The following is a 230,686-nucleotide window of genomic DNA, read 5'->3' as shown; positions in this document are numbered from 1 at the left end:
GTCCCTGCGGGTGAGCAGGGAGTTCGTCGCGGAGTGGCGGAGCCGCTCCACCTCCTCGTTGATGGAGGAGTCCTTCTCGATGTACGTGTCCGACTGGGGGACGTACGCCTCGGGCTGGTAGTAGTCGTAGTACGAGACGAAGTACTCGACCGCGTTGTTCGGCAGGAGCTCGCGGAACTCGTTCGCCAGCTGGGCGGCCAGGGTCTTGTTCGGCGCCATCACGAGGGTGGGGCGCTGGAGCTTCTCGATCATCCACGCGGTGGTGGCCGACTTGCCGGTGCCGGTGGCGCCGAGGAGCACGACGTCCTTCTCGCCCGCGCGGATGCGCCGCTCGAGCTCGGCGATGGCCGTCGGCTGGTCGCCGCTGGGCTGGTAGGAGCTGACGACCTCGAAGGGCGCCACCGTACGTTCGATCTTGGAAACGGGCCGCATGCAACCACCGTACGACCCGGCACTGACAGTCGGGCGGTGATCGGCTCACCGCCCCCTCCCGAGCTGTCCCGCAGGTGCCTCGAAGGCGCCCTGAGGGCGTCCCGTCACCAGTCCTGGGAGCGGTGTCCGCCGCGGGGGACGCTCCTGCGGGCGGCGCGGCCCGCGGGGCGGGCCGTCCAGTTGGCGGGCTCGCCGTAGGACGGGACGTGGCGCGGCGCGGGGACGCCGGGGCGGTGCACGCTCCGGGCGGCGGGCCGCTGCCAGTCCGGGTCGCCCATCACGAGCAGCGGGTCGAACATGACGACCACGGCGGCGAGGATCAGGAAGACCGCGGGGCCGATCAGCATCGGCAGGAGGAGCGAGGTCGCGGTGTCACCGGTGGCGCCGGGGGCCTGGGGTCCCTGGAGGTGGACGCTGACGGCCGCCATGGCGGTGTAGTGCATACCACTGACGGCTCCGCCCATCACCAGGCTCGCGCCGAGACTGGCCAGAAATCCATGTACGGAAACGGCCGCCCAGAGGGCCGCCGTGGCGGCCACGACGGCGATGACCACGGAGAGGGCGACGGTGAGCGTGTCGTACTCGATGCGGCCGTGGAGGCGCATGCCGGCCATGCCGAGGTAGTGCATCGTGGCGACGCCGAGGCCGGTGATCGTGCCGCCGGTGACGAGGGTGAGGGCGGTCGCCCCGCGGTACCCGACGATGAAGATCCCGATGCCGACCATGAGGACGGCGACGCCCAGACTGGCGAAGGTGATGGGGCGGTCGTAGTTGATGGGCGCCTGCTGGACCGAGAAGCCCATCATGGCGATGAAGTGCATCGTCCAGATGCCGGTGCCGATGGAGGTGGCGCCGAGGGCGAGCCACCCCGCCTTGAAGCTGTCACGGTGGCGGAGCGACCTGGTGGTGCACCTCAGTCCGAGGGCGCCGCCGAGGCAGGCCATGATGAAAGCGGCCACCGGAGTGACGAGCCCGTAGCTGAATCCGTCGACCGTGCCCTGCATGAGCGTATGCCCTCCACCCCTGGTGCCACGTCGTCCGAAAACAGTCGGTACCGCTGGGTAGTACTACCGGGGCGAGATTATGGCGCGCCGGGGGCCTCACGACCACGTGACCGGGGAATTTCTGCTCGTGAGACCGGAGCGAGACCGGTCCGTGATCTGGGCGGCGGCCCGGCGCCCCCTTCGTGACCGGGCGGAGCCCGTTCCCGCCCGGGCTGTCAGTGGCGGGTCGTACCGTGGGCGACATGGACATCGAAGCGGAGCCGACGGGCGGGGAGCCGGCCGTCGCGGTGGAGTGGACGGTCGTGGAGAGCGACATCGGCCCGCTCTTCCTCGCCGCGACCGGGCGGGGTCTGGTGCGGGTCGAGTTCCACGCCGACGCGGCGCGGCGGGTGGAGATGCTCGACCGCCTGGCCGGGCGGTTCGGGGTGGAGCCGGTGGAGAGCGCCTCGGGGCTGCTCGCCGAGGCGATACGCAGCCTCGACGCGTACTTCGCGGGCGACCCGCGCGCGTTCGACCTGCCGCTGGACTGGAGCCTGACGACCGGCTTCAACCGGCAGGTGCTGCGCGAGCTGGCGACGGGCGTCCCGTACGGCACGGTCGTGGGGTACGGGGAGCTGGCGCGGCGCGTGGGGCAGCCCGGCGCGGCGCAGGCGGTCGGAGCGGCTATGGGCGCCAATCCGCTGCCGGTGGTGGTGCCGTGCCACCGTGTGGTGGAGAGCGACGGCGGGCTCGGGGGCTTCGGGGGCGGCCTGGAGACCAAGCGGCAGCTGCTGGCCTTGGAGGGCGTGCTGCCGGCGCCGCTGTTCTGACGCCCGCTCCGAGGGGAGGCCCCGAGAGCGGGCCGAGGGGGCGTTCCCATCGGATGGGACGGCTGGCACACTCACGTAAGTGACCAACACCCCCGACGCCCCTGACGTCACCCTGCCCGACGAGATATCCACGCCCGTCTCCGCCGCCGAGCTGCCCGCGCTGCGCCGGCGGATCCAGGCCGTCCTCATCGCCACCCAGATCCTCGGCGGGCTCGGCATCGCGATCGGCGTCGCGCTCGCCGCCGTCCTGGCGAAGGACGTCAGCGGCACGGAGGCCCTGTCCGGCCTCGCCTCCACGGCGACGGTGGCCGGTCCCGCGCTGCTCGCCATGCCGCTGGCCGCTCTGATGGCCTCGCGGGGACGCCGGGCGGGGCTGGTCCTCGCGTACCTGCTCGGGGCGGTCGGTGCCGTCGTGGTGGTGCTCGGCGCGGCCGTCGAGAGCTTCCCGCTGCTCCTCGTCGGGCTCGTCGGCTTCGGCGCAGGATCCTCGGCCAACCTGGCGGCCCGGTTCGCCGCCGCCGACCTCGCCGAGCCCGACCGCAGGGCCCGGGCCATCTCCACCGTGGTGTGGGCGACCACGATCGGCGCGGTGCTCGGGCCGAACATCGCCGCACCCGCCGGGGAGAGCGTGTCCGGCCTGGGCATCCCGGCGACGGCGGGCCCCTTCGTCTGGGCGGCCGGCGTCTTCGTCGTCTCGGCGGCCGTGGTCGCGCTCCTCCTGCGCCCGGACCCCCTCCTCACCGCCCGCGCGCTCGCGGACTCCGGGGCGGGCGAGCGGCCGGAGGGCCGCTCCCTGCGCGCCGGGATGCGGGCGGTACGGGAGTCGCCGAAGGCCCGGCTCGCCCTGGTCACCGTCGCCGCCTCGCACACGGCGATGGTCTCGATCATGTCGATGACCCCGGTGGCGCTGACCCACCACGGCGCGGGCATCCAGCTGATCGGTCTCGTGATCAGCGGGCACATCGCGGGCATGTACGCCTTCTCCCCCCTGATGGGCTGGCTGTCCGACCGGCTGGGCCGGACGGCGGTGATCGGGCTGGCCGTCGGGCTCATCTCCGTGGCCGCGCTCATCGCGGGCACGGCAGGACCGAGCCACGGCCAGACGGCCCTGGGCCTCTTCGTCCTCGGCCTCGGCTGGTCCGCCGGTCTCGTGTCCGGCTCGGCGCTGCTCACCGACTCGGTGCCGCAGGCCGCTCGGGCGGCCGTCCAGGGCCTCTCCGACTTCGTCATGAACACGGCCGCCGGGGTCGGCGGGCTCGCGGCGGGCCTGATCGTCTCGCAGGCGGGCTACGGGCCGCTCAACGCGATCGCCGCCTGCCTGCTGCTGCCGATGGCGGCGCTCGCGGTCCGCGGCGCCCTCCGGAAGGCCTGAGCGGACGGGCGGCGCCGTCAGCGCGGCACCGCGGGCGACGTCGCCCCGCGCGCCAGCTGACGCGGCGCTCCCGTCCCGTCGGCCGGTACGGACCAGACCGCTCCCCCGTATCCGTACGCGAGGGTCTCCGGGTCGGTCCACAGGGCCTGGTCGTCGATGCCGCGCCCTTCGGCGACGGGGTGCTCGCGCCCGGAGCGCAGGTCGTACACGTACAGCCGCCACGGCTCGCGCGGCCCTTCGGAGACGCGCTTCTTGAAGGCGATGCGGGTCCCGTCCGGGGAGAGCGACGGGCATTCGACGTTCTCCCGCAGCGCCCTGGCCGACCAGTTCTTCATGTCGCCCTCGACGAGGTGGGTGCGCCCGCCCGTCGAGACGGTGGCGTAGAAGCGGTTGTCGTCGGCGGCGAAGGACACACCCCAGTAGTTGACGTCGGGGGCGTGGTAGCGGCGGCCGCCGAGGGTGAGCGGGATCTGCTCGATGTTCTTCACCAGGTATCCGGTGCGCAGGTCGAGGATCGACGTGCGGGTGGAGAACGACGAGCGCGCGTAGGAGTCGCCCGTCGCGAACATCGTCCAGGCGAGCATCTGTCCGGAGGCGGAGACCCTGGCGCGGCTGGGGATGCCCGGGAGCGCGACGCGGCGCACCTCGCGCAGCCGGCGGTCGAGCACCAGGGCGTACGAGCGGGCCGGGACGCCCGGGCGGCGCACGAGGCAGAGGGCGGTGGGGCCGGCCGCGTGGAAGCGGTCGCAGGCGGGCCCTCCCGCCACCCGGCCGCCGGGCGCGGACGGGTCCAGACGCGCGACGCGCCCCGTGGCGGTGTCCCGGACGTGGAGCGCGCCGGGGCGGCCGGCGTCGAGGGTGAAGCCGGCCACCGAGGCCCCGGCGGCCCCGGTCTGCCGCCCCGAGGCCGCCCGCAGGGTGTAGGCGGTGGCGCCGCCGCCGAGGAGCAGGAGCGCGAGGACGAGGATCCACACGCGCGCGGGGCGGGACAGGCGGACATCGGTCACGGCGGGCATGGGTCAGTCCTCTCGGAGGGATGTGGGCGAGGGGCCGGCAGCGGGCAGGACGCGGGCGGCGCAGCACAGGGCCGCCGCGAGGGCCACGAGCGCCACCACGAGCGCCGTCTCCGGCCCGCTCGCCGTCCAGACGGCGCCGAACGCGACGGCTGCGCCCAGTCGGGCCACGGCCTGCGCGGTCTGGACGAGCGCGAGGCCGCCCGCCTGCCGCCCCTCGGCGAGGAAGGGGCCCGTCAGGGCCATCAGGACGCCGTCGGTGGCCGCGTAGAAGGTGCCGATCAGCACCAGGACGCCCCCGAGGAGGAGGGCCTCCGGTACGGGTGCGAGGAGCAGTCCGTACGCGAGGAGCAGGGCCCCGTGCCCGTACAGGAGCGGCCGGCGGCGCCCGACACGGTCGGCGAGGCGGCCCGCCGGGACGGCGAGCAGGAGATAGACGCCCGCGGCGCCGAGCGGCAGGAACGGGAACCAGGTGGCGTCGAGTTCGAGCCGTCGCTGGAGCAGCAGGTACAGGAAGGCGTCGCCGACGGTGGCGGCGCCGAGCAGGGCGGCGCAGAGGAGGATCCGCCGGTACGCGGGCGAGCGCAGCACGGCGAAGACCCCGCCACGCGCGCGTGGCGCGGCTTCGACAGGACGAGGGTCCGGCGCCTTCGACGGCCCCGGCCCCTCCGGGCGTCGCCGCCCCGGGACGAGCAGCACCCACAGCAGGACGCCGAACACCCCGACGCAGAAGCTGACGGCGAAGACCGCCTCGTACGCCTCGGCCGTCGCGTACAGCAGGGCGAAGGCGGCCAGGGGGCCGAGGAGAGCCCCGGTGGTGTCCATGGCGCGGTGGGTGCCGAACGCGCGGCCCAGCTCCTCGGGCGGGCTGTGCAGCGTGATGAGCGCGTCGCGCGGGGCCGTGCGGACGCCCTTGCCGAGCCGGTCGGCGGCGAGCGCGGCGGCGATCCCGCCGGCCGAACCGCCCGCGAGGAGGAGGCCGAGCCGGGAGCAGGCCGAGAGGGCGTAGCCGAGCCCCGCGACCTGCTTGTGGCGGCCTCCGCGGTCGGCGGTGGCGCCGCCGAGGATCCGGACGAGCGCGGTCGCGCCGGTGGAGACGCCGTCGAGCAGCCCGAACTGGAGCGGGGAGAGGCCGAGTCCGACGACGAGGTAGAGCGGCAGTACGGCGGTCACCATCTCCGAGGAGATGTCGGTGACCAGGCTGACCGCGCCGAGTGCGAGGACGGTGCCGGGGACGCGCCGCCTGCCCCGCGAGGGGGCGGGCGGCGCGCCGCGGCGACCGGTGGTCGCGAGGTACATCAGTGGCAGGTGTAGGTCGGGCCGGAGTCCTTGACCTGGTCGTCGGTACCGACGTACTGCCAGGTGTACGTCGTGTCGGTGAGGTCGAGCTTCAGCACGCCGTACGGGCCGCTGATCCGCTTCTGGCTGTTCGGCTGGACCGTCTCGATGTCGTAGGGCTCGGCGCCGCCCATGCCGCCGACGATCTCGACGATGCCGTCGGCGGTGGCGCGCCCGTTCGGGTCCTGCGGGGCGAACCGCTCGTAGTGGTGGTCGTGTCCGTTGAGCACGAGGTCGGCCTTGGCGCCGTACAGGATCTGCCAGACCGGCCGGGAGACGGGGTCGTTGCCGTGGCCGCCGGAGGAGTACAGGGGGTGGTGGAAGTAGGCGGCGAGGCAGCCCTTGGTGTTCCGCGCGAGGTCGTCCTTGAGCCACTGGATCTGCGCGGGGTCGTCGAAGGAGTTGGAGTCGAGGGCGACGAAGTGCCAGTTGCCCTGGTCGTAGCTGTAGTAGGGCTTGCCCTGGGGGTAGGCGATGGCGCCGAAGTACGACTTGTAGCCGGCGAGGGAGCCGGCCGGGTCGTAGGTCTCGTGGTTGCCGGGCACCGGCCGGGTCTTCGCCTTGAAGGCGCCCCAGGTCTTGTCGTAGTAGTTCCGGAAGTCGGAGAGCAGGGCGTCGTCGTACTGGTTGTCACCCATCGTCAGGTAGAAGGACGGGGCGATCCGCTGCGCCAGGGCCGCCGTCTTGGGGTGGGCGCAGGAGCTGCTGGAGGCCGTGCACTGGGCGGCGATGTCCCCGGCCGCGACGACGGTGAAGGCGCCGGTGGGCGGGGTCGTGTCGCCGGCGGTGCCGTAGACCTCCACCGAGAAGAGCGAGTAGCCGTACGAGGTGCCGCGCGCGGTCCCGTAGACGCGCAGGTGGCGGCCCTGGCCGGTGAGTCCGGTCCAGTCGTCGGTGCCGCCGTTGCCCGCGGTCTCGGTGGCGAGGCGGGTCCAGGTGGTGCCGTCGGCGGAGATCTCGACGCGGTAGGCCTTGGCGTACGCGGCCTCCCAGACGAGCTTCACGCGGGAGACGGTGGCCGAGGGGCCGAGGTCGACCCGGATCCACTGGGGGTCGGAGCCTTCGGCGCTGGCCCAGCGGGTGGTGGAGACGCCGTCGAAGGCCTTCTCCGGGCCGAACGTGGCGTCCTCGACGGAGGAGGAGGTGGCCGGCCTGCCCTGGGAGATCAGGGTGTCGGCGGCGGCGCCGGCGCGGTCCGGGAGGGCGAGGAGGAGTCCACCGACGAGCAGCAGCACGGCGGTGAGGACGAAGGTCAGTCGGGTGGTGGTGAAGGGGGTGCTGCGCGGTGGTGTGGAGGCGTACAGGCGCATACCTGGGCTCCCTGGCCTGAGGGGTCGGCGAGAGCTGGACACCGGTGCGGAGCACGGCGGCCCGGCCGCGTGGCGATTCGGGTGCCACGCGGCAGGGCGGTGCTCGGCGGCCGGGTCAGAGCTCTCGCTGAGCGCGTCACGCCCGGGGGGACGGGCGCCGCGCCAAGCCGCTGGCCGGGATGCTAGCCGATAGGAAGGTTTCCTACCAGACCTTCAACTCGCCACGACCCCCATGGACTTCGGAGCCCCGGGCCAGGGCCCTCGGGACCCGGGACAGGGACCTCGGGGACCCGGGGGCAGGGACCTCGGGGGACCCGGGGGCAGGGACCTAGGAGGCCGGTCTCGGGGGCCTCAGAGGCTGATGTGGTACGCCTTGCGCAGGGTCTCGTGCACGGTCCAGGTCGTGCGGTCGCCCTCGCGCAGCACGCAGGCGTCGCCGGGGCCGATCTCCAGCGTCTCCCCGCCCTCGACGGCGACGGTCGCCCGCCCGCTGACCACGACGAAGAGCTCGTTGGCCTCGGTGTCGGTGACGACGCCGGGCGTGATCTGCCAGATGCCGCGCACCTGCTTGCCGTCGGCGGACTCCCACAGCACCTTGCCCGTCACCTCGGGCGTGCCGGAGACGATCTGGGCGGGGTCGAGGGGGTCGGCCTCCAGCTCCGCGTCGGGGATGTGCACGGCGAAGGAAGGGGCGTCATGAGTCGTCATGGGCGGTGACTGTAGCGGGGGTCCGGAGCGGCCCGAGGACCGGGATCGGGTGGAATAAATCACTCCGCTTCGGCCCCTACCAGGCGACTTACCCGAATGCGACGACGGCGACGGATTCCGCACCACGCTCCCGCCGGGGCGCGCCGGGGCCCCCGGCGGACTTCCGCCGCCGGAGCGGATCCGCCGTCACGGATTCCGCAGGCGCACCCGGGGGCGATACCCGGGGCGGCCCCCTGTGTGGCAGGAGCTCGCCACCGAGGTTTGCGGGGCCCGTGGTCGCGCCAGGAATGGGACATGTCCACACAGGTGTCCGAAGAGGTACGGGAGGCGCTCCACGAGGGCCGCCCCGTCGTCGCGCTGGAATCCACGATCATCGCCCACGGTCTGCCGCGCCCGCGCAACCTCGCCGTGGCCCTGGAGCTGGAGGAGCTCGTACGGGCCGGGGGCGCCGTGCCCGCCACCATCGCCGTGGTCGACGGCACCGCCCGGGTGGGCCTGGAGCCTGCGGCACTGACCCGGATCGCGGAGGACCCGGCGGTGCGGAAGCTGGGCCACCGCGATCTGGCCCCGGCCCTGGCGAGCGGGGTGACGGGCGCGACGACGGTCTCGGCGACGGCGTGGCTCGCGGACGCGGCGGGCATACGGGTGTTCGCGACCGGCGGCCTCGGCGGCGTGCACCGCGGGTGGAGCGAGACGCAGGACGAATCGGCCGACCTGCGGCTGCTCGCCGGGGTCGGGATCACAGTGGTGTGCGCGGGGGTGAAGTCGATCCTCGACGTACCGGCGACGCTGCAGCGCCTGGAGACGCTGGGGGTGACCGTCGTCGGGTACGGCACGGAGCACTTCCCCGGCTTCTACCTGTCCTCCTCCGGCGAGCCCGTCGACTGGACCCTGCGGACCCCGGAGGAGGTCGCGGGGGTCATACGGGCCCAGGACGCGCTCGGCGGGCCGCGCTCGGCGCTCGTCGTGGCCAACCCGGTTCCGGAGACCGAGCAGTTGGACCCCGCGCTCCACGACCGGGTCCTCGCTCAGGGGCTCGCGGCGGCGCAGGAGAAGGCGATCACGGGACAGGCGGTGACGCCGTTCCTGCTCGAATACCTGACGGTGCACACGGAGGGAGCGTCCCTGGAGGCGAACCTCGCGGCGGTACGGGGCAACGTGCGGCTCGCGGCCCGGATCGCGACGGCATACGGCGCGGGGAGGCCGGGCGCGGAGGCACCTGGCACGGAATCGTCCGGCACGGAGGCACCTGGCGCGGAATCGTCCGGCTCGGGGACGGCCGGCGCGGGCGGCCGGTGAGGCCGCCGGGGCGCGCGCTGCTGGTCGTCGGGGACGTGGTGACGGATGTCGTCGCCCGGCACCGGACGCCCCTCGCGCCCGCGACGGACACCGCGGCCGAGATCCGGACCCTCCCGGGCGGCGCCGGGGCCAACGCGGCCTGCTGGGCGACGCGCTCCGGCTGCGAGGACGTGCGCCTGCTCGGCCGGGTCGGCACGGACGCGGCGGACTGGCACGAGCGGGCGCTGCGACGGGCAGGGGTGCACCCGCTGCTCGTCCCGGACGCGGAGGCGCCGACCGCCACCGTGATCGCGCTGGTCGACGCCTCGGCCGAGCGGACCTTCCTCACCGACAGCGGCGCCGCGCTGCGCCTGTCCCCCGCCGACTGGACCGCCGGCCTGCTCAACGGCGTGGCCGCGCTGCACCTGTCCGGCTACCTGTTCTTCGCCCCGGTGAGCCGCGAGACGGCCCGGCGGGCGCTGCGGGACGCGCGGGAGGCGGGCGTTCCGGTGAGTGTGGACCCGGCCTCCGCGGGATTCCTCGCGGAGCTGGGAGTGGACCGGTTCCTGGCGGCGGCGGAGGGCGTCGACGTGCTGCTACCCAATGCCGACGAGGCCCGGCTGCTGGCCGGGGGCCGCGAACCGGAGGCGGCGGCCGCCGAACTGAGCCGGCGTCACCCGCTGGTCGTGGTCACGCTCGGAGCGGCGGGCGCACTGGTCGCCGAAGGCGGTGCGGTCACGGCCCGGGTGGCGGCGCCCCCGGTGCCGGCAGGGCGGCGGGTGGACTCGACGGGCGCGGGCGACGCGTTCACCGGGGCGTTCCTGGCGGCCCGGCTCGCGGGCGCGGACGCGGCGAAGGCCGCGGAAGCGGGCTGCCGCGCGGGCGCGGAGGCGGTCACCGTCGTGGGAGGAAGACCCCCGGGGCCCCTCCTCTAAGGCCTTCCGGCCTGAGGCTCCCGACAACCCTAGGACGTTCCCAGCCCGGTCCACGCCGGATGGCGCGGGTCGTCGGCGCGGACCACGGCGTCGGCGGTCGCGGCCGGGTCGACCTCCGTCTCGTACCGGGCGAAGGCGGGCAGTGTCCAGGATTCCTCGGTACGGCGGGCGAGGGCGGCGGCCGAGAGCCGCAGGTGGACGGTGAGGTCGAAGGGGAACCAGTGGCCGAGGAGGAACGGCCCGTGGAGCAGGAGCACCCCGCCGGGCGGCAGCGTCACGTACCGGCTGCGGGTCGCCCGGTCCGTGGCCGGGTCCCACAGGTCGGGCAGCACGCGTCCGGTGCCGCCGGGTTCCAGCGGAGCGAAGACCTCGCGCCACAGGGCCCCGGTGTCGGTCCACCCGTCGTAGTACGCGTCGGGGTCCTGCTTCCCGTACTCGTACCGGAGCGAGGCGGGGCGCAGGAAGCCGCCGGTCCCGGCCACGTGGACGGCTCGCCCGCGCGCCCGGAGCGCTTCGGCGAGGAGCCCGGTGAGCATGTCGCCGGGTGCGGCGGGCGGCCCGTCGACGCCGGCCTTGAGCCATGGCCCGCCGTCGCCGGGCGTGGCCGCGTCGAGGTGCGCGGCGAGCTTGCCGGCCAGCCGTTCCCAGGTGATCGCCTCGTATCGCATCCCGCTCATCCTGCCGCCTCTCCCCTCGTCACGGCGCGTTCCCTCGCCCCGGCTTGACCTTGTCACTGGCGTCACAGTTCGACCATCGGATTCATGGACACCATCACACCGACCAGGGTCGTCGTCGTCACCGGCGCGGGCACCGGCATCGGCCGGGCCACCGCGCGCGCCTTCGCCGGGCAGGGGGCGACGGTCGTCGCCGTCGGCCGCCGGACGGAGCCGCTGCGCGAGGCCGCCGAGGGGCACCCCGGGATCCACCCGTTCGTCGCGGACGTGACGGCGGAGGGGGCCGCCGAGGAGATCGTCGAGGCGGCCGTGACCGCACACGGCCGCCTCGACGTCCTCGTCAACAACGCCGGGATCTCCACCGGCGGACCGCTCGGCACCCTCGACCGCTCCGTGATCACCCCGCTCCTGGAGACCAACCTCGTCGCCCCCGTCCTCCTCACCCAGGCCGCGGTCCCCGCGCTCAGGGAATCGAGGGGCGTGGTCGTGAACGTGTCGACGGCGATCGGGCAGCGCGGCTGGCCGGCCAACTCCGTGTATCCGGCGACGAAGAGCGCCCTGGAGACCCTGACCCGCTGCTGGGCCCTGGAGCTCGCGCCCGCCGGCGTCCGCGTGGTGGCCGTCGCGCCCGGTGCGATCGAGACCCCGATCGCCGACCACATGGGCCTCTCCCCCGAGCGGTTGGCGGCGCTGCGGGCCTGGCAGCTCGCCCACACCCCGCTGGGCCGCATCGGCAGGCCCGAGGAGGTGGCCGCGGCGATCACCCTGCTCGCCGCGCCGGACGCCGGCTTCCTGACCGGCACCGTCCTGCCCGTCGACGGGGGCGCGCTGGTCACGTGATACGACTGCGCGCGGAGGTGGTGCCCGTGCGCATCGGTGAACTGGCCCGGCGGACGGGGGCATCGCCGCGCGCCCTGCGCCACTACGAGCAGGCGGGGCTGATCACGTCGGTCCGCGCGGACAACGGGTACCGGGTGTACGGGGAAGGCGCCGTCGCGCGCGTGTCGAACATCCGGTACCTGCTGGACGCCGGGCTCACGCTGGACGACGTGTCCGCGTTCCGCTCGTGCCTCGACGGGGACGTCTCGTCGGCCCCGCCGTCCGCCCGCGGGCTGGAGATCGCCCGCGAGCGGCTGGCCGTCCTCGACGCGCGGATCGCGGCGCAGACGGCGGCCCGGGACCGGCTTGCGGCGTCCTTGGCGGGTGTGCGGTCCCGGTCGGGCGCTCAGCCCCGGGCGCAGGCGGGAGCCGGCTCGTCTACGGAGAGCGGCGCCCCCTTCGGCAGCAGATAGGTCACGTACAGGACGACCGGCTCGGTGCCGAGGTTGCGGCCGATGTGGACGTGCTTCCCGCCCGACGGCTCGATGAACGCCTCGCCCGCCGCGGTCACTTCGACCGAGCAGTCGTCGAGGGTACGGGTGAGCGTGCCGGCCTGGACGACGGCGACGAGCTGGCCGGGGTGGTGGTGCCAGCCCGTGGAGCCGCCGGGGGCGACGGTGATGGTCCGGACGACCACGTCGGCGTCGCCCTTGGGCGGCTTGATCCTCAACTTGCCGTCCGAGGTGCCCTTGGCGAGCACGGTTCCGCTGACGCCGCTGCCGGGCGTGGCCAGCGCGGCGGACGGCACGACCGCCACCGCGGCGACCGCGCCCGCGACGAGCAGCCCTCTGCGCAGGCGCGCGCCGCGCCCCGCCTCACGTATCTCTTGCCCCAGCCCCATGACGATTCCTCTCCGATTCCGCGGAGCGGCCGTGCGTTCGACGGCCGCCGAAACGGCCACACGCTATCCGGAAGCAGGAGCTCTCGGGCAGGAATTCGATCAAGGAATGCGGGCGGTCCGTTCGAGGGTGACGCGCCCCGCTTCGATCGCCCCGGCGAGCGTCGACTCCCCTTCCGCGAGGGCCCGACAGGTCGCCGCGTCGGTCCGCAGCCGGACATCGGGAGCATCACCGGCCCCTCCGCTCAACCGGCCGCCCTCGTACACCCCGTCCCCGTACTCCACGCTCCCGTCGTCGCCGATCCGCACGTGGAACTCCCCCTCGTCCAGGGTCACCTGGACGACCCCCGCGCCCAGCTCGGCGAGCGGCCCGAGGAGCGGGATCGCGTACCAGTGCGCGCGGACGGCGTCGGTCGGCCGCGGTTCGCCCAGGTCGGGCGCCCCCCAGGCGGCGAGCGAGCGCAGGACCGGCAGCAGGTCCCGGCCGCGCGGGGTGAGTTCGTAGACGGACGCCGAGGCGGGCGGCGGCAGCCGGCGGCGGGTGACGAGTCCGGCGCTCTCCATGTCCTTGAGACGGCCCGCGAGCACGTCCGTGCTGACGCCGGGCAGGTCGGCGTGGAGGTCGGTGTAGCGGCGCGGACCGGCGAGGAGTTCGCGGACGACGAGCAGGGTCCAGCGGTCGCCGACGAGGTCGAGGGCGCGCGCTGCGGCGCAGTGCTGGTCGTAGCTGCGGCGGCGTGGCTGACGTGGCATGCGACGCAGTCTAGACATGTTGTTGGACTTTCCAAGCTCGAACTTGGTAAAACCAAGCATCACTGATTCCGGGGACCTGGGGAGGTCGGACATGGAGTTCCGGCAGTCGAGCAAGCTGAGCGAGGTCTGCTACGAGATCCGCGGCCCGGTGATCGAGCACGCCAACGCGCTGGAGGAGGCGGGCCACAGCGTCCTGCGCCTCAACACCGGCAACCCCGCGCTCTTCGGGTTCGAGGCGCCCGAGGAGATCGTCCAGGACATGATCCGGATGCTCCCCAAGGCCCACGGCTACACGGACTCGCGCGGCATCCTCTCGGCCCGCCGCGCCGTCGCCCAGCGCTACCAGGCCATGGGCCTGGCCGAGGTCGACGTCGACGACGTCTTCCTCGGCAACGGTGTCTCGGAACTGGTCTCCATGGCCGTCCAGGCGCTCCTGGAGGACGGCGACGAAGTCCTCATCCCCGCCCCCGACTTCCCGCTCTGGACGGCGGTCACCACCCTCGCCGGCGGCAAGGCGGTGCACTACCTCTGCGACGAGTCGGCCGACTGGTACCCGGACCTCGACGACATGGCGGCGAAGATCACCGACCGGACCCGGGCCGTCGTCATCATCAACCCCAACAACCCCACCGGGGCGGTCTATCCGAAGGAGATCGTCGAGGGCATCCTCGACCTGGCCCGCCGCCACGGCCTGATGGTCTTCGCCGACGAGATCTACGACCAGATCGTCTACGACGAGGCCGTCCACTACCCGGCCGCCTCCCTCGCCCCCGACCTGGTCGTCCTCACCTTCGGCGGCCTCTCCAAGACGTACCGGGTCGCGGGCTTCCGCTCCGGCTGGCTGGTCGTCAGCGGGCCGCGGCAGCACGCCAGGAGCTATCTGGAGGGCCTCACCATGCTGGCCTCCATGCGGCTCTGCCCCAACGCCCCCGCCCAGTACGCCATCCAGGCCGCGCTCGGCGGCCGGCAGTCGATCCACGAGCTCACCGCCCCCGGCGGTCGGCTGCGCGAACAGCGCGACCGGGCCTGGGAGAAGCTCAACGAGATCCCCGGCGTCTCCTGCGTGAAGCCCAAGGGCGCGCTGTACGCCTTCCCGCGCCTCGACCCCGCCGTGCACAAGATCCACGACGACGAGAAGTTCGTCCTCGACCTGCTGCTGCGGGAGAAGATCCAGGTCGTCCAGGGAACGGGCTTCAACTGGCCGCGCCCGGACCACTTCCGCATCCTGACCCTGCCGTACGCCGACGACCTCGACGCCGCCATCAGCCGCATCGGCCGCTTCCTGAGCAGCTACCGGCAGTGACGTCCCGACCCCTCGGCTGTCATGATCTACGGGTCTGAACACCGAGGGGATGGGAGGGCGGCGGGTCATGGATGCGGCGCTGATAGCCGTGGCGGGAACCCTGTTGGGTGCCGTCTTCACACACTGGTTCCAGGGGCGGGCCTCCGAGCGCACGGCCGCTCTCGCCCGCACCGAACAGCTCCGGCAGGAACGGATCGCCACCTACAGCGCCTTCGCCGGCGCGGTCGTCGACTACCGGCACAGCCAGAACGACCGCTGGTTCCGGGCTCTCCAGCGCCCCGGCTCGGAGGAGGCCGAGGAGTCCCGCCACGCCTCCTACCGGCAGCGCACCGCCGCCCGACAGGCCCTCTTCCGCGTCCAGTTGGTGTGCGACGACCCGGAGGTCCGCCGGTTGGCCGAGGCGGCCTTCGTGGATTCCCATTGCATGCACGAGGCGGTCGACGAGGCGGACCGGGCCCGCCGCTCGGAGCAGGCGAAGGAAGCGCTCGCCACGTTCATCGCCGCGGCCGCGCCCGGCGTCCGCTGAGGAACGACCCGAGGGAGGACCGGCCATGGACCTCGTCGCACCCGTCGTCGTCGAACCGCTCAAGCGTCGCCGCTGCTCGGAGTGCCACCAGGGGCCGCTGGAGCGGATGATCGTCGAGTACAACGCGCCGGTCTGTCTGGACTGCGCCGATCTCGGACACCTGGTGTTCCTGCGCCGGGGGGACACCGCGCTCACCCGGCGCGCCAGGGAGAGCAGCACCCTCTGGGCCGTGGTGGTACGGCACAACCGGCGCCGTACGCGGTACGAACGCCAGGGCCTGCTCGTCGAGGAGGCGGCGCTGCTCCGGGCGGAGGCGGCCTGCCTGGCGGACGCGGAGGCGCGGGCCAGGCGACGGGCCCGGGACGCGGCGCGGCGCGCGACGCTCGACGCCGAGATCACCGCGACCCTGCGGGCCGAGATCCTCCGTCTGTTCCCGTCCTGCCCGGCCGACCGGGCCACGGAGATCTCCGAGCACGCGTCGGCGAAGGGCAGCGGGCGCGTGGGGCGCACGGCCGCGGGCCGGTCCCTCGACCGGGGCGCCGTCACCGCCGCCGTACGAGCCTCCGTACGGCATGTCGACACGCCGTACGACAGCCTGCTGATGCTGGGGGTTCCCCGGCACCAGGCCCGGACGAGGGTCGCTCCCGCCATCGAGACGGTGCTCCGGGCCTGGCGCCACGGCGCCGAGGAGCGGCGCGGCCGATAGACACGACCGGTGGACGCGGCTGACGGCTCGGGGGTCAGCCGCGTCGGTCGGGGCGGTCGGGGCGCGAGGGGAAGCCCCTCGGGCCCGGTCCCCGGCGGGAGGAGGAGACCGTCAGGCCTGGTCTCCGGTGCGGCGGGCGCGGCGGTACATCAGGGCACCGCCGAGCAGCAGCGCGGCGCTCCCCGCGGCGGCGTAACCGACGGTCTCCGAACCCGTGGAGGCCAGCGCTACCGACTCGGACTCGCTCTGCGGCGCGTGGGCCGGGGCGGGCACGGGCGCGGGGGCGGGCTTCACGGTCTCCTCGGCGCGCGGAACCGGCACGTTCTTGACGGGGGTCTGCGGACGCGGCGTCGGCTTCTCGATCGGCTGCGCGGGCTTGCCGGGGCCGTTGACCGCGGTGTTGCCGATGGCCGGGTTGCCGATGCCGACGACGTTGACCGAGTTCCCGCTGACGTTCACGGGGAGGTCGATCGGCAGCTGGATGCCGTTGCCGGAGAGGATGCCGGGGGAACCCTGGGTGTGCGACTCGGCCGTGGCGCCACCGCCGTTGGCGGATCCGCCGTCGGAGGAGCCGCCTCCGTGGGAGCCGCCCTGCTCGCCGCCGCGCGGGGTGCCGGGCAGGTCCTTGTGCGATCGGCCGCCGCCGTCCTCCTCGCCGTAGCCGCCGGGCTCGGGCGCGGCCGACTTGTTGGCACAGCTGTTGCCGGCCGCCGGGTTGAGCAGTCCGACGACGTTGACCGTGTTGCCACAGACGTTGACCGGCACGTGGACGGGCAGCTGGACCGTGTTGCCGGAGATCACTCCCGGCGAACCGACCGCGGCGCCCTGGGCACCGGCATCGGCGTGTGCGGCGCCCGCCGAGAGCGCGAGCGCTCCACCCGTGACCATCAGTGTGGCCAGACCACTTCGGCGAATCTGCCTCATGGCTTCCTGCCTTCCGGAGGTGTACACGGGCAAGTGCCCGTACCGGAATCAACGCGACAAACGTGCGTGCCGGATCCGGCCGTTGGCGTGATTCACTCCTTCGAGTGGGGTGCCTGGGTGCCGTTCGAGTGTCGTGGTCACTCCCCGTCACCCGCCCAGCAGATCGGTGAGGGCGCCGACCGGGTCGGTGTCGGGTTCGCCGCGCGGCCACCAGTCCTCGCGGCCCCCGTCCGACTCGTAGCCGTACCAGAGGCCGTCCCGGCCCAGTCTGAGCTGGAGGGACTCCGTCGAGAGCCGGTTGCGCCAGGGCCGGAAGGCGGGGAAGTCGGCGGCGAGCAGCGCGGGTCGGGCCCGGTCGAAGGGGCCCGCGGGCGGGTCCCAGGGCTCCTCCAGGACGGCGAGACCGGCGGCGCCGCCCTGCCGCCAGGCGGCGACGGCCCGGGCGAGGTCCGTGGGCGTGCGGTCCAGCGCGTAGGCCAGGTCCCGGTAGAGCGCGCGGGTCGAGGCGGTAAGCCCCGAACCGGGGTGCGCGGCGGCCAGCCGGACCGCGTCCTGCCAGGGCGTGAGCGCGGCCACGGGGTCGTGTCCGGTGGCGAGGAAGGTGTGGGCGCGGACGGCGGCCTCGCTCGCGAGGAGGTCGAGGGAGAGCGGATCCGGGGCCTCGGGGTCGGGCGGGAAGACGGCCGGACGGCCCGGCCGGTCGGGGAGCGGCAGCGGCGGAGGCAGCGGCGGAAGCCACGCCCCGGAGGTCGTCGCGTCGAGCGCGGCGCGGGCGGGAACCGTGGGCATCGGCGGCGCGGCGGCGGTGGTCTCGGCGGCGGACCGGGCCGCGTTGCGCCGGGTGAGCTCGGCGAGGAGCTCCTGCTCGCCGCGGCCGCGCATCAGGAAGAGGACGAACGGGTCCTCGTCGAGCAGCCTCGCCGCCTGGTAGCAGAGGGCGGCGGCGTGCTTGCAGGGGTAACCGTCGTCCGGGCAGGAGCAGTCGGGGACGAGGTCGCCCGGTGCGGGCAGCAGGCCGGTGACGGCCTCCAGGGCGTGCGGCACGTCCTTGTCGAGGAGGGCGGCGATGTGGTCGGGGCGGGCGGTGGCCTCGTCGAGGAACCGCTCCCAGCCGTCGTCGCCGAGGGTCCGCATCCTGATCTCGGTGCGGTACGGGCGGGGGCGGCTGCCGTGGACGTAGGCGACGACCCGGCCGGGGGTGACGGTGATCGCGTCGACGTGGCCGCGCCCGGCGTACGCCTTTCCGCGCGCGAGGCGCGCCGGGTCGAGGGCGGTGTCCTCCAGGGCCTCGACCCAGGCGTTGCCCCACCAGGTGGCGGCGAACCGCCCGTCGGGCGCCTCGCGGGGCGCGACCTGCGGGAAGCTGCGGCGGCGGTCGTCGTGGCGGGGCACGGCCCCGCGGGCGGAGCGCGGATGGTTCACGCCTGCCTCCTCAGGGACACCAGGTCGGCCAGCTCGCGGTCGGTCAGTTCGGTCAGGGCGGCCTCGCCCGAGCCGAGGACGGCGTCGGCCAGGGCCCGCTTGGCGCGCAGCATCTCGGCGATACGGTCCTCGACCGTGCCCTCGGCCACGAGCCGGTGGACCTGCACCGGCTGGGTCTGTCCGATCCGGTAGGCCCGGTCGGTGGCCTGTTCCTCGACCGCCGGGTTCCACCAGCGGTCGTAGTGCACGACGTGCCCTGCCCTGGTGAGGTTGAGGCCGGTGCCCGCGGCCTTGAGGGAGAGCAGGAAGACGGGGATCTCGCCGGCCTGGAAGCGGTCGACCATCCGCTCGCGCTCGGCCACCGGGGTGCCGCCGTGGAGCAGTTGGGCCTGGATGCCGCGCGCGGCCAGGTGGTCGGCGAGGAGCCTGGCCATCGACACGTACTGGGTGAAGACGAGCACGGACCCGTCCTCGGCGAGGATCGTGTCGAGGAGCTCGTCGAGCAGGGCGAGCTTGCCGGAGCGGCCCGCGAGCCGGGCGGTGCCGCTGCCGCGCGGGGCCTCCTCCTTGAGGTACTGCGCGGGGTGGTTGCAGATCTGCTTGAGGGAGGTCAGCAGCTTCATGACGAGCCCGCGGCGGGCCATGCCCTCGGCGGCCTCGATCTGCGCCATGGTCTCGCGGACCACGGCCTCGTAGAGCGAGGCCTGTTCCCGAGTGAGGGCCACGGGATGGTCGGACTCGGTCTTGGGCGGCAGTTCGGGGACGATCCCGGGGTCGGACTTGCGGCGGCGCAGCAGGAAGGGCCGTACGAGCCGGGCGAGCCGCTCGACGGCCTCCGCGTGCTCGATCTCCTCGTTGTTCTCCACAGCCCGGGCGTGGCGCGCGCGGAAGGCCTTGAGCGGTCCGAGGAGCCCGGGGGTGGTCCAGTCGAGGAGCGCCCACAGCTCGGAGAGGTTGTTCTCCACGGGGGTGCCGGTGAGGGCGACCCGGGCGGGTGCGGGAATCTCGCGGAGCGCCCTCGCGGTCGCGGAGAACGGGTTCTTGACGTGCTGCGCCTCGTCGGCGACGACCATGCCCCAGTCCCGCGCGGCGAGTTGGGCGGCGCTGGTGCGCAGGGTGCCGTAGGTGGTGAGGACGAAGCCGCCCTCCATCCCGTCGAGGTCGCGGTCGGTGCCGTGGAAGCGGCACACCGGCGTGCCGGGCGCGAACTTCTCGATCTCCCGCTGCCAGTTGCCGAGGAGGGAAGCCGGGCAGACGACGAGGGTGGGGGCGCGGCGGGCTCGACGCAGGTGGAGGGCGATGAGCGTGACGGTCTTGCCGAGGCCCATGTCGTCGGCGAGGCAGCCGCCGAGGCCGAGCGAGGTCATCAGGTCCAGCCAGGCCAGGCCGCGGAGCTGGTAGTCGCGGAGGATGGCGGTCAGGCCGGGCGGGGCCTGTACGGCCTCGGGGCCGGCCATGAGCCGGTCCCTGAGCGTGGCGAGCGCCCCGACGGGGACGGCGGGGACGGTCTCGCCGTCGACCTCCGCGGTGCCGGTGAGGGCGACGGCGAGCGCGTCGACGGGCTCCAGCAGGCCCAGTTCGCGCTTGCGGGCCTTGCGGACGAGGTCGGGGTCGATGACGACCCACTGGTCACGGAGGCGCACGACGGGCCGGTGGGCCTCGGCGAGGAGGTCCATCTCGCGCTCGGTGAGGGGATCGCCGTCGAGGGCCAGCTGCCAGTTGAACCGCAGGAGCTCCTCGCTGTCGAAGAAGGCCGTGCCGTCGGTCGCGGAGCCGGGCGCGGCGAGGGCGGGGCGGACGACGGCGGAGGCGCTCAGCGAGCGGGCGAGCTCGCGCGGCCAGTGGACGGCGACCCCGGCGTCGGCGAGCCGGGCCGCCGCGGGGCCGAGCAGTTCGTACAGCTCGTCCTCGGTGACGGCGAGGACGTCGGGCACGTCCCGCTCCAGGAGCCGGGCCAGCGGGGGCCAGACGCGGGCGGCCCGGCGCAGGGCGAGGACCGCGTCGATCCGGGCGCGCGGCCCGAAGTGCTCGCCTTCCCCCGCCCACAGGCCCAGGGCGTCGATGACGAGGGTCGGGTCGGCGAGGCTGTGGATCTGGAGGATCGCGGCGGCGGCCTGGCGCTCGGCACCGCCCTCCTCTCCGTCGGCGGTGTCGGCGATGTCGAAGAGCTCGTACCCGGACAGGTCGAGGCGGAGCGAGACCCGTACGCCCGCGTCCATCCCGGCGGCGGCCTCCGCGGCCCAGGCACGCGCGCGGGGCAGGTGCTGCGGCGCGCGGGCCGCGAACGGCGCCCCGACCGCGTGGGCGGCGGCCGGGGTCCGCGGCAGGGTGTCGGCGACCGCGTCGAGGAAGGCGCGCACGAGCGCCTCGGGCTCGGGCAGCCGCAGGGGGCCGGGTCCGGGGACGGGCACGGCGTGCGCCTCGTACGGCATGGCCGCGGCGACGGCCCGCAGGTGGGCGATGTCGTCGGCGTCCAGCGGGCCGGCCCGCCAGGCGTCCAGGTCGTCGGCGGTGAGCCCGGGCAGCAGCCTGCCTCGGGCGATCAGCTGGAGGGCGTGGAGGGCGGCGGCTCCCCAGCAGGCGGTGGCGGGGTGGGCGGCCGGGTGGTGGCGGGCCGCGACGAGGTGGGGCAGGGCGGCGGCGACGGGGAGGGTGACGGCGGGCACGACCCGGGTGCGGGCCCCGCTGCCGTGCCGCCGGACGACGGTCAGCTCGACTTGCTCCGGGCCGTCGGGCACGGCCGGACCCGCGTCGGTCGACTCGGGGCCGCCGTCGGGCGCGGGGACCTCGGGAAGGGCACCCCCGTCGGGGGCCCAGAAGGCCACGCGGCCCTCGCGCGGGAGGGCGGCCGGGAGGAAGACGGCGGCGCCGGTGGTCCAGGTGTGCGTCACGGCTCTGCTCTCCTCCCGCTGTGCGGCGGATTCCGACGGGATCTCCGCGCGGTTCTCCTACTGGAACTCCGACCTTACGGGTGGGGTCTGACAACGCCTCCCAGGGCTCGTTCGCCCGGGCGGCCCATCAGCGGATGCCGACGGCTCCGACAGGCGGCATGGTGGCCTGGACCAGGGGTGGACACGGAGTGGTGCCGACCGCCGCCTTCGTACGACAGAAGAGGATTCGCCATGTCCGTTCGCCGGCGTCTCACGACGGCCTCCGGAGCCGTCCTGCTCACTCTCGCGGTCGCCGGCTGCTCCGGCCTCGGCCGCAGCACCGTGGGCCCGATCGCCTACGAGACGGAACGCAGGGTGGCCGTGATCGTGAACAGCCCGTCGGTGAACGGCTGCCACCGCCTGGCGCCGTCCGGTGCGGTCAGGGTCGCGAACGAGAGCCTGACCGACATCGTGCTGTACCGGACCCGCGACTGCCAGGGGCAGGACTCCATCTACCTCCCCATCAACACCAGCGACAGCATCGTGCCGGGCCACCTGCCCTGGCGCAGCTACAGCGTCGTCCACTAGCCACCCCGGCAGCGCGCTCCGCCTCCTTTCCCCCTTCCCCCTCCCTCGCCGCAGGTCCATGCTGGAAGCAGGACCCCGAATGGGAGGGGTGACCGCCGTGCGTTCAGGGAACGAGCCGGCCACCGCGCGCAGTGCCCTGCGGCTGCGGTTCTGGCTCAGCGTGTGGGGCCTGCTCTGGGCAGTCTTCGGCACGACCGTGTTCTCGCTGGTGGGCCGCCCAGGCTGGGCCGCGGCCTGCGGGGTGCTGCTCCTGGTGGTCATGGTCGACCTGACGATGGTGCTGCGCCACCTCCACCAAGGCCCGCACTGGCAGCCGGGCCGGGACATCCCGCCCTACGAGCCCGACCACGGCGGCACGGGCCGCTGAACGACGGCCCTGGGCGTCCTGGTGCCGGCCGGCGCCGCTCGCCGTCAGTTCTTGCGCGTGTCGAACCCCGCCGCCTGGAGGTACTCCGGCTTCGGGTCGAGCGCGGCGGCGAGCCGGAAGTGCCGGGTGGCCTGGGCGGTCTGCCCGGAGCGCTCGAAGGTCCGGGCCAGCGCGAAGTGCGCGAACGCGTTGTCCGGCTCGCGCTCCAGGACCAGCTCGAACTCCAGCTGCGCCGGGCGGAGCTGGGCGGCGGCGAAGAACGCCCGGGCCCGCAGCAGCCGCGCCGCGGTGTTCTCCGGATGGGCGGCGATCACCGAGTCCAGCAGCTTCACGGCGCCACGCGGGTCGCGCGCGGCCAGCAGGTGCTCGGCGGCGCGGAAGTCGATGACGTGCGTTTCCGGGTTCCTGTCGGCCACGGTGGCATCCTTCCCTCGATCAGGTGGAGGAACACCGAACCCAGCGGCCGCATTCCGCCGTCCGGGTAAGCGGCCGGGCCTCAGGCCGGGGACGCGGCCCGGCGCTCCAGCTCGTCCCAGACCTTCCGCACCTGCGGTTCCAGCGCGTCCAGCGGACCGTCGTTGTCGATCACGAGGTCCGCGATGGCCAGCCGCTGAGCGCGCGTGGCCTGGGCGGTCATCCGGGCCCGGGCCTCGGTCTCGGCCATCCCCCGGAGGCGTACGAGCCGGTCGAGCTGGGTCTCGGGGGACGCGTCGACGACCACGACCAGGTCGTACAGCGGTGCGAGTCCGTTCTCGGTGAGCAGGGGTACGTCGTGGACGACCACGTCCCCGGCGCCCGCCCGGCTCTCCAGCTCGGCCGACCGGGCTCCGACCAGGGGGTGCACGATGGCGTTCAGGGTGGCCAGCCGGTCGGCGTCGGCGAACACGATGGAGCCGAGCTTCGGCCGGTCGAGCGTCCCGTCCCCGGTCAGCACGTCGTCCCCGAAGGCCGCCACGACGGCCGCGAGCCCCGGTGTCCCGGGCTCGACGACCTCGCGGGCGATCCGGTCCGCGTCGATCAGCACGGCTCCGTACGAGACGAGCAGCCGCGACACTTCGCTCTTGCCGGCGCCGATCCCGCCGGTCAGGCCCACCTTCAGCATGAGCGGCAGCTTAGGGCCTGGCCGCGGAGCACTACGCGTCGCCCTCCCGCTCCGCGAGGAAGCGCTCGAACTCGCGGCCCAGCTCGTCGGCCGACGGCAGGTCGACCGGCTCGGCGACCAGGCTGCCGCGGGTCTCGGCGCCGGCCACCGCGTCGTACTGGTGCTCAAGGCCCTGCACGAGCGCGACGAGCTCCTCGTCGCCCTCGCCGATCTGGCGGTCGATCTCGGTCTGGGTGCGGCGGGCCTCCGTCCGCAGCGCGTGCGCGACGCCGGGAAGCACGAGGCCGGTGGCGGCCGTGACGGCCTCGAGGACGGTCAGGGCCGCGTCCGGGTACGGCGAGCGGGCGACGTAGTGCGGGACGTGGGCGGCCACTCCGAGGGTGTCGTGACCGGACTCCGAGAGCCGGTACTCGACGAGGGACTCGGCGCTGCCGGGGACCTGCGCCTCGTCGAAGGGGCTGCTGTGCCCGGGCATCAGGTCCGTGCGGGTGCCGTGCGGGGTGAGGCCGACGGGCCGGGTGTGCGGGACGCCCATGGGGATGCCGTGGAAGTTGACCGCGAGGCGCACGCCGAGGCGCTCGACGATCTGCCGGACGGCGGCGGCGAACCGCTCCCACTCGACGTCGGGCTCGGGGCCCGAGAGGACGAGGAAGGGCGCTCCGGTGGCGTCCTGGACGAGGCGGACCTCGATGGACGGCGTCTCGTACGCGGTCCAGCGGTCGCGCCGGAAGGTCAGCAGGGGGCGGCGGGCGCGGTAGTCCACGAGGCGGTCGTGGTCGAATCGGGCCACCAGCTGGTGGGGAAGGGTGTCGAGCAGCCGCTCGACGATCTGCTCACCCGCCTCGCCCGCGTCGATGTACCCGTCGAAGTGGTACAGCATGACCAGCCCGGCCGACTCCTGCGCCAGGGCCAGGTCCACGACGGCCAGGCCCTTCGGGTCCCATTCGTACAAATCCTGGGGATCAAGCACGATTACCGCTCCTCCTCGTGTTCTCTCTGGCAACGCCGTGAGCCGCACCACCATTCCCGCGCGGGCCGATCTTCCGGAGGAGGAGTCCGGTCGGTCGCGGTGGAGTCGCGGGAAAACGACCGAGGCCCGCTCCCCCGAAGGGGAGCGGGCCTCGATTCGCTAGCGGCTAGCGCTCAGCGGAGAGCCTGTTCAGCTCTGGCCGCCGGCCAGCTTCTCGCGCAGGGCGGCGAGCGCCTCGTCCGACGCCAGGGCGCCGGAGTTGTCGTCCGACTCCGAGGAGTACGAACCACCCGAGATGCCCGCACCGGCGTTGCCGGCGGCCGGGGCGGCAGCGCCCTCGGCAGCGGCGGCCTCGTCGGCCTCGCGGGACTTGATGACCTGAGCCTGGTGCTGCTCGAAACGAGCCTGCGCCTCGGCGTACTGGGTCTCCCAGGCCTCGCGCTGGGTCTCGAAGCCCTCGAGCCAGTCGTTGGTCTCGGGGTCGAAGCCCTCGGGGTAGATGTAGTTGCCCTGGTCGTCGTAAGACGCGGCCATGCCGTACAGGGTCGGGTCGAACTCGACCGAGGCCGGGTCGGCACCGAAGGACTCGTTGGCCTGCTTCAGCGAGAGGCTGATGCGACGACGCTCGAGGTCGATGTCGATGACCTTGACGAAGATCTCGTCGTTGACCTGGACGACCTGCTCCGGGATCTCCACGTGGCGCTCGGCCAGCTCGGAGATGTGGACCAGACCCTCGATGCCCTCGTCCACGCGGACGAACGCACCGAACGGAACCAGCTTGGTGACCTTACCCGGGACGACCTGGCCGATCTGGTGCGTACGGGCGAACTGCTGCCACGGGTCCTCCTGCGTCGCCTTCAGCGACAGGGAGACACGCTCGCGGTCCATGTCCACGTCGAGAACCTCGACGGTGACCTCCTGGCCGACCTCGACAACCTCGGACGGGTGGTCGATGTGCTTCCAGGACAGCTCGGAGACGTGCACGAGGCCGTCGACGCCACCCAGGTCCACGAAGGCACCGAAGTTGACGATCGAGGAGACGACGCCGGAGCGGACCTGACCCTTCTGCAGGGTGGTGAGGAACGTCTGGCGAACCTCGGACTGGGTCTGCTCGAGCCAGGCACGGCGGGACAGGACCACGTTGTTGCGGTTCTTGTCCAGCTCGATGATCTTCGCCTCGAGCTCCTTGCCCACGTAGGGCTGGAGGTCGCGGACGCGACGCATCTCGACGAGGGAGGCCGGCAGGAAGCCGCGGAGGCCGATGTCGAGGATGAGACCGCCCTTGACGACCTCGATGACGGTACCGGTGACGATGCCGTCTTCTTCCTTGATCTTCTCGATGGTGCCCCAGGCGCGCTCGTACTGGGCGCGCTTCTTCGAGAGGATCAGGCGGCCTTCCTTGTCCTCCTTCTGGAGAACCAGGGCCTCGATCTCGTCGCCGACCTTGACGACCTCGTTCGGGTCGACGTCGTGCTTGATCGAGAGCTCGCGGCTCGGGATAACGCCTTCGGTCTTGTAACCGATGTCGAGCAGGACCTCGTCCCGGTCGACCTTCACGATGACGCCGTCGACGATGTCGCCGTCGTTGAAGTACTTGATCGTCTCGTCGATCGCGGCGAGGAAGGCTTCCTCGTTACCGATGTCGTTGACCGCAACCTGCGGGGTGGTGCTGGTGGCGGTGGTCTCGGTGCTGCTCGTCATGTGGGAAAGGGCTCCGGTTACGGACAGAAAGTCGTAGGTACTGCTACGCCGTGAGCCCGTATCGCACCAAGAAGCCGGACAGCCAATGAAGCCCCTGTCCGCAAGCGGAAGGTGCCTCGAAAACCGAGGGGACATACAACAGGTACGAGCGCGGCCTGCTCCGTCTGAGGCGCGCAGGCCCGCAGCGCAACCTTTAGCATACGGGGGCGGCCGGACAGGGTCAATGCGCGAAGCGCGCACCGAGGGCAGAACCGCGCAAACCCGGCACTATTTCTTGTCCGCCGCGCCGGATCCACGCCGCACGGCGGGGTCGGCCGCACGGCGGCACTGAGCGCAAACTACATCGGCGGGCGAGATGAACCAAGAGTACGAACAGCAGGATGGCCAGGACTCGGCCGAGGACGACGCCGAGGCGACCCGGCGTGACGCGGGGGACGCGGAGAGCAGTCGGGCGAGCCGCGGCTGGTGGGACCGGAACGCCGACGAGTACCAGAGCGAGCACGGGGCCTTCCTCGGCGACGACCGGTTCGTGTGGGGTCCCGAGGGGCTCGACGAGGCCGAGGCGGAACTGCTCGGGCCGGCCGGTTCGCTGAAGGGGCGCGACGTCCTGGAGATCGGCGCGGGGGCGGCGCAGTGCTCGCGCTGGCTGGCGGCGCAGGGGGCGCGGCCGGTGGCCCTCGACCTCTCGCACCGGCAGCTCCAGCACGCGCTGAGGATCGGTGGGGGCGTGCCGCTGGTCGAGGCGGACGCAGGGGCGCTTCCCTTCCGGGACGGCTCCTTCGACCTGGCGTGCTCGGCGTACGGCGCGGTGCCGTTCGTCGCCGATCCGGTGCGGGTCTTCCGCGAGGTGCGCCGGGTGCTGCGGCCCGGCGGCCGCTGGGTCTTCTCGGTGACGCACCCGATCCGCTGGGCGTTCCCGGACGAGCCGGGCCCCGAGGGCCTCTCGGTGGCGGCCTCGTACTTCGACCGCACGCCCTACGTCGAGCAGGACGAGCAGGGCCGCGCCGTATATGTGGAGCACCACAGGACGCTCGGGGACCGGGTGCGGGACGTGGTGGCCGGCGGTTTCCGGCTCGTGGACCTGGTCGAGCCGGAGTGGCCGGCCTGGAACAGCCAGGAGTGGGGTGGATGGTCTCCGCTCCGGGGGAACCTGATCCCGGGCACGGCGATCTTCGTCTGCGAGCGCCAGGATTAGTCCTATTAATGGGTGGGGCCTGTGGACAGCCGGGCCCGCCTCTTCTCCGCTCGTATGAAACTGAGTGCGTGATCCGAAACGACGCACTCGACCTGCTTCCCGTCCGCCATGCCGTCCCCGAGCTGCTGACCGCGCTCGCGGAGCGCGGCACGGCGGTGCTGCACGCGCCGCCCGGCACCGGCAAGACGACGCTGGTGCCGCTCGCGCTCGCGGGGCTCATAGGGGACGGACCGAGGCGGCGGGTGCTGGTGGCCGAGCCGCGAAGGATGGCGGTGCGCGCGGCGGCCCGGCGGATGGCCTGGTTGCTCGGCGAGGAGGTCGGCGGGGCGGTCGGCTTCTCCGTGCGCGGCGAGCGGCGCGTGGGTCCCGCGACCCGGGTGGAGGTGGTGACCACGGGCCTCCTGCTCCAGCGGCTCCAGCGGGATCCCGAGCTGGCGGGCGTGGACGTGGTCCTGCTCGACGAGTGCCACGAGCGGCATCTGGACGCCGACACGGCCCTGGCCTTCCTGGTGGACGTCCGCGCGGCCCTGCGGCCCGAGCTGAAGCTGATCGCGGCCTCGGCGACGAGCGACGCGGAGGCGTGGGCCGAACTGCTCACGGTCGTGGACGGCGGCGGGCCCGCGCCGATCGTGCGGAGCGAGGGCGAGGGGCACGGGTACGAGGTCCGGTTCGCCGCTCCGCCGGCCGGGATCCGGCCCGCGCACGGCACGTGGGTGGACCCGGCGCTGCTGCGGCACGTGGCGGCGACGGTCCGGCTGGCGCTGGAGCGGCACGAGGGGGACGTCCTCTGCTTCCTGCCGGGTACGGGGGAGATCGCCCGTACGGCGGGGCTGCTCGCCGGGCTGGACGCGGAGGTGCTCCAGCTGCACGGCCGGGCGCCGACCGCGGTGCAGGACGCGGTCCTGCGGGGTACCGAGCCAGGCGGGCGGCGGCGGGTGGTGCTGTCGACCTCGGTGGCGGAGTCGAGCCTGACGGTGCCCGGGGTCCGGATCGTCGTGGACTCGGGGCTCGCGCGGGAGCCGCGGATGGACCACGCGCGGGGGCTGGGGTCGCTGGCGACGGTGCCGGTGTCGGTCGCGGCGGCCACCCAGCGGTCCGGTCGGTCGATGCGCGAGGCCTTCGGGACGGTCTACCGGTGCTGGGCGGAGGCCGAGGACGGCAGCCGGGCGCGGTTCCCCTCCCCCGAGATCCGGATCGCCGACCTCACGGACTTCGCGCTGCGGGTCGCGTGCTGGGGCGACCCGACGGCGGAGGGACTCGCCCTGCTCGACGCACCGCCCGCCGGGGCGATGGCGGCGGCCCGTTCCGTGCTCGCGGCGGTCGGCGCCGTGGACGAGGACGGCCGGGCCACCGATCGCGGCGGACGGCTGGCCCGGCTCGGGCTCCACCCCCGCCTGGGCCGTGCCCTGCTCGACGGCGCCGCCGAGGTCGGCGTCCGGCGGGCGGCGGAGGTGGTGGCGCTGCTGAGCGAGGAGCCTCCCCGGGAGTACGGGGACGATCTGGCGGCGGCCTGGCGGTCGGCCCGCCGGGGCGCGGACGGCTACGGGGCGCGGTGGAAGGCGGAGGCACGGCGCCTGGAGCGTTCGGCCGGCGAGGCGGCCGAACCCGAGCGAGGTGCGGGGTCCGGTGCGGGGGCGAGGGGCGACGACGCTGTGGCCGGGTTGGTCACCGCGCTGGCGTTTCCCGAGCGGGTGGCCAGGGCCCGGGAGCAGGGCGGCTATCTGATGGTGTCGGGCAGTGGTGCTCGGCTCGCCGAGGGCTCGGGGCTGCGTTCCACTCCTTGGCTGGCCGTGGCGGTGGCGGACCGTACGGCGCGGGACGCCACGGCGCGGGTGCGGCTGGCGGCCGTGGTCGACGAGGGCACCGCCCGGTGGGCGGCGGATCACCTGCGGGCCACGGGCGAGGAGGTCCACTGGGAGGACGGGGACGTCGTCGCGCGGTCGGTGGACCGGCTGGGCGCGGTCGAGCTGACCGTGCGGCCCCTCGGGTCCGGGGCCGAGCCCGCGCTCGTACGGGAAGCGCTGCTCGACGGGCTGCGGCGGGAGGGGCTCGGGCTGCTGCGGTGGAGCCGGGACGCCTCGGAGCTGCGCGAGCGGCTCGCCTTCCTGTACGGGGAGGTGGGCGAGCCCTGGCCGGACGTGGCGGACGGGGCGCTGGTCGACCGTGCCGGGGAGTGGCTGGAACCGGAGCTGTCCCGGGCCTCGCGCCGGGCGGATCTGGGGCGGATCGACGCCGGGGCGGCCCTGCGGCGGCTGCTGCCCTGGGCGACGGGGGAGGCGGGCCGGCTGGACGAGCTCGCGCCGGAGCGGATCGAGGTGCCGAGCGGTTCGCGGATCCGGGTCGACTACGGCGGCGGACGGCCGGTGCTCTCGGTGAAGCTCCAGGAGATGTTCGGCCTGGCGGAGACGCCCCGGGTGGCGGGGGTGCCGGTCCTGGTCCATCTCCTCTCCCCCGCCGGACGGCCGGCGGCCGTCACCGCCGACCTGGCGTCGTTCTGGCGGGAGGGCTACCGCGCCGTGCGGGCGGAGCTCCGGGGCCGGTATCCGCGGCATCCGTGGCCGGAGGACCCGTCCGCGGCGGAGCCGACCCGGCACACCAGCGCGCGGCTCAGACGGGAGCGGTGACGGACCCCACCGGTACCGGTGGCGCCGGCGGCGCCGAGGTGCGGCGGGAGCGGGCTTCCAGCCAGAAGGCGAGGGCGAGAAGGGCGAGGGCCAGGACGGTGAGGCTCCAGGGCATGTAGGAGACGAGCATCAGGACCATCAGGCGGTTGGACTCGACCAGTTCGCCGACGCTCGCGATGTAGTCCTCGCGCATCTTCACGTGGCCCTCGAAGACGGTGATGGTGTCCTGGCCCATCAGCGCCTTGGCGTTGCGGAGCTCCTCCTTGTGGATCTCCTCGCCGTTGACGGGGGCGCCGGTGACGGGCTCGATCCAGAACATGCGCTTGGTCGAGTACCAGCGGGTGAGGCCCGAGTCGGCGAGGACCTCCGGGGGGATCTTGACCGGCATGGTCTTGGGCATGGGGACCTTGGTCCAGGGGATGGTCTGCTCGAAGTAGTAGACCTCCATGCCGCGGAAGTTCCGGGTGCCCTTGTAGTGGATGGGGGCCGCGGTGCGGGTCTGGGCGTCGAAGTACTGGTAGTCGCGCTTCTCGGTGAGGAAGGGCCACTTGAACTCGATGCCCTCGCGCCGGACCGGGTCGCCGTCGACCGTCTCGCCGGTGGCGTGGACGGGAGCCTGGGTGTGGGCGTCGAAGATGTACCGCTCGGGGACCTTGGAGACCATCTTGCCGTCGGGGCCCATCACGTAGGCGAGGGCGTCCCAGACGACGACGTCCCGCCCGGCGTCGCGCTCGATCCGCTTCGACTCCTCGACGTTGCCCTTGAGGGTCTGGACGATCGTGAGCTTCTCGACCTTCTCGGACTTGAGCGTGGAGTAGTTGAGGAGGGTCGCGGGCCGGGCCTCCAGAACGGTCTCCTGGTACTGGTTCGGCGGGATCTTCGCCAGGCGCGGGAAGGCGTACCACCGCAGGGTCGGTGCCATCGCGGCGCAGCAGACGGCGAGGGCGAGCAGGACGAGGCTGGCTCGGCGGCGCACGGTCGCCCCCTACTTCTTCGGGCCGGGATCGGCGGTCAGCAGCGGCTTGGGCGAGGTGGGCCCGTCGGGCGGCAGATCGACCAGGGAGACGAGGAGGACGAAGAGGAGGACTGGGGCGAGTCCGATGACGACGGCGACAAGGGCGCGCATGGCCGGCCTCCCGCTACTCGATCTGATAGGGCGTCAGGGCGGGGGCACCGTAGCAACGCGACCGCGAGATGAGAACACGTTGCACCCGGGTAACGCGGAACGCCGCCCCCGGCGTCCGGTGCGGACGGTGGGGGCGGCGCTGGAGAACGCGCGGGGAGCGGTCCTTCGGTCAGTTCGAGGGAGAGGAGGAAGTGGAGGAGGAGGGAGACGGAGAGGAGGTGGCCGCGGGCGAGTCGGTCGCGGAGGGGGTCGGCTCCGGAGTCGACGGCTCGGTGGTGGGCGCGGCCTCGACCGTAAGCTCGACGAAGACGCTGCCGCCGCCGGGCGCCGTCAGCTTGAGGAAGTACGTGCCCGCCTTGTCGCCGGCGAGGAGTGCCCCGGAGGCGAGGGTGACCAGACCGTTCGCGTCGGTCGTGAAGGTCGCGGTCCGGGCCGTGGTGCCCGCCTCGCCCTTGAAGTACGGGCCGTCGGTGCTCGGGTCGGTCGCCGTCTTCGAGGTGACGATCTCGCCGGTGACGAGGACGCCGGGAGCGAGCACGCCCTTGTCGGTGGCCTTCGCCTGCACCTGCTGGGTGAAGCCGGCGCCGGTGGTGGCGGACAGGACCTCGCTGCCGACCCGGGTGAGGGTGTCCGCCTCGCGGGCGGTGACCGTCGCGGTGAACTCGGCGGCGGGCAGGGTGCGGGTCACGACGGTGGCCTTGACCGTGAACGAGCCGAGCTTCTCGCCCGCCCGCAGCGCGGGAGAGGCCGCCATGCCGCTGGAACCGGTGGTGACGGTGGCCGTGGTCGCACCGCCGGCGAAGCGGGCGTCGGTGGTTCCGGCGATCTCGAAGCGGATGCTCACCCCGGCGACCGGCGCGCCCGAGGCGTCGAGCGCCGCGACCGTGGGGGCCTTGCCGAAGACGTTCCCGGTGGTGGTCGTCAGCGGACCGGTCGTCACGGGCGTGATCCGCGCGACCTTGACGGCCGGCGGGACGGTGGGCGTCGTCGTCGGCGGGGTGGGCTTCGTCGGCTTCGTCGTCGGCGGGGTGGTCGGGTCGGTCGGGGTCTTGCTCGGGTCCGTGGTCGGCGGAGTCGGCTTCGAGGGGTTGCTCGGCTCGGACGGCTTCTGCTCCGGCGCGACCGGCTTCTTCGAGGGGGTCGTCGGCGCGGGCGTCGTGGGGAGGTGCGAGAACGGCGGGGTGGGCCTGGGGCGGTCGCCCCGGCCGCGGTCGTCGCTGCGGTCGATGGGCAGCACTCCCGTGCCGTCCGGGACCTGGTGGGTGCCGCGCTTGTAGTACTCGAACCAGGACAGGACCGTGTTCAGGTACTCCGTCGAGCGGTTGTAGCTGAGGACGGCGCGGTCGAGGTCGGCCTTGAGCGCGAGGTTCCGGTCGTTGGCGCAGAGGTAGAGACCGGCGGCCTGCGCGGCGTCGTAGATGTTGTTCGGGTCCTTCTTGCCGTCGCCGTTGGCGTCCTGACCCCAGGTCGCCCAGGTGGACGGGATGAACTGCATCGGGCCGACGGCGCGGTCGTGGGTCTTGTCGCCGTCGTAGGCACCGCCGTCGGTGTCCGAGATGTTGGCGAAGCCGACGCCGTTGAGGGCCGGGCCGAGGATCGGCGAGACCGTCGTGCCGTTGGCGTCGACGCCGCCGCCGCGTGCCTGCCCCGACTCGACCTTGCCGATGCCGGCGAGCAGCTGCCACGGCAGGTTGCAGGCGGGGTCGGACGAACGGATCGACGCCTCGGCCCGCTTGTAGGCGGAGAGGACGGACGCGGGTATGCCGGCTTCGGCGGGCCCGGTGATCACCGGCAGGTGGGTGGTCGCCCCGGGCTTGTTCGGGGTGTTCAGCGGCGGCAGTTCGGTGAAGTACGGGGAATCGCCGGTCGCCGAACCGTCGGCCGGCGGCGTCGTGGCGTCCCCGGCGCCGATGGCCCGGTCACCCCCCGCGTTGTCCGCGGCCGGCGGGATCATGTCCGGCGCCTGCGAGGCGGCGAGCGCCGCGACCGCCGCGGCCACCACCGCACCGCTGGTGGCCCCCTTGCGCAGCCGGCGGCCCAATTGCGCTGCCATACCTGTGGTCCCCTCCCCATCGACTGGGTCCCACGCTCCCCGCGTGTGACCTCTGGCGACCCTATGCCAACTCCGGACCACCGGACACTGGCGCCTGACCGTGTTTCACGCTTTCGTCACCTCTTGGTCTCCTGCCGACCGGACACGGACCGGTGGCCTCCTCACGTATACGGCCGGGAGGGGAACCGAGCGGCGGGTCCGGCGCCTCTTGCACTGCGGCCGTTCCCCGCCTCGGCCGCACACCGGAACCGAGTGGGAGCTCCCTTGCCGTTCACGCTGAGCCATGCCGCCGCCGTCCTGCCCGGGCTGCGCCGGGACGGGACCGCGCGCGGACCGCTGGTCGCCTCCGCGCTCGTCGCGGGTTCCTTCGCGCCCGACATGACCTACTTCGCGGCCACGGCGGTGCCGGAGGCGATGACCCTCGGCGATGTCACCCACTCCCCCGTCGGGATCGTCACGGCCGACGTGCTGATCACCGCGGCACTCGTGGCCCTGTGGCTGACCGTGCGCGAGCCGCTCGTCGCGCTGCTGCCCGCCCGATGGCGCGGAAGGGTGTACGGGCTCGTACGGGGCCAGGCGTGGCGGGACCGGCACACGGCGGTGCTCGCCGGGTGGTTCTTCCTCTCCGCGGTGCTCGGTTCGACGACCCACGTGGTGTGGGACTCCTTCACCCACCTCGACCGCTGGGGCACCCGGGCGATCCCCGTCCTCGGCGAGATCGTGGCCGGGTTCCCCGTCTATCTGTACGCGCAGTACGGGGGTTCCGCGCTGGCCCTGGGGCTCCTCTGCTGGTTCACGCTCCGGGCACTGCGCTCCACCGCGCCGGGCACGGAGCTGCCCGCCCGGGTGCCGGTCCCGGGCCGGCGGGGGCGGCTCGTCGCTGTCGGACTCATCGGCGGCTGCGTCCTCGCCGGTGTCGCCCACCGGGTGCTGCGCTGGGCCGCGTACTGGGGCTGGGGACGGATCGAGACGCCCCTGGACGTCATTCCGACGGCCTGCTTCGGGGCCGGCGCGGGGCTCGCCGTCGGGCTCGTGCTGTACGGGACGGGGGCACGGCTCCTGGGAACGTCCCCCACTCCTGCGGCCGCGGCCCCGGCCACGCGTCTCCCGGCGTCGGAGGAAGAGGCCCCGGTGCGCCGTGCGGAGCGCTCCCGTCCGGGGTCTCGCTGATCCTGTCCCCGGGGGTGAAGCCGCGGGCCGCCGCGCTGCCCACGAGGCCGCGGTGCACGGCGGCGGCGATCCCCTCCAGGGTGCGTACCCCGTACCGCATGGTGGGGTTGTCGTGGCTCAGGAGGGCCAGCCGGTAGTCGGCGGCGGCGCTGCCGGTGGTGTCCGCGGTGCCGGTGGTGCCAGTGGTGCCGGTCGTGGAACCGGTACCGGTGCCCGTGCCGCGCACGATGCCGATGCTGTGGACGCGCCACTCGTGGGTGGCGCGGGGCAGCCAGCCGTTCTTGAGGTGGACCTTGACCGTGCGGGGCGCGCCCGCGGTGACGCCCCAGGCCTGGCTGCTGACGACCTGTCCCATCAGGGTGAGCGCCTCGGTCCGGCGGGAGACGGCGGCGAGCAGGGCCAGCTGGTCGCGGGCGGTGGTGCGGGTGAGTCCCCAGTAGCGGTCGTGGCCGAGGACGGTGTCCTGGGCACCGGCCTCGCGCAGCACCCTGTTCAGCCGGGCCCGCGAGAGCCCCTGCCACAGGTCGCTGGCGGCGGTGTTGTCGGAGCGGGTGATCATGGCCTTCATCCGCTGGGCCTCGAGTCGGGTGGGCGCCCGGCCCAGCTCCTCGGCCCGTCCCAGGACGGCCTGCATGATCAGCACCTTGGCGATGCTGGCGGAGTCGTAGAGCCGGGTGTCCTCGAGCCGGCAGCGCAGTCCGCTCCGCGGGTCGTGGACGGCGAGCGAGACCGTGCCGTCCCGGCCTTTGAGCGCCGCGGCGATGTCCTGGGACATGCGGGCGGCTACGGCGGGGTCGCGGGGGGAGGTGCAGAGGGCGGGGGCGTGGTGGGCCTGGGCGGGCCAGGTGGTGCCGGATGCGGCGAGGAGGGCGGTGAGGAGGGCGCAGGCGGGGAGGCGGCAGCGGCGGCTCGTGATCATGCCCCCAGTCTCGGGAGCCGGGCCGTGGCCCCGCCCCCTCGGCTGGTCCACCTGGCGCACGCCCGGACCGGCCCCTTGCGGCACCGCCGGCACAGGTCCGAGCGGCGAAGCCTGGGCCCGGCAGGGGGGCGCCGTCCCGTGTGCCCACCCGTCCCGCCCTGCGGGACGATTGCCCACACAGGACGGCGGCGGCCGAGCCCACCGCGAGGTGGGCCCGGCCGCCGGTACGGCGTCAGTGCGCCGCCGAGTCCCAGTCCCTGCCGACGCCTACGGAGACGTCGAGGGGGGCGCGGAGGTCGGCTGCGGCGGACATCTGTTCGCGGACCAGGGCCTCGACCTGCTCGCGCTCGCCGGGGGCGAGTTCGAGCACGATTTCGTCGTGGACCTGGAGGAGCATCCGGGACGCGAGACCGGCCTCCGTCAGGGCCCGGTCGACGCCCAGCATGGCGACCTTCACGATGTCGGCGGCCGTGCCCTGGATCGGGGCGTTGAGCGCCATCCGCTCGGCGGACTCGCGGCGCTGCCGGTTGTCGCTGTTGAGGTCGGGCAGGTAGCGGCGGCGGCCCAGCATCGTCTCCGTGTACCCGGTGGCGCGGGCCTCGTCGACGACGCGGCGCAGGTAGTCGCGGACCCCGCCGAAGCGCTCGAAGTAGGTGTCCATCAGGCCGCGGGCCTCGCCCGGGTCGATGTTCAGCTGCTGCGAGAGGCCGAAGGCGGAGAGGCCGTAGGCCAGGCCGTACGACATGGCCTTGATCTTGCGGCGCATCTCGGCGTCGACGGCGGACCGCTCGACGCCGAAGACCTGGGAGGCGACCGTCGTGTGCAGGTCCTCGCCGGAGGCGAAGGCCTCGATGAGGCCCTCGTCCTCGGAGAGGTGGGCCATCACCCGCAGCTCGATCTGGCTGTAGTCGGCGGTCATGAGGGCCTCGAAGCCCTCGCCGACGACGAAGCCGTGCCGGATGGCGCGGCCCTCGTCCGTCCGCACCGGCACGTTCTGCAGGTTCGGGTCGGTCGAGGAGAGGCGGCCGGTGGCGGCCACCGTCTGGCTGAAGGTGGTGTGGATGCGGCCGTCGGCGGCGACGGTCTTGATCAGGCCCTCGACCGTGGAGCGGAGCCGGGCCTGCTCGCGGTGGCGGAGCATGATCACGGGCAGGTCGTGCTCAGTCTGGCCGGCCAGCCAGGCGAGCGCGTCGGCGTCCGTCGTGTACCCGGTCTTGGTCTTCTTGGTCTTCGGCAGGTTCAGCTCGCCGAAGAAGACCTCCTGGAGCTGCTTGGGCGAGCCGAGGTTGAACTCGTGGCCGACGGAGGCGTGCGCCTCCTTGACGGCCTGCTGCACGGCGCCGGCGAACTGCTGCTCCATGGCCTCCAGGTGGTCGCGGTCGGCGGCGATGCCGTGCCGCTCCAGGCGGGCGAGGAGGGCGGAGGTGGGCAGCTCGACGTCGTGGAGGAGCTCACGGGCCCCGACCTCGCCGAGCCGCTCGTCGAAGGCGTCGGCGAGGTCGAGGACCGCGCGGGCCTGGGTCATGAGGGCCTCGGCCTCGGCGGTGTCGTCGGCGCCGAAGGCCAGCTGGCCGTCGGCGGCGGCGGCCGGGGCGAGCTCGCGGTGGAGGTACTCGACGGAGAGCGCGTCGAGCGCGAAGGAGCGCCGGCCGGGCTTGACGAGGTAGGCGGCGAGGGCGGTGTCCATGGTGACGCCCGCGATGCTCCAGCCGTGCTCGGGGAAGACCCGCATGGCGCCCTTGGCGTTGTGCATGACCTTGGGGCGGTCCGGGTCGGCGATCCACGCGGCCCAGGCCCGCTCGTCGGCCTCGTCGAGCGTGCTGGGCTCGAACCAGGCGGCGGCTCCGCCTGCGGCGGCGAGGGCGATCTCGCTCACGTTCCCCGTGCCGAGGGCCCAGCTGTCGACGGTGGCGATGCCGAGGGGCTCGGTGCCGTGCTCGGCGAGCCAGGGGGCGAGTTCGCCGGCGCCGAGGACGGTGCCGTCGATCTCGACGCCCGCCTCCGGGGCCGGGGCGGTGTCCTCGGCGGCGCCCGGGTCGACGGCGAGGAGCCGCTCGCGCAGCGAGGGGTTGCGGATCTCCAGGGTGTCGAGGACGAGCGCGACGGCCCCGCGGTCGTACGGCTCGCGGGCGAGGTCCGTGACGCCCTTCGGCAGCTCGACGTCCGTGACCATCGCGGTCAGGCGGCGGTTGAGCTTGACCGACTCCAGGTGGTCGCGGAAGTTCTGCCCGGCCTTGCCCTTGACCTCCTCGGCGCGCGCGACGAGCTCGTCGAAGGAGCCGAACTGGTTGATCCACTTCGCGGCGGTCTTCTCGCCGACGCCGGGGATGCCCGGGAGGTTGTCGGACGGGTCGCCGCGCAGGGCGGCGAAGTCGGGGTACTGCGAGGGGGTCAGGCCGTACTTCTCCTGGACCTTCTCCGGGGTGAAGTGGGTGACCTCGGAGACGCCCTTGGTGGGGTAGATCACGGTGGTGCGGTCGGAGACCAGCTGGAAGGAGTCCCGGTCGCCGGTGAAGATCCGGACGTCGAAGCCCTCGGCCTCGGCCTGCGTGGTGAGGGTCGCGATGACGTCGTCGGCCTCGAAGCCGTCGACCGCGAAGCGCGGCACGTTCATCGCGTCGAGGAGCTCGCCGATCAGCTCGACCTGCCCCTTGAACTCGTCGGGGGTCTTCGAGCGGTTCGCCTTGTACTCGGGGAACTCCTCGGACCGCCAGGTCTTGCGGGACACGTCGAACGCGACCGCGAAGTGCGTGGGCGCCTCGTCGCGCAGGGTGTTCGCCAGCATCGAGGCGAACCCGTAGATCGCGTTCGTCGGCTGTCCCGTCGCGGTGGTGAAGTTCTCCGCGGGCAGCGCGAAGAACGCGCGGTACGCCAGGGAGTGCCCGTCCATGAGGAGGAGTCGCGGGCGGTCCGCTTCGGTCTTCTCGGTCTTCTTCGATGCTGTCTCGGCCACGGAACGATCCTCCCACGACCCACTGACATTCCCGGTCGCACATGCCCCGTCGCCCCGCCCGGCCCGCCGCGCCGTCGGTGGCGCGTGACAGGATCGGAGGCGTACGCCGCAGGATTACCGCTCAAGGGAGAGCGCGATGGTCAGCAAGCCGCCGGCCGGTGACCCGGTACAGGACGCACCGCAGGTCACACCGCCGCAGCACGCCGCAGCAGGCCTGCCCGCCATCGGGCACACCCTGCGGATCGCGCAGGAGCAGATGGGGCTGCGGCGCACCGCGCGCACCCTGCTCAAGGTCAACCAGAAGGACGGCTTCGACTGTCCGGGCTGCGCGTGGCCGGAGGAGGACAAGCGGCACGTCGCCGAGTTCTGCGAGAACGGGGCGAAGGCGGTCGCCGAGGAGGCGACGCTGCGCCGGGTGACCCCGGAGTTCTTCGCGGCGCACCCGGTGGCGGACCTGGCGACGCGCAGCGGGTACTGGCTGGGCCAGCAGGGCCGGATCACGCAGCCGATGCTGCTGCCGGAGGGCGGCGAGCGGTACGAGCCGGTGACCTGGGAGCGGGCCTTCGCGATCATCGCCGAGGAGCTCCGGGCCCTGGGCTCGCCCGACGAGGCGCTGTTCTACACGTCGGGCCGGACGAGCAACGAGGCGGCGTTCCTGCTCCAGCTCTTCGCCCGCGAGTTCGGCACGAACAACCTGCCGGACTGCTCCAACATGTGCCACGAGTCCTCGGGTTCGGCGCTGACGGAGACGATCGGGATCGGCAAGGGCAGCGTGTCCCTGGAGGACCTGCACCGGGCGGACCTGATCGTCGTGGCGGGGCAGAACCCCGGCACGAACCACCCGCGGATGCTCTCGGCCCTGGAGAAGGCGAAGGCCGCGGGCGCGAAGATCATCTCGGTGAATCCGCTGCCCGAGGCCGGTCTGGAGAAGTTCAAGAACCCGCAGACCCCGCAGGGCATGCTCAAGGGCGCGGCGCTCACCGACCTCTTCCTCCAGATCCGGATCGGCGGCGACCAGGCCCTCTTCCGGCTCCTCAACAAGCTGGTCCTGGAGACCCCCGGGGCGGTCGACGAGGAGTTCGTACGGGAACACACCCACGGGTACGAGGAGTTCACCGCGGCGGCGCGGGAGGCCGACTGGGACGAGACGCTCGCCGCGACCGGGCTCGACCGCTCGGAGATCGAGCGGGCCCTGGAGATGGTGCTCGCCTCGGAGCGGACGATCGTCTGCTGGGCGATGGGCCTCACGCAGCACAAGCACTCCGTGCCGACCATCCGCGAGGTGGTCAACTTCCTTCTGCTGCGCGGGAACATCGGGCGGCCGGGGGCGGGCGTGTGCCCGGTGCGCGGCCATTCGAACGTGCAGGGCGACCGGACGATGGGGATCTTCGAGCGCCCCGCGCCGGCCTTCCTCGACGCCCTGGACAAGGAGTTCGGGATCGTCTCGCCGCGCCACCACGGCTACGACGTGGTCCGCGCGATCCAGGCGCTGCGCGACGGCGAGGCGAAGGTGTTCTTCGCGATGGGCGGCAACTTCGTGGGGGCGACGCCCGACACGGAGGTGACGGAGGCGGCGATGCGCCGGGCGCGGCTGACCGTCCACGTCTCGACGAAGCTGAACCGCTCGCACGCGGTCACGGGCACGCGCGCGCTGATCCTGCCCACCCTCGGGCGCACCGACAAGGACGTGCAGAAGAGCGGCCGGCAGATCGTGACCGTCGAGGACTCGATGAGTCTGGTGCACGCCTCGCGCGGCAATCTGCCGCCGGCGAGCCCGCACCTGCTGTCCGAGCCGGCGATCGTGGCACGGATGGCCCGGGCCGCGCTCGGCACCGAATCGGCCACGCCCTGGGAGGAGTTCGAGGCGGACTACGCGAAGATCCGGGACCGCATCGCGCGCGTGGTGCCCGGCTTCGAGGACTTCAACGCCCGGCTCGCGGCGAACGCGGGCGGCTTCGCGCTGCCGCACGGCCCGCGCGACGAGCGCCGCTTCCCCACGAAGACCGGCAAGGCCAACTTCACGGCCGCGCCCGTCGAGTACCCGAGGGTGCCGGAGGGCCGGCTGCTGCTCCAGACGCTCCGCTCGCACGACCAGTACAACACCACGATCTACGGCCTGGACGACCGCTACCGGGGCATCAAGGGCGGCCGGCGGGTCGTCCTCGTCCACCCCGAGGACGCGGCGGCGCTCGGGCTCGCCGACGGGGCGTACACGGATCTGGTGAGCGAGTGGACGGACGGGACCGAGCGGCGGGCGCCCGGCTTCCGGGTGGTGCACTACCCGACGTCGCGGGGCTGCGCGGCGGCCTACTACCCGGAGACGAACGTCCTCGTCCCGCTGGAGTCCACGGCGGACGTCAGCAACACACCCGCCAGCAAGTCCGTGATCGTCCGTCTGGAACAATCGCAGTCCGCCTAAGCGTTTGCTCAGGCGCCAACGGATGATCACGCGATCAGCAGCCGTACGAAGACGAACGGAGCCGGGCCATGGGTGAACAGCAGCACGTGAAGTTCCCGCAGGAGATCATCGACGAGTACGCGGCACTCGGCGTCGACCTCCCCGCGCTCTTCTCCGCCGGGCACCTCGGCAACAGGATGGGCGTGCAGATCCTGGAGGCCTCGGCCGAGCGGGTCGTCGGCACGATGCCCGTGGAGGGCAACACGCAGCCGTACGGGCTGCTGCACGGCGGCGCCTCCGCGGTGCTCGCCGAGACGCTGGGCTCCATCGGCTCGATGCTGCACGGCGGGGTGTCCAGGATCGCCGTCGGCGTCGACCTGAACTGCACCCACCACCGCGGGGTGCGCAGCGGCATCGTGACCGGTGTGGCGACCCCCGTACACCGCGGGCGGTCCACCGCCACGTACGAGATCGTCATCACCGACGAGCAGGACAAGCGTGTCTGCTCGGCACGGCTGACCTGCCTGCTGCGCGAGGTCAACGCGAAGGACGCGGGGATCGTCACCGGCGGCTGACGGGCCAGGACGGACGATCAAGGGGCGGCACCCATCGGGGTGCCGCCCCTTCGTCGTCCCCTTTTCGATTTCGTCGCCCCGCTCTTCGATTCCACCCACTGTTACTCTCTGTGATCTTCAATCGGGAGGTGAACGGGGGAAATCCGGGCGGAACGGAAGGGCCGATTCGTCCGCTGAGCTTTCTGCCACTGTCCGATATCCGGAGAGTCCGCTCAGCGGACCGTCAGTACCAAGAATCGCTCAAGCCCCTTAGCGGAACTGCATGTTCTCACTATGTGAACACCGCAATACCGACCCCTATGCCCCGGTATTCCCCACCGGCACGCACACTCTTTCCCCGTCGGCATAACAAGACAGTCACATCCTGTCCTCGGTCCTCCCCGACCCTCCCCACCTGCGCTTAGAGTCACCGCCAGTCACCGCGCCGCCGGGCGCGTCCTACGGCACGGCCCTAGTACCACCCCAGTACGGCCCGGCGTTCGACAACGGCACCCCTCGCTCCGCAGCTTCACGGCACCGCCTCATCCGAGGGGGCCGCGCCAGGGAAAGGACCCTTCGTGCGAAACCGTTCGTTGCTCATACTCACCACCGCGGTCACCGCGGGTGCACTCACCCTCACCGCCTGCGGTTCGCGTGACGACAAGGGCGGCGCCGAAAAGGGCGGCGACGGTGGCAACGTCACCGTGACCATCGGTCTCGACGCGCCCCTCACGGGTGAGCTGTCCGCCCTCGGCCTCGGCATCAAGAACTCGGCCGACCTCGCCGTCAAGACGGCCAACGAGAAGTCCTACGTCAAGGGCGTGACCTTCAAGCTGGAGTCCCTGGACGACCAGGCGCAGCCCTCCGCCGGCCAGCAGAACGCGACCAAGTTCGTCGCCGACAAGAGCGTCCTCGGCGTCGTCGGCCCGCTGAACTCCTCCGTCGCCGAGTCGATGCAGAAGGTCTTCGACGACGCGAAGCTGGTGCAGGTCTCTCCGGCCAACACCAACCCGGCGCTCAGCCAGGGCATCAACTGGAGCTCCGGCGACAAGAAGCGGACCTACACGTCGTACTTCCGCACCGCCACGACGGACGCCATCCAGGGCCCGTTCGCCGCGCAGTACGTCTTCAACGAGGCCAAGAAGACCAAGGCCTTCATCATCGATGACAAGAAGACCTACGGCGCCGGCCTCGCGGGCACCTTCAAGGGCGAGTTCGAGAAGCTCGGCGGCAAGGTCCTCGGCACCGAGCACATCAACCCCGACACCAAGGACTTCTCCGCGGTCGCGACCAAGGTGAAGAGCTCCGGCGCCGACGTCGTCTACTACGGTGGCGAGTACCCGGCCGCCGGCCCGCTGGCCAAGCAGATCAAGGAAGCCGGCGCGAAGGTCGTCGTCGTCGGTGGCGACGCGATCTACAGCCCCGAGTACGTCAAGCTCGGTGGCGCGGCCGCGACCAACGGCGACATCGCCACCTCGGTCGGCGCGCCGATCGAGTCCCTCGCCTCCGCCAAGGACTTCCTGGCGAACTACAAGGCCAAGGGCTACAAGGAGGCCTACGAGGCCTACGGCGGTTACGCCTACGACTCCACCTGGGCGATCATCGAGGCCGTCAAGAAGGCCACCGAGGGCAACGGCGGCAAGGTCCCCGAGCGCGCCAAGGTCGTCGAGGCCATGCAGGGTGTCTCCTTCGAGGGCGTGACCGGCAAGGTCTCCTTCGACGAGTTCGGTGACACCACCAACAAGCAGCTGACGGTCTACAAGGTCGAGGGCGGCGCGTTCAAGCCGGTCAAGTCCGACACCTTCGGCGGCTGATCAACCCCACCACCTCAGCACCACCTTCACCGCGCGGGGGGCCGCACAAGGCGCCCCGCGCGGTGTCACATCCGTCGAAAGTCTCGGAGGACAATGCGGTGAACGAACTGCCGCAGCAGCTGGTCAACGGCCTGCTACTGGGATCCATGTACGGGCTCGTCGCCGTCGGCTACACGATGGTCTACGGCATCGTCCAGCTCATCAACTTCGCCCATGGCGAGATCTTCATGACCGGCGGCTTCGGGGCGCTCACGGTCTGGCTCATCCTGCCCGGCGGCACCAGCATGTGGGTCGCGCTGCCCGTCATGATCATCGGTGCCGTGATCGTCGCGACCACCATAGCCGTCGGAGCGGAACGATTCGCCTACCGTCCGCTACGCGGTGGCCCCCGTCTCGCCCCCCTCATCACGGCCATCGGTCTCTCGCTCGCCCTGCAGTACGCGGTGTGGGTGTGGTACCCCGAGGCGAAGTCCGCCCGGACCTTCCCGCAGATTCCCGGCGGTCCGATCGAACTCGGCCCGATCACCATCCAGACCGGCGACGTCTTCCTCCTGATCGCCGCCCCGATCTGCATGGCCGTCCTCGCCTTCTTCGTCATGCGCACCCGCGTCGGCCGCGGCATGCAGGCCACGGCGCAGGACCCGGACACCGCGAAGCTCATGGGCGTCAACACGGACCGGATCATCGTGATCGCGTTCGCCCTCGGCGCCGCGATGGCCGCCGTCGGCGCCGTCGCGTACGGCCTCAAGTACGGCGTCGTCGACTACAAGATGGGCTTCCTCCTCGGACTCAAGGCCTTCACGGCCGCCGTCCTCGGCGGTATCGGCAACATCTACGGAGCCATGATCGGCGGAGTCGTCCTCGGTATCGCCGAGACCATGGCGACGGCGTACATCAGCCACATCCCCGGTATGGAGCAGCTCGGCGGCCAGTCCTGGGCCGACGTCTGGGCCTTCGTACTCCTCATCGTCGTACTCCTCGCCCGGCCACAAGGCCTCCTGGGCGAGCGCGTCGCGGACAGGGCGTGAGCACCATGACCACCATCTCCGAGAACCCCCAGGCAGCATCGGTCTCCAAGCGGGACGAGGCGACCGGTCTCATCGGCTTCGTGCCGGCCAAGGCCGCCCGCGCACTCGTCCTGGGCGGCGCCGTCCTCACGGTCGCGAGCTGTTTCCTCTCGTGGACCTGGACGCCCGCGTTCCCCGGTGACCTCACGTACTACGGCTCCCCGGCGGGCCTCCAGCTCCAGGTCCTGGTCCTGGGTCTGCTCACCACCCTCTTCGCCCTCTCCTCGTACGGCGTCAAGGGCACCCGCTGGCTGACCCCGGCCGGCGCCGACGCGGCCGTCAAGTTCGCCGCGCTCGCCACCTTCGGCACCACCTGGTACACCGTCGCCGCGATCAGCATCTCGCTGGGCGGACCGGTCAACCTGGAGCCGGGCGGCGCGATCGTCGCGATCGCCACCCTGGTCACCCTCCTCGGCGCCCTCGCCCTTCCCTTCGAGCGGCCCACGGTGCTGCCCGTGGACCCCGAGGACACCGGCTGGGACCAGTTCAAGCACCGCGCCGGCAACGGCTGGACGGCCTTCAAGGGCGCCTTCGCCACCACCGGCCCCGCCCGCAAGCTGCCCCCGATGCACTCCTCGGTCGAGATCCTGATCATCACGGGCATCCTCGCCGTGGCGCTCGGCGTCTTCACCTACGGCGTCGGCACCGAGTACGACGAGCTGTTCCTCGGCTTCCTGATCACGGCCGGCCTCGGCTTCGCCGCGGTCAACAAGTCGGGCCTCATGCAGCAGGCCACGCAGCTCACCAAGAAGCACCAGAACCTCACCATCGCGGGCGCGTTCACCGCGGCGGCGCTGTTCCCCTTCACCCAGACCGACGACCAGTACGCGACGCTCGGCGTCTACATCCTGATCTTCGCCACGGTCGCCCTGGGCCTGAACATCGTCGTCGGCCTCGCCGGTCTCCTCGACCTCGGTTACGTCGCCTTCCTCGGCGTCGGCGCCTACGCGGCCGCCCTCGTCTCGGGCGCCCCGACCTCGCCGTTCGGTGTGCACTTCCCCTTCTGGGCCGCCATCCTGGTCGGCGCCGGAGCCTCCCTGGTCTTCGGTGTCCTCATCGGCGCCCCGACCCTGCGTCTGCGCGGCGACTACCTCGCCATCGTGACGCTCGGTTTCGGTGAGATCTTCCGCATCGCCGTCATGAACACCGACGGCACCTCCGGTCCGGACATCACCAACGGCTCCAACGGCATCGCCTCCATCCCGAACCTGAGCATCTTCGGGTTCGACTTCGGCGCCGAGCACTCGATCGCCGGCTTCACCATCGGCCGCTTCGCGAACTACTTCTTCCTGATGCTGCTGATCATGGCGGTCGTCGTGATGGTCTTCCGGCGCAGCGGCGACTCCCGCATCGGCCGCGCCTGGGTCGCGATCCGCGAGGACGAGACCGCCGCGCTCGCCATGGGCATCAACGGCTTCCGGGTCAAGCTCATCGCCTTCGCGCTCGGCGCCTCGCTCGCCGGCCTCGCCGGCACCGTGCAGGCCCACGTCACCTACACGGTGACCCCGGAGCAGTACCTCTTCGCCGGTCCGATCCCGCCCAACTCCGCCTTCCTGCTCGCGGCCGTCGTCCTCGGCGGCATGGGCACGATGAGCGGTCCGCTGGTCGGTGCCTCGCTCCTCTTCCTCATCCCCAACAAGCTCCAGTTCATGGGCGAGTACCAGCTTTTCGCCTTCGGCGTCGCGCTGATCCTGCTCATGCGCTTCCGCCCGGAGGGCATGATCGCCAACCGGCGCAACCAGCTGGAGTTCCACGAGAACGACGAGACGCCCGCCCCGCTCGCGAAGGCAGGTGCCTGAACCATGACGACCACCACGAAGACCGCCGACGCGACCACCGCGCCGACCGCAGGCGAGGCCGTTCTCGACGCCCGCGGGGTCACCATGCGATTCGGCGGCCTCACCGCCGTCCGCGATGTGAACCTGACCGTCAACAGCGGCGAGATCGTCGGTCTCATCGGCCCCAACGGTGCCGGCAAGACCACCTTCTTCAACTGCCTCACCGGTCTCTACGTCCCCACCGAGGGCGAGGTGCGGTACAAGGGCACGGTCCTGCCGCCCACGTCCTACAAGGTGACCGACGCCGGCATCGCCCGTACCTTCCAGAACATCCGTCTGTTCCACAACATGACGGTCCTGGAGAACGTCCTCGTCGGACGCCACACCCGGATGAAGCAGGGCCTCTGGTCGGCGCTGCTCCGGCTGCCCGGCTTCAAGAAGGCCGAGGCGGAGGCGACGCAGCGGGCCATGGAGCTCCTGGAGTTCATCGGCCTCCAGGACAAGGCGCAGCACCTCGCCAAGAACCTCCCGTACGGTGAGCAGCGCAAGCTGGAGATCGCCCGCGCCCTCGCGAGCGACCCCGGTCTGATCCTGCTCGACGAGCCCACCGCCGGCATGAACCCGCAGGAGACGCGGGCGGCGGAGGAACTCATCTTCGCCATCCGGGACATGGGCATCGCCGTGCTCGTCATCGAGCACGACATGCGGTTCATCTTCAACCTCTGCGACCGGGTCGCCGTGCTCGTCCAGGGCCAGAAGCTGATCGAGGGCGACAGCCAGACCGTCCAGAGCGACGAGCGGGTCATCGCCGCGTACCTGGGCGAGCCGGTCGCTGAGGACGCGCCGGCCGTGGAGGCTCCCGCGAAGGACGCCCCCGCGAAGGACGCGCCCGTCGAGGCGGCTCCGGCGAAGGAGGCCCCGTCCGAGGACGAGGACGACGCTTCCGAGGACTCGCCTTCGGACGACGCCCCGGAGACTCCCGAGGCCTCCGCCGACGAGGAGAGCTCCGAGGACACCCCGCAAGACCCTGCTTCGGGCAAGGAGAACGACGCATGACCGCACTGCTCGAAGTCGAGGACCTGCGCGTCGCCTACGGGAAGATCGAGGCCGTCAAGGGCATCTCCTTCTCCGTCGACGCCGGTGAGGTCGTCACCCTCATCGGCACCAACGGCGCCGGGAAGACCACCACCCTGCGGACCCTCTCCGGGCTCCTCAAGCCGGTCGGCGGCCAGATCAAGTTCGAGGGCAAGTCCCTCCGCAAGATCCCCGCGCACAAGATCGTCTCGCTGGGTCTGGCCCACTCCCCCGAGGGCCGGCACATCTTCCCCCGGATGACGATCGAGGAGAACCTCCTCCTCGGCGCCTTCCTCCGGAAGGACACCGCGGGCATCGCCAAGGACGTCCAGCGCGCCTACGACCTCTTCCCGATCCTGGGCGAGCGTCGCAAGCAGGCGGCCGGCACGCTCTCCGGCGGTGAGCAGCAGATGCTCGCCATGGGCCGGGCGCTGATGTCCCAGCCGAAGCTGCTCATGCTCGACGAGCCCTCGATGGGTCTCTCGCCGATCATGATGCAGAAGATCATGGCGACCATCGCCGAGCTGAAGGCCCAGGGCACCACGATCCTGCTCGTCGAGCAGAACGCCCAGGCCGCGCTCGCCCTCGCGGACCACGGTCACGTGATGGAGATCGGCAAGGTCGTGCTCTCGGGCACCGGCCAGAACCTGCTCCACGACGAGTCCGTCCGCAAGGCGTACCTCGGCGAGGACTGATCTCCGCCGGTCCGTACCAAGGACGGAAGGCCCGCCCCACAAAGTCGTGGGGCGGGCCTTCTCCGTACGATCCTGCTGCCGCCTACTGGCCCTTGGCCGCCTTCTTCTCCTCGGCGTCCTCGATGACCGCCTCGGCGACCTGCTGCATCGACATGCGCCGGTCCATGGAGGTCTTCTGGATCCAGCGGAACGCGGCCGGCTCGGTCAGCCCGTACTGGGTCTGGAGGATCGACTTGGCGCGGTCCACGAGCTTGCGGGTCTCCAGGCGGAGGGAGAGGTCGGCGACCTCCTTCTCCAGGGCGCGCAGCTCGGCGAAGCGGGAGACGGCCATCTCGATGGCGGGCACCACGTCGCTCTTGCTGAACGGCTTGACCAGGTACGCCATGGCGCCGGCGTCCCGGGCCCGCTCGACGAGCTCGCGCTGTGAGAAGGCGGTCAGCATGAGGACCGGGGCGATGGACTCGCCCGCGATCTTCTCGGCGGCCGAGATGCCGTCGAGGACGGGCATCTTGACGTCGAGGATGACGAGGTCGGGGCGGTGCTCGCGGGCGAGCTCGACGGCGGTGGCGCCGTCTCCGGCCTCACCGACGACCGTGTAGCCCTCCTCCTCCAGCATCTCTTTGAGGTCGAGGCGGATGAGCGCCTCGTCCTCGGCGATGACGACGCGGGTCGTCAGCGGCGGGACGTGCGACGGCTCGGCGTCGTCGGCGGGCTGGGGCGACTCGGGGGCGGTCACGCGGGCTCCTCGTTCGATGGCCTCGTTCCGGAGGCGGATACAGCTCCCCATGAGCCTACCTACCTCCTGTAAGGTAGGGGCACGGCGGGTGATCACCGACCTTCGTTTCGAAGGATGCCCCGGTAGCCCAGCGGAAGAGGCAGTGGTCTCAAACACCATACAGCGTGGGTTCGAATCCCACCCGGGGCACTTTACCTTTGATTCCAAGGTTCGAGACGAGTGCCGCCCGCTCCGCCGGACGGCCTAGGGACGACCCAGGGACGGCCTAGGTCAGGGGCTCGCCGATGTGGTGCACCCGGACCAGGTTCGTCGAGCCGGCGACACCCGGCGGGGAACCGGCCGTGATCACCACGATGTCGCCCTTCTTGCACCGCCCGATCCGCAGCAGCTCCTCGTCGACCTGGGCCACCATCGCGTCCGTGGAGTCGACGTGCGGACCGAGGAAGGTCTCGACGCCCCAGGTGAGGTTGAGCTGCGAGCGCGTCGCCGGGTCCGGTGTGAAGGCGAGCAGCGGGATCGGCGAGCGGTAGCGGGAGAGCCGCTTGACCGTGTCGCCGGACTGGGTGAAGGCGACGAGGAACTTGGCCCCGAGGAAATCGCCCATCTCTGCGGCGGCCCTGGCCACGGCGCCGCCCTGGGTGCGGGGCTTGTTGCGCTCGGTCAGCGGGGGCAGCCCCTTGGCGAGGACGTCCTCCTCCGCGGCCTCGACGATCCGGCTCATGGTGCGGACCGTCTCGATCGGGTAGCGGCCGACACTGGTCTCACCGGAGAGCATGACGGCGTCCGTGCCGTCGATGACCGCGTTCGCCACGTCGCTCGCCTCGGCGCGCGTGGGGCGGGAGTTGTCGATCATCGAGTCGAGCATCTGGGTGGCGACGATGACCGGCTTGGCGTTGCGCTTGGCCAGCTTGACCGCCCGCTTCTGGACGATCGGCACCTGCTCCAGGGGCATCTCGACGCCCAGGTCGCCGCGGGCGACCATGATGCCGTCGAAGGCGGCGACGATCTCCTCGATGTTCTCGACGGCCTGCGGCTTCTCGATCTTGGCGATGACGGGCAGCCGGCGGCCCTCCTCGTCCATGATCCGGTGGACGTCCACGATGTCCCGGGCGCTGCGGACGAAGGAGAGCGCGATGACGTCGGCGCCGATGCGCAGGGCCCAGCGGAGGTCCTCGATGTCCTTCTCGGACAGGGCGGGTACGGAGACGGCGACGCCGGGCAGGTTGAGGCCCTTGTGGTCGGAGACCATGCCGCCCTCGATGACCAGGGTGTTGACCCGGGGCCCGTCGACGGAGACGACCTCCAGGGTGACGCGGCCGTCGTCGACGAGGATGCGCTCGCCGGTGGTCACGTCCGCGGCGAGGCCGGAGTAGGTCGTCCCGCAGCAGTGGCGGTCGCCCTCCACGGGATCGACGGTGATGGTGAACTCGTCGCCGCGTTCAAGGAGTACGGGACCTTCACGGAAGCGGTCGAGACGAATCTTCGGGCCTTGAAGGTCGGCGAGGACACCGATGCTGCGACCGGTCTCGTCGGAGGCTTTGCGTACGCGCTGGTAGCGCTCCTCGTGCTCGACGTACTCGCCGTGACTGAGGTTGAAGCGGGCCACGTCCATTCCGGCCTCGATCAACGCCTTGATCTGGTCGTATGTTTCGGTGGCGGGCCCAAGGGTACAAACGATTTTCGCTCGGCGCATGGGTCGAGCCTAGGCCTTACCCATCAGTAGGAAATTGGCTGGGCATGACTACTCAACAACCTTTCCGTGAAAGGTTGTTGACAAGTCTTGAATCTGTGCACCGGGGTGCTCCGATGAGCGATTTTCGCGCCCCCGCGCCCCTTGTCTCAGAGTGCGGGCGGCACCATCGTGAAGCGCGCGACGACCTCGGCCGTGACCGTCTGCCGCTGCGGTTCGAGGTCCAGCGGAGGCGCCTCGCCGGCCCGCTCCGTCGCGAATCCCGCCGGCGCCGCGGCGAAGACCGGGGGCAGCTGCGACAGCCCCGGCCCCGCGAGACCGGCGTCCGAGAGTTCGAGGAGTGAGGCGAGCGAGGTGCCGAGCGCCTCCGCGTACGCCCGCGCCCGCTGCACGGCCTCCGTCACCGCGAGGCGCCGCGCCTCCGCGTACGCCGGAGAGTCCGGCCGCAGCTCCCACCAGGGGCCGTCGACACCCGTCATCTCCAGGTCGGCCAGGCGGGTCACCAACTCCCCCAGGACCGTGAAGTCGGTCAGCTCGGCCGTCATCCGCACGCGGCCCACGAAGGCGTGCACGCGCTCGCCGCGCCCGCGCCTGCCGAGCTCCGGCGAGATCGAGAACCGGCCCGTCTCCAGCTTCTCGACCGTCTCCCCCTGCGCCTTGACGAGATCGAGCACCTGAGCGTTCCGCCGGGTCAGCTCCGCGAGCGTCGCCGACCGGTCCGTACCCCGCGCGGAGACCGTCACCCAGATCCGGGCGAACTCCGGGTCGACCTCCAGCCGGCCCTCGCCACGCACCGTCACCTGCGGGGCTCCCGGGGTCGCGTGTTCCTGCGTCACGTCCTGACTCCTCCATGGTCGGTAACGATCGTCCACCGAACACTTTCCCACTCCGTAACCCGAAAGGGCTGTTGCCGACGTGCCGCCTGAGCCAGAATCTACGCGCGTTGTGCGCTCGGTCCCGTGTCTGACCGTGGCCTGAAACCAACGCCACCGAACCAAGGAGAAGCACATGCCGTTGAACCGCCGGACGTTCCTGGAGAGCTCCGTGGCCGTCGGGGCCGGAGCCGCCCTCGCCACGGGGGTCGCCGCTCCCGCCGAGGCCCACGGCCACCGCCCCAAGCCGGCCAAGCGGTACTCGTTCACGGTGATGGGGACGACCGACCTGCACGGCAACGTCTTCAACTGGGACTACTTCACGGACAAGGAGTTCGACGACAAGGCCCACAACGACATAGGCCTCGCCAAGATCTCCACCCTGGTCGACCAGGTCCGCGAGGAGAAGGGCCGCTGCAACACCCTCCTCATCGACGCCGGCGACACCATCCAGGGCACCCAGCTGTCCTACTACTACGCCAAGGTCGACCCGATCACCGCGCGCCGCGGCCCCGTCCACCCGATGGCCCAGGCGATGAACGCCATCGGCTACGACGCCGCCGCCCTCGGCAACCACGAGTTCAACTACGGCATCCCGGTGCTCCGGAAGTTCGAGGAGCAGTGCGACTTCCCGCTGCTCGGCGCCAACGCGCTCGACGCGAAGACCCTGCGCCCGGCCTTCGCCCCGTACAGCATGCACCGGCTGCGCACCCCGCACGGCAAGGACGTCAAGGTCGCGGTACTCGGCCTGACCAACCCGGGCATCGCCATCTGGGACAAGGCGAACGTCCAGGGCAAGATGGTCTTCCCCGGCCTCGAGGAGCAGGCCGCGAAGTGGGTGCCGAAGCTGCGCTCGATGGGCGCGGACGTGGTCGTCGTCTCGGCGCACTCCGGCTCCAGCGGCACCTCCTCGTACGGTGACCAGCTCCCCCACATCGAGAACGCGGCCGGGCTCGTCGCCGAGCAGGTGCCGGGCATCGACGCGATCCTCGTCGGCCACGCGCACACCGAGATCCCCGAATACCGCGTGAAGAACAAGGAGACCGGCAAGGACGTCGTCCTGTCCGAGCCGCTCAAGTGGGGCCAGCGCCTCACCACCTTCGACTTCGACCTGGTGTGGGAGAAGGGCCGCTGGGTCGTCGAGAAGGTCGGCGCGCAGGTCCTCAACTCCAACACGGTGGCGGAGGACCCGCGGATCACCGGGCTGCTCGCGGACGAGCACGAGAAGGTCGTCGCGTACGTCAACCAGGTCATCGGCACCTCCACGGCGTCCATGACCACGGCCGACGCGCCGTGGAAGGACGAGCCGATCATCGACCTGATCAACGTCGTCCAGGCGGAGACGGTGAAGGCCGCCCTCGCGGGCGGCGCGCACGCGGCCCTGCCGGTGCTCTCGCAGGCCTCCTGCTTCTCGCGCACGGCCCGCATCCCGGCCGGTGAGATCACCATCAAGGACGCGGCCGGCCTGTACCCCTTCGAGAACACCATGGAGGCCCGCCTGCTGACGGGCGCCCAGCTGAAGGACTACCTGGAGTACTCGGCGAGGTACTACGTCCAGACCGCGGCGGGCACGCCCGTCGACACCGCGAAGCTGACCAACGCGGGCGGGACGCCGGACTACAACTACGACGCCGTGTCGGGTCTGACGTACGAGATCGACATCGCCAAGCCGGCCGGTTCGCGGATCGTGAACCTGTCCTTCGAGGGCAAGCCGCTCGACCCGGCGGCGCAGTTCGTCCTCGCGGTCAACAACTACCGGGCGAGCGGCGGCGGCGCGTTCCCGCACGTCGCGAACGCCCAGCAGCTGTGGGCGAACTCGGACGAGATCCGCAACACCATCATCCAGTGGGTGAAGGCGAAGGGGACGGTCGACCCGGGTCTGTTCGCTTCGGTGGACTGGAAGCTGACCCGGGACGGCGTGCCGGTGTTCTAGTTCCCGCTACACGTTCTGCGTGAGAGGCGTCAGCTTCCGGTCCTGGGCCGGGATGCTCGGCGCCTCTCGCGTCTCCAGGCCGAAGCTGGTGAAGGCGGTGCGGCGCGGCAGCGGATAGGGCTCCTTGCCGGTGACCGAGTTGAGGATGGTCGCGCTGCGCCAGGCGGCGAGTCCGAGGTCGGGCGCACCGACGCCATGGGTGTGCTTCTCGGCGTTCTGGACGTAGACGGAGCCGGTGACCGAGGGGTCGAGGACCAGCCGGTACCGCTCGTCGATCCGGGCGCGGCCGGCCGCGTCGTGGCGCAGGTACGGGTCGAGGCCGGCGAGCATCCGGTCCACGGGGCGCTCGCGGTAGCCGGTCGCGAGGACGACGGCGTCGGTGGTGAGCCGGGAGCGGCTGCCCTGCTGGAGGTGTTCCAGGTGCAGCTCGACCTGGGTGGTGGCGACGCGGCCCGCGGTGCGGACGCGGACGCCGGGGGTGAGGACGGCGTCGGGCCAGCCGCCGTGCAGGGTGCGGCGGTAGAGCTCGTCGTGGATGGCGGCGATGGTGTCGGCGTCGATGCCCTTGTGCAGCTGCCACTGGCGGGGCACGAGTTCGCCGCGGGTGGGCTCGGACAGGGCGTGGAAGTAGCGGGTGTAGTCGGGGGTGAAGTGCTCCAGGCCGAGCTTGGAGTACTCCATGGGGGCGAAGGCCTCGGTACGGGCCAGCCAGTGGATCTTCTCGGCTCCGGCGGGGCGGGCCCGGAGGAGGTCGAGGAAGATCTCGGCGCCGGACTGGCCCGAGCCGATGACGGTGACGTGGCCTGCGGCGACGAGCGTCTCGCGGTGGGCGAGGTAGTCGGCGGAGTGGATCACGGGGACGCCGGGGGCGTCGGCGAGCGGGCGGAGCGGCTCGGGGACGAACGGCTCGGTGCCGACGCCGAGGACGACGTTCCGCGTGTACGCGCGGCCGAGGGCCTCGGCCTCGCCGTCCGGGTCGATCTGGGTGAAGTCGACCTCGAAGAGGCGGCGCTCGGGGTTCCAGCGGACCGAGTCGACCTGGTGGCCGAAGTGGAGGCCGGGGAGCCGCTCGCTGGCCCAGCGGCAGTACGCGTCGTACTCGGCGCGCTGGATGTGGAACTTCTCGGCGAAGTAGAAGGGGAAGAGGCGCTCGCGGCTCTTCAGGTAGTTGAGGAAGGTCCAGGGGCTCGCGGGGTCCGCGAGGGTCACCAGGTCGGCGAGGAAGGGGACCTGGAGGGTGGCGCCCTCGATGAGGAGTCCGGGGTGCCAGTGGAAGGCGGGCCGCTGCTCGTAGAAGGTGGCGGCGAGGCCGCCGGGGACGCCGTCGGCGAGGGCGGCGAGCGAGAGGTTGAAGGGGCCGATGCCGACACCCACCAGGTCGTGAGGCCGGTCGAGGTCGTCGTCCTTGGGGGTGCTGCCGGAGGTGCCGGTCATCGGTGCGTGCTGCCTTCCACGAGGGTGATGAGCTGTGCCAGGTCGCCGGGGGTGGCGTGGGGGTTGAGCAGGGTGGCCTTGAGCCAGAGGCGGCCGTCCGCCTCGGCGCGGCCGAGGACCGCGCGGCCCTCGGCGAGGAGGGTGCGGCGGATCGCGGCGACGGCCTCGTCGGTCGCGCCCTGGGGCCGGAAGAGGACGGTGGTGAGGGTGGGGCGGGCGCGCAGGTCGAGGCCCGGGGCCTTCTCCACGAGGTCGGCCAGATCCTGGGCCCGGTCCATGCAGGCGTCGACGAGCGCGCCGAGACCGGAGCGGCCGAGGGCGCGGAGGGTGACGGCGACCTTGAGGACGTCGGGGCGGCGGGTGGTCCGGAGGGAGCGGCCGAGGAGGTCCGGGAGGCCGGCCTCGGTGTCGTCGTCGGCGTTGAGGTAGTCGGCGGTGTGGCCGAGGACGGCGAGGTCGGCGGCGTCGCGTACGGCGAGGAGTCCGGCGGCGGCCGGCTGCCAGCCGAGTTTGTGCAGGTCGAGGGTGACGGTACGGGCCCGGTCGAGGCCGTCGAGGAGCCGGCGGTGGGTCGGGCTGAGGAGGACGGGGCCTCCGTAGGCGGCGTCCACGTGGAGTTCGGCGCCGTGGGCCGCGGCGACGTCGGCGAGCTCCGGGAGCGGGTCGACGATGCCCTCGTCGGTGGTTCCGGCGGTGGCGACGACGAGGACGGGGCCGGTGAGGGGGGCCAGGGCCGCTTCCAGGGCCGCTGGGTCGACCGTGCCGCGGGGGGTGGGCACCACGACGGGCTCGGGGAGACCGAGGAGCCACGCGGCGCGGTGGAAGGAGTGGTGGGCGTTGGCGCCGACGACGGTACGGACGGCGCCGTGGCGCTCCCTGGCGAGCAGCAGGGCCAGCTGGTTGGACTCCGTACCGCCGGTGGTGACGAGGGCGTCGGGGCCGGGGGCGGCCGGGTAGACCTCGGCGGCGAGCACGGCGGTGACGAGGGCTTCGAGGACGGAGGCGGCGGGCGCCTGGTCCCAGGAGTCCATCGACGGGTTGAGCGCGGAGGCGGCCAGGTCGGCGGCGGCGGCGAGCGCGAGGGGCGGGGTGTGGAGGTGGGCGGCGCAGAGGGGGTGCGCGGGGTCGGCGGCGCCGGCGGCGAGCGCGGTCACGAGCGTGCGGATGGCCTCGTGGGGGCCGGTGCCGGTCTCGGGGAGTACGGCCCCGAGGGCCCCCACCCGCGCCGCCACGGCCGCCGGACCGCCGGCCGGCAGGGGGCCGCGCCGCTCCTCCGCGCCGGTACGGAGGGCGTCGAGGACGGCGTCCAGGAGGGGGCGGAGGGCGGTGGAGTCGGCGGCGAGGGGTGGGGGTGCGGCACACATGGACGACAGCGTGCCGGGGGTTGTCGGGGTTTGTCCGAGGAGTCGTCCCTTGTGACCCGAACGGGGGACACGGACCTGGCGCCCCGACCCGCATGGACCTGCACCCTGCTGGGCGGCGCCTACCCGTGCTGGGCCGCGCCCCCGCCCCTCGTGCGAGGCCGCACCCCGCCCGTGTGGGCAATCGTCCCGCAGGGCGGGACGCATGCCCACAACGGGGTGGGTGGGTGTGCAGCTCGCGTCCGGCCCGCGACGGGGGGTGGGCAGCTCGCGGCCAGCCCGCAACGGGGGTGAGTGGGCAGCCTCCCGGCCCGCCCGCAACGGGGGATGGGCAGCTCGCGGCCAGCCCGCAACAGGGGGAGCTCGCGTCCAACCCGCGACGGGGGTGGGTGGGCAGACTCGCGGCCGGCCCGCAGCGGGTGGGCCGCGAGGCTGCTCGACCCCGTCGCGGGGTGGGCAGCCTCGTGTTCAGCCCGCGTGGGGGGTGGGTGCAGCGGTCGGGTCAGGACTCGCGGACCGTCAGGGCGCGGCGCAGGTCGTCCAGTTGGTCGACGAGCTTGCGGTGGAGGGCCGGGATCATGGTGTCGGCGGCGAGGTGGGACTCGCCGAGGGCCAGGGCGTCGGCGTCGATCGCGTACGCGGGGAAGGCGTAGCGGCCGGCGGCCTCGGCCATCGCGGCGCCGCGCCGGTCGCCGAGGGCGGTGGCGGCGGCGTAGAAGCGGGACACGTAGTCCCGTACGAGCTCGGCCTGTTCGGGCTGCCAGAAGCCGCGGGCGGTGGCGGTGAAGAGGTAGTTGGACAGGTCGTCCGTGTCGAAGAGGGCCGACCAGGCGGCCTCCTTCGCCGCCGGGTCCGGGAGGGCGGCCCGGCAGAGGGCCGCGCCCTCCTGGCCGGTGGCGCTCGGGTCGCGCTCCAGCTCGGCGGCGATCACCGTCTCGTCGGTGGCGCCGAGGACGGCGAGGCGGGCGAGGATCCGCCAGCGCAGCTCGGGGTCGAGCTCGGGGCCGCCGTGGACGGTGCCCTCCTCCAGCCAGGAGGCGAGCTTCTCGGGGGTGGTGGCGCTGTCGACGAAGGTGCGCACGGCCGTGAGGCGCAGGCCCGGGGCCTCGCCGTCCTCGGTGCGGCGCAGCAGGGCGCGGGCGATCTCGCCGATCGTCGCGAGAGCGGCGGGGCGCTCGTCCTCGGAGACGTACCGGTCGGCGATCTGGGTGCGGGCGAAGCCCAGGACGCCCTGGACGAGGGAGAGTTCGGTCTCCTGCGGGAGGTGCGTGCGGGCGGCCTCCAGGTAGGCGGCCGGTGCCAGCTCTCCGTCGCGGACCATGTCGCGCAGGCTGTTCCAGACGACGGCGCGGGTGACCGGGTCGGGGATGGCGGAGAGCGCCTTCAGGACGGTCGCCCCGGAGGTCTCGTCGAAGCGCACCTTGGCGTAGGTGAGGTCGCCTTCGTTGAGGACGACGAGCGCCGGGCGCGGGCCGTTCAGTTCGAGCGGCGCCTCCTGCGGGACGTCGATCTCGCGCCGCTCCCGCAGGACCAAGGCGTCGAGGGCGTCCCGGTCGTACACGCCGACGTCGACGCGGTGCGGGCGGCTGCCCTGGCGGTCGACGGTGAGGGACCAGCGGCTGCCCTCGCCGTCGAGGCGCGGGGTGAGCGTGTCGACGCCCGTGGTGCGCAGCCACTGCTCGGCCCAGCCGTGGACGTCGCGGTCGGTGGCGGCGGCGAGGTTGTCGATGAAGTCGGCGAGGGTGGCGTTGCCGAACTTGTGGCGCTTGAAGTGGATGTTGATGCCGGCGAGGAAGTCCTTCTCGCCGAGCCAGGCGACGAGCTGGCGCAGGGCGGAGGCACCCTTGGCGTAGGAGATGCCGTCGAAGTTGAGGAGCGCGGAGGCGGTGTCGGGGACGGCCTCCGGGTCCGGGGCGACGGGGTGGGTGGAGGGCCGCTGGTCGGCCTCGTACCCCCAGGCCTTCCTGGTGACGCCGAAGTCGACCCAGGTGTCGGGGAAGAGGTCGGCGCAGGCTTCGTTGACGGTCTGGTAGCCCATGTACTCGGCAAAGGACTCGTTCAGCCAGATGTCGTCCCACCAGCGCAGGGTGACGAGGTCGCCGAACCACATGTGGGCCATCTCGTGGGCGATGACCATGGCGCGGGTCTGCCGCTCGGTGACGGTGACGGCGGAGCGGAAGACGAACTCGTCGCGGAAGGTGACGAGTCCGGGGTTCTCCATGGCGCCCGCGTTGAACTCGGGGACGAAGGCCTGGTCGTACGAGTCGAAGGGGTAGGGCTCGTCGAACTTCTCGTGGAAGCGGTCGTAGCAGGCCTTGGTGACGGCGAGGATCTCGTCGGCGTCGGCGTCGAGGTGGGGCGCGAGGGAGCGGCGGCAGTGGATGCCGAAGGGGAGCCCGGCGTGCTCGGTGCGGACGGAGTGCCAGGGGCCGGCGGCGACGCAGACGAAGTAGGTGGAGAGCAGCGGGGTGGTGGCCGCCTTCCAGCGTCCGTCGGGCTGCTGCTCGGTGATGCCGTTGGCGAGGACGGTCCAGCCCTCGGGGGCCGTGACGGTCACGTCGAAGACGGCCTTCAGGTCGGGCTGGTCGAAGGCGGCGAAGACGCGCTGGACGTCCTCCATGAAGAGCTGCGTGTAGACGTACGACTCGCCGTCGGTGGGGTCCGTGAAGCGGTGCATGCCCTCGCCCGTGCGGGAGTACCGCATGGTCGTGGTCACGGTCAGCTCGTGCTCGCCCTCGGTGAGGGTGAGCGGGAGCCGGTTGCCGGTGAGGGCGGCGGGGTCGAGGGCCTCTCCGTCGAGGGTGGCGGAGTGGAGGGTCTCGGGCTTGAGCTCGACGAAGGTGTCCCCGGCGGCGCGGGCGGTGAACCGGACGGTGCTGGTGGAGTCGAAGGTCTCGGCGCCGGTGGTGAGGTCGAGGTCCACCAGGTAGTGGTGGACGTCGAGGAGCTGGGCACGGGTCTGCGCTTCGTCGCGCGTCAGTACGGACATGGGCCCTATGCTGCCCGATGCCTCCGGCCTGCGGCAGGGGTGGTGGGAAGAACCCGTGCTCGGGCCGGTCCGGAGCTCGGGCCAGGCCGGAGCTCGCACCGGTCCGGAGCTCAGGCCAGGCCGGAGCCGTTCAGGTGGGCGAAGGCGGCCGTGATGCGGGGGCGGTCGTAGCCGGTGGGGCCGGCCGCGCCGCTGGAGAGCAGGGTGTGGAGGAGGAGCCGGGCCTTGGCGGGGTCGAGGGGGCCGGCCGGGATCAGTCCGTGGTGCAGCAGGTCGTACTCCGAGCCGGGGCCGCGGTAGGTGTGCGAGAGGGTCGCTCCGCCGCCCGTACGGGAGGCGAGGACGACCGGGATGCGGCGGGCGAGTTCGGCGAGCGGTTCGACGAACCAGGTGGGGACGTGGCCGGCGCCGAAGGCGGCGACGACGAGGCCCTGGTAGCGGTGGTCGATGGCTTCGAGGAGTTCGCCCCGGTCGCCCATGGAGAGCGTCAGGAGGGCGACCTTGACCTCGGGGTCGAACGTCAGCTGGCAGAGCGCAGCGGGGACGGCGGGGCGGAGCAGGATCCGGGGCTCGCCCTCGACGACGGTGCCGACCGGTCCCGCGCCCGGCGAGGCGAAGGTGGCGATCGAGGTCGTGTGGGTCTTGCGGGCGAGGCGGGCGGCGTGGATCTCGTCGGCGAGGACGACGAGGACGCCGAGGTTCCGGCAGGCGGGGTCCGCGGCGACGGCGATGGCGGCGGCGAGGTTGGCGGGGCCGTCGGCGCCGGGCAGGTCGGGGCGGCGCATGGCGCCGGTGACGGCGATCGGCTGCTCGGTGGTGCAGAGCAGGTCGAGGAGGAAGGCGGTCTCCTCCAGGGTGTCGGTGCCCTGGACGACGACCACGCCCGAGCCGTCGGCGACGGTGGCCCGGACCTCGGCGGCGAGCGCGGCGAGATCCTCGTGGGTGAGGGAGGAGCTGGGGACGCGCCGGAAGTCGCGGAGGACGACGTCCTCGGGCGCGCCGAGCCCGGCCAGGACCTCCTGACCGGTCATGCGGGCCGCGTCACCGCCTCGCGCGGAGATCGTCCCTCCGAGGGTGAAGACCGTGACGCGGGCCATCAGCGTGCTCCGTCCGCAATCGTCTCGTGGTGGCGGATGACCTCCGCGATGATGAAGTTCAGGAGCTTCTCCGCGAAGGCCGGGTCCAGTCTCGCGCTCTCGGCCAGTTCGCGCAGCCGGGCGATCTGGCGGGACTCGCGGGCGGGGTCGGCGGGCGGCAGCTTGTGCTCGGCCTTGAGGACGCCGACCTGCTGGGTGCACTTGAAGCGCTCGGCCAGCATGTACACGACCGCGGCGTCGATGTTGTCGATGCTCTCGCGGAGCCGGGTCAGTTCGGCCCGTACGGAGTCGTCGACCGGGCGGGGCAGGGTGGAGTCACTCATGATCTGCGAGCTTAGACGGATCTGGGCTGGATCGTGGGCGGGTGTTCGGGATCCGGAACGCTGTTGCTCCAGCCGCCGTGGACGGAGCGCCCCTGCTGCTCGCGGAAGCGGATGGGCGCGGTGCCGACCCGGCGGGTGAAGAGCCGGGAGAAGTAGGCGGGGTCGTCGTAGCCGACGCGGCGGGCGACGGCCGCGACGGGGAGCTCGGTGGCTGCGAGGAGTTCCTTGGCGCGGCCGAGGCGGACGGTGAGCAGGTAGTCCTTGGGGCTGCAGCCGGCGGCGCGGCGGACGGCGGTGCGCAGTTCGGCGGCGGTCATGCCGTGCCGGGCGGCGTGTTCGGCGACGGAGAGCGGCTGGAAGGCGTCGCGGGCGAGGGCGGCGAGGACGGGGTCGCCGTCGGCGTTGGTGTCGGCGCGGGCGCGGCGCAGGGCGACGAGGAGTTCGTGGACGGCGGCGCCGGTCTCGACCTCCAGGAGGGGGTTGCCCGGGCGGGCGGCGCGGGCGATGCGGCTGATGGCGGCGCGGGCGGGTGCGGCGTCGGAGAGGGGGACGACGGGCCGGTCGGGCTCGATGTAGCCGAGCTCGGTGTACGTGGCGGTGGCCGGTCCCGAGAAGTCGACGAAGGCCTCGTCCCAGCCGGTGCCGGCGTCGGCGGCGTAGTGGTGGGGGGTGCCGGGGGTGAGCCAGATGAGGGCGGGGGCGGTGACGGTGGTGCGGCGCCCGTCGGCGCCCAGGTACCAGCCGCTGCCCGCGGAGACGACGACGGCGACGTGGTGGTCGAGGGTGCGGGGGCCGACGGTGGGCAGGGTGCCGTGCTGGAGCCCGACGCCGAGGCAGACGAGGCCGAGGCGGTGGTGGACGGGGCTGGGCGTGAAGTAGCGCATCCAGGTGTGGTACATGCGGCTTTCCTTCCCCGGGGCCCGGTCCACCGGCCCTCCCTAACGTCCAAACTGCGACGATCTTTGTCCATGGACCCGTCCGCCGCCAGAGGGTGAGGGTGAGGCCATGAGCACGTTCGCTGTGGGTGACGAGGACTTTCTGCTCGACGGGCGGCCGGTGCGCCTCCTCTCGGGGGCGCTGCACTACTTCCGTGTGCACGAGGAGCAGTGGGAGCACCGGCTCGGGATGCTGCGCGCGATGGGCCTCGACTGTGTCGAGACGTACGTCCCCTGGAATCTGTACGCGCCGGGGCCCGGCCGGTACGGGGACGTGGAGGCGCTCGGCCGGTTCCTGGACGCGGTGGAGCGGGCCGGGATGCTCGCGATCGTGCGCCCGGGTCCGTACATCTGCGCCGAGTGGGAGAACGGCGGGCTTCCGCACTGGCTGACGGGGCCGCTCGGGCGGCGCGTGCGGACCCTCGATCCGGAATTCCTCGCGGCGGTGGAGACCTGGTTCCGGCGGCTGCTCCCGCAGGTGGTGGAGCGGCAGGTCGACCGGGGCGGCCCGGTGGTCCTGGTGCAGGTGGAGAACGAGTACGGGAGTTACGGCAGCGACCGGGGCTATCTGGAGTGGCTGGAGAAGCTGCTGCGGGAGTGCGGGGTGAGCGTGCCGCTCTTCACCTCGGACGGGCCGGAGGACCACATGCTGACGGGTGGTTCGGTGCCGGGGGTCCTCGCGACGGCGAACTTCGGCTCGGGGGCGCGGGAGGGCTTCGCGGTGCTGCGGCGCCATCAGCCCTCGGGGCCGTTGATGTGCATGGAGTTCTGGTGCGGCTGGTTCGACCACTGGGGCACGGAGCACGCGGTGCGGGACGCGGCGGACGCGGCGGCGGCGCTGCGGGAGATCCTGGAGTGCGGGGCGTCGGTCAATGTGTACATGGCGCACGGCGGGACCAACTTCGGCGGCTGGGCGGGGGCCAACCGGACGGGTGACCTGCACGACGGGGCGCTGCGGCCGACGGTGACCTCGTACGACTACGACGCGCCGGTGGACGAGGCGGGGCGGCCGACGGAGAAGTTCTGGCGCTTCCGCGAGGTGCTCGCGGAGTACGCGGAGGGGCCGCTGCTCGAGCTCCCCGCGCCGCCGGCCCGGCTCGCGGCCCCGGTGCGGGGCGTCCTCGGCGAGTGGGCGCCGCTCGGCGAGGTCCTGGAGGTGCTCGGCGACGAGGAGTCGCGCGCGCCGATGCCGCCGACCTTCGAGGAGCTGGGTGTGGATCGGGGCCTGGTCCGCTACCGGGTGGAGGTCCTGGGACCCCGGCAGCCGTACCCGCTGGGGGTGACGGGGCTGCGGGACCGGGCGACGGTGTACGTCGACGGGGTCCTGGCGGGGGTCCTGGACGCAGCGGACGGCGAGGACGTGACGCTCGCCGAGCCGGTGGCGGGGCCGGCCGCGGTGGACCTGTGGGTGGAGTCGCTGGGGCGGGTCAACTACGGGCCGCGGCTCGCGGAGTCCAAGGGGATCACGGGCGGGGTGCGGCACGAGCGGCAGTACCTGCACGGGTTCCGGGCTCAGGGCCTGCGGCTTGACGCCTTCGAGGCGGACGCGGTGGCGAAGGTGCCGTTCGGGCCGGTGGCCGCGGAGGCGGGACCCGGGCTGTACCGGGCGGTGGTGGTGGTCGCGGGCGCGGGGGACGCGTGGCTGCGGCTGCCGGGCGGGGTGCGCGGCTTCGTCTGGGTGAACGGCTTCTGCCTGGGCCGGTACTGGAACGCCGGCCCGCAGGAGTCGCTGTTCCTGCCGGGGCCGGTGCTGCGGGAGGGCGCCAACGAGGTGTGGGTGCTCGAGCTGGAGGGCGGGACGGGGACGGATGTCGTCCTCGATGTCCTCTGAGTTCGCACGGTAAGGAAGGGCATCACGCGCGTGAAGGTGCCCCGGAGCCGAGGCCGCTCCGGGGCACCCGTTCACAGGACGCCGTTACAGCGTGGCCGCGGCCGACTTGATCGCGGCGGCGAAGGTCGAGACCTCCGTGTAGACGCCGGGGTAGCCGGCCCGGGCGCAGCCCTCGCCCCAGCTCACGATGCCGACCTGGATCCAGGCGCCGGCGTTGTCCTTGCGGAACATCGGGCCGCCGGAGTCGCCCTGGCAGGTGTCGACCCCGCCCTGGCTGTAGCCGGCACAGATCTCCTCGGCGGGGACGAGGTCGCTGCCGTACGAGCTCTGGCAGGAGGCGTCCGAGACGAAGGGCACGTTCGCCTTGAGCAGGTAGCGCTGCTGGCTTCCGCCCTCACGGGCGGCGCCCCAGCCGGCCACGGTGAAGGTGCCGCTGTTGTACGCGGTGGTCTCGGCGATCTTCAGGGTGGGCAGCGAGGTGATCGGGCTGGCGAGCTTGATCAGCGCCCAGTCCTTGCCCTTGCCGTTGTAGCCCGGGGCTTGGAGGACCTTGGTGGACTTGACCTTGATCGCGCTGCTGCTCTGGAGGTCCACGACACCGGCGGTGGCGGTGATGCTCGTGTTGTTGCCGGAGCCGCTGACGCAGTGGGCGGCGGTGAGGACGACCTGGGGAGTGATCAGCGAGCCGCCGCAGCCCATCGAGAGCCTGACCATCCAGGGGAACTCGCCCTGGGCGGCGCGCACGCCGCCGACGACGGGCGCCGGGGCGGCGGAGGCGGTGGTGGGCTGGAGGCTGACGGCGGCGAGGACGACGGCGCCGGCGGCGGCCAGTTTCTGGAGGGCGCTGACCAGTCGGTTCTTCTTCACGCGTGCTCCTTTTTCCATGGGGGGTTGTGCTCGACGGGAATGACATGCGCCCGTCAAGCCATGTCCGGATTATGGACAGCGCTCAACTGCCGCCACAAGAAAGCCTTTTCGGCCAGAACCGGTGGAGGGACCGTACAGTGGACGGGAGGGGGGATCCGGTATGCCGAACCGTGAGGGGGCCGACCGTGTCGGCCACGGCTTCCCGCACCGCGCCGCGGTCCGGGATTCGCTCACCGCGCTCTACAAGCGCCTCTCCCCCGACGGTGTGCAGCGGTTTCCGGCGAGCGTGCCGGCCGCCGACATGGCCATCGGCGACGACGAGGACCTCCATCTGGGCACCCAGCGGGTGGCCCGCGCCCTCGTCCACCACCTACGGCTGCCCGACGCCCGCATCGTGGCGAGTTTCCGTCCCATGGAGCACGCGGCGACCGTCGAACTCGCCGCAGGACCCGAGTACTTCGTCGAACTCAACGACCGCTTCCGGACCCGCCGCCGGGACATCGGCGCGGCCCTCGCGCACGAGATCACCCACGTCCTGCTGCACCGGCTCGGGCTCGGCTTCCCCGGCACCCCGGAGAACGAGATCCTCACCGACGTCGTGACCACCTATCTGGGAGCGGGCTGGCTGCTCCTCGACGCGTACCGCCAGGACGGGGTCGAGAGCCAGAAGCTCGGCTATCTGACCCCGGAGGAGTTCGGCTACGTCCTCGCCAAGCGGGCCGAGCTCTTCGGGGAGGACCCCTCACCGTGGTTCACCAGCGCGGTGGCGTACGAGGCGTGGGTACGCGGCCGGGCCGAGGCGGAGCGGGAGCGGCGGCAGCCGCCGCTCGCCGGGGCGGGGTGGGCGGAGCGGCGGCGGTACGGCAGGGAGCGGCGCCAGGGCCGGGCGGCGGCCGGCGCCCCGTACGTCTTCGACGGCGGGACCCCGGCGACCGGCGTCTCCTTCGCCTGCCCGGTCTGCCTCCAGCGGCTGCGCGTCCCGGCGGGGCGGACCACCCTGCGGGCGCGGTGCGGGGTGTGCGGCTCGGTCCTGGAGTGCGCGTCCTGACCCGAGCACCGCGATGCGGCGGCGCACGGACCTGCCGCCGTACGGGGAATGGATTTGCGCCATGTGCGGACGGCGCGTCAGGGTCGGCGCATGAGTACGTTGTTCGACGCCATCCGAGCCGGGGACGAGAACGGGGCCGTACGGGCCCTGCGGAGCGGGGCGGACCCCGAGGGCCTGGAGGACGGGGAGACCGCGCTGTACCGCGCGGCCGTGGGCGACGAGGCCGGGATCGTCCGGGTGCTGCTCGCCGCCGGGGCCGATCCGGGGCGGCGCAGCGGCGAGGAGGAGAGCGACCTGCCGCTGTGCGGGGCGGCCTGCGGCGGGCACGCCGAGGTCGTCAGGGCACTGCTCGCGGGCGGCGCGCAGGCGGACCAGGAGGAGGAGTTCGGCTTCACGGCGCTCGCCTGGGCGCTCCGACTCGGGCACGCCGACACGGCGCGGGTCCTGCTCGAACACGGGGCCGACCCCGACCGGCCGGGACCCGACGGGTTCCTCCCGCTCGCCGCCGCCGCCCGGCGCGGCTCCGCCGCCTGCGTACGGGCGCTGCTCGACCACGGGGCGGCGGCGCCGGAGGCCGCGCTGCGGGAGGCGCGGCGGTGGATCGGCGCGGACATCGCGGCCGAGCTGCGGCGCGGGCTCGTCGCGGGGAACGACGGCGGGCAGACGTACGAGGCGGTCGTCCGCCGGGTCCGGGAGGACGGCGGGGTGACGGTCGTCGTCGAGCTGCTGCGGGAGGACGGCGCGCCCACGCGCGGCGACGAGCGGCAGACCGGTCACGCGGCGATCGCCACGCTCCTGGAGGCGGCGATCGGACTGCGCACCCCGCACGAGGAGCTCGCGTCGCGGGCGCTGCGCTGCGGGGACCCGGAGCTCGACGCCTGGACGACGGCGGTGGCCGAACTGGCCGGCCGGGCCGACGAGGAGACCTTCGTGGCGGCGGCGGGCTGGTGCGCCTACCGCGATCCGCTGCGCCGGGCGCTCGGCGCGCGGGTGCTCGGCGCGCTGCCGGGCTTCGCGGCGAGTGCGCTGCCGGTGCTGCGGCGGCTGGCCGCGGAGGCCGTGCCCACGGCGCGGGAGCCCCTGCTGTCGACGGTGATCGCGCTCGGGGAGTGCGGGGATCCGGAGGCCGTACCGGAGCTGCTCGCGGCGGCCGGGCATCCCGAGGCGGCGGTGCGGCGGGCGGTCGCGGGAGCGCTGGCCGGGATCGTCCCGGCGGGGCACACCGAGGCCCTCGGGGTGCTCCTGGCGCTGAGCCGGGACGGCGACGCCCGGGTGCGGGACTGGGCGACGCTCGCCCTCGCCGAGCTGCCCGACGACACCCCTCTCGTACGGGAGGGGCTCGCGGAGCGGCTCGGCGACGACGATCCGGAGACGGCTGCGGAGGCGGCGCGCGGCCTGGCGATCCGTCAGGATCCGCGGTCCGTCGACGCGTTGGCGGCGGTCCTGGCGGACGGCGACCCGGACGGCGCGGCCCGTGAGACGGCGCTCGCCGCCCTCGAACACGTCCGGGACGCCCGGGTCAGGACCCGCCTGGAGTGGACGACCCCGCGCCGCGGCTGACGCATGCCCGCCACCGCTTCGGCGGTCGCGTCAGCAGTCGTGGTCGATCAGGTCGAACGTGGCGTAGTGGTCGGCCGTGTAGTAGTCCTCCTGGACCGCGTTTCCGGTCACGATCCGGCGGGCGCCGCGGGTGGAGACGCCCGGGGTCTTGACCGTGTACTCGTGGTAGTAGCCCAGCGAGTGGGACGGCAGGATCCCCTCCCGGTTCTGGAAGACGGCGCCGTCCTGGCGGTACGGGAACGGGCCGCCCGCGTCGATCAGCCTGAGGGTGTCGTGGGCCTGGGAGGGCAGGTCGGAGTAGCAGATGTCCCCGACGGCCGCGGCGCGCAGGGACGCGACGGCGACGGTGGCAGGGGTGAGGTCCGGCGCGGCGGTGGCGGGGGCGCCGAGGAGGAGGGAGGAGAGGAGGGCAGTGGCGACACCGCCGGCGAGGGTGAATCGAGGGGGGATTCGCATGGCTGGATGATGACGCGCGTAGACCGGCCACCGGAAGGCCAACACCCTTCAATTCCCCGGACGTTCACCGCGCATCACGACTCGTGCGGATGTCGTGGACGACGTTTCGGCGATCACTGACAGGACCCTCCCGTCCGGACGCGGCGGCTGCTACCTTCCTCCCCAGTCGCCTAACAAACGTTTGGTGGGCCCGTCCGCCCGTCAGCCCGTACGTCCACGAGGGAGTCCGGCATGCCCCTGTCCCGACGCGCGCTGCTCACCACCACCGGCGCCACCGCCCTGTTCGCGGCCCTGCCGACGAACGCCCGGGCGCACGCCCGTCCCACCTCACCCCGCACCACCATCCGGCAGATCCCGCTCCAGGGCGCGGTCAACGTCCGTGACCTCGGTGGATACCGCACCTACGACGGCGGCCGGGTCCGTCACGGCCTCGCCTACCGCGGCGACCACCTCGGGAAGCTCACCGCCGCCGACATCGCCACGCTCGCCGGGCTCGGCCTCGGCACGGTCGTCGACCTGCGGATCCCGCTGGAGGTCGGTTACGACGGCGCCGACCGGCTGCCGACCGGTGTCGTCCCGGTCGCCCGGCCCATCACCGACAACGGTCTCTTCGGGCGGCTCATGGCCGCGATCGGCTCCCGCGACCCGGTGCGGCAGGAGGAGATGCTCGGCGGCGGGCGGGCCGCCGCCTTCATGAACGACGTCTACCGGACGTTCGTCACCGAGCCCGCGAACCGGGCCGCCTTCGCCGAGAACCTGCGGGACCTGGGCGACCCCGCCCGGGGGCCGCTGCTCTTCCACTGCACCTCGGGCAAGGACCGCACCGGCTGGACCGGCTACCTCCTGCTGACCCTGCTGGGCGTACCGACGGCGACGGCCCGCGCCGACTACCTGGCCTCGAACACCTTCCGCGCCGCCTACGACGCCCAGGTGCGCGAGGGACTCCGGCAGGGCGGGTTCATGCAGAACCCGGACCTGATCGTGCCGCTCCAGGAGGTGCGTCCGGAGTATCTCGACACCGCCCTCGACCAGGTCCGGGCCTCGTACGGAAGCCTGCTCCGTTACTGCTCCGTCGGCCTCGGCCTGGAGTTCCGCGAGGTGCTGGCGCTGCGGGAACGGCTCGTGCTCGGCGCCTGACGCCCGCCGCGGCCGGCCCCGGCGGCGCTGCCGCGCCCGGCGCCCGCACCGGAGCCGGAGCCCCGGCCCGTGCCGGAGCCGCGCGCCGCACCGGCCGCGGCACGGCCCGTGCCGCCCGCGGAGCGACCGGAGCCGCCCGCGGAACCGGATCCACGGCCCGTGGACGTACCGGAGCCGGAGGAGCGCCCCGAGCCCAACGCCGTCGACGGGGCCGTGGTCGTCCCGCCGCCACCGGCGGACGCGGGACGGCGACGACGGCCTCGGCCGGCGCCGGTGCCACCGGCTCCCGCCGCCTTGCGCGGCGGGGTCGGCTGCGGCGTCTCGATGACGATCGGGACGCCGGAGGGCTCCTTGGCGCCGGTCAGGTCGGTGAGGTGCTGGTCGCTGGACTTGATCTGCGCCGTGCGCGGGCTGATCCCGGCGTTCGACATCAGCCGGCCCATGTCCCGCTTCTGCTCGGGCAGGACCAGGGTGAAGACGCTGCCGGACTCGCCGGCGCGGGCGGTGCGGCCGCCGCGGTGCAGGTAGTCCTTGTGGTCCATCGGCGGGTCGACGTTCACGACCATGTCGAGGTCGTCGACGTGGATGCCGCGGGCCGCCACGTTCGTCGCGACGAGCGTGGTGACCTGGCCGGTCTTGAACTGGTCCAGGGTCCGGTTCCGCTGCGGCTGCGAGCGCCCGCCGTGCAGGCCGGAGGCCCGTACGCCGTTGGCGAGGAGCCGCTTGACCAGCCGGTCCACGGACCGCTTGGTGTCGAGGAAGAGGATCGTCCGGCCGTCGCGGGCCGCGATCTTCAGCGTGACGGCCTTCTTGTCGGTCTCGTCCATCACGTACAGGACGTGGTGCTCCATGGTGGTCACCGCGCCGGCCGACGGGTCGACCGAGTGCACGACCGGGTCGTCCAGGAACATCTTGACGAGCTTGTCGATGTTCCGGTCGAGCGTGGCCGAGAAGAGCAGCCGCTGACCGCCCGGCTCGACCTGCTTGAGCAGCTTGGTGACCTGCGGCAGGAAGCCCATGTCGGCCATCTGGTCGGCCTCGTCGAGGACGGTGACGGCGACCCGGTCGAGACGGCAGTCGCCGCGGTCGATGAGGTCCATGAGCCGGCCGGGCGTGGCGATGAGGACCTCGGCGCCGCGCCGCAGCGCGGAGGACTGCCGGGAGATCGACATGCCGCCGACGACCGTGGTGATCCGCAGGCGCAGGGCGCCGGCGTACGGGGTGAGGGCGTCCGTGACCTGCTGCGCGAGCTCGCGGGTGGGCACCAGGACCAGCGCGAGGGGCGCGGTCGGCTCGGCGCGGCGGCCGGCGGTGCGGGCGAGGAGCGCGAGGCCGAAGGCGAGGGTCTTGCCGGAACCGGTACGGCCCCGGCCGAGGACGTCGCGCCCGGCGAGCGAGTTCGGGAGGGTCGCGGCCTGGATCGGGAACGGCTCCGTCACGCCCTGCTCGCCCAGAATCCGCAGGAGGCCCTCGGGCATGTCCAGGTCGGCGAAGGAGGCCACCGCGGGGAGCGCGGGCGTCACCGTCTCCGGCGGGGTGAACTCGCTCGGCGGCGGGGGCGCGGTGGGACGACGGCCACCACGGGAGGCCTTCGGCTGCGACGTGGACTTCGCCTGGGCGGTGCGGGGGCTGCGCTTGAAGGGGCGTTCGGAGCGGGTCATGCGTGCCTTCCTGGCCGGTGCTCGCGGCACAGCCGGGGCCCGCACCTGCGAGATGCGGGCCCCGGCTGTTCTACCCGGAACACGCGAACGGGCCCCGGCTGTTTCGACCGGAACACGCGATACGCACTCCGGATGTCTCTACCGGAACAATAGTGCGCCTCAGGACCTTCCCGCCCCGCCCGACCGATGCCCGGACGGATCAGACCAGGCCCGGACGCCCCGACGTGGGCGACTTCACAGCCGTTCGGTGATCGCCGGGCGTCCGTGTCGTCGTTCAGGGGCGTACGGCGACCCCGTCGAGGACCATCGTGAGGTACTGGCGGGCGATCTCCTCCGGGCTGTGCTGCCCGCCGGGCCGGTACCAGGACGCGGCGACCCAGACGGTGTCGCGCACGAAGCGGTAGGTGAGGCGGACGTCGAGATCCGCCCGGAACACCCCGGCCGCGACCCCGCGCTCCAGCGTGCCGAGCCAGGCCTTCTCGAACCTCTCCTGCGAGTCCACGAGGTAGTGGAAGCGGGGCAGGTCGGTGAGGTGCCGGGACTCCTTCTGGTAGATGGCGACGGCGGCGCGGTGCCGGTCGATCTCCCGGAAGGACTCGGTGACCAGGGCTTCGATGGTCTCGCGGGGCCCGAGTCCGGCCTCGAGGACGGCGTCGTACCCCTCCCACAGCTCGTTCAGGAAGCTGGAGAGGATCTCGTCGAGCATCGACTCCTTGGAGTCGAAGTGGTAGTAGAGGCTGCCGGCGAGCATGCCGGCGGCGTCCGCGATCTTGCGCACGGTGGTGGCGTTGTACCCCTGGGCGGCGAACACCTCGGCCGCCGTGTCGAGGAGCTCACGGCGGCGCTCGGGCCCGGCACTCACCTGGGTCTTCTTCTTGCTGACAGTGTTCGGCACCCGTCCATTCTGGCCCCCGGCGGGTGCCTCAGGACTCCCCGCGCGGCGGGCTGTCGTCATTGCCGCGCCGGATCGTCCGCGCCGGACGCCCCGGGGCCCAGGTGCGCAGGACCAGCTCCTCGCCGTCCACCCGGATCCGTACGACCTCGGTGGGCTCCACCCGGAAGAGGTGGAAGGGCAGCGGCGCGCCCGCGGCGGCCGCGTACCGGTCGACGGTCTCCGGGTCGGTGATCTCGACCGCGCGCCCGGAGACGCGGACGTCCCCGCCGCCCATGTCGGTGCCCGAGCCGGGGTTGGCGAGCAGCGCGAAGCGCGGGTCGCGGAGCAGGTCGAGGGCCTTGCGGGAGTTCGGCATCATGCCGAGCCAGAGCTCGCCGAAGCGGAAGTCCGCCTCGATGCCGCTCAGCCGGGGCGAGCCGTCCTTCCGTACGGTGGCGAGCGCGTGGTGCGTGTACTGCCCGAAGCGCTCGCGCACGGCGGCGGCCAGCTCGGGTTCGGCGGCCTCGAAGGCCGACCAGGTGGTTCCGGTGTCTCCCATGACTCCAGGAAACACCGGATACCCGACAGCTTCTGTCCGGATTACTCCGAACATTCCTGCCTTCTCAAAAGGTCTTCCGGCTTCTCAGGAGGAGGCGCGCTCCGCCGCGCTGCGCTCGACGCAGAACTCGTTGCCCTCCGGGTCGGCGAGGGTCGCCCAGCCGGTCCCGTCGGCGTTCCGCCGGTCGTCGAGCAGGGTGGCGCCGAAGGTGAGCAGTCGCTTGATCTCCTCGTCGCGGGTGCGGTCCTGCGGCTGGAGGTCGAGGTGGACCCGGTTCTTCCCCGACTTGCCCTCGGGGACCTGGATGAAGAGGAGGCTCACGCCGGCCGACTCGACGACGGCCTCGGGGTCGCCGGGAAAGTCGTCGGCGCCGAGCTCCCCGTCCAGCGCCATGGCCCAGAAGCTCGCCAGGCCGTGGGCGTCGGCGCAGTCGATGGTCACGTGTCGTACGAGAGAAGTCATGGCGTCATGATTGCCCGGGCGCCGCGGAGTCGGCCACCCGAATATCCATCGCCCGGCCGGGGGCGGCGAGTTGCCTGCCCTCGGTGTCCGCGACGAGCGCCGCGAGGGAGGACCGGGTGTCCTGGAGGTCGTGGATCTGCTCGTCGATGGCGTCGAGCCGGGCGACGAGCATCGGACTGAGGCAGGGTTCGATCTCCGCCTCGCTGCCGCACACGCAGTCCAGGACCTCGGCGATGCCCCTCGTCGGCAGTCCGGCGCCGAGCAGGGCCCGGATGCGGCGGACGACGGCGGGGGCGTCGGGGCCGTACACCCGCTGCCCGCCCGGGGTCCGCTCCGAGGAGAGGAGGCCCTGCTCCTCGTAATAGCGGAGGAGCCGGACGCCGACCCCGGTCTCGCGCGACAGCTCACCGATCTTCACTGTGACCCCCCTCACATCGACCCGTTCCCGCTTGAAGCTGACACCGGTGTGAGCTCCTACGGTTCCGGACATGACGAACGACACGAACACCACCCCGGCGCCCGGCATCGACTCGACGATATTCCAGCTCGGGGGCGACCTCCCGGTCCGGCGCATCGGATACGGCACGATGCGCCTCGCCGACGGCCCCGGCGACCCGACGGGCCCCGAGGCCCGCATCTGGTCGGCCCCGGCCGACCGGGCGGCCGCGCTGGCCCTGCTGCGGACGGCCGCCGAAGCGGGGGTCACCCTCTTCGACACGGCCGATGCCTACGCGCTGGGGGCGGGCGAGGAGCTCCTCGGCGAGGCGCTGCGCCCGTACGGCGACGCCGTCGCGGTGGCCACCAAGGTCGGCGTGGTCAGGCCCTCCCCCACCGAGTGGGTGCCGCTCGGCCACCCCGCCTATCTGCGCCAGCAGGCCGAACTCAGCCTGCGCCGGCTGGGTACGGAGCGGATCGACCTGCTGTACCTGCACCGCCTCGACGAGAACTACCCGGTCGCCGAGCAGGTGGGTGCCGTGCGCGGGCTCCAGGAGGAGGGCAAGGTCCGGCACATCGGGCTGTCGGAGGTGACGGTCGCCCAGCTGGAGGAGGCCGAGTCGGTCGCGCCGATCGCGGCCGTGCAGAACCTCTACAACCTGGCGACCCGCGACCACGAGGCCGTGGTCGAGCACACGGCGGGGCGCGGCATCGCCTTCGTCCCCTTCTTCCCGATCGCCATGGGCGGCCACGCGGGCCCGGACGGCCCGGTGGCGCGCGTCGCCCGCGAGATCGGCGCGACCCCGTCCCAGACGGCCCTGGCCTGGCTCCTGCACCGGGCCCCGCACATCCTTCCCATCCCCGGTACGTCCTCGGCGGCGCACCTCCTGGAGAACCTGGGCGCGCTCGACGTCACGCTCACCGAGGAGCAGTTCGCGCGACTGGAGAAGGAGGAGTGAAGGCTGAGGGCTCGGAGCTCTGAGCTGAGGGCTCAGTCCCCTGGGCGCTCCCGCTCCAGGCGCTCGATGTCCGCGAGCATGGCGTCGGCGAGGTCGCGCTCGGCCGCGTAATAGCGCTCGGCCCAGGTGAGGGTGAGCCGGGGGTACGCCCACGTCTCGTCGGCCCCGGCGTCCGCCACGTCGGCCTCGGCGCGCAGCCGCATGCCCTCGGCGTACTCCCGGTGTCCGGCCAGGATCTCGCGCATCCGGTCGGGTTCGAGGAGGTGCCCCAGCCAGAGCCGCAGCATCGGCCCGTGCTTGAGGACGGGCGGGTCGAGGGGGGCGGTGCGGGCCCACGTGCGGACGGCGGTGAGGCCTTCGTCGGTGATCCGGTAGACGCGCTTGTCGCGGGTGCCGGATTCCGGCGCGACCAGGCGCGAGGTGGCGTAGCCGGTCTTCTCCAGCCGCTTGAGCTCGCTGTAGATCTGGCTGAACGACGGACTCCAGTAGAAGAGGCGCAGCGACCGGTCCGACCACTTCTTGAGGTCGTAGCCGGACAACTCCCGCCCGAAGGAGAGCAGTCCGAGCACGGCCCAGCTGGTAGCCGGGAGCCCGGGCAGCGGTTCCGGAGCCCCCTCCGTCGTCTCGTCCACGGACGGAGTCTACGACCCTTCCCTCCTCCACCTATGCCTGCTAGAAGTATTTCGATTAGGCATACCGACCTCACAGAAACAGGCACAGGCACGGACGCAGGCTCAAGCTCAGGCTCAGGCTCGGGAGGAGCTCACGATGAAGTTCTCCATGATCTTCGAAGCACAGCTCGTCGACCCCACCCCCGCACGCGAACGCGCGGTCATCCACGACTGCGTCGAACAGGCCGTCCTCGCCGAGGAGATGGGCTTCGACCGCGTCTGGGCGGTCGAGCACCACTCCCTCACCCAGTACGCCCACATGAGCGCGTCCGAGATCTTCCTGACCTGGGTCGCCGCCCGGACGCGGACCATCCGCGTCGGCCACGGCGTGGTCACCATGCCCTTCGGCTACCAGCACCCGGTCCGGGTCGCCGAGCGCGCCGCGATGCTCGACGTGCTCTCCGGCGGCCGGCTCGACGTCGGCGCGGGCCGGGGCGCGACCCGCCAGGAGATGCGGATGTTCGGGGTGAACCCCGAGGACACCCGGCCGCAGACGGAGGAGGCCCTGCGGATCCTCGCCGCCGCGTGGCGCGAGCCGGAGTTCGAGTGGCACGGCTCCCTCGACATCGGCCCCGGCGCGGTCCTGCCGCGCCCGGTGCAACACCCGCACCCACCCCTCTTCATGGCCTGCTCGCAGCACGACTCCCTGCGGCAGGCCGCCGAACGCGGCATCGGGGCCCTGGTGATGGGCTTCGCGGGAGCCGACGACGTCCGCGCGATGCGCGCGGTGTACGACGAGACCATCGCCGCGCGGGACGGATCGCGGTTCGTCTCCACCGAGGTCAACGACCACTTCTCGGCCCTCTGCCCGACGATCGTCCTGGACGACGCCGACCGCGCGCTGCGGCTCGGCACACGCGGCCAGCGGTTCTTCGCGGAGTCGATCGCCCACTGGTACGGCGGCGCCCCCGCGCCCACCGGATACGCGGAGGACGAGGACCACACGGGCGCCCTGGAGGAGGAGCGGCGGAAGCTGGTGGCCCGGCTGCACGAGGCGAGCATCCCGGCCCGCCCGGTCGACACCGGCACGTACAACACCGACCACGCGTACGGGGACTCCGCGACCGCCATCGCCTATGTGGAGCGACTGCGGGAGATCGGCGTCGACGAGGTGATGTGCCTGATCCAGATGGGCACGGTGCCGCAGGAGGTCTGTCTGGAGACCATCCGCCAGTGGGGCACGAAGGTCATCCCGCACTTCCGCATCCGGTGAGCCCACGGGCCCGGGTCCGGTCCCAGCCGACAACGCGCCGCGACCCGCAACAGCCCGCACTGTGGCAACGACAGCGACCCCACGCGCCGGCGTCGGGCACCGCCCTCCCCCACCACCGACAAGCGCGCACGTCCACCAAGCGCACAGGCGCCCACCCAGTCGTCCGGTCGGGGACATTCGGGGGGCGCCGCGCTCAGTTCCGCACGTCGTTGTACGGGACGTTCAAGGGGTGATCCGGCGGGATCAGACCGTCAGCGAACGGTCCGTCGGGCGGATCGGGGCCGGCAGGGAGCTGGCTCCGGTCAGGTAGCGGTCCACGCCACGGGCGGCGGAGCGGCCCTCGGCGATGGCCCACACAATGAGGGACTGGCCGCGACCCGCGTCACCGGCGACGTACACGCCATCGACATTGGTGGCGAAGTCCGCGTCACGGGCGATATTACCCCGCTCGTCGAGCGCCAGACCAAACTGCGCGACCAGGCCGTTCTCCACGTCCGTGCCGGTGAAGCCCATCGCGAGCGTGACCAGCTGGGCGGGGATCTTGCGCTCCGTGCCCGGCTTCTGGGTCAGCTTGCCCCCGACGAACTCGACCTCGACGAGGTGGAGGAACTGGACGTTGCCGTCCTCGTCGCCCTCGAAGTGGGTGGTGGAGACGGAGTAGACCCGCTCGCCGCCCTCCTCGTGCGCCGAGGTGACCTTGTACAGCATGGGGAAGGTCGGCCAGGGCTGGCCGGCGTTCCGCTCGTCGCCCGGCTTGGGCATGATCTCCAGCTGCGTGACCGAGGCCGCGCCCTGGCGGTGCGCCGTACCGACGCAGTCCGCGCCGGTGTCGCCGCCACCGATGACGACGACGTGCTTGCCCTCGGCGGTGATCGGCGGGGACACGAAGTCGCCCTCGACGACCTTGTTGGCCAGCGGCAGGTACTCCATGGCCTGGTGGATGCCGTTGAGCTCGCGGCCCGGGACGGGCAGATCACGGGCGGTGGTGGCGCCGGCGGCGATGACCACGGCGTCGAACCTCTTGCGCAGGTCCGTGGACGTCAGGTCGCGGCCGATCTCGATGCCGGTGCGGAACTTGGTGCCCTCCGCGCGCATCTGCTCGATGCGGCGGTTGATGTGCCGCTTCTCCATCTTGAACTCGGGGATGCCGTACCGGAGGAGACCACCGATGCGGTCGGCGCGCTCGTACACGACCACGGTGTGGCCGGCCCGGGTCAGCTGCTGGGCGGCGGCGAGACCCGCCGGGCCCGAGCCGATGACGGCGGCGGTCTTGCCGGACAGGCGCTCGGGCACCTGCGGCTTGACGTCGTTCGCGTCCCACGCCTTGTCGATGATGGAGACTTCGACGTTCTTGATGGTGACGGCCGGCTGGTTGATGCCGAGGACGCACGCCGACTCGCACGGAGCCGGGCACAGGCGGCCGGTGAACTCCGGGAAGTTGTTGGTGGCGTGCAGCCGCTCCTGCGCCGCCGACCAGTCCTCGCGGTAGGCGAAGTCGTTCCACTCGGGGATGAGGTTCCCGAGGGGACAGCCGTTGTGGCAGAAGGGGATGCCGCAGTCCATGCAGCGGCCGGCCTGCTTGCTGATGATCGGCAGCAGGGAGCCGGGAACGTAGACCTCGTTCCAGTCTCTGACTCGCTCGCCCACCGGCCGGGTCTTGGCGACCTCGCGCCCGGTGGTCAGGAAGCCCTTGGGGTCAGCCATTGGTCGCCGCCTCCATCATCTTCTCGGTGGTCTCGGTCTCGGAGAGACCGGCGAGCTCAGCGGCGTCCTTGGCGGCGAGCACTGCCTTGTACGTGGTGGGGATGATCTTGCTGAACCGGTCCGCGTTCGCGTCCCAGTCGTCGAGGAGCTTCCGGGCGACCGTCGAGCCGGTCTCCTCCTGGTGACGGCGCACGACATCGTGCAGCCACGCCTTGTCGGAGTCCGACAGGGTCTCGACCGCTCCCAGGTTGCCGGAGTTGACGTTGTCCCGGTCGAGGTCGACGACGTAGGCGACGCCGCCGGACATGCCCGCCGCGAAGTTGCGGCCGGTCTCGCCGAGGACGACCGCCGTGCCGCCGGTCATGTACTCGCAGCCGTGGTCGCCCACGCCCTCCGAGACGACCAGCGCGCCGGAGTTGCGGACGCAGAAGCGCTCGCCGGTGCGGCCGCGCAGGAACAGCTCGCCGCCGGTCGCGCCGTAGCCGATGGTGTTGCCCGCGATGGTCGAGTACTCGGCCAGGTGGTCGGCGCCCCGGTCCGGGCGGACGACGACGCGGCCGCCGGAGAGGCCCTTGCCGACGTAGTCGTTGGCGTCGCCCTCCAGGCGGAGGGTGACACCGCTCGGCAGGAAGGCGCCGAAGGACTGGCCGGCGGAGCCGGTGAACGTGATGTCGATGGTGTCGTCGGGCAGGCCCGCGCCACCGAACTTCCTCGTCACGTGGTGGCCGAGCATGGTGCCGACCGTGCGGTTGATGTTGCGGATCGCGACCTGGGCGCGGACCGGCTGGGCCTCCTCGGCCGAGGCGGCGTTCAGGGCCTCGGCGGCGAGCTGGATCAGCTCGTTGTCGAGGGCCTTCTCCAGGCCGTGGTCCTGCTCGATCAGGGCGTGGCGGACCGCGCCCTCGGGCAGCTCCGGCACGTAGAAGAGCGGCTCCAGGTCGAGACCCTGCGCCTTCCAGTGCGTGACGGCGCGGCTCGTGTCGAGCAGCTCGGCGTGGCCGACGGCCTCTTCGATGGTGCGGAAGCCCAACTCGGCGAGGAGCTCGCGGACCTCCTCGGCGATGAACTCGAAGAAGTTGACGACGTACTCCGCCTTGCCCGAGAACCGGTCGCGCAGGGCGGGGTTCTGGGTGGCGATGCCGACCGGGCAGGTGTCCAGGTGGCAGACGCGCATCATGACGCAGCCGGAGACGACGAGCGGCGCGGTCGCGAAACCGAACTCCTCGGCGCCGAGCAGCGCGGCGATGACGACGTCGCGGCCGGTCTTGAGCTGGCCGTCGGTCTGGACGACGATGCGGTCGCGCAGGCCGTTGAGCAGCAGGGTCTGCTGGGTCTCGGCGAGGCCGAGCTCCCAGGGACCGCCCGCGTGCTTCAGCGAGGTCAGCGGGGAGGCGCCCGTTCCGCCGTCGTGGCCGGAGATGAGGACGACGTCCGCGTGGGCCTTGGAGACACCGGCGGCGACCGTGCCGACGCCGACCTCGGAGACCAGCTTCACGTGGATGCGGGCGACCGGGTTGGCGTTCTTGAGGTCGTGGATCAGCTGAGCCAGGTCCTCGATGGAGTAGATGTCGTGGTGCGGCGGCGGCGAGATCAGGCCGACGCCGGGCGTCGAGTGACGCGTCTTGGCGACCCACGGGTAGACCTTGTGGCCGGGCAGCTGGCCGCCCTCGCCGGGCTTGGCGCCCTGGGCCATCTTGATCTGGATGTCGTCGGCGTTGACCAGGTACTCGCTCGTCACACCGAAGCGGCCGGAGGCGACCTGCTTGATGGAGGAGCGGCGCGCCGGGTCGTACAGGCGGTCCGGGTCCTCGCCGCCCTCACCGGTGTTGGACTTGGCGCCCAGCTGGTTCATGGCGATGGCGAGGGTCTCGTGGGCCTCGCGGGAGATGGAGCCGTACGACATGGCGCCCGTCGAGAACCGCTTGACGATCTCGCTGACCGGCTCGACCTCGTCGACGGAGATCGACGGACGGTCGGAGGTGATGCCGAAGAGGCCGCGGAGCGTCATGAGGCGCTCGGACTGCTCGTTCACCCGCTCCGTGTACTGCTTGAAGATGTCGTACCGCTTGTTGCGCGTGGCGTGCTGCAGGCGGAAGACGGTCTCCGGGTCGAACAGGTGCGGCTCGCCCTCGCGGCGCCACTGGTACTCGCCGCCGATCTCCAGGGCGCGGTGCGCCGAGGGGACGCCGGAGACGGGGTACGCCTTGACGTGGCGGGCGGCGACCTCCTTGGCGACGACGTCGAGACCGGCGCCGCCGATCTTGGTGGCCGTGCCGTTGAAGTACGTGGCGACGAAGCCGGCGTCGAGGCCGACGGCCTCGAAGACCTGCGCGCCGCGGTAGGAGGCGACGGTCGAGATGCCCATCTTGGACATGACCTTGAGGACGCCCTTGCCGAGGGCGTAGATCAGGTTCCGGATGGCCTGCTCGGGCTCCAGGCCCTCGATGAAGGTGCCGGCGCGGACCAGGTCCTCGACGGACTCCATGGCGAGGTAGGGGTTGACCGCCGCGGCGCCGTAGCCGATGAGCAGGGCGACGTGGTGGACCTCGCGGACGTCACCGGCCTCGACGAGCAGACCCACCTTGGTGCGCTGCTTGGTGCGGATGAGGTGGTGGTGGACGGCCGAGGTGAGCAGCAGCGAGGGGATCGGCGCGTGCTCGGCGTCGGAGTGCCGGTCGGAGAGCACGATCAGGCGGGCGCCGCCCTCGATCGCGGTGTCGGCCTCGGCGCAGATCGCCTCGATGCGGGCGGCGAGGGCCTCGCCGCCGCCGGAGACCCGGTAGAGACCGGAGAGCGTCACGGCCTTCATGCCGGGCATGTCGCCGTCGGCGTTGATGTGGATGAGCTTGGCGAGCTCGTCGTTGTCGATCACCGGGAAGGGCAGGGTGACGCTGCGACACGAGCCGGAGGTCGGTTCGAGCAGGTTGCCCTGGGGGCCGAGCGAGGAGCGGAGGCTCGTCACGAGCTCTTCACGGATGGCGTCCAGCGGCGGGTTCGTGACCTGCGCGAAGAGCTGGGTGAAGTAGTCGAAGAGCAGCCGCGGGCGGGCGGACAGGGCCGCGATCGGCGAGTCCGTGCCCATGGAGCCGAGCGGCTCGCCGGCCGTGCGGGCCATCGGCGCGAGGATGACGCGGAGCTCTTCCTCGGTGTAGCCGAAGGTCTGCTGGCGGCGGGTGACCGAGGCGTGGGTGTGCACGATGTGCTCGCGCTCGGGGAGGTCGGAGAGCTCGATCTCCCCGGTCTCCAGCCACTCCTCGTACGGGTGCTCGGCGGCGAGACCGGCCTTGATCTCGTCGTCCTCGATGATCCGGTGCTCGGCCGTGTCGACGAGGAACATCTTGCCGGGCTGGAGGCGGCCCTTGCGGACGACCTTGGCGGGGTCGATGTCGAGGACGCCGACCTCGGAGGAGAGGACGACGAGGCCCTCGTCGGTGACCCAGTAGCGGCCGGGGCGCAGACCGTTGCGGTCGAGGACCGCGCCGACCTGGACGCCGTCGGTGAAGGTGACGCAGGCCGGTCCGTCCCAGGGCTCCATCATCGTGGAGTGGTACTGGTAGAAGGCGCGGCGGGCCGGGTCCATCGACTCGTGGTTCTCCCACGCCTCGGGGACCATCATCAGGACCGCGTGCGGCAGCGAACGGCCGCCGAGGTGGAGCAGCTCCAGGACCTCGTCGAAGGAGGCCGAGTCGGAGGCGTCCGGGGTGCAGATCGGGAAGATCCGGTCCAGCGTCCCCTCGCCGAAGACGTCGGAGTCGAGCTGCGCCTCGCGGGCGGTCATCCAGTTCCGGTTGCCCTTGACGGTGTTGATCTCACCGTTGTGGGCGACGAAGCGGTACGGGTGGGCCAGCGGCCAGCTCGGGAAGGTGTTGGTGGAGAACCGGGAGTGGACCAGGGCCACGGCGGAGGCGCAGCGGCGGTCCGACAGGTCCGGGAAGAAGGGCTCCAACTGGCCGGTGGTCAGCATGCCCTTGTAGACGATCGTGCGGGCGGAGAGCGACGGGAAGTAGGTCGCGGCCTCGCGCTCGGCGCGCTTGCGCAGCACGAAGGCCTTGCGGTCCAGCGCGATGCCCGTGCTCTCACCGTCGGCCACGAAGAGCTGACGGAAGACCGGCATGGTGGAGCGGGCCGAGGCGCCGAGCAGCTCGGGGGCGACGGGGACCTCGCGCCAGCCGAGGACGGTGAGGCCCTCTTCGGCGGCGATCGTCTCGATCTTCGAGACGGTCTCGTCCGTGCCGTCCTCGGGGAGGAAGGCGATGCCGACGGCGTACGCGCCGGCCTCGGGGAGCGTGAATCCGGCGACCTCGCGGAGGAAGGCGTCCGGGACCTGGAAAAGGATGCCGGCGCCGTCTCCGGAGTCGGGCTCGGAGCCGGTGGCGCCGCGGTGCTCGAGGTTGCGCAGTACGGTCAGCGCCTGCTCGACCAGCGCGTGGCTGGCTACACCGGTGAGGGTGGCCACGAACCCGACACCACAGGCGTCGTGTTCGTTACGGGGGTCGTACATCCCCTGCGGAGCGGGGCGACCGTCCATGGGCGACCAGGCGTCGGAACGCATCGGCTCTCCCGTCGTCGTCGTGGCATATGCAACTGCCGAGGGACGACGTTGGCCCTCCGCGAAATTTCGTGCAGGTTACATGATGGCTGGCTTCTCGCGAAGTGGATAGCTCGTTCCAGCATGCGGACACCACCGACACGCAGTGGTGGTGTGTTCTCACCTGTGGGGTGCGGGGACAAGGGGCTGTCCCGCGGGGGACGGACCGGGGGGAGCCGGAGGATCTCCGGGCTTCCGGCGGTCCGTCGCCGAGTGGGCCTCATTGCCCAACGACGCTCATGCCTCATTCCCGTTGGTCACGGGTTCGAAACCGCCGAGTAACCGGCTACTTATGTGGCGTCTTGCATAGTGTCTCATCGCTGCGGCGGATCGAGCCAGGGATATACGTCACAGCCGATTTGGGCCTTACCTCCCGAAAAAGTGCCCCGAAATGCGGAAAAGGCCCCTTGTAGGGGCCTCCCGGTCTTCTCTACGGGTACGGAATCCGTTCCGATATCCGGAGCTACAACGCCGCTCCGAAGAGCATCCCGAGCCCGTACGTGACGGCGGCCGCGGCCCCACCGAGGACGAGCTGGCGCATCCCGCTGAAGAGCCAGCCACGGGCGGTCACCCGGGCCACCAGCGCGCCGCAGGCGAAGAGCCCGAGGAGCGCGAGCAGCACGGCGGGCCACAGCGCGGTCGCCCCGAGCAGGAACGGCAGGACGGGGAGCAGGGCGCCGAGCGCGAAGGAGCCGAAGGACGACACCGCGGCGACCATCGGCGACGGCAGGTCGTCCGGGTCGATGCCGAGCTCCTCGCGGGCGTGGATCTCCAGGGCCTGCTCGGGATCCTTGGAGAGCTGCATCGCGACCTCGCGGGCGAGCGCGGGCTCGACGCCCCGGGACACGTACAGCGCGGCCAGCTCCTCCATCTCGTCGATGGGGTGCTTGCGCAACTGGCGGCGCTCGACGTCCAGTTCCGCCTGGACGAGCTCGCGCTGCGAAGCCACGGAGGTGTACTCGCCCGCCGCCATGGAGAAGGCGCCTGCGGCGAGCCCCGCGAGGCCGGTGATGACGACGGTCTGCGTGGAGACCGCGCCGCCGGCGACACCGGTCATCAGGGCGAGGTTGGAGACGAGTCCGTCCATCGCGCCGAACACCGCGGGACGCAGCCAACCGCCGTTCACGTCACGGTGCGTGTGGTTGTCGCGGTGGGCCTCGTGCAGTGGCGCCTGAGCTTCGATGATGGACATGGCTCTCCCCTCGTTTCGGCGGGCCGGGTCGCACCCGCCGCCCCCAACACCTCGAAAATACGCGCGATGTAAGGGGCCCGCCAGCAAGGCAGGCCGTACTTACTAAGGCGCCCCTTAGGAGTTGCGTGCCGGGTGAACCTGACTCCGGCGAGGTGTCAGGCGGGTGACAGAGACGTTTCTTCGGCGAGTTCACGGCCCGCGGTGGCACAGATCCAGGCATCGGGGCGCCGAACTGCGCGCCCCCACCGAGGAAGGGGCCGCCAGAATGACGACCACGGCATGCGACACGCGTGAACGGGCGAGGGGGGCGCTCCTCGGCCTCGCCGTCGGCGACGCCCTCGGAGCGCCCGCGGAGAACATGCGCCCCTCGGAGATCCGCCGCCGATGGGGCCGCATCGAAGGCTTCGTGACGGACCGTCCGGCAGGCACCGACGACACCGAGTACGCGATCTTCTCGGCCCTGCTCCTCGCCCGGCACGGCTCGGCGCTCACCGTCCACCACGTCGAACGCGCCTGGCACCACTGGATCGCCGACCTCGACGAAGGCCCCTTCCGCGGCGCGGGCTTCTCGGAGCGCGGCACCCTGGAGAACCTCCGCCGGGGCCTCGCCGCACCCATCTCCGCCCAGCACCGGCACGCCTGGAGCGACGGGCTCGCGATGCGCGCCGCGCCGTTCGGGGTCTTCGCCGCCGGCCGCCCGGCGGAGGCGGCGCGCCTCGTCGCGATCGACGGCAGCGTCAGCCACGAGGGCGAGGGCATCTACGGCGGCCAGGCCGTCGCGGCGGGCGTCGCGGCGGCGATGGCTGGCGCGGGCGTGACCTCGATCATCGCGGCGGCCCTCTCCGTCGTCCCGATGGACTCCTGGACGGCCCGCTCCCTGCGCCGCGCGGTCGTCGCCGCCCAGCGCGTCCAGCCGGACCCGCTCACCCGCGAACGCCAGGTCCGCTCGGCGGTCGTCATCGGCGGCTACCCGTGGACGGACCTGGCACCGGAGGCGGTGGGCCTGGCCTTCGGCGCCTTCGCGGCGGCCCGCGGGGACTTCCGTACGGCGGTCCTCACCGCGGTCAACATGGGCCGCGACGCCGACACGACGGCAGCGGTGGCGGGCGCCCTGGCCGGAGCGATGGCGGGCGCCTCGGCGATCCCGGAGGAATGGTCGACGGCCATCGCCCCGGTCACCGGCAGCTGCCTGCCCTCCATGCGCGGCTACCACGTCCTGGACATCGCGGACCTGCTGACCCCGGAGGAGACCCTGACATGAGCCCGAACACGACCACGACCGCCACCGCCGCTGCGGGCACCACCGGTGTGGGCGCCACCGGTGCGGCCACTACGGCCACCACCTCTGCGGGCGCCACCGCGACCACCTCTGCGGGAACCACCACCGCCGTGGGCGCCACGGCAGTGGACACCGCCACCCCCGCTGCGGGCACCACCGGTGTGACCACTACCGCCACCACCTCTACGGGAACCGCCACCACGGCCGCAGGCGCCACCGCAGTGGACACCGCCACCCCCGCCGTGAGCACCGCCGCGGACATCACCGCAGTGGCCGCTACCGCCACCACCTCTGCGGGCACCACCACCCCCGCTGTGGGCAATCGTCCCGCAGGGCGGGACGGGTGGGCACAGCCCCCGATGCCGGGTGCCGGCCCCCTGCTCGGTGACCCGCAGGACCCCGCCCCGCTGCCGGGCACCGACGCCGACACGCTGGACCCCGCCCCGGTACGCGGCACCGGTTCATGGGGCGGCGGCGCGTACGAGGTCCCGCAACCCGACACCCCCCGCAGGGCCGGTCGCGACAAGACCGAGGGCCTCCTCCTCGGGCTCGCCGCGGGCGACGCCGCCGGCTGGCCGGCCGCCCGCCACCGCGCCGCCCGCATGCCGGAGTGGACCCGCCGCCTCACCCGCGAACTCGACACCTTCGCCGAGCAGAACGCGACGACCACCCTCCCCGTCCCCATCGCCCTCAACCAGCCGCCCGAGCCCCTCCGCCTCGGCCCCTCCGACGACGCCGAGTGGGCGGCCTTCACCGCCGAGGCGATCCTCACCGCATGCGGCCCCGTCTTCGCCGGCCTCCCCCCGGAGCGCCGCCTCCGCGCCGCCGTCGACCTCGCCTGGAACGCCCTCGCGGGCCAGGTCGCCGCCGCCGCCGAGCGGGCCCCCGAGGTCGAGTCCGCCGTACTCCCCCTGCGCGCCCGCATCTCCGTACGCGCAGGACTCGGCAATCTCGCCACCGGCCTGCGCCCGCCCGCCACCGGCCACGACAACCCGCACTACTTCGACGACGCCGCCTGCGTACGGGCCGCCGTCCTCGCCGTCGTCCACCCCGGCGACCCGCGCGCCGCCGCCGAACTCGCCGAGTTCGACGCCCGGTACACGCAGGACGGGGACGGCGTCCACGGCGCCCGCGCGACGGCGGCGGCCGTCGCCGCGGCCCTCGGCGGGGCGACGGTCGACGAGGCCGTGGAGGCGGCGCTCGCCGAACTCCCGCCCGTCACCGAGATCGGCAGGAACGCCCGGTACGCGGTGGAGCTGGCCAGGACCGCCGATTCGGCCTTCGAGCTGGTCCCGCTCCTGGAGCACCGGATCGTGGACCACGTCTACAGCTACGGGATCGCCGCAGCCGAGACCGTCCCGGTCGCCCTCGCCCTCGCCACCGCGGCCAGGGGCGAGATGACGGCCGCGGTACCGGCGGCCGTCTGCCTCTCCCGGGTCGCGGACTCCGCCCCCGCGCTCGCGGGCGCGCTCACCGGCGCGCTGGGCGGCGGCCGTTCGGTGCCGGCGACCTGGCGCGAGGCCTGCCGGACGCTCGCGGGGTGCGCGCTGCCCCGGCTCGCGGGGACGGATCTGGTCGAACTCGCCGGGCTTCTGGGAGCCACGGAACCGGCCTCCCCAGGTGGACAATTCCGACATGACACCCACACTGGATGTGCCCACCCTGGATGACCGGATCACCGGCAGCCTCCTCGGGGCCGCCGTCGGCGACGCGCTCGGCGGCCCCGTCGAGGGCTACACCCCCCAGCAGATCCTGGAGCGGCACGGCGGCCGCGTCACCGGGATCGTCGGCCCCTGGAACGGCGAGGACTGGCGCACCGCCCGCCCCATCGCGCCGTACCACAAGGGCGATGGGCACGTCACCGACGACACCTTGATGACCCACGCCCTGATCAGGGTGTACGAGAAGGTCCGCGGCCACCTGGACGCGTACGCGGTCGCGGACCACCTCGTCCCCGAACTCATGGGCTCCCCCGTATGGATCCCGGAACTGGAGGCCGAGGCACTCCCGCTCCAGCGGATCTTCCTGGCCGAGAAGTGGCTGGTGGCACGCCTCCACTACGGCCACGTGGACCCGCGCGAGGCCGGCGCGGGCAACATCGTCAACTGCGGCGCCGCGATGTACATGGCACCGGTCGGACTGGTCAACGCGGCCCACCCGGAGGCCGCCTACGCCGAGGCCCTCGACGTGGCCGGCGCGCACCAGTCCTCGTACGGCCGGGAGGCGGCGGGCGTGTTCGCGGCGGCGGTGGCGGCGGCCTGCGCGCCGGGTGCGACCCCACGTACGGTCGTCGACACGGCGCTCTCCCTCGCCAAGGACGGCACCAGGTCGGCGATCGAGGCGGTCGCCGAAGTGGCGGCCCGCCACACGGACTTCGAGTCCGCTCTCAGCCCGCTCCGGGCGGCGGTGGCCCCCTTCGACTCGGTCGGCCCCGACTACCGCAGCCCCTCCCTCGGCGCCCGGCGCCCGTCCCGGCTGCACGCGATCGAGGAACTGCCGATCGCCCTGGGCATGCTGCTCGTCGGCGAGGGCGACTACCGCCGTACGGTCCTGGGCTCGGTCAACTACGGGCGCGACTGCGACTCGATCGCCACGATGGCGGGTGCGATCGTGGGCGCGCTGCACGGGGAGTCGGCCGTTCCCGCGGACTGGGCGAAACGCGTCGCGGAGGCGAGCCGGCTCGACCTGCACGCCCCGGCGGTCGCGCTGGCCCGGGTGACCCGCGAGGTCTACGCCCGGGACGCGGAACTGCGCCGGGCGCACGAGTCGGCGTTCGCGACGCTGACGAGCGCGGACCGATGAACCTCCGGCTGACCTGGGTCCAGCCGGAGGACCTGGTGGGCCACGAGCTCCGCCAGGCGGCGGAGGACGGCCGCGACGCCCACGCGATCGCCACCCGCTGGCACGAGGCCGGCGGCCCCCCACCCCCACAAACGGCCGGCGCCTCCCCCACCCCCCGCCCGGACCTCCGCCCCCTGGCGGAGGAACTCCTGGCAGCCCTGGCCTCCCTCACCACGCCGGAACACGAACCAACCCCCCTGCCCGACATCCAGGCGTTGACGCCAAGCTCTGCCGAGACCGAAGACTCCACCCCCAACCACCCGCCGGAAACCCGTGGGTCCGGGGGCGCCGCCCCCAGTCCCGTCTGGGTTTCGGGGAGGGGCGGAGCGAGGGAGAGCAACTCCCCGCTCGGGGAGAGCCGCGCGCTGCGCGATCGGCTGCACGCCGCCTGGCTCGGGCGGGCCGCCGGGTGTCTGCTCGGGAAGCCCGTCGAGAAGCTGCCCCTCAACGGCATCCGCGCTCTCGCCCGCGCCGCCGGCAACTGGCCCCTCTCCACCTGGTTCACCGCCCGCGGCGTACCCCCGGAGCTGCTCGCCGCGCATCCCTGGAACCGTCGCTCCGCCACGACCTCCCTCGCCGAGAACATCGACGGGATGCCCGAGGACGACGACCTCAACTACCCCCTCCTCAATCTTCTGCTCCTCCAGCGGTACGGCCGCGACTTCACCACCGCCGACGTCGCCCGCCTCTGGCTCGACGAGCTCCCCGCCGGCCGCACCTTCACGGCCGAGCGCGTCGCCTACCGCAATCTCCTCGACGGTGTGGAGCCCCCGCTGACCGCCGTCCACCGCAACCCCTTCCGCGAGTGGATCGGCGCCCAGATCCGCGCGGACGTCCACGGCTGGACGCACCCGGGCGACCCGGTCGCCGCCGCCGCGCAGGCGCATCGGGACGCGGCGCTCACCCACACCGCGAACGGCGTCTACGGCGCCATGTTCGTCGCCGCGACCCTCGCCACCGCCGCGACCGGCACCGCCGACGTCCACCGGTCGCTCGCCGCCGGACTCGGGGTGATCCCGCCCCGCTCCCGCCTCGCCGCGGGCGTCCGCCTGGGCATCGCGGCCGCCCGCGAGGAGAGCGACTTCGACACCGTCGTCGACCGTCTGCACGCCGAGCTCGGCGGGTACCACTGGGTCCATGCCGTCCCCAACGCCGCCCTGCTCGCCGCCGCCCTCACCCACGGCGATGGCGACTTCTCCCGCTCCGTCTGCGCAGCGGTATCAGGCGGCTGGGACACCGACTCCAACGGTGCCACCGCCGGTTCGGTCGCCGGGCTGCTCGCCGGCCACCCCGACCGGCTGCCCGAACAATGGACCACCCCCCTCAAGAACCGGCTCGCGACCTCGGTCCCGTCCTTCGACGGCATCGGCTTCGACACCCTGGCCGAACTGACACACCTGGAGGCAGTACGCCCATGACCAGCATCGTCGTACTCGGCAGCACGAACATGGACCTCGTCGCCTACGTCCCGAGGGCCCCCGCACGCGGCGAGACGGTCACCGGCCGCGCGTTCCGCACGATCCCCGGCGGCAAGGGCGCCAACCAGGCCGTCGCCGCCGCCCGCGCCGGCGCCGAGGTCTCGATGATCGGCGCGGTCGGCGCGGACGACTTCGGTGCCCGCCTCCGGGCCAACCTGGAGCACTGCTCCGTCGACACCGACCTCCTCCGCACCGCCGAGGGCCCCTCCGGCATCGCCCACATCGTCGTCGACGACGAGGGCGGCAACGCGATCGTCGTCATCCCCGGCGCCAACGCCGTCCTCACCTCCCTCAGTCACGGCGACGAGGCCCTCATCGGCACCGCCGACGCCCTGCTCCTCCAGCTCGAACTCCCCCTCTCCGTCGTCGTCGAGGGCGCCACGACCGCCCGCCGGCTCGGCGTCCGCACCGTCCTCACGCCCGCCCCCGCCCAGCAGCTCCCTCCCGAGCTCCTCGCCGCCATCGACCTGCTGGTCCCCAACGAGCACGAGGCCGCCGCGCTCACCGGACTCACCGACCCGCGCGCCGCCGCCCAGGCCCTGCTCCGGGACGTCCCCGAAGTCGTCGTCACCCTGGGCGCGGCCGGCAGCCTGTACGCGGCGCGCGACGCCGAACCCGTCACCGTGCCCGCCCCCCGCGTCACGGCCGTGGACACCACCGCCGCCGGCGACACCTTCGTCGGTGCCCTCGCGGTCGCCCTCGCCGAGGGCCGGCCCGTCCCCGAGGCGCTCGCCTGGGCGCAGACCGCCGCCGCGCTCTCCGTCCAGCGCGAGGGCGCGTCGACCTCGATGCCGTACCGGACCGAGATCGAGGCGGCCTTCGGCTCCCTCGGCGACCTGGAGGCCGACCCCGTATGACGACCGCCCCGCACACCGCCGCTCCCCCCGCGCCTCCCCTCCACGGACTGCGCGTCCTGGACCTGGCGACCCTCTTCGCCGGCCCGATCGCCGCCACGATGCTCGGCGACTTCGGCGCCGACGTCATCAAGGTCGAGCACCCCCGCAAGCCCGATCCGTCCCGCGGCCACGGCCCGGCGAAGGACGGCGTCGGCCTGTGGTGGAAGGTCCTCGGCCGGAACAAGCGGACGATCACCCTCGATCTCTCCGCCCCTGGCGGCCGCGACACCCTCCTCGGACTCGCCGCCGAAGCCGACGTGATCGTGGAGAACTTCCGCCCCGGCACCCTGGAACGCTGGGGTCTGGGCTGGGAGGAGCTCTCCACCGTCAACCCGCGCCTCGTCCTCGCCCGCGTCACCGGCTTCGGCCAGTTCGGCCCGTACGCCCACCGCCCCGGCTTCGGCACCCTCGCCGAGGCGATGAGCGGCTTCGCCGCCATCACGGGCGAGCCCGAGGGCCCGCCCACCCTGCCGCCCTTCGGCCTGGCCGACTCGATCGCCGCCCTCGCCACCGCGTACGCGGTGATGACCGCGCTCACCGCCAGGACCACGACCGGCCGCGGCCAGGTCGTCGACATGGCGATCATCGAACCGATGCTCTCCGTCATCGGACCCCACCCCCTCTGGTACGACCAGCTCGGCTACGTCCAGCCCCGCACCGGCAACCGCTCCCGCAACAACGCCCCGCGCAACACCTACCGGACCGCCGACGGCTCCTGGGTCGCCGTCTCCACCTCGGCCCAGTCGATCGCCGAGCGCGTGCTGCGCCTCGTCGGCCGCCCGGAGCTCGTCGACGAGCCGTGGTTCGCCGACGGCTCGGGCCGCGCCGAGCACGCGGACGAACTGGACGAGGCGGTCGGCACCTGGATCGCGCGCCACACCCGCGACGAGGCCATGGACGCCTTCGAGAAGGCGGAGGCCGCCATCGCCCCGGTCTACGACGTCCGGGACGTCCTCGACGATCCGCAGTACCGGGCGCTCAACACCGTCACCGAGGTGCACGACCCGGAACTCGGCCCGATCAAGATGCAGAACGTGCTCTTCCGGCTCTCCGAGACCCCCGGGGCGATCCGCTGGGCCGGCCGCCCGCACGGCGCCGACACCACGGACGTCCTCACCGAACTCGGCCTCACGCCCGCCGAGATCGACGCCCTCCGCGACCAGGGAGCGGTATGAACGGTATGGAGCGGCTGCGCACTCCCCTCACCTGGCTGTACGCACCCGGCGACCGCCCCGAGGTCGTGGGCAAGGCCCTGGCCTCCGGCGCCGACATCGTCATCGTCGATCTGGAGGACGCGGTCGCCCCGCACCGCAAGGCGTACGCCCTCGCCGCCACGGTCGATCTGCTCGCCGACGCCCACCCCGTCCCGGTGCACGTCCGCGTCCACTCCCCGCTCGACATCCCCACCCTGGCCCCCCTCCCCGGCCTCTGCGGTCTCCGTGTACCCAAGGTGACACACGCCACTGACATCCACCGGATCGCCGGCCTCGCCCCCGGCCTGCCCCTCTACCCGCTCCTGGAGAACGCCCTCGCCGTGGAGCACGCCTACGCCATCGCCACCGCCCACCCCGACGTGCACGGCATCGCCCTCGGCGAGGCCGATCTCCGCGCCGACCTGGGGGTACGGGACGACAGCGGCCTCGACTGGCCGCGCAGCCGCGTCGTGGTCGCCGCCCGCGCGGCCGCCCTGCCGCCCCCGGCCCAGTCGGTGCACCCCGACATCGGCGACCTGGACACCTTGGCCGCCGGCTGCGCCCGGGGCCGGGCGATGGGCTTCCTCGGCCGGGCCGCGATCCACCCCCGCCAGCTCCCGGTCATCGAGCGGGCCTACCTCCCCACCCCGGAGGAGGTCGACGCGGCGTGGGAGGTCGTCGCGGCGGCCCGGACCGACCGGGGTGCCCTGGCCCTCCCCGACGGCCGGTTCGTCGACGCGGCGGTCGTGGAGGGCGCCCACCGGGTCCTCGCCCTCGCCGCCCGCGCGGCCTGACCCGCCGTACGCGAAAGGGCCGCCGGAACCTCTCGGTCCCGACGGCCCTGTGACGACGGAGGATCAGCCCTTGGCGGCCGACCCGGCGCCGTTGCCGGCGCCGTGTTCCACGTCCGTATCGGCGGCCGTATCGGCGGCCGTGTCCGTATCCGTGTCCGCGTCCGGGGCGGCGTCCTCGGGCTCGCCGTCCACGACGTCGTCGTCGGACAACTCGACCCCGTCGGCCTCACCGGCCTTCTCGGTCTTCTCCGCCTTGGGCTCCACGATCTCCTCGCGGCCCGGCCGGATCCGCGCCGAGATGACGATGTAGGTCACCGCGAGCAGGAAGACGATGATCGCCGTCCACACGTTCAGCCGCAGACCGAGGATGTGGTGCGCCTCGTCGACGCGCAGGTACTCGGTCCAGACACGGCCCGCGCAGTACGCGGCGACGTAGAGCGCGAAGGCGCGCCCGTGGCCGAGCTTGAAGCGGCGGTCGGCCCAGACGACGAGGACGGCGACGCCGACGCACCAGAGCGACTCGTACAAGAAGGTCGGGTGGTACAGCCCGGCCTCGCGGTTCGTGCTCTCGGTGATCTTCAGGGCCCAGGGCAGGTCGGTCGGCTTGCCGTAGAGCTCCTGGTTGAACCAGTTGCCCCAGCGGCCGATGGCCTGGGCGAGGGCGATGCCGGGCGCGATCGCGTCCGCGTACGCCGGGAGCGGGATGCCCCGGCGGCGGCAGCCGATCCAGGCACCCACCGCGCCGAGCGCGATGGCGCCCCAGATACCGAGGCCGCCCTCCCAGATCTTGAAGGCGTCGACCCAGTTCTCACCCTCGCTGAAGTACAGCTGGTAGTCGGTGATCACGTGGTAGAGGCGTCCGCCGACGAGGCCGAAGGGCACCGCCCAGACGGCGATGTCGGCCACGGTGCCGGCGGTGCCGCCCCGGGCGATCCAGCGCTTGTTGCCGTACCAGACGGCGACGAAGACACCGATGATGATGCAGAAGGCATAGCCGCGCAGCGGGATCGGTCCGAGGTTGATCACGCCGGTCGACGGGCTGGGAATATAGGCAAGGTCCATGGCAGGACCGACGCTACCCTGCCGGGCGGGCGCGACGGCAGCCCACCCGGCAACGTCTGGGTAACTAAGCCGCCGGACTAGGGCGTGTTTCGAAAGTCCCGCGTTGTCGGGATCACCCCGATACATCCAGTATCGGGGCGACCCTCCGCCTTGCGATCGCACGCACCAGACGCCGCCAGGCCTGCCCTTCGGGCAGACGACGCTACTTTCGAAACACGCCCTAGCCCGCCGAGGGAGAGGCCGTGCCGGGCTTCTTGCCCTTGTTGGCCTCGGCGACCCACTTCTTCAGGTTCTCCGGGGAGATCTGCTCGTCCCCCTTCGTCGGGAAGATCGATTCGCCGTTGAGGAGGACGGACGGGGTGCCGCGGAAGCCGCCCTTCTGGAAGGCCTCGTTCGACTTCGCCACCCAGCTGTCGTGCGTGCCGTCCTCGACACAGCTGCGGAAGGCGGGCGTGTCGAGCCCCGGCACCTTCGCCGCCAGTTCGAGGAGCTTGGCGTTGTTCCCGAAGGCGTCGTCCGTCTCCGGCGGCTGGTTGATGTAGAGCGTGTCGTGGTACGCGGTGAACTTCCCCGCGTCCTGGGCGCACGCGGCCGCGTTCGCCGCGCGCAGCGAGCCGCTGCCGCCCATGTTCCCGTCGATGAGGGTGGCGAGGTGGTACTCGGCCTTGAGCGCGCCGGAGGCCTCCAGCTCGTGGATGGCGTCCCGCATGACGTTCTCGAACTGGGCGCACGCCGGGCAGCGGAAGTCCTCCCAGATCGCGAGCGTCGACGGGGCGTCCGCCTTGCCCGTGGGGATGGCGGGCTTGTCGCCCTCGACGGACCCCGCCGGCGCCACGACCGGGCCCGCCTTGTCCGACCCGCCATCTCCGCCGCTGTTCGCGGCGATCACCCCGACGACCGCGGCCAGGCCGAGGACGCCGACCACCGCCGCCGACACGATGAGGACGCGCCGCTGCTTCTCGCGGGCCTTGTCGCGCTCGCGCTGCTGCTGGAGGCGCTCCCGCGCGCTCCGGTTACCGTCACCACGGTTCTTCTCGCTCACGCCCACAGCAACGAACCGGGGAGGCACGTGCGTGCCTCCCCGGTTCCAGATCCACCCAAATGGGTTACGAAACGCGCCGCACGCCGGCCGCGAGTTCGCCCGCCAGTTCCCTTACGGCGGCGAGTCCGGCGGCCTCGTCGCCGTCGGCGTCGAGGATCCGCTGGACGAAGGCGGAGCCGACGATGACGCCGTCGGCGAAGACGGCGACCTCCTTCGCTTGGGCGGCGTTGGAGACGCCGAGCCCGACGCACACCGGGAGCTCGGAGGTGGCACGGGTGCGGCGGACGAGGTCGGCCGCCTGCTCGCCGACCGACTCGCGGGTGCCGGTGACCCCCATGAGCGAGGCCGCGTAGACGAAGCCGGAGCCGGCCGACGTGATGGTGGCGAGGCGCGCGTCCTTGCTGCTCGGCGCGACGACGAAGACGGTGGCGAGACCGTGCTTGTCGGCGTTCTCGCGCCAGACCGCGGACTCCTGGACCGGCAGGTCGGGCAGGATGCAGCCCGCGCCTCCGGCGGCGGCGAGCTCCTCGGTGAAGCGCTCGATGCCGTACCGGTCGATCGGGTTCCAGTAGGTCATGACGAGGACCGGCTTGCCGGTGGCCTCGTGGGCCTCGCGGACCGTCCGCATGACGTCGGCGATCTTGACGCCGCCGCGCAGGGCGATGTCGTCGGCGGTCTGGATGACCGGGCCGTCGAGGACCGGGTCGCTGTGCGGGAGACCGACCTCGACGACGTCAGCACCGCCGTCGAAGACGGCCTTGATGGCCTCGATGCCGCCGTCGACGGTCGGGAAGCCGGCCGGCAGGTAGGCGATGAGCGCCGCCCGGTTCTCGGCCTTGGCCTTGGCCAGGGTCTCGCTCAGCAGCTGGATGTTTCCGGTCGTCACTTGGAGCCCTCCCCGTCGTACAGGCCGAAGTAGCGAGCGGCCGTATCCATGTCCTTGTCACCGCGCCCGGAGAGGTTGACGAGGAGCAGGGCGTCCTTGCCGAGCTCCTTGCCGACCTCCAGGGCCCCGGCGAGGGCGTGCGCCGACTCGATGGCCGGGATGATGCCCTCCGTACGGGAGAGCAGCCGCAGGGCCTGCATGGCCGCGTCGTCGGTGACGGCGCGGTACTCGCCACGCCCGCTGTCCTTGAGGTACGCGTGCTCCGGGCCGATGCCCGGGTAGTCGAGGCCGGCCGAGATCGAGTACGGCTCGGTGATCTGGCCCTCCTCGTCCTGGAGGACGTACGAGCGCGAACCGTGCAGGATGCCGGGCTCGCCTGCGGTCAGGGTGGCCGCGTGCTCGCCGGTCTCGACGCCGTGGCCGGCCGGCTCGCAGCCGATCAGGCGCACGCCCGCGTCCGGGACGAAGGCGTGGAAGAGCCCGATGGCGTTGGAGCCGCCGCCGACGCAGGCGATCGCCGCGTCGGGGAGGCGCCCGGCGCGCTCCAGGATCTGGCGGCGGGCCTCGACGCCGATGACCCGGTGGAAGTCGCGGACCATGGCGGGGAACGGGTGCGGGCCGGCGACGGTGCCGAACAGGTAGTGGGTCCTGTCGACGTTGGCGACCCAGTCGCGGAAGGCCTCGTTGATGGCGTCCTTGAGCGTGCGGCTGCCGGACTTCACGGCGATGACCTCGGCGCCGAGCATCCGCATCCGGGCCACGTTGAGGGCCTGGCGCTGGGTGTCGACCTCGCCCATGTAGATGGTGCAGTCGAGGCCGAAGAGGGCGCAGGCGGTGGCGGTGGCCACGCCGTGCTGGCCGGCGCCGGTCTCGGCGATGACCCGCGTCTTGCCCATGCGCTTGGTCAGCAGGGCCTGACCGAGCACGTTGTTGATCTTGTGCGAGCCGGTGTGGTTCAGGTCCTCGCGCTTGAGGAAGATCCGGGCACCGCCGGCGTGCTCGGCGAACCGGGGGACCTCGGTGAGGGCGCTCGGGCGGCCGGTGTAGTTGACCATCAGGTCATTGAGCTCGCGGGCGAACTCGGGGTCGGCCTTGGCCTTGTCGTACTCGACGGCGACCTCGTCGACGGCGGCGACGAGGGCCTCCGGGATGAACTTGCCGCCGTAGGCGCCGAAGTAGCCCTCGGCGGTGGGGACCTGACCTTCCAGGTCCGGAATGAAGAACTCGCTGGACATGCGGATGCTCCTCGCGGGGTGGTGTGCCCCGGTGATGTGCTGACGGTGGTCACGTTATGCGCGCGACCTCCTCACGAACACCAACGCCGCGACCGGCAGACGCCGAGCCTGTCGCGGACGGCCACCTCACAGGGCGGCGCCCCGGCCCCTTGCGGGCGGTCGCCCCGCCGGCGGTGCCCCCGCCCGTTGCGGACGGTCGCCCCGCCGGCGGCGCCTCCGCCCGTTGCGGACGGTCGCCCCGCCGAGCGGTGCCCCCGCCCGTTGTGGGCGGCTACCGCGCCGGGCGGTGCCCCACCCCGTTGTGGGCAGTCGTTCCGCCGGGGCGGAACGGGTGGGCACAACGGGACGGCGCCCCTTGCCGGGCCTAGGCTCCCTGCGCCTGGACCCGCACCCCGTGTGCGCCGCCCTCGTGGTGCGGGTAGGCGCGGGGAGCGGAGGCGCCCGCAAGGGCGCCGTCCCGTGTGCCCACCCTCCCCCAGAGGGGGTACCCCCAGCCCTGCGGGACGATTGCCCACACGGGGTGGGGGTGGCGGCTGTACGAGACGAGCCCACGCGGAGTGGGTGGATGCCTGGGCCCCACACGAGGTGGGTGGCTGCGCGGGGAGCCCCGCACGGGGCTGGTGCCCGTGCGCCCGGGCTCTCAGGCGGAGGTGGTGTTCATGGAGGTGCGCACGAGGCGCCGGCGCCATCGCATGCCGTTGACCTGGCCCGGCTCGTCGCCGATCACGTACCGGACCCGGCGGCCGTGGACACGGCGGGCGGGCGCGCGGCAGCCACGCGGTCGGCAGCCCCGGGCCAGTGGGGCGTGCGGCGCGGGGACGAACGCGGCGGCGGTACGGAGCCTGCCGCCTCGTCCGGTGACCGCCGACGGCACGCCGAGGGCCCCCCGGGCGGTGCCCGGAGGGGTCGGCGTGGCGTGGACGGCGGTCATGTCGGGTTACTTCCGGCCGTGGCGGAGGGCCGGGTGCGCGCCGGCGGCGACCAGGTCGGCGACGGCGGCCTTCGGGTCGCGGCCGGTCACGAGGGACTCGCCGACCAGGACCGCGTCGGCGCCGGCGTTGGCGTACGCGATGAGGTCGTGCGGGCCACGGACACCGGACTCGGCGATCTTGACGATGGTGTCCGGGATCTCGGGGGCGACGCGCTCGAAGGTGGAGCGGTCGACCTTGAGGGTCTTGAGGTCGCGCGCGTTGACGCCGATGATCCGGGCGCCCGCGTCGACGGCGCGCTCGACCTCCTCCTCGTCGTGGACCTCGACCAGCGGGGTCAGCCCGATGGACTCGGCACGCTCGATGAGGGAGACCAGCGCCTCCTGCTCCAGGGCGGAGACGATGAGGAGCGCGAGATCCGCTCCGTACGCCCGGGCTTCCCAGAGCTGGTACGCGGTGACGATGAAGTCCTTGCGCAGGACGGGGATGTCGACCCGGGCGCGCACGGCCTCCAGGTCGGCGAGGGAGCCGCCGAAGCGGCGCTCTTCCGTGAGGACGGAGATGACGGCCGCGCCGCCCGCCTCGTAGTCCGCGGCGAGTCCGGCGGGGTCGGCGATCGCGGCGAGCGCGCCCTTGGACGGGCTGGAGCGCTTGACCTCGCAGATCACCTTGACGCCGTCGCCGCGCAGTGCGGCCACGCCGTCCTTGGCCTGCGGCGCCTTGGCGGCGCGCTCCTTGAGCTCGTCGAGGGTGACCCGCGCCTGCCGCTCTGCGAGGTCGGCGCGTACGCCTTCGATGATCTCGTCGAGCACACTCACGCGAGGGGCCCCCTTCCGGGACGGTGATGGTGATGAGGAACCAGGTTCAGCCACATCGATCCTATCCGCAGGACGGCCCCGGACTCGCATCGGCCGGAGTGGCGTCCCACCTGCTGGGACTCCCGTAGGGGTTTGCCCGGGAGCGCGCGGACCCTCACGGGGCCAGCGCGGAGCCGAAGGGAAGGTTCCGGACCAGGGTGAAGAGGGCGAGGACGGCCCCGATCCCCCACCACCAGGCCGGGGAGATCGCGAGGCGCATGGGCACCCCGCGGATGGCACGAATCAGCCACAGGACCATGACGACGGCGAAGAGGCCGTAGCCGAGGACGGCGAGGGCGTTGGCGCTCAGGGCGGCCGGGAGGTCCCCGTGGACGAAGGCGTGGGCACTGCGGAGTCCGCCGCACCCGGGGCAGTAGATGCCGGTGAAGCGGAGCAGGGGGCAGACGGGGTAGTGCCCGGGTTCGTTGGGGTCGACGGTCCCGACGTAGGCGAAGGCGGCGGCGACCCCGGCGAGCGTCGAGACCGGCGCGAGCAGCCGCCGGGCGAGCGGCCGGGGAGGGGGACCCGGTGGGACGGCGGGTACGGAGGGGAATGCGGCTGGTCCGGCGGGTACGGAGACGTACGCGGCGGGTCCGGCGGGTACGGAGGGGAACGTGGCTGGTCCGGCGGGTGTCTCTGGCGCTGCATGGTCCCCTGGCGCCCCCACAACCCCCGGCCCGGCACCGTGCCCTCGCCCCGGCGCATCCGCCCGCGCGGATTCACCCGGTCGGGCGAGGGAATCGTCGGTCTCGGCTTCGGCCGTCGGCTGCGGGTCCACCCGGTGATTCTCGCCCCTGACGCACGAAGGCGCAGCCCGGCACGGCCGGACTGCGCTTTCGGATGCGTCGTGTCGCGTCAGGAACGGGCCTGCGCGGTCGCGGTCGCGGCCTCGCGGGCGGCGGCGACGGCCGCCGACTCCTTCGGCATGCCGAGACCGGCCGCCTTCATCGCGCCGCCGACGATGCCGCCGAGCGCGATGACACCCATGCCGGCCCAGAATCCGGGCAGGTTGGCGGCCACCATGAAGACGCCGGCGATGCAGAAGCCGATGAAGGAGATGATGACACCGGTCCAGGCGGCCGGGGTGTGTCCGTGGGCGCTGCCCGCCATGAGTTGCTCCTCGTTGCTGTTGCTCGGTGGTGAGGTCTCGCGTGCGCGGACACTCGGTGCTCATTGTCCCGCACGCGGGCGCGCGAGGATGAATCGGGGGTGCCCGGACGATCACGCGTCGCGGTCGGCCCTCCGGATCGCCTCCGTCGGCTCACTCGCCGCGGGTGGGGTCCTCGCCGCGGTCGAGGGCCTTCCAGAGGTCCTCGGGGCGGTCCGGGTCGACCGTGGGGGCCTTGCGGCCGGTGCGCGGGGTGCCGGAGCGCTCGTAGCGGCCGCCCATCGCGGGCCAGGTCTTGCCGAAGCGCAGCGCGAGGAGACCGGCGAGCAGGATGAGGACGGCGCCGGCGGCCGTGACGTACGGCCAGGCGGTGTGGGTCAGACCGGCCACGGCGGCGGCCGTGTCGCCGCTGATCCGGGCGGCCTCGGCGTCCAGGGCCGCGCTGTCGGTCGCGCCGAGGACGGCGGCGAGCGCGGCGCCCGCGCCGCTCAGCGCGAGGAGCGCGGCGACGAGGGTGCGGCCGGTGCGGCGGACGGCGAAGACGGCGAAGAGCGCGGCGAGGCCGACGATCGCGAGGGCGGTCGGCACGCCGGTGACGGCGCCGCCGTCGGCCTCGACGGGGACGGTGCCGCCGCCGACGGAGGCGACGCCCTCCGCCCAGATCTGGCCGGCCGAGAGCAGGACGACGGTGGCGCCGAGGGCGCCGAGGAGGAGGGCCGCGGCCAGGCTGCGGCGGCCGCCGGTGGGGACGGCCACGCGGGCGGCCCGGGGCTGGGGTACGGGTACGGCACTCACGTACCCCACTATCCCCTACGTGGTCAGGAGCCGTTCATCCGGTTGGCGGTGTGTACGGCGCGGAGCACGGCCGCGGCCTTGTTGCGGCACTCCTTGTCCTCGGCGACCGGATCGGAATCCGCGACGACACCCGCTCCGGCCTGCACATATGCGGTGCCGTCGCGGAGCAGGGCCGTACGGATGGCGATGGCCGTGTCCGCGTCGCCGGCGAAATCGAGATAACCGACACATCCGCCGTAGAGGCCGCGCCGGGAGGGTTCGAGCTCCTCGATGATCTGCATGGCGCGGGGCTTGGGCGCGCCGGAGAGCGTGCCGGCCGGGAAGCAGGCGGTGAGGACGTCGAAGGCGGTCCGGCCCTCGGCGACCCTGCCGGTGACGGTGGAGACGATGTGCATGACGTGCGAGTAGCGCTCGACGGACATGAAGTCGACGACCTCCACCGAGCCGGGCGCGCAGACCCGGCCGAGGTCGTTGCGGCCGAGGTCGACGAGCATGAGGTGCTCGGCGCGCTCCTTGGGGTCGGCGAGCAGTTCCTCGGCGAGGTCGTGGTCCTCCTGCGGGGTGGCGCCGCGGTGCCGGGTGCCGGCGATGGGGTGGAGCATCGCGTGCCCGTCCTCGACCTTGACGAGCGCTTCGGGGCTGGATCCGACGACGTCGAAGCCGTTCTCGAAGCGGAAGAGGTACATGTACGGGGAGGGGTTGGTGGCCCGCAGGACCCGGTAGACGTCGAGTGCGGAGGCCGTGCACGCGGTCTCGAAGCGCTGGGAGGGGACGACCTGGAAGGCCTCGCCGGCCCGGATGCGCTCCTTGATGTCCTCGACGGCGTCCTGGTAGGCCGGGCCGCCCCAGAGCGCGGAGAACTCGGGGAGTTCGGAGGCCGGGAGGGCGGCGGGGACGGTGGCGACCGGGCGGGCCAGGTCGGCCTCCATGGCGTCGAGGCGGGCGACGGCGTGTGCGTACGCCTCGTCGACTCCGGTCTCCAGGTCGTTGTGGTTGATCGCGTTGGCGATCAGCAGGACCGTGCCGTCCCAGTGGTCGAGGACCGCGAGGTCGCTGGTGAGGAGCATGGTGAGCTCGGGGAGCTCCAGGTCGTCGCGGGTGGAGTCGCCGATCTTCTCCAGGCGCCGGACGATGTCGTAGCCGAGGTAGCCGACCATGCCGCCGGTGAAGGGCGGCATCCCGCCCGCGAGGTCGCGCGGGGTGTGGAGGGTCTCGACGGTGGCGCGCAGGGCGGCCAGCGGGTCGCCGTCGACGGGGACGCCGACGGGCGGGGTGCCGAGCCAGTGGGCCTCGCCGTCCTTGACCGTGAGGGTCGCGTCGCTGCGGACTCCGATGAAGGAGTAGCGGGACCAGCTGCGGCCGTTCTCCGCGGATTCGAGGAGGAAGGTGCCGGGGCGTTCGGCGGCGAGCTTGCGGTAGAGCCCGACCGGGGTGTCGCCGTCCGCGAGGAGCCTGCGGCTGACGGGGATGACGCGGCGGTCGGCCGCCAGCTTGCGGAAGGTCTCGAGATCCATGGCGCCAGACCTTACTGGGAGAGCGGGAGCACGTCGGCGTCGAAGCAGGTGCGGTCGCCGGTGTGGCAGGCGGCTCCGACCTGGTCGACCTTGACGAGGACGGTGTCGGCGTCGCAGTCGAGGGCGACGGACTTGACGTGCTGGACGTGCCCGGAGGTGTCGCCCTTGACCCAGTATTCATTGCGGCTGCGGGACCAGTAGGTGCAGCGGCCGGTGGTGAGGGTGCGGTGGAGGGCCTCGTCGTCCATCCAGCCGAGCATCAGCACCTCGCCGGTGTCGTACTGCTGGGCGATGGCGGGCACGAGCCCGTCGGGGCTGCGCTTGAGGCGGGCGGCGATGGCCGGGTCGAGATTGCTGCTCATGGCGCCATTGTGCCGCGCCCGGGGGTGGTGTCCGGCGGGGCGTCCACTGGGCGGACCGGTGGCGCCGGTCGTACGCTGGCGGGCATGTCGACGCATGCGAAACGTGAACGGCTTCTGCTCGCCGATCTGTTGGAGGCGGCCGGTCCGGATGCCCCGACGCTCTGCGAGGGCTGGCGGACCCGGGACCTCGCGGCCCATGTGGTGGTGCGCGAGCGGCGCCCGGACGCGGCGGCGGGTTCGCTCGTACCGGCGCTGAAGGACCGGCAGGACCGGGTGCAGGCGGAGTTCGCCGACAAGCCGTACGAGGAGCTGATCCAGCTCATCCGTACGGGGCCGCCGCGGTTCTCGCCGTTCACCATCAAGCAGGTGGACGAGGGGGCGAACGTCGTCGAGTTCTACGTCCACGCTGAGGACGTGCGGCGGGCCCAGCCCGACTGGTCGGCGCGCGAGCTGGACCCGGTCTTCGCGGACGCCCTCTGGTCCCGTCTCGAGCGCATGGCCCGGCTCCTCGGCCGGAAGGCCCCGGTGGGCCTGGTGCTGCGCCGCCCGAACGGCCAGACGGCGGTCGCCCACCGCGGCACCCCGGTGGTGACGGCTTCCGGGGAGCCGGGCGAGCTCGTGATGTATCTGTACGGGCGGCAGGACACCGCGAAGGTGGCCCTGGACGGCGAGCCGGAGGCGATCGAGCGGCTGCGCGAGACGAAGCAGCTGGGGCTCTGAGGCCTGTCCGGCGGATCAGGCCGGACAGGCCCTGGGACCCGTCCCGCGGTCGGGTTACTGCTTGGGCAGTTCCGCGCGGCGGAGCGACGTCATGGCAAGGCCGAAGAGCCCGCCGAGGGCGCAGACCGCGGCGCTGGCGGTGAAGACCGGTGCGGGGCCCCACAGGCCGACGGCCGCGCCGGTGAGCGGGAAGCTCAGCGGGGCGATGCCGAGGCTGAAGAAGGTGGACACCGAGGTGACCCGGCCCAGGTAGGCGGGGTCGCACTCGGTCTGGGTGAGTGCTCCGCACAGGGCGCCGCTGAGGCCAGCGAGCAGGCCGACCGCGACGGACACGGCGACGGCCACCGGCAGCTGCGGTACGTACGCGAGGGCGGCGATCGACACCGCGCCGAGGGCGATGGTCCAGGAGAGGACGAACCCGGCGCGCGGGACGCGGCCCCGGACGGTCAGGAGCAGGGACGCGGCCCCCGCTCCCGTACCGAATCCGGCGAGGACCCAGCCGATGCCGGCGGCGCCCCAGCCGCGCAGGTCGGAGAGGAGCGCGAGGCCGACGTTGAGGGGGCCGACGAAGCCGAGGTCGCTGAGGGCGACGACGATCATCAGCGGGCCGAGGACGCGGTGGCGGCGGATGTAGCGCAGCCCGTCGGTGAGGTCCTGGAGGGCGCTGGTCCTCTCCCGTGCGCCCTCGTCGGTCGGCAGCGGCCTGAGGCGGAGCGTCAGGAGCAGGGGCAGGGAGAGGGCGAAGAGGAGCCCGGCGGTACCGAAGGCGGCGGCCGAGCCGCCGAGGGCGACCGCGAGTCCGCCGAGCGGGGCGCCGACCAGGACCGAGATCCGGTAGGCGAGACCCCGCATCCCCTGAACCCTGCCGAGCTGTCCGGAGGAGGCGATCCGCGGCGGCAGGGCGCCGACGGCGGGCATGAACACGGCGTCGACGGCTCCGAAGACGAGCGCGACGGCGGCGAGGACCCAGAGGCCGGGGGTGGCGAGCGCCAGTGCCGCGGCGACGCCGAGGACGACGACGCAGCGGACGGCGTCGGAGGATATGACGACCCTCCGGGGCCCGAAGCGGTCGGCGACCACTCCCCCGCCGAGCATCAGCAGGGCGCGCATCACGGCGCTCAGGGCGAGGACGATTCCGGCCTGGGCGGGGGTGCCGCTCTGGACGGCAGCCCAGGAGAGGGCCAGGTGGTAGACCATGTCGCCGGTGGTGGAGGCGGTGTACGCGCCGAGCCAGCGCAGGATGCCGGGGTCGCGGTAGGCGGGGCACTCGACGGGGGCGGCGAGCTCGGTGGCCGTCATGAGTGGTAGGGGAACGCGTGGAGGTGGATGGCGACGTTCTCGCGGCCCTCGGTCTCGCCGGCGGCTTCGGCGGCGCGGGCCTTCTGGTCGTACTTCTTGCAGAGGGCGTCCAGTTCCTTGCCGAGGGCGGCGAGTTCCTCGGCGGTGAGCCGGGGCAGCCATTCGGAGCTGACGGAGGCGGAGCGCCAGGCGTCGGACCAGGTCAGGCGCTCGTCGAGGAAGCGCCGGTGGAGTTCGGTGCGCTGTTCGTTGATGGTGCGGCCGAGGGCGTCGCTCGCGGCGGCCAGTTCGGGGGTGCCCCGGACGTCCTCGTCGCGGATCTCGACCCCGTACGTGCTCGTCTGCCACCAGCGCTCGCGGCCGTCCGCCGACTGGGTCTCGGCCTCTTCGATGAGGCCGTGGTCGGCGAGCTTGCGCAGGTGGTAGCTGACGAGCGAGACGGCTTCGTCGACCTGGTCGGCGAGCTGGGAGGCGGTGGCGGTGCGGGCCACGAAGAGGGCGCGGTAGAGGCGCATCCGCAGCGGGTGCGAGATGGCCTTGAGCGTGCCCAGGTCGGCGATCCGACGGTTCTCCTGCGAGGTCATGGCACCGACCCTAGATGCGCAAGAAAACTTGCACAACATAAATTGCACAAATAATCCTGCGCATCCGAGGAAGACGAAGGGCCCCCGTGGGGGCCCTTCTTGACGACCGCTCAGCGGACCGGGTGGCCCGCCTCCCGCAGTGCGTCCTTGACCTGCGAGATCCGCAGATCGCCGAAGTGGAAGACCGAGGCGGCGAGCACCGCGTCCGCGCCCGCCGCGACGGCCGGCGGGAAGTCGGAGAGCTTGCCGGCGCCGCCGGAGGCGATCACCGGGACCGTGACGTGCTTGCGCACGGCCGCGATCATCTCGGTGTCGTAGCCGTCCTTGGTGCCGTCCGCGTCCATCGAGTTGAGCAGGATCTCGCCCGCGCCCAGCTCGGCGGCCCGGTGCGCCCACTCGACGGCGTCGATGCCGGTGCCCCGGCGCCCGCCGTGCGTGGTGACCTCGAAGGAGCCCGACCCGGTGCGGCGCGCGTCCACGGAGAGGACGAGCACCTGGCGGCCGAAGCGCTCCGCGATCTCCTGGATCAGCTCGGGGCGCTCGATGGCGGCGGTGTTGACGCCCACCTTGTCGGCCCCGGCCCGCAGCAGCTTGTCGACGTCCTCGGCCGAGCGGACCCCGCCGCCCACGGTGAGCGGGATGAAGACCTGCTCAGCGGTGCGGCGCACCACGTCGTAGGTCGTCTCGCGGTTCCCGGAGGAGGCGGTGATGTCGAGGAAGGTCAGCTCGTCGGCGCCCTCGGCGTCGTACAGCTTGGCCATCTCGACGGGGTCGCCCGCGTCGCGCAGGTTCTGGAAGTTGACGCCCTTGACGACCCGGCCGTTGTCCACGTCCAGGCAGGGGATCACGCGTACGGCGAGGCTCATGCGGACACCTCCGCCCGGTACGCCTCGACCTCGACCTCGACGACCAGGCTGGGGTCGACGAAACCGGAGACGATGATCATCGACGCGGCCGGGCGGACGGCGTCGAACAGCTCCTTGTGGGCGCGGCCGACCTCGTCCACGTCCCGGGCGTGGGTGATGTACATCCGGGTGCGGACGACGTCCTCCGGACCCAGGCCGAGCTGCTCCAGGGCGGCGAAGGCCACGTTGAAGGAGTTCACCGTCTGGTCGTACGGGCCTCCGCCGGCGATCTGGCCGCCGATCACCGAGGTGCAGCCGGCGACGAGGACCAGGCCGTTCGGCAGCTCCACGGCACGGGAGTAGCCGAACTGCTCCTCCCAGGGGGCGCCGGTGACGACCTTCTTCACGCCGTCGGTCATGCGGAAGCCACCGCCGCCAGCGCCTCTTCCAGGGTGAAGGCCTCGGCGTAGAGCGCCTTGCCGACGATCGCGCCCTCGACGCCCAGCGGCACGAGGCCGGACAGGGCCCGCAGGTCGTCCAGGGAGGAGACGCCGCCGGAGGCGACGACGGGCTTGTCGGTGGCCGCGCAGACGTTCTTCAGGAGCTCCAGGTTGGGGCCCTGGAGGGTGCCGTCCTTGGCGATGTCGGTGACGACGTAGCGGGCGCAGCCCTCGGAGTCGAGGCGGGCCATCGTCTCGTACAGGTCGCCGCCGTCGCGGGTCCAGCCGCGGCCGCGCAGCGTCGTGCCGCGCACGTCGAGGCCGACGGCGATCTTGTCGCCGAACTCGGCGATGACCTTGGCGACCCACTCGGGGGTCTCCAGGGCGGCGGTGCCGAGGTTGACGCGGGTGCAGCCGGTGGCGAGCGCCGCGGCGAGCGAGGCGTCGTCGCGGATGCCGCCGGAGAGCTCCACCTTGATGTCCATGGCCTGTGCGACCTCGGCGATCAGCGCGCGGTTGTCACCGGTGCCGAAGGCGGCGTCGAGGTCGACCAGGTGCAGCCACTCGGCGCCCGAGCTCTGCCAGGCGAGGGCGGCCTGGAGCGGAGAGCCGTAGGAGGTCTCGCTGCCGGACTCGCCGTGCACGAGACGGACCGCCTGACCGTCGCGGACGTCGACGGCGGGGAGGAGTTCAAGCTTCTGAGCCATGATCAGAGGGTCTCGATCCAATTGGTGAGGAGCTGGGCTCCGGCGTCGCCGGACTTCTCGGGGTGGAACTGGGTGGCCCACAGGGCGCCGTTCTCGACGGCCGCGACGAAGGGCTCGCCGTGGGTGGCCCAGGTGACCTTGGGGGCGCGGATGTTCTTGTTGCCGACCTCGAGGGTCCAGTCGCGCACCGCGTAGGAGTGCACGAAGTAGAACCGGGCGTCGGCGTCGAGGTCCGCGAACATCTCGGTGTCCTGCGGCGCGTCGACCGTGTTCCAGCCCATGTGGGGGACGACGGGGGCGTTCAACGGCTCGACCGTACCGGGCCACTCGTCGAGGCCCTCGCTCTCCACGCCGTGCTCGATGCCGCGGGCGAAGAGGATCTGCATGCCGACGCAGATGCCCATGACGGGGCGGCCGCCGGAGAGCCGGCGGCCGACGATCCAGTCGCCGCGGGCCGCCTTGAGGCCGTCCATGCAGGCGGAGAAGGCGCCGACGCCGGGGACGAGGAGTCCGTCGGCGTTCATGGCCTTGTCGTAGTCGCGGGTGATCTCGACGTCGGCGCCGACCCGGGCGAGCGCGCGCTCGGCGGAGCGGATGTTGCCGAAGCCGTAGTCGAAGACGACGACCTTCTTGGGGCTGCCGGTCACGCTCATGACCACACGTCCAGCCGCATCACTCCGGCGGCGAGCGACAGCGCTGCGCCGAAGGCGACGAGCACGATGAGGCCCTTGGGCATCTGCTGCTTCACGAACGAGTAGATGCCGCCGAGCAGGAACAGCCCGACGACGATGAGAATGGTGGAGAGGCCGTTCACGGTTAGAGCGCGCCCTTCGTGGAGGGGAGGATTCCGGCGGCGCGCGGGTCGCGCTCCGAGGCGTAGCGCAGGGCGCGGGCGAAGGCCTTGAACTGGCACTCCACGATGTGGTGGGCGTTGCGCCCGTACGGGACGTGGATGTGCAGCGCGATCTGGGCCTGCGCGACGAAGGACTCGAAGATGTGCCGGGTCATCGTCGTGTCGTACGAGCCGATCATCGGCGCCATGTTCTCGGGCTCGGTGTGCACGAGGTACGGACGGCCGGAGAGGTCGACGGTCACCTGGGCGAGCGACTCGTCCAGCGGGACGGTGCAGTTGCCGAAGCGGTAGATGCCGACCTTGTCGCCGAGGGCCTGCTTGAAGGCGGCGCCGAGGGCGAGGGCGGTGTCCTCGATGGTGTGGTGCGAGTCGATGTGCAGGTCGCCGTCGGTCTTGACCGTGAGGTCGAACAGACCGTGGCGGCCGAGCTGGTCGAGCATGTGGTCGTAGAAGCCGACCCCGGTCGACACGTCGACCTTTCCGGTGCCGTCGAGGTCGATCTCGACGACGACGGAGGTCTCCTTGGTGGTGCGCTCAACGCGGCCTACGCGGCTCATCGCTTCTGCTCCTTCATCAGTTCACGGACCGCGTCGAGGAACGCGTCGTTCTCTTCGGGGGTGCCGGCGGTGACCCGCAGCCATCCCGGTACGCCGTTGTCCCGGACCAGGACGCCCCGGTCGAGGATCCGCTGCCAGGCCGCGTGCGTGTCGGGGAACTTCCCGAACTGCACGAAGTTGGCGTCCGAGTCGGTGACCTCGCAGCCGATCCCGCGCAGCTCGGTGACGAGCCGGTCGCGCTCGGCCTTGAGCTGCTCGACGTACCCGAGGAGGGTTTCGGTGTGCTCCAGGGCGGCGAGCGCGGTGGCCTGGGTGACGGCGGAGAGGTGGTACGGCAGCCGGACCAGCTGGACGGCGTCGACGACGGCCGGGTGCGCGGCGAGGTAGCCGAGGCGCAGTCCGGCGGCGCCGAAGGCCTTGGACATGGTCCGGGAGACCACCAGGTTCGGCCGGCCCTCGATGAGGGGCAGCAGCGAGTCGCGGTGGCTGAACTCCACGTACGCCTCGTCCACGACCACGATCGAGGGCTTGGCCGCCTGGGCCGCCTCGTACAGGGCGAGGACGGTGTCGGCTCCGACCGCGGTGCCGGTGGGGTTGTTGGGCGAGGTGATGAACACGACGTCGGGCCGGTTCTCGGCGATCGCCGCGACGGCGGCCGCCACGTCGATGGTGAAGTCCTCGTTGCGGGGGCCGGAGATCCAGCCGGTGCCGGTGCCGCGGGCGATCAGGGCGTGCATCGAGTACGAGGGCTCGAAGCCGATCGCGGTACGGCCGGGGCCGCCGAAGGTCTGCAGCAGCTGCTGGAGGACCTCGTTGGAGCCGTTGGCCGCCCAGACGTTCTCGAAGGCGACCGGGTGCTTGCCGGTGCGGGAGAGGTAGCGGGCGAGCTCGGTGCGCAGCTCGACCGCGTCCCGGTCGGGATAGCGGTTGAGGCCGCGGGCGGCCTCGGCGACCCGCTCCGCGATCCGGGCCACGAGCGGCTCGGGCAGCGGGTAGGGGTTCTCGTTGGTGTTCAACTGGACGGGGACGTGGAGCTGCGGCGCGCCGTACGGGGACTTGCCGCGCAGCTCGTCGCGGACGGGGAGCTCGTCCCAGGGGGATCGATCGCTGGTTCCGGTCACTTGGTCTCCGGCACCTTCCATCCGAACCTCGCCTTGATCGCGGCGCCGTGGGCCGGCAGGTCCTCGGCCTCGGCCAGGGTCACCACGTGGTGGGCGACGTCCGCGAGGGCGTCGCGCGTGTAGTCCACGATGTGCACGCCGCGCAGGAACGACTGCACGGAGAGGCCCGAGGAGTGGCAGGCACAGCCGCCGGTGGGCAGTACGTGGTTGGAGCCGGCGCAGTAGTCGCCGAGCGATACGGGGGCCCAGGGGCCGACGAAGATCGCGCCGGCGTTGCGGACGCGGTCGGCGACGGCGGCCGCGTCGGCGGTCTGGATCTCCAGGTGCTCCGCGCCGTACGCGTCGACGACCTTGAGGCCGTCGGCCAGGTCGCGGACGAGGACGATCGCGGACTGCCGGCCGGCGAGCGCCGGGACGATCCGGTCGTCGACGTGCTTGGAGGCGGCGACCTGCGTCTTCAGCTCGGCCTCGGTGGCGGCGGCCAGCTCGTCCGAGTCGGTGACGAGGACGGAGGCGGCCATGGGGTCGTGCTCGGCCTGGCTGATGAGGTCGGCGGCGACGTGCACGGGGTCGGCGGTGGAGTCCGCGAGGATCGCGATCTCCGTGGGGCCGGCCTCGGCGTCGATGCCGATGCGGCCCTTGAGGAGGCGCTTGGCGGCGGCCACGTAGATGTTGCCGGGGCCGGTCACCAGGTTCACGGGGGCGCAGCCGGGCTCGTCGGCGGTCCCCTCGGTGCCGTACGCGAACATGGCGATGGCCTGGGCGCCGCCGGCCGCGTACACCTCGTCGACGCCGAGCAGGGCACAGGCTGCGAGGATCGTCGGGTGCGGCAGTCCGCCGAACTCCTTCTGCGGGGGCGAGGCGACGGCCACGCCCTCGACGCCGGCCTCCTGTGCCGGGACGACGTTCATCACGACGGAGGACGGGTAGACGGAGCGGCCGCCCGGCACGTACAGGCCGACGCGCTCGACGGGGATCCACTTCTCGGTGACCGTGCCGCCGGGGACGACGTGGCTGGTGTGCGTGGTGCGGCGCTGCTCGCGGTGGACGAGGCGGGCGCGCCGGATGGACTCCTCCAGGGCGGCCCGGACGGCCGGGTCGAGCTCTTCGAGGGCCCGGGCGATCGCCTCGGCGGGCACGCGGAGGCTCGCGATCCGCACGCCGTCGAATTTCTCCCCGTAGTCGATCACTGCCGCCGCGCCATGATGCCGGACGTCCTCGCAGATCGGCCGCACCGTCTCCAGGGCGGCTTCCACGTCGAACTCGGCACGGGGCAGCAGGTCGCGCAGGGCGGCACCCTCGGGGAGGGTCTCGCCGCGCAGATCGATTCGAGAGATCACGGGTCAATTCTCGCAGACGGCTCCACGGCACCGGACGCCCGTATCACTGGCTGATACACGCCACAGTGGCGTCTTGTCGCCACACCTGACCGTTAGCGTTCAGCCCGTCACACAGCGGGAAGAACGGCTGTGCGAATCCACGGGGAAAGCGAGGGGGCGGCGTGACCGAGCCGCACGAGGACGGGATGCCCGACGGCCTGACGGGCCCGGAGCGGGCCGTCTGGCGGGCGTTCCGGATCGGCAGGACCTGCGATCTGACGGAGGGGATCGCCGAGCGGGACGACCCGTTCGGCACACGCGAGTGGGGCCCGGAGCGGAGCGTCCGCGCGGACGTCGTGGCGCTGCTCCTGCTCGACGGGCCGCAGGCCCGGTCCGGGCGGGTGGCCGCGCTGAAGCTGCGCGGGGTGCGGATCACCGGGGTGCTCAATCTGGCGGGCGGGACGATAGGGCCGTACGTGGAGCTGCACGGCTGCCGCTTCGACGGCGAGGTCGTGCTCCCCGAGGCCCAGTTCGGCACCTTGCGGATGGTCGCCTGCGCCATGCCGCGCCTGGAGGCGGCCCGGCTGCACACGACGGGCGATCTGCACCTGCCGCGCTGCCGCGTGGCGCGCGGCATCCGGCTCACGGACGCGCAGATCGGCACGGACCTGCTCATCAACCAGATCCAGGTGTGGCCGGACCGGCGCGGGCGGGCGATCACGGCCGACGGGATGGTCGTCGCCCAGGACCTCCAGGCCGAGCTGATCGAGACGCACGGAGAGCTGAGCCTGCGCGGGGCGAAGGTCGGCGTCTCGCTCAGCCTGCGGGGCAGCGTGCTCCGCGGGGCGCAGCAGCGCCGCGCGCTCAACGCCCCGCAGCTGACGGTGGAGCGCTCGCTCTACCTGAACGCGGCTTGGGTGTACGAGGAGACGGAGACCTCGGGAAACACGGGAAACACAGCCAACTCGACGGCCACCCCGCCGTACGGCGTGACGCCCGCCCAGGGCACCCGGCGCAAGCCCGTGGAGTGCCACGGCGGCGTCCGCCTCGACGACGGCCGGTTCGGCGACGCGGTGGACCTGCACAGCGCCCGGTTCCTGCTGAACGGCTCGCGCCGGGAGGAGGTGTCCCTGCGCCGGATCGCCACCCCGGAGCTGCGGTTCAACGGCGAGCGCCCGGAGGAGGGGCGGGTCGTGCTCAACGGCGCCAGGATCGTCACGCTGATCGACCTGTCGACCAGCTGGCCGGGCCCCGGCGGCCTGGCGATGGGCGGGTTCGTCTACGAGAACCTCGTGCCGTACGGGCACTTCCCGCTGGCGCGGCGGCTCGAATGGGTCGCGGCGGCGACCCCGGAGTACGCCCCCGAGCCGTACGAGCGCCTGGCGACGGTCCTGCGCAACAGCGGGGAGGACGCGGACGCGCGCGAGGTGCTGCTCGCCAAGCAGCGGCGCCGGCGGGAGACGCTGCCGCTGGCGGGGAAGCTGTGGGGCTTCGTCCAGGACTGGACGGTGGCGTACGGCTACCGGCCGGGCCGGGCCGCGCTGTGGATGGCGGTCCTGTGGGCGGCGGGCACGGTGGCCTTCTCGCACTACCGCCCGGTCCCGCTCAAGGCGGAAGAGGCCCCCGCCTGGAACGGGACGCTGTACGCGCTGGACCTCCTGCTGCCGGTGATCAACCTCGGACAGGACGGCTACTGGCGCCTGGAGGGCGTCTGGCAGTGGGCGGCGGCGGTGCTGATACTGCTCGGCTGGATCCTGGCGACGACCGTGGCGGCGGGCGCGACGCGCCTCCTGCGCCGCGGCTGACGGCGCGGGCGGGGCGGGCGGGGCGGGCGAGAAGGCCTTCGCCGACGGCTTTGCGAGAGGCCGGGCCGGCCGCGATGTGAGGGGGCCGGGTGAGGTGGGGGTGAAAGGGCTGGGCAGATGGGCGCGAAACAGCACGACCCGGTGGGAAAATACGTCGCACCATGTCCTTCCTCCGCGCCGTGATCGGCGCCGTCCGATCGGCCCGGCACACCCCGCGGCTCGCCGCCGGGCTCGTGCCGGACGACGACGTGCTGCTCGACGCCCCGGACGAGCGGCTCGCCCCCGCCCTGGTCGCCGCCGCCCTGGCCGACCCGGAACCTGCCGCGAAGCTGCTCGCCACGACCCGGGACGCCGCCGAGTGGGAGGACCGCGACCGGTACGTCACCCGGCTCGCCACCTTCGCGTACAACAGGGGCGACTGGCTGGCGCACTGGCTCTCCGCCGCGCCCCGCGACCCCGACGCCCTGCTCGTCTCGGCGCAGCTCGCCGTCCGCCGGGCCTGGGAGTCCCCCGCCCGCGCCGAGCGGCTGCGCGAGCTCGACCCGCTGATCCGGACGATCACCGAGGAGGCACCGCACGACCCGGTGCCCTGGCGGCTCGCCCTGGACCACGCCCGCGGGGCGCACGCCGGCCACACGGTCTTCGAGACACTGTGGGAGCAGGCCGTGCGCCGCTCCCCGCACCACTACGGCAGCCACGTCGCCGCGCTGAAGTACCTCTCCGCGCAGTGGTACGGCTCGCACCGGGCCGCCTTCGACTTCGCCGAGCAGGCCGCCGACGACGCCGCTCCGGATTCGCTCGTGCGGGCACTCCCGGTCCGCGCGGCCTACGACCGGCTCCGGGCGCTGCCCAGGCCCGACCGTTCGGCGGCCGCGACGCGGCTCGACCGGGCGGCCGACCGGGCCCTCGCGCTGTCGGCCGTCTTCCCGACGGGCGACCCGTGGCCCGCGGAGGTCCGCAATCTGCTCGCGTACGTGCTGGTGGAGCGGGCGCGCTGGGAGGAGGCGCTGGACGAGTTCCGCCGGATCGGCGCGCACGCGACCTCCTTCCCGTGGGGGGCGCGGCAGGGCGCCGTGCAGGAGGATCCTCTGCGCCGGTTCCTGGCCGTACGGGACGTCGTACGGGCCGAGTCGGCCGGCCGGACGCCCCTCTGGAGGCCCGGAGACGGACGGGCCGGACGGGGCGGTCCCGGCGGCCATTAGGCTTGGCCGCTGTGACCACCGCTCGCCTGCCTCTCTTCCCGCTCAACGCGGTGCTGTTCCCTGGCCTCGTGCTGCCGCTGAACGTCTTCGAGGAGCGTTATCGCGCCATGATGCGGGAGCTGCTCACGATCGACGACACGGAGCCGCGCCGCTTCGCCGTCGTCGCGATCCGGGACGGCCGCGAGGTCGCGCCCACCGCTCCCGGGATGCCGGACCCGACGGCGCTGCCGGAGAAGGGGCCGGCGGCCGGCTTCGGCGCCGACCCGATCCAGGCCTTCCACCGGGTCGGCTGTATCGCCGACGCGGCGAGCATCCGCGAGCGCTCCAACGGCAGCTTCGAGGTCATGGCCACCGGGACGACCCGGGTGAAGCTCCTGTCGGTCGACGCGAGCGGGCCGTTCCTGGTCGCCGAGGTCGAGGAGATCCCGGAGGAGCGGGGCGAGGACGCGGGCACCCTCTCGGAGGGGGTGCTGCGGGCCTTCCGCAACTACCAGAAGCGGCTGGCGGGGGCGCGGGAGCGGTCGCTGACGACGAGCGACCTGCCGGACGACCCGTCGGTCGTGTCGTACCTGGTCGCGGCGGCCGCGGTGCTCGACACCCCGTCGAAGCAGCGGCTGCTCCAAGCGCCGGACACGGCGACGCGGCTACGGGAGGAGCTGGCGCTGCTGCGCGCGGAGACGGCGGTGCTGCGGCACCTGCCCTCGCTGCCGGCGGTCGATCTGACGCAGGGTCCGACGAACCCGAACTGAGAGCGAAGAGCGCGTGGCGAAGAAGCAGAAGAAGAACGGCGGGGGCACCCCGGCGACGGTCGCGCTGACCACGGCCGGGACCCCCTTCACCCTGCACGCGTACGAGCACGACCCGGCCTCCCCCTCGTACGGCGAGGAGGCGGCGGAGGCGCTGGGCGTCTCCCCCGACCGGGTCTTCAAGACGCTGGTGGCGGACGTCGACGGCGAGCTGACGGTCGCGGTGGTCCCGGTCGCGGGGCAGCTGGATCTGAAGGCGCTGGCCTCGGCGGTCGGCGGGAAGCGCGCGGCGATGGCGGACCCGGCCGCCGCGGAGCGCACGACGGGGTACGTCCGGGGCGGCATCTCGCCGCTGGGCCAGCGCAAGCGCCTGCGTACGGTCCTCGACGCCTCGGCCTCGGACCACGCGACGATCTGCATCTCGGCGGGCCGCCGCGGCCTGGAGGTCGAGCTCTCCCCCGCGGACCTGGCCGCCCTCACCTCGGCGGTCGTGGCGCCGATCGGCCGCGGCTGACCGTTCGGCGCCGGGGCCGCCCGGCGCTCAGAGCGACTTCGGCTCGGGCTGTGCCTGCTGCGGCTGCTGGGGCTGGTCCTGCGGCCCCCAGTAGTCCGGTTCCGGGTCGCGGGGGCCGAAGAGGGCCGTGAGCGCCAGGTGGACGATCATCGCGGCGAGCGGCCAGGCCAGCATCGCGGCCGCCGCCATGTTCAGTTCGAGCGGTGCCTCGAAGGTGACGTTGGGGCCGACGGCCTTCGCGTGGGCGACGACGTCCCGCTCCGGGCCGAAGTACGTCCCCACGCCCCAGGCGAGCAGGGATCCGAGGATGCCGCCGAGGGCCAGACCGAGCACGAGCGGCACGCCGCCCTCGCGGCGCCACAGGAAGACGACGAGCCCGGCGACCGCCCCGAAGGCCAGGGCGAGGAGGACGAACTTCCCGTCGGCGCCGATCGCCGACTCGCCCTCGGAGTCGCGCAGGAAGACGCCCTTGCCGTCCGAGATGAGCAGGACGCGCGGCGCGAGCCACAGCCACAGCAGGCCGAGCAGCGCACCCGTGACCGCGGAGACGAGGGCCACGACCCCGCCCCGTACGACCTCGGCCGCCGTGATCGGGTCCCCGTCGGGGCCGTACGGCGGCGGAGGCGGCGCGGGCCGGTCGGGGTCGTGCGGGGGCTGGTGAGGCGGAGTCAGAGGTGCGGTCACCCCGCCATCGTGCCAGGTGTGTCTGTGGCCCGCCTCAGCGGACGGCGGCCCGCCGGTACGCCCAGGTGGCGACGGCCAGGGAGACCACGCCGACCGCCCCGCAGACGGCGAGGTCGAGGCCGACGGCCACCCAGTCCGGGTGCGGGTCGAAGGTACGGGCCAGGGCCTCCACGCCGTACGTCGACGGCAGCAGGTCCCGCGCCCAGACGATGGGCTCCGGCAGCCGCTCGGGCGGGAGCACGCCGAGGAGCAGCGCCGCCGACATGCCGAGCTGGCCGAGGAGCGTGGCGATCTCCTGCCGGGGCGCGAGGAGGCCGAGGGCGGCGCCGAGTCCGGCGAGCGCCGCCCCGGCGAGCGGGACGACGGCGCCGAGGATCCACAGCTGGCCGAGGGGCAGCCCGAAGAGCACGGAACCGGCGACGGCGGTGACGACGGTCCCGGGCACGGTGAAGGAGGCGTACGCGCCGGCCGCGCCGAGCACGACGGCCGCCGGCGGCACGGGCAGGGTGGCGTAGTGGTCGAGGCCGCCGCTGGCCCGCAGCTGCCCGAAGTACTGGGCGAGCAGGTTGAGCGCGACGAAGGCGACGACGAGGACCGTGGAGCCGGCCACGACGGCCCGCGCCTCGGAGCCGCCGTCGACGACCCCGCGCATCAGGACCATGATCCCGATCGACTGGAAGGTGGCCACGAAGAGCAGCGGGATGCGGGCCACGCGGGCGCGCGAGAGCTGCGCGCGGTAGACGGCGGCCAGGGAGGGCAGCAGCCGGGCGCGCGGGGCGAGGGGCGCCGCGCCGTCCTCGGCGTCGTGCGACCGGACGGGGAGCGCGCCGGTCGGCAGGGCCTCGGCGGGCACGGTGCTCACTGCGTACAGCTCCTGACGGTCACGTACGGAACGCGGGGACCACGGGAAAGGAGGGGACCACGGGATACGAGGGGACTGCGGGGGCCCGGGGAGGGACGGACGGGGCTCATGCCTTCACCAGTCCCTCGGTCGCGCCGCCCAGTGCGAGGTACACGTCCTCCAGGCTGGGCGTGGCCAGGGTGAAGTCGTCGAGCGCGGTGAAGGCGGCCCCGCCGGTGACGGTGGCGACGGCCGCGCGGGCGGCGTCGGGGGCGAGCCGGAGGATCCAGCGGCGTCCGGTCTCCTGGGCGAGTCCGCGCAGTGCGGCGACCTCGGGCAGCTGGAGCGGCGGCGCCTCGCGCCACACCAGCTCGACGCGGACCTCGCCCGCGACGCGTTCCTTGAGTCCGGCCGGGGTGTCGCAGGCGATGACCCTGCCGCGGTCGAGGACGGCGACGCGGTCGAGGACGGTCTCGGCCTCGATGACGTTGTGGGTGACGAGCAGCACGGTGGTGCCGTGCTCGGCGCGCCGCCGGTCGACCGCGGCCCAGACGGCGCGGCGGGCGACGGGGTCCATGCCGGTGGTGGGCTCGTCGAGGACGAGGACGGGCCGTCGGCCGACGAGCGCGGTGGCGAGGCAGGCGAGGCGCCGCTGACCGCCGGAGAGCTTCTTGAGGGGGCGGCCGGCGAGCGGGGTGAGGCCGAGCTCCTCCAGGACGGCGTCGCGCTCGGCGCGCGCGTCGTGGGCGGCGAGCCCGCGCAGGCGTCCGGTGGTCTCGGCGGCGAGGGAGACGGTCAGCTCGTCGAGGGCGGTGGACTCCTGGCCGAGGTAGGCGAGGAGCCGGGCCGCCCGCTCGGGGTGGCGCACCAGGTCGTGGCCGAGGAGCTCGACGGAGCCGGAGTCGGGACGCATGAGTCCGGTGAGCTGGCGGACGAGGGTGGACTTGCCGGCTCCATTGGGTCCGAGCAGGCCGAAGATCTCGCCGCCGCGCACGTCGAGGCTGATCCCGTCGGTGGCCCGCACCTCGGGTGCCGCGGGCGCACCGCGCCTGCCGCGCGTGGCGGGGTACGTCTTGACCAGATCCCGCACCACGCACACCGTACTCACGGGGGAAGAGCCTACGGGGTCGCCGGGCCCGCTCCGGGCGCGGGGGCGTGTTCGGCGGCGGCACGGACGTCGATCTCGCGCCAGAAGCCGGCCCGGATGGCGTACCGGTCGTGCTCGTCGATCTGGTCGTCCTTGTGGGCGAGCAGGCCGAAACGTGCCGCGTAGCGGAGGAGTTCGCCGTCGATGCGGTGCGGGATGCGGGGGTAGAGGGTGGAGAGCTTCTGGACGTGGCTCTGTTCGGGGAGCCGTTCCATCCAGCGGCGGGCGAACACCTGTCCGACCTCGAACGGGTCGCCGCCGACGGTCGTGATGTCCTCCTCGCGGTCCGCCCAGCGCTGCTCGGCGCTGGTGAGCAGGGCGAGGGTGGGCAGCGAGGCGGTCTCCGCCGGTTCGCCGAGGGCAGTGGCCGGCCGGTCGATCCAGCCCCGGTCGGAGGACCAGCGGAGCGCGCTCGCGCCCTGCGGCACCGGCGCGAGCGGCCCGCCCGAGCCGTTGGGGCCGCGCAGTCCCGCCAGGTCCTTGGGCGTGGGGACGCCCTTGCCCGCGGCGGGGGCCGGGACGCCGTGGGCGTGCCCGTTGGTGGCGGGCGCCTCCGCGGAATCCGGTCCGCTCCCGTTCCGCGCCGACGCGGCGGCCTCGGCGGCCCGTTCGGCGGAGGCCGCGAGGGCGGCCTCGGGCAGCGGGGCCGAGAGGATGGCGGCGATCTCGGGGCGCGGGGCGGGCGGGGGCGCGCACATGCCGGTGAGGTCCCTGGCGCGGACGGCCCGGGTGATCCAGGTCCGGTCGAGGACCCGCCGCTCGTCGGCCTCGGCCACGAGGTCCTCGGACTGGTTGTAGTCGCCGTCGGCGGCCTGGACGGCCCACAGGTGGACGGCGACGCCGTGCTCCTTGGCGGACATCAGGCCGGGCAGCAGATCGCCGTCGCCGGTGACGAGCACGATGTCGGAGCAGGCCCTGTTCCGGGCGAGCTCGGTCAGCTCGGTGTGCATGGCCGCGTCGACGCCCTTCTGCGCCCAGCGTCCGTCGCTCCTGGTCAGGGCGCCGAGCCGGACGGTGACCCGGGGCATGACCCGCAGTCTGCGGTGCTCGGGCTGGGGCACCCGGTCGGGTGCGCCGTCGAACCAGTAGATCCGCAGGAGCGGCAGCGCGGTCTCGGCCTCGGCGCGTTCACGCAGCTGCTGGATGAGCGCGGCGTGGTCGACGGAGATCCTGGAGCGGGCCGGTTCCCCGGCGAGGAGACTGGCGGCGGCGCCCAGCAGGTAGCCGGCGTCCACCAGGACGACGCAGCGGTCCACGTGTTCCACCCTCTTTCGGGAACCTCGGGGTCGGACTCGGGGGTCGGAAGGTGCTCCGTATCTTCATCGTTCCCTTCGAGTCTGCCCGAAGGCCGGGTGCTTGACGGTCGGAACTGGATCATCGGCGTGGCGGATATCACTCCCGCCCCGCCCTTACGTTCCGTAATGATCCAAAATGCGGCCCCTTCGCCCGTGTGTGAATCTGACAGCGGCCCTGGCCCCTAGGTCCCTTTGAGGAGGCATCATCCCCATGGCCAAGAACCGCAAGCAGGACCGTATGCAGCAGAAGGCGTCGGCAGCGGAGCGCGGCGCCCAGCAGGCGCAGCAGTCCTCGATGGAACAGCAGGCCGAGCAGCGCTCCACCCAGGTGACTCCGGGTGACATGGCCCGGAAGGGCCGGCAGAAGCGCTTCGGTCACAACTGACGCGTAGGTACCGGAAGGGGCGCGCCCGTGACGACGGGCGCGCCCCTTCCGTGTGATGGGCCGTTCGGTGTCGGCTAGCCGGCCAGGCAGGACGGGCCGAGGAGCACCTTCAGGTCGCCGAAGAGCGCGGGGTCGGCCGTCACCCGGTGCCGGTCGAGCCGGAGCACGGTCGTGGTGCGGGGGCCCTGGAGCTTGATCCGCACCTCGGTGTTGCCCTTGTGGTGCTTGAGGATCTCGCCGAGCCTGCTGACCATCGGCGGGGTCACCTTCACCGTCGGGATGGTGAGGATCACCGGCGCGTTGGTCCCGGCGTTCGACAGGTCGGGGACCATCAGTTCCATGGCGACGAGCCGGGGCACGTCCTCGCGCTTGTCGAGCCGTCCCTTGACGAAGACGACCGTGTCCTCGACGAGCTGGGTGGAGACCAGCTGGTAGGTGGCGGGGAAGAACATGCACTCGATGGAGCCGGCCAGGTCCTCGACGGTGGCGATCGCCCAGGCGTTGCCCTGCTTGGTCATCTTGCGCTGGAGGCCCGAGATGATGCCGCCGATGGTGACGACCGCGCCGTCGCTGTGCTCGCCGCCGGTGAGCTGCGAGATCGCCGCGTCCGTCTTGTCGGACAGGACGTGCTCGATGCCGAAGAGCGGGTGGTCGGAGACGTAGAGGCCGAGCATCTCGCGCTCCTGGGCGAGCAGGTACGACTTCTCCCACTCGACGTCGGAGAACTCGACGTCCAGGCCGAAGCCGGGCTCGTCGCTGGTCTCCTCGCCCATGCCGCCGAAGAGGTCGAACTGTCCCTCGGCCTCCTTGCGCTTGACCGCCACCACGTTGTCGATCATCGGTTCGTGGTGGGCGACCATGCCCTTGCGGGTGTGGCCCATCTCGTCGAAGGCGCCGGCCTTGATCAGCGACTCGATGGTCCGCTTGTTGCAGACGACGGCCTCGACCTTGTCGAGGAAGTCGGGGAAGGTCGAGTACTTCCCCTTCGCCTTGCGCGACTTGATGATCGACTCGACGACGTTCGTGCCGACGTTCCGCACGGCGGAGAGGCCGAAGAGGATCACGTCGTCGCCCTGGGCGGCGAAGTTCGACTCGGACTCGTTCACGTTCGGCGGGAGGACCTTGATGCCCATGCGGCGGCACTCGTTGAGGTAGACCGCGGACTTGTCCTTGTCGTCCTTGACCGAGGTGAGCAGACCGGCCATGTACTCGGCGGGGTAGTTCGCCTTGAGGTAGGCGGTCCAGTAGGAGACCAGGCCGTACGCGGCGGAGTGCGCCTTGTTGAAGGCGTAGCCGGCGAAGGGGACCAGGACGTCCCAGAGCGCCTGGATGGCCTGGTCGCTGTAGCCGTTCTTCTTCGCACCCTCCTGGAAGATGACGAAGTTCTTCGCCAGCTCGTCGGGCTTCTTCTTGCCCATCACGCGGCGCAGGATGTCGGCCTCGCCGAGCGAGTACCCGGCGATGATCTGGGCGGCCTTCTGCACCTGCTCCTGGTACACGATGAGGCCGTAGGTGACCGCGAGCACCTCTTCGAGCGGCTTCTCCAGCTCGGGGTGGATCGGGGTGATCTCCTGCTGCTTGTTCTTGCGCAGGGCGTAGTTCGTGTGCGAGTTCATGCCCATCGGGCCCGGCCGGTACAGGGCCGAGACGGCGGAGATGTCTTCGAAGTTGTCGGGCTTCATCAGCCGCAGCAGCGACCGCATGGGGCCGCCGTCGAACTGGAAGACACCGAGCGTGTCACCGCGGCAGAGCAGTTCGTACGTCTTGGGGTCGTCCAGCGGCAGGGCGAGGAGGTCGAGCTCGATGCCCTTGTTGGCCTTCACCATCTTGACGGCGTCGTCCATGATCGTGAGGTTCCTGAGGCCCAGGAAGTCCATCTTGATCAGGCCGAGCGACTCGCACTGCGGGTAGTCCCACTGCGTGATGGTCACGCCGTCGGTGTGCCGCACCCAGATCGGCGCGTGCTCGACGATCGGCTCGCTGGACATGATCACGCCGGCCGCGTGCACGCCCATCTGCCGGACCAGGCCCTCGACGCCGCGGGCGGTGTCGATGACCTTCTTGACGTCCGGTTCGTTCTCGTACATCGCGCGGATCTCGCCGGCCTCGCTGTAGCGCGGGTGCGAGGGGTCGGTGATGCCGTTGAGGTCGATGCCCTTGCCGAGGACGTCGGCGGGCATGGCCTTGGTGAGCCGGTCGCCCATGGCGTAGGGGTAGCCGAGGACGCGCGCGGAGTCCTTGATGGCGTTCTTCGCCTTGATCTTGCCGTAGGTGCCGATCATGGCGACCTTGTCCGAGCCGTACTTCTCCGTCACGTACCGGATGACCTCGACGCGCCGACGCTCGTCGAAGTCGATGTCGACATCGGGCATGGAGATGCGCTCGGGGTTGAGGAAGCGCTCGAAGATCAGTCCGTGCGGGATCGGGTCGAGGTCGGTGATGCCCATGGCGTACGCGACGATCGAGCCGGCCGCGGAGCCTCGGCCGGGGCCCACGGCGATGCCCTGCTTCTTCGCCCACATGATGAAGTCGGCGACGACGAGGAAGTAGCCGGGGAAGCCCATCGAGATGATGGTGTCCATCTCGTACTCGACCTGCTTCATGCGGTCCTCGGGGATGCCCCCGGGGAAGCGGCGGTGCATGCCCCGCATGGTCTCCTCGCGGAACCAGGTGACGTCGGTGTACCCCTCCGGGATGTCGAACTTCGGCATGAGGTTCTTCTCGACGAACATGCCGTCGGTGTTGACCTGCTCCGCGACCAGGAGGGTGTTGCGGCAGCCCTCCTGCCAGGCGTCCGAGGAGTCGATGGCGTACATCTCGTCCGTGGACTTGAGGTAGTAGCCGGTGCCGTCGAAGCGGAAGCGGTCCGGGTCGGAGAGGTTCTTGCCGGTCTGGATGCACAGCAGGGCGTCGTGCGCGGTCGACTCGTGCGCGTACGTGTAGTGCGAGTCGTTCGTGACGAGCGGCGGGATGCCGAGCTTCTTGCCGATCTCCAGGAGCCCGTCGCGGACCCGGCGCTCGATCTCGATGCCGTGGTCCATCAGCTCCAGGAAGTACCGCTCCTTGCCGAAGATGTCCTGGTACTCGGAGGCGGCCTTCAGGGCCTCGTCGAACTGGCCGAGGCGGAGCCGGGTCTGCAGTTCGCCGGAGGGGCAGCCGGTGGAGGCGATGAGCCCCTCCGACCACTTGGAGATGGTCTCCTTGTCCATCCGGGGCCACTTCTGCAGCCAGCCCTCGGCGTACGCGTCGGAGGAGAGCTTGAAGAGGTTGTGCAGTCCGGTGGCGTTGGCCGCCCAGATCGTCTTGTGGGTGTAACCACCGGAACCGGAGACGTCGTCCCGCTTCTGGTGCGGCTGGCCCCACTGGATCTTGCGCTTGTTGCGCCGGGACTCGGGGGCGACGTACGCCTCGATGCCGATGATCGGGGTCACCCCGGCCTTCTTCGCGGAGTGGAAGAAGTCGTACGCCCCGTGCAGGTTGCCGTGGTCGGACATGGCGATATGGGTCATGCCCATCTCGTTGCACGCGTTGAACATGTCCTTGAGCCGCGCGGCACCGTCCAGCAGCGAGTACTGGGTGTGGACGTGGAGGTGCGTGAAGGGCGGCTTGGTCACGGCGGGAGGCCTCCGGAAAACACAGAGAGACAGGCTGCGGACAGTCTGGGGGGACAGCGTGGAAGTCTACGTCGCGCGACTGACAGACGTCGGGCACTCGGGGCTAGGGTCGCCCGTTGAGAGACACGGAACACCTGTCCCAATTGTCATGAACAGTCTTGCAGCACGTCCCGGTACCAGGAGGCACCTCGATGTCGGTCCCCCAGCCCACCGCCGCCGAGCGCGGTGAGCACATCCTCGCCGTCTTCGACACCGCCTTCGGCGAGCTCCTCGCCGCCGACCCCGCGGCCTTCCGCGTCAAGTTCCGGAAGATGGCCGGCTCCGCCTTCGCCTTCTACCGGGGGACGGCCTGCCTCTTCTACTCGGACCTGGAGAAGGAGACCGCCGGGCGGGAGGGCGGGAGCGTAGGTGTCGGCCCCTACCTGGACGAGCGCACCGGCCGGGTCTGGATCCATGGCGATCTCCACGCCGAGAACTTCGGCACGTACATGGACGCCAACGGCCGGCTGGTCTTCAACGTCAACGACTTCGACGAGGCGTACGTGGGGCCCTTCACCTGGGACCTGAAGCGCCTCGCCGCCTCGCTCGCCCTGATCGGCTACGCCAAGGCGCTCAGCGACGAGCAGATCACCCGGGGGGTCCGGATCTGCGCCGCCGCCTACCGCGAGCGGATCCACGCCCTCGCGACCGGCACCGCCGAGGACGAGGTGCCGCCCTTCACCCTGGAGACCGCCGACGGCGCGCTGCTCGGCGCCCTGCGCGACGCCCGGGCGCAGACCCGCTTCGGGCTGCTCGACTCGATGACGGAGATCCGCGACTTCGAGCGCCGCTTCGCGGCCGGCGGGGGCGCGATCGACCTGGACGCGGCCACCCGGTACAAGGTCCTGGCCGCCTTCGACGGCTATCTGGAGACCCTGCCGGAGTCCAGCCTGGCCCGCCCCGACTCGTACCGGGTCAAGGACGTCGTCGGGCGGCGCGGGATCGGCATCGGCTCGGCCGGCCTCCCCTCGTACAACATCCTCCTGGAGGGTCACAGCGACGCCCTGGAGAACGACGTCGTGATCTACATGAAGCAGGCGCAGACCCCGGCGGTCTCCCGCCACGTCACGGACCCGGCGGTGCGGGAGTACTTCCGGCACGAGGGCCACCGCACGGTGATCTCGCAGCGGGCCCTCCAGGCGCACGCGGACCCGTGGCTGGGCTGGGCGGAGCTCGACGGCGCCGGGCAGCTGGTCGCCGAGGTCTCGCCGTACGCGGTGGACCTGGACTGGTCGGACATCGACGACCTCGACGAGATCGCGGCGACCGTCGCGGACCTGGGGCGGGCGACGGCGACCATGCACGCGGCGGCGGACGAGTCCAGCGGGCAGTCGCTGGTGCCGTTCTCGACGGAGCGGGCCATCGACGCGGCGATCGCCGCCGACGAGGAGGGCTTCGCCGACCTCCTGGTGGACTTCGCCCACACGTACGGGGCCCGCGCGCGGGCCGACCACCAGATCTTCGTGGACCTCTTCCGCAACGGCCGGATCCCCGGGCTGTAGAGGCGGGCTGTCGAGGCGGGCTGAAGAGGCGGGAGGGGCCGGTGGGACGGTTCACAGCCTGCCTTTAGCGACCCCTTACGGCACGGCATGGGACACTCCACGACGATGGACATGGCAGGGACGCAGCTGAGAGCGCTGCGGGCGGCGTTCTTCACGGCACTGGTCGTGACGCTGTCCGTGGCGTCCCACGTGCTGCTCTCCGGCGTGCCGCTGCCGCTGGGGACGGTCGTCCCGGTCGCGGCCGCCGTCTTCGCCGTCGCGTACGCGCTGGCCGGCCGCGAGCGCGGCTTCGGCCCGATCGCCGGGCTCCTCGTCCCGCTGGAGCTGGCGGCCGACACCCTCTTCACCAGCGGTCAGGTGGTCTGTTACGGCGCCGCCGGGGGCCCGGTCGCCGGTTCGCTGCGCGCGGTCGGCGTGGAGGTCTTCTGCGGTGGCGCGGTGGGCGCGCCGCTGCCGGGCGTGGCCGCCCCCGAAAGCGGGACCGCGGCCGCCCTGCTCGACTCCCCCGACCCGGCGCTGCCGTGGCTGCTGCTCCTGGCGCACGTCGGCGTCGGGCTCGCGGCGGCGTTCTGGCTGCGCGGCGGGGAGCGGGCGCTCGCCCGGGTGCTCGGCGCGGTGGCGGCCTGCGCGTTCCGGCCACTGCTGCTCGTGGCGGCCTTCTTCCGCGGCGGCGGTACGGCCCCGCGGGCCGCGCGGCCGGTGGGACGGCCCCGCCCCTCTCGTATCCGTCTTCTCCTCGTGCACTCCGTGGGGCGGCGGGGACCGCCGGTGCCGGGCTTCGCTCTCGTCTGAGCGACGCCGGTACAGCGGTTCCCCCTTGCTCTTCTTTCTCACCTTCACGGAGATCACGATCATGAGTGCACGCAACAGCCAGACCAACAAGGCCGCCGCCCGCGAGCGTCTGCGCGTCGAGCGCGAGCGCCAGGCGAAGAAGGACCGGGCGCGCCGCCAGCTCGTCGTCGGCGTCTCGGCCGTGGCCGTCCTGGCCGCCGCCGGCGGCATCGGCTACGCGGTCGTGCAGTCCAACAAGCCGACCCAGTGGGAGACGGCGGCGAAGGCGACGAACGTGACGGCCCCGAAGAACACCTCGGGCACGAACGGCACGACGGTCGTCATCGGCAAGTCGTCGGCGAAGAAGACCCTGGAGCTGTACGAGGACTCGCGCTGCCCGGTCTGCGCGACCTTCGAGCAGGGCGTGGGCTCCAGGATCGAGAAGGACGTCGAGTCCGGCAAGTACAAGATCAAGTACGTCGGCGCCACCTTCATCGACAACGGCGTCCCGGGCGAGGGCTCGAAGAACGCCCTCTCGGCCCTGGGCGCGGCCCTGAACGTGAGCCCCGAGGCCTTCCTGAAGTACAAGTCGGCGCTGTACTCGACGGAGTTCCACCCGGAGGAGAACCAGGACAAGTTCGCCAAGGACTCGTACCTCCTGGAGGTCGCGGACACGGTCCCGGCCCTGAAGAGCAACGCCGAGTTCAAGAAGAACGTCGAGGACGGCACCTTCGACGCCTGGGCGATGAAGATGTCCGAGGCCTTCGACAAGAGCGGTGTGACGGGTACGCCGACGCTGAAGATGGACGGCAAGCCGGTCACGGCGGCGGGCTCCGACGCCCCGCCGATGACGGCCGATCAGTTCGCGACGGCGATCGACGCGGCCCTCAAGGCCTGACGCCCGCCACCTTCCACGGGCCCTCCGCCCACGGCCTCGTGCCGCCATGTCGCCCGGCCCCGGACCCCTGCGGTCCGGGGCCGGGCGACGTAGGGGCGACAAGTCGACGAATTTCCGGGATTCGCCTGCCCAACGGGCCTACCCGTCAGTAATCTGACTGCCCGTGACCAGTCAGTTCATATCTCCTGCCCCCAGCCGGCGCACGGTCGTCAAGGCCGCCGCCGTCACCGCCGTCGCCGCGCCCGCCCTCCTCGGCGCCGCCTCCCCCGCCCTCGCGGACTCCACGGCACCCGCCTTCCTCCACGGCGTCGCCTCCGGCGACCCGCTGCCCGACGGCGTCCTCCTCTGGACGCGCGTCACCCCTTCCCCCGAGGCCGTGCCCGGATCCGGGCTCGGCCCGGACGTCACGGTCGGCTGGGAGCTCGCCGAGGACCGCGGCTTCACCCGGATCGCCGCCGCCGGTTCGACCACGGCGAGCGCCTCCGCCGACCACACCGTGAAGGCCGACGTACGGGGCCTCCGCCCCGCGACCGCCTACTGGTTCCGCTTCACCGCGGGCGACGCCGTCTCGCCGGCCGCCCGCACCCGGACCGCGCCGGCCGTCGACGCCGCCGCCCCCGGGGTCCGTTTCGGCGTGGTCTCCTGCGCGAACTGGGAGTCCGGCCACTTCTCCGCGTACCGCCACCTCGCCGGCCGCGCCGACCTGGACGCCGTCCTCCATCTCGGCGACTACGTCTACGAGTACGCCAGCGGCGCCTACCCGGAGGCCAAGTACACGGTCCGGCAGCACGAGCCGCGCCACGAGATCGTCTCGCTCGCCGACTACCGCACCCGGCACGGGAAGTACAAGACGGACCCCGACCTCCAGGCGCTGCACGCCGCCCACCCGGTCGTCGCCATCTGGGACGACCACGAGTTCGCCAACGACGCCTGGACGGGCGGGGCCGAGAACCACACCCCCGGCGCCGAGGGCGAGTGGGCGGCCCGCGTGGCCGCCGCCAAGCAGGCGTACTTCGAGTGGATGCCGGTCCGCGCCTCCACCGAGGGCACGGTCTTCCGGCGGCTGCGCTTCGGCAAGCTGGCCGATCTGCACCTGCTCGACCTGCGCAGCTTCCGCTCCGCCCCGGCGAAGACGGGCAGCGGCACGGTCGACGACCCGGAGCGGACGATCACCGGCCGCGCCCAACTGGACTGGCTCAAGGCCGGACTCGCCGGCTCGGACGCGACCTGGCAGCTGGTCGGCACCTCGGTGATGATCTCGCCGATCGCCTTCGGCGCCCTGCCGGCGCACCTCCTGGAGCCGCTGGCCGAGCTGATGGGCCTGCCGAAGGAGGGGCTCGCGGTCAACGTCGACCAGTGGGACGGCTTCACCGACGACCGCAAGGAACTGATCGCGCACCTGACCTCGCGGGCGATCCGGAACACGGTCTTCCTGACCGGTGACATCCACATGGCCTGGGCCAACGACGTGCCGTTGAAGGCCGCGACGTACCCGCTGTCGGCCTCCGCGGCCACGGAGTTCGTCGTCACCTCGGTGACCTCGGACAACCTGGACGACATGCTGCACGTGGCCCCGGGGACCGTCTCGGTCGTCGCCGCCGGCGCCGTGAAGGCCGCCAACCGCCACGTGAAGTGGGTGGACATGGACCACCACGGTTACGGCGTGCTCGACGTGACCTCCGAGCACTCGCAGATGGACTACTACACGGTCTCCGACAAGGCGGATCCGGCCGCGACGACCGCCTGGGCGCGCTCGTACCGGACGAAGAACGGAACCCAGCGTGTCGAGCGGGTGTACCAGCCGGTTCGCTGATGAGGGTCTAACAGCGATTTTCAGCCATGATCTCTTCTGTTAACGGGAGATCACATCGCTACGGCGGGTGGCGAGTTTCGGAGATCGAATCCGGACACACCACCCGCCTCCGTCACCCCAGTCGTTACGTCGAGGTCTCAAACTCCGGAATCGACGCAAGAATTTCTTCCCGATGGACCGAATTGCCCCATGAATGATTGGGCTTGATCACTCCTCAACAGTGTCTGACATGGACGCGTAATCTCCGGGCCGTGGCGAGGAAGTTCCTCTCCCACCCTCCCCCACGAGGAGTCACCGTGCGTGCTCTTGCCCGTATATCGCCCCGTATGTCACGTCGTATTTTCGGTACCGCCGTCATGGCCGGAACTTTGGCCCTGGCTCCCCTCTCCGCCCCCGTCGCCACCGGCGCGGCCACCGCCACGCTGGCCGGTTCCTCCGTCGAGGAGTGCGCGGACGACGCCGGCGTCTCCTCCGCCCGCAAGGCGCGCGGCGCCGACAGCCACGCCGCCGAGCCCAACGAGGTCACGGCCGCCAAGGCGAAGGCCATGGACGACGACCTGAAGAAGAAGCTGGCCTCGGCCGCCGTCCAGGGACGCCTCAGCGCCTCCGCGGACGCCGCCGCCGTGGTCAACATCCCCGTCTACTTCCACGTCGTCCACAGCGGCACGACGGGCAAGCTGTCCGCCACCGCCATCAACAACCAGCTGAACGTCCTGAACGCGGCCTACGCCGGCCAGGGCACCGGCAACGTGAACACCAACTTCCAGTTCACGCTGGCCGGTACCGACTACACGGACAACGCCTCCTGGTACAACCTGGCCTCCGGCTCCACCGCCGAGAAGCAGATGAAGCAGACCCTCCGCAAGGGCGGCGCCGGCGCGCTGAACTTCTACACCGCCAACCTGAGCGGCGGCCTCCTCGGCTGGGCGACCTTCCCGTCCTCGTACGCCTCGAACCCGTCCATGGACGGTGTCGTCGTCCTCGACACCTCCCTCCCGGGCGGCTCCGCGGCCAACTACAACGAGGGCGACACCGCGACCCACGAGGTCGGCCACTGGATGGGCCTCTACCACACTTTCCAGGGCGGCTGCAACGGCGCCGGCGACTCCGTCGCCGACACCCCGGCCGAGAAGTCCCCGGCCTACGAGTGCCCGACCGGCCGTGACTCCTGCGCCTCCAAGGCCGGTGTGGACCCGATCCACAACTTCATGGACTACACGTACGACGCGTGCATGTACCAGTTCACTTCCGGCCAGGTGACCCGGATGAACCAGTTCTGGACCTCGTACCGCGCGAGCTGACGCACCACCGAACGGACCGAGGGCGCGACGGGAGGAGACTCCCGTCGCGCCCTCGGGCGTGATCCCGCCGGCGGTGTTCCACCGACGTGTTCGCTATGGCCTGATTCCTACAGCGTGTCCAGGAAGGACAGCGCCACCGACCAGGTCCGCTCGGCCGCCTCCGCGTCCCAGTCGGGCAGCTCCGGGTCCGTGTAGACGTGCCCCGCGCCCCGGTAGCGGTAGATCTCCACGTCCGCCCCGGCCTTGCGCATCTGGAGGTACCAGGAGGACAGCCAGTCGTCCGTCTCGAAGGGGTCGGGCTCGGCCACGTGCAGCTGTACGGGGAGCTCGTCCACCGACGCCGACTCCGCGAGGTCCGAGGTGCCGTGGAACAGCAGCAGCCCGCGCGCCTTCTCGTCCCTGAGCGCCAAGGTCTGCGCGATCGACGCCCCCAGGGAGAGACCCATGTAGACCAGGCCCCGCTCGGAGTAGGGGGCCGCGGCCAGGACCGCCCGCTTCAGCAGCTCGTCCTTGCCGATCTCGTCCCGGAGCACCACGCCCTCCTCGACGGTGCCGACCGTCCGGCCGTCGTAGAGGTCCGGCGTCCAGACCTTGTGACCGGCGGACCGGAGCCGCTCGGCCGCGGCCTCGACGGAAGGGGTCAACCCGTAGGCCGAGTGGAAGAGCATGATGTCCATGCGTCCCATCCTGCCACCCGACCCGGGTGGCACCGGCCTCAGCGCATGCTGCGCACGTCGAGGTGGCGCAGCACCCGGTCCACCACCTCCGGGTCGGCCCCCGGCTCGCTGCGCGCCGCGAGGACCTCGTGCCGGGCGGCGGACATCAGCTCCCGCTGGATCCGCTGCACCGCCTTGAACCGGTCCGTCCGCGCCGCGAAGGCGGCCCGCCGCTCCTCGTCGACCATGTCCGGGCTGATCCGGGCGCCGATGTCGTACGCGCCCCGCAGCAGCCGCTCCTGGACCTCCTCGGGCAGCTCCTCGACCTCCTCGATCTCCTTGAGCCTGCGCTTGGCCGCCTTCGCCGCCCGGATCGCGAGGTCGCGCTCGAAGACCCGCTCGGCGTCCGCGTCGGCCTCCACGCCGAGCCGCCGGACCAGCCAGGGCAGGGTGAGCCCCTGGAAGACGAGCGTGGCGATGATCACGCAGAAGGCGATGAAGATGATCTCGTCGCGGCCGGGGAAGGGCGAACCGTCCTCCGTACGCAGCGGGATGGCGAGGGCCAGGGCCACCGAGGCCACCCCGCGCATCCCCGACCACCACATGACGATGGTCTCCCGCCAGCTCGTCGGGATCTCCTCGTCGATGTCCCGGCGCGTGTGCATGCGCTTCGCCAGCCAGGTGGCGGGCAGCAGCCACAGCAGCCGGACCCCGACGACCACCGCGACCACGGTGGCGCCCCAGCCGAGCATCTCCCAGCCGCGCCCCTCGGCCACGCCGAAGACGTGCACGAGCTCCAGGCCGATGAGGCCGAAGGCGATGCCGGTGACGAGGGTGTCGACGATCTGCCAGAAGGTCTGCCCGGCGAGCCGGCCCATGACGTCGTCGGCGTCGACGGCGTGCTCGGCGAGGAAGAGCGCGGTGATCAGGACGGAGAGGACGCCGGAGCCGTGCAGCTCCTCGGCGAGGACGTAGCTCACGAAGGGGACGAGGAGGGTCAGCCCGGTCTGGAGCGTGACGTCCCCGAGAAAGCCGATCAGCTTGTTGGAGAGCCAGCCGAGCCCCATGCCGACGACGACGGCGACCACGGCCGAGAGCACGAATTCGCCGACCGCCTCGGGCCAGGAGAAGGAACCGCTGACGACGGCGCTGATGGCCACGTGGTAGAGCACGATCGCGGTGACGTCGTTGAAGAGGCCCTCGCCCTCCAGGATCGAGACCAGGCGGCGGGGCAGGCCGAGCGACCCGGCGACGGCGGTGGCCGCGACCGGGTCGGGCGGGGCGACGAGCGCGCCGAGCGCGAGGGCGGCGGCCAGCGGCAGGCCGGGCACGAGCGCGTCGGCGACGGCGCCGACGGCGGCCGTGGTCACGAAGACGAGGGCGACGGCGAGCAGGAAGATGGGCCGCTTGTTGGCCCAGAACTGCCGCCAGGACGTCCGCTGCACGGAGGCGTACAGCAGGGGCGGCAGGACCAGCGGGAGGATCAGCTCCGGCGGGATGTCGACACTCGGGACGAACGGCAGGAAGGCCAGCGCGATCCCGACGAGGGTCATCAGGACGGGCGCGGGCAGTCCGAGCCGCTCACCGAGGGGGACGGTGAGCAGGGCGCCGAGGAGCAGCAGAAAGAGAAGGGCCAATTGATCCACGGGCCCACCCTGTCACGGACGTCCGGTTTGACCGCGATGCCCCCCGGTGACCGGAGGGCGCGGTATGACCGGCCGTCACCGCCGCAGCGGTCAGAGGGCCCTTCTCATGGACCGGTGCGGGATGCCCGCGTCCGGGAACTCCGGCCCGTACGCCTCGTAGCCGAGCCGCTCGTAGAAGCCCAGCGCGTGCGTCTGCGCGTGCAGGTCGACGGCGGCGAGACCGCGCTCGCGCGCCGCGTCCTCGATGCCGCGCACGAGGGCGGCGCCGACCCCGAGCCCGCGGGCCGCCTTGGCGACCGCGAGCCGGCCGAGCGAGCCCACCGAGGCGTCGCCCCCGGTCCTGCCCAGCGCGTCGGCCCCGTGCAGGAGCCGTCCGGTGCCCAGCGGCAGCCCGTCCTCGCGCACGGCGAGGACGTGCACCGCGGTCGTGTCGTACGTGTCGTACTCGAGCTCCTGCGGGACGCCCTGCTCCTCGACGAAGACCTCGCGGCGGACCGCGAAGCAGGCCTCCCGGTCCTCGGGGCCGACGGCCTCGCGGACGGTGTACGCGGTGGTCACTGGCTCTCCGAAGCGATCCGGTCCAGGGCCTTCTGGAGGTCCTCGGGGTAGGTGCTGGAGAACTCGACCCACGAGCCGTCGCCCGGGTGCTCGAAGCCGAGGCGGACGGCGTGCAGCCACTGCCGCGTCAGGCCGAGGCGCTTGGCGAGCGTCGGGTCGGCGCCGTAGGTGAGGTCGCCGACGCAGGGGTGGCGGTGGGCGGACATGTGCACCCGGATCTGGTGGGTGCGGCCCGTCTCCAGCTTGATGTCGAGCAGCGAGGCCGACCGGTACGCCTCGATGAGGTCGTAGTGCGTGACGGAGGGCTTGCCCTCGGCGGTGATCGCCCACTTGTAGTCGTGGTTCGGGTGCCGGCCGATCGGGGCGTCGATGGTGCCGCTCATCGGGTCCGGGTGGCCCTGGACCAGCGCGTTGTAGCGCTTGTCGACCACGCGCTCCTTGAACTGGCGCTTGAGCGAGGTGTACGCGTACTCGGACTTGGCGACCACCATCAGACCGGAGGTACCGACGTCGAGGCGGTGCACGATGCCCTGGCGCTCGGCGGCGCCGGAGGTGGAGATGCGGTACCCGGCGGCGGCGAGGCCGCCGATGACCGTGGTGCCGGTCCAGCCGGGGCTGGGGTGCGCGGCCACACCGACCGGCTTCATGATCACGACGATGTCGTCGTCGTCATGGATGATCTCCATGCCCTCGACGGGCTCGGCGACGATCTGCACGGGCGCGGGGGCGCCCGGCATCTCGACCTCGAGCCACGCGCCGCCGCTCACCCGCTCGGACTTGCCGACGACGGAGCCGTCGACCTGGACCTTCCCTGCGGCGGCCAGCTCGGCCGCCTTCGTACGGGAGAACCCGAACATACGGGCGATGGCGGCGTCGACGCGCTCGCCCTCCAGGCCATCGGGAACGGGCAGCGTGCGGATCTCGGGACTCGTACTCACCCGTCGAGTATGCCTTGCGCCGGAGGTACTCCGTACTGGCTCAGTCCTTGTGGACGGTGCCGTCGGGGTCGATGCCCCGGAACGACAGGAACACGATGAGGATGCCGCCGCAGACGATCGCCGAGTCGGCGAGGTTGAAGACGGCGAAGTGCGCGGGGGCGATGAAGTCCACGACCGCGCCCTCGAACACGCCGGGCGAGCGGAAGATCCGGTCCGTGAGGTTGCCCAGCGCACCGCCCAGCAGCAGACCGAGGGCGATGGCCCAGGGCAGGCTGTAGAGCTTCCGCGCCAGCCGGAAGATCACGACGATCACGGCGGCCGCGATGCAGGTGAAGACGATCGTGAAGGCCTCGCCCATGCCGAAGGCGGCGCCCGGGTTCCGGATGGCGTCGAGGCGCAGCAGATCGCCGATCAGCGGGATCGCCTCGCGGCCCTCCAGCTTGGCGACCACGAGCATCTTGCTGCCCAGGTCGAGCAGGTAGGCCAGCACGGCCACCACGAGCAGCGCGACGATCCTGCGCCTGCCCTTGGGCCGCTCCTCGGGAGCGGCCGTGCCGTCGTCGGACGCGGCCGGCTCCCCGGCCCCTGCTGAATCCGGCGTACCGATGATGCGCTCCGCCTCTGCCACGTGAGTGAGTCCCTCGACCTCGATGCCTGACCGTGCCCCGAGGGTACGGCACAGGCGTACGAGACCGGCAGCCGAGATCGTCAGCCGCGCCGCTCCTGCCGCTGCTTGTCCTCGACGCAGAGCGTGGCCCGGGGGAAGGCCTGCATCCGCGCCTTGCCGATCGGCTTCCCGCACACCTCACAGAGGCCGTACGTGCCCGCGTCGAGCCGTTCCAGGGCGTGCTCGGTCTGTTCCAGCATCTCCCGGGCGTTGGCCGCGAGCGCGAGCTCGTGCTCGCGGGTGATGTTCTTGGTGCCGGTGTCGGCCTGGTCGTCGCCCGCACCGTCGCCGGAGTCCCGCATGAGGCCGGTGAGCTCCTCCTGCGAGTGGACGAGCTCGCTGCGCAGCCGCAGGACCTCCGCCTGGAGCGAGCTGCGGGCCTCGTCGACCTCCTCCGGCGTCCAGGGGTCCTCGCCGGGGCGCACCGCGAGCTCGCCGGTACGGGCCGGGGGCACCGCGGCATCGTCCTCGACTGTCGTCACGCCACCCGCGGTCTTCTTCGCTGCCACCGTCCTGGCTCCTGTCTGCTTCTTCGCGTTCTTCGCGACGGTCGCCTTCTTGGCGGCCGTCTTCTTCGCCGCGGCCTTCTTGGCGACCGCCTTCTTGCCGACCGCCTTCTTGTCGACGCTGTCGACCTTGTCGACCGACGTCACCGCCGCCTTCTTCGTGACCGCGGCCTTCTTCGCGACCGTCGACTTCTTCCCGGCCACGTCCTTGGCGTCCACGGCCACCGCACCGGCCGCCTCACCGGTCGGGACGGCGGCCGGAACGGCGGTCGAGGACTTCTTCGCGGCGGTCTTCTTCGCCACCATGTCGCGGCCCCTTCACATTTTGTGATCTTGCTCGCGAATCGTGCTGGGACGATAAATCGGCCCAAGGCCCGCGGCAACGGGGCACGCCGCCGTTCCCACCCGCCCCCGCTCCCCACGGGGCGGGCCTGCCTCCGTTGTGCCCAGCTCCCCGCCCGGTTATCCGCGCCACTCCTCCCCCACATGGCCGCAACGGAACTCCGACCCCCTTCGTATGGCCATTCGGGTGGCCGTCGGGGGCGCGGGAAAACGGGTCGGCCACCCCCGGCTCCGCCCCGTACACTGGGCGGAGCGAAAGGCTTGGATGGGGACGAGTAGCGTCGTACGCAGCCATGAGCGACCCGGGGACGGTGAGAGCCCGGGGGCCCGCCCGATGTGAAGCATCACCCCGGAGCCGTCGGAAGAAAGCCGCACGAGAGTGCGGCGACTAGACCCGGCGTCGCGACCCCAATGAGGGGGCTCAGGGCGCGTGCGCGCGCCCGGGGCCAAGGAGGGTGGTACCGCGGGAGCAGTGCTCTCGTCCCTCCGACGGAATGACGACAGTCCGCCGGAGGAATCTCGATGACACCGCCGCAGTACCGCCAGGTGCCCGCCCAGGTCGACCTGCCCGCGCTGGAGCACGACGTGCTCGACTTCTGGCGCGACAGCAAGGTCTTCGCGAAGACCCTTGAGCAGTCCGAAGGACGCCCCGAGTGGGTGTTCTACGAGGGCCCGCCGACCGCGAACGGCATGCCGGGCGCGCACCACATCGAGGCCCGCGTCTTCAAGGACGTCTTCCCCCGCTTCCGGACCATGCGCGGCTACCACGTGGCCCGCAAGGCCGGCTGGGACTGCCACGGCCTCCCGGTCGAGCTCGCCGTCGAGAAGGAGCTCGGCTTCTCCGGCAAGAAGGACATCGAGGCGTACGGCATCGCCGAGTTCAACGCCAAGTGCCGCGATTCCGTGACCCGGCACACCGACGCCTTCGCCGAGCTCACGACCCGCATGGGCTACTGGGTCGACCTGGACGACGCGTACCGGACCATGGACCCCTCGTACATCGAGTCGGTCTGGTGGTCGCTGAAGCAGATCTTCGACAAGGACCTGCTGGTCCAGGACCACCGCGTCGCCCCCTGGTGCCCGCGCTGCGGCACCGGCCTCTCGGACCACGAGCTGGCGCAGGGCTACGAGACGGTCGTCGACCCGTCCGTCTACGTCCGCTTCCCGCTGACCTCCGGCCCGCTGGCCGGCAAGGCGGCGCTCCTCGTCTGGACGACGACCCCGTGGACCCTGGTGTCCAACACGGCGGTCGCCGCGCACCCCGAGGTCACCTACGTGGTGGCGACCGACGGCGACGAGCGGGTCGTCGTCGCCGAGCCGCTGCTCGACAAGGCGCTCGGCGAGGGCTGGGTGACCACGGGCGAGTCCTTCACGGGCGCCGAGATGGAGCGCTGGACGTACCAGCGCCCCTTCGAGCTGGTGGAGTTCCCGGACGAGGCCCACTACGTCGTCAACGCGGAGTACGTGACGACCGAGGACGGTACGGGCCTGGTCCACCAGTCCCCCGCCTTCGGTGAGGACGACCTCAAGGTCTGCAAGGCCTACGGCCTGCCGGTCGTGAACCCGGTCCGCCCCGACGGCACCTTCGAGGAGGACGTCCCGCTGGTCGGCGGCGTCTTCTTCAAGAAGGCCGACGAGGCGCTCACCGCGGACCTGGACGCGCGCGGCCTGCTCTTCCGCCACATCCCGTACGAGCACAGCTACCCGCACTGCTGGCGCTGCCACACGGCCCTGCTCTACTACGCGCAGCCGTCCTGGTACATCCGCACGACCGCGGTCAAGGACCGCATGCTCGCGGAGAACGAGAAGACGAACTGGTTCCCGGACTCGGTCAAGCACGGCCGCTTCGGCGACTGGCTGACCAACAACGTCGACTGGGCGCTCTCCCGCAACCGGTACTGGGGCACCCCGCTGCCGATCTGGCGCTGCGAGGACGACCACCTCACCTGCGTCGGCTCCCGCGCCGAGCTCACCGAGCTGACGGGCACCGACCAGTCGGACCTGGACCCGCACCGCCCGTACATCGACGCGGTCACGTTCTCCTGCCCGACCGGGGGCTGCGGGAAGACGGCGACCCGCGTGCCGGAGGTCATCGACGCCTGGTACGACTCGGGCTCGATGCCGTTCGCGCAGTACGGCTACCCGTACGAGAACAAGGAACTCTTCGAGTCCCGCTACCCGGCGCAGTTCATCTCCGAGGCCATCGACCAGACGCGTGGCTGGTTCTACACGCTGATGGCCGTCGGCACCCTGGTCTTCGACAAGTCGTCCTACGAGAACGTGGTCTGCCTGGGCCACATCCTCGCCGAGGACGGCCGGAAGATGTCCAAGCACCTGGGGAACATCCTCCAGCCGATCCCGCTGATGGACCAGCACGGCGCCGACGCGGTCCGCTGGTTCATGGCGGCCGGCGGCTCGCCGTGGGCGGCGCGGCGCGTGGGCCACGGCACGATCCAGGAGGTCGTCCGCAAGACCCTCCTGACCTACTGGAACACGGTCGCCTTCCAGGCGCTGTACGCGCGGACGTCCGGCTGGGCGCCGAGCGCGGCGGACCCGGCCCCGGCCGACCGCACGGTCCTGGACCGGTGGCTCCTCTCCGAGCTGAACACGCTCGTCGCCGAGGTCACCGAGGCGATGGAGTCGTACGACACCCAGCGCACCGGCAAGCTGATCTCGTCCTTCGTCGACGACCTCTCCAACTGGTACGTGCGCCGCTCGCGCCGCCGCTTCTGGCAGGGCGACGCGTCCGCGCTCCGCACGCTGCACGACGTGATCGAGACGGTCACGCGCCTGATGGCCCCGCTGACCCCGTTCATCACGGAGCGGGTCTGGCAGGACCTGGTGGTCGCGGTCAGCCCGGACGCCCCGGAGTCGGTCCACCTCGCCACCTGGCCGGAGGCGGACGCGTCGCTGATCGACGCGACGCTCTCCGAGCAGATGCTGCTGGTCCGCCGTCTGGTCGAGCTGGGCCGGGCGACGCGCGCCGAGTCGGGCGTGAAGACGCGCCAGCCGCTCTCGCGCGCTCTGGTGGCGGCGACGGGCTTCTCCGCCCTCTCCCCCGCCCTCCAGGCCCAGATCACGGAGGAGCTGAACGTCTCCTCCCTGGCCTCCCTCTCGGAGGTCGGCGGCTCGCTCGTCGACACAACGGCCAAGGCGAACTTCCGCGCCCTCGGCAAGCGCTTCGGCAAGGGCGTCCAGGACGTCGCGAAGGCGGTGGCCGCGGCTGACGCGGCGGCCCTCTCGCTGGCCCTCCGCTCCGGCGAGGCGAAGCTCACGGTGAACGGCGAGGAGATCACGGTCACCCCGGAGGAGGTCATCATCACGGAGACCCCCCGGGAAGGCTGGTCGGTCGCCTCCGACTCCGGCGCCACGGTCGCCCTGGACCTGGAGATCACCCCCGAGCTCCGCAAGGCCGGCCTGGCCCGCGACGCGATCCGCCTGATCCAGGAGGCCCGCAAGAACAGCGGCCTGGACGTCGCGGACCGGATCGCCCTGCGCTGGACGTCCACCTCCCCGGAGACGACGGAAGCCCTCACGGCCCACGCCGCCCTCATCGCCGACGAGGTCCTCGCCACGGACCACGCCGAAGGCGAAGCGGACACCACCTACGGCACGCCGTTCGAGGACGACTCCCTCGCCCTGACGTTCCGCCTCCGCAAGGCGTAAGCCCCGGAAAAAGGCCCGGCACCCCGAAGGGGGTGCCGGGCCTTTGCGTTCCCCCGCCGCGCCGGGGGGCAGTGCGAAGCCGTCTCGTACTGGGGGTACGGCGCGAAGCCGCCGCGTACCCGGTGGGTGGCGCGAAGCTGCCGCTTCAGAGGTGGGGCCTCGCCCCCCGTGCCCCCCGGGGTCCGGGGCGGAGCCCCGGTTTCGGGAAGGGGCGGGGTGGGGGAAGGCCCGCCGCAGGCGCCCCCGCACGCCCCGCCGCCCCCGCACACCCCGCCGCCCCCGCGCCCCGCAACCCCCGCAGCACCCTCCCCCCGCCCCGTACGACCCCGCCCGCCCCGTACCCGGGTACGGCGAAGGGCCGGGTCCTGGTGTTACCCAGGGCCCGGCCCTTGCAGCCTGCCGACGGCTACGCGCTCATCGCGCGACCGCCCGCCGTCAGTTGTCGTCCTCGTCGATCAGGAAGCCCCGCATCGGCGCCGGCGCCTGCTGCATCGGCTGGGGAGCCTGCGGCCGGACCGGAGCCATCGGCTGCGTCATCGCCGGGGACATCTGCTGCTGACCGCCGTAGGACGGGGCGCCACCCATGGACGGCGCACCACCCATCGCGCCGTTGCCACCGTAGGACGGGGCGCTCGCGCCGGCCGAGGCCATCGAGGGCGCCGGCGGCAGCGAGGCCGTCGCCGGGGTCCGCGGCGGAGCCAGCGAGTCGTCGGCCTGGGTCTCCAGCTGACGCAGCTGCGACTCCAGGTACGACTTCAGGCGCGTGCGGTACTCGCGCTCGAAGCCGCGCAGGTCCTCGACCTTGCGCTCCAGCGTGGCGCGGGCGGACTCCAGGGAGCCCATCGCGACGCGGTGCTTCTCCTGGGCGTCCCGCTCAAGAGCGTCCGCCTTGGCGCGGGCGTCCCGCTCCAGGCCCTCGGCGCGGGAGCGCGCCTCGCCGACGATCTTGTTGGCCTCGGAGCGAGCCTCGGCGATCGCCTGGTCGGCGGTCTGCTGGGCCAGCGAGAGGACACGCGCGGCACTGTCGCCGCCGGGAGCCTGCGGGGGCTGCTGCTGCATCTGCTGCTGCTGCGGGTGGCCCATGGGGCCGCCCTGCATCGGGCCGGGACCCATCGGTCCACCCTGCATGGGGCCACCCTGCATCGGGCCGGGACCCATGGGCCCACCCTGCATGGGGCCGCCCTGCATGGGGCCGGCGGGAAGCTGGGGGGCACCGGAAGGCAGCTGCGGCGGGCCCATCTGCGGCGGCTGCTGCTGGACCGGCGGTCCGGATATGGCCGCGGGCACGGGCGCGCCGGGACCGACGGGACGATCCTGCGGCTCCGGGGGCTTCCGCATGCCCTGCTGCTGCTGGTTCTGCGCGGCGGCACGCGTCGCGGCGGCCAGCTTGGCGCGCAGGTCCTCGTTCTCCCGGAGCAGGCGGGTCAGCTCGGCCTCGACCTCGTCGAGGAAGGCATCGACCTCGTCCTCGTCATAGCCTTCTCGAAGGCGGACGGTCGTGAACTGCTTGTTCCGCACGTCCTCGGGGGTCAACGGCATCTCTTCTTCACCTCTACGTAGTCGTCGGCAGTCGGCAAGACCGTATCGTCCACACTCACCTCGCGAAGCTGCTCACGATGGAGATCAGGATGTAGACGATGATCATCAGAACGAAGAAGGACAGGTCGAGTGCCACGCCCCCGAGACGCAGCGGCGGGATGAGTCGCCGCAGAAGCTTGAGCGGTGGATCGGTGACAGTGTAGGTGGCCTCCAGAACGACCACCATCGCCTTACCGGGTTGCCATGAACGTGCGAACTGGAAGACGTAGTCCATGACCAGCCGGACGATCAGGAGGACGAGGAAGCACATCAGCACGATGTAGACCACCTGTAGTGCGACGCCCATCCCGCGTTTCCCTCTCCCCTGGCTTACGTGCTCTCACTTGCCCGGCCGCTTCGCGACCGGTCCGTCCGGTTCCGTTGTTCTCAGCTCTGGTTGAAGAATCCGCCCTCTGCGATCCGGGCCTTGTCCTCCGCCGTGACATCGACGTTAGCAGGCGACAACAGGAACACCTTCTGCGTCACGCGCTCAATGCTGCCATGGAGCCCGAAGACGAGTCCGGCGGCAAAGTCGACAAGTCGCTTCGCATCCGTGTCGTCCATCTCCGTGAGATTCATGATCACCGGGGTGCCCTCACGGAAGTGTTCCCCGATGGTACGGGCCTCGTTGTAGGTCCGGGGGTGCAGCGTGGTGATGCGGTAGGGCTCCCGCTCGGACACGACCTTGGGCATGATCACCGGTGCGTTCTTCTCCAGGCTCGGGCGTTCGGGTGTGATGGATGCCACGGGGGCAATTCGGGCCGGACGTCCGCTTTCGGCGAGTACCGGGACAGAATGAGCGATCGGTTCCCGGGGCGCCGGGGGCTGCACCACGCGCACCGGTTCCTCGCGCTCGACCTGTCGCGGAGGGGTGTGGCGCCGCTCGCGCTCGGGCTCCGGCTCCAGCTCGGGTTCGAAGTCGTCGTCGGGGTCGAAGCCCCGGCCGTCGTACCCATCGTCCTCCACGAGGCCGAGGTAGACCGCCATCTTGCGCATCGCGCCGGCCATTCTCTGAGTCCTCCGCTCTGTGGTGGATCGCCATACCTGGCCGATGTCGCAGCGTCACCGAGTGCCCGCGATCCACGGGCCACCCCGCTGTTCTGCGGAATGACCATATTTTCTGCTGTGGTCCGACTTGCTTCGCGACGTTACCCGAGCTTCGGGCGGACACCGAGTACCGCCGTACCGACGCGTACGTGTGTCGCCCCGGCAGCAACGGCCTCTTCGAGGTCCGCACTCATCCCTGCTGACACCATGTTCGCAGCCGGACGGGCCCCGCGCAGGGCAGTCGACAAATCCATCAACCGGTCGAAGGCGGCGCGCTGTCTGCCCGCGTACGGACCGGAGAGCGGCGCCACGGTCATGAGTCCGTCGAGCCGCAGCCCGGGAGCGGCGTCCACCGCGGCCGCCAACTCCTCGACCCCCTCGGGCGAGACGCCGCCGCGGGCACCGCGCTCCCCGGACTCCGCGTCGAGCGCGACCTGGAGCAGGCAGCCGAGTTCGCGGCCCTCCTTCTCCGCGGCCGCGGAGAGAGAGGAAACGAGCTTCAACCGGTCGACGGATTGCACCACATCGGCATAACCCACCACGGATCGGACCTTGTTGGTCTGCAACTGGCCCACGAAGTGCCAGGTCAGATCAAGGTCCGCGCACGCGGCGGCCTTGGGGGCGGCGTCCTGGTCCCGGTTCTCGGCGACGTGCCGCACGCCCAGTTCGTGCAGCATGCGCACATCGCTCGCGGGGTAGGTCTTGGTGACCACGATGAGCGTCACCTCCTCCCGCGCGCGCCCGGCGGCGGTGCAGGCGGCGGCGATGCGCTCCTCCACCCGGGCGAGATTCTCGGCGAGTTGCGACTTCCGGTCCGTCATGTCTCTTCCTGGGTCAACCAGACATATCCCGCGAGTCGCCCGGTGGTGCGGTCGCGGCGGTACGAGTAGTGGTCACCGGATTCCCGGGTGCAGACCTCACTGGCCTGCCGGTCCGTGACGCCGAGCCGTTCGAGCTGGGCGTGCACCCCGGCGGTGACGTCGACGGCGGGGGTCCCCCAGCTCGTCTCGGCCCAGGCGGCGGGCTCGGTTCTCGCGACCTCGGCGCGCATCGCCTCCGGCACCTCGTAGCACCGCCCGCAGACGGCGGGGCCGGTGCGGGCGACGATCCGGGCGGGGTCGGCGCCGAGAGCGATCATGGCCTCGACGGCTGCGGGGACGATCCCGGCGACCATTCCGGGCCGCCCGGCGTGGGCGGCGGAGACGACCCCGGCGACGGGATCGGCGAGCAGGACCGGGACGCAGTCCGCGGTGAGGACGGCGAGGGCGAGGCCGCGGGCCGCGGTCACCAGACCGTCGACGGCCGGTACGGCCTCGGTGGTCCACGCTCCCTCGACCTCGGCCACGTCCGCGCCGTGCACCTGGTTCATCCAGACGACGCGGGCCGGGTCGAGCCCGAGGGCTCCGGCGGCCAGCGCCCGGTTGGTCCGGACGGCCTCGGGGTCGTCGCCGACCGCGCCGCCGAGGTTGAGCTCCTCGTACGGAACGGCGCTCACCCCGCCCCACCTGTCGGTGAAGGCGAAGTGCGCGCCGTTCGCGTCGAAGGACTGCCCTATCACTTCAGGAAGTCCGGGACGTCCAGCTCTTCGGCCTGGGAGTCCGCGTACGGACGGGCCGGCGGGACGACCGGCGGGGCCGGCGTCAGCGGGGTCTCGTTGACGGCCGGGGCGGGCTCGACCGGGACGGAGACCGGCTCCTCGCGGGGGGCCACCGTGCCGAGTCCGCCCATCGGGCGGGACGGCTCGCTGATGCGAGGGGCCGGAGCCGGCTCCTCGCGCTTGGCCGAGACCGAGCCGATGATGTTGTCCCGGCGGGCCGGGGGCTGGCCGCCGTCGAAGCCGGCCGCGATGACGGTCACCCGGACCTCGTCACCGAGGGCGTCGTCGATGACGGCACCGAAGATGATGTTGGCCTCGGGGTGGGCCGCCTCGCTGACCAGCTGCGCGGCCTCGTTGATCTCGAAGAGACCGAGGTCGCTGCCGCCGGAGATGGAGAGCAGCACCCCGCGGGCGCCGTCGATGGAGGCCTCCAGGAGCGGCGAGGAGATCGCCATCTCCGCGGCGGCCACCGCGCGGTCGTCGCCACGGGCGGAGCCGATGCCCATGAGGGCGGATCCGGCCTCGGACATGACCGACTTGACGTCGGCGAAGTCGAGGTTGATCAGACCCGGGGTGGTGATGAGGTCGGTGATGCCCTGGACGCCGCTCAGCAGCACCTGGTCGGCCGACTTGAACGCGTCGAGCACGGAGACCTGACGGTCCGAGATCGAGAGCAGTCGGTCGTTCGGGATGACGATGAGGGTGTCGACCTCTTCGCGGAGCTCGGCGATGCCGTCCTCCGCCTGGTTGGCGCGGCGCCGGCCCTCGAAGGTGAAGGGTCGGGTGACCACACCGATCGTCAGGGCGCCGAGCGAGCGCGCGATGTTGGCGACGACGGGTGCGCCGCCGGTGCCGGTGCCGCCGCCTTCGCCGGCGGTGACGAAGACCATGTCGGCCCCCTTGAGGACCTCCTCGATCTCCTCACGGTGGTCCTCTGCCGCCTTGCGACCGACGGCCGGGTTGGCCCCGGCGCCCAAGCCGCGGGTGAGTTCACGACCGACGTCGAGCTTGACGTCGGCGTCGCTCATCAACAGCGCTTGCGCGTCGGTGTTGATCGCGATGAACTCGACGCCCTTGAGGCCGACCTCGATCATTCGGTTGATGGCATTGACACCACCGCCGCCGACACCGATGACCTTGATGACTGCGAGGTAGTTCTGCGGTGCTGCCACGTCGAAGGCCTCTCGCCTCGAGTTACGTGTCGCCGCTACGCGGTGGTTGGTCGCGCTGCGACGACGGATGCCGATTGGGGCGGTCCGGAACGCCGACCCAAACCCTAACGTTGAAGTTTAGGGTTACCAGTGTCTCTGTTCGCTGGACTCTTCCGAACAGGACACTAAGTCGACAAGCGGCGCACGTTCAACGAACACGCCGAACCTCCCGTTTTTCTTTTCACCCTATGTGATCACCCGGAGCGCTGGCCAACCAGGGTGCTGGCCAGCGCCGATGTCCGTCAACTCCCGGACGACGCGGGCGCCGTGGGGGCACTTACATCGAAGTGCCCCGCTTTGGGCGACGCCTTCATCAGAGCGGTCAGCACCCGGGATTTCACCGGGCCGTGTTCCGCGCTTCCCCAGAAGACGGTGCGCCCCTTGGTCAGTTCCAGAGTGACGGAGTCGTACGAGGTGACGCGGACGACACGAGTGTTCCGGGCGATTTCCTCCGGGAGTTCACCCCGGACGCGGACCGCCTCGCCCAGCAGCCGGTCCGCGTCGAAGCGGCGCAGGCTGGGCGAGGAGGCGACGTCGAGGACGAGCCGGGGGATGCCACGGGGGGCGGTGTCGACGGTGGCGAACCGGACGCCGGTCGCGTCCACTTCGATGAACTTCGTGCCCTTTTCCAGCAGGAGTACGGGCTTCCGTTCCGTCACTTTCAGACCGATTCCGTGCGGCCAGGACCGTACGACGTCGACGGATTCGATGCGCGGGAGCTCCTTCCGGAGCCGCGCCTCGATCGCCTCGGTGTCGACGGAGACGAGCGGCGCCCCCGTCGGGACGGCGGCGACCCTCTCGACCTCACGGGGGGTCAGAACCCCCGTACCGGAAGTCTTCACACGTTCCACACGGAACCAGGACGATCCGTAGAGCGCCCAGATCACGCCGGCCGTGAGGGCGACGACGCCGAGCGCGACGAGGAGCACGCGGGGCGCGGGCACCCGGAATCGCTGATTCCGGGCGCCCGTGCGGGACGGCCGCTCCGACGACCCCTTCGGCTTCTTCGCGCCGCTCTTCTCGGCGGTCGTCGATCCGGCTGCCACGCTTCCGCCTTTCGCCGCCGCTACGCCTGTCGGCGGGCGGCGATCGCCTCGTACACCATGCCGACGAGCAGGTCGTCGGCGTCCCGGCGGCCGAACTCGGCGGCGGCGCGAGACATCTCGTACAAACGGTGCGGATCGGCCAGTACGGGCAGGACGTTGCCCTGCACCCACTGCGGCGTCAGCTCCGCGTCGTCGACGAGGAGTCCACCGCCGGCCTTGACCACCGGCTGGGCGTTGAGCCGCTGTTCGCCGTTGCCGATGGGCAGCGGGACGTACGCGGCCGGCAGCCCGACGGCGGAGAGCTCGGCGACGGTCATCGCGCCCGCGCGGCAGAGCATCATGTCGGCCGCGGCGTACGCGAGATCCATCCGGTCCACGTACGGTACCGGCACGTACGGCGGCATACCGGGCATGTTGTCGACGCGCGGCATTTCGTTCTTCGGGCCCACCGCGTGCAGGATCTGGATGCCCGAGCGCTGGAGCACCGGAGCGATCTGCTGGACGACCTCGTTGAGCCGCCGGGCGCCCTGCGAGCCGCCCGAGACGAGCAGCGTCGGCAGGTTCGGGTCGAGCCCGAAGGCGGCGCGCGCCTCGGGGCGCACCCGCGCCCGGTCGAGGGTCGCGATGGTGTGCCGCAGCGGGATGCCGATGTAGCGGGCGTTGCGGAGCTTGCTGTCCGGGGTGGCGACGGCCACCCCGGCCGCGTACCGCGAGCCGATCTTGTTGGCGAGGCCGGGCCGGGCGTTGGCCTCGTGGACCACGATCGGCACCCCGAGCCGCTTGGCCGCGAGATAGCCGGGCAGCGCCACGTAGCCGCCGAAGCCGACCACGCAGTCCGCCTTCGTGCGCTCCAGGATCTGCTCGGCGGCCTTGATGGTGCCGCGGAGCCGCCCGGGGACGGTGATCAGCTCGGGGGTGGGCTTACGGGGCAGCGGTACGGCGGGGATGAGCGCCAACTCGTAGCCCCGCTCGGGCACGAGCCGGGTCTCCAGACCCTTTTCCGTGCCCAGCGCTGTGATCCCCACGCTGGGGTCCTGCCTGCGCAGGGCGTCCGCGAGGGCCAGCGCCGGCTCGATGTGGCCGGCGGTCCCCCCGCCGGCGAGTACGACATGCACCGAAATTCACCGCTCTCCGGACGGGCGCTTCTTGACGCGCCGTCGCATCGACTTCCATCTCACCCCGGCCCGCTTGCCCCAGCCGGGGCGGCGCATGGCCAGGGCCGCTTTCGCGGCGGGTTCCTGTCGCGCGAAGGCGATGAGGAGCCCGACGGCGAACATGGTCGGCAGCAGGGCCGACCCCCCGTACGAGAACAGCGGGAGCGGGACTCCGGCGATCGGCAGCAAGCCGAGCACCGCACCGATGTTGATCACGGCCTGCGCCGTGATCCAGGTGGTCACGCCTCCCGCGGCGTACCTCACGAAGGGGTCCTCCGTGCGTCCGGCCACGCGGATACCCGCATAGCCTAGAGCCGCGAACAGGGCGAGTACCGACAGCGTCCCCGCGAGGCCCAGTTCCTCACCGGTGACCGCGAAGATGAAGTCGGTGTGCGCTTCGGGGAGTTGACCCCATTTCTCCACACTGGCACCCAGTCCGGAACCGAACCATCCGCCCGAGGCCAGAGCATAGATTCCGTGCGCGGCCTGGAGGCACGGGGCTCCCTCGCCACCGGGGTCGGTCGCGCCGATGCAGTCGAAGCGCTTCATCCGGTTGTCACTCGTCTTGATCAGCAGCACGCCGATCGCGCCGGCGACGGAGAGCACTCCGACGAAGAGCCGGGTGGGCGCTCCGGCCGTCCACAGGAGACCGAAGAGGATCGCGGCGAGGATGATCGAGGTGCCCATGTCGCCGCCGAGCATGATCAGTCCGAGCAGCATGAAGGCGACGGGGACCAGCGGCACGAGCATGTGCTTCCACTGGGACAGCAGCCGCATGTCCTGCTTGCGCGCGAGCAGGTCGGCCCCCCACAGGATCAGCGCCAGCTTGCCGAACTCGCTGGGCTGGAGCTGGAAGGGGCCGCCGAGGGAGATCCAGTTCTGGTTGCCGTTGACCGAGTGCCCTATCCCGGGGATCTGCACGAGCACCATCAGGAAGACGGCGCCGACCAGGATCGGGTAGGCGAGCGCCCGGTGCAGCTTCACCGGCATGCGCGAGGCGGCCAGGAGCAGCCCGGTGCCGAGGAGTGCGGCGAAGAACTGCTTCCGGAAGAAGTAGGAGGGCACGAGGTCGTAGCGGAGCGCCGTGATCATCGAGGCGGAGAAGACCATCACCAGGCCGAGCATGGTGATGAGCAGGGCGGCGCCGATGATCACGTAGTACGCGGTGAGGGGTCTGTCCCAGGCCTTCAGCGCCCGCTCGTACAGCCGCCGTACGCCCCCGCCGCGAGGCCGCCGCGGGGTCGCTGGGGCCCGCCCTCCGCCGCGTACGGCGGAAGGCCGGCGTGTCCCGGCGATCTTGCTCGGCATGGTCGCTGCCCCCTCCAGTCGTGCCCGGTCCGGCCGGACCCTCCCACTGGTCAGGTCAGGCGTCCCCGGTGGTGGCGAGGGAGCGGACCGCGTCCGCGAAGGCCTCGCCCCGCTTGTTGTAGTTGGTGAACATGTCCATCGAGGCGCAGGCCGGGGCGAGGAGCACCGTGTCCCCCGGGCGGGCCAGCCGGGCCGCCTCCCGGACCGCCTCGGACATCGCCCCAGTGTCGGTCCGGTCGAGGTCCACCACCGGGACTTCCGGGGCGTGTCGCGCCAGGGCTTCGCGGATCAGCGCGCGGTCGGCGCCGATCAGGACGGCCCCGCGCAAGCGCTTCGCCGACTTCTGGACGAGCTCGTCGAAGGTCGCGCCCTTGGCGAGGCCGCCGGCGATCCAGACGATCGGGTCGTAGGCCGCCAACGAGGCTTCCGCGGCGTGGGTGTTGGTGGCCTTGGAGTCGTCGACGTACGTGACGCCCTCGATCTCCTCGACCAGTTCGATGCGGTGCGGGTCCGGCCGGAAGGCCTTGAGCCCGTCGCGTACGGCCTTCGCGTCGACGCCGAAGGCGCGGGCGAGGGCGGCGGCGGCGAGGGCGTTGGCGATGTTGTGCGGGGCCGGCGGCTGGACGTCGTCGACCTCGGCCAGCTCCTGCGCGTTCTTCTGCCGGTTCTCGACGAAGGCGCGGTCGACGAGGATGCCCTCGACGACGCCCAGTTCGGACGGGCCGGGGGTGCCGAGCGTGAAGCCGATGGCGCGGCAGCCCTCCTCGACGTCGGCCTCGACGACCAGGTCCTCGGTCGCCTTGTCGGCGACGTTGTAGACGCAGGCGACCTGGTTGCCCTCGTAGATCCGGCCCTTGTCGGCGGCGTACGCCTCCATCGAGCCGTGCCAGTCGAGGTGGTCGGGCGCCAGGTTGAGCACGGCGGCCGAGTGGACGCGGACGGACGGCGCCCAGTGGAGCTGGTAGCTGGAGAGCTCGACGGCGAGCACGTCGTACGGCTCGTCGCCGAGGACGGCGTCGAGGAGCGAGACCCCGATGTTGCCGACGGCGGCGGTCCGCAGACCGGCCGCCTCCAGGATCGAGGCGAGCATCCGCACGGTCGTGGTCTTGCCGTTGGTGCCGGTGACCGCGAGCCACGGAGCGGCGCCCGGCCCGCGGAGGCGCCAGGCCAGCTCGACGTCGCCCCAGACCTCGACGCCCGCCTCGGCGGCGGCCGCGAAGAGCGGCTTGTCGGGCCGCCAGCCGGGGGTGGTCACGATCAGCTCGGTGCCGGTCGGCAGGGTGGCCCCGTCGCCGAGGCGGACGGTGATGCCCTCCGCCTCCAGGTCGGCGGCCTGCGCCCGGGAGCGCTCGTCGTCGCCGTCGTTGACGACGGTCACGACCGCGCCCAGGCCGTGCAGGACGCGGGCGGCCGGAATGCCGGACACCCCGAGTCCCGCGACGGTGACCTTCTTGCCGTTCCAGTCGAGCTGTTCCGTCACTTCTCTGCTGCCCATCCCGCGTAGAAGAGGCCCAGGCCCACGATCACGCACATGCCCTGGATGATCCAGAACCGGACGACGACCAGGACCTCCGACCACCCCTTGAGTTCGAAGTGGTGCTGGAGCGGGGCCATCCGGAAGACGCGCTTGCCGGTCATCTTGAACGAGCCGACCTGGATGACCACGGACATCGTGATCAGCACGAACAGGCCGCCGAGCAGAGCCAGCAGGAGCTCCGTACGGGAGCAGATGGCGAGACCGGCCAGCGCGCCGCCGAGGGCCAGCGAGCCGGTGTCGCCCATGAAGATCTTGGCGGGCGAGGTGTTCCACCACAGGAAGCCGAAGCAGGCGCCCATCAGCGCGGAGGCGACGACCGCGAGGTCGAGCGGGTCGCGCACCTCGAAGCAGGCGTTGGGGTTGGTCAGCGTCACCGCGTTCGCACAGGACTCCTGGAACTGCCAGAGCCCGATGAAGGTGTACGCGCCGAAGACCATCACCGAGGCGCCGGTGGCCAGACCGTCCAGACCGTCCGTCAGGTTCACGCCGTTGGACATGGCCAGGATCATGAAGAGCGCCCAGATCACGAACAGGACCGGGCCGATGGACCAGCCGAAGTCCGTGATGAAGGAGAGCTTCTCGGAGGCGGGCGTGAGCCCGCGCAGGTCCGCGAACTGGAGCGACAGCACGGCGAAGGCGATGCCGACGATCAGCTGGCCGGCCATCTTCGCCTTGGCCCGCAGGCCCAGCGAACGCTGCTTGACGATCTTGATGTAGTCGTCGAGGAAGCCGACGAGGCCCATGCCGGCCATGAGGAACAGCACCAGGACGCCCGAGTACGTCGGGTCCTCACCGGTGATGACCTTGGCCAGGGCGTACGCGATGAGCGTGGCCAGGATGAAGGAGATGCCGCCCATGGTGGGCGTGCCCTTCTTCCCGGCGTGGCCGCGCGGGCCGTCGTCGCGGATGAACTGCCCGTATCCCTTGCGGGCGAGCAGCTTGATCAGCAGCGGGGTGCCGATCAGGGTCAGGAAGAGCCCGATGGCCCCCGCGAAGAGGATCTGCCTCATCGTCCGGCGACCTCACCCTCGGTGTCGAGGAGGGCCAGCGCGACCCGTTCGAGACCGACCGACCTGGAAGCCTTCACAAGGACGACATCCCCCGGGCGCAGCTCACTGCGCAACAGGTCGACAGCCGCCTGCGCGTCGGACACGTGCACCGACTCCTCACCCCACGAACCCTCGTTATATGCGCCCAGTTGCAGCCAGGACGCTTCCCTGTCCCCGACCGCGACGAGCTTGCTGACGTTGAGCCGGACGGCGAGCCGTCCGACCGCGTCGTGCTCGACGAGCGATGCGTCACCGAGCTCGGCCATCTTGCCGAGCACCGCCCACGTACGAGCCCCTCGGGCCTGTGCGGCCCGGCCCATGGACGCGAGCGCGCGCAGGGCGGCTCGCATGGACTCGGGGTTCGCGTTGTAGGCGTCGTTGACGATCGTCACGCCGTCCGGACGCTCGGTGACCTCCATGCGCCAGCGCGACAGGGTGCCGGCTTCGGAGAGCGCGGTGGCGATCTCTTCGACAGGCATGCCCAGCTCGTGCGCGACGGCGGCCGCGGCGAGCGCGTTCGACACGTGGTGCTCACCGTACAGGCGCAAGGTCACGTCGCTGCACCCGGTGGGTGTGTGAAGCCTGAAAGAAGGCTGTCCGTTCTCTGTGAGGAGGACGTTCTCGGCCCGTACGGCCGCTTCGTCCGCTTCGCCGAAGAGGATCACGCGGGCCTTGGTGCGGCTCTCCATCGCGCGGACGAGCGGGTCGTCGGCGTTGAGGACCGCGACCCCGCCCTCCTCGGCGGACGGCAGGGCCTCGACGAGCTCGCCCTTGGCCTCGGCGATCTGCTCCCGGCCGCCGAACTCGCCGATGTGGGCGGTGCCCACGTTGAGGACGAGGCCGATGCGGGGCGGGGTGAGGCCGGTGAGGTACCGGATGTGCCCGATGCCGCGGGCGCCCATCTCCAGGACCAGGTGCCGGGTCTCGTCGCTCGCGCGGAGCGCGGTGAGCGGCAGGCCGATCTCGTTGTTGAGGGAGCCCGGCGTCCACACGGTGGGCGCGTGCCGGTCGAGGACCTGGGCGATCAGGTCCTTCGTGGAGGTCTTGCCGGCGGAGCCGGTGAGGGCGACGACATCGGTGCCGAGCCGCTCGACGACCGCGCGGGCGAGGGCCCCCAGCGCGGCCTGCACGTCCTCCACGACGATCGCGGGGACGCCGACGGGACGGGCGGCGAGCACGGCCGCCGCGCCCGCCTCGACGGCGCGCTCCGCGTAGTCGTGGCCGTCGACGTGCTCACCGGCGAAGGCGACGAAGAGGCTGCCGGGCCGCACCTCGCGGGAGTCGATGACGACGGGCCCGGCGACCCGGGCGGCCTGATCCGGTATGTCGTGCGGCTGCCCGCCGACGATTTCGGCGATCTCGGCGAGGGAGAGGGCGATCACTGCTTCATCCCTGACTGTTCTGGTGGCTGTCTGTGTCCTTGGCGCCCCCTGGGGCGGCCAGGGCGTTCTGTTCGAGGATCGCGGCGCGCAGGACCTGGCGGTCGTCGAAGGGCCGTACGACCCCGGCGATCTCCTGGCCCTGCTCGTGGCCCTTGCCCGCGACCAGGACGGTGTCGCCCGGCTGCGCGCGGGCCACGGCCGCGGCGATGGCGGCGGCGCGGTCGGCGAGGACGAGGACCTCGCCGCGCTCCTGCGCGGGGACCTCCGCGGCGCCCGCGAGCATGGCGGAGAGGATCACGAGCGGATCCTCGGAGCGGGGGTTGTCGGAGGTCAGGACGGCGGTGTCGGCGAGCCTGGCCGTGGCGGCGCCCATCGGGCCGCGCTTGGTGGTGTCCCGGTCGCCGCCGCAGCCGATGACCACGTGCAGCCGGCCCTCGGTGACCTCGCGCAGGGAGCGCAGGACCGATTCGACGGCGTCCGTCTTGTGGGCGTAGTCGACGACCGCGAGGTACGGCTGGCCGGCCTCGACCCGCTCCAGGCGGCCGGGGACGCCGGGGACGGCGGCGATGCCGTCGGCGGCGCTCTTCGCCTCCAGACCGGCGGCGGCCAGGGTGGCGATCGCGGCGAGGGTGTTGGCGACGTTGAACGGGCCGGGCAGCGGGGCGGTGGCGGAGATCCGCTCGCCCTGCGGGCCGACGGCGGTGAACGTCGAGTCGTGGGAGCCGAGGACGAGGTCCTCCGCGCGCCAGTCGGCGTCCGCGCGGCCCTCGGCGGAGAAGGTGACGACCGGGACGGTCGCCTCCTTCGCGAGCCTGCGGCCGTACGCGTCGTCCGCGTTCACCACGCCGAGCCTGCTGCGCTCGGGCGTGAAGAGCGCGGCCTTGGCCCGGAAGTAGTCCTCCATGTCGGAGTGGAACTCCATGTGCTCCGGGCTGAGGTTGTTGAAGACGGCGACGTCGAAGACGCAGCCGTCGACCCGGCCGAGCACGAGGGCGTGGCTGGACACCTCCATGGCGACCGCTTCGACGCCCCGCTCGCGCATGACGGCGAAGAGCGCCTGGAGGTCGGTGGCCTCGGGGGTCGTGCGCTCCGACTTGATGCGCTCGTCGCCGATGCGCATCTCGACGGTGCCGACGAGGCCGGTGCTCCGCCCGGCGCCGCGCAGGCCGCCCTCGACCAGGTAGGCCGTGGTGGTCTTGCCGGAGGTGCCGGTGATGCCGATCTGGAGGAGGTCGGCGCCGGGCCGTCCGTAGATCTCGGCGGCGAGCTCGCCCATCCGGCCGCGCGGGTTCTCGACGACGAGGACCGGCAGGCCGGTCGCGGCGGCGCGCTCGGCGCCCGCCGGGTCGGTGAGGACCGCGGCCGCTCCCAGTCCGGCGGCCTGGGCGACGAAGTCGGCGCCGTGCGCGCGGGCGCCGGGCAGGGCGGCGTACACGTCCCCGGGGCGTACGGCCCGGGAGTCGTGCGTGATGCCCGTGATGTCGACGGGGCCGGCGCCGGGGGTGTCGACGCCCAGCTGTGCGGCCAGGTCGCCCAGGGGTGTCGGGCGGGCCTGCTCCGGCCGGGGCGGGGTGGTTCGGTACTGATCAGCGTGTGGCACGGCGGTGAGCGTACCGGGCGCACCCTGTGCGGGGCCAAAATCGCCCGGGGCGTCGCCGGAGTTCGATTTCCGGTTCCCGGAATGGTTGGTGATCGTTGTCACTGGTGCTCCCGGACTGTCACGGGGTGGGTTCGAAGGTGACCGGCAGGCGGGCGGGTTCGCTGCCCGTGGGGGCCGTGTGCAGGGTCTTGAGGGCGAACTCCATGACCTTCTTGTAGATGGGTCCGCAGATCTGGCCGCCGAAGTAGCTGCCCTTGGTGGGGTTCTGGATGGCGCAGTAGACGGTGACCTGGGGGTTGTCGGCGGGGGCAAACCCGGCGAAGGAGGCGGTGTAGCCCTTGTAGCGGCCCAGTTCGGGGTCGACCCGGTTGGCGGTGCCGGTCTTGCCGGCGACGCGGTAGCCGGGGATGGCGGCCCGGTTGCCGGTGCCCTCCCGGTCGTCGACGACGGACTCCAGCATCTTGGCGAGGGTGTCGGCGGTCTTCTCGCTGACGACCCGGCTCTCCTGGGGGGCGGGGGCCGGGCTGAAGCGGCCGTCGGGCCCCTTGGTGCCGCGGACGAGCGTCGGTTCGACGCGTACGCCTCCGTTGGCGATGGTCGAGTAGACCGAGGCGGCCTGCATGGCGCTGACGGAGAGGCCCTGGCCGAAGGGGATCGTGTACTGCTGCGAGGTGGACCAGTCCTCGGGCTTGGCGAGGATGCCCGGGGTCTCCCCCGGGAAGTCGAGGCCGGTGGGGCTGCCGATACCGAACTTGCGCAGGTAGGAGTGGAGCACCCGGTTGGACTCCGCCTGGGTGTCGCCGAGCTGGCCGGTGGCGAGGATCGTGCCGATGTTGCTGGACTTGGCGAGGACGCCGTTGAGGGTCAGGTACCAGGTCTTGTGGTCGACGTCGTCCTTGAAGAGCCGGTCGCCGCGGTGGAGCCGGTTGGGGACGGTGACGTGGGTCCCGGGGGTCGCCTTGCCCTCCTCCAGGACGGCGGCCATGGACATGACCTTGCTGGTCGAGCCGGGCTCGTAGGCGTCCTGGAGGGCGGCGTTGCCCATGGAGGCGGCGTTGGCGGCGGAGAGGTCGTTGGGGTCGAAGCCGGGGGCGTTGGCCATGGCGAGGACCTCGCCGGTCCTCGTGTCCTGCACGACGACGTACCCGCGGTCGGCCTTGGACTTCTTCACCTGCTCGGTGATGGCCTGCTGGGCGGCCCACTGGATGTCCCGGTCGATGGTGAGCTCGATGTCGGAGCCGGGGACGGCGGGGGTGCCCTGGGAGCCCGCGGTGGGCACCTGGCGGCCGCCGGACTCGGTGAAGCGGATCTTGCCGTCCTTGCCGGCGAGCTCCGGGTCGAGCATGGACTCCACGCCGCCGGCTCCCTTGCCCTCGGCGTTGACGTAGCCCAGTATCCCGGCGGCGAGCTCGCCGTTCGGGTAGACGCGCTTGGTGCTGGGCTCGCTGAGGACGCCGCCGAGCAGGTTCACGCCGGTGCCGCCGGTGGCGCGGGACTTCTCCCCGTAGACCTTCTTGAGGTCCTTGATCTGGTTCCACACCTGGGGGGTCTGCTTGCGCGCGAGCAGGGTGTAGCGGGACTTGGGGGTACGGAGCTTCTTCGCGAGCTCGGCGGGGTCCTTGTCCAGGATCGGGGCGAGGAGGGCCGCGGCCTGCTCGGGCGCGTCGGGGAGCTTGGACTCCTCGGGCGTGAAGAGCTTGGGGTCGGCGGTGATGTCGTACGCGTCGACGGAGGCGGCGAGCGCGATGCCGTTGCGGTCGGTGATCTCGCCCCGCTCGGCGGAGAGCGTGTGGTCCTGGAAGCGGTACCTGTCGGCCTTGGCGGCGTACGCGCTGGCGTCGACGGCCTGGACCTGGAGCAGCCGGACGACGAAGACGAGCATGACGAGGGTCAGGCCGAGGGAGATCAGCCGGAGCCGGGGCCGGGGGCTGCCGAGCCGGATGGTGCGGGGCCGGCGGGCCGGGGGCCGGGGGCCGGGGCGCTTCGCGGCGGGGCGCGGTGCGGGGCGCGAGGCGGGCCGGGACGGGCGGGCTCCGGCGGAGGCGGGCCGGGGGCGGGTGGGCCGGGCGGGCCCGGGGACGCGGCGGCGGGGGGGCTCCTTGGAGGGCACTGCTCGGTCACCTGCCGGAGGTCGTGGGGGCGGTTGCGGGCGCGGACACCGGGGGCGCGGCCGGGGGCGCCGTCCGGACCTGGCCGGTGCCGGTGTTCGGCGGGGTCGTCTGCGGGGCCTTGGCGCTCGGGGTGGGCGTCGGGGTCGGGTCCGGCTTCGGGGCGACCGCCACCGAGGGATCTCCGAGCACCTTGCCGTCGGGCCCGAGGAAGGCGGGGCTGCCGCCGGGGACCATGCCGAGCTCGCGGGCCCGCCGCTCCAGGGCGTCGGGGGCCGCGTAGTCGTCCACGTCCCGCTGGAGCGCCTGCTCCTCGTCGGTGAGCTCGGTGGTCCTGTCCTTGAGCTCGCGCAGCTTGAAGGAGCCCTGGTTGAGGGCCGAGTTCAGCAGGAGCAGGGCGATGAGCCCGCCGCCGAGGAGCACGAAGACGAGCAGGACGAAGGGGGTACGGGCGGCCGAGCTGGGCCCCGACGGCATGAGCCGTCCGAGCCGCGCGGCCCGCCCTTTGAGGGGCCCCTTCGCCGTGCTCACAGCACGTCCTCCCGGATGCGCTGCGCGCCGCGGAGCCGGGCGGGCGCGGCGCGCCGGTTCTCGGCGACCTCTTCCTCGGTGGGCAGCTCGGCGCCCCGGGTGAGCAGCTGGAGGCGCGGCTGGTACTTCTCCGGGACCACCGGGAGTCCGGGCGGCGCGGTGGTCGCGGCGCCGGCCGCGAAGACCTGCTTGACGATGCGGTCCTCCAGCGACTGGTAGGACAGGACGGCGACCCGGCCGCCGACGGCGAGGGCCTTCACGGCCGCCGGGATCGCCTTCTCGACGCTGTCGAGCTCTCGGTTGACCTCGATGCGCAGGGCCTGGAAGGTCCGCTTGGCCGGGTTGCCGCCGGTGCGCTTGGCCGCCTGGGGCAGGGCGTCGCGGATGAGTTCGACGAGCCGGGCGCTGTTGGTGAAGGGCTCCTTGTCGCGCTCGCGCACGATCGCGGAGACGATCCGCTTGGCCTGCTTCTCCTCGCCGTACGCGCGCAGGATGCGGACCAGCTCGCCGGGCGCGTAGGTGTTGAGGACCTCGGCGGCGCTGATGCCGGTCGTCTGGTCCATGCGCATGTCGAGCGGGGCGTCCTGCGCGTAGGCGAAGCCGCGGTCGGCCTCGTCCAACTGCATGGAGGAGACGCCCAGGTCGAAGAGGACGCCGTCCACCTTGGGGATGCCGAGCCGGTCGAGGACCTCGGGCAGCTCGTCGTAGACGGCGTGGACGAGGGTGGCGCGCTCGCCGAAGGGGGCGAGGCGCTCGCCGGAGAGGCGCAGGGCCTCCTTGTCCCGGTCGAGGGCGACGAGCCGCACCTCGGGGAAGCGCTGGAGGAGGGCCTCGCTGTGGCCGCCGAGGCCCAGGGTGCAGTCGACGACGACCGCGCCGGGGCGCTCCAGTGCGGGGGCCAACATGTCCAGGCACCGCTGGAGCATCACCGGGACGTGTCGGTCGTTGCTCAATGCGCCCTCTCAGATCCGGCGCGGTGGTACGTACCGCCGGGCTCCCGCCCCGCACCGGCCGCCGCGCGAGCGGAGCGGGCCGCGTCGTAGGTACCGCCGCACACACGGGGGAGAAACCGCGGAAATCGCTCGATGTCTCCGTGAACTTCGCGTCACTTTAGTCCACGGGACCCGCCGGTCAATCAACCGGCTGGCGCGTCGCACGGAGCCGGCGGACCCGTGCGACATTCCGGACGGGTCACTCGTTCGGGGCCAGGCTTCCGACACCTGTGGGTTAGCTCACAACAAGGCTCATTGACGTTCTTTGTCCGCTCTCACAGCAGGCCCGGAGGCCTTGTGCCCGTTAACGTCGGAACCATGTCGACATCCGCGCACCCCTCTGCCGACGCCATACGCATCGCCGGCACGGTCACCGACCGTCTCGTCGAGGCGAACGAGCGCTACGCCGCTGACTTCACCGACCCCGGAATGGACGCGCGGCCCGTGCTGCGCGTCGCCGTCGTCGCCTGTATGGACGCCCGTCTCGACCTGCACGCAGCCCTGGGTCTCGAACTCGGCGACTGTCACACCATCCGCAACGCGGGCGGTGTCGTCACCGACGACGTGATCCGGTCCCTCACGATCAGCCAGCGTGCCCTCGGCACGCGCAGCGTCATGCTGGTCCACCACACGAACTGCGGCCTCGAATCGCTCACCGAGGACTTCCGGCACGAGCTGGAGGACGAGGTCGGGCAGCGGCCGGCCTGGGCCGTCGAGGCCTTCCGTGACGTGGACCAGGACGTCCGGCAGTCGATGCAGAGGGTGCGGACCTCCCCGTTCCTGTTGCACTCCGACGACGTACGGGGCTTCGTCTTCGACGTCACGAGCGGTCTGCTGCGCGAGATCGACCCGGCGGAGTCCGCCCCGATCGACCCGGCGTAACGGGTCAAACCCCGGCATCTCCCCCGCACTTGTCCACAGGCGAGTGACACGACACGGCCCCGGCAACAAGAATGTCCGGGTGACACCCCCCGAAACATTTTCCCGGGGGCAGGTGTCCCTGTTCCGGAAGGCCGAGGAGGGCCGGGTGACGACCTATGACGATCGAGCGAGCCTCACTGATCTGACCACGACCGCGGAGCGAGTCCGCAGGTCGGTGGAGAGTGTGATCGAGGGCAAGCCCGAGGTCGTACGGCTTTCTCTGACCGTGCTGCTCGCCGAGGGACACCTCCTCATCGAGGATGTCCCCGGCGTCGGCAAGACCATGCTCGCCAAGACGCTGGCGCGGTCCATCGACTGCTCGGTGCGCCGCATCCAGTTCACCCCCGACCTGCTGCCCTCGGACGTCACAGGCGTGTCGATCTTCGACCAGCAGCGTCGGGAGTTCGAGTTCAAGCCGGGCGCGATCTTCGCCCAGATCGTGATCGGCGACGAGATCAACCGCGCGTCGCCGAAGACCCAGTCCGCGCTCCTGGAGTCCATGGAGGAGCGCCAGGTCACCGTCGACGGCCAGACGTACGAGCTGCCCAGCCCGTTCATGGTCGTGGCGACGCAGAACCCGGTCGAGATGGAGGGCACCTACCCGCTGCCCGAGGCCCAGCGCGACCGCTTCATGGCCAAGGTCTCCATCGGCTACCCGAGCGCCGAGGCCGAGCTCGAGATGCTCGACGTGCACGGCTCGGTCTCCCCGCTGGACGACCTCCAGCCGGTCGCCCACGCCCACGACGTCATGAAGCTGATCGAGGCGGTCCGCGCGGTCCACGTCGCCGACGCCGTCCGCCGGTACGCGGTCGACATCGTCGCCGCCACCCGCACCCACGCCGACCTGCGGCTCGGCGCCTCCCCCCGGGCCACGCTCCACCTGCTGCGGGCCGCCAAGGCCTCCGCGGCGCTCAGCGGCCGCGAGTACGTCCTGCCGGACGACCTCCAGGCCCTCGCCGTGCCCGTCCTCGCCCACCGGCTGCTGCCGACGGCGCAGGCCCAGCTGAACCGGCGCACCGCCGAGCAGGTCGTCCAGGACATCCTCCAGCGCACCCCCGTCCCGGCCGCGGCCCCGCCCGCCGGCCCGCTCTACGGCCAGCAGCAGCCCGGCGCCCGGCGGCTGTGATGGGAGCCGCTGCCGTACGGGACGGGCAGCGGGGCGACGACGACCGGGGCGGGCTGCGGGCCGCCTTCGGCGGTCTCACCACCCGCGGCCGGTCCTTCCTCGCCGCCGGGGTGGCCGCCGCCGTCTGCGCGTACGTCCTCGGCCAGGCGGATCTGCTGCGCGTCGGGCTGCTCCTCGCCGCCCTGCCGCTGATCTGCGTCCTCGTGCTGCACCGCACGCGCTACCGGGTCGCCGCCTCCCGCCGCCTCACCCCGCAGCGGGTGGAGGCGGGCTCCGAGGCCCGGGTCCAGCTCCGGATGGAGAACGTCTCCAAGCTCCCCACCGGGCTGCTCATGCTCCAGGACCACGTGCCGTACATGCTGGGACCCCGCCCGCGCTTCGTCCTCGACCGGGTCGAGGCGGGCGGCCGGCGCGAGGTGTCCTACCGGGTCCGCTCCGACCTGCGCGGACGCTTCCCGCTCGGCCCGCTCCAGCTCCGGCTCAACGACCCCTTCGGGATGTGCGAGCTGACCCGCTCCTTCAGCGCGTACGACACGCTCACCGTCATCCCGCGCACGGAGGCGCTGCCCGCGGTGAAGCTCGCCGGCGAGGCCGCGGGGTACGGCGACGGGCATCAGCGCTCCCTCGCGCTCGCGGGCGACGACGACGTCATCCCCCGCACCTACCGGCACGGCGACGACCTGCGCCGGGTGCACTGGCGCTCCACCGCCCGCTACGGCGAGCTGATGGTCCGGCGCGAGGAGCAGCCGCAGCGGGCCCGCTGCACCGTCCTCCTCGACACCCGACAGGTCGCCTTCCAGGGCACGGGTCCCGACTCGGCCTTCGAGTGGGCGGTCTCCGGCGCGGCCTCCGCCCTGGTGCACATGCTGGAGCGCGGCTACGCGGTCCGGCTGCTCACCGACACCGGCAGCGCGGTGCCCGGCGACGGCTCCGACGGCTTCGCCGGTTCGGCGCAGGACTCGGCCGAGACGGCCGGACTGATGATGGACACCCTCGCGATCGTCGACCACTCCCAAGGGGCCGGGCTCTCCCGCGCCTCCGACGTGCTGCGCGGCGGGAACGAAGGACTGCTCATCGCCTTCCTCGGCGACCTCGACGAGGAGCAGGCGGCCCTGGCCGCCCGGATGCGCGGGCGGACCGGCGCTGCCGTCGCCTTCGTCCTGGACTCGGGCACCTGGCTGACCGGCGGCGCGGTCGGCGGGGCGGTCGAGAAGCGCGTACGGCAGCTGCGCGAGGCGGGCTGGACGGCGCTGGCCGTGCCGCCCGGGGCGCGGCTCGCCGACCTGTGGCAGCAGGCGGCAGGAGCCCGTGCGGAATCCGGCGCCGACACCTACGGAGGTTGGTCATGAGCGGCCGCGCACGGCTGACCCTCGCCTCCTGGGGCGCCACCCTGATGGCGGCCGGGGCGCTGCTCCCGCTGGTGAAGCCGGCGACCTGGATCTTCACGGCGGCCTTCGTCCTCGCCCTGGTGAGCGGCGTGGGCACGCTGGCCCGCCGGGTGCCGCTGGCCCGGCCGCTGACCCTGCTCGCGCAGGTGGCCGCCGTCCTGCTCGCGCTGACCCTGTTCTTCGCCCGTGAGCAGGCGATCCTCTGGCTGATCCCCGGCCCGGAGGCCCTCACGCACTCCGCGGACCTGTTCCGGGCGGGCGCCGAGGACGTCGGCCGGTACGCGATCCCGGCGCCGGACACGGAGGGCATCCGGCTGATGCTCGTCGGCGGCGTCGTCGCGATCGGGCTCCTCGTGGACGCCCTCGCGGTCACCTTCCGCAGGGCGGCCCCGGCCGGTCTTCCGCTGCTCGCGCTGTACTCGGTGGCCGCCGGGCTCTCCGGTGGCGGCGCGGGCTGGCTCTGGTTCCTCCTCGCGGCCTCCGGCTATCTGCTGCTGCTCCTCGCGGAGGGCCGCGACCGGCTCTCCCAGTGGGGGCGGGTCTTCGGCGGCGCCCAGCGTTCGGGCCGGCCGGGCTCCACGGTCGCGAGCGGCGGTCCCGCCTTCGCCCCGGCCCGCACCGGCCGCCGGATCGGCGCCGTCGCGATGGGCGTCGCCATGGTGGTGCCGCTCGCGCTGCCGGGTCTCTCCGGCGGTCTGTTCGGCGGCGGCAGCGGCGAGGGGACCGGGGGCAGGGGCCCGGGCGGCACGATCACCGCCGTGAACCCGCTGGTCTCCCTCCAGGACAATCTGCGCCAGCCCGACGATCGGGAGGTCCTCCGCTACCGGACCAACGCCCGCGACACGAGCAATCTGTACCTGCGGCTCGTCGCCCTGGACCAGTTCGACGGCGCCTCCTGGAAGTCCTCGGTCCGCCCGATCGAGGACGTGCCGAAGCAGCTGCCGTGGCCCGAGGGCCTCGGCCAGGACGTCAAGGTCACCGAGGTGACCAGCAACTTCGTCGCCTCCGAGGCGTACGAGCAGCGGTGGCTGCCCATGCCGTACCCGGCCGGGCGGGTCGACATCGACGGCAAGTGGCGTTACGAACCGGCCGGCCGGATGCTCGTCGGCGACGACAAGCAGACCACCAGCGGCGTCCGCTACCAGGTCTCCAGCCTGGACGTGCTGCCCACGGCCGGGCAGCTGGCCGCGGCCGGGCAGGCCCCGGCGAAGCTGCGCGCCGAGTACACGAAGGTCCCCGCGTCCCTCCCCGCCGACGTGCGGGAGGCGGCCCGCGAGGTCACCAAGGGCGCGCGCAACGACTACGAGAGGGCGGTGAAGCTCCAGGACTGGTTCGCCAAGGACGGGGGCTTCCGCTACGACGTCGAGGTGACCTCCGGCACCGGGGTGCAGGCGATCTCCCGCTTCCTGAAGGACAAGGAGGGCTTCTGCGTCCACTTCTCCTTCTCCATGGCGGCGATGGCCCGCTCGCTCGGCATCCCCGCGCGGGTGGCGGTCGGCTTCATGCCGGGCACGACCCAGACGGACGGCTCCGTCTCGGTGGGCATCCGGGACGCGCACGCCTGGCCCGAGCTGTATTTCGACGGGGCGGGCTGGATGCGCTTCGAGCCGACGCCCTCGCGGGGCTCCACCCCGGTGTACACCTGGCAGGACAAGCCCTCGGGCGAGGCCACCGGTCCCGCGCAGCCCCAGCAGAGCGCTTCCGCCCAGCCGTCCGCCGCGCCGAGCGCCTCGGAGAGCTGCACGCCGCAGATGCGCAGGCTCGGTGACTGCGGTCCGGACACCGCCGTGGGCGGCGACTTCTCGGACGGTTCCGGTGTGGATCCGCTGAAGGTGGCGCTGATCTCCCTGGGGGCGCTCGTGGTGCTCGCCCTGCCGTTCGTCCCGATGCTCTGGCGGACCCGCGTGCGGGCCCGGCGGCTCGGTCCCGGCGGCGGTCGCGGCCCGGAGGACCTGGCGGCGCGGACGCTCGCGGTCTGGCAGGAGATCACCGACACGGCCTGGGACTACGGGGTCGAGCCGGACGAGTCGATGACGCCGCGGAAGACGGCGGCGCGAATCGTCCGACTGGGTGAGCTGACGGGCGAACCGGCGGACGCGGTCCACCGCACGGCCCGCGCGGTGGAGGAAGTTCTGTACGCGCCCCGGCCCGTGCCCGCCGCGGGTCTCGCCGAGGAGGCCGCCCGGATCAGGGCCGGTTTCCACGCGAGCGCCGACCGCACGGCACGCCTCCGGGCCCGGTTCGCCCCGCGCTCGGCGGTCCGCCTGCGCTGGGAGGCCTCGGCGCGCTGGTCGTCCGTGGCGACGGCGTGGTCGCTGCGACGGCACGCGCTGCTCACCCGGGGGGCGTCCCTCTTCCGCCGCACACCCCGCGAAGCGGGATGACGACCGGGAAGGGGTGGGGCCGCCGACAGCGGCCCCACCCCGGACTCGGCTCAGAGAGGCCACAACACGACAGAGCCCCGCAGGGCGCCGCACCGTGAGGCGCGGGCCCTGCGGGGCTCGGTCGTTGTAAGGGTGCGGGTCCACCGCTCAGGGGGCCGTCAGTGGCCGCCGCCCTGCTGTTCGTCGCGGCGGCGCTGCCACCGCTCCTCGATCCGGTTCATGGTGGAGCGTCGCTGCCGGGTCTGGCGGCCGCCGGCCGCCGTCCCACCCCTGGCCTGCTGCTCGCCCGGCTTGGGCGCCTTGCGCCATCCGGTGACCGCCAGGACCGCGCAGCCCAGCATGACGAGGAATCCCACCACGCTGATCCAGATCTGCTGTGCGACCATTCCGGCCATGAGGAGCGCGATACCCACCAGGAAGCCGGCGACTGCCTGGTAAACCCGTCGCCGGGTGTACGTACGCAGTCCGCTTCCCTCGAGCGCTGTCGCGAACTTGGGATCTTCGGCGTACAGCGCTCGCTCCATCTGCTCGAGCATTCGCTGCTCGTGCTCCGAGAGCGGCACGGAGTCCTCCTAGTCGTCGGTCGCGGGGGCGACCGGTTTGCGGCCCTTTCAGGATAGGCAGGGAATCGCCCCCGTGAAACCCGCCCACAATGCCGAAAAGCCAATCCGGGCCGCCATGCGGATCGGTTGCTGAGGCGTTGATTCCCCAGCGCCATCTCCGTCATGCCGGATGGTGTCCCCCGATCATACGGGGCGGAACCCCACATCGGGCGGGCTGTGGCGTACTCCATCGACGCCCGCTGCCCGCACCGCCGAACGGGTGCCGGTGGCTGTCAGGCCCGCTTCTCGCCGAGAACGTGCAGCTGGGTGGCGATGGCGTGGAAGGAGGGCAGCTCCGCGGCCGCGGCCTCCAGCTTGAGAAGTGCCTCCGCCGCGCCCGGTTCGGTGTCCACGAGGACGCCCGGAACCAGGTCGGCGAAAACCCGGACGCCGTGCACGGCGCCGATCTCGAGTCCGGCCGCGGCGGTCAGCTCGGCGAGCTGCTCGGCGGTGAAGCGCCGGGGTACGGGGTCGCCCGCGCCCCAGCGCCCGTCGGGGTCGGTGAGCGCGTGCCGCGCCTCGGTGAAGTGCCCGGCGAGCGCGCGGGCCAGCACGGCGCCGCCGAGGCCGGCGGCGAGCAGGCTGAGGCTGCCGCCGGGGCGGAGCGCGGCGACCGCGTTCCGCACGCCTTCGGCGGGGTCGTCGACGTACTCCAGGACGCCGTGGCAGAGCACGGCGTCGTATCCCTCGCGCTCGACGACGTCGAAGAGACCCCGGATGTCTCCCTGGACACCGGTGACCCGGTCGGCGACCTCGGCCTCGGCGGCCCGGCGCTCCAGCGCGAAGAGCGCGTTGGGGCTGGGGTCGACGACGGTGACGCGGTGGCCGAGGCGGGCCACCGGCACGGCGAAGTTCCCGGAGCCGCCGCCCGTGTCGAGGACATCGAGGCTGTCCTTCCCGATGGCCTTGGCCCGGCGGTCGAGGGCGTCCTTGAGGACATCCCAGACGACGGCGGTACGCAGGGAGGCGCGCGACGGTCGCGACGACGCCTCTCGACCGAAGACAGGGGAAGGGTCCGGCACGGCTGTTGACTCCTCGGTGACGGGTACGGACGCTCCCCACCCTATGGCCTCGGACCTGCGTTTCGGATCATCCGTCGGCCGGTCCGGCCCCCGGCTGGCGGGGCAGCACCGGCTGGAGGGCGAGCAGCCGCTCGACCAGGCGCAGGAAGAGGGCGGCGTCCCTGAGGAGGTCGTCGGCCTCGCGGCGGCTGGCCGCGCTCGTGATGCCGGCCTCGGCGCGGGCCCTGCGCTGGGCGCCGGAGGCGAAGAGGGCGCTCCACTCGGTCAGCTCGGGCGCGAGCTGGGGCAGCAGCTCCCAGGCGCTCCTTATCCGCTGCCGGTGGCGGGGAGCGGTCTCGGGCCTGGCCCGGGCGGCGAGCACGGCGGCGGCGGCCCGCAGGGCGGCGAGGTGGGCCGTGGCGTACCGCTCGTGGGGCCGGTCGAGCGCGGCGGCCTCGACGAGTCCGGTGCGGGCCTTGGCGAGGAGGTCGAGGGCGGCGGGCGGGGCGGTGGCGCGGCGCGGGACGGGGTGGACGTCGGAAGCGGGTCCGGACGGGGCGGGGGTGGCGGGGCCACCGGGGCGGGGGCGGGGCGCGGCTGCTGCGGAAGGGCTGGCCATGACGTGCCTCCTGTCGTCGCGTGACGGCTCCGTGGCCGTATGTGTCCATCGTGCAGGGCGCCACTGACAACGGCGCTGACCTGGGCTTTTGCCTGATCGACTACCCCGGGGTAACTTTTGCACTGACCAGTCAGTTCAAAAATGGGGAAGTGGGGGTGGGCCCATGGGAGCGGAGGCAGCGGAGCAGCCGCACGGCGCCGCCGTCGTCGCGGACGGCTTCGGATTGAAGGGGCCGCGCGGCTGGGCCTTCCGGAAGGTCTCCTTCCGGGCTGAGCCGGGCGCACTGGTGGCGATCGAGGGTCCGTCCGGCTCCGGCCGTACGTGCCTCCTGCTCGCCCTCACGGGCCGCATGAAGGCCACGGAGGGACACGCCGAGGTCGGCGGGGTGGGACTCCCCCGCAAGCTGGGCGCGGTGCGCCGGTTCAGCGCGCTCGGCCAGGTGCCCGGCGTGAGCGAGCTGGACCCCGCCTTCACGGTCGCCGAGCACCTGCGCGAGCGGGCCCTGCTCCAGCGCCGCTTCGACGGTTCCTTCCGGGCGTTCCTGCGGCGCCCCGCCGAGCGGGCGGCCGAGGCCAGGGCCCGGATCGACGAGGCCGTCGCGGCCGCCGGTCTCGACCTCGCCGCCCTGCCGAAGGGCGAGCGGACCTCCGTACGGGATCTGGAGCGGCTCGAAGCGCTGCGGCTCTCCATCGCCCTGGCCCTGATCGGCCGGCCCCGGCTGCTCGGCCTCGACGACACGGACCTGAAGCTCTCGGACGCCGACCGTGCCGAGGTCTGGGCGCTGCTGCGCTCGGTGGCCGCGGCCGGGACGACCGTCCTCGCCGTCTGTGCCGAGGCCCCGGCGGACGCCCGGCGGATCACGACGGTCACCGACGAGGCGACGGCGGAGCAGGACGAGCCGGCGGAGCAGGACGAGGCCGTGGAGCCGGAGCAGGCCGTAAAGCCGGAGCACGATCCCGAGCAGCCGGAGCCCGAAGCGACGAAGCCCGCCGCCGAAAGCACCACAGCCACCACAGCCACCACCACCGAAGACGCAACCCAGGACGACACCGAGGAGGGGGCGGCCGATGCGCTCGCCGAAACTGGCCGCGCTTGAGCTGAAGCGCTTCGGCAGGGGGAAGCTGCCGCGCGCCGCGCTCGTCGCGATCCTGCTGCTGCCGCTGCTCTACGGCGCGCTGTACCTGTACTCGTTCTGGGACCCGTACAGCCGGCTCGACAAGATCCCCGTCGCCCTCGTCAACGAGGACCGGGGCGCCACCGCCGACGGCAAGCAGATCAACGCCGGTGACGACATCACCGAGGGGCTCCTGGAGAGCAACACCTTCGCGTGGCACCGGGTGAGCGACGCCGAGGCCCGCAAGGGCGTCGAGGACGGGACGTACTACCTGTCCCTGACCATGCCCGGCGACTTCAGCTCGCGGATCGCCTCCAGCTCCGGGGACGCCCCCGAGACCGGTGCGCTCCGGGTCCGGACGAACGACGCCAACAACTACATCGTCGGCCAGATCTCCCGCACGGTCTTCTCCGAGGTCCGCACGGCGGCCTCAACGAAGTCCTCGCGCACCTTCCTCGACAAGATCTTCATCTCCTTCTCCGACATCCACGAGGCGACCGCGAAGGCCGCCAAGGGCGCGGACGACCTCAAGGACGGTGTGGACAAGGCGAAGAAGGGCTCCAAGGACCTGGCCAACGGCCTCAAGGACGCCAAGCAGGGCAGCGGCGACCTGGCCGCCGGCCTGAAGAAGCTCGACAAGGGCGCCCGTGACCTGGAGAGCGGCTCCCGCAAGGTCGCGAAGGGCACGCAGGAGCTCGCCGACAAGGTGAACGGCACCGCCGACAAGGTCCGCCCGTACCTGGCGAACAACGGCACGTCGATCCGCGACAGCGCCAAGCTCGCCTCGGACTCCATCGTGGCCGTCCGCAACAACCTCGACGACCTCGTCAAGCGCGCCCCCGTGGTCCGCGCCGGCGCGCACGCGGCCGACGACGGCCTCGCCGCCCTCCACCGCGAGGAGTGCGAGAAGAACCCGGAGCCCGACGCCCGGGTGTGCGGGGTCCTCAAGAAGGCCACGGAATCCGCCGACGACGTGGCCACCATCGCCGACGACGTGCACGTCCTGACCAAGGACAGCACCGGCGACCTCAAGGCCCTGGACGCGCGGCTCGCCAAGCTCAAGACGCAGGCCGACGAGCTGGCCGTCCGCGCCCCGCACCTCGACGAGGACGTCGAGGGCGCCATCAAGAAGATCAACGACCTCAACGCGGGCGCCAGGAAGGTCGCCGAGGGCGCGGACCGGCTGCACACCGGCATCAGCAGCGCCAAGACCGGGTCGGCCGACCTCGACACCGGCGTCGGCAAGCTCAAGAAGGGCGCGGGCGAGCTCGACGGCGGTCTGTTCAAGCTGGCCGACGGCTCCGGCGCGCTGGCCGTCGGGCTGCACGACGGGGTCAAGCAGATCCCCGACTACGACGAGCAGGACCGCGACCGGCGTACGGAGGTCATGGCCGACCCGGTGCAGCTGGCCTCGCAGTCGCTGCACAAGGCGCCGAACTACGGCACCGGCTTCGCCCCGTACTTCATCCCGCTCTCGCTCTGGGTCGGCGCCATGGTCGCGTACATGATCATCCAGCCGCTGAACCGCCGCGCCCTCGCCGCCGGTGGCTCCGCCTGGCGGATCGCCCTCGCGGGCTGGCTCCCGGTGGCGGCGATCGGCATCCTCCAGGTCGGGGCCCTCATGTCGGTCCTGCACTGGGGCCTCGGCCTCCAGATGACGAGGGCCGCCGGCACGGTCGGCTTCCTCGCCCTGGTCACCTGCTGCTTCGCCGCGATCATCCAGTGGCTCAACGCCCGCTTCGGCGCGGCCGGCCGGATCCTCGTGCTCGCGGTGCTGATGCTCCAGCTGACCTCGGCGGGCGGCACGTACCCCGTCCAGACCAGCCCGGGCTTCTTCAACGCGATCCACCCGTTCCTGCCCATGACGTACGTGGTCGAGGCGCTCCGCCGGCTGATCACGGGCGGCGGGATCGAACCGGTGTGGCAGGCCTGCGTGGTGCTGACCGCGTTCACCCTGGGCGCCCTGGCCCTGACCGCCGTCTCCGCCCGCAAGCGTCAGGTCTGGACGCTCGACCGGCTCCACCCCGAGCTGACCCTGTGAGACAGGGCCGGTGACACCCGCGACACCTGTGAGAATCGACCCCATGGACAGCAGCAGCACCCGACGCCAGGCCACGCGCGCGAAGCTCTACGAGGCGGCCGTCACCCTCATCGCGGAGCAGGGCTTCTCCGCGACGACGGTGGACGAGATCGCCGAGCGGGCCGGCGTGGCCAAGGGCACGGTCTACTACAACTTCAAGAGCAAGACCGAGCTCTTCGAGGAGCTGCTGCGGCACGGGGTCTCGCTGCTCACCGCCTCGCTGCGGACGGCGGCGGAGGAGACCGACGCCCGCGGCGGGAGCCGGGTCGACGCGCTGGACGCGATGATCCGGGCGGGGCTCGTCTTCATCGACCGCTACCCGGCCTTCACCCAGCTGTACGTGGCCGAGCTCTGGCGCACCAACCGGGCGTGGAACTCGACGCTCCTGGTGGTCCGTCAGGAGGCCGTCGCGGTGGTCGAGGGGGTCCTGCGGGAGGCCGTCGCGGGCGGCGAGCTGAGCGAGGACATCGACGTCCAGCTCACGGCGGCGGCGCTGGTCGGCATGGTGCTCGTGGCGGCGCTCGACTGGCAGGCCTTCCAGAGCGAGCGTTCGCTCGACGACGTGCACGCGGCGCTCTCGCGCCTGCTGCACGGCCGGGTCGGCGGCCGGTAGGTCCGAACAGGCCTCGGCAGGCCCGAACAGGCCCTGGCGGGCCCGGTTCCGGAAGGCCGCCTGCCAGGCCCGGTCGGCACCGGCCCGCGACACGCCCGAACCACCCTCCCCACCACGCGAAGAGGCCGGTGCGGCGAGGCTCGATCCCCCCGAGCCTCGCCGCACCGGCTTCCTTCTTCGCGTGCACCCCCGTGCACCCCCGTGGCACATCCCCCGTACCCCGGAGTCGGCAGGCGCGCGGCCCCGTTCCGCAGCCCCGTGCCGGCGGTGCCGGAGCCGCGCCCCTTCCGTGGTCACCACTCTGTCGTCCCGGCGGGCCTCGGCCCATCCGCACACCTACTCATCTCGGCCTCTAGGTACGGATACTCAGTCCGGTTACGATCGCGGGCGTGTCGGTACTTCCCCTGGTGTTCACCAGCGGCTGGGCGAGCGGGATCAACGCGTACGCGGTGGTCCTGCTGTTCGGCATCTTCGGCGCGGCCGGGCTGACCGACGAGGTGCCCGAGTCCTTGCAGCGCACCGATGTCCTCGTCGTCGCGGGCGTGCTGTTCCTGTGCGAGGCGGTGGCGGACAAGATTCCGTACGTCGACTCGGCCTGGGACTCCGTCCACACCGTGATCCGGCCGATCGCGGGGGCCGTGGTCGCCGCCCTCCTCGCCGGCCAGAACGGCTCGCTGCCGGAGCTCGCGGCGGGCGCGGTCGGCGGCACGACGGCCCTGCTGAGCCACTTCGTCAAGGCCGGTACGAGGATGGCGGTCAACACCACGCCGGAGCCGTTCTCGAACGTCGCGCTGAGCCTGGCGGAGGACCTCGGGGTGGCCGGGATCGTCACCTTCGCGATCTTCAACCCCGTGGCGGCGTCGATCATCGCGGCCGTACTGCTCGCCCTCGGCCTGGCCATACTGTTCTTCCTCGCCCAGCGGATCCGCCGCTTCCTGCGCCGCAGGTCCCAGCGGCGCGAGGAGATCCACCTCGCGACCGCGGAGAGACGGGCCAGGTACCAGCCGCCACCGGACGAGTCCGACCACTTCTGAGCGGTGTCCGACCTGCCGGATAAGGTCGCTGGCATGGCACGGATTGTGGTGATCGGCGCGGGACTCGGCGCCATGGCGGCGGCGGCCCGACTGGCCGTGGCGGGCCACCGGGTGACGGTGTACGAGCGGACGGCGACCTACGGCGGGGCGGTCGGCCGCTTCGCGCGCGAGGGCTTCGCCTTCGACACCGGCCCGGGGCTGCTGCATCTGCCCGCCGTCTACCGGGACCTGTTCGTGAAGACGGGCAAGGAGCCCCTGGAGGAGTGCGTCGCGCTGAGCCAGGTCGATCCGGCGAGCCGTCACGTCTTCGCCGACGGCACGCGCGTCGACCTGCCGAACGCCTCCCGGGCCGGCACGGTCTCCGCCCTGGACGCGGCGCTCGGCGCGGGCGCGGGCGCGCGCTGGGGCGACTTCCTGGTGCGGGCCCGCGAGGCCTGGGACCGGACCCGGCGCCCGCTCCTGGAGGAGCCGCAGCCCGCCGACCCGGCGCCGCTGGCCCGGGAGCCGTACCCGGCGCTCAAGGCCGGCCTGCTCCGGCGCCCGACGACGACGCTCGCCCAGGTCGGGGCGCGGGAGCTGGCCGATCCCCGGCTCGCCGCCCTCCTCGACGCGTACGCCTGGTCGTACGGCTTCGACCCGGCGACCGCCCCGGCCGCGGCCGCCGTCCTGCCGTACATGGAGCAGACCTTCGGGAGTTGGTACGTGGGCGGGGGCCTGCGGGCGCTCGCCGACGCGGTCCACGAGCGGTGCCGGAAGCGGCGCGTGGAGTTCGTCTTCGACACGGCGGTCGAGGACGTCCTGGAGAAGGACGGCCGGGCGGTCGGCGTCCGGCTGGCCGGGGGCGAGACGGTCGAGGCGGACCACGTGGTCTCCGGCGCCCCGGTGCCCGCGCTCTACGACGAGCACGTCGTGGAGTGGGGCGACGGCGACGACCGGCCGCACTACCAGACGACCCGGACGAGCCGGGTGACGGTCTGTCTGGCCCTGCGCGGGCCCCGGGAGTCGGCGGCGGTCCACCGCACGCTCGTGCACGCGGCCGGCGAGCGGCCGACCGTGACGGTGCTGCGGCCGGACGACCCGGCGCTGCGGCCCGACGCGGAGCACGAGTCGGTGACGGTCACGGCGACAGTCCGCACGTCCCCGGAGGGGGCAGGGCAGGACTGGGAGGCCTTCGCCGACCGGATGGTCGAGGCGGCCGCGGAGGCGGTGCCGGGGCTGCGGGAGCGGCTGCTGTGGCGGCACGTCCGCACGCCGGAGGACGTACGACGGGACACGGGGTCGGCCGAGGTGCCGGGGCCCGCGCTCGCCGGCGCGCGCGGCCTGCTGCTTCCGGCCGCCAACCGCTCCCCGCTGCCGGGGCTCTGGTTCGCGGGCGGCTGGTCCCACCCGGGCGGCGGGCTCGCCCACGCGGGCATGTCGGGCGCGCTGGTGGCGGGCCTGATCGTGGAGGGCGCGGACTTCCGCGGCTCGCAGTAGCGGACCGGCGGGGCCGCCCGCACCCTCGGGTGCTCAGTAGCGGTACTGCTGCTGCTCGTCCGGGTGCTGCTCGTAGCCGTAGTGGCCCTGCGGCTGCGGCGCCTGCTGCGGGGGCTGTTCGGTGTCGCGCTGCTGCGGGACCCAGACGCCGCCGGGCGGGGTGTCGTAGGTGTACGAGGGGGCGTAGGGGTCGCCGTAGTACGAGGTGTACTGCTGGCCGTCGGTGCCGGGGCCGATGTACGGGTCGGAGTAGGCGGCGTACTGCTGCTGCCCGGCGGGAGCGCCGTAGTCGTAGGCCGGCTGCTGCTGCTCGTACGCCGGGGCGTACGGGTCGTAGGCGGGCTGCTGCGGCTCGTACCCCGTGCCGTACCCCGTGCCGTATCCCGCGCCCTGACCGCCGTCGTGGTGACCGCCGTCCTGGTGGCCGGTGCCGTGGTAGCCGGTCTCCTGGTGGTCGTTGCCCTGCTGTCCCTCGCTCTGCCGGCCGGCGTCGTAGACCCCGTACTGGCCGGTGTCGTCGGGCAGCGGCTGGGGCTCGTAGACCGCGGTCGTCTCGGCGGCGGGGACGGCGGCGGAGTCGTCGTGGCCGTGACCGTAGCCGTGGCCGTCCGCCGCGTCATAGGCGTCGGCGGTGTCGTACGAGACGTCGGTGACCTCGAGCGTGGGCCCTGCCTGGCCCTGGCTGCCGGCCTTGCGGCGGCGGCTCGCGCCCGGGTTCCCGCCGATCGCCCAGCCGGTGGAGAAGCCGCGGCGGAAGGAGAGCGTCACATAGGTCTGGCCGACGGCGAAGGCGACCGCGCCCGCGATGATGACCACCACCGAGGGCAGCAGAACGCCCAGGACCACGCCGAGGAAGCCGGTGAAGGCGAGCAGCCGCCAGCGCAGCCGCGCCTTGTACTGGAGGAGCACCTCCCCCAGCAGCCACAACGCCACCACGCCGAATGCGATATAGAGGACCGTCCACCCCATGCCCCGCCGCCCCTCTCCACGGTCACCGCCGCGGGTCGGGGCGGGTACGACCGGTCACGACTGCTGGTGCAGTCCGAGATTCTCGTAGATCTCGAGCGTCGCGGTGGAGCTGTTCAGCGTGATGAAGTGCAGTCCGGGGACACCCTCGGAGAGCAGACGCGCGCAGAACTCCGTCGCGAACTCGATACCGATGGAGCGTACAGCGGCGGGATCGTCCTTGACGGCGAGGATGCGGTCTTTCACATCCGCGGGGAACGCGGCGTTGCTCAGCTGGGGCAGGCGGTCGAGCGTCTTCACGTTCACGACGGGCATGACCTCGGGGATGATCGGGGTCTCGCAGCCCGCCTTCGCCACGCTGTCGCGCAGCCGCAGGTAGTTCTCCGGGTCGAAGAACATCTGGGTGATCGCGTAGTCGGCGCCCGCGCGGCACTTGTCCACGAAGTGCCGGATGTCCGTGTCCCAGTCGGTGGAGCGGGGGTGCATCTCGGGGAAGGCCGCGACGCCGACGCAGAAGTCGCCGGACTCCTTGATGAGCCGGACCAGGTCGGCGGCGTACAGGACGCCCTCCGGGTGCTCGATCCACTCCCCCAGCGGGTCGCCGGCCGGGTCGCCGCGCAGCGCGAGCATGTTGCGGATGCCGGCGTCGGCGTACTGGCCGAGGACGTTGCGCAGTTCGGCGACCGAGTGGTCGACCGCGGTGAGGTGCGCGACGGGGGTGAGCGTGGTGTCGGAGGCGATCTTCTGGGTGGCCTTGACCGTGCCGCCGCGGGTGGTGCCGCCGGCGCCGTAGGTCACGGAGACGAAGCTGGGTCCGACGGCCTCGACGCGGCGCATCGCGTTCCAGAGGACCTGCTCGCCCTTCGCGGTCCGCGGCGCGTAGAACTCGAAGGAGTACGACGTGCCGCCGGCGGCGAGGATCTCGCGGACCGTGCGTGCGCGGTCCGATCGGACGGAAGCGGTACCTAGGGCCATACGGGCAGGTTAGACGGGCGATGAGGACCCGCGTAGACAGCGTCCGCGTTGTGGACAATTTTTCGGACATTGTTGCGGACGCCGTCCAGGGCGGCCGGACGCCGGGACCCCCTGCTCAGGGGGTCTCGCCGAGGGTCCGGCTCAGGCTTCCGCGCGCTCCCGGACCCGCTTGGCGAGGGCCGCGGTCGCGGCCGCCGGGTCCTCTGCCTCGGTGATCGCGCGGACGACGACGATCCGGCGGGCTCCCGCGTCCAGCACCTCGTCGAGGTTGGTCGCGTCGATGCCGCCGATGGCGAACCAGGGGCGGTTCTGCGCCAGACCGGCCGCGTACCGCACGAGGTCGAGCCCCGGCGCGTACCGCCCGGGCTTGGTGGGGGTGGGCCAGCAGGGCCCGGTGCAGAAGTAGTCCACGCCCGGCTCGACGGCGGCCGCGGCCGCCTCGGACTCGCTGTGGCAGGAGCGGCCGATGAGGACGTCCTCGCCGAGGATCGCCCGGGCGGCGGGCACGGGCAGGTCGCCCTGGCCGAGGTGGAGGACATCGGAACCGATGGCGTGGGCGACGTCCGCCCGGTCGTTCACCGCGAGGAGCTTGCCGTGCCGGCGGGCGGCGTCGGCGAAGACGGCGAGGTGCTCCAGCTCCTCTCCGGCCTCCATGCCCTTGTCGCGGAGCTGCACGATGTCCACGCCGGAGGAGAGCACGGCGTCGAGGAAGGCGGGCAGGTCGCCCTGGCGCTTCCGGGCGTCGGTGCACAGATAGAGCCGGGCGTCGGCGAGCCGCTCACGAGGCGTGGGCATGGGTGGGTTCCCCCCGTCGGTGTCGCCGGTGTCGCGGCGACCGGCCCGCGGGGGGCCGGTCGCCGCGACACCCGCTGGTGGTGTCTTCGGTGCGCGCGTCAGAGCGCCTGGGCGCGGCGCTTCACCTCCGTGCCGCGATTCTCGTTGAGCGCCTGCGCGGGCGTGCCCGGCAGGCTCTCGTCCGGAGTGAAGAGCCACTCCAGCATTTCCTCGTCGGTGAAGCCCTCGTCCCGCAGGACGGTCAGGAGCCCGACGAGCCCCTTGACGATCGCGTCGCCCTGGATGAAGGCGGCGGGGACCTGCAGGGACCTGTTCTCGCCGCGGCGCACGGCGATGAGCTGGCCGTCCTTGATCAGCTGTCGCACACGCACCACGTCGACATCGAGCGCCTCCGCGATGTCGGGCACGTAGAGCCAGGCGGGGACGAGCGCATCGATCTTTACGTCAATCTCGGTCACGGGACAAGCCTGCCATCCCGCACCGACAGTCGGTACCCGGGCCCTATCGGACTGCCGCCTTCAGAGGGACGGACGGGTCGGCGGCCCGCTCCGGGTCGACCGGAGTGGCCGCCTCGATGAGCTTGCGGCCCTGGGCCAGGTCGCGGGGGCGGCCGACGGCGAGGAGGGCCACCGGGACCCCGGCGCGCAGCCAGAGCACGGACCAGGTGTCGTCCGCCGGGTCGCCGCGCCACAGGAGCTCGTCGGCGTCGGCGTGGTGTCCGGCGTACTGCACGAACCGGCCGAACTGCTCGGACCAGAAGTACGGCACGGGGTCGTACGGGCCGGTGTCGGCGCCGGTGATCGCCGCGGCGACCGTGCGCGGGCCCTGGAGGGCGTTGTCCCAGTGGTGGACGAGGAGGCGCTCGCCGTAGCGGGCGGAGGGGTAGGAGGCGCAGTCGCCGACGGCGTACACGTCGGGCAGGGAGGTGCGCAGCAGCTCGTCGGCGGTGACGGCGCCGCTCGGGTCGAGGGCGATGCCGGAGCCGGCGAGCCAGCCGGTGGCGGGGCGGGCGCCGATGCCGACGACGACGGCGTCGGCGGGCAGCTCGCGGCCGTCGGCGAGGACGACCCGGCCGGGCCGGACGGTGTCCACGCGCGCCTGGGTGAGGAGCTCGGCGCCGCTCGCTCCGTACCAGCCGGCCATGGGGGCGGCGACCTCGGCGGGCAGGGCTCCGGCGAGCGGGCGGTCGGCCGCCTCGACGACGGTGACGGCGCAGCCCGCCTCGCGCGCGGCGGTGGCGAACTCGGCGCCGATCCAGCCCGCGCCGACGACCACGACGGTGTGGCGGCGCTCCAGGACGGGGCCGAGGCGCACGGCGTCGTCGAGGGTGCGCAGGAGGTGGACGCCGGGGACGCCCTCGGCGCCGCGCAGGGTGAGGGGGTGGGCCCCGGTGGCGACGACGAGGACGTCGTACGGGACGGGCCCGGCCTCGGTGTCGACCTCGTGGTCGGCGGGGCGCAGCCCGGTGACGTCGAGGCCGAGGCGGAGTTCGACGTCGAGGGCCTCGAAGTCGACGTCGAAGGCGGAGTCCTCGGCCTTGCCGAGGAGGATCGCCTTGGAGAGCGGGGGCCGGTCGTAGGGCTGGTGGGGCTCGGCCCCGATGAGGGTCACGGGGCCGGTGAAGCCCTGTTCGCGCAGGGCGACGGCGGTCTGCACGCCCGCCATCCCGGCACCGACGATCACGACCTGCTGCTGGGCCTGCTTCTGCTCGCTCACCCGTCCACCTTACTTATCTGACGGTCCGTCAGGAAGGGAGGGGCCTGGGACCGCACCGGGGCTGCGGCCAGGGCGTGTTTCGAAAGTGGCGTCGTCTGCCCGAAGGGCAGGCCTGGCGGCGTCTGGTGCGTGCGATCGCAAGGCGGAGGGTCGCCCGGGGCGATCCCGACAACGCGGCGTGGGGGCACCTCCCGTGCCCGAAGGGCTACGGGGGAGTGCGTGCCAGGCGTCGCCAGGCAGGCGGGACTTTCGAAACATGCCCTAGTCTGGCGGGCGTAAAGCACTCGCGGGAGCCCGGACGCACCGGGCTGAGAGGGAGGCTGGGCGGCCTCCGACCGTACGAACCTGATCCGGGTCATGCCGGCGAAGGGAGGGGCTGGACGCCCATGCGTTCTTCCGATGTCCTCGTGGTCGGGGGCGGCATCATCGGCCTGGTCACGGCCTGGCGGGCCGCGCAGCGCGGACTGCGCACCGCCGTGGTCGACCCGGACCCGGGCGGCGGCGCCGCGCGGGTCGCGGCCGGGATGCTCGCCGCCGTCACCGAACTCCACTACGGCGAGGAGACCCTGCTCGGGCTCAACCTCGCCTCCGCCGCACGCTATCCCGCCTTCGTCGCCGAGCTGGAGGAGTCCACAGGACACGACGTCGGCCACCGGGCCTGCGGCACCCTCGCCGTCGCCCTCGACGCCGACGACCGGGCCCATCTGCGCGAGCTCCACGCCCTCCAGACCCGCTGCGGCCTCACCTCGGAGTGGCTCAGCGGGCGCGAGTGCCGCCGCCTCGAACCGATGCTCGCCCCCGGGGTGCGCGGCGGGCTGCGCGTGGACGGCGACCACCAGGTCGACCCGCGCCGGCTGGCCGCCGCGCTCCTCCTCGCCTGCGAGCGGGTCGGGGTGGTCTTCCACCGCGTCCTCGCCGAGCGCCTCACGGTCGTCCGCGACCGGGCGCGCGGGGTGCTGCTCGCCGACGGCGAGGAGCTGACGGCCGACCAGGTCGTCCTCGCCGCGGGCAGCCTCAGCGGCCGGCTCGCGGGCGTGCCCGACGAGGTGCTGCCGCCGGTCCGCCCCGTGAAGGGCCAGGTCCTGCGGCTGCGGGTGCCCGCCCCGTACGCCCCCTTCCTCTCCCGCACCGTCCGGGCCGTCGTCCGCGGCAGCCACGTCTACCTCGTGCCCCGCGCGAACGGCGAGCTCGTCGTCGGCGCCACCAGCGAGGAGCTCGGCTGGGACACCACGGTGACGGCCGGCGGGGTGTACGAGCTGCTGCGCGACGCGCACGAACTCGTCCCCGGGATCACCGAGCTGCCGCTCACCGAGACCCTCGCCGGACTGCGCCCCGCGTCGCCGGACAACGCCCCGCTGCTCGGCCCCAGCTCCCTGCCCGGCCTGCACCTGGCCACCGGCCACTACCGCAACGGGGTGCTGCTCACCCCCGTCACCGGCGACGTCATGGCGGAGGTGCTCACCACGGGCGCCCTCCCCGACGAGGCCCGCGCCTTCACCCCCCGACGGTTCCCCGTCGCCCCTCCCGTACGTCTGGAGCAACCCGCATGAACGTGTCCGTGAACGGAGAACCCCGCGAGCTCACCGGCCCCGTCTCCCTCGACACCCTCGTGGCGACCCTGAGCACGGCCCCGACCGGGGTGGCCGCGGCCGTCAACGAAGCGGTCGTCCCGCGCAGCGAGTGGGCGGCGACGCTGCTCGGCGAGGGCGACCGGGTGGAGGTCCTGACCGCGGTGCAGGGAGGCTGAGCACGATGTCCGACGACCTGTTCGTCCTCGGCGGTACGGAGTTCTCCTCCCGCCTGATCATGGGCACCGGCGGCGCGCCCAGCCTCGACGTCCTGGAGCGCTCGCTGATCGCCAGCGGCACCGAGCTGACCACCGTCGCGATGCGGCGGCTCGACCCGACGGTCAAGGGCTCGGTCCTCTCCGTCCTGGAGCGGCTCGGCATCCGGGTCCTGCCCAACACGGCGGGCTGTTTCACGGCGGGCGAGGCGGTCCTCACCGCCCGGCTCGCCCGGGAGGCGCTCGGCACCGACTGGATCAAGCTGGAGGTCGTCGCCGACGAGCGGACGCTGCTGCCGGACGGGGAGGAGCTCCTCGTGGCGGCCGAGGTGCTGGTCGACGACGGCTTCACCGTCCTCCCCTACACCAACGACGACCCGGTCCTCGCGCGGAAGCTGGAGGACGTGGGGTGCGCGGCGATCATGCCGCTCGGCTCCCCGATCGGCTCGGGGCTCGGCATCCGCAACCCGCACAACTTCCAGCTGATCGCGGAGCGGGCGGGGGTGCCGGTGATCCTGGACGCCGGCGCGGGCACGGCCTCGGACGCGGCGCTCGCCATGGAGCTGGGATGCGCGGCGGTGATGCTGGCCTCGGCGGTGACGCGGGCGCAGGAACCGGTGCTCATGGCCTCGGCGATGCGGCACGCGGTGGAGGCGGGCCGGCTCGCGCACCGGGCGGGCCGCATCCCCCGCCGCCACTTCGCGGAGGCCTCGTCCCCCGTGGAGGGCCGCCCGCACCTGGACCCGGAGCGTCCGGCGTTCTGAGGCCGCCGGCCTGGGGCGCTCGTCACAGGTGCGCTGCAGTACCGGGGCATCCGCACGGGGGCCGTGTCCACGGCTCGTAGACTCGACGCCGTGGACACGACCCTTCAGGACCCCCTCGTCGGGCGGCTGCTCGACGGCCGCTACCGCGTCGACGCGCGCATCGCCGTCGGCGGGATGGCCACCGTCTACCGGGCCGTGGACACGCGCCTCGACCGCGTCCTCGCGCTCAAGGTGATGCACCCCGCCCTCGCGACGGACGCCGCCTTCGTCGAGCGCTTCATCCGCGAGGCCAAGTCCGTCGCCCGGCTCGCCCACCCGAACGTCGTCGGCGTCTTCGACCAGGGCGCCGAGGGCGCGTACGTCTACCTGGCGATGGAGTACGTCGCCGGCTGCACCCTCCGCGACGTCCTGCGCGAGCGCGGCGCCCTCGCGCCCCGCGCCGCGCTCGACATCCTGGAGCCCGTCCTCGCCGCGCTGGGCGCCGCGCACCGGGCCGGGTTCGTGCACCGCGACATGAAGCCGGAGAACGTCCTCATAGGGGACGACGGCCGGGTCAAGGTGGCCGATTTCGGTCTCGTACGGGCCGTGGGCTCGGCGACCGCCACCACCGGCTCGGTCCTCGGCACGGTCTCGTACCTCGCGCCGGAGCAGATCGAGCACGGCACGGCCGACACCCGCGCCGACGTGTACGCCTGCGGTGTCGTGCTGTACGAGATGCTGACCGGCGGCAAGCCCCACGCGGGCGACACCCCCGCCCAGGTCCTCTACCAGCACCTCCACACGGACGTGCCCGCCCCCTCCGCCACCGTCCCCGGGCTCGCCCTGGAGCTGGACGAGCTGGTCGCGGCCGCCACGGCCCGCACCCCCGACGTCCGCCCGCACGACGCCGTCGCGCTGCTCGCCCTGCTCCGGCAGGCCCGCGCCCCCCTGGGCGACGAGCAGCTGGACGCCGTGCCGCCGCAGGCGCGCTCCGAGGCCCGGGACACCGCCGACGACCGGACCAGCGTGATCGCCCGCGCCGTACCGGCCGACGAGGACGTGCGGCAGGTGCAGCAGGTCGAGCACACGAACCGGCTGCCGGCCCCGGAGGCTCCCCCGGCGGCCACCCGCAGGCGCGCTCCCCGCGCGCCCCGCGGCCCTCTGATGATCGTCCTCGGCGTCCTGCTCGCGCTCGGCCTCGGCACCGGTGTCTGGTACATCAATTCCGGCCAGTTCACCCGCGTCCCGGCCGTCCTCGGCCAGACCGAGGCCGTCGCGACCCAGCGGATCAAGGACACCGGCCTGGACGTCGGCACGACGAAACGTGCCTTCAGCGACGTGTACGAGCGCGGCACGGTCATGGCCGTCGACCCCGCCCCCGGCGAGCGCGTCCGCGGCAACGCCACGGTCGTCCTCACGCTCTCCCGCGGCCCCGAGATCGTGAAGGTGCCCAACCTCAGGAACAAGCCGCTCGCGGAGGCCAAGCGCCTGCTGAAGGCGGAGGGGCTGGCCCCCGGGGTCGTCACCGAGGAGTTCAGCGACTCCGTCGCCCAGGGCGCCGTGATCGGCTCCGACCCCGAGCCCGGCACCGAGCGCCGCCCCGACTCGGCCGTCGCCCTGGTGGTCAGCAAGGGCTCCCCGATCGACGTGCCCGACACCACCGGCGAGACCGTCGCCGACGCCACGGCCACGCTCCAGGAGGCCGGTCTCACCGTGGAGGTCGCGCCGGAGCGGATCAACTCCCCGGAGGACGCCGGCACGGTCGCCGCCCAGTCCCTCGCCGAGGGCAGCCGGGCCGCCGAGGGCGACACCATCACCCTCACCGTCTCCAAGGGACCGAAGCTCGTCGAGGTCCCGGACGTCACGGAGGAGACCACCGACGACGCCCGTGCGGCGCTCGAGGACGCGGGCTTCGAGGTGGAGGTCAAGAAGTCCTTCCCCTTCCTGGGCGACACGGTCGCGAGCCAGTCCGTGGAGGGCGGCACCACCGCCCCCGAGGGCTCCACCGTCACCATCACGATCAAGGGACTCTAGAAACTCATGCGCAACCCCGTCGGCGGTCACGTCCCCGTGGCCGGTGGCCTCGCCACGACCGGCCTCGCCTACGCCCGCGTGCTCGGCGCCGAGACCGTGCAGGTCTTCGTCGCCAACCCGCGCGGCTGGGCCACCCCGGTCGGCAATCCGGCCCAGGACGAGCGGTTCCGGGCGGAGTGCGAGGCCGAGTCGATCTCGGCCTGGGTCCACGCCCCGTACCTCATCAACTTCGGCTCCCACACCGAGGCCACCGTGGAGAAGTCGGTCGACTCGCTGCGGCACTCGCTGCGCCGGGGCCGCGAGATCGGCGCGAAGGGCGTCGTGGTGCACACCGGCTCGGCGACGGCGGGCCGCCCCCGCGAGGTGGCCCTCGCGCAGGTGCGCGAGCGGATGCTGCCGCTCCTCGACGAGCTGACGCACGAGGACGATCCGCATCTGCTCCTGGAGTCGACGGCCGGCCAGGGCTTCTCGCTCTGCTCGCGCGCGGAGGACTTCGGTCCGTACTTCGACGCCCTCGACCGCCACCCGAAGCTCGGCATCTGCCTCGACACCTGCCACATCTTCGCGGCGGGCCACGACCTCGCGGAGCCGGGCGGCGCGGTACGGACGCTCGACGAGCTGGTGGCGACCGTCGGCGAGGGCCGGCTGAAGCTGATCCACGCCAACGACTCGAAGGACGTCGTGGGCGCCCACAAGGACCGCCACGCCAACATCGGCGCCGGTCACATCGGCGAGGACGCCTTCCGCGCGCTGCTGCGCCACCCGGAGACGGACGGGGTGCCGCTGATCATCGAGACCCCGGGCGGCACGGAGGGACACGTCGCCGACGTGGAGCTCCTCAAGAAGCTGCGCGGCTGATCGGGGGCGCGGGTTTCCTGTTGAGGAATACCCCAGGGGGGTATACGGTTCTTGTAACGGCAGGAACCGCTACCCGGCTTTGGGGGCACCCATGCAGCACGAAGCGCACACCCACCACGACCGCACCGGCCACGAGGGTCACGCGGGTCACGAGAACCACGCCGAGCACCAGGGCCACCACGAGCACCACGGGCATCACCAGGCGGACGGCAAGGTCTCCTGGGCCATGGCGGCCAAGGCCACGCTGCACTGCCTCACCGGCTGCGCCATCGGCGAGATCCTCGGCATGGTCATCGGCACGGCGCTCGGCTGGGGCAACATGCAGACGATGATCCTCGCGATCATCCTGGCGTTCTTCTTCGGCTACGCGCTCACGCTGCGCGGCATCCTGTCCGCCGGCGTCGACTTCAAGACGGCCTTCAAGGTCGCGCTCGCCGCCGACACCCTCTCCATCGCCGTCATGGAGATCATCGACAACGGCATCATCGCCCTGTGGCCGGGCGCCATGGACGCGCACCTCGACGAGCCGTTCTTCTGGATCGTGCTCGCCATCGCGCTCGCCGCCGCGTTCGTGATCACCACTCCGGTGAACAAGTGGATGATCGGCCGCGGCAAGGGCCACGCGGTGGTCCACCAGTACCACCACTGACCGGACGGCCCCAGGCCCGCCCCCGACGGTCCGGAGCGCTACAGCTCCGGGCCGTCTCCCGGTTCCTCCTGGTACGAGTAGCGCTGCTCCGTCCACGGGTCACCGAGGTTGTGGTAGCCGCGCTCCTCCCAGAAGCCCCGGCGGTCGGCGGCCATGTACTCCACGCCCCGGACCCACTTGGGCCCCTTCCAGGCGTACAGGTGCGGGACGATGAGCCGCAGCGGGAAGCCGTGCTCGGCGGTGAGCAGCTCGCCGCCCTTGTGGGTGGCGAAGATCGTGCGGTCGGAGGCGAAGTCGGAGAGCCGCATGTTGGCGCTGTAGCCGTACTCGGCCCACACCATCACGTGCGTGACCTGCGGCGCCGGCGGAGCCAGTTCGAGGATGGTCCGGGCGGGCACGCCACCCCATTCGGCCCCGAGCATGCTGAATTTCGTCACGCAGTGCAGATCGGACACGACCGTGGAGAACGGCAGGGCCGAGAACTCCTCGTGGTTCCAGCACCGCTTGTCACCGTCCGCCGTCGCACCGAAGACGCGGAACTCCCAGCGCTCCGGCTTGAACTTGGGGACGGGGCCGTAGTGGGTGACCGGCCAGCCGCGCTGCAGCCGCTGACCCGGCGGGAGGTCCGGCGAACGATCCGGCTCCCCCGCGTCCCCTTCCCGGCGTTCTCCGCTCTCCGGCTGACCCATGTCATCCATGGTGACAGACGGCGAGGGGTGGTCATGACCAGCCAACCTCCAGCCCGTCCGAGATTCGGGCAACTCCCACTAAGCCTGCACTTACTGGACGCCCCCCATTCGGGGTGCGAGGATGCGGCCATCCTGCCCAGTGACGGCACAGACACGCAACGTGGAAGTGGAAGGAGCCTCTGCGATGCAGGGCGACCCCGAGGTCCTCGAGTTCCTCAACGAGCAGCTGACCGGCGAACTGACGGCCATCAACCAGTACTGGCTGCACTACCGCATCCAGGACAACAAGGGGTGGACGAAGCTCGCCAAGTACACGCGCGAAGAGTCCATCGATGAGATGAAGCACGCGGACAAGATCACCGAGCGCATCCTGATGCTCGACGGTCTGCCGAACTACCAGCGGCTCTTCCATGTCCGGGTCGGCCAGACGATCACCGAGATGTTCCAGGCGGACCGGCAGGTCGAGGTGGAAGCGATCGACCGCCTCAAGCGCGGGATCGAGGTCATGCGCGCGAAGGGGGACATCACGTCCGCCAACCTCTTCGAGGAGATCCTCGCCGACGAGGAACACCACATCGACTACCTGGACACGCAGCTGGAGCTGATCGAGTCCCTGGGTGAGGCGCTCTACATCTCGACGCTGATCGAGCAGCCCAGCTAGCAGCCGGCGCCGTACGCCCGCCGACTCAGGCGGCCTCGGAGAGCCCCTCGGGCTCGACCGTGTCAGCCGCCAGGGCAGGCATGCCCTGGTTCAGGAGCTCGCGCCTCGGGCAGTTGCCGCGCCCGAGGATGGCCTGGATGCGACGGACGCAGGAACCGCAGTCCGTGCCGGCCTTGCAGGCCGAGGCTATCTGGCGGGGCGTGCAGGCGCCCGCGTCGGCGTGGTCCTTGACCTGCTTCTCCGTGACACCGAAGCATGAGCAGACGTACACGCGGTTCACCTCCCGCCGAGATCGATAAGGCTAACCTAACCTTACCCGGCGGCCCGGAGCCTCAAAAGCCCTGGATACGACGATGGGGCGCGGATCACATGGATCCGCGCCCCATCGTCGTAGGTACCTACCGACTGATCACGTTCACTGGTCGCGGTACATCTCGGCGACGAGGAACGCCAGGTCGAGCGACTGGCTGCGGTTGAGGCGCGGGTCGCAGGCCGTCTCGTAGCGCTGGTGCAGGTCGTCGACGAAGATCTCGTCGCCGCCGCCCACGCACTCGGTGACGTCGTCACCGGTGAGCTCGACGTGGATGCCGCCCGGGTGGGTGCCCAGCTCCTTGTGGACCTCGAAGAAGCCCTTGACCTCGTCGAGCACGTCGTCGAAACGGCGCGTCTTGTGGCCGGAGGCGGCCTCGAAGGTGTTGCCGTGCATCGGGTCGGTGACCCAGGCGACGACCGCGCCCGAGGCGGTGACCTTCTCGACGAGCTCGGGGAGCTTGTCGCGGACCTTGTCGGCGCCCATGCGGACGATGAAGGTCAGCCGGCCGGCCTCGCGCTCCGGGTCGAGCCGGTCGATGTACGTCAGCGCCTCGTCCACCGAGGTGGTCGGGCCCAGCTTGATGCCGATCGGGTTCGCGATGCGCGAGGCGAACTCGATGTGGGCGTGGTCGAGCTGGCGGGTGCGCTCACCGATCCAGACCATGTGGCCGGAGGTGTCGTACAGCTTGCCGGTGCGCGAGTCCGTACGGGTCAGGGCGCCTTCGTAGTCGAGCAGCAGCGCCTCGTGGGAGGCGTAGAACTCGACGGCCTTGAACTCGGCCGGGTCGGTGCCACAGGCCTTCATGAAGTTCAGCGCGTTGTCGATCTCCCGCGCCAGCTGCTCGTAGCGCTGGCCCGAGGGGGACGACTTCACGAAGTCCTGGTTCCAGGCGTGCACCTGGCGCAGGTCGGCGTAGCCACCGGTGGTGAAGGCACGCACCAGGTTGAGCGTCGACGCGGAGGCGTTGTACATCCGCTTCAGGCGCTCGGGGTCCGGGATGCGGGACTTCTCGTCGAAGCCGAAGCCGTTGACCGAGTCGCCCCGGTACGTCGGCAGGGTCACGCCGTCGCGCGTCTCGGTCCCCTTGGAGCGGGGCTTCGAGTACTGGCCGGCGATACGGCCGACCTTCACCACGGGCACGGAGGCCGCGTAGGTGAGGACGGCGCTCATCTGGAGCAGCGTCTTGAGCTTGGCCCGGATGTGGTCGGCGGACACGGCGTCGAAGGCCTCGGCGCAGTCGCCGCCCTGGAGCAGGAACGCCTCGCCACGGGCGACGGCTCCCATCCGGGCGCGCAGCTGGTCACACTCGCCGGCGAAGACGAGCGGAGGATACGACTCGAGGTCCGCGATCACATCGCGCAGAGCCTCGGCATCGGGGTACTCGGGCTGCTGCGCCGCGGGCAGGTCTCGCCAGGTCGCCTTGGCGACGGCGTGGGTATCAGCGTTCACGGTCACGCGCACAACACTACGGGGTCCTTCGCCCGATCTCGTCCCCCTGCCCAGTGGCTGAGACGGGCGCCCGAAATGTCTGCCGTCAATGTTCACGCCTTCGGGCGGTGTTACCCTCTGGCCCGTTTCACAAGTTGACAGTCGAACCACAGGGGTGGGCGTGACCCAAGGGCACCGCAGGGACCGCAAGAAGAAACGACTCTTGTACGGAGCGGCGGCAGCGGTCGTCGCCACGGCCACGATCGGCACCATCGCGGTCGCGTCGCCGAACCTCCTCGGCGCGACGGGCGACGCGAAGGCGGCTGCCGGGGATGTTTCCCTCCAGTCGCAGTTCGCAAACGCGGCGCGCGAGTTCGATGTGCCGCAGAGCGTGCTGATGGCGGTGTCGTACCGGCAGACGCGGTGGGAGTCGCACGACGGGCAGCCGAGCACGACCGGCGCGTACAACGTCATGGGGCTGACGAAGGTCGACCCGGAGGACATCGCGGACGACGCGAGCGAGGAACTGCTCCACCACCTCGTGAACGGCACGGGCGACCCGTCGATCGACAAGAAGATCGACAAGAAGAAGGCGCTGGCTCCCGTCGCCGGGACGACGGTCGACACCGACGACCCGAAGCTGCACACCCTGGACAAGGCCGCAGAGCTGATCGACAGCTCGACCGACTCCGTCCAGAACGACACCGCCGCTTCCATCCGGGCCGGTGCGGCGCTTCTCGCCGAGTACCAGAAGCAGGCCGGCGCCGAGCTGTCCGACGACCCGGGTGCCTGGTACCCGGCCGTGGCCCGCTACAGCCAGTCGGAGGACCGCAAGGGCGCCGATCAGTTCGCAAAGCGCGTCTTCGAGTCGATCAGGACGGGTGAGCAGGAGCTCACTGTGGACGGCGAGCAGGTCGTCCTGCCGGCGGACCCGTCGGTGGAGCCGGTCAAGCCGGCGAACGTGCCGCTGGCGGCCGGGTTCGCGAGCACGACCGAGACTCCGGCGGCCGAGTGCCCGACGACCGTGGCCTGCACGTTCATCCCCGCGCTGTACTCGGAGAATGACGGCAACTACAACATCGCGAGCCGCACCGCGAACGGCACCGGCGGCTTCGACATCCGCCAGATCGTCATCCACGACATCGAGGGCAGCCACGACGCTGCTGTGAACGTCTTCAAGACCCCTGGGAAGTGGGCGAGCGCGCACTACATCGTGCGTGCCGACGGTCGCGTGACCCAGATGGTCGAGACCAAGAACGAGGCGTTCCACGCGGGCAACAAGACCGTGAACATGCACTCGGTCGGCGTCGAGCACGAGGGCTACGCCATCAAGGGCGACGCCGGCTGGTACACCGAGCCGGAGTACGAGTCCTCCGCCGCCCTCGTGAAGTACCTGGCCGCGAAGTTCTCCATCCCGCTGGACCGCGAGCACATCATCGGCCACGACGAGGTGCCGAGCGTTCTGGACAGCAAGGTCCAGGACCACTGGGACGCGGGCCCGTTCTGGGACTGGAACCACTTCATGAAGCTGCTCGGCGCCCCCACCGGCGCAGGTGGCGCGGGCGGCCTCCTCCAGGCCGGGCAGTTGGTGCGGATCGTCCCGCCGTTCACCTCGGCCAACCAGCAGGCCATGAAGTACACGGAGCTGGTCAACGACCAGTGGGTCACCAAGACGACCGTCCCGCTGCCGGTCAACTTCGGCTACCTCTACTCGGAGCCCGTGGCCGACCAGACCAAGGCGCTGACCGACCCGTACTTCTCGGCGGGCTGGCAGTACGGTTCCAACTGGGCGAACAAGGTGACGGCCGGCAGCACCCACGTCGTCGCCGAGTCGAAGACCGACTGGACCGCCATCTGGTACGGCGGCAAGAAGGCCTGGTTCTACAACCCCGGCGGCCAGTACACGGCCCCCGTGGGCGTGAAGACGGCGATCACCGCCAAGGACGGCGCTGCCTCGATCCCGGTCTACGGCCGCGCCTACCCCGAGGACGCCGCCTACACGGGCACCGGTGTCCCGGTCCAGGCGAGCAACAGCGCGTCGCTGACGAAGTACAGCCTCCCGGCCGACCAGCTGTACACCAAGGCCGGTGACGCCGTGGCGGGCGACTACTACTCCAGTGCGTTCAACGTCGACGGCACCCGGGTCGTGGGGAAGACCAACCTCTTCGTCCCGATCCGCTACAACCACCGCCTGGCGTGGGTGAAGGCCTCCGACATCAAGGAGGTGGCGACGAAGGCCCCCGTCGCCACGAACAACCGCTACAACCTCCTCGCCCGTGACGCCTCCGGTGTCCTCTGGCAGTACCAGGGCACCGGCAAGGGCGCGTTCCTGAGCCGGTACAAGGTCGGACCCGGCTGGGGTGCGTACAACACGATCGCCCCCATGACCGCTCTCCGTGCCGACGGCACCGGTGACGCCGTCGCCCGGGACAAGGACGGCGTGCTCTGGTACTACAAGGGCACCGGAAACGCCTCCGCGCCGTTCGCGAGCCGCCTTCGGGTCGGCAGTGGCTGGAACATCTACGACAAGCTCCTCGGCGCTCGCGACATGAACGCCGACGGCCGGCCGGACCTGATCGCCCGCGACAAGACCGGCGTCCTGTGGCTGTACACGAACACGGGTGCCTCCCCGAACCCCTTCGCGACCCGCGTCCGGGTCGGCGGCGGCTGGAACATCTACAACGAGCTGATCAGCACCGGTGACATGACCGGGGACGGCAAGCCCGACCTGATCGCCCGCGACAAGACCGGCGTGCTCTGGCTGTACAAGAACACGGGCGGCTCCCCGAACCCGTTCGCCACCCGCGGCCAGGTCGGCGGCGGCTGGAACGCCTACAACGTCATGGTCGGCCCGAGCGACCTCGACCTCGACGGCAAGCCTGACCTGATCGCCCGGGATGCCGCCGGCGACCTGTGGTTCTACAAGAACACGAACGGCTACCCGAACCCGTACGCCACCCGCGTCCGCGTCGGTGGTGGCTGGGGCATCTACAACCTGATCGTCTGATCGGGTCTGCACGCCCACGGGGCCCGGCTCGCACCGTCCACGGTGCGGACCGGGCCCCGTTTTCGTGGCCCGTCGTCTCCCCGCTGGGTTACAGTGCTCGCATGTTCGCGCCGCAGATCCAGAACTGGTGGTGGACCGCTCATCCGGCGGCCCACTGATCGCGCGTACACCGACTGACACGCGAAGGCCGCCCGAGGGGCGGCCTTTTCTCGTACCCGGGCCGTTCCTCTCCGCACTCCCCCTCGGAAGGAACGACACGCCCCATGGACCTCTCCCGCCTCCTCGACCCCTCCTGCCCGCCGTTCGCGCTGCTGCGCAGGCGCACCCCCGGCCGTGACCACGACACCGTCGAGGTGCTGATCGGCCGGGTCCACGAGGCCGAGCGCCTCGCCGAGCTGCCCGTGGGCCCGCTGCCGACGCTCGCGCTCGTGCCCTTCCGGCAGATCCGGGAGCGCGGCTTCGACGTGCGGGACGACGGCACCCCGCTCTCCGTGCTCGTCGCCGACGAGACGTACGAGCTGCCGCTCGCGGAGGCCCTGCGGCAGCTGCCCGCGCACGACGTGACCGTCGAGGGCGGCCGGTTCGACGTCTCCGACGAGGAGTACGCCGGGACCGTGCGGCGGGTCATCGAGGAGGAGATCGGCTCGGGCGAGGGCGCGAACTTCGTCATCCGGCGGACGTACACGGGTGAGATCCCGGGCTTCGGGCGGGCCGACGCCCTCGCCCTGTTCCGGCGGCTCCTCGCGGGCGAGCGGGGCGCGTACTGGACGTTCGTCGTGCACACCGGCGACCGGACGCTCGTCGGGGCGAGCCCGGAGGTGCACGTGCGGATGTCGGGCGGCACGGTCGTGATGAACCCGATCAGCGGCACGTACCGCTACCCGGCCGGGGCCGCCCCGACCCCCGAGGACCTGCTGGCCTTCCTCGCCGACCGCAAGGAGACCGAGGAGCTCTCCATGGTGGTGGACGAGGAGCTCAAGATGATGTGCACGGTGGGCGACATGGGCGGGGTCGTGATCGGCCCGCGTCTGAAGGAGATGGCCCATCTCGCGCACACCGAGTACGAGTTGCGGGGGCGCTCCACCCTCGACGTGCGGGAGGTGCTGCGGGAGACGATGTTCGCCGCGACCGTGACGGGCTCGCCGGTGCAGAACGCCTGCCGGGTGATCGAGCGTCACGAGGCCGGTGGGCGCGGCTACTACGCGGGGGCGCTCGCGCTGCTCGGTACGGACGAGAGCGGGGCGCAGACGCTGGACTCGCCCATTCTGATCCGGACCGCCGACATCTCCTCGGACGGGAAGCTGAGGGTGCCGGTCGGCGCGACGCTCGTCCGGCACTCGGACCCGGCCGGCGAGGTCGCCGAGACCCACGCGAAGGCCGCCGGGGTGCTCACCGCGCTCGGCGTGCGGGAGGGCCGGCCGGTCGACACCGCCGCCGACCCGGCGCCGGCCCGGCTCGCGGACGATCCGCGCGTACGGGCGGCCCTGGACGCGCGGCGGGCCGATCTCGCGCCGTTCTGGCTGAAGATGCAGGTGAGGTCGGCGGAGCTGTCCGGTCATGCCCTGGTGATCGACGCCGAGGACACGTTCACGGCGATGCTCGCGCACGTCCTGCGCTCCTCGGGCCTTGAGGTGTCGGTGCTCCGCTACGACGAGCCGGGGCTGCGGGAGCTGGCGCTCGCCCACGAGGGGCCGGTCGTGCTCGGACCCGGTCCTGGCGATCCGGCGGACGCCGCCGACCCGAAGATGCGCTTCCTGCGCGGTCTGACGGCGGAGCTGGTGCGGGACCACCGGCACGGTCTGCTCGGGGTGTGCCTGGGGCACGAGCTGATCGCGGCCGAGCTGGGCCTGGAGATCGTCCGCAAGCGGACCCCGTTCCAGGGGGCCCAGGTGCGGATCGACCTCTTCGGGCAGGAGCGGACCGTCGGCTTCTACAACAGCTTCACGGCCCGCTGCGACGACCGGGCGGCGACCGAGCTCGCCCTGCACCGGATCGAGGTCAGCCGGGACGTGGAGACGGGCGAGGTCCACGCGCTGCGCGGACCGGGCTTCGCGGGCGTCCAGTTCCACCCCGAGTCGGTCCTGACGATGGAGGGGGCGGCCCTGACGGCCTCGCTCCTGGCCGGAGTCCTCGTCTAGCAGGGACTACGGGGAAGGCCTCGGTACCAGGACGTTCTCGCTGCGCCGGCCTGCGATGTAGTCGAGGACGTTCTGGACGGTGGTGTCGATGATCTGGCCCACCGCGTCGACCGTGTAGTACGCCTGGTGGGAGGTGACCACCACGTTCGGGAAGGTGACCAGGCGGGCCAGGGTGTCGTCGTCGACGGCCTCCAGGGACCTGTCGAGGAAGAAGAGCCCGGCCTCCGCCTCGTACACGTCCAGGCCGACACCGGTGAAGCGGCCGGTCCTGAGCTCGGCGACGAGGGCCTCCGTGTCGACGAGTCCGCCGCGGCTGGAGTTCACCAGGATGACGTCGTCCTTCATGGCCCGGAGGGCGGCGGCGTCGATGATGTGGTGGGTGGCCGGGAGCAGCGGCACGTGCAGGCTGATGAGGTCCGCCTCGGCGAAGAGCCGTTCCTTCTCGACGTACTTCATGCCGAGGCCCACGCAGGCGGGGTTCTCGGCGACGTCCCAGCCGAGCAGGTTCATGCCGAAGCCGTGGGCGATCCGCGTGAAGGCCTCGCCGATCTTGCCGGTGCCGAGGACGCCGACGGTACGGCCCCGCAGGTCGCGGCCCATCAGCCCGTCGAGGCGGAAGTCGAAGTCGCGGGTCCGGTTGGAGGCGCGGACGATCCGGCGGTTGACGGCCATCGCGAGCGTCCAGGCGAACTCGGCGACGGAGTAGGGGGAGTAGTACGAGACGCGGGCGACGGTGAGGCCGAGGCGCTCGGCGACCTCCAGGTCGATGTTGTTGAAGCCCGTGGAGCGCTGGGCGATCATCTGGGTGCCGCCGGCGGCGAGGGTCTGCAGGACCTTGTGGTCGAGGCTGGCGTTGACGCTGGTCGAGATGACCTCGTAGCCGGCCGCGATGGGCGCGGTGTCCTCGGTGAGGAACACGCCGAGGCAGCGGACGTCGTGATGTCCCTCGAAGGCCTTCTCGATCAGAGGCTTCTCGTCCGCCTGTACGCCGAATGCCAGGATTTCCACGAGCTTCCCCTCGAAACGGTCTCGAAACGGCGATGGGCCGCATACGCGCGAAACATGGACGAATATCGCGAATATACGGCCCCTCACGTCACCGCGCCCGGTACCGGACGCGGCTCAGGCGTCGTCGAGCCCGCGCTCGATGGCGTACCGGACGAGCTCGACCCGGTTGTGGAGCTGGAGCTTGCCGAGCGTGTTCTGCACGTGGTTCTGGACGGTGCGGTGCGAGATCACCAGGCGCTCGGCGATCTGCTTGTAGCTGAGCCCCTTGGCGACGAGCCGCAGGACCTCGGTCTCGCGCTCGGTGAGCTGCGGGGCCTTCGGCTCGTCCCCGCCGGCCGCCGGGGCGGGCTCGGAGGCCAGGCGGCGGTACTCGCCGAGGACGAGACCGGCCAGGCCGGGGGTGAAGACGGGGTCGCCGACGGCCGTCCGCCGCACGGCGTCGATCAGCTCCTCCGTACTGGCCGACTTGAGGAGATAGCCGGTGGCACCGGACTTGACCGCCTCCAGGACGTCGGCGTGCTCGCCGCTCGCCGAGAGGACGAGGACCCGCAGCGCGGGGTGCGCGCCGACGAGCTCCTTGCAGACCTGGACGCCCGGCTTGACCGGCAGGTTCAGGTCGAGGACGAGGACGTCGGGGGCGGCCGCGGTGGCCCGGCGCACGGCCTGCTCGCCGTCGCCCGCCGTGGCGACCACGTCGAAGCCCGCCTCCGCGAGGTCGCGGGCGACCGCGTCCCGCCACATCGGATGGTCGTCGACGACCATCACCCTGATCCGCTGCCGGTCGGCCTGCTGCTCGCTCATCTTTCCTGTCCTGCCTTCCCCCGTGGAACCTTCAACTCGACTTCCGTGCCCTGCCCCGGGACCGAGATCAGCTCGGCGGAGCCGCCCAGGTCCCGCAGTCTGCCCCGGATGGAGAGGGCGACGCCCATCCGGCCCTCGCCCTCGGCCTGCGCGAGGCGGCCCTCGGGGATGCCGGGGCCGTCGTCCCGGACGGTGACGATCACCTCGTCCGTCCAGTCCTCGACCAGGATCCAGGCCTGGGCCTCCTCCCCCGCGTGCACCCGGACATTGTCCAGGGCGGCGCCGACGGCGGCGGCCAGCTCGCGGGCGGCGGGCGGCGGCAGCAGGACCGGCGCGCCCGGCTCGGCGAAGGTGACCCGGGCCCCGGCGCGCGGGGCGAGCAGGAGGCGCAGGTCGACGGGGGTGTCGTCGTCGGGTTCGTCGTCCACCTCGACGACCCGGACCACAGCCCCTTCGGACTCGTCCTCCGAGACCAGGCTGGGCCGGGTGAGACCTCCCGCGACGAGCGTACGGAGCGCCACCTCCTGCTCCCCCGCCATCCGGCCGAGCTCGGCGGCCTCGCCGCCCAGGGCCGTTCCGCGCCGCTGCACCATCGCGAGGACCTGGAGGACGCTGTCGTGGATGTCGCGGGCGAGCCGCTCCCGCTCCCGGGTCGCGGCCTCGATCTCCAGGGCGCGGGCGAGGGTGCGCTCGGAGGCGCGGGCGACCTCGACGATGTATCCGACGGCGATGGAGGCCACCCAGACGAGCAGCACGTTGTGGACCGTGTCCCGGGTGGGGTGGCCGCGCTCCACGATGTTGGCGGCGGCGACGAGGGTGGAGGCGAATCCCGCCCAGCGCCATCCGCCCTTGATGGCATACGCGAGGACGGAGCCGGCGGTCCATATCGACGGCAGCGTAGGGCCGTCGATCGTCTGGGCGTGCGTGTCGGCGAGCGGGGTGAGCAGGATGCCGACGAGGGCGATGGTGAGGTCGGCGACCAGAAAGCGCTTGGTGCAGCTGGCCGCGTTCGCGACCCTGGGGAGGGTCGCGAGGGTCCAGACGCTCATCACCGTCAGATAGCCGACGGCGATCCAGGGCCGCTCGTACCGCTCCCACCCGAAGGCGAAGATCAGGACGGCATAGGCCATCGTGATCACCCGGTAGCCGGTCAGCGCCCGCCACAGCGGCTGCTCGACCGACATGCGCACGACACGCTCGCGCTTGGCCATCTCCCCCACACCCCCGAACACCCCTGAGGGGTGCTTACGCGCCGGACTCTTCCCGAGCGGCGATCTCGGCCTTGACGGCTTCCTTGGCGGCCTTCTCCGCGTCCGCGATCTGCCGCTTGGCGGCGGTCGCGTAGATGTCGACGTACTCCTGGCCGGACAGCTTCATGATCTCGTACATGACCTCGTCGGTCACCGAGCGGAGGATGAAGCGGTCCCCCTCCATGCCCTGGTAGCGGGTGAAGTCCAGCGGCTTGCCGATCCGGATCCCCGGGCGCATCAGCTTGGGGACGACCTTGCCGGGCGGCTGGATCTTCTCCGTGTCGATCATGGCGACCGGGATCACGGGCGCGCCGGTGGCCAGGGCCACGCGCGCGAGACCGCCGGGCTTGCCCCGGTAGAGACGGCCGTCCGGCGAGCGGGTGCCCTCGGGGTAGATCCCGAAGAGCCCGCCCTTCTCGATGACCTCGATGCCGGCCTTGATCGCCGCCTCGCCGGCGCCGCGGGCCCCCGAGCGGTCGACCGGGAGCTGTCCGACGCCCTTGAAGAAGGCGGCGGTCAGCTTGCCCTTCACGCCCGGGGAGGTGAAGTACTCCGCCTTGGCGATGAAGGTGACCTTGCGGTCCAGGACAGCGGGGAGGAAGAAGGAGTCGGAGAAGGAGAGGTGGTTGCTCGCCAGGATCGCGGGACCCTCGGCCGGAATGTTCTCCAATCCCTCGACCCAGGGCCGGAAGGCAAGCTTCAGGGACCCTCCGATGGAGAACTTCATTGCGCCGTAGATCAACTCGCCATGCCTTCCGTGTGCCGTCGCGACGACTTTATCCCGTACGGGCCCACGCCCCCCGCTACGGCCCTGGTCGGTGTCGGTCCGGTCGCGTACCGTGAAGGTCCTTCCCCATTTTCCGTCGCTTCGGCGCACCCGAAGTCGAACGAACAGGAGACCCCGGTGCCGGTCCTTCCCGGAGCCGAGCCGTACCGCCACGAAGGCGGAGAGGTCGGCGTCCTTCTCTGTCACGGATTCACCGGTTCCCCGCAGTCGATGCGCCCGTGGGCCGAGTATCTGGCCGACCGCGGGCTCAGCGTCTCGCTACCGCTGCTGCCGGGCCACGGCACCCGCTGGGAGGACCTCCAGCTCACCACCTGGCACGACTGGTACGCGGAGGTGGACCGCGCCCTGCGCGAGCTCCTGGAGCGGTGCGAGACCGTCTTCGTCATGGGCCTCTCCATGGGCGGGGCCCTCACGCTGCGGCTGGCCGCGCAGCACGGTGACGCGATCCGCGGCATCGTCCTCGTCAACCCGGGCAACAAGGTGCACGGCCTGGCGGCGCACGCGCTGCCGGTGGCCCGGCACCTGGTCCGCACGACGAGCGGCATCGCGAGCGACATCGCCAAGGAGGGCGTGACGGAGGTCGGCTACGACAAGGTGCCGCTGCACGCCGCGCACTCGCTGCGCCTGTTCTTCCGTACGGTGGACGCGGAGCTCCCGCAGGTCACGCAGCCGCTGGTGGTGCTGCACAGCCCGCAGGACCACGTGGTGCCGCCGGCCGACTCGGCCCGGGTCCTGAGCCGCGTCTCCTCGACGGACGTCCGGGAGATCCTGCTGGAACAGAGCTACCACGTCGCGACGTTGGACCATGACGCGGAGCGGATCTTCGAGGAGAGCTGGGCGTTCGTCGAGCGTCTCGCCCCGAGTCCGGTCGACGGGAAGAGGAGCAGCAGCGGTGGCTGATCAGCAGGACGGCGGCGAGCGGGAGCCGCAGCCCATCGACGAGGAGGCGGCTTGGGCCGCGATCGTCGCCGGGTACGGGGAAGAGCCCGCGGATCCGCCGGGCGCGCGGCCGTACCGGCCGATCGAGAACCTCGCGCTGCCCGAACCGGAGGACGAGCCGGCGGAGCCGGCCGCCAAGACCGGACCGGGGACGCCTGCCGGCTCCGCGGCCGGCTCCGTCACGGAGACGGGCACGGCCTCCGAGTCCGAGGCCGGGACCGCGTCCGAGGCCGCGCCGGAGTCCGGCGGCGAGTCCGAGCCGGGGCCCGGGACGGACGCCGAGGCCTCCGTCGAGGCCGACCGGAAGCCGGAGGCCGGAGCGGAGAAGCCCGCGCTGGGCAGCTCCGTCGTCTTCGCGCCCGGGGTGCGGCCGAGCGGCCCCCGTGACTACTCCCCGGCCGAGCCGGAGGAGGGCCCGGACGGCGCCGAGGAGGGCCACTTCGTCCCGCCGGAGCCCCCGCCGCTGCCGGAAGCGGACGCGACGACCAAGTTCGCCTGGCTGGGCGTGGTGGGCGGTCCGGTGCTGATGCTGGTGGCCGTCCTCCTCCAGTGGGACATGACCTGGTGGCTGACGACGCTCTGCGTGGGCGGCTTCCTGGGCGGCTTCGCGACCCTCGTCGGGCGCATGAAGCACGACGACGACGATGACGACGGCTTCGGCGACCCGGGCCGCGGGGCGGTCGTCTAGGGCGTGTTTCGAAAGTAGCGCCGTCTGCCCGACAGGCAGGCGGGACTTTCGCAACACGCCCTGGCTCCCCTCCTGATTAAATCCGGCTTACGCAGCAGGCACACGGACCGCCGCCAGTACGGGCAGGTGGTCCGTTGCCGTTCTCAGGTCCGTGGGGTCGAGGTGCGGCGGGACCCCGCAGCCGAGGAACTCGACGCCCGGGGTGGCCAGGATCGCGTCGATGCGCTGGTGCGGGTCGGCGGGGGTCGAGGTGTACTCGCCGCCCCAGGGGCTGACCGCCCAGCCGTCCCTCAGCTCCGTGGCGAGCCGGGTGAAGGCGGGGCCGCCGGGCCGTTCGTTGAGGTCCCCGGCCACGAGGGCGTGCGGGGTGCCGAGCGCGGCGACCCGGTCGAGGACCATCCCGGCCTGCTCGTACCGCTCGTCCTTGCGCAGGCTCAGGTGGCAGCTGATCAGCCCGACCCTGGCCCCGGCGAAGCGGACGACCGCGGTCGCGAGGCCGCGGCGGTGCAGGCCCGGGGTGAGCGGCAGCAGCACGTCCTCGGTGCGTTCCACGGTGGCCCGCAGGGAGCAGAGGAGCATCGGCCCGGCCGCGGTGGCGCCGCCGCTCAGCATGACGAGCTCGCTCTTGGCCGCGAGCCGGGCCGCGTGCTTGCGCCAGCGGAAGAAGCGCGGGGCCTCCTGGACGAAGACGAGGTCCGGGGCGCAGGCGCGGATCACCCGGGCGAGGGCATCCTCGTCGTCGCGCATCGAGCGGATGTTGTAGCTCAGGACCCGGAGGACGGCCGAACCGTCCGCCTCGGTGCGGGAGTTGGGCAGCTCGCTGTTGACCATGGCAGCCAACATACGACGACCGCCCGCCGGGTCCGAGAGGACGCGGCGGGCGGTCGTCGTATGCCTTCGTACGGGTGGTCAGCCCTGGCGGGCCAGGTCCGCCGCGCCGACCAGGCCGGCCTTGTTGCCGAGCTGGGCCGCGAGGACCTGCGCGTGCGGCCGCCACTGGCCGCCGATCAGCCAGCGCCGGAAGGACTTGCGGATCGGGTCGAGGACGAGGTCGCCCTCGTCCGAGACGCCGCCGCCGACGATGAACGCCGAGGGGTCGAAGAGCGAGGCCAGGTCGGCGAGACCGGCGCCCGCCCAGCGGGCCAGCTCGCGGAAGGAGTCGACGGCGACCGGGTCGCCGGCGCGGGCGGCCTGGCTGACGTGCTTGCCCTCGATGCCCTCGGGGGTGCCGTCGCCGAGGGCGAGCAGGATCTCCGCGCGCTCGGGGGTGGCGTTGGCGCGCTGCTTGGCGTACCGGACGAGCGCGCGCCCGGAGGCGTACTGCTCCCAGCAGCCCTGGCTGCCGCAGCCGCAGAGCAGACCGTCCGGGACGACCCGGATGTGGCCGAACTCGGCGGCCACGCCGAAGCGTCCGCGGCGCAGCTTGTTGCCGATGATGATGCCGCCGCCGAGGCCGGTGCCGAGGGTGATGCAGATGACGTCCTCGTGGCCCTGGCCCGCGCCGAACTTGTACTCGCCCCAGGCCGCCGCGTTGGCGTCGTTCTCGACGACGACGGGGAGGCCGACCCGCTGCTCGACCTTGTCCTTCAGCGGCTCGTGCCGCCAGTCGATGTTCGGCGCGAAGAGGACGGTGGCGCGCTTGTCGTCGACGTAGCCCGCGGCACCGATGCCCACGGCCTCGATCGAGTGCCCCTTGCCCGCCTCGGAGACCGCGGCGCTGATCGCGTCGACGATGCCCTCGGGGGTGGGCGGGGTGGGCACCTTGTGCGTGTCGAGGATGTTGCCCTCCTCGTCGACCACGCCGGCCGCGATCTTCGTGCCGCCGATGTCGACGCCGATGGTGAGTCCCATGTGTCCCTCAGTTTTCGGTCGAGCCCCGCTACGGCCCACCGTACCCGAGGGCAGGGCTCGTCCCGATCAGTCGAGGTCGATGTGCTGGCCCGTTCCGGGGCCTTCGTCGTCGCGGCGCGGCTCGTCTTTGCCGTCGCGGTCGGCCTCGCGGTCGGCCTCCCGGTCGCCGGAGGTGTCGGCCTCGCGGCGCGGGTCGTCGTCGGCGACGGTCCCGCCGCGGGTCCAGCGGGTCTCGTGGCCCTCGACGGCGGATCGGTAGGCGGCGAGCAGTTCGTTTCCGGCGGCGGCGAGGTGGTCGAAGACCTGCGGGTTGCGCTCGATGACGGGCTCGACGACGGCCTTCGCCTGGCTGACGACCTGCTTGACGGTCTCGCCGCTGATGCCGCCGAGTCCGCCGAGCAGCGGGCCCCCGAGTCCCCCGGCGACCTTGTCGGCGACGGCGTCGAAGAGCTTGCGGAACTCCTCGGCGGCCGAGCCGGGCTCGGTCCCGCGCTCCGCACGGCGGCGGGCCTTCTCCGCCTCCAGGTCCTCTGCGCACGCCTTGGCCCACGCGTCCGAATCGCTCATGGCGTACTCCTCAGTGGCTGGTACTTCGACGGTACACGCCCTCAGGGGGTCCGTGGCCAGAGTCCCGGGTCCGGGGTGAAGCGCACCCTGAGGTCCCCGTCGACGAGCCCGGCACCGGTCACGGTGCAGCGGCGCAAGGCGGGCGGCAGGGGCAGGTGGCGGCGGAAGGGACCGACGGTCAGGAGCAGTTCGTCGCCGCGCCGGACGAGGGCGAGCTCCTCCTTGACGGCGCCGGGCAGGGCGATGTGCCAGACGAGCACGCCGTCCTCCTCCCGCCGGTCCTCGACCTCGTGTCCGGGGGCGGGGGCGAGGGGCGCGGCAGGCGGGACGGGGGTCAGGAGGGCGAGGTCCTCGGCTCCGCGCGGGGCGCGGCCGAGGTGCGGCAGCTCGTGCACGACGCCCGCGGCGGTACGGAGCTCCCCCAGGTGCCGGTGCTGCTCGGCGGTGAGACCGGCGAACCAGGGGTCCTCGGAGTCCGCGGGGAGCAGCCGGTTGGCGACGACGGCGTCGAGGGCGAGGCCCTGGAGGGCGAGGCCGAGCCGGGCGGTGCGCAGGGCGCGGGTGGCGGCGGGTCCGGGTTCGAGGACGAGGTGGACGCGGGTGGTGGGGGCGTCGACGACGGCCTGGGCGGCGGCGAGCTCGGCCTCCCAGCGGGCGGTGGTCTCGTACAGCCACTGCGCGGGCATGGGGACCCCGGCGAGCTGGGCGAGCATCGGGCGCAGCGCGCGGGCGGCCTGCCGTTCGGGCGGCAGGAGGCGGCGCAGGTAGCGGCGGAGCTGTTCGGGCAGGGCGAGGAGGGCGAGGGCCTCGGGGAGCGGGGGCAGGTCGACGACGGCGAGGTCGTGGTCGCCGTGGGCGGCGTCGCGCAGGGCCCTCAGCAGGGCGAAGTGGCGGCTGCCGGGGAGTTCGGTGAGCTCGGCGTCCTCGAAGGGCGTGGCGCCGAGGAGGTCGAGGGCGGCGCCGGAGCGGGCCTGGAGGGCGAGGAACTCGCGGCGGAAGTCCGCGGCGGGGTCGGGGCGCAGCACCCGGAGGTCGCCGCCGGCCGCCGGCGGGTCCGCGTCCTCGGAGACGAGGAGGACCCGGCGGCCCGCCCGCGCCTCGGCAAGGGCGGTCGCGGCGGCGACGGTGGTGCGCCCGGCGCCGCCGAGGCCGGTGACAAGGATGATCCGCATGCGGAGGACGTTACCGTCGCCCTCCCAGGACGTGTCTGCCGGTCGGGCCCCTGAGGGCCCGGCCTGGCCGGCTCCACGCCCGCAGGGGTCACGCGCCGGATTCGACGCGCTTCTTCAGGCCGGCCAGGGCGCGGTCGATGATGACCTTCTCGGCCTTGCGCTTGATCATGCCGAGCATGGGGATCTTGACGTCGACGGTCAGCTGGTACGTGACCTCGGTGCGGTCGCCGCCGCCGAGCGCGGCGAGCCGGTAGGAGCCGTCGAGGGAGCGGAGCATCTGGGACTTGACCAGGGTCCAGCTGACCTCGTCGGCGCCGGTCCAGGTGTACGCCAGGGTGTGGTCGTCCTTGATGGCGCCGGCGTCGAGGAGCAGCCGGACCTTCTCCGCGCGGCCGGAGGCGTCCGTCTCCAGGACCTCGGCCTCCTTCACCTCGCCCGTCCACTCGGGATAGCGGGCGAAGTCGGCGATCACACCCATGACGTCGGCCGGCGCCGCCTCGATGGTGATGCTCGAGCTGGTGTGTTCGGCCATCGCGGTGGCTCCTCCACTGTGCGGTCCGGCGAGAACGAGAGGAAAACAGGGGCACAGACGTACAGATGTGCCGTCGGAAGGCTATCGCGCCGCGGCTACGCGCCCGTCACCACTCCAGGGCGAAGGGCCTGCCCGTCGAGGCGAAATGGCCGACGTTGACGCACTCGGTCGCGGCGACCCGCATCCGCCGCGCGAGCGGCTGGTGGACGTGGCCGAAGAGGGCGTAGCGGGGCCGGGTGCGCCGGATCGCGTCGAGCAGGGCGCGGCTGCCCCGCTCGAAGCGGCGGGCGACCGTGTCGTAGGTCAGCTCCGGGACCTCCGGCGGGATGTGGGAGCAGAGGACGTCGACGTCTCCGAGGGCCTCGACCTTGGCCGCGTACTCCTCGTCCGAGATCTCGTACGGGGTGCGCATGGGGGTGCGCAGTCCGCCGCCGACGAAGCCGAAGGTGAGGCCGCCGAGCTCGACGCGCTGCCCGTCGAGGACGGTCGTGCCCGGTCCGGCGAACTCGCGCCAGAGGCGGGGGATGTCGACGTTCCCGTAGGTGGCGTACGTGGGGTTCGGGAAGGCGGCGAAGAGGTCGGCGTACTGGCGGCGCACCGCGGACTCGATGGCGGTGTCGCGGTCGACGTCCAGCTCGGCCCAGAGGCGGCGGCCCAGGTCACGGGCCTCGTCGAAGCGGCGGGCGGTGCGCAGCTCCACGAGCCGGTCGGCGTTCTCGACGCCGAAGAGGTCGGGGAAGATCCCGCGGCTGTGGTCGGCGTAGTCGAGGAAGAGGACCAGGTCCCCCAGGCATATGAGGGCGTCGGCGCCCTCCCCCGCCTTGGCGAGGTCTTCGGCGTTGCCGTGCACGTCACTGACCACATGGACTCGCATGAGCCCACCTTAGGGGGTGTCACCTGCGGTTACTTCCGAGTCGGGAAACCTGTGGATTACTGTGCGCACAGCACCGTCATGCATGTGTGACGCACGGAACATCTGGCCGGGACCCCCTATCGGAACCATCTACTGATGGGTAACGTCCGGTCGGTCCAGTCGTGCTCACCCCCACTGAGCACCTGCCCGATCATGGACCACACCGGTGCATCACACAGAGCCGTGGCGCCGGCGCCCGATGAGGAGCAGCAGTCTTGCGCGAGTTCAGCCTTCCGGCCCTGTACGAGGTCCCCACGGACGGCAACCTGACGGATCTCATCCGCCGCAACGCCTCCCGGCACCCAGACGTCGCCGTGATGGGGCGCAAGGTCGACGGGGTGTGGACGGACGTGACCGCGACGCAGTTCCTCGCGGAGGTCCGGGGGGTCGCCAAGGGGCTGATCGCCGCGGGCGTCGAGGCGGGCGACCGGGTCGCGCTGCTGTCCCGCACGCGTTACGAGTGGGTGCTGCTCGACTTCGCGATCTGGAGCGCGGGCGGCGTGACCGTGCCGGTCTACGAGACGAGCTCCGCGGAGCAGATCCAGTGGATCCTCGGCGACTCGGGCGCCTCGCTGGCGCTCGTGGAGAGCCCGGCCCACGAGGCCTCGGTGGAGTCCCTACGGTCGGAGCTCCCCGAGCTCAAGGCCGTCCGGCAGATCGAGGACGGCGCGATCGCCCGGCTCACCGCCGACGGCGCGGACGTCTCCGACGAGCTGCTCGACGCGCGCATGTCCGCGGCGAACGCGGACGACCCGGCCACGATCGTCTACACCTCGGGCACGACCGGCCGCCCCAAGGGCTGCGTCCTGTCCCACCGGGCGTTCTTCGCCGAGTGCGGCAACATCGTGGAGCGGCTGAAGCCCCTCTTCCGTACCGGTGAGTGTTCGGTCCTGCTCTTCCTGCCGGCCGCGCACGTCTTCGGGCGGCTCGTCGAGGTCGCGTCCGTGATGGCGCCGATCCGGCTGGGCTGCGTCCCGGACATCAAGAACCTCACCGACGAGCTGGCCTCGTTCCGGCCGACGCTGATCCTGGGCGTGCCGCGCGTCTTCGAGAAGGTCTACAACTCGGCGCGCGCCAAGGCGCAGGCCGACGGCAAGGGCAAGATCTTCGACAAGGCCGCGAGCACGGCGATCGCGTACAGCCGGGCGATCGGGACCCCCGAGGGCCCGTCCTTCGGCCTCAAGCTCAAGCACAAGGTCTTCGACAAGCTGGTCTTCAGCAAGCTGCGGGCGGTGCTCGGCGGTCGCGGCGAGTACGCGATCTCGGGCGGCGCGCCGCTGGGCGAGCGGCTCGGCCACTTCTTCCGGGGCATCGGCTTCACGGTCCTTGAGGGGTACGGCCTGACGGAGTCGTGCGCGGCGACCGCGTTCAACCCGTGGGACCGGCAGAAGATCGGCACGGTCGGTCAGCCGCTGCCGGGCTCGGTGGTGCGGATCGCCGACGACGGCGAGGTGCTGCTGCACGGCGAGCACATCTTCTCGCGGTACTGGAACAACGAGGCGGCGACGGCCGAGGCGCTGGCGGACGGCTGGTTCCACACGGGCGACATCGGCACGCTCGACGAGGACGGCTACCTCGCGATCACGGGCCGCAAGAAGGAGATCCTGGTGACGGCGGGCGGCAAGAACGTCGCCCCGGCGGTCATCGAGGACCGCATCCGGGCGCACGCGCTGGTCGCGGAGTGCATGGTGGTCGGCGACGGCCGTCCGTTCGTGGGCGCGCTCGTCACCCTGGACGAGGAGTTCCTCGGCCGCTGGGCCAGCGACCACGGCAAGCCGGCGGGCTCGACGGCGGCCTCCCTCAGCCAGGACGCCGACCTCCTGGCGGAGGTCCAGCGCGCGATCGACGACGGCAACGCCGCGGTCTCGAAGGCCGAGTCGGTCCGCAAGTTCCGGGTCCTCCCCGCCCAGTTCACGGAGGAGGCGGGCCACATCACGCCGTCGCTGAAGCTGAAGCGCAATGTGGTGGCGCGGGAGTTCGCGGACGAGATCGAGGCGATCTACCGGGGCTGAGCCCGGTCGCACGACACGTACGGAGAGGGGCCCGGGTGATGTCACCCCGGGCCCCTCTCCGTACGTGCACGTCTCAGAGCGCATACGTCTCAGAGCACATACACCTCAGAGCAGCTCGCGCAGCCGTTCCGCGAGGAGGTCCCAGCGCCACTTCTCCTCGACCCAGGCACGCCCGCGCTCACCCATGCGGGCACGGAGCTCGGGGTCGAGCAGGAGGGTGGCGACGCGGTCGGCCGTCTCCTCGGCGGACTCGCCGCGGACGACCCAGCCGGTCTCGCCGTCGAGGACGGCGTCCGGCGCCCCGCCGGAGTCGCCGGCGACGACGGGGAGGCCCGTGGCCGAGGCCTCCAGGTAGACGATGCCGAGGCCCTCGACGTCGAGGCCGCCCCTGCGGGTCCGGCAGGGCATGGCGAAGACGTCGCCAGCGCCGTAGTGGGCCGGGAGCTCCGCCCAGGGGACGGCGCCGGTGAAGCGTACGGATCCGGCCACGCCGGTCTCCTCGGCGAGACGGCGCAGATCCTTCTCGTACGGGCCGCCGCCGACGATCAGGAGGACCGCGTCCGGGACCCGGCGCAGGATCGCGGGCAGCGCCCGGATCAGGGTGTCCTGGCCCTTGCGGGGGACGAGCCGGGAGACGCAGACGACGACGGGGCGGTCGCTGAGCCCGAGGCGGGCGCGGACCTCGGCACCGCCCGAGTCGGGGTGGAACGTCTTCTCGTCCACCCCGGGCGGGAGCTGGACCATCCGCCCGGCGGCGGCGGGCGTGAGGGCCTCCGCGATCCGGGAGCGGGTGTACTCGCCGAGGTACGTGATGGTGTCCGTGCCCTCGCCGATCCGCCGCAGCAGCTGCCGGGCGGCGGGCAGCTGGGCCCAGCCGGCCTCGTGCCCGTGGGTGGTGGCGACGAGCCGCTCCGCACCCGCCTTGCGCAGCGCGGGGGCCATCAGGCCGAGCGGCGCGGCGGCGCCGAACCACACGGACCGGCAGCCGTGCTCGCGCAGCAGCGCGGTGGCGCGGGCCGTGACCCGAGGTGTGGGCAACAGCATGGTGGTGCGATCGCGGACAACCGTGAAAGGCTGTTCGGCGTCAAACAGAGCGGTCGCCTCGACCCCTTCGCGGCTTCGCTTCCATGTGGAGGCGTAGACCACGATCTGTTCGGGGTCCAGGCGCAGCGCCATGTTGTGCAGGAACGCCTGGATTCCGCCGGGTCGCGGCGGGAAGTCGTTGGTTACGATCAGGGTCTTGTCCATCGTGGCCGACAGTACGCGATGGCACTCACCGCCCGGCACCACCACTCTCCGCGCGAGCGGACCGACAGGACAAGGACGATTCAGTGACGACGGGCGGGGCAGTGAAGAACGGTTCACGCACGGGTCTGCGGCTTCCGCTCGGCCTCTGGGCTCTCACCAGGGTCATCCTGCTGCTCTGCGTCTTCAAGGTCGTGGTCGTCCCCGGGCCGGACATCACCTTCGACATCTCGAACATCTACCAGGGCTGGTACGAGGTCCTGCGGACCGGCACGTACCCGCTGGACGACGTCACGTGGCAGTACCCGCCGGCCGCCGCCCTCGCGATCCTCGCGCCCGGGCTGCTGCCGTTCCTCTCCTACGCGTCGGCCTTCTTCGTCCTCGCCTTCCTCTGTGACGCGTTCGTCTTCGGGCTGCTCGTGCACACGGGCCGCCGCGCGGGCCGGACGCTCAACGGCGCCTGGATCTGGATCGCGGGCGTCCCGCTGCTCGGCCCGACCGCGTACGCCCGGTACGACGTGATGGTGACCGCCGTCGCGGTGGCGGGGCTGCTCGCGGCCGGCCGGAGCCCGCGCGTCCTGGGCGCCCTCGCCGGCTTCGGCGCGGTCCTCAAGGTGTGGCCGGCGCTGATCCTGGCGGGCACCGCGAAGGGCCGCGCGACCTTCCGCGCCTGGTCGACGGCGGCGGGCGCGGCGGCCGCCGTCCTGCTCCTGTGCGTGCTGTGGATGCCGGGTGCACTGGCCTTCCTCTCCTTCCAGCGGGAGCGGGGCACCGAGGTCGAGTCGCTGGGCTCGATGGTCTTCCATGTGATCCGGCACCTCGGCTGGGAGGGCGAGGCGCGGATGAACTACGGCTCGATCGAGTTCCTCGGCCCGTACGTCTCCACCGTCTCCAACGCCGCGCTCGCCCTCACTATCGCCGCCTTCGGCTGGCTCCTGCTGTGGCGGGTCCGCTCGCGCCACTTCACCTCGTCGACGGTCGCGGACGCGGCCTTCGTGGCCGTGCTGCTCTTCACGGTGACGAGCCGGGTGCTCTCCCCGCAGTACATGCTGTGGCTGGTCGGTCTGGGCGCGGTCTGCCTCGCCTACCGGTCGAGCCGGATGCAGCGGCCCGTGCACCTGGTGATCTGGGCGACGGCGGTGACGCAGTTCGAGTTCCCGGTGTGGTTCTCGCACGTGACGCGGAGCGACCCGCTGGGCGTGGCGGTGCTGTTCACCCGGAACGGCCTGCTGATCGCCGCCGCTCTCATCGCCTGCCGGATCCTGTGGCGCCAGACTGTGACGGAGCCCCGTCTCACCGGGGCCTCGATCCCGGCCCAGGCGACCAGCCCGGAGCGCGAGAAGGCCCTCTCCGGTTCCTACTAGGAACCGTCCGGCTTCCGAGGGGGCGGCTCTCAGCCGAGCCGCTCCCCCAGGTACGTCCGCCACGCGGCCGTGAACTCCTCGGGCGTGGTGTCCAGGACCTCCTGGAGCGCCTTCTCCACCGCGCCCTCCCGGCCCGGATGCGCCCCCACGGCCCGGTAGAACTCCGTGAGCTCCTTCTCGCCCCAGCGCTCCGCGATCAGCGCGCACGCGAGCCAGCCGCCCTCGTAGGCCCGCGCGAGCGCCTCCGCGTCGCCGCCGAAGCCGAAGTCGGCGTCTTCCGGGAGCCGGGCGGGCAGCTCGCCCGCGCGGACGGCCCGGCGCAGCTCGGGGGCCCCTTGGGCGGGGCTCCGGCCGGTGCCCCGGTAGGCGACCCAGTCGGCGAAGCCCTCGGAGAGCCAGACCGGGGTGGCCGGGGAGGTGTGGGCGCGGGTGGCGACGTGGACCGTTTCGTGGGTGAGGACGAGCTGCCGGCCGAAGGCACCGAGGACCCCGTACGCCTCGGGGTTGACGATGACCCGGTCCGCGGGCCCCTCCGGCCCTCCGGCGGTCTCCCCCGTGGTGACGGCGGCGATGCCCCGGTAGGAGCTGCCCGGCGCCCCGAGGAGCCCGCCCATGCCGTCCAGGGAGCCGGGGACGAGGACGACGACCGCGTCGGCCCATGCCGAGGGCCAGGCCTCGCTCACGACGGGGATCGCCCGGTCGGCCGCCGCCGCGATCTCCGCGAGCCGCTTCCGGTCCTGGCCGACGCCGAGGACCAGTGCGCGGGAGCCCCGGATGGTCTGTACGTCCCCCTGCTCCCACAGCTGCCGCGGCGCGCCCTCCGCGGGCCGGTCGCCGGTCAGGTACCAGCGCCCGTCCCGCTCGGTCAGGTCGAGGACGCGGCCGCTGGTCGCGAAGCCGATGTCGTGGTCCTCGAGCCGGTAGCCGAGCTCGGCGCGGACGGTCGCCCGGCTCTCGCCGGTGCGTTCGACGCCGGTGACCAGGTACCTCCAGCCGTCGATCGGCACCTTCCCGAGCCGGCGGAACTCGGTCAGGGCCGTCGGCGCGTACGCGGGGTCGAGGGCGGCCCGGAAGCCCGGCTCGTCACGGTCGAGGAGCGCGCGGGCGTGCCCGTCGAGGAGCGTCTGTATCTCCCGGGAGGCCGTGTCGGCGGCCGGGGACTCCGTACAGCCGACGAGGCCGGTGACGGTGAACAGCAGGGCGAGCAGACAGGCCACCGCCGACCGCCGCGCTCCACACCCCTGACCTGCCACGCCTCCGATCGTACGGTCGGACCGGGCGGTACCGCTTCCGGTACGGCGGGATCGGCGACGGGCCCCGGGCTCAGACCCGGGTCACCGTGACGTTCGACATCATGTTCACCGGGTCGTAGCGGACCCGGGCACCCGGGTAGGGGGCGTGGATGACCTGTCCGTTGCCCGCGTAGATCCCCACGTGGCTCGCGTCGCCGCGGTACGTGACGAGGTCGCCGGGCTGCGCCTGGGAGAGCGGCACCTGCCGGCCCGCGTGCCGCTGGCCCTGGGAGGTGCGCGGCAGGCTGATCCCGGCCTGCCGGTACGACCAGACCATCAGGCCCGAGCAGTCGAAGCCGGAGGGCCCGGTCGCCCCCCATACGTACGGCTTGCCGATCGCGCTGCGGGCGGCGATCACCGCTGCGGAGGCCCGCGAGGAGCCGGGGCCGAGGTCGGCGAGGGGTGGCAGCTCGCCGGTGGCGTCCGCGCGCCCGCCGGAGCGGGAGGCGCGGTCGTAGTCGGCGCGCTCCTCGACGGTGAGGGCTGCGAGGACCCGGCGGGCCTCGGCGAGCTTGCGCTCGACGGTGCGCTTGTGGCGGGCGACGTCGGCCCGGCTGCGCTCCAGCTCGGCGAGGGCGGTGCGCGCCTCGTCCCGCTTCTGGTTCAGCCGGCGCTGCTCCCGCCGGAGCTCGCCGAGCGCGGCGCCCTGGCGGGCGGTGACGCGGTCGAGGGCGGAGGCGCGGTCGAGGTAGGTGTCCGGGTCGGAGGAGAGCAGCAGCGCGAGGGCGGGGTCGATGCCGCCGGAGCGGTACTGGGCGCCGGCGACCGAGCCGAGGGCGCCCCGCATGTGGTTGATGCGGTCCTGGCCGCGGGCGAGGCCGTCCTGGGCGCGGGAGACCGTGCGGCGCAGCGCGTCGGTCTTCTCGTCCGCCTGGTTGAAGCCCTCGGTGGCCTTCTCCGCCTCCTCGAAGAGGCGGTCGACCGTGGCCCGGGTGGCCGCGGGGGTCGCCCCCGGGTCGGCGCTCGCGGGGACGGCCCCGAGGGAAGCCGCCGCGGTGGCCGCGGCGGCTGCGGTCAGGACGGTGACCCTCGCGGGTCGGCGGTGGGACGCCACTAATCGCGCTCCGTTCGGCTCGACGCAGACTGGCGCGGCAGACAGTAGCCGCTGATCAGTCCGCGTCCAACGAAGCCGTCGGGCACACAAAGTGACGCCCCGCCGGAGATCACAGGTCACCGGCGGGGCGTCAGGTCAGCTCGTGTCCCGGCGAACCACCCGTTTGGGCGGCATGCCGGAGCGGGGCGTGTCAGCCTCCGATGCGGACACCGAACTGGAACGTGCCCATGTAGCTCATCGACTCGTAGCGGACGTTGGCGCCCGGCTTCGGAGCGTGCAGGATCGTGTTGTTGCCCGCGTACAGGCCCACGTGCGACAGGCCGTTGAAGAAGACCAGGTCGCCCGGCTTGAGCTGGCTGCGGCCGATCTTCGTGCCGTCGTTCTGCTGGGTGTAGGTGACGCGGCTGAGGCGGGCGCCGGCCTGCGCGTAGGCCCACTGGGTCAGCCCGGAGCAGTCGAACGAGGACGGGCCCTCGTGGCCGGAGGCGTACGGCATGCCCAGGCGCGTGGCCGCGGCGTTGAGCGCGGCGGCACCGAGGCCGCTCGCGGGGGCCTCGTTGCCCAGGTCGATCCGCTCGCTGGCGGCGCGGCTGGCGCGCTGCTCCTTCGCGCGCTCCTCCTGCTCCAGCTTGGCCTTCTCGGCCGCGGTGAGCGTGTTGAGGAGCTCGCGCGCCTCGGCGAGCTTCGCCTGGTACTTCTTCTTCTTGGCGCCGAGGGTCTTGCGGACGTCCTCGAGGTCGGCCAGCTTCGTGGTCGCCTCGGCGCGCTGCTGCGCGAGGGTCCGCTGCTTGGCCTGGATCGAGGTGAGGACGTCGGCCTGCTGGGCGCTCAGCTGGTCGATCGCGGACGCCTTGTCGAGGTAGGTGTCCGGGTCGGCGGAGAGGAAGAGCTGGAGCGCCGGGTCGATGCCGCCGGAGCGGTACTGGGCGCTGGCGACCGAACCGATCTGGTCGCGCAGGGTGTTGAGCTCCTGCTGGCCGCGGGCCACCTTGTCCTGGAGGTTGCCGATCTCCGACTGCAGCTTGCCGCGGCGCTCTTCGGCCTGGTTGTACTGCTCCGTGGCCTCTTCGGCCTCGTGGTGGAGCTCGTCGACCTTCGACTTGACCTCGTCGATCTTGGGCTTGGGGGCCGCCTGCGCGCCGGACTGGGCGGAGAGGGCGACGGCGGCGGCCGCGGCCGCGGTGAGCACGGTCACACGGGCACGGCTCGGCTGCTTGGGTCGACGGTGGGACGCCACGAAGGCGAGCTCCTTCTTCCTCAGAGCCGCCCAACCCGTGAGGGGCAGGCGGTTCCTCCGCCGTCACCCCGGATGGGTGATCGACCGCGCGAAGGTTCGAAGCCTGACCCTAGTGACCAAGTTGTGATCAGTTCAAATCCCACCGGCAAAAATATCGCTCACGCAGCACTTTATTCACACAGACCGCACGGGCAGTGATGGCCACTTGACGGTGCGCCATCCAGAATTCGGGCATACCGCCCAGGAGTTACGAGCTGTCACGAGAGCCGCGAAAGCCGCTTCAGCAACAAGGCGGACGTCACGGGCCTCGCCCCGGCCTTCGCCACCCCGTCGGCCACCTCGCGGTCGGTGGAGACCACGACCACGGGACGCCCCGGCGGCTCGGCCCGCACCAGCTGCCGGATCAACTCGTCCGCCGTGACACCGGGCTTGGAGAAGAGCACCCGCACCCCACGCGGCGGCGCGAGCAGCACAGGGGCCGCCAGCTCCGCCCCGTCGAAGACACAGGTGACCTCGGCGCCCGAGCGGGCCGCGAGGGCCGAGAGACTCCCGAGCAGCCGCAGCCGCTGCTTCTCCAACGGCATCGTCGGATAGCCGGTCTTGGTGACGTTGTAGCCGTCGACGACCAGATGGGCCTGCGGCAGCGCGAGGAGTTGGTCGAGCAGCGCCGGATCGGTCTCGGAGAGCGCCCGCGCCGCGATGTCCTTCGGGGACATCCGCCCCGGCTCCACCGCGTCCACGGTGTCCGCCGGGTGCACGGAGACGGGCGGCAGCGCCAGTTCGCGGCGCAGCCCCTGCGCCGCGTCCAGGACCGTGTCGAGCAGCAGCCGCAGCCGCATGTCCTCGACCGAGCGGCCCTCGCGGGCGGTCCTGCGGCTCGCCTCCAGGGCCGCCTCGACCTCGCCGAGCCGGGCCTTGGTCCGCCGGCTCTCGCTCTCGACGGACGACAGGTGGGCCGCGGCCTCCGCCCGCGCCGTCTCGAACTCGGCGTGCGCGCGCCGGAGCGCGGCCTCGCCGCGCTTCACGTCGCTCTGGGCGCTGCGCAGCTTGCGCTGAAGCGATTCCGCTTCCTTCCGGGCCGCTTCCAGATCGTGCCGCAGCTGCTCCGTCTCGCTCCGGGAGCGGTCCCGGGCGGCGGCCAGTTCCTCGCGCAGCCGCTCCAGTTCGCGTCGCCCGGCCTCGTCGGCCCGCTCGGCGTCCGCCCGCTGGGCCTCCTCGCCCGCGGCGGCCACCAGCTTGACCCAGCCGGCGGGACGCAGCACATAGGCGGCGGCCGCCACATCGACCGGGTCGGCGGCGGCGGGCGGGGTGCCCGTCTCGACGGCCCCGGCCAGCTCGGGCTGGGACTGCTTGAACCGCTCGCCGATCCGCTGCCGGAACAGCGGGTCGCTCTCCAGGGCGGCCGCCATCGCGTTCCCGGCGAACTTGGCCCGCCGGGACGCTGTGAAGCGTGCGTACTGCCGCAGGGGGGCCGGCAGCTCCGCGACGGTCAGCCCGCCGAAGGCGTCCGCGACCAGCGCGACGACCCGCCGACGTACGCCTTCCGTCAGTGGGTGGTCGAGCGTCTCGGCAGCGTCACCTGCCGCGCCGGCCGGCTCTCCACCGTGCGCGGGCTGCTCCACGATCCGTCACCCCTATGTCGTCCGCGCCGTCCCTCAGGAGGCGGCGCCCGGCCTGTCCACCAGTTCGATCTGGTCCACCGCGTTGCACCAACGGCAGCGGACCGACTCGATGGTCTCACTGACCACCTGCCGCTCCTCGACCGTCGGGTCGCCCGCGAGGTCCAGATGGACGTACTCCACGACCTTGGAGGAGCGCGTCACGTCGAAGCGGGTCAGATTGCCGCACAGCGTGCAGCGCCAGCGGGTCTCGGCGGTCGGCAGGGGAACCGTCGTCATCGTGCCGTCCTTCTTCCTGTTGCGTGGTACCAGGTGCGGGAGCCGCGGTGCGCCGTCGAACTGCGGTTGTACTGCCCGTTACCCTACGGCCTCGCCGGTGCGCCGGAACACGGCGAGGCACTCTGTCCACTTCGGCCCCGGTACGCCATGATCTGTCCATGATCGACTGGCGAGCGGCGGCCCTCGGTGCCCGGCAGGGCACCCGCGGCGGCCCCACGGTGACCTACGGCCTCATCGCCGCCTGCTGTCTCCTCTTCGTGCTGAGCCCGGTCTCCGGACTCAACCCGGTGTACGGCACGGGGGACGCGCTGCTCGCGGCGCAGGGCGGCTACTTCCGCCGCTGGGGCGTGGTCCCCGCCGAGCTGATGAGCGGCGACCCCGACGCCCTGCTCACCCCGCTCACCGCGCTCTTCGTCCACGGCAGCTGGCTCCACCTGTTGGGAAACATGCTCTTCCTCTATGTCTTCGGCGCGATGGCCGAGGAGCGCATGGGTGCGGTCGGGTTCGCCCTCTTCTACCTGGGCACCGGCTACCTCGCCCTGCTCGGGTACGCGGTGGCGCACGCGAACAGCGAGCAGACGCTCGTCGGGGCGTCCGGAGCCATCTCCGGGGTGCTCGGGGCCTTCCTCTTCCTCTTCCCCCGCTCCCGGGTGACCAGCCTCTTCCCCTTCCTCTTCTTCCTGCCGCTGCGCTTCCCCGCCTGGATCGTGCTGATCTTCTGGTTCGTGCTCCAGTGGCTGGCGGCGCGGGCGGCGGGCCCCGGGCCCGGTGTCGCCTATCTGGCCCATGTGGTGGGCTTCTCCGTCGGCTTCCTCTACGCCTGGGGCCGCTACCGGGGTGGGGATAGAGTGAAGGCTCCAGCCGCGGCGACCGAGGGAGAAAGCCAGCCGTGATCACCGCGATCGTGCTCATCAAGACCAGCGTGGACCGCATCCCCGAGATCGCCGAGTCGATCGCCGCGCTCGACAGCGTCAGCGAGGTCTTCTCGGTGACCGGCACCTACGACCTGATCGCCATGGTCCGGGTCTCGCGCCACGACGACCTGGCGGACGTGATCCCCGGAAGCATCAGCAAGATCCCCGGCGTCGAGGCCACGGACACGCACGTGGCGTTCCGCACGTACTCCCAGCACGACCTGGAGGCGGCGTTCGCTATCGGCCTGGAGTCCTGAGGCCGCGCACGCGACATGGGTGAAGGGGGCCTCCCGGTCGGGAGGCCCCCTTCACCCGTACGAGTGACTGATCAGCCGCGGTCGGGGACGCAGCGGCCGTCCTCGGTGCGGTACTTCCACTGCGCGCCGTCCCGGACGAGCTCCTTCACGGCGCCGACGAACCGCTCCACGTGCTCGTCCGGCGTACCGGCGCCGAAGCTCACCCGGATGGCGTTCAGCGAGCGCTCGCCGGGCGCGGCCTCGGGGGCGCCGCACTCGCCCGGGTCCTGCGCCTCGCTGCCGAGCAGCGTGCGGACCAGCGGGTGGGCGCAGAACAGGCCGTCGCGGACGCCGATGCCGTACTCGGCGGAGAGCGCGGCGGCGAAGTGGGAGCTGTTCCAGCCCTCCACGACGAAGGAGATGACGCCGACCCGGGGGGCGTCGTCGCCGAAGAGCGAGAGCACCTTGACCTCGGGCACCTCGGCGAGGCCCGCGCGCACCGTGTCGATCAGGTGCTGCTCGCGGGCGACGAGCTGGTCGAAGCCGGCCTCGGTGAGCGCCTTGCAGGCGGAGGCGATGGAGTAGACGCCGATGACGTTCGGGGAGCCGGCCTCGTGGCGGGCCGCGGTGGTGTGCCACTCCACGTCCACGCCGCCGTCGGCGCGGCGCGCCACCTTGCGGGAGGCGCCGCCGCCCGCGAGGTACGGCTCGGCCTCCTGGAGCCAGTCGGAGCGGCCGGCGAGGACACCCGAGCCGAAGGGCGCGTACAGCTTGTGCCCGGAGAAGGCGACCCAGTCGACGTCCAACTCCTTTACGGAGACGGGGTGGTGGGGCGCGAGCTGGGCGGCGTCGAGGACGATCCGGGCGCCGTGGGCGTGCGCGGCGGCGGCGAGTTCCTTCACCGGCCACAGCTCACCGGTGACGTTCGAGGCGCCGGTGACGCAGACCAGGGCGGGACCGTAGGGGTCGCGGTCGGCGAGGGCGCGCTCCAGGGTCTCGACGGCCTGCGCCGGGGTGCGGGGCGCGTTGAGGTAGGTGACGCGGGCGTCCTGCCAGGGCAGGAGCGAGGCGTGGTGCTCGGTCTCGAAGACGAAGACCTCGCAGTCGGCCGGGACGACCCGGGCGAGCAGGTTGAGCGAGTCGGTGGTGGAGCGGGTGAAGACGACCTGGTCGCCGGGGCGGCAGTCGAGGAACTCGGCGACGGTGACGCGGCTGTTCTCGAAGAGGTCGGTGGAGAGCTGGGAGAGGTAGCCGGCGCCGCGGTGGACGCTGCCGTAGTAGGGGGCGTACGCGGCGACGTCGTCCCACACCCGCTGGAGCGCCGGGGCGCTGGCGGCGTAGTCGAGGGCCGCGTAGGTCACTTCGCCGCCGGTGACGAGCGGGACGGTGACGTCCCGGCCGAGGACCGGCAGCGGGGCGGCGCAGCAGGGGTCGGCGGACTCGGCGACGGAAACGGCGATGGCGGCGGTGTTCGGGCGTGCGGACATGGCGATATCTCCCGGCGGGCGGTGCGGAATGTCTTCAGTGGAATCCGTACGCGGCCGGGCACGGCGGGGTACGGGTGTTACCTCGGAGAACAACGGGTACGCGGGTACGCGGAAGTGACCCTGATCCGAGGGTGAAGTAGGGGCGGACTCGCCCTATCGCATTCGCTTGCTCACGGAAAAAGCTCCTCGAGAGACCAGGACCCCTGGTGTGTCGAGGGGTCCGCGCTTGCCGTAGACCTCGCTGCCTACGGCCTGGTCTTCACCCGGGGCACCCCGCCACGGACGGAGGGTTGCCGGACAGCAAGCCGGGGCTTCACAGCTGTCACTCATGACCTGGCATGCATCCTGCCACATGATCGCGGATGCGCAAGACCCCGGTCCGCATGCTGGACCGGGGTCTTGGCGTGAAACCGGTGGTACGACTCAGGCGTTGCTGGCGGCGATCCACCGCTCCAGGGCCTGGCGGGCCGCGCCGGAGTCGATCGCCTCGGCGCCCTTCGCGATACCGGCCCGCAGCTGCTCCACGAGGGTGCCCTCGCCCGGCTCCAGGGCGGCGAGCGCCGCCGCGGTGTTGAGGAGCACCGCGTCCCGGACGGGCCCGGTCTCCCCCGCGAGCAGCCGGCGGGCGACGTCGGCGTTGAACGAGGCGTCCGCGCCGCGCAGCGCCTCCAGGGGTACGAGGTCGATGCCCACGTCCCGCGGGTCGAAGCGCTCCTCGGTCACCGTGCCGCCGCGGACCACCCAGACCCGGGAGGTGGAGGTGGTCGTCAGCTCGTCCAGGCCGTCGTCGCCGCGGAAGACGAGCGCGGAGTTGCCGCGCTCGGCGAAGACCCCGGCCACGATCGGCGCCATCCGCGCGTCGGCGACCCCGACGGCCTGCGCCCGCACCTTGGCCGGATTGGTCAGCGGGCCGAGGACGTTGAAGGTCGTCCGGATCCCCAGCTGGCCGCGCGCGGCGGCGACGTGCCGCAGCGCCGGGTGGAACTTCACCGCGAAGCAGATGGTGATGCCGGCTTCCTCGGCGACCTCGGCGACCCGCTTCGGGGTCAGGTTCAGATTGATGCCGAGCTTCTCCAGGACGTCGGAGGAGCCGGAGGCGGAGGACGCGGCGCGGTTGCCGTGCTTGACGACCTTCGCGCCCGTTCCGGCGGCGACGATCGACGCCATCGTGGAGATGTTGACCGTCTTGGCGCCGTCGCCGCCGGTGCCGACGATGTCGACGGCGGGTCCCGGCACCTCGATCACGTTGGCGTGCTCGTACATGCTCCGCACGAGGCCGGTGATCTCCGCGACCGTCTCGCCCTTGGCCCGCAGCGCCACCATGAATCCGGCGATCTGGGCGTCGGTCGCCTCGCCGCGCATGATCAGGTCCATCGCCCAGGCCGTGTCGTCGGCGGCGAGGTCCCGGCCGTCGAGCAGGCCGTTCAGGAGGACGGGCCAGGAGCGGCCCGCCGACGTAGGTCCTCCAGCGGGGGTCGCAGCGCTCATGGCAGCTCCTGGATCGTCACGTAGGGAAGTACGAGGTCCACCCTATCGACCCCGGGAGACGGCGAAGAGCCCCGTCCATCGAATGGACGGGGCTCTCACCGTGGCGACCTACATCATCGGAAGGTCAGGTGATCAGTGGTGGCCGTGGCCGCTCTGGATCTCCTTGTACTCCTCCGCGGTGGGCTTGGCGATCTGGCTGTCGCCGCCGTAGTAGCCCTTGTTGAGCTTGACCCGGAGCTTCTCCATGGCGCCGATCTTGCGCTCCACGCCGTTCTCGTCGACGGCCGGCGGAAGCTCCGCGGGCTCGTACTGCTCGTGCGCCGTGAGGCGGTGGAGCTGGCCCTGGCTGAGCGGCTCGTGGACCTCGACGAACTCACCGTGCGGCAGGCGCTTGATGATGCCGGACTCGCGGCCGTGCAGCACCTTGTCCTTGTCCCGGCGCTGGAGGCCGAGGCAGATCCGCTTGGTGGCGATGAACGCGATGACCGGGCCGACGAAGAAGAAGATCCGCACGAACCAGGTGATCGAGTTGATCGACAGGTGGAAGTGGGTCGCCCAGAGGTCGTTTCCACCACCCACGAGCATGACCATGTACGCGGTGATCCAGGCGACACCGAAGGCGGTGCGCGTCGGAGCGTTGCGCGGGCGCTGCGCGATGTGGTGCTCGCGCTTGTCGCCGGTGATCCAGGACTCGATGAACGGGTAGACCGCGATGGCCGCGAGGACCGCCGGGAAGATCGCCAGCGGGATCATCACGCCCAGGACCAGCGTGTGGCCCCAGAGGTTGATCTCCCAGCCCGGCATGACTCGGATCAGACCCTCGGCGAAGCCCATGTACCAGTCGGGCTGGGCGCCGGTGGACACCTGGTCCGGGCGGTACGGGCCGATGGCCCAGATCGGGTTGATCGAGGCGATCGCCGCGATGACCGCGATGACACCGAAGACCAGGAAGAAGAAGCCTCCGGCCTTCGCCATGTACACGGGCAGCAGCGGCATGCCGACGACGTTCTTGTTCGTCCGGCCGGGGCCCTCGAAGTGCGTGTGCTTGTGCACGAACACCAGGATGAGGTGGGCGACCACCAGGCCCAGCATGATGCCGGGCAGCAGGAGCACGTGCGCCGAGTAGAACCGGGCCACGAAGTCGCCGCCGGGGAACTCCCCGCCGAACAGGAACATCGAGAGGTAGGTGCCGACGACCGGCACCGACAGGATCGCGCCCTGCATGAAGCGGACACCGGTGCCGGAGAGCAGGTCGTCCGGGAGCGAGTAACCGGTGAAACCGGTGAACATGCCCAGGAAGAACAGCAGGAAGCCGAACAGCCAGTTGATCTCACGCGGCTTGCGGAACGCACCGGTGAAGAACACGCGCATCATGTGCACGAACATGCCGGCGAGGAAGATCAGCGCCGCCCAGTGGTGGATCTGCCGGATCAGCAGACCACCGCGCACCTCGAACGAGATGTGCATGGTCGAGTTGAACGCCTCGGACATCAGCTGTCCCTGGAGCGGGACGTACGGTCCGACGTACTCCACCTCGTTCATCGACGGGTGGAAGAACATCGTCAGATAGACGCCCGTCAGGATGATGATGAGGAAGCTGTAGAGGCAGATCTCGCCCAGCATGAAGGACCAGTGGTCCGGGAAGATCTTCCGCATGTTGGCCTTGGCCAGCGTGTAGATCCCCAGCCGACCGTCGGCCCAGTCGGCGACCCGCTCACCGGCGGGGGCCTTCTTGTTCGTATCGGTCACGGTGCTCATCCGCGCTCCCAGAAGGCAGGGCCGACGGGCTCGTCGAAGTCGCCGAGCGCCTCCAGGAAGCCCTTGTCGTTCACACCGATCCGCAGCTGCGGAAGGGCGTGACCGGCCGGGCCGAAGATGACGCGGGCGCCGTCGGAGAGGTCGAAGGTGGACTGGTGGCACGGGCAGAGCACGTGATGCGTCTGCTGCTCGTACAGGGAGATCGGGCAACCCACGTGGGTGCAGATCTTCGAGAAGGCGACGACGCCATCGTGCGACCACTCGAGCTCGCGCTTGTCCTTGATGTCCTCCGGCTGGATCCGGACGATCATCAGGGCGGCCTTGGCGATCTCGACCTGGAAGTCGTGGTCGTGCTCCGACATGCCCTCGGGCATCGCGAAGGTCAGCGAACCGACCGCGACGTCCTCGGGACGCAGCGGCTCGTGCGTGTTCATGTTGATCAGCTGCTTGCCGCGGGCCCACTTGGTGACCCGGAGCTTCTTCTCGGGCAGCGGACCCATGTCACGCAGGAGCATCACGCCGGAGAGCGGGACGAGCGCCAGCGCACCGAACATCGTGTTGCGGATGAGCTTGCGGCGGCCGAAGCCGGACTCGGCGGCACCGGCCGCGAAGTCCGCCATGACCTTCGCCTTGACCTCGGGCGACGCCTCCATCGGGTGACGCTCGTCGGCGACCTCGACGTCGGACATCAGGGTGCGGGCCCAGTGGACCGCTCCCGCGCCGATGAAGAAGAGAGCGAGACCGAGGGTCCAGCCCAGGGCGAAGTTGAGCGAGGACACCCGGCCGAAGGGCCAGATGTACACGATCTCGTCGACCGGGAAGATCACGTACGAGGCGATGAAGCCGATCGTGGCCAGCATCGACAGCACGAACATGAGGGCGACCGCACGCTCGGACCGGCGAGCGGCCCGCTCGTCGATGTCCTGGATGCGCGGCTTGTGGGGCGGAAGGCCCGGGTCGGCGAACGGGTCGTCGGCGACCTTCACCGCGCCGTGCGCGGTGTCCTGCCCCGCGGGCAGGTTCTCTTCTGGAATCTCTTGGGTACTCATGACTTCTTGGCCTTAGCGGTGTGGGCCGCGACCCAGACGGCAACTGCGATGAGCGCACCCAGACCGAAGACCCAGGCGAACAGACCCTCGGAGACGGGGCCGAGGCCACCGAGCTTGAAACCGCCCGGGTTGTCGGCCTTGTCGCTGTTGACGGCCTGGACGTACGCGATGATGTCCTTCTTCTCCTTCTCCGGCATGGTCGTGTCCGGGAAGGAAGGCATGTTCTGCGGGCCGGTCAGCATGGCCTCGTAGAGGTGCTTCGGGCTCACGCCTTCGAGGTTCGGGGCGTACTTGCCGTTGCTCAGCGCGCCGCCCTCACCGGTGAAGTTGTGGCACTGGGCACAGTTGGAGCGGAACAGCTCGCCACCCTTGGCGACGTCCGCACCGGCGGGGTTGTACTGGCCCTCGGTCGGCGTGATCGGACCGGCACCGAGAGAAGCGACGTACGCCGCGAGCTGGTCGATCTGAGCCTGCGAGTAGATGACCGGCTTCTTCGGGACCTGGGCGCCCGGCTGCTGGGCCGGCATACGGCCCGTACCGACCTGGAAGTCGACCGCGGCCGAACCGACGCCGACCAGGGAGGGGCCGTCAGAGGTGCCCTGACCGCCGGTTCCGTGGCAGCTGGCGCAGCCGACGGAGTAGAGCTTCTTGCCCTCCTCGATCGCGAGGGACTGGGCGGTTTCATCGGCCTTCGCCGTGCCCGCGGGCGCGAACGCGGCGTACAGCCCCCCAGTGGCCGCCAGCGCGAGTAGGAGGACGACGACCGCCGCCAGCGGATGGCGTCGTCGTGCGGAGAGCTTTTTCACGGATTACCCCGGTGTCAGGATCTTCTGCGTCGATGCTTGCTGGATGTCTCGGTCCGCCATGGAGGCGGCGCCGATTACTTGATCATGTAGATCGTGGCGAAGAGGCCGATCCAGACGACATCGACGAAGTGCCAGTAGTAGGACACGACGATGGCGGCGGTTGCCTGCTCGTGGGTGAACCTCTTGGCGGCGTACGTCCGGCCGAGGACCAGCAGGAAGGCGATGAGACCGCCCGTCACGTGCAGGCCGTGGAAGCCGGTGGTCAGGTAGAACACGGAGCCGTACGGGTTCGACGAGAGCGAGAGGCCCTCGTGCTTCACCAGCTCGGTGTACTCGAAGACCTGGCCGCCGATGAAGATCGCACCCATCACGAACGTGATGATGAACCACGTCCGGAGCTTCTTCACGTCGCCCCGCTCGGCGGCGAAGACGCCGAGCTGACAGGTGAGGGAGGAGAGCACCAGGATCGTGGTGTTGGTCGCCGAGAACGGGAAGTTCAAGGCCGAGGCCTGTTCCGCCCAGAATTCGGGACCGGTCACCGATCGCAGGGTGAAGTACATCGCGAAGAGGGCCGCGAAGAACATCAGCTCGGAGCTCAACCAGATGATGGTTCCGACGCTGGTGAGGTTCGGTCGATTGACCGACGGGTGCGCGTGCCCTGTTTCTACTGTCGTTACTGTCGCCACGACCGACATTATGTCGGTCGCTTATCCCGCCCTCACTCCGGGGGGTGCCGTTCGGAGTGTCAGGGGGGTGTGTCCAGCCCGAACGGCCCATCGGAAGCCCCTTCGAACAGGTGCTGAACGGGTGTTGACGGGGTGTGGACCGGAGTAGCATCCCGCGCATCGATCGACGACCTTCCCACGGACTTCCCCACGGAGGAACGATGCAGTCGAGTGCCACGGTCCTGGTCTACAGCGACGACGCGAACACCCGCGCACAGGTGCGGCTCGCCGCCGGTCGCAGGCCCGCGGCCGACGTCCCCCCGGTCGAGTTCGTGGAGTGCGCGACGCTGCCGGCGGTGCTGAAGCGCCTGGACGAGGGCGGCATCGACGTCTGCGTCCTGGACGGCGAGGCGGTGCCCGCCGGCGGCATGGGCGTCTGCCGGCAGATCAAGGACGAGGTCTTCCGCTGCCCGCCGGTGCTGCTGCTCATCGGGCGCCCGCAGGACGCCTGGCTGGCCACCTGGAGCCGCGCGGACGCCGCGATCACCCTTCCGGTGGAACCGGTGGAGTTCGCGGCGTCCCTGGCGTCCCTGCTGCGTTCCCGTCTCTCGATCGCCTCGTAAGGGCTAGATCGAAGGCCGCAGGCGGGCCTTGGCGTCCTCGGTGGCGGTCGGGTCTCCCGACTGTTCCACCAGGGCGCTGCCCTTGCGCCACTTGTCCCACGGCATGTTCCAGTCACCGAAGCCGTTGCCGAAGGTGTCCATCGTGTCGCCGTTGCTGTTGACGGTTCTGACGATGTCGCCGGGGCGGACGGTCTCGTAGAACCAGGCCGCGTTCCCGGTCGACATGCCGACACAGCCGTGGCTCACGTTCGCCACGCCCTGCGAGCCGACGGACCACGGCGCGGCGTGGACGTATTCGCCGCTCCATGTCACCCGGGTGGCGTAGTAGACCGGCAGGTCGTACGACTCGGAGCTGCCCTCCGAGATGCCGATGCTGGTGCCCCGCATGCGGACGTAGTACTCCTTGCCGAGCACGACCTTGATGCCGTTTCGGGTGGAGAAGCCCGGTTTGCCGGTGGTCACCGGAATGGTATTGATCACTTCTCCGTTGCGCCGCACGGTCATGTAGTGCGACCCGGCGTCGGCGACCGCCTCTATCCGGTCGCCGATGGAGAGCTTCAGCGGCTTGGACGCGCCGCCGTAGAGCTTGTCGCCCACCTTGAGGCCGTCCAGGTTGGCGGTGGCCGTCACCCGGGTGCCGGCGGGCCAGTACTCCTTGGGGCGGAAGTGCAGTTGCTTGTCGTCCACCCAGTACCAGCCGCCTTCGACGGCGGGGGTGGAGCGGACCTTGAGGGCCCGCTCGACGACCGCGCGGGCCGCCCGGTCCTTCACGGGGAGGCTGAGCTCCGCCGTGAGGGGCTGCCCGACGCCGTACGTGCCCGCCTCCGGCCCGAAGGCGACGGTCAGGGCCCGTTTGGCCGGTGCCGTCTCGAACGTGTACGTACGGGCACCTGGGGCGCCGTCCTCGTCCTCGGTGGCCACCCGGACGGTGTAGTGCGTGCCGGCCGCCAGCGCGGCCGTGGAGCGCCAGCGCTGCCCGTCCGCGGTGAGTTCACCCGCCAGGTGGCGTCCTGCGGCGTCGGTGGCGGTGACGTCGGTGATCCGCCCGTCCTCACCCTTGGCGGTGATCTCCAGGGGCTTCTCCGGGTCCGCCTTGGCGCCGCCGGCCGCGGCACTGATGGCGAGCTGGTCCGCCGCGTCGTAGGGCTTCACCGACAGCGGATGGCCGTCCGAGCCCGCGCACGCCGTGGCGCCCGCGGTGACGGTGAGGGCCAGAAGAGTGCAGCTCAGAACAGTCCGAATGCGCGGCGTGTCGTTCATGACTTCACGCTAAGGACAATCCTCGCGACCAGCGCGTCGAGTGCTGCAAAAGAGGGGCCCGGACACTTCGGTGACGAAGTGTCCGGGCCCCTCGGGTGCTCCGGTACGGAGCGGGGTCCTGCTTGTTGCTACTGGTTCTGGTTCTCGCCGCGGTAGAACTCGAAGACCCAGCCGAAGAGGCCGACCAGGATCAGCGGGGCGGAGAAGTACAGGATCCACCAGCCCATCGCGACGGCGAGGAAGGCGAGCGCGCCACCGACGGCCAGCGAGAGCGGCTGCCAGCTGTGCGGGGCGAAGAAGCCCAGCTCACCGGCCTCGTCCGCGACGTCGGCCTCCTTGTCGTCCTGCGCCATCGCGTCGACACGCCTGGCCGTGAAGGCCAGGTAGTAGCCGATCATGATGGACAGGCCGAACGCCAGGAACAGCGCCGTCGTACCGACCGGCTCCTTCGACCAGACGCCGTACAGGATGGCCATGGCGAGGATGAAGACGCTCAGCCAGATGAACATCTTGCCTTGGATCTTCACTTGCCGGCCTCCTTAGCGCCCGTGAGGGCCTCGGCCACGTGCCCCTTGTTCTCCAGCTGGTCGACAGCCGCGATCTCGGGGTGGTGCAGGTCGAACGCCGGGGACTCGGAACGGATCCGCGGCAGGGTGAGGAAGTTGTGCCGCGGCGGCGGGCAGGACGTCGCCCACTCGAGCGAGCGGCCGTAGCCCCACGGGTCGTCGACCTCGATCTTCTTGCCGTACTTGGCGGTCTTCCAGACGTTGTAGAAGAACGGCAGGATCGACAGACCGAGCAGGAAGGAGGAGATCGTCGAGATCGTGTTCAGCGTGGTGAAGCCGTCGGCCTCGAGGTAGTCCGCGTAACGACGCGGCATGCCCTCGGCACCGAGCCAGTGCTGCACCAGGAAGGTGCCGTGGAAGCCGATGAACAGCGTCCAGAACGTCATCTTGCCGAGACGCTCGTCCAGCATCTTGCCCGTGAACTTCGGCCACCAGAAGTGGAAGCCGGCGAACATCGCGAAGACCACGGTGCCGAAGACGACGTAGTGGAAGTGCGCGACGACGAAGTACGAGTCGGAGACGTGGAAGTCCATCGGCGGCGAGGCCAGGATGACGCCCGTCAGACCACCGAAGGTGAAGGTGATCAGGAAGCCGATCGTCCAGAGCATCGGTGTCTCGAAGGACAACGAGCCCTTCCACATCGTTCCGATCCAGTTGAAGAACTTCACGCCTGTCGGTACGGCGATGAGGAACGTCATGAAGGAGAAGAACGGCAGGAGCACGCCGCCCGTGACGTACATGTGGTGCGCCCACACCGTCACGGACAGACCGGCGATCGCGATGGTCGCGGCCACCAGACCGATGTAGCCGAACATCGGCTTGCGGCTGAAGACCGGGATGATCTCGGAGACGATGCCGAAGAACGGCAGGGCGATGATGTACACCTCTGGGTGTCCGAAGAACCAGAAGAGGTGTTGCCACAGCAAGGCGCCGCCGTTGGCCGCGTCGAAGATGTGCGATCCGAACTTGCGGTCCGCCTCCAGGGCGAACAGCGCGGCCGCCAGGACCGGGAACGCGAGCAGGACCAGGACACCGGTCAGCAGCACGTTCCAGACGAAGATCGGCATGCGGAACATCGTCATGCCCGGAGCGCGCATGCAGATGATCGTGGTGATGAAGTTGACCGAACCGAGGATCGTGCCGAAGCCGGAGAAGGCCAGACCCATGATCCAGAGGTCGGCGCCGACGCCCGGCGAGCGGACTGCGTCCGACAGCGGGGAGTAGGCGAACCAGCCGAAGTCGGCCGCACCCTGCGGGGTGAGGAAGCCACCCACCGCCATGAGCGAGCCGAAGAGGTACAGCCAGTAGGCGAACATGTTCAGCCGCGGGAACGCCACGTCGGGCGCACCGATCTGCAGCGGCATGATCCAGTTCGCGAAACCGGCGAACAGCGGCGTCGCGAACATCAGCAGCATGATCGTGCCGTGCATCGTGAACGCCTGGTTGAACTGCTCGTTCGACATGATCTGCGTACCCGGACGGGCCAGCTCGGCGCGCATGAAGAGCGCCATGAGACCGCCGATGCAGAAGAACGCGAACGACGTGACCAGGTACATCGTGCCGATCGTCTTGTGATCGGTGGTGGTCAGCCACTTGATCACGACGTTGCCGGGCTGCTTGCGCCGTACGGGCAGCTCGTTCTCGTACGAGTCCTCAGCTGCGGCGGCACCCTGGGTTTCGTTGTGGATGCTCACAGTTGGTTCTTCTCCGCATTCCTGGCCGGGTCCGTCTGCTCGATGCCAGACGGGATGTAGCCGGTCTGCCCCTTCTCGGCCAGCTCCTTCAGGTGCTGCTGGTAGCGCTCCGGAGAGACCACCTTGACGTTGAAGAGCATCCGGGAGTGGTCGACACCGCACAGCTCGGCGCACTTGCCGAGGAAGGTGCCCTCCTGCGACGGGGTCACCTCGAAGGCATTGGTGTGCCCCGGGATGACGTCCTGCTTCATCAGGAAGGGGACCACCCAGAAGGAGTGGATGACGTCACGGGAGGTCAGGACGAACCGGACCTTCTCGCCCTTGGGCAGCCACAGGGTCGGGCCCGGGTTGCCGGTCTGCGGGTTCCGGTCGCCGGGGATACCGGCGTCGTAGACACCGCCGGCGTTGGCCGGGAAGTCGTCCTGGAACTTGTCCGGGATGGCGTCGAGGTTCGGGGCCGTCTGCGCGTCACCCGTCACACCCGGCACGTTCTCGATGTAGTTGAAGCCCCAGCTCCACTGGTAGCCGACCACGTTGATGGTGTGGGCCGGCTTGTCGGCGAGCGAAAGGAGCTTCGACTCGTCGCGCGCGGTGAAGTAGAAGAGGACCGACACGATGATGAGTGGCGTCACCGTGTACAGCGCCTCGATGGGCATGTTGTACCGCGTCTGCGGAGGTACCTCGACCTTGGTGCGGCTGCGCCGGTGGAAGAAGACGGACCACAGGATCAGCCCCCAGACCAGGACGCCCGTGACGAGCGCGGCCGCCCACGAGCCCTGCCAGAGGGAGAGGATCGTAGGTGCCTCTTCCGTGACCGGAGTGGGCATACCAAGGCGGGGGAAGTCTTCCCAGTTGTACGAGCAGCCCGTGGCTGTCGCCAGGATCAGGCCCGCAGTCAGCACCTGCGGCAGCTTCCGCCGCATCGGGCGCCGCGACGAGCGGTCGGAGCCGTTGGGACTCACGTAGCGCCTTCCCGAGAGTCTCGGCCCGCGTTTGGTCGGCCACGGCCGTCCGTCTCGCTGGTCGGTCGCCGCCCCGGCCGCGGGCAGGGGTTTGGATGTTTATGCGGACCAAACCCTACTGGACGCTATTTGGGGTCGCGCGGGGAGGGTGCCCAACGCGCCGTCCGAGTCCCCGAAGGGGTGGACTCGGCGGTTCCGGAGGGGGGTCCCACACGCCCGTTCGGCCGTCTGTCGGCGTACCGGGCAGCCCTTCTGACGAGGACTCACGGGGAGCGGGCGGACGTATGGACGGATGGGCGGGCCGGGCGCGTCGGGCGTGTCGTCCGGGCGGGCACGGGCGGCCCCGGGGCGGCCCCGCGAGGACGGGCGGGAGCGGCCCCGGGGCGGCCTTGTGAGGACGGGCGGGAGCGGCCCCGGGGCGGCCTTGTGAGTACGGGCGGGCCAGGCCCTACCGTGGGCGGATGCCGTACTTCGACGCCGCGTCCGCCGCTCCCCTGCACCCCGTCGCCCGCCAGGCGCTGCTCGCCTCGCTGGACGAGGGGTGGGCCGATCCCGCCCGGCTGTACCGGGAGGGCAGGCGGGCCCGGCTGCTGCTGGACGCGGCGCGGGAGGCCGCGGCGGAGGCGGTGGGGTGCCGCCCCGACGAGCTGGTGTTCACTCCTTCGGGGACGCGCGCGGTTCACGCGGGAATCTCCGGGGCCCTCGCGGGCCGTCGGCGTGTCGGGAGCGGTCTCGTCGTCTCGGCGGTCGAGCACTCCTCCGTCCTGCACGCGGCCGAGCGGCACGCGGCGGCGGGCGGCTCGGTCACCGAGGTGCCGGTGGGCCGGTCCGGCGCGGTGGACGCGGCCGTCTTCGCGGCGGCGCTCGGCTCCGGGGACTCGGGGACGGCCCTGGCGTGTCTCCAGTCGGCCAATCACGAGGTGGGGACGGAGCAGCCGGTCGCGGAGGTCGCCGAGGCCTGCCGGGCGGCGGGAGTGCCGCTGCTCGTGGACGCGGCCCAGTCGCTGGGCTGGGGGCCGGTGGAGGGCGGCTGGTCGCTGCTCGCGGCGAGCGCGCACAAGTGGGGCGGTCCGGCGGGTGTGGGGCTCCTCGCCGTACGGAAGGGGGTCCGGTTCGCCCCCCAAGGCCCCACGGACGAACGGGAGTCGGGGCGGGCGCCCGGTTTCGAGAACCTGCCGGCGATCGTGGCGGCGGCGGCCTCGCTGCGGGCGGTCCGGGCGGAGGCGGCTGCCGAGGCGGCGCGGCTGCGGGATCTGGTGGACCGGATCCGGGCGCGGGTGCCGGAGCTGGTGCCGGACGTGGAGGTCGTGGGCGATCCGGTGGCCCGGCTCCCCCATCTCGTCACGTTCTCCTGTCTCTATGTCGACGGAGAGACGTTGCTGCACGAGCTGGACCGGGAGGGTTTCTCCGTTTCGTCCGGTTCGTCGTGTACGAGTTCGACGCTGACGCCCAGCCATGTGCTGCGCGCGATGGGGGTGCTGAGCGAGGGGAACGTCCGGGTGTCGCTGCCGGCCGGCACCACTGCGGAGGACGTGGACCGCTTCCTCGACGTGCTGCCGGGGGTGGTCGCGGGAGTACGGGAGCGGCTCGGCGCCCCGGCGGCCGCGGCCGCGGTCCCGGCGGCCGGTGCCGGCTCGCTCGTGGTGGACGCGCTCGGCCGGCGCTGCCCGATCCCGGTGATCGAGCTGGCGAAGGTCATCGGCGACGTGCCGGTCGGCGGGACGGTGACCGTCCTCGCCGACGACGCGGCGGCCCGCCTCGACATCCCGGCCTGGTGCGAGATGCGCGGCCAGGAGTACGTGGGCGAGGAGCCGTCGGAGCGGGGCGGCGTCGCGTACGTGGTGCGGCGGGTGGCCTGAGGGCCGCCCGCCGCACCCCGCCAGGGGGGCGTCAGCCCAGGTGGGACTGGACCTCGGCGGCGGCCTCGTCGCCGTACGCCTTGGTGAAGCGGTCCATGAAGTTGGCGCGGCGCAGGGTGTACTCCTGCGTGCCCAGGGTCTCGATGACGAGCGTGGCGAGCATGCAGCCGATCTGGGCGGCGCGCTCCAGGCCGACGCCCCAGTGCAGGCCGGTCAGGAAGCCGGCGCGGAAGGCGTCGCCGACGCCGGTCGGGTCGACCTTGGCCGTCTCCTCGGGGCAGCCGACCTCGATCGGGGTCTCGCCGACGCGCTCGATGCGGACGCCGCGCGAGCCGAGGGTGGTGATGCGGTGGCCGACGCGGGAGAGGATCTCCGCCTCGGTCCAGCCCGTCTTCGACTCGATGAGGCCCTTCTCGTACTCGTTGGAGAAGAGGTAGGTGGCCCCGTCGAGGAGGGTGCGGATCTCCTGGCCGTCCATGCGCGCGATCTGCTGCGAGAAGTCGGCGGCGAACGGGATGGACCGGGAGCGGCACTCCTCGGTGTGGCGGAGCATCGCCTCGGGGTCGTCGGCGCCGATCAGGACCAGGTCGAGGCCGCCCACGCGGTCGGCGACGGCCTTGAGCTCGATCAGCCGGGCCTCGCTCATCGCGCCCGTGTAGAAGGAGCCGATCTGGTTGTGGTCCTTGTCCGTGGTGCAGACGAAGCGGGCGGTGTGCAGGACCTCGGAGATCCGCACCGAGGACGTGTCGACGCCGTGGCGGTCGAGCCAGGCGCGGTACTCGTCGAAGTCGAAGCCGGCGGCGCCCACGAGGAGCGGGCGGCTGCCGAGCTGGCCCATGCCGAAGCAGATGTTGGCCGCGACACCTCCCCGGCGGACGTCGAGGTTGTCGACGAGGAACGAGAGGGACACCGTGTGGAGCTGGTCGGCCACGAGCTGGTCGGCGAACCTTCCGGGGAAGGTCATGAGGTGGTCGGTGGCGATGGAGCCGGTGACTGCGATACGCACGGCGGGGTGCTCCTGCGGAAATCGATAGGGCGCGCGAAGCGCTCGACTGAAGGGTGATGGTGGGCGACGGGCGGGCGACAGTTCACGCTACCGGGTGGGGGCGCCCCTGCCGAACAGTGGAAACTACCCCAGAGTAGGCCTTTTCTCCGGAGCGGTGCGATGCATACGGTGCGGCCATGACCACGTACCCCGCTCCCCGTGAGCGACACGAGTCCGAGCTGAGCCTCGCCCAGCTGTGCGGCGACAGCGCTCGGATGGCCCCCCACTGGGTCACCCCGGTCTCTCCCGCACCCTCTCCGGTCTCCCCCGCGCTGATCCACGGGGTGGTCGTCCCGGCCGCCTCGGCGCGGCTGATCGACGCCACCGCCGAGTACGGCGGCTGACGGACGGAACCGTCCGCCCGCCCGCTCCGTCCCACCGGTGTCTTCCCGCAGGGATGCCAGGGTCCGAAGGAGCGATGCCGTGAGCGGTACGGAGAACGACGGTCGGAGGCGGCGGAGGCTGCTCACGGCCTCGGTGGCGGCGGGCGTCCTGCTCGCCGGAGGAGGCGGGGTCTACCTCGCCGTCGCCGCGACGGCGCCCGGCGAGGGCACGCCGGCCGGGGCCGAGAGCCTGGCCGACAAGGCGGCCTCGCCCCCGCCGCTCCGCCTGGAGGGCGGGAGCGCGGGGACGGACGCCGGCGGCGGCTCGGACGGCGGTACGGGCGACGGTCCCGGGATCGCGCCCGGCGAGCCAGACCCCGGCGGCGGCCCGAACGGGACCGTCTACCAAGCCAAGGGTCCCCTCCCCCAGGGGCCCTCCTCGGCCGCGGTCCACCGGCCCGAGGGCCTGGTCACCTCGGCGGAGGTGACCAGGCTGGCCGAAGCGCTGGGCATCTCCGGGAGCCCCGCCCTGGTGGGCGAGGTCTGGACGATCCGCCCCGAGAAGGACGGCTCCGGAGCCCGTCTCGACGTGGCGCGGAAGGCGCCGGGGAACTGGACGTACTCCTGGTACGACGGCGGCCCGGCCGGCGACAGCTGCCTCAAGGGCAAGGCGTGCCCGCCGCCGGGCGAGACGAAGCCCTCCCCCGGCGGTTCGCCGGTGAGCGAGGCTGCGGCGAAGGCGGCGGCCGCGCCCGTGCTGAAGGCGATCGGCCAGGACGACGCCAAGGTGTCGGCGACGCAGGTGATGAACGGCTCGGTCCGGGTGGTCAACGCCGAGCCCGTGGTGGGCGGGCTGCCGACCTACGGCTGGTCGACGGGGCTCCACATCGGGCCGGACGGCCGGCCGGTCGCCGGGAGCGGGATGCTCAAGGAGCCGCCGAAGAGCGACACGTACCCGGTGATCGGGGCGGAGAAGGCACTCGCCGAGCTGAACGAGGCCTCGAAGGGCACCGGCCCGATCGGCATCGGCGGCTGCGCCACGGACCCGCCGGCCGGGGTTCCGGAGCCCGGGAAGCCCGACGGCGGGGTGTCGGACTCGGGGAAGGCGATCGACACGCCGGACTCGGGGAAGCCGGCCGACGGAAGGCCCGATCCGGGCGAGCCGCGCACCGGGTCCAGCGCTCCGGGTGCGCCCTGCCAGACGATCGTGGACATGGCGCCGCCGGACCAGGTGCCGGTGACGCGCGCGGTGTTCGGTCTGGCCGCTCAGGACGTGGCCGGCGAGCGGCTGCTCGTACCGGCGTGGCTGTTCACGGCGGACCCCGCGGACGCGGCGCCGTACACGGTGACGCAGACGGCGGTGGCCCCCGAGTACCTGGTGCCGCCGGCGAAGCCGTCGCCCGCGCCGACGCCGGAGCCCGACGAGGGCACGGCTCCCGCACGGCAGGTCGAGTCCTTCAAGACCGAGGGAGACGGCCGGAAGCTGACCGTCACCTTCTGGGGCGGGGTGTGCAGCGAGTACACGGTGACGGCGCGGGAGAGCGCGGACCGGGTCACGGTGCGGGTGAAGGAGACGCCCATCGATCCGGGCCGGGCGTGCATCGCCATGGCGGTCGAGGTGGTGAAGACGGTGACGCTCGATGCGCCGCTGGGCGACCGGCCGGTCGTCGACGGGGCGAGCGGCGAGGCCGTGCCGCGCCGCTGAACCACCGACCTTCCGAATCGCTGATCGGCGTCGGCGTACGCGCGAGGGCGGCGGCCCGGGATACCCCGGACCGCCGCCCTCGCGTTCGTGCTGGTGCTGCTTAGCTGAACGAGTCGCCGCAGGCGCAGGAGCCCGTGGCGTTCGGGTTGTCGATCGTGAAGCCCTGCTTCTCGATGGTGTCGACGAAGTCGATCGAGGCACCGCCGAGGTACGGGGCGCTCATGCGGTCGGTGACGACCTTGACGCCGTCGAAATCCTTCACGACATCGCCGTCGAGCGAACGCTCGTCGAAGAACAGCTGGTAACGCAGGCCGGAGCAGCCACCGGGCTGTACGGCGACGCGCAGGGCCAGGTCCTCGCGGCCTTCCTGCTCGAGGAGGCCCTTGACCTTGGCCGCGGCGGCGTCGGACAGGAGGATGCCGTCGCTGACAGTGGTCTTCTCGTCCGATACGGACATCTGCTTCTCTCCCGGTGTGTACGGAGACTGCTTACCGACGGGGTAACCGCCGGTGCCCCGGATTCATTCCGGGCCGCGTGGGGTGTTTCCTCTTTCATGCTCGCACACCCTGTCCAGGAACGCGGACGGCGAATTCGTCACATCGACACTATGGACATCGTCAACGTGACGTGAAGCGGTTATGATAGATAGCGTCATTTCGACGAAAAGGTTTGTCCCGAAGACCGAAGAAAGGGTGCGTGTCGTGACCACCGCCCAGCCCCTGGATGTCCAGCCGACGCCGCTCGCCCTGCTCCTGCTCGGCCGCGAGGCCGACCCGAAGAGCGAGCGCGGCGTGGAGTGCCCGGGCGACCTGCCGTCGCCCTCCGACCCGGACCTCGTGGAGCGCGCCCGCGCTGCCAAGGAGAAGCTCGGGGACAAGGTCTTCGTGCTCGGCCACCACTACCAGCGCGACGAGGTCATCCAGTTCGCCGACGTCACCGGCGACTCGTTCAAGCTCGCGCGCGACGCCGCCGCCAAGCCGGAGGCCGAGTACATCGTCTTCTGCGGCGTGCACTTCATGGCCGAGTCGGCCGACATCCTCACCACCGACGACCAGAAGGTCGTCCTGCCGGACCTGGCGGCCGGCTGCTCGATGGCCGACATGGCCACCGCCGAGCAGGTCGCCGAGTGCTGGGACGTGCTGACCGAGGCCGGCGTCGCCGAGCAGGTCGTGCCCGTCTCGTACATGAACTCCTCGGCCGACATCAAGGCCTTCACCGGCAAGCACGGGGGCACGATCTGCACCTCGTCGAACGCCAAGCGCGCCCTGGACTGGGCCTTCGAGCAGGGCGAGAAGGTCCTGTTCCTGCCGGACCAGCACCTGGGCCGGAACACCGCCGTCCGCGACATGGGCCTGTCCCTGGACGACTGCGTGCTCTACAACCCGCACAAGCCCAACGGCGGGCTCACCGTCGAGGAGCTGCGCAACGCCAAGATGATCCTGTGGCGGGGGCACTGCTCGGTGCACGGCCGCTTCTCGCTGGACTCGGTCAACGACGTCCGCGAGCGGATCCCGGGCGTGAACGTCCTGGTCCACCCGGAGTGCAAGCACGAGGTCGTCGCCGCCGCGGACTACGTGGGCTCGACCGAGTACATCATCAACACCCTGGACGCGGCCCCGGCCGGCTCGAAGTGGGCGATCGGCACCGAGCTGAACCTGGTCCGGCGCGTGGCCAACGCGCACCCGGACAAGGAGATCGTCTTCCTCGACAAGACGGTCTGCTTCTGCTCGACGATGAACCGCATCGACCTGCCGCACCTGGTGTGGACCCTGGAGTCGCTGGCCGAGGGCAACCTCGTCAACCAGATCCGGGTCGACGAGGAGACGGAGAGCTTCGCCAAGCTCGCGCTGGAGCGGATGCTGGCGCTGCCGTAACGATTCGCCGATACGTACGCCGGAAGGGCGCCCCGCGAAGCTCGCGGGGCGCCCTTCCGGCTTGTCAGCGGGTCAGTCGAGGACGTCCAGCAGGGTGGCGTCCAGCGGGCTGACGTTCCCCTGCTCGGGGATCTCCGCCTGCTCGCCCTTCTTCCCGGCCGCCTTCGCGTCCTTCTTCGCCGCCTTCTTCTTCGCGCGGCGCTCCTTGCGGAGCTCCACCATCGCGTAGAGCGTCGGGACGAGCAGCAGCGTCAGCAGCGTCGAGGTGACCAGACCGCCGATCACGACCACGGCGAGCGGCTGGGCGATGAAGCCGCCCTCGCCGGTGATGCCGAGGGCCATCGGCAGCAGGGCGAAGATCGTCGCCAGGGCGGTCATCAGGATCGGGCGGAGCCGGTGCCGGCCGCCCTCGATCACCGCTTCGACGACGCCCAGGCCCTGCGCCCGGTACTGGTTGATCAGGTCGATCAGGACGATCGCGTTGGTCACGACGATGCCGATGAGCATCAGCATGCCGATCATCGCCGGGACGCCCATCGCGGTGTCCGTGACCACGAGCAGACCGATCGCGCCGGTCGCCGCGAACGGGATCGAGACCAGCAGGATCAGCGGCTGGATCAACGAGCGGAAGGTCGCCACGAGCAGCATGAAGACGATCGCGACGGCCGCGAGCATCGCCAGGAACAGGTTGGTGAAGGCCTCGCTCTGGTCCTCGGAGACACCGCCGATGCTGGCGGTGGCGCCCTCGGGCAGGTCGAGCGCGTCGATCTCCTTCTGGAGCGCGGCGCTCACCGCGCCGGTGTTGTCACCGGTCGGCTTGGCCGAGATCGTCGCCGCGCGGGCGCCGTCGATCCGGGTCATGGAGACCGGCCCGGGGACCAGCTCGACGGTGGCGACGTCGCCCAGCTTCACCGGGCCGAGCGGCAGGGCCCTCAGCTCGGCGAGGGTGGTGGCGGGCTTCGCCGAGGTGATGAGGACGTCCCGCTCGCTGTCGTCGAGGATCGCCTTGGCGGCCGGGGTGCCCCGGACGGCCTGGGCGACGATCGCGCCGAGCGAGCCGGTGTCGAAGCCCGCGTCGGCCGCCTTGGCGTTGGCCTTGACGGAGATCCGCGGGACGGACTGGGCCAGGTCGCTCTGGACGTCGGTGACGTCCTTCATCCCGGCGATCGCCCCGCGGACCTGCTCGGAGGCCTGCTCCAGGACCTTCGCGTCGGCGGCCTTGACGACCACGCTCAGGTCCTGGCTGCCGAAGCCGTCGCCGGCCGCGATGGTGGTGTCGCCGATCCCGTCGAGGGCGGCGAGGGACTTCTCGATGGACGCGCGGGTCTTCTCGTACGCGTCGGAGTCCTCCAGGCTGATCTTGTACGAGGCCTGGTTGGAGCCGGTGCCGCCGCCGAAGGCCGCCATGAAGCCGGAGGAGCCGACGGTGACCTGGTAGTCCTTGACGCCCTCGGTCTCCGCGAGGACCTTCTCGATCTTCTTCGCGGCCTCGTCGGAGGCGCTCAGGCTGGTGCCGGGCGCCAGCTCCTGCTGGATGCTGAGCACCTCCTGCTCGCCCTGGTCGAAGAAGTTCGTCTTCAGGAGCGGGGCCATGCCGAAGGTGACGACGAGGACGACGAGCGCGATGGCGAGGCTCATGATCCGGCGCCGGGTCGCGAACCGCAGGACGGGCACGTACAGGCGCTGGAGACGGCTCTTCTCCTCCTTCTCCTCGGCCAGCCTGCGGGCCTCCTCCAGGTCCTCGGAGGTGCCCTTGGGGGCGCGGAGGAACCAGTACGAGAGAACGGGGACGACGGTCAGGGAGACGAGCAGGGAGGCCAGCAGGGCCGCCGTGACCGTCAGCGAGAACGAGCCGAACAGCTCGCCGATCATGCCGCCGGTCAGACCGATCGGCAGGAAGACGGCGACGGTGGTGAGGGTCGAGGAGGTGACCGCGCCGGACACCTCGCGGACCGCGGTGACGATCGCGGTCTGTCGCTCCTCGCCGTAGCCCAGGTGACGCTTGATGTTCTCCAGGACCACGATCGAGTCGTCGACGACCCGGCCGATGGCGATGGTGAGGGCGCCCAGGGTGAGCATGTTGAGCGAGAGGTCGCGGGTCCACAGCACGATCAGGGCCAGGACGACCGAGAGCGGGATGGAGACCGCGGTCACCAGGGTCGAGCGGATCGAGGTCAGGAAGACCAGGATCACCAGGACGGCCATGACGAGGCCGAGCGCGCCCTCCGTGGTCAGGCCGGAGATCGCCTTGGCGACGGCCGGGCCCTGGTCGGAGACGACGGTCAGCTCGGCGCCCGCGCCGAGGTCGCGGCGCAGCTCGGGCAGCTTCTCCTCGACGGCGTCGGAGATGGCGACGGCGCTGCCGTCCTTGTCCATGGTGGCCATGACGGCGAGGCTGGGCTTGCCGTTGGTGCGGGTGAGGGAGACG

General features: G+C 72.1%; 204 protein-coding genes, 1 tRNA gene, 1 pseudogene and 2 riboswitches (2 of these 208 running past the window's edge). Of the genes and pseudogenes, 77 read left to right on the top strand and 129 right to left on the bottom strand.

Features of this window, described 5'->3' with window-relative positions; translation table 11 throughout:
- Positions 1-432 carry the 5' portion of an excinuclease ABC subunit UvrB gene (gene uvrB, locus ASC82_RS12645; RefSeq protein WP_056645936.1) on the bottom strand. It extends 1,707 nt beyond the left edge of the window, so the window shows 432 of its 2,139 coding nt (coding positions 1-432); it begins with the start codon at positions 430-432; its stop codon lies beyond the left edge, outside the window.
- Between the two features lie 104 nt (positions 433-536).
- On the bottom strand, positions 537-1,436 hold the full coding sequence (locus ASC82_RS12640; RefSeq protein WP_056645933.1) for an MHYT domain-containing protein: 900 nt from the start codon (positions 1,434-1,436) through the stop codon (positions 537-539).
- A 242-nt stretch (positions 1,437-1,678) separates the two neighbouring features.
- Between ASC82_RS12640 and ASC82_RS12635 the strand changes: the two genes are divergently transcribed.
- Positions 1,679-2,245 (top strand): methylated-DNA--[protein]-cysteine S-methyltransferase, encoded by a 567-nt coding sequence (locus ASC82_RS12635; RefSeq protein ID WP_051494414.1) that lies wholly within the window; start codon positions 1,679-1,681, stop codon positions 2,243-2,245.
- A gap of 79 nt (positions 2,246-2,324) precedes the next feature.
- Entirely contained in the window at positions 2,325-3,617 is a 1,293-nt protein-coding gene (locus ASC82_RS12630; RefSeq protein ID WP_079039222.1) for an MFS transporter, read from the top strand.
- A 17-nt stretch (positions 3,618-3,634) separates the two neighbouring features.
- Here ASC82_RS12630 and ASC82_RS12625 read toward each other — a convergent pair whose 3' ends face one another.
- The 4 genes from ASC82_RS12625 to ASC82_RS12610 form a co-directional block, all read right to left on the bottom strand.
- The gene (locus tag ASC82_RS12625; RefSeq protein ID WP_056645930.1) at positions 3,635-4,633 is read right to left on the bottom strand and encodes a PD40 domain-containing protein; all 999 of its coding nucleotides are present in this window, start codon (positions 4,631-4,633) and stop codon (positions 3,635-3,637) included.
- A gap of 3 nt (positions 4,634-4,636) precedes the next feature.
- Complete coding sequence (locus ASC82_RS12620) at positions 4,637-5,929, bottom strand: MFS transporter (RefSeq protein ID WP_056645928.1); 1,293 nt, start codon at positions 5,927-5,929, stop codon at positions 4,637-4,639.
- Positions 5,929-7,278: a discoidin domain-containing protein gene (locus ASC82_RS12615; protein ID WP_056645925.1), complete on the bottom strand. Its 1,350-nt coding sequence runs from the start codon at positions 7,276-7,278 to the stop codon at positions 5,929-5,931. Before ASC82_RS12615 ends, ASC82_RS12620 begins: the two co-directional genes overlap by 1 nt.
- Before the next feature lie 351 nt (positions 7,279-7,629).
- On the bottom strand, positions 7,630-7,986 hold the full coding sequence (locus tag ASC82_RS12610) for a cupin domain-containing protein (RefSeq protein ID WP_024761994.1): 357 nt from the start codon (positions 7,984-7,986) through the stop codon (positions 7,630-7,632).
- Between the two features lie 294 nt (positions 7,987-8,280).
- On the opposite strand from ASC82_RS12610, the gene ASC82_RS12605 reads away from it, so the two are divergent.
- Positions 8,281-9,285 (top strand): pseudouridine-5'-phosphate glycosidase, encoded by a 1,005-nt coding sequence (locus ASC82_RS12605; RefSeq protein WP_079039221.1) that lies wholly within the window; start codon positions 8,281-8,283, stop codon positions 9,283-9,285.
- Complete coding sequence (locus tag ASC82_RS12600) at positions 9,282-10,199, top strand: PfkB family carbohydrate kinase (RefSeq protein ID WP_079039220.1); 918 nt, start codon at positions 9,282-9,284, stop codon at positions 10,197-10,199. The genes ASC82_RS12605 and ASC82_RS12600 overlap by 4 nt, the downstream gene beginning before the upstream one ends.
- 29 nt (positions 10,200-10,228) lie before the next feature.
- On the opposite strand, the gene ASC82_RS12595 is transcribed toward ASC82_RS12600, so the two are convergent.
- A complete protein-coding gene (locus ASC82_RS12595) occupies positions 10,229-10,867 on the bottom strand; it encodes a hypothetical protein (RefSeq protein WP_056645922.1) in 639 nt (212 codons plus the stop codon).
- Positions 10,868-10,960: 93 nt separating this feature from the next.
- On the opposite strand from ASC82_RS12595, the gene ASC82_RS12590 reads away from it, so the two are divergent.
- Both ASC82_RS12590 and ASC82_RS12585 read left to right on the top strand, forming a co-directional pair.
- On the top strand, positions 10,961-11,713 hold the full coding sequence (locus tag ASC82_RS12590) for an SDR family oxidoreductase (protein ID WP_056645919.1): 753 nt from the start codon (positions 10,961-10,963) through the stop codon (positions 11,711-11,713).
- Positions 11,714-11,739: 26 nt separating this feature from the next.
- A complete protein-coding gene (locus tag ASC82_RS12585) occupies positions 11,740-12,165 on the top strand; it encodes a MerR family transcriptional regulator (protein WP_056645916.1) in 426 nt (141 codons plus the stop codon).
- On the opposite strand, the gene ASC82_RS12580 is transcribed toward ASC82_RS12585, so the two are convergent.
- On the bottom strand, positions 12,099-12,593 hold the full coding sequence (locus ASC82_RS12580; protein ID WP_056645912.1) for a cupin domain-containing protein: 495 nt from the start codon (positions 12,591-12,593) through the stop codon (positions 12,099-12,101). The genes ASC82_RS12585 and ASC82_RS12580 overlap by 67 nt on opposite strands.
- Before the next feature lie 99 nt (positions 12,594-12,692).
- Positions 12,693-13,343: a helix-turn-helix domain-containing protein gene (locus tag ASC82_RS12575; RefSeq protein ID WP_056645909.1), complete on the bottom strand. Its 651-nt coding sequence runs from the start codon at positions 13,341-13,343 to the stop codon at positions 12,693-12,695.
- A 91-nt stretch (positions 13,344-13,434) separates the two neighbouring features.
- Between ASC82_RS12575 and ASC82_RS12570 the strand changes: the two genes are divergently transcribed.
- From ASC82_RS12570 to ASC82_RS12560, 3 genes are all read left to right on the top strand, one after another.
- Positions 13,435-14,646, top strand: a complete 1,212-nt coding sequence (locus ASC82_RS12570; RefSeq protein ID WP_056645906.1) for a pyridoxal phosphate-dependent aminotransferase — start codon at positions 13,435-13,437, stop codon at positions 14,644-14,646.
- Between the two features lie 67 nt (positions 14,647-14,713).
- Positions 14,714-15,172 carry a hypothetical protein gene (locus ASC82_RS12565; protein ID WP_056646375.1) on the top strand — a complete coding sequence of 153 codons (459 nt, stop codon included), beginning with the start codon at positions 14,714-14,716 and terminating at the stop codon, positions 15,170-15,172.
- Between the two features lie 25 nt (positions 15,173-15,197).
- Positions 15,198-15,878 carry a DUF2293 domain-containing protein gene (locus ASC82_RS12560; RefSeq protein ID WP_056645903.1) on the top strand — a complete coding sequence of 227 codons (681 nt, stop codon included), beginning with the start codon at positions 15,198-15,200 and terminating at the stop codon, positions 15,876-15,878.
- Positions 15,879-15,989: 111 nt separating this feature from the next.
- Here ASC82_RS12560 and ASC82_RS12555 read toward each other — a convergent pair whose 3' ends face one another.
- The 3 genes from ASC82_RS12555 to ASC82_RS12545 form a co-directional block, all read right to left on the bottom strand.
- Positions 15,990-16,802 (bottom strand): chaplin, encoded by an 813-nt coding sequence (locus ASC82_RS12555; RefSeq protein WP_079039218.1) that lies wholly within the window; start codon positions 16,800-16,802, stop codon positions 15,990-15,992.
- Between the two features lie 147 nt (positions 16,803-16,949).
- Positions 16,950-18,224: an SWIM zinc finger family protein gene (locus ASC82_RS12550; protein WP_056645897.1), complete on the bottom strand. Its 1,275-nt coding sequence runs from the start codon at positions 18,222-18,224 to the stop codon at positions 16,950-16,952.
- Complete coding sequence (locus tag ASC82_RS12545) at positions 18,221-21,115, bottom strand: DEAD/DEAH box helicase (protein ID WP_056645895.1); 2,895 nt, start codon at positions 21,113-21,115, stop codon at positions 18,221-18,223. The genes ASC82_RS12550 and ASC82_RS12545 overlap by 4 nt, the downstream gene beginning before the upstream one ends.
- Positions 21,116-21,346: 231 nt before the next feature.
- On the opposite strand from ASC82_RS12545, the gene ASC82_RS12540 reads away from it, so the two are divergent.
- Together ASC82_RS12540 and ASC82_RS12535 are read left to right on the top strand one after the other, a co-directional pair.
- Positions 21,347-21,682 (top strand): hypothetical protein, encoded by a 336-nt coding sequence (locus ASC82_RS12540; RefSeq protein WP_056645891.1) that lies wholly within the window; start codon positions 21,347-21,349, stop codon positions 21,680-21,682.
- Positions 21,683-21,761: 79 nt separating this feature from the next.
- Positions 21,762-22,049 carry a DUF6343 family protein gene (locus tag ASC82_RS12535; protein WP_056645888.1) on the top strand — a complete coding sequence of 96 codons (288 nt, stop codon included), beginning with the start codon at positions 21,762-21,764 and terminating at the stop codon, positions 22,047-22,049.
- Between the two features lie 44 nt (positions 22,050-22,093).
- On the opposite strand, the gene ASC82_RS12530 is transcribed toward ASC82_RS12535, so the two are convergent.
- The 4 genes from ASC82_RS12530 to rpsA form a co-directional block, all read right to left on the bottom strand.
- Positions 22,094-22,465, bottom strand: a complete 372-nt coding sequence (locus tag ASC82_RS12530) for a tetratricopeptide repeat protein (RefSeq protein WP_056645885.1) — start codon at positions 22,463-22,465, stop codon at positions 22,094-22,096.
- 80 nt (positions 22,466-22,545) lie between these two features.
- Positions 22,546-23,151 carry a dephospho-CoA kinase gene (coaE, locus tag ASC82_RS12525; protein ID WP_056645882.1) on the bottom strand — a complete coding sequence of 202 codons (606 nt, stop codon included), beginning with the start codon at positions 23,149-23,151 and terminating at the stop codon, positions 22,546-22,548.
- Positions 23,152-23,182: 31 nt separating this feature from the next.
- Positions 23,183-24,121, bottom strand: coding sequence for a PAC2 family protein (locus ASC82_RS12520; RefSeq protein ID WP_056645876.1), 939 nt, complete (start codon positions 24,119-24,121; stop codon positions 23,183-23,185).
- A gap of 189 nt (positions 24,122-24,310) precedes the next feature.
- Positions 24,311-25,822 (bottom strand): 30S ribosomal protein S1, encoded by a 1,512-nt coding sequence (gene rpsA / locus ASC82_RS12515; protein WP_015032828.1) that lies wholly within the window; start codon positions 25,820-25,822, stop codon positions 24,311-24,313.
- Positions 25,823-26,177: 355 nt separating this feature from the next.
- Between rpsA and ASC82_RS12510 the strand changes: the two genes are divergently transcribed.
- Both ASC82_RS12510 and hrpB read left to right on the top strand, forming a co-directional pair.
- On the top strand, positions 26,178-27,017 hold the full coding sequence (locus ASC82_RS12510) for a class I SAM-dependent methyltransferase (protein ID WP_056645873.1): 840 nt from the start codon (positions 26,178-26,180) through the stop codon (positions 27,015-27,017).
- 68 nt (positions 27,018-27,085) lie between these two features.
- On the top strand, positions 27,086-29,641 hold the full coding sequence (gene hrpB / locus ASC82_RS12505; RefSeq protein WP_056645868.1) for an ATP-dependent helicase HrpB: 2,556 nt from the start codon (positions 27,086-27,088) through the stop codon (positions 29,639-29,641).
- Here the strand turns inward: hrpB and ASC82_RS12500 are convergent.
- From ASC82_RS12500 to ASC82_RS12495, 3 genes are all read right to left on the bottom strand, one after another.
- Positions 29,625-30,617: a DUF3068 domain-containing protein gene (locus tag ASC82_RS12500; protein ID WP_056645866.1), complete on the bottom strand. Its 993-nt coding sequence runs from the start codon at positions 30,615-30,617 to the stop codon at positions 29,625-29,627. The two genes, hrpB and ASC82_RS12500, sit on opposite strands and share 17 nt — an antisense overlap.
- A gap of 9 nt (positions 30,618-30,626) precedes the next feature.
- Positions 30,627-30,767: an SPW_0924 family protein gene (locus ASC82_RS29995; protein ID WP_106962303.1), complete on the bottom strand. Its 141-nt coding sequence runs from the start codon at positions 30,765-30,767 to the stop codon at positions 30,627-30,629.
- Positions 30,768-30,936: 169 nt separating this feature from the next.
- Positions 30,937-32,820: a lytic transglycosylase domain-containing protein gene (locus tag ASC82_RS12495; RefSeq protein ID WP_056645862.1), complete on the bottom strand. Its 1,884-nt coding sequence runs from the start codon at positions 32,818-32,820 to the stop codon at positions 30,937-30,939.
- Positions 32,821-33,084: 264 nt separating this feature from the next.
- Between ASC82_RS12495 and ASC82_RS29460 the strand changes: the two genes are divergently transcribed.
- Positions 33,085-33,990, top strand: a complete 906-nt coding sequence (locus ASC82_RS29460) for a DUF4184 family protein (RefSeq protein WP_079039217.1) — start codon at positions 33,085-33,087, stop codon at positions 33,988-33,990.
- Between the two features lie 262 nt (positions 33,991-34,252).
- On the opposite strand, the pseudogene ASC82_RS31040 reads toward ASC82_RS29460, so the two are convergent.
- A pseudogene (locus tag ASC82_RS31040) lies at positions 34,253-34,549 on the bottom strand (serine hydrolase); the annotation flags it as partial.
- A 592-nt stretch (positions 34,550-35,141) separates the two neighbouring features.
- Positions 35,142-37,862 carry a DNA polymerase I gene (gene polA, locus ASC82_RS12480; RefSeq protein ID WP_056645852.1) on the bottom strand — a complete coding sequence of 907 codons (2,721 nt, stop codon included), beginning with the start codon at positions 37,860-37,862 and terminating at the stop codon, positions 35,142-35,144.
- Between the two features lie 136 nt (positions 37,863-37,998).
- On the opposite strand from polA, the gene ASC82_RS12475 reads away from it, so the two are divergent.
- The 7 genes from ASC82_RS12475 (at position 37,999) to ASC82_RS12445 (ending at position 47,242) form a co-directional block, all read left to right on the top strand.
- Entirely contained in the window at positions 37,999-40,281 is a 2,283-nt protein-coding gene (locus tag ASC82_RS12475; RefSeq protein ID WP_056645849.1) for an FdhF/YdeP family oxidoreductase, read from the top strand.
- A 68-nt stretch (positions 40,282-40,349) separates the two neighbouring features.
- Entirely contained in the window at positions 40,350-40,835 is a 486-nt protein-coding gene (locus ASC82_RS12470; RefSeq protein ID WP_056645846.1) for a hotdog fold thioesterase, read from the top strand.
- Positions 40,836-41,392: 557 nt separating this feature from the next.
- Positions 41,393-42,628: a branched-chain amino acid ABC transporter substrate-binding protein gene (locus ASC82_RS12465; protein ID WP_056645842.1), complete on the top strand. Its 1,236-nt coding sequence runs from the start codon at positions 41,393-41,395 to the stop codon at positions 42,626-42,628.
- A 98-nt stretch (positions 42,629-42,726) separates the two neighbouring features.
- Positions 42,727-43,656 carry a branched-chain amino acid ABC transporter permease gene (locus ASC82_RS12460; protein ID WP_056645839.1) on the top strand — a complete coding sequence of 310 codons (930 nt, stop codon included), beginning with the start codon at positions 42,727-42,729 and terminating at the stop codon, positions 43,654-43,656.
- A gap of 5 nt (positions 43,657-43,661) precedes the next feature.
- Positions 43,662-45,494: a branched-chain amino acid ABC transporter permease gene (locus ASC82_RS12455; protein ID WP_056646372.1), complete on the top strand. Its 1,833-nt coding sequence runs from the start codon at positions 43,662-43,664 to the stop codon at positions 45,492-45,494.
- 3 nt (positions 45,495-45,497) lie between these two features.
- On the top strand, positions 45,498-46,529 hold the full coding sequence (locus ASC82_RS12450) for an ABC transporter ATP-binding protein (protein WP_056645837.1): 1,032 nt from the start codon (positions 45,498-45,500) through the stop codon (positions 46,527-46,529).
- Entirely contained in the window at positions 46,526-47,242 is a 717-nt protein-coding gene (locus ASC82_RS12445) for an ABC transporter ATP-binding protein (protein WP_024757294.1), read from the top strand. The genes ASC82_RS12450 and ASC82_RS12445 overlap by 4 nt, the downstream gene beginning before the upstream one ends.
- 82 nt (positions 47,243-47,324) lie before the next feature.
- On the opposite strand, the gene ASC82_RS12440 is transcribed toward ASC82_RS12445, so the two are convergent.
- The gene (locus tag ASC82_RS12440; RefSeq protein WP_056645833.1) at positions 47,325-47,978 is read right to left on the bottom strand and encodes a response regulator; all 654 of its coding nucleotides are present in this window, start codon (positions 47,976-47,978) and stop codon (positions 47,325-47,327) included.
- Between the two features lie 116 nt (positions 47,979-48,094).
- Between ASC82_RS12440 and ASC82_RS12435 the strand changes: the two genes are divergently transcribed.
- Positions 48,095-48,167: transfer RNA gene (locus ASC82_RS12435), tRNA-Leu, on the top strand.
- A gap of 76 nt (positions 48,168-48,243) precedes the next feature.
- Here ASC82_RS12435 and pyk read toward each other — a convergent pair.
- A complete protein-coding gene (pyk, locus tag ASC82_RS12430; protein ID WP_056645830.1) occupies positions 48,244-49,671 on the bottom strand; it encodes a pyruvate kinase in 1,428 nt (475 codons plus the stop codon).
- 146 nt (positions 49,672-49,817) lie between these two features.
- Positions 49,818-50,504: an SIMPL domain-containing protein gene (locus tag ASC82_RS12425; RefSeq protein ID WP_024757291.1), complete on the bottom strand. Its 687-nt coding sequence runs from the start codon at positions 50,502-50,504 to the stop codon at positions 49,818-49,820.
- A gap of 172 nt (positions 50,505-50,676) precedes the next feature.
- Here ASC82_RS12425 and ASC82_RS12420 point away from each other — a divergent pair, with 172 nt between their 5' ends.
- Positions 50,677-52,473, top strand: a complete 1,797-nt coding sequence (locus tag ASC82_RS12420) for a 5'-nucleotidase C-terminal domain-containing protein (RefSeq protein ID WP_056645826.1) — start codon at positions 50,677-50,679, stop codon at positions 52,471-52,473.
- 6 nt (positions 52,474-52,479) lie between these two features.
- On the opposite strand, the gene ASC82_RS12415 is transcribed toward ASC82_RS12420, so the two are convergent.
- The 6 genes from ASC82_RS12415 to ASC82_RS12390 form a co-directional block, all read right to left on the bottom strand.
- On the bottom strand, positions 52,480-53,907 hold the full coding sequence (locus ASC82_RS12415) for a SidA/IucD/PvdA family monooxygenase (protein WP_056645823.1): 1,428 nt from the start codon (positions 53,905-53,907) through the stop codon (positions 52,480-52,482).
- Positions 53,904-55,271 (bottom strand): aminotransferase class V-fold PLP-dependent enzyme, encoded by a 1,368-nt coding sequence (locus tag ASC82_RS12410; RefSeq protein WP_056645820.1) that lies wholly within the window; start codon positions 55,269-55,271, stop codon positions 53,904-53,906. Before ASC82_RS12410 ends, ASC82_RS12415 begins: the two co-directional genes overlap by 4 nt.
- A 499-nt stretch (positions 55,272-55,770) precedes the next feature.
- Complete coding sequence (gene pepN / locus ASC82_RS12405; RefSeq protein ID WP_056645817.1) at positions 55,771-58,257, bottom strand: aminopeptidase N; 2,487 nt, start codon at positions 58,255-58,257, stop codon at positions 55,771-55,773.
- A 110-nt stretch (positions 58,258-58,367) separates the two neighbouring features.
- The gene (locus tag ASC82_RS12400) at positions 58,368-59,354 is read right to left on the bottom strand and encodes an asparaginase (RefSeq protein ID WP_056645813.1); all 987 of its coding nucleotides are present in this window, start codon (positions 59,352-59,354) and stop codon (positions 58,368-58,370) included.
- The gene (locus ASC82_RS12395; RefSeq protein WP_056645811.1) at positions 59,354-59,677 is read right to left on the bottom strand and encodes a chorismate mutase; all 324 of its coding nucleotides are present in this window, start codon (positions 59,675-59,677) and stop codon (positions 59,354-59,356) included. Before ASC82_RS12395 ends, ASC82_RS12400 begins: the two co-directional genes overlap by 1 nt.
- Positions 59,678-59,688: 11 nt before the next feature.
- Entirely contained in the window at positions 59,689-60,576 is an 888-nt protein-coding gene (locus ASC82_RS12390; protein WP_056645808.1) for an AraC family transcriptional regulator, read from the bottom strand.
- Between the two features lie 106 nt (positions 60,577-60,682).
- Between ASC82_RS12390 and ASC82_RS12385 the strand changes: the two genes are divergently transcribed.
- Positions 60,683-62,443, top strand: coding sequence for a beta-galactosidase family protein (locus ASC82_RS12385; protein ID WP_056645805.1), 1,761 nt, complete (start codon positions 60,683-60,685; stop codon positions 62,441-62,443).
- Positions 62,444-62,527: 84 nt separating this feature from the next.
- On the opposite strand, the gene ASC82_RS12380 is transcribed toward ASC82_RS12385, so the two are convergent.
- Positions 62,528-63,328 carry a serine protease gene (locus tag ASC82_RS12380; protein WP_056645802.1) on the bottom strand — a complete coding sequence of 267 codons (801 nt, stop codon included), beginning with the start codon at positions 63,326-63,328 and terminating at the stop codon, positions 62,528-62,530.
- A 142-nt stretch (positions 63,329-63,470) separates the two neighbouring features.
- Between ASC82_RS12380 and ASC82_RS12375 the strand changes: the two genes are divergently transcribed.
- Positions 63,471-64,358 carry a hypothetical protein gene (locus ASC82_RS12375; protein ID WP_056645799.1) on the top strand — a complete coding sequence of 296 codons (888 nt, stop codon included), beginning with the start codon at positions 63,471-63,473 and terminating at the stop codon, positions 64,356-64,358.
- Between the two features lie 90 nt (positions 64,359-64,448).
- Positions 64,449-65,918 carry an ankyrin repeat domain-containing protein gene (locus tag ASC82_RS12370; protein WP_199862519.1) on the top strand — a complete coding sequence of 490 codons (1,470 nt, stop codon included), beginning with the start codon at positions 64,449-64,451 and terminating at the stop codon, positions 65,916-65,918.
- A gap of 30 nt (positions 65,919-65,948) precedes the next feature.
- Here ASC82_RS12370 and ASC82_RS12365 read toward each other — a convergent pair whose 3' ends face one another.
- Positions 65,949-66,374 (bottom strand): ribonuclease domain-containing protein, encoded by a 426-nt coding sequence (locus ASC82_RS12365; protein ID WP_056645793.1) that lies wholly within the window; start codon positions 66,372-66,374, stop codon positions 65,949-65,951.
- 231 nt (positions 66,375-66,605) lie between these two features.
- Between ASC82_RS12365 and ASC82_RS12360 the strand changes: the two genes are divergently transcribed.
- The gene (locus ASC82_RS12360) at positions 66,606-67,511 is read left to right on the top strand and encodes a tyrosine-protein phosphatase (RefSeq protein ID WP_056645790.1); all 906 of its coding nucleotides are present in this window, start codon (positions 66,606-66,608) and stop codon (positions 67,509-67,511) included.
- On the opposite strand, the gene ASC82_RS12355 is transcribed toward ASC82_RS12360, so the two are convergent.
- The 5 genes from ASC82_RS12355 to ASC82_RS12335 form a co-directional block, all read right to left on the bottom strand.
- Positions 67,436-69,172 carry a DEAD/DEAH box helicase gene (locus ASC82_RS12355; protein WP_056645787.1) on the bottom strand — a complete coding sequence of 579 codons (1,737 nt, stop codon included), beginning with the start codon at positions 69,170-69,172 and terminating at the stop codon, positions 67,436-67,438. The genes ASC82_RS12360 and ASC82_RS12355 overlap by 76 nt on opposite strands.
- A 274-nt stretch (positions 69,173-69,446) precedes the next feature.
- Positions 69,447-70,067, bottom strand: coding sequence for a TetR/AcrR family transcriptional regulator (locus ASC82_RS12350; protein WP_056645784.1), 621 nt, complete (start codon positions 70,065-70,067; stop codon positions 69,447-69,449).
- A gap of 28 nt (positions 70,068-70,095) precedes the next feature.
- On the bottom strand, positions 70,096-70,605 hold the full coding sequence (locus ASC82_RS12345; RefSeq protein ID WP_056645781.1) for a pyridoxamine 5'-phosphate oxidase family protein: 510 nt from the start codon (positions 70,603-70,605) through the stop codon (positions 70,096-70,098).
- 84 nt (positions 70,606-70,689) lie between these two features.
- Positions 70,690-71,067: a VOC family protein gene (locus ASC82_RS30365; RefSeq protein ID WP_056645779.1), complete on the bottom strand. Its 378-nt coding sequence runs from the start codon at positions 71,065-71,067 to the stop codon at positions 70,690-70,692.
- 4 nt (positions 71,068-71,071) lie between these two features.
- Positions 71,072-71,485 (bottom strand): MerR family transcriptional regulator, encoded by a 414-nt coding sequence (locus tag ASC82_RS12335; RefSeq protein WP_079039237.1) that lies wholly within the window; start codon positions 71,483-71,485, stop codon positions 71,072-71,074.
- Between the two features lie 70 nt (positions 71,486-71,555).
- Between ASC82_RS12335 and ASC82_RS12330 the strand changes: the two genes are divergently transcribed.
- A complete protein-coding gene (locus tag ASC82_RS12330) occupies positions 71,556-72,461 on the top strand; it encodes an aldo/keto reductase (protein WP_056645775.1) in 906 nt (301 codons plus the stop codon).
- A 32-nt stretch (positions 72,462-72,493) separates the two neighbouring features.
- On the opposite strand, the gene ASC82_RS12325 is transcribed toward ASC82_RS12330, so the two are convergent.
- Complete coding sequence (locus tag ASC82_RS12325) at positions 72,494-73,093, bottom strand: helix-turn-helix transcriptional regulator (RefSeq protein WP_242427641.1); 600 nt, start codon at positions 73,091-73,093, stop codon at positions 72,494-72,496.
- Between the two features lie 136 nt (positions 73,094-73,229).
- On the opposite strand from ASC82_RS12325, the gene ASC82_RS12320 reads away from it, so the two are divergent.
- On the top strand, positions 73,230-74,345 hold the full coding sequence (locus ASC82_RS12320) for an LLM class flavin-dependent oxidoreductase (protein WP_056645774.1): 1,116 nt from the start codon (positions 73,230-73,232) through the stop codon (positions 74,343-74,345).
- Positions 74,346-74,588: 243 nt separating this feature from the next.
- Here the strand turns inward: ASC82_RS12320 and ASC82_RS12315 are convergent, their stop codons facing one another.
- From ASC82_RS12315 to ASC82_RS12305, 3 genes are all read right to left on the bottom strand, one after another.
- Positions 74,589-76,049 (bottom strand): glutamate synthase subunit beta, encoded by a 1,461-nt coding sequence (locus ASC82_RS12315; protein ID WP_056645773.1) that lies wholly within the window; start codon positions 76,047-76,049, stop codon positions 74,589-74,591.
- A complete protein-coding gene (gltB, locus tag ASC82_RS12310; RefSeq protein ID WP_056645770.1) occupies positions 76,042-80,601 on the bottom strand; it encodes a glutamate synthase large subunit in 4,560 nt (1,519 codons plus the stop codon). The genes ASC82_RS12315 and gltB overlap by 8 nt, the downstream gene beginning before the upstream one ends.
- Positions 80,602-81,100: 499 nt before the next feature.
- On the bottom strand, positions 81,101-81,829 hold the full coding sequence (locus ASC82_RS12305; protein WP_056645767.1) for a VIT1/CCC1 transporter family protein: 729 nt from the start codon (positions 81,827-81,829) through the stop codon (positions 81,101-81,103).
- A gap of 265 nt (positions 81,830-82,094) precedes the next feature.
- Between ASC82_RS12305 and ASC82_RS12300 the strand changes: the two genes are divergently transcribed.
- From ASC82_RS12300 to ASC82_RS12270, 7 genes are all read left to right on the top strand, one after another.
- Positions 82,095-83,090 carry an ADP-ribosylglycohydrolase family protein gene (locus ASC82_RS12300; protein WP_056645764.1) on the top strand — a complete coding sequence of 332 codons (996 nt, stop codon included), beginning with the start codon at positions 82,095-82,097 and terminating at the stop codon, positions 83,088-83,090.
- A 377-nt stretch (positions 83,091-83,467) separates the two neighbouring features.
- Entirely contained in the window at positions 83,468-84,778 is a 1,311-nt protein-coding gene (locus ASC82_RS12295; RefSeq protein ID WP_056645758.1) for an ADP-ribosylglycohydrolase family protein, read from the top strand.
- Positions 84,744-85,910, top strand: a complete 1,167-nt coding sequence (locus ASC82_RS12290) for an ADP-ribosylglycohydrolase family protein (protein ID WP_056645755.1) — start codon at positions 84,744-84,746, stop codon at positions 85,908-85,910. Before ASC82_RS12295 ends, ASC82_RS12290 begins: the two co-directional genes overlap by 35 nt.
- Positions 85,907-87,367, top strand: coding sequence for an ADP-ribosylglycohydrolase family protein (locus ASC82_RS12285; RefSeq protein ID WP_056645751.1), 1,461 nt, complete (start codon positions 85,907-85,909; stop codon positions 87,365-87,367). Before ASC82_RS12290 ends, ASC82_RS12285 begins: the two co-directional genes overlap by 4 nt.
- Positions 87,364-88,284 carry a ribokinase gene (gene rbsK, locus ASC82_RS12280; RefSeq protein ID WP_056645748.1) on the top strand — a complete coding sequence of 307 codons (921 nt, stop codon included), beginning with the start codon at positions 87,364-87,366 and terminating at the stop codon, positions 88,282-88,284. Before ASC82_RS12285 ends, rbsK begins: the two co-directional genes overlap by 4 nt.
- Positions 88,281-89,498 (top strand): CoA transferase, encoded by a 1,218-nt coding sequence (locus ASC82_RS12275; protein ID WP_056645745.1) that lies wholly within the window; start codon positions 88,281-88,283, stop codon positions 89,496-89,498. Before rbsK ends, ASC82_RS12275 begins: the two co-directional genes overlap by 4 nt.
- Positions 89,495-90,310: an aldolase/citrate lyase family protein gene (locus ASC82_RS12270; RefSeq protein ID WP_199862518.1), complete on the top strand. Its 816-nt coding sequence runs from the start codon at positions 89,495-89,497 to the stop codon at positions 90,308-90,310. The genes ASC82_RS12275 and ASC82_RS12270 overlap by 4 nt, the downstream gene beginning before the upstream one ends.
- A gap of 63 nt (positions 90,311-90,373) precedes the next feature.
- Here ASC82_RS12270 and lgt read toward each other — a convergent pair whose 3' ends face one another.
- From lgt to hisI, 11 genes are all read right to left on the bottom strand, one after another.
- A complete protein-coding gene (lgt, locus tag ASC82_RS12265) occupies positions 90,374-91,372 on the bottom strand; it encodes a prolipoprotein diacylglyceryl transferase (protein ID WP_056645734.1) in 999 nt (332 codons plus the stop codon).
- A gap of 220 nt (positions 91,373-91,592) precedes the next feature.
- Complete coding sequence (locus ASC82_RS12260) at positions 91,593-92,414, bottom strand: thioredoxin domain-containing protein (protein ID WP_056646366.1); 822 nt, start codon at positions 92,412-92,414, stop codon at positions 91,593-91,595.
- Positions 92,415-92,478: 64 nt separating this feature from the next.
- On the bottom strand, positions 92,479-93,300 hold the full coding sequence (trpA, locus tag ASC82_RS12255; RefSeq protein WP_056645731.1) for a tryptophan synthase subunit alpha: 822 nt from the start codon (positions 93,298-93,300) through the stop codon (positions 92,479-92,481).
- On the bottom strand, positions 93,297-94,535 hold the full coding sequence (gene trpB / locus ASC82_RS12250; RefSeq protein ID WP_056645728.1) for a tryptophan synthase subunit beta: 1,239 nt from the start codon (positions 94,533-94,535) through the stop codon (positions 93,297-93,299). Before trpB ends, trpA begins: the two co-directional genes overlap by 4 nt.
- Positions 94,536-95,175: 640 nt before the next feature.
- On the bottom strand, positions 95,176-95,466 hold the full coding sequence (locus tag ASC82_RS12245) for a hypothetical protein (RefSeq protein WP_056645726.1): 291 nt from the start codon (positions 95,464-95,466) through the stop codon (positions 95,176-95,178).
- A 6-nt stretch (positions 95,467-95,472) separates the two neighbouring features.
- Positions 95,473-96,282, bottom strand: a complete 810-nt coding sequence (gene trpC, locus ASC82_RS12240; RefSeq protein WP_079039215.1) for an indole-3-glycerol phosphate synthase TrpC — start codon at positions 96,280-96,282, stop codon at positions 95,473-95,475.
- A gap of 154 nt (positions 96,283-96,436) precedes the next feature.
- A complete protein-coding gene (locus tag ASC82_RS12235) occupies positions 96,437-96,988 on the bottom strand; it encodes a DUF2752 domain-containing protein (RefSeq protein ID WP_242427640.1) in 552 nt (183 codons plus the stop codon).
- Between the two features lie 188 nt (positions 96,989-97,176).
- Complete coding sequence (locus ASC82_RS12230) at positions 97,177-97,431, bottom strand: HGxxPAAW family protein (RefSeq protein WP_056645720.1); 255 nt, start codon at positions 97,429-97,431, stop codon at positions 97,177-97,179.
- Positions 97,432-97,582: 151 nt separating this feature from the next.
- Complete coding sequence (locus ASC82_RS12225) at positions 97,583-98,233, bottom strand: TIGR02234 family membrane protein (RefSeq protein ID WP_056645718.1); 651 nt, start codon at positions 98,231-98,233, stop codon at positions 97,583-97,585.
- A gap of 14 nt (positions 98,234-98,247) precedes the next feature.
- Complete coding sequence (locus ASC82_RS12220) at positions 98,248-99,738, bottom strand: anthranilate synthase component I (protein ID WP_056645715.1); 1,491 nt, start codon at positions 99,736-99,738, stop codon at positions 98,248-98,250.
- Between the two features lie 11 nt (positions 99,739-99,749).
- Complete coding sequence (hisI, locus tag ASC82_RS12215; protein ID WP_024757910.1) at positions 99,750-100,100, bottom strand: phosphoribosyl-AMP cyclohydrolase; 351 nt, start codon at positions 100,098-100,100, stop codon at positions 99,750-99,752.
- An 84-nt stretch (positions 100,101-100,184) separates the two neighbouring features.
- On the opposite strand from hisI, the gene ASC82_RS12210 reads away from it, so the two are divergent.
- Positions 100,185-100,820, top strand: a complete 636-nt coding sequence (locus tag ASC82_RS12210) for a TIGR03085 family metal-binding protein (RefSeq protein ID WP_056645708.1) — start codon at positions 100,185-100,187, stop codon at positions 100,818-100,820.
- 54 nt (positions 100,821-100,874) lie between these two features.
- Here the strand turns inward: ASC82_RS12210 and ASC82_RS12205 are convergent, their stop codons facing one another.
- The 10 genes from ASC82_RS12205 to hisD form a co-directional block, all read right to left on the bottom strand.
- Entirely contained in the window at positions 100,875-102,119 is a 1,245-nt protein-coding gene (locus tag ASC82_RS12205) for an MFS transporter (RefSeq protein WP_056645707.1), read from the bottom strand.
- A complete protein-coding gene (locus tag ASC82_RS12200) occupies positions 102,116-102,703 on the bottom strand; it encodes a helix-turn-helix domain-containing protein (protein ID WP_056645704.1) in 588 nt (195 codons plus the stop codon). Before ASC82_RS12200 ends, ASC82_RS12205 begins: the two co-directional genes overlap by 4 nt.
- A 110-nt stretch (positions 102,704-102,813) precedes the next feature.
- Positions 102,814-103,569, bottom strand: coding sequence for an imidazole glycerol phosphate synthase subunit HisF (gene hisF, locus ASC82_RS12195; protein WP_056645701.1), 756 nt, complete (start codon positions 103,567-103,569; stop codon positions 102,814-102,816).
- On the bottom strand, positions 103,566-103,967 hold the full coding sequence (locus ASC82_RS12190) for a RidA family protein (RefSeq protein WP_056645698.1): 402 nt from the start codon (positions 103,965-103,967) through the stop codon (positions 103,566-103,568). The genes hisF and ASC82_RS12190 overlap by 4 nt, the downstream gene beginning before the upstream one ends.
- Positions 103,964-104,695 carry a bifunctional 1-(5-phosphoribosyl)-5-((5-phosphoribosylamino)methylideneamino)imidazole-4-carboxamide isomerase/phosphoribosylanthranilate isomerase PriA gene (gene priA, locus ASC82_RS12185; protein WP_056645695.1) on the bottom strand — a complete coding sequence of 244 codons (732 nt, stop codon included), beginning with the start codon at positions 104,693-104,695 and terminating at the stop codon, positions 103,964-103,966. The genes ASC82_RS12190 and priA overlap by 4 nt, the downstream gene beginning before the upstream one ends.
- Positions 104,696-104,697: 2 nt before the next feature.
- Complete coding sequence (hisH, locus tag ASC82_RS12180) at positions 104,698-105,348, bottom strand: imidazole glycerol phosphate synthase subunit HisH (RefSeq protein ID WP_056646361.1); 651 nt, start codon at positions 105,346-105,348, stop codon at positions 104,698-104,700.
- Positions 105,345-105,509: a hypothetical protein gene (locus tag ASC82_RS30615; RefSeq protein ID WP_056645693.1), complete on the bottom strand. Its 165-nt coding sequence runs from the start codon at positions 105,507-105,509 to the stop codon at positions 105,345-105,347. Before ASC82_RS30615 ends, hisH begins: the two co-directional genes overlap by 4 nt.
- A gap of 2 nt (positions 105,510-105,511) precedes the next feature.
- Entirely contained in the window at positions 105,512-106,105 is a 594-nt protein-coding gene (hisB, locus tag ASC82_RS12170) for an imidazoleglycerol-phosphate dehydratase HisB (RefSeq protein ID WP_015032911.1), read from the bottom strand.
- The gene (locus tag ASC82_RS12165) at positions 106,102-107,226 is read right to left on the bottom strand and encodes a histidinol-phosphate transaminase (RefSeq protein WP_242427639.1); all 1,125 of its coding nucleotides are present in this window, start codon (positions 107,224-107,226) and stop codon (positions 106,102-106,104) included. The genes hisB and ASC82_RS12165 overlap by 4 nt, the downstream gene beginning before the upstream one ends.
- Positions 107,223-108,566 (bottom strand): histidinol dehydrogenase, encoded by a 1,344-nt coding sequence (hisD, locus tag ASC82_RS12160; protein WP_056645689.1) that lies wholly within the window; start codon positions 108,564-108,566, stop codon positions 107,223-107,225. The genes ASC82_RS12165 and hisD overlap by 4 nt, the downstream gene beginning before the upstream one ends.
- A gap of 161 nt (positions 108,567-108,727) precedes the next feature.
- On the opposite strand from hisD, the gene ASC82_RS12155 reads away from it, so the two are divergent.
- From ASC82_RS12155 to ybaK, 4 genes are all read left to right on the top strand, one after another.
- Entirely contained in the window at positions 108,728-110,350 is a 1,623-nt protein-coding gene (locus ASC82_RS12155; protein ID WP_056645687.1) for a hypothetical protein, read from the top strand.
- 161 nt (positions 110,351-110,511) lie between these two features.
- Positions 110,512-111,552, top strand: coding sequence for a hypothetical protein (locus tag ASC82_RS12150; RefSeq protein ID WP_056645685.1), 1,041 nt, complete (start codon positions 110,512-110,514; stop codon positions 111,550-111,552).
- Between the two features lie 11 nt (positions 111,553-111,563).
- Positions 111,564-112,301: an LON peptidase substrate-binding domain-containing protein gene (locus ASC82_RS12145; RefSeq protein WP_024757922.1), complete on the top strand. Its 738-nt coding sequence runs from the start codon at positions 111,564-111,566 to the stop codon at positions 112,299-112,301.
- A 13-nt stretch (positions 112,302-112,314) separates the two neighbouring features.
- On the top strand, positions 112,315-112,812 hold the full coding sequence (gene ybaK / locus ASC82_RS12140) for a Cys-tRNA(Pro) deacylase (protein ID WP_056645682.1): 498 nt from the start codon (positions 112,315-112,317) through the stop codon (positions 112,810-112,812).
- 27 nt (positions 112,813-112,839) lie between these two features.
- Here ybaK and ASC82_RS12135 read toward each other — a convergent pair whose 3' ends face one another.
- From ASC82_RS12135 to ASC82_RS12120, 4 genes are all read right to left on the bottom strand, one after another.
- On the bottom strand, positions 112,840-113,496 hold the full coding sequence (locus ASC82_RS12135; protein ID WP_056645681.1) for a hypothetical protein: 657 nt from the start codon (positions 113,494-113,496) through the stop codon (positions 112,840-112,842).
- 34 nt (positions 113,497-113,530) lie between these two features.
- The gene (locus ASC82_RS12130) at positions 113,531-114,358 is read right to left on the bottom strand and encodes an ABC transporter permease (protein ID WP_056645679.1); all 828 of its coding nucleotides are present in this window, start codon (positions 114,356-114,358) and stop codon (positions 113,531-113,533) included.
- Between the two features lie 106 nt (positions 114,359-114,464).
- The gene (locus ASC82_RS12125) at positions 114,465-115,436 is read right to left on the bottom strand and encodes an ABC transporter ATP-binding protein (protein WP_199862527.1); all 972 of its coding nucleotides are present in this window, start codon (positions 115,434-115,436) and stop codon (positions 114,465-114,467) included.
- A 20-nt stretch (positions 115,437-115,456) separates the two neighbouring features.
- Positions 115,457-116,749, bottom strand: a complete 1,293-nt coding sequence (locus ASC82_RS12120; RefSeq protein ID WP_056645673.1) for an NYN domain-containing protein — start codon at positions 116,747-116,749, stop codon at positions 115,457-115,459.
- Between the two features lie 241 nt (positions 116,750-116,990).
- On the opposite strand from ASC82_RS12120, the gene ASC82_RS30610 reads away from it, so the two are divergent.
- Positions 116,991-117,164 (top strand): hypothetical protein, encoded by a 174-nt coding sequence (locus tag ASC82_RS30610; protein ID WP_199862517.1) that lies wholly within the window; start codon positions 116,991-116,993, stop codon positions 117,162-117,164.
- A gap of 74 nt (positions 117,165-117,238) precedes the next feature.
- Here the strand turns inward: ASC82_RS30610 and dnaE are convergent, their stop codons facing one another.
- Positions 117,239-120,778, bottom strand: coding sequence for a DNA polymerase III subunit alpha (gene dnaE, locus ASC82_RS12115; RefSeq protein ID WP_056645671.1), 3,540 nt, complete (start codon positions 120,776-120,778; stop codon positions 117,239-117,241).
- A 191-nt stretch (positions 120,779-120,969) separates the two neighbouring features.
- Here dnaE and ASC82_RS12110 point away from each other — a divergent pair, with 191 nt between their 5' ends.
- The 5 genes from ASC82_RS12110 (at position 120,970) to ASC82_RS12090 (ending at position 127,102) form a co-directional block, all read left to right on the top strand.
- A complete protein-coding gene (locus tag ASC82_RS12110) occupies positions 120,970-122,319 on the top strand; it encodes a DUF2252 domain-containing protein (protein ID WP_056645669.1) in 1,350 nt (449 codons plus the stop codon).
- A gap of 105 nt (positions 122,320-122,424) precedes the next feature.
- Positions 122,425-123,111, top strand: a complete 687-nt coding sequence (locus tag ASC82_RS12105) for a hypothetical protein (protein ID WP_056645667.1) — start codon at positions 122,425-122,427, stop codon at positions 123,109-123,111.
- A 61-nt stretch (positions 123,112-123,172) separates the two neighbouring features.
- Entirely contained in the window at positions 123,173-123,988 is an 816-nt protein-coding gene (locus ASC82_RS12100) for a DsbA family protein (protein WP_056646359.1), read from the top strand.
- A gap of 163 nt (positions 123,989-124,151) precedes the next feature.
- Positions 124,152-125,801 (top strand): alkaline phosphatase D family protein, encoded by a 1,650-nt coding sequence (locus ASC82_RS12095; RefSeq protein WP_056645664.1) that lies wholly within the window; start codon positions 124,152-124,154, stop codon positions 125,799-125,801.
- Between the two features lie 356 nt (positions 125,802-126,157).
- A complete protein-coding gene (locus ASC82_RS12090) occupies positions 126,158-127,102 on the top strand; it encodes a zinc metalloprotease (RefSeq protein WP_056645661.1) in 945 nt (314 codons plus the stop codon).
- 107 nt (positions 127,103-127,209) lie between these two features.
- On the opposite strand, the gene ASC82_RS12085 is transcribed toward ASC82_RS12090, so the two are convergent.
- The 6 genes from ASC82_RS12085 to ASC82_RS12060 form a co-directional block, all read right to left on the bottom strand.
- On the bottom strand, positions 127,210-127,779 hold the full coding sequence (locus tag ASC82_RS12085) for a dienelactone hydrolase family protein (protein WP_056645658.1): 570 nt from the start codon (positions 127,777-127,779) through the stop codon (positions 127,210-127,212).
- Positions 127,780-127,817: 38 nt separating this feature from the next.
- Positions 127,818-129,404, bottom strand: coding sequence for a Na+/H+ antiporter (locus tag ASC82_RS12080; protein WP_056645655.1), 1,587 nt, complete (start codon positions 129,402-129,404; stop codon positions 127,818-127,820).
- A 90-nt stretch (positions 129,405-129,494) separates the two neighbouring features.
- On the bottom strand, positions 129,495-129,962 hold the full coding sequence (locus ASC82_RS12075) for a GNAT family N-acetyltransferase (protein ID WP_056645652.1): 468 nt from the start codon (positions 129,960-129,962) through the stop codon (positions 129,495-129,497).
- On the bottom strand, positions 129,959-130,900 hold the full coding sequence (locus ASC82_RS12070) for an RluA family pseudouridine synthase (RefSeq protein ID WP_056645650.1): 942 nt from the start codon (positions 130,898-130,900) through the stop codon (positions 129,959-129,961). Before ASC82_RS12070 ends, ASC82_RS12075 begins: the two co-directional genes overlap by 4 nt.
- A gap of 40 nt (positions 130,901-130,940) precedes the next feature.
- Entirely contained in the window at positions 130,941-131,528 is a 588-nt protein-coding gene (gene lspA / locus ASC82_RS12065) for a signal peptidase II (protein WP_056645648.1), read from the bottom strand.
- A gap of 80 nt (positions 131,529-131,608) precedes the next feature.
- Positions 131,609-132,379, bottom strand: coding sequence for a TraR/DksA family transcriptional regulator (locus tag ASC82_RS12060; RefSeq protein ID WP_056645644.1), 771 nt, complete (start codon positions 132,377-132,379; stop codon positions 131,609-131,611).
- A 558-nt stretch (positions 132,380-132,937) separates the two neighbouring features.
- Here ASC82_RS12060 and ileS point away from each other — a divergent pair.
- Positions 132,938-136,081, top strand: a complete 3,144-nt coding sequence (gene ileS, locus ASC82_RS12055; RefSeq protein ID WP_056645640.1) for an isoleucine--tRNA ligase — start codon at positions 132,938-132,940, stop codon at positions 136,079-136,081.
- A gap of 435 nt (positions 136,082-136,516) precedes the next feature.
- On the opposite strand, the gene ASC82_RS12050 is transcribed toward ileS, so the two are convergent.
- The 16 genes from ASC82_RS12050 to rsmH form a co-directional block, all read right to left on the bottom strand.
- Entirely contained in the window at positions 136,517-137,620 is a 1,104-nt protein-coding gene (locus tag ASC82_RS12050) for a DivIVA domain-containing protein (RefSeq protein WP_056645637.1), read from the bottom strand.
- A 55-nt stretch (positions 137,621-137,675) separates the two neighbouring features.
- Positions 137,676-137,966 carry a YggT family protein gene (locus ASC82_RS12045; RefSeq protein ID WP_017238790.1) on the bottom strand — a complete coding sequence of 97 codons (291 nt, stop codon included), beginning with the start codon at positions 137,964-137,966 and terminating at the stop codon, positions 137,676-137,678.
- 80 nt (positions 137,967-138,046) lie between these two features.
- The gene (gene sepF, locus ASC82_RS12040) at positions 138,047-138,667 is read right to left on the bottom strand and encodes a cell division protein SepF (protein WP_024757241.1); all 621 of its coding nucleotides are present in this window, start codon (positions 138,665-138,667) and stop codon (positions 138,047-138,049) included.
- A gap of 140 nt (positions 138,668-138,807) precedes the next feature.
- Entirely contained in the window at positions 138,808-139,527 is a 720-nt protein-coding gene (locus tag ASC82_RS12035) for a YggS family pyridoxal phosphate-dependent enzyme (protein WP_056645634.1), read from the bottom strand.
- Positions 139,524-140,264, bottom strand: a complete 741-nt coding sequence (pgeF, locus tag ASC82_RS12030; protein ID WP_056645631.1) for a peptidoglycan editing factor PgeF — start codon at positions 140,262-140,264, stop codon at positions 139,524-139,526. Before pgeF ends, ASC82_RS12035 begins: the two co-directional genes overlap by 4 nt.
- Entirely contained in the window at positions 140,261-141,475 is a 1,215-nt protein-coding gene (gene ftsZ, locus ASC82_RS12025) for a cell division protein FtsZ (RefSeq protein WP_024757244.1), read from the bottom strand. The genes pgeF and ftsZ overlap by 4 nt, the downstream gene beginning before the upstream one ends.
- 281 nt (positions 141,476-141,756) lie before the next feature.
- A complete protein-coding gene (locus ASC82_RS12020) occupies positions 141,757-142,560 on the bottom strand; it encodes an FtsQ-type POTRA domain-containing protein (RefSeq protein ID WP_056645628.1) in 804 nt (267 codons plus the stop codon).
- 20 nt (positions 142,561-142,580) lie between these two features.
- A complete protein-coding gene (gene murG / locus ASC82_RS12015) occupies positions 142,581-143,675 on the bottom strand; it encodes an undecaprenyldiphospho-muramoylpentapeptide beta-N-acetylglucosaminyltransferase (protein WP_024757246.1) in 1,095 nt (364 codons plus the stop codon).
- Between the two features lie 6 nt (positions 143,676-143,681).
- On the bottom strand, positions 143,682-145,022 hold the full coding sequence (gene ftsW, locus ASC82_RS12010) for a putative lipid II flippase FtsW (protein WP_024757247.1): 1,341 nt from the start codon (positions 145,020-145,022) through the stop codon (positions 143,682-143,684).
- Positions 145,023-145,077: 55 nt separating this feature from the next.
- Positions 145,078-146,517, bottom strand: a complete 1,440-nt coding sequence (murD, locus tag ASC82_RS12005) for a UDP-N-acetylmuramoyl-L-alanine--D-glutamate ligase (RefSeq protein ID WP_056645625.1) — start codon at positions 146,515-146,517, stop codon at positions 145,078-145,080.
- The gene (mraY, locus tag ASC82_RS12000) at positions 146,499-147,569 is read right to left on the bottom strand and encodes a phospho-N-acetylmuramoyl-pentapeptide-transferase (RefSeq protein ID WP_056645622.1); all 1,071 of its coding nucleotides are present in this window, start codon (positions 147,567-147,569) and stop codon (positions 146,499-146,501) included. Before mraY ends, murD begins: the two co-directional genes overlap by 19 nt.
- A complete protein-coding gene (gene murF, locus ASC82_RS11995; RefSeq protein WP_056645618.1) occupies positions 147,566-148,990 on the bottom strand; it encodes a UDP-N-acetylmuramoyl-tripeptide--D-alanyl-D-alanine ligase in 1,425 nt (474 codons plus the stop codon). The genes mraY and murF overlap by 4 nt, the downstream gene beginning before the upstream one ends.
- A gap of 4 nt (positions 148,991-148,994) precedes the next feature.
- Complete coding sequence (locus ASC82_RS11990) at positions 148,995-150,590, bottom strand: UDP-N-acetylmuramoyl-L-alanyl-D-glutamate--2,6-diaminopimelate ligase (RefSeq protein WP_056645615.1); 1,596 nt, start codon at positions 150,588-150,590, stop codon at positions 148,995-148,997.
- A gap of 118 nt (positions 150,591-150,708) precedes the next feature.
- Positions 150,709-152,700, bottom strand: a complete 1,992-nt coding sequence (locus tag ASC82_RS11985; protein WP_056645612.1) for a penicillin-binding protein 2 — start codon at positions 152,698-152,700, stop codon at positions 150,709-150,711.
- Between the two features lie 7 nt (positions 152,701-152,707).
- Positions 152,708-153,229, bottom strand: a complete 522-nt coding sequence (locus tag ASC82_RS11980) for a hypothetical protein (RefSeq protein WP_056645609.1) — start codon at positions 153,227-153,229, stop codon at positions 152,708-152,710.
- Positions 153,226-154,182 carry a 16S rRNA (cytosine(1402)-N(4))-methyltransferase RsmH gene (rsmH, locus tag ASC82_RS11975; protein WP_079039212.1) on the bottom strand — a complete coding sequence of 319 codons (957 nt, stop codon included), beginning with the start codon at positions 154,180-154,182 and terminating at the stop codon, positions 153,226-153,228. Before rsmH ends, ASC82_RS11980 begins: the two co-directional genes overlap by 4 nt.
- 357 nt (positions 154,183-154,539) lie before the next feature.
- Here rsmH and ASC82_RS11970 point away from each other — a divergent pair, with 357 nt between their 5' ends.
- From ASC82_RS11970 to ASC82_RS11955, 4 genes are all read left to right on the top strand, one after another.
- Positions 154,540-155,103, top strand: a complete 564-nt coding sequence (locus ASC82_RS11970) for a carbonic anhydrase (RefSeq protein WP_056645603.1) — start codon at positions 154,540-154,542, stop codon at positions 155,101-155,103.
- A 145-nt stretch (positions 155,104-155,248) separates the two neighbouring features.
- Entirely contained in the window at positions 155,249-156,268 is a 1,020-nt protein-coding gene (locus tag ASC82_RS11965; protein WP_056646356.1) for a MoxR family ATPase, read from the top strand.
- Entirely contained in the window at positions 156,268-157,617 is a 1,350-nt protein-coding gene (locus tag ASC82_RS11960) for a DUF58 domain-containing protein (RefSeq protein WP_056645600.1), read from the top strand. The genes ASC82_RS11965 and ASC82_RS11960 overlap by 1 nt, the downstream gene beginning before the upstream one ends.
- Complete coding sequence (locus tag ASC82_RS11955) at positions 157,614-160,040, top strand: DUF3488 and transglutaminase-like domain-containing protein (protein ID WP_056645597.1); 2,427 nt, start codon at positions 157,614-157,616, stop codon at positions 160,038-160,040. Before ASC82_RS11960 ends, ASC82_RS11955 begins: the two co-directional genes overlap by 4 nt.
- Before the next feature lie 158 nt (positions 160,041-160,198).
- On the opposite strand, the gene ASC82_RS11950 is transcribed toward ASC82_RS11955, so the two are convergent.
- The 3 genes from ASC82_RS11950 to ASC82_RS11940 form a co-directional block, all read right to left on the bottom strand.
- Positions 160,199-160,603 (bottom strand): DUF3040 domain-containing protein, encoded by a 405-nt coding sequence (locus ASC82_RS11950; protein ID WP_056645593.1) that lies wholly within the window; start codon positions 160,601-160,603, stop codon positions 160,199-160,201.
- A gap of 272 nt (positions 160,604-160,875) precedes the next feature.
- Positions 160,876-161,664 carry a methyltransferase gene (locus tag ASC82_RS11945; RefSeq protein WP_056645591.1) on the bottom strand — a complete coding sequence of 263 codons (789 nt, stop codon included), beginning with the start codon at positions 161,662-161,664 and terminating at the stop codon, positions 160,876-160,878.
- Between the two features lie 67 nt (positions 161,665-161,731).
- Complete coding sequence (locus ASC82_RS11940; RefSeq protein ID WP_024755564.1) at positions 161,732-162,262, bottom strand: SAV_6107 family HEPN domain-containing protein; 531 nt, start codon at positions 162,260-162,262, stop codon at positions 161,732-161,734.
- A gap of 163 nt (positions 162,263-162,425) precedes the next feature.
- Here ASC82_RS11940 and ASC82_RS11935 point away from each other — a divergent pair, with 163 nt between their 5' ends.
- From ASC82_RS11935 to ASC82_RS11915, 5 genes are all read left to right on the top strand, one after another.
- The gene (locus tag ASC82_RS11935) at positions 162,426-163,358 is read left to right on the top strand and encodes an ATP-binding cassette domain-containing protein (RefSeq protein WP_056645588.1); all 933 of its coding nucleotides are present in this window, start codon (positions 162,426-162,428) and stop codon (positions 163,356-163,358) included.
- Positions 163,330-165,417: a YhgE/Pip domain-containing protein gene (locus tag ASC82_RS11930; RefSeq protein WP_056645585.1), complete on the top strand. Its 2,088-nt coding sequence runs from the start codon at positions 163,330-163,332 to the stop codon at positions 165,415-165,417. Before ASC82_RS11935 ends, ASC82_RS11930 begins: the two co-directional genes overlap by 29 nt.
- Positions 165,418-165,460: 43 nt before the next feature.
- A complete protein-coding gene (locus ASC82_RS11925; RefSeq protein WP_056645583.1) occupies positions 165,461-166,069 on the top strand; it encodes a TetR/AcrR family transcriptional regulator in 609 nt (202 codons plus the stop codon).
- Positions 166,070-166,458: 389 nt separating this feature from the next.
- Positions 166,459-167,103, top strand: coding sequence for a DUF4126 domain-containing protein (locus ASC82_RS11920; RefSeq protein WP_056645580.1), 645 nt, complete (start codon positions 166,459-166,461; stop codon positions 167,101-167,103).
- 33 nt (positions 167,104-167,136) lie between these two features.
- Positions 167,137-168,579: an NAD(P)/FAD-dependent oxidoreductase gene (locus ASC82_RS11915; RefSeq protein WP_199862516.1), complete on the top strand. Its 1,443-nt coding sequence runs from the start codon at positions 167,137-167,139 to the stop codon at positions 168,577-168,579.
- A 33-nt stretch (positions 168,580-168,612) separates the two neighbouring features.
- Here the strand turns inward: ASC82_RS11915 and ASC82_RS11910 are convergent, their stop codons facing one another.
- The 5 genes from ASC82_RS11910 to ASC82_RS11890 form a co-directional block, all read right to left on the bottom strand.
- Positions 168,613-169,548 (bottom strand): hypothetical protein, encoded by a 936-nt coding sequence (locus tag ASC82_RS11910; RefSeq protein ID WP_056645575.1) that lies wholly within the window; start codon positions 169,546-169,548, stop codon positions 168,613-168,615.
- Positions 169,549-169,602: 54 nt separating this feature from the next.
- The gene (metF, locus tag ASC82_RS11905; protein WP_024755570.1) at positions 169,603-170,520 is read right to left on the bottom strand and encodes a methylenetetrahydrofolate reductase [NAD(P)H]; all 918 of its coding nucleotides are present in this window, start codon (positions 170,518-170,520) and stop codon (positions 169,603-169,605) included.
- 141 nt (positions 170,521-170,661) lie between these two features.
- Positions 170,662-171,315, bottom strand: a complete 654-nt coding sequence (gene thiE / locus ASC82_RS11900; protein ID WP_056645573.1) for a thiamine phosphate synthase — start codon at positions 171,313-171,315, stop codon at positions 170,662-170,664.
- Positions 171,316-171,413: 98 nt separating this feature from the next.
- On the bottom strand, positions 171,414-171,773 hold the full coding sequence (locus tag ASC82_RS11895) for an Rv2175c family DNA-binding protein (RefSeq protein ID WP_056645570.1): 360 nt from the start codon (positions 171,771-171,773) through the stop codon (positions 171,414-171,416).
- Positions 171,774-171,816: 43 nt separating this feature from the next.
- Positions 171,817-173,031, bottom strand: coding sequence for an FAD-dependent oxidoreductase (locus tag ASC82_RS11890; protein WP_056645567.1), 1,215 nt, complete (start codon positions 173,029-173,031; stop codon positions 171,817-171,819).
- 276 nt (positions 173,032-173,307) lie between these two features.
- A riboswitch (TPP riboswitch) is annotated at positions 173,308-173,420 on the top strand.
- On the opposite strand from ASC82_RS11890, the gene thiO reads away from it, so the two are divergent.
- The 6 genes from thiO to ASC82_RS11860 all read left to right on the top strand — a co-directional run bounded on the left by thiO (position 173,418) and on the right by ASC82_RS11860 (position 179,098).
- The gene (gene thiO / locus ASC82_RS11885) at positions 173,418-174,581 is read left to right on the top strand and encodes a glycine oxidase ThiO (RefSeq protein WP_056645564.1); all 1,164 of its coding nucleotides are present in this window, start codon (positions 173,418-173,420) and stop codon (positions 174,579-174,581) included. Its footprint overlaps the riboswitch before it by 3 nt.
- Entirely contained in the window at positions 174,578-174,778 is a 201-nt protein-coding gene (thiS, locus tag ASC82_RS11880; RefSeq protein ID WP_024755575.1) for a sulfur carrier protein ThiS, read from the top strand. The genes thiO and thiS overlap by 4 nt, the downstream gene beginning before the upstream one ends.
- Positions 174,779-174,783: 5 nt before the next feature.
- Positions 174,784-175,578 (top strand): thiazole synthase, encoded by a 795-nt coding sequence (locus ASC82_RS11875; RefSeq protein WP_056645561.1) that lies wholly within the window; start codon positions 174,784-174,786, stop codon positions 175,576-175,578.
- A gap of 90 nt (positions 175,579-175,668) precedes the next feature.
- Positions 175,669-177,591: a Stk1 family PASTA domain-containing Ser/Thr kinase gene (gene pknB, locus ASC82_RS11870; RefSeq protein ID WP_199862515.1), complete on the top strand. Its 1,923-nt coding sequence runs from the start codon at positions 175,669-175,671 to the stop codon at positions 177,589-177,591.
- 6 nt (positions 177,592-177,597) lie between these two features.
- Positions 177,598-178,449, top strand: a complete 852-nt coding sequence (locus ASC82_RS11865) for a deoxyribonuclease IV (protein WP_056645558.1) — start codon at positions 177,598-177,600, stop codon at positions 178,447-178,449.
- A gap of 91 nt (positions 178,450-178,540) precedes the next feature.
- Complete coding sequence (locus tag ASC82_RS11860) at positions 178,541-179,098, top strand: DUF4396 domain-containing protein (protein WP_056645555.1); 558 nt, start codon at positions 178,541-178,543, stop codon at positions 179,096-179,098.
- A gap of 38 nt (positions 179,099-179,136) precedes the next feature.
- On the opposite strand, the gene ASC82_RS11855 is transcribed toward ASC82_RS11860, so the two are convergent.
- On the bottom strand, positions 179,137-179,787 hold the full coding sequence (locus ASC82_RS11855; protein WP_056645552.1) for a sulfite oxidase-like oxidoreductase: 651 nt from the start codon (positions 179,785-179,787) through the stop codon (positions 179,137-179,139).
- 184 nt (positions 179,788-179,971) lie between these two features.
- Here ASC82_RS11855 and bfr point away from each other — a divergent pair, with 184 nt between their 5' ends.
- Positions 179,972-180,448 carry a bacterioferritin gene (gene bfr / locus ASC82_RS11850; RefSeq protein ID WP_024755581.1) on the top strand — a complete coding sequence of 159 codons (477 nt, stop codon included), beginning with the start codon at positions 179,972-179,974 and terminating at the stop codon, positions 180,446-180,448.
- Positions 180,449-180,473: 25 nt separating this feature from the next.
- On the opposite strand, the gene ASC82_RS11845 is transcribed toward bfr, so the two are convergent.
- Both ASC82_RS11845 and ASC82_RS11840 read right to left on the bottom strand, forming a co-directional pair.
- The gene (locus tag ASC82_RS11845; RefSeq protein ID WP_056645549.1) at positions 180,474-180,728 is read right to left on the bottom strand and encodes a (2Fe-2S)-binding protein; all 255 of its coding nucleotides are present in this window, start codon (positions 180,726-180,728) and stop codon (positions 180,474-180,476) included.
- Between the two features lie 135 nt (positions 180,729-180,863).
- Complete coding sequence (locus ASC82_RS11840) at positions 180,864-182,210, bottom strand: 3-deoxy-7-phosphoheptulonate synthase class II (RefSeq protein ID WP_056646350.1); 1,347 nt, start codon at positions 182,208-182,210, stop codon at positions 180,864-180,866.
- Between the two features lie 160 nt (positions 182,211-182,370).
- Here ASC82_RS11840 and ASC82_RS11835 point away from each other — a divergent pair, with 160 nt between their 5' ends.
- Positions 182,371-185,196 (top strand): N-acetylmuramoyl-L-alanine amidase, encoded by a 2,826-nt coding sequence (locus ASC82_RS11835; protein ID WP_056646346.1) that lies wholly within the window; start codon positions 182,371-182,373, stop codon positions 185,194-185,196.
- A gap of 263 nt (positions 185,197-185,459) precedes the next feature.
- Positions 185,460-187,334: an anthranilate synthase family protein gene (locus ASC82_RS11830; protein WP_056645547.1), complete on the top strand. Its 1,875-nt coding sequence runs from the start codon at positions 185,460-185,462 to the stop codon at positions 187,332-187,334.
- Positions 187,335-187,340: 6 nt separating this feature from the next.
- Here the strand turns inward: ASC82_RS11830 and ASC82_RS11825 are convergent, their stop codons facing one another.
- From ASC82_RS11825 to ASC82_RS11810, 4 genes are all read right to left on the bottom strand, one after another.
- Positions 187,341-188,342, bottom strand: a complete 1,002-nt coding sequence (locus ASC82_RS11825) for a 2-hydroxyacid dehydrogenase (protein WP_056645544.1) — start codon at positions 188,340-188,342, stop codon at positions 187,341-187,343.
- A gap of 114 nt (positions 188,343-188,456) precedes the next feature.
- Positions 188,457-189,143, bottom strand: coding sequence for a response regulator transcription factor (locus ASC82_RS11820; RefSeq protein WP_056645541.1), 687 nt, complete (start codon positions 189,141-189,143; stop codon positions 188,457-188,459).
- Complete coding sequence (locus tag ASC82_RS11815) at positions 189,140-190,354, bottom strand: DUF5931 domain-containing protein (RefSeq protein WP_056645536.1); 1,215 nt, start codon at positions 190,352-190,354, stop codon at positions 189,140-189,142. Before ASC82_RS11815 ends, ASC82_RS11820 begins: the two co-directional genes overlap by 4 nt.
- Before the next feature lie 34 nt (positions 190,355-190,388).
- Positions 190,389-191,120, bottom strand: coding sequence for a lysophospholipid acyltransferase family protein (locus ASC82_RS11810; RefSeq protein WP_024755589.1), 732 nt, complete (start codon positions 191,118-191,120; stop codon positions 190,389-190,391).
- Between the two features lie 177 nt (positions 191,121-191,297).
- Between ASC82_RS11810 and ASC82_RS11805 the strand changes: the two genes are divergently transcribed.
- Positions 191,298-192,080, top strand: a complete 783-nt coding sequence (locus tag ASC82_RS11805; RefSeq protein WP_056645533.1) for an alpha/beta fold hydrolase — start codon at positions 191,298-191,300, stop codon at positions 192,078-192,080.
- Positions 192,073-192,807, top strand: a complete 735-nt coding sequence (locus ASC82_RS11800; RefSeq protein ID WP_056645530.1) for a hypothetical protein — start codon at positions 192,073-192,075, stop codon at positions 192,805-192,807. Before ASC82_RS11805 ends, ASC82_RS11800 begins: the two co-directional genes overlap by 8 nt.
- An 87-nt stretch (positions 192,808-192,894) precedes the next feature.
- On the opposite strand, the gene ASC82_RS11795 is transcribed toward ASC82_RS11800, so the two are convergent.
- From ASC82_RS11795 to ASC82_RS11770, 6 genes are all read right to left on the bottom strand, one after another.
- Positions 192,895-193,638 (bottom strand): endonuclease/exonuclease/phosphatase family protein, encoded by a 744-nt coding sequence (locus tag ASC82_RS11795; RefSeq protein ID WP_056645527.1) that lies wholly within the window; start codon positions 193,636-193,638, stop codon positions 192,895-192,897.
- Between the two features lie 78 nt (positions 193,639-193,716).
- On the bottom strand, positions 193,717-194,658 hold the full coding sequence (locus tag ASC82_RS11790) for an ROK family glucokinase (protein ID WP_056645525.1): 942 nt from the start codon (positions 194,656-194,658) through the stop codon (positions 193,717-193,719).
- A 66-nt stretch (positions 194,659-194,724) separates the two neighbouring features.
- A complete protein-coding gene (locus ASC82_RS11785) occupies positions 194,725-195,225 on the bottom strand; it encodes a DUF5304 domain-containing protein (RefSeq protein WP_056645522.1) in 501 nt (166 codons plus the stop codon).
- Positions 195,226-195,266: 41 nt separating this feature from the next.
- Positions 195,267-196,397, bottom strand: coding sequence for an ArsA-related P-loop ATPase (locus ASC82_RS11780; RefSeq protein WP_056645520.1), 1,131 nt, complete (start codon positions 196,395-196,397; stop codon positions 195,267-195,269).
- 88 nt (positions 196,398-196,485) lie between these two features.
- Positions 196,486-196,929 (bottom strand): SRPBCC family protein, encoded by a 444-nt coding sequence (locus ASC82_RS11775; RefSeq protein ID WP_024755596.1) that lies wholly within the window; start codon positions 196,927-196,929, stop codon positions 196,486-196,488.
- 106 nt (positions 196,930-197,035) lie between these two features.
- Positions 197,036-197,803: a metallophosphoesterase gene (locus ASC82_RS11770; protein ID WP_079039210.1), complete on the bottom strand. Its 768-nt coding sequence runs from the start codon at positions 197,801-197,803 to the stop codon at positions 197,036-197,038.
- A gap of 254 nt (positions 197,804-198,057) precedes the next feature.
- Between ASC82_RS11770 and ASC82_RS11765 the strand changes: the two genes are divergently transcribed.
- Positions 198,058-199,854, top strand: coding sequence for an AMP-dependent synthetase/ligase (locus tag ASC82_RS11765; protein WP_056645514.1), 1,797 nt, complete (start codon positions 198,058-198,060; stop codon positions 199,852-199,854).
- 105 nt (positions 199,855-199,959) lie between these two features.
- Here ASC82_RS11765 and ASC82_RS11760 read toward each other — a convergent pair whose 3' ends face one another.
- Positions 199,960-201,102, bottom strand: coding sequence for a glycosyltransferase family 4 protein (locus tag ASC82_RS11760; protein ID WP_056645511.1), 1,143 nt, complete (start codon positions 201,100-201,102; stop codon positions 199,960-199,962).
- Between the two features lie 101 nt (positions 201,103-201,203).
- On the opposite strand from ASC82_RS11760, the gene ASC82_RS11755 reads away from it, so the two are divergent.
- Entirely contained in the window at positions 201,204-202,463 is a 1,260-nt protein-coding gene (locus ASC82_RS11755) for a glycosyltransferase 87 family protein (protein ID WP_056645509.1), read from the top strand.
- 29 nt (positions 202,464-202,492) lie between these two features.
- Here the strand turns inward: ASC82_RS11755 and ASC82_RS11750 are convergent, their stop codons facing one another.
- The 5 genes from ASC82_RS11750 to ASC82_RS11730 all read right to left on the bottom strand — a co-directional run bounded on the left by ASC82_RS11750 (position 202,493) and on the right by ASC82_RS11730 (position 207,944).
- On the bottom strand, positions 202,493-203,716 hold the full coding sequence (locus ASC82_RS11750) for a hypothetical protein (RefSeq protein WP_056645507.1): 1,224 nt from the start codon (positions 203,714-203,716) through the stop codon (positions 202,493-202,495).
- 70 nt (positions 203,717-203,786) lie between these two features.
- Positions 203,787-204,809, bottom strand: a complete 1,023-nt coding sequence (locus ASC82_RS11745; protein WP_056645504.1) for a C40 family peptidase — start codon at positions 204,807-204,809, stop codon at positions 203,787-203,789.
- Positions 204,810-204,999: 190 nt separating this feature from the next.
- Positions 205,000-206,046 (bottom strand): C40 family peptidase, encoded by a 1,047-nt coding sequence (locus ASC82_RS11740; RefSeq protein WP_056645501.1) that lies wholly within the window; start codon positions 206,044-206,046, stop codon positions 205,000-205,002.
- Positions 206,047-206,303: 257 nt separating this feature from the next.
- The gene (locus ASC82_RS11735) at positions 206,304-207,668 is read right to left on the bottom strand and encodes an NYN domain-containing protein (protein ID WP_056645498.1); all 1,365 of its coding nucleotides are present in this window, start codon (positions 207,666-207,668) and stop codon (positions 206,304-206,306) included.
- A 33-nt stretch (positions 207,669-207,701) separates the two neighbouring features.
- A complete protein-coding gene (locus ASC82_RS11730; protein WP_017238847.1) occupies positions 207,702-207,944 on the bottom strand; it encodes a hypothetical protein in 243 nt (80 codons plus the stop codon).
- Positions 207,945-208,102: 158 nt separating this feature from the next.
- Between ASC82_RS11730 and ASC82_RS11725 the strand changes: the two genes are divergently transcribed.
- Together ASC82_RS11725 and ASC82_RS11720 are read left to right on the top strand one after the other, a co-directional pair.
- Positions 208,103-208,837 carry a rhomboid family intramembrane serine protease gene (locus ASC82_RS11725; RefSeq protein WP_056645495.1) on the top strand — a complete coding sequence of 245 codons (735 nt, stop codon included), beginning with the start codon at positions 208,103-208,105 and terminating at the stop codon, positions 208,835-208,837.
- Complete coding sequence (locus ASC82_RS11720; protein ID WP_024755605.1) at positions 208,834-209,115, top strand: Lrp/AsnC ligand binding domain-containing protein; 282 nt, start codon at positions 208,834-208,836, stop codon at positions 209,113-209,115. The genes ASC82_RS11725 and ASC82_RS11720 overlap by 4 nt, the downstream gene beginning before the upstream one ends.
- 71 nt (positions 209,116-209,186) lie before the next feature.
- Here ASC82_RS11720 and ASC82_RS11715 read toward each other — a convergent pair whose 3' ends face one another.
- The 6 genes from ASC82_RS11715 to ASC82_RS11690 form a co-directional block, all read right to left on the bottom strand.
- A complete protein-coding gene (locus ASC82_RS11715) occupies positions 209,187-210,581 on the bottom strand; it encodes an aminotransferase class V-fold PLP-dependent enzyme (protein WP_242427638.1) in 1,395 nt (464 codons plus the stop codon).
- Positions 210,582-210,798: 217 nt separating this feature from the next.
- Positions 210,799-210,915: riboswitch (SAM riboswitch) on the bottom strand.
- Positions 210,916-211,004: 89 nt separating this feature from the next.
- Entirely contained in the window at positions 211,005-212,069 is a 1,065-nt protein-coding gene (gene trpD, locus ASC82_RS11710; protein ID WP_056645492.1) for an anthranilate phosphoribosyltransferase, read from the bottom strand.
- A gap of 132 nt (positions 212,070-212,201) precedes the next feature.
- A complete protein-coding gene (locus tag ASC82_RS11705) occupies positions 212,202-213,827 on the bottom strand; it encodes a cytochrome bc complex cytochrome b subunit (protein ID WP_056645489.1) in 1,626 nt (541 codons plus the stop codon).
- Entirely contained in the window at positions 213,824-214,876 is a 1,053-nt protein-coding gene (locus ASC82_RS11700) for a Rieske 2Fe-2S domain-containing protein (RefSeq protein WP_056645486.1), read from the bottom strand. Before ASC82_RS11700 ends, ASC82_RS11705 begins: the two co-directional genes overlap by 4 nt.
- Positions 214,873-215,682 (bottom strand): c-type cytochrome, encoded by an 810-nt coding sequence (locus ASC82_RS11695; protein WP_056645483.1) that lies wholly within the window; start codon positions 215,680-215,682, stop codon positions 214,873-214,875. Before ASC82_RS11695 ends, ASC82_RS11700 begins: the two co-directional genes overlap by 4 nt.
- 74 nt (positions 215,683-215,756) lie before the next feature.
- Positions 215,757-216,377, bottom strand: coding sequence for a heme-copper oxidase subunit III (locus ASC82_RS11690; protein ID WP_056645478.1), 621 nt, complete (start codon positions 216,375-216,377; stop codon positions 215,757-215,759).
- 191 nt (positions 216,378-216,568) lie between these two features.
- Between ASC82_RS11690 and ASC82_RS11685 the strand changes: the two genes are divergently transcribed.
- Positions 216,569-216,970, top strand: a complete 402-nt coding sequence (locus ASC82_RS11685) for a hypothetical protein (protein WP_056645476.1) — start codon at positions 216,569-216,571, stop codon at positions 216,968-216,970.
- A gap of 3 nt (positions 216,971-216,973) precedes the next feature.
- On the opposite strand, the gene ASC82_RS11680 is transcribed toward ASC82_RS11685, so the two are convergent.
- From ASC82_RS11680 to coxB, 4 genes are all read right to left on the bottom strand, one after another.
- The gene (locus ASC82_RS11680; protein ID WP_056645473.1) at positions 216,974-218,230 is read right to left on the bottom strand and encodes an Ig-like domain-containing protein; all 1,257 of its coding nucleotides are present in this window, start codon (positions 218,228-218,230) and stop codon (positions 216,974-216,976) included.
- 128 nt (positions 218,231-218,358) lie between these two features.
- Positions 218,359-218,757, bottom strand: a complete 399-nt coding sequence (locus tag ASC82_RS11675) for a cytochrome c oxidase subunit 4 (protein WP_056645471.1) — start codon at positions 218,755-218,757, stop codon at positions 218,359-218,361.
- Positions 218,754-220,490, bottom strand: coding sequence for a cytochrome c oxidase subunit I (gene ctaD / locus ASC82_RS11670; RefSeq protein WP_056645468.1), 1,737 nt, complete (start codon positions 220,488-220,490; stop codon positions 218,754-218,756). Before ctaD ends, ASC82_RS11675 begins: the two co-directional genes overlap by 4 nt.
- Complete coding sequence (gene coxB / locus ASC82_RS11665; protein WP_056645465.1) at positions 220,487-221,452, bottom strand: cytochrome c oxidase subunit II; 966 nt, start codon at positions 221,450-221,452, stop codon at positions 220,487-220,489. Before coxB ends, ctaD begins: the two co-directional genes overlap by 4 nt.
- Positions 221,453-221,913: 461 nt before the next feature.
- Here coxB and ASC82_RS11660 point away from each other — a divergent pair, with 461 nt between their 5' ends.
- Positions 221,914-223,311, top strand: a complete 1,398-nt coding sequence (locus ASC82_RS11660; RefSeq protein ID WP_056645462.1) for a cysteine desulfurase/sulfurtransferase TusA family protein — start codon at positions 221,914-221,916, stop codon at positions 223,309-223,311.
- A 31-nt stretch (positions 223,312-223,342) separates the two neighbouring features.
- On the opposite strand, the gene ASC82_RS11655 is transcribed toward ASC82_RS11660, so the two are convergent.
- Positions 223,343-224,317 carry a carbohydrate kinase family protein gene (locus tag ASC82_RS11655; protein ID WP_024755617.1) on the bottom strand — a complete coding sequence of 325 codons (975 nt, stop codon included), beginning with the start codon at positions 224,315-224,317 and terminating at the stop codon, positions 223,343-223,345.
- A gap of 176 nt (positions 224,318-224,493) precedes the next feature.
- On the opposite strand from ASC82_RS11655, the gene ASC82_RS11650 reads away from it, so the two are divergent.
- On the top strand, positions 224,494-224,700 hold the full coding sequence (locus ASC82_RS11650) for a hypothetical protein (RefSeq protein ID WP_056645456.1): 207 nt from the start codon (positions 224,494-224,496) through the stop codon (positions 224,698-224,700).
- Positions 224,701-224,779: 79 nt separating this feature from the next.
- Complete coding sequence (locus ASC82_RS11645) at positions 224,780-226,384, top strand: hypothetical protein (protein WP_056645454.1); 1,605 nt, start codon at positions 224,780-224,782, stop codon at positions 226,382-226,384.
- A gap of 100 nt (positions 226,385-226,484) precedes the next feature.
- Here ASC82_RS11645 and ASC82_RS11640 read toward each other — a convergent pair whose 3' ends face one another.
- On the bottom strand, positions 226,485-226,841 hold the full coding sequence (locus tag ASC82_RS11640; RefSeq protein WP_056645451.1) for an iron-sulfur cluster assembly accessory protein: 357 nt from the start codon (positions 226,839-226,841) through the stop codon (positions 226,485-226,487).
- A gap of 235 nt (positions 226,842-227,076) precedes the next feature.
- Between ASC82_RS11640 and nadA the strand changes: the two genes are divergently transcribed.
- Complete coding sequence (nadA, locus tag ASC82_RS11635) at positions 227,077-228,258, top strand: quinolinate synthase NadA (RefSeq protein WP_056645450.1); 1,182 nt, start codon at positions 227,077-227,079, stop codon at positions 228,256-228,258.
- A gap of 72 nt (positions 228,259-228,330) precedes the next feature.
- Here nadA and ASC82_RS11630 read toward each other — a convergent pair whose 3' ends face one another.
- Positions 228,331-230,686, bottom strand: partial view of an efflux RND transporter permease subunit gene (locus ASC82_RS11630; protein ID WP_056645447.1) — the 3' portion only. The gene runs 812 nt beyond the window's last position; the window shows 2,356 of its 3,168 coding nt (coding positions 813-3,168); its start codon lies beyond the right edge, outside the window; the stop codon is at positions 228,331-228,333.

This window comes from Streptomyces sp. Root431, from assembly GCF_001426585.1.
GTDB lineage: Bacteria > Actinomycetota > Actinomycetes > Streptomycetales > Streptomycetaceae > Streptomyces > Streptomyces stackebrandtii.
Note: the sequence above shows the minus strand (reverse complement) of the source record. Positions and strands in the feature narration are given on the sequence as shown.

Coding starts and splice junctions, on each gene's coding strand:
- ASC82_RS12640 (WP_056645933.1), bottom strand. CDS start 1,436: ATGCAGGGCACGGTCGACGGATTCAGCTACGGGCTCGTCACTCCGGTG.
- ASC82_RS12635 (WP_051494414.1), top strand. CDS start 1,679: ATGGACATCGAAGCGGAGCCGACGGGCGGGGAGCCGGCCGTCGCGGTG.
- ASC82_RS12625 (WP_056645930.1), bottom strand. CDS start 4,633: ATGCCCGCCGTGACCGATGTCCGCCTGTCCCGCCCCGCGCGCGTGTGG.
- ASC82_RS12620 (WP_056645928.1), bottom strand. CDS start 5,929: ATGTACCTCGCGACCACCGGTCGCCGCGGCGCGCCGCCCGCCCCCTCG.
- ASC82_RS12615 (WP_056645925.1), bottom strand. CDS start 7,278: ATGCGCCTGTACGCCTCCACACCACCGCGCAGCACCCCCTTCACCACC.
- ASC82_RS12610 (WP_024761994.1), bottom strand. CDS start 7,986: ATGACGACTCATGACGCCCCTTCCTTCGCCGTGCACATCCCCGACGCG.
- ASC82_RS12605 (WP_079039221.1), top strand. CDS start 8,281: ATGTCCACACAGGTGTCCGAAGAGGTACGGGAGGCGCTCCACGAGGGC.
- ASC82_RS12595 (WP_056645922.1), bottom strand. CDS start 10,867: ATGCGATACGAGGCGATCACCTGGGAACGGCTGGCCGGCAAGCTCGCC.
- ASC82_RS12590 (WP_056645919.1), top strand. CDS start 10,961: ATGGACACCATCACACCGACCAGGGTCGTCGTCGTCACCGGCGCGGGC.
- ASC82_RS12580 (WP_056645912.1), bottom strand. CDS start 12,593: ATGGGGCTGGGGCAAGAGATACGTGAGGCGGGGCGCGGCGCGCGCCTG.
- ASC82_RS12575 (WP_056645909.1), bottom strand. CDS start 13,343: ATGCCACGTCAGCCACGCCGCCGCAGCTACGACCAGCACTGCGCCGCA.
- ASC82_RS12570 (WP_056645906.1), top strand. CDS start 13,435: ATGGAGTTCCGGCAGTCGAGCAAGCTGAGCGAGGTCTGCTACGAGATC.
- ASC82_RS12565 (WP_056646375.1), top strand. CDS start 14,714: ATGGATGCGGCGCTGATAGCCGTGGCGGGAACCCTGTTGGGTGCCGTC.
- ASC82_RS12560 (WP_056645903.1), top strand. CDS start 15,198: ATGGACCTCGTCGCACCCGTCGTCGTCGAACCGCTCAAGCGTCGCCGC.
- ASC82_RS12555 (WP_079039218.1), bottom strand. CDS start 16,802: ATGAGGCAGATTCGCCGAAGTGGTCTGGCCACACTGATGGTCACGGGT.
- ASC82_RS12540 (WP_056645891.1), top strand. CDS start 21,347: ATGTCCGTTCGCCGGCGTCTCACGACGGCCTCCGGAGCCGTCCTGCTC.
- ASC82_RS12535 (WP_056645888.1), top strand. CDS start 21,762: ATGGGAGGGGTGACCGCCGTGCGTTCAGGGAACGAGCCGGCCACCGCG.
- coaE (WP_056645882.1), bottom strand. CDS start 23,151: ATGCTGAAGGTGGGCCTGACCGGCGGGATCGGCGCCGGCAAGAGCGAA.
- rpsA (WP_015032828.1), bottom strand. CDS start 25,822: ATGACGAGCAGCACCGAGACCACCGCCACCAGCACCACCCCGCAGGTT.
- ASC82_RS12510 (WP_056645873.1), top strand. CDS start 26,178: ATGAACCAAGAGTACGAACAGCAGGATGGCCAGGACTCGGCCGAGGAC.
- ASC82_RS29995 (WP_106962303.1), bottom strand. CDS start 30,767: ATGCGCGCCCTTGTCGCCGTCGTCATCGGACTCGCCCCAGTCCTCCTC.
- ASC82_RS12495 (WP_056645862.1), bottom strand. CDS start 32,820: ATGGCAGCGCAATTGGGCCGCCGGCTGCGCAAGGGGGCCACCAGCGGT.
- ASC82_RS12475 (WP_056645849.1), top strand. CDS start 37,999: ATGGTCAGCAAGCCGCCGGCCGGTGACCCGGTACAGGACGCACCGCAG.
- ASC82_RS12470 (WP_056645846.1), top strand. CDS start 40,350: ATGGGTGAACAGCAGCACGTGAAGTTCCCGCAGGAGATCATCGACGAG.
- ASC82_RS12455 (WP_056646372.1), top strand. CDS start 43,662: ATGACCACCATCTCCGAGAACCCCCAGGCAGCATCGGTCTCCAAGCGG.
- ASC82_RS12450 (WP_056645837.1), top strand. CDS start 45,498: ATGACGACCACCACGAAGACCGCCGACGCGACCACCGCGCCGACCGCA.
- ASC82_RS12445 (WP_024757294.1), top strand. CDS start 46,526: ATGACCGCACTGCTCGAAGTCGAGGACCTGCGCGTCGCCTACGGGAAG.
- pyk (WP_056645830.1), bottom strand. CDS start 49,671: ATGCGCCGAGCGAAAATCGTTTGTACCCTTGGGCCCGCCACCGAAACA.
- ASC82_RS12420 (WP_056645826.1), top strand. CDS start 50,677: ATGCCGTTGAACCGCCGGACGTTCCTGGAGAGCTCCGTGGCCGTCGGG.
- ASC82_RS12415 (WP_056645823.1), bottom strand. CDS start 53,907: ATGACCGGCACCTCCGGCAGCACCCCCAAGGACGACGACCTCGACCGG.
- ASC82_RS12410 (WP_056645820.1), bottom strand. CDS start 55,271: ATGTGTGCCGCACCCCCACCCCTCGCCGCCGACTCCACCGCCCTCCGC.
- pepN (WP_056645817.1), bottom strand. CDS start 58,257: ATGTCCGTACTGACGCGCGACGAAGCGCAGACCCGTGCCCAGCTCCTC.
- ASC82_RS12400 (WP_056645813.1), bottom strand. CDS start 59,354: ATGGCCCGCGTCACGGTCTTCACCCTCGGAGGGACGATCTCCGCGCGA.
- ASC82_RS12395 (WP_056645811.1), bottom strand. CDS start 59,677: ATGAGTGACTCCACCCTGCCCCGCCCGGTCGACGACTCCGTACGGGCC.
- ASC82_RS12390 (WP_056645808.1), bottom strand. CDS start 60,576: ATGTACCACACCTGGATGCGCTACTTCACGCCCAGCCCCGTCCACCAC.
- ASC82_RS12385 (WP_056645805.1), top strand. CDS start 60,683: ATGAGCACGTTCGCTGTGGGTGACGAGGACTTTCTGCTCGACGGGCGG.
- ASC82_RS12380 (WP_056645802.1), bottom strand. CDS start 63,328: ATGGAAAAAGGAGCACGCGTGAAGAAGAACCGACTGGTCAGCGCCCTC.
- ASC82_RS12375 (WP_056645799.1), top strand. CDS start 63,471: ATGCCGAACCGTGAGGGGGCCGACCGTGTCGGCCACGGCTTCCCGCAC.
- ASC82_RS12370 (WP_199862519.1), top strand. CDS start 64,449: ATGAGTACGTTGTTCGACGCCATCCGAGCCGGGGACGAGAACGGGGCC.
- ASC82_RS12365 (WP_056645793.1), bottom strand. CDS start 66,374: ATGCGAATCCCCCCTCGATTCACCCTCGCCGGCGGTGTCGCCACTGCC.
- ASC82_RS12360 (WP_056645790.1), top strand. CDS start 66,606: ATGCCCCTGTCCCGACGCGCGCTGCTCACCACCACCGGCGCCACCGCC.
- ASC82_RS12355 (WP_056645787.1), bottom strand. CDS start 69,172: ATGACCCGCTCCGAACGCCCCTTCAAGCGCAGCCCCCGCACCGCCCAG.
- ASC82_RS12345 (WP_056645781.1), bottom strand. CDS start 70,605: ATGGGAGACACCGGAACCACCTGGTCGGCCTTCGAGGCCGCCGAACCC.
- ASC82_RS30365 (WP_056645779.1), bottom strand. CDS start 71,067: ATGACTTCTCTCGTACGACACGTGACCATCGACTGCGCCGACGCCCAC.
- ASC82_RS12330 (WP_056645775.1), top strand. CDS start 71,556: ATGACGAACGACACGAACACCACCCCGGCGCCCGGCATCGACTCGACG.
- ASC82_RS12320 (WP_056645774.1), top strand. CDS start 73,230: ATGAAGTTCTCCATGATCTTCGAAGCACAGCTCGTCGACCCCACCCCC.
- ASC82_RS12315 (WP_056645773.1), bottom strand. CDS start 76,049: ATGGCTGACCCCAAGGGCTTCCTGACCACCGGGCGCGAGGTCGCCAAG.
- gltB (WP_056645770.1), bottom strand. CDS start 80,601: ATGCGTTCCGACGCCTGGTCGCCCATGGACGGTCGCCCCGCTCCGCAG.
- ASC82_RS12305 (WP_056645767.1), bottom strand. CDS start 81,829: ATGTCCATCATCGAAGCTCAGGCGCCACTGCACGAGGCCCACCGCGAC.
- ASC82_RS12300 (WP_056645764.1), top strand. CDS start 82,095: ATGACGACCACGGCATGCGACACGCGTGAACGGGCGAGGGGGGCGCTC.
- ASC82_RS12295 (WP_056645758.1), top strand. CDS start 83,468: ATGCCGGGTGCCGGCCCCCTGCTCGGTGACCCGCAGGACCCCGCCCCG.
- ASC82_RS12290 (WP_056645755.1), top strand. CDS start 84,744: ATGACACCCACACTGGATGTGCCCACCCTGGATGACCGGATCACCGGC.
- ASC82_RS12285 (WP_056645751.1), top strand. CDS start 85,907: ATGAACCTCCGGCTGACCTGGGTCCAGCCGGAGGACCTGGTGGGCCAC.
- rbsK (WP_056645748.1), top strand. CDS start 87,364: ATGACCAGCATCGTCGTACTCGGCAGCACGAACATGGACCTCGTCGCC.
- ASC82_RS12275 (WP_056645745.1), top strand. CDS start 88,281: ATGACGACCGCCCCGCACACCGCCGCTCCCCCCGCGCCTCCCCTCCAC.
- ASC82_RS12270 (WP_199862518.1), top strand. CDS start 89,495: ATGAACGGTATGGAGCGGCTGCGCACTCCCCTCACCTGGCTGTACGCA.
- lgt (WP_056645734.1), bottom strand. CDS start 91,372: ATGGACCTTGCCTATATTCCCAGCCCGTCGACCGGCGTGATCAACCTC.
- trpB (WP_056645728.1), bottom strand. CDS start 94,535: ATGTCCAGCGAGTTCTTCATTCCGGACCTGGAAGGTCAGGTCCCCACC.
- ASC82_RS12245 (WP_056645726.1), bottom strand. CDS start 95,466: ATGACCGCCGTCCACGCCACGCCGACCCCTCCGGGCACCGCCCGGGGG.
- ASC82_RS12230 (WP_056645720.1), bottom strand. CDS start 97,431: ATGGCGGGCAGCGCCCACGGACACACCCCGGCCGCCTGGACCGGTGTC.
- ASC82_RS12220 (WP_056645715.1), bottom strand. CDS start 99,738: ATGGATCTCGAGACCTTCCGCAAGCTGGCGGCCGACCGCCGCGTCATC.
- hisI (WP_024757910.1), bottom strand. CDS start 100,100: ATGAGCAGCAATCTCGACCCGGCCATCGCCGCCCGCCTCAAGCGCAGC.
- ASC82_RS12210 (WP_056645708.1), top strand. CDS start 100,185: ATGTCGACGCATGCGAAACGTGAACGGCTTCTGCTCGCCGATCTGTTG.
- ASC82_RS12205 (WP_056645707.1), bottom strand. CDS start 102,119: ATGACGGCCACCGAGCTCGCCGCCCCCGTCGAGTGCCCCGCCTACCGC.
- ASC82_RS12200 (WP_056645704.1), bottom strand. CDS start 102,703: ATGACCTCGCAGGAGAACCGTCGGATCGCCGACCTGGGCACGCTCAAG.
- hisF (WP_056645701.1), bottom strand. CDS start 103,569: ATGAGCCTCGCCGTACGCGTGATCCCCTGCCTGGACGTGGACAACGGC.
- ASC82_RS12190 (WP_056645698.1), bottom strand. CDS start 103,967: ATGACCGACGGCGTGAAGAAGGTCGTCACCGGCGCCCCCTGGGAGGAG.
- priA (WP_056645695.1), bottom strand. CDS start 104,695: ATGGCTCAGAAGCTTGAACTCCTCCCCGCCGTCGACGTCCGCGACGGT.
- hisH (WP_056646361.1), bottom strand. CDS start 105,348: ATGAGCGTGACCGGCAGCCCCAAGAAGGTCGTCGTCTTCGACTACGGC.
- hisB (WP_015032911.1), bottom strand. CDS start 106,105: ATGAGCCGCGTAGGCCGCGTTGAGCGCACCACCAAGGAGACCTCCGTC.
- ASC82_RS12150 (WP_056645685.1), top strand. CDS start 110,512: ATGTCCTTCCTCCGCGCCGTGATCGGCGCCGTCCGATCGGCCCGGCAC.
- ASC82_RS30610 (WP_199862517.1), top strand. CDS start 116,991: ATGGCCAAGAACCGCAAGCAGGACCGTATGCAGCAGAAGGCGTCGGCA.
- ASC82_RS12110 (WP_056645669.1), top strand. CDS start 120,970: ATGTCGGTCCCCCAGCCCACCGCCGCCGAGCGCGGTGAGCACATCCTC.
- ASC82_RS12105 (WP_056645667.1), top strand. CDS start 122,425: ATGGACATGGCAGGGACGCAGCTGAGAGCGCTGCGGGCGGCGTTCTTC.
- ASC82_RS12100 (WP_056646359.1), top strand. CDS start 123,173: ATGAGTGCACGCAACAGCCAGACCAACAAGGCCGCCGCCCGCGAGCGT.
- ASC82_RS12090 (WP_056645661.1), top strand. CDS start 126,158: ATGGCCGGAACTTTGGCCCTGGCTCCCCTCTCCGCCCCCGTCGCCACC.
- ASC82_RS12085 (WP_056645658.1), bottom strand. CDS start 127,779: ATGGACATCATGCTCTTCCACTCGGCCTACGGGTTGACCCCTTCCGTC.
- ASC82_RS12060 (WP_056645644.1), bottom strand. CDS start 132,379: ATGGTGGCGAAGAAGACCGCCGCGAAGAAGTCCTCGACCGCCGTTCCG.
- ileS (WP_056645640.1), top strand. CDS start 132,938: ATGACACCGCCGCAGTACCGCCAGGTGCCCGCCCAGGTCGACCTGCCC.
- ASC82_RS12050 (WP_056645637.1), bottom strand. CDS start 137,620: ATGCCGTTGACCCCCGAGGACGTGCGGAACAAGCAGTTCACGACCGTC.
- ASC82_RS12045 (WP_017238790.1), bottom strand. CDS start 137,966: ATGGGCGTCGCACTACAGGTGGTCTACATCGTGCTGATGTGCTTCCTC.
- sepF (WP_024757241.1), bottom strand. CDS start 138,667: ATGGCCGGCGCGATGCGCAAGATGGCGGTCTACCTCGGCCTCGTGGAG.
- ASC82_RS12035 (WP_056645634.1), bottom strand. CDS start 139,527: ATGACGGACCGGAAGTCGCAACTCGCCGAGAATCTCGCCCGGGTGGAG.
- ftsW (WP_024757247.1), bottom strand. CDS start 145,022: ATGCCGAGCAAGATCGCCGGGACACGCCGGCCTTCCGCCGTACGCGGC.
- murD (WP_056645625.1), bottom strand. CDS start 146,517: ATGGGCAGCAGAGAAGTGACGGAACAGCTCGACTGGAACGGCAAGAAG.
- mraY (WP_056645622.1), bottom strand. CDS start 147,569: ATGAGGCAGATCCTCTTCGCGGGGGCCATCGGGCTCTTCCTGACCCTG.
- ASC82_RS11970 (WP_056645603.1), top strand. CDS start 154,540: ATGTCGACATCCGCGCACCCCTCTGCCGACGCCATACGCATCGCCGGC.
- ASC82_RS11960 (WP_056645600.1), top strand. CDS start 156,268: ATGGGAGCCGCTGCCGTACGGGACGGGCAGCGGGGCGACGACGACCGG.
- ASC82_RS11955 (WP_056645597.1), top strand. CDS start 157,614: ATGAGCGGCCGCGCACGGCTGACCCTCGCCTCCTGGGGCGCCACCCTG.
- ASC82_RS11940 (WP_024755564.1), bottom strand. CDS start 162,262: ATGGCCAGCCCTTCCGCAGCAGCCGCGCCCCGCCCCCGCCCCGGTGGC.
- ASC82_RS11935 (WP_056645588.1), top strand. CDS start 162,426: ATGGGAGCGGAGGCAGCGGAGCAGCCGCACGGCGCCGCCGTCGTCGCG.
- ASC82_RS11930 (WP_056645585.1), top strand. CDS start 163,330: ATGCGCTCGCCGAAACTGGCCGCGCTTGAGCTGAAGCGCTTCGGCAGG.
- ASC82_RS11925 (WP_056645583.1), top strand. CDS start 165,461: ATGGACAGCAGCAGCACCCGACGCCAGGCCACGCGCGCGAAGCTCTAC.
- ASC82_RS11915 (WP_199862516.1), top strand. CDS start 167,137: ATGGCACGGATTGTGGTGATCGGCGCGGGACTCGGCGCCATGGCGGCG.
- ASC82_RS11910 (WP_056645575.1), bottom strand. CDS start 169,548: ATGGGGTGGACGGTCCTCTATATCGCATTCGGCGTGGTGGCGTTGTGG.
- metF (WP_024755570.1), bottom strand. CDS start 170,520: ATGGCCCTAGGTACCGCTTCCGTCCGATCGGACCGCGCACGCACGGTC.
- thiE (WP_056645573.1), bottom strand. CDS start 171,315: ATGCCCACGCCTCGTGAGCGGCTCGCCGACGCCCGGCTCTATCTGTGC.
- thiO (WP_056645564.1), top strand. CDS start 173,418: ATGCGTTCTTCCGATGTCCTCGTGGTCGGGGGCGGCATCATCGGCCTG.
- thiS (WP_024755575.1), top strand. CDS start 174,578: ATGAACGTGTCCGTGAACGGAGAACCCCGCGAGCTCACCGGCCCCGTC.
- ASC82_RS11875 (WP_056645561.1), top strand. CDS start 174,784: ATGTCCGACGACCTGTTCGTCCTCGGCGGTACGGAGTTCTCCTCCCGC.
- ASC82_RS11865 (WP_056645558.1), top strand. CDS start 177,598: ATGCGCAACCCCGTCGGCGGTCACGTCCCCGTGGCCGGTGGCCTCGCC.
- ASC82_RS11860 (WP_056645555.1), top strand. CDS start 178,541: ATGCAGCACGAAGCGCACACCCACCACGACCGCACCGGCCACGAGGGT.
- ASC82_RS11855 (WP_056645552.1), bottom strand. CDS start 179,787: ATGGGTCAGCCGGAGAGCGGAGAACGCCGGGAAGGGGACGCGGGGGAG.
- bfr (WP_024755581.1), top strand. CDS start 179,972: ATGCAGGGCGACCCCGAGGTCCTCGAGTTCCTCAACGAGCAGCTGACC.
- ASC82_RS11830 (WP_056645547.1), top strand. CDS start 185,460: ATGGACCTCTCCCGCCTCCTCGACCCCTCCTGCCCGCCGTTCGCGCTG.
- ASC82_RS11820 (WP_056645541.1), bottom strand. CDS start 189,143: ATGAGCGAGCAGCAGGCCGACCGGCAGCGGATCAGGGTGATGGTCGTC.
- ASC82_RS11815 (WP_056645536.1), bottom strand. CDS start 190,354: ATGGCCAAGCGCGAGCGTGTCGTGCGCATGTCGGTCGAGCAGCCGCTG.
- ASC82_RS11810 (WP_024755589.1), bottom strand. CDS start 191,120: ATGAAGTTCTCCATCGGAGGGTCCCTGAAGCTTGCCTTCCGGCCCTGG.
- ASC82_RS11795 (WP_056645527.1), bottom strand. CDS start 193,638: ATGGTCAACAGCGAGCTGCCCAACTCCCGCACCGAGGCGGACGGTTCG.
- ASC82_RS11790 (WP_056645525.1), bottom strand. CDS start 194,658: ATGGGACTCACCATCGGCGTCGACATCGGCGGCACGAAGATCGCGGCC.
- ASC82_RS11785 (WP_056645522.1), bottom strand. CDS start 195,225: ATGAGCGATTCGGACGCGTGGGCCAAGGCGTGCGCAGAGGACCTGGAG.
- ASC82_RS11780 (WP_056645520.1), bottom strand. CDS start 196,397: ATGCGGATCATCCTTGTCACCGGCCTCGGCGGCGCCGGGCGCACCACC.
- ASC82_RS11775 (WP_024755596.1), bottom strand. CDS start 196,929: ATGGCCGAACACACCAGCTCGAGCATCACCATCGAGGCGGCGCCGGCC.
- ASC82_RS11770 (WP_079039210.1), bottom strand. CDS start 197,803: ATGCGAGTCCATGTGGTCAGTGACGTGCACGGCAACGCCGAAGACCTC.
- ASC82_RS11760 (WP_056645511.1), bottom strand. CDS start 201,102: ATGGACAAGACCCTGATCGTAACCAACGACTTCCCGCCGCGACCCGGC.
- ASC82_RS11730 (WP_017238847.1), bottom strand. CDS start 207,944: ATGACGACGGTTCCCCTGCCGACCGCCGAGACCCGCTGGCGCTGCACG.
- ASC82_RS11725 (WP_056645495.1), top strand. CDS start 208,103: ATGATCGACTGGCGAGCGGCGGCCCTCGGTGCCCGGCAGGGCACCCGC.
- ASC82_RS11715 (WP_242427638.1), bottom strand. CDS start 210,581: ATGTCCGCACGCCCGAACACCGCCGCCATCGCCGTTTCCGTCGCCGAG.
- trpD (WP_056645492.1), bottom strand. CDS start 212,069: ATGAGCGCTGCGACCCCCGCTGGAGGACCTACGTCGGCGGGCCGCTCC.
- ASC82_RS11705 (WP_056645489.1), bottom strand. CDS start 213,827: ATGAGCACCGTGACCGATACGAACAAGAAGGCCCCCGCCGGTGAGCGG.
- ASC82_RS11700 (WP_056645486.1), bottom strand. CDS start 214,876: ATGAGTACCCAAGAGATTCCAGAAGAGAACCTGCCCGCGGGGCAGGAC.
- ASC82_RS11690 (WP_056645478.1), bottom strand. CDS start 216,377: ATGTCGGTCGTGGCGACAGTAACGACAGTAGAAACAGGGCACGCGCAC.
- ASC82_RS11685 (WP_056645476.1), top strand. CDS start 216,569: ATGCAGTCGAGTGCCACGGTCCTGGTCTACAGCGACGACGCGAACACC.
- ASC82_RS11680 (WP_056645473.1), bottom strand. CDS start 218,230: ATGAACGACACGCCGCGCATTCGGACTGTTCTGAGCTGCACTCTTCTG.
- ASC82_RS11660 (WP_056645462.1), top strand. CDS start 221,914: ATGCCGTACTTCGACGCCGCGTCCGCCGCTCCCCTGCACCCCGTCGCC.
- ASC82_RS11650 (WP_056645456.1), top strand. CDS start 224,494: ATGACCACGTACCCCGCTCCCCGTGAGCGACACGAGTCCGAGCTGAGC.
- ASC82_RS11640 (WP_056645451.1), bottom strand. CDS start 226,841: ATGTCCGTATCGGACGAGAAGACCACTGTCAGCGACGGCATCCTCCTG.